At 70.3% G+C, this 229,599-nt stretch carries 210 protein-coding genes and 2 tRNA genes (1 of these 212 only partly in view); 99 read left to right on the plus strand and 113 right to left on the minus strand.

Annotated elements, in window-relative coordinates:
- Positions 1-576: 576 nt before the first annotated feature.
- A complete protein-coding gene (locus DN771_RS02915) occupies positions 577-1,155 on the plus strand; it encodes a CGNR zinc finger domain-containing protein (RefSeq protein WP_162941466.1) in 579 nt (192 codons plus the stop codon).
- 463 nt (positions 1,156-1,618) lie between these two features.
- Here DN771_RS02915 and DN771_RS02920 read toward each other — a convergent pair whose 3' ends face one another.
- Together DN771_RS02920 and DN771_RS02925 are read right to left on the minus strand one after the other, a co-directional pair.
- Positions 1,619-2,851 carry an MFS transporter gene (locus tag DN771_RS02920; RefSeq protein ID WP_116995845.1) on the minus strand — a complete coding sequence of 411 codons (1,233 nt, stop codon included), beginning with the start codon at positions 2,849-2,851 and terminating at the stop codon, positions 1,619-1,621.
- On the minus strand, positions 2,826-4,145 hold the full coding sequence (locus DN771_RS02925; protein ID WP_116995846.1) for an FAD-dependent oxidoreductase: 1,320 nt from the start codon (positions 4,143-4,145) through the stop codon (positions 2,826-2,828). Before DN771_RS02925 ends, DN771_RS02920 begins: the two co-directional genes overlap by 26 nt.
- 127 nt (positions 4,146-4,272) lie before the next feature.
- On the opposite strand from DN771_RS02925, the gene DN771_RS02930 reads away from it, so the two are divergent.
- Complete coding sequence (locus DN771_RS02930) at positions 4,273-4,881, plus strand: sigma-70 family RNA polymerase sigma factor (RefSeq protein WP_116996132.1); 609 nt, start codon at positions 4,273-4,275, stop codon at positions 4,879-4,881.
- A gap of 26 nt (positions 4,882-4,907) precedes the next feature.
- Here DN771_RS02930 and arsA read toward each other — a convergent pair whose 3' ends face one another.
- Complete coding sequence (gene arsA / locus DN771_RS02935) at positions 4,908-6,668, minus strand: arsenical pump-driving ATPase (protein ID WP_276113442.1); 1,761 nt, start codon at positions 6,666-6,668, stop codon at positions 4,908-4,910.
- Between the two features lie 443 nt (positions 6,669-7,111).
- On the opposite strand from arsA, the gene DN771_RS02940 reads away from it, so the two are divergent.
- Positions 7,112-7,780: a DUF305 domain-containing protein gene (locus DN771_RS02940; protein ID WP_227462259.1), complete on the plus strand. Its 669-nt coding sequence runs from the start codon at positions 7,112-7,114 to the stop codon at positions 7,778-7,780.
- 105 nt (positions 7,781-7,885) lie between these two features.
- Here the strand turns inward: DN771_RS02940 and DN771_RS02945 are convergent, their stop codons facing one another.
- From DN771_RS02945 to DN771_RS02960, 4 genes are read right to left on the minus strand one after another with little or no spacing between them, the layout of a single operon-like run.
- Positions 7,886-8,359 carry an SRPBCC family protein gene (locus tag DN771_RS02945; protein WP_116995847.1) on the minus strand — a complete coding sequence of 158 codons (474 nt, stop codon included), beginning with the start codon at positions 8,357-8,359 and terminating at the stop codon, positions 7,886-7,888.
- On the minus strand, positions 8,356-8,682 hold the full coding sequence (locus DN771_RS02950; protein WP_116995848.1) for an ArsR/SmtB family transcription factor: 327 nt from the start codon (positions 8,680-8,682) through the stop codon (positions 8,356-8,358). The genes DN771_RS02945 and DN771_RS02950 overlap by 4 nt, the downstream gene beginning before the upstream one ends.
- 34 nt (positions 8,683-8,716) lie before the next feature.
- The gene (locus tag DN771_RS02955; RefSeq protein ID WP_116995849.1) at positions 8,717-10,066 is read right to left on the minus strand and encodes an MFS transporter; all 1,350 of its coding nucleotides are present in this window, start codon (positions 10,064-10,066) and stop codon (positions 8,717-8,719) included.
- Complete coding sequence (locus tag DN771_RS02960; RefSeq protein ID WP_116995850.1) at positions 10,063-11,409, minus strand: MBL fold metallo-hydrolase; 1,347 nt, start codon at positions 11,407-11,409, stop codon at positions 10,063-10,065. Before DN771_RS02960 ends, DN771_RS02955 begins: the two co-directional genes overlap by 4 nt.
- A 94-nt stretch (positions 11,410-11,503) precedes the next feature.
- Between DN771_RS02960 and DN771_RS02965 the strand changes: the two genes are divergently transcribed.
- On the plus strand, positions 11,504-12,187 hold the full coding sequence (locus DN771_RS02965) for an ArsR/SmtB family transcription factor (protein ID WP_116995851.1): 684 nt from the start codon (positions 11,504-11,506) through the stop codon (positions 12,185-12,187).
- Between the two features lie 354 nt (positions 12,188-12,541).
- Here the strand turns inward: DN771_RS02965 and DN771_RS02970 are convergent.
- The 8 genes from DN771_RS02970 to DN771_RS03005 all read right to left on the minus strand — a co-directional run bounded on the left by DN771_RS02970 (position 12,542) and on the right by DN771_RS03005 (position 18,192).
- Positions 12,542-12,618, minus strand: a tRNA-Met gene (locus tag DN771_RS02970).
- Between the two features lie 54 nt (positions 12,619-12,672).
- Positions 12,673-13,023, minus strand: a complete 351-nt coding sequence (locus DN771_RS02975) for a hypothetical protein (protein ID WP_162941467.1) — start codon at positions 13,021-13,023, stop codon at positions 12,673-12,675.
- 48 nt (positions 13,024-13,071) lie between these two features.
- Entirely contained in the window at positions 13,072-13,731 is a 660-nt protein-coding gene (locus DN771_RS02980) for a phosphoribosyltransferase (protein WP_116995853.1), read from the minus strand.
- Positions 13,732-13,864: 133 nt separating this feature from the next.
- Positions 13,865-14,212: a hypothetical protein gene (locus tag DN771_RS02985; protein WP_116995854.1), complete on the minus strand. Its 348-nt coding sequence runs from the start codon at positions 14,210-14,212 to the stop codon at positions 13,865-13,867.
- Positions 14,213-14,416: 204 nt separating this feature from the next.
- Positions 14,417-15,139, minus strand: a complete 723-nt coding sequence (locus DN771_RS02990; protein ID WP_116995855.1) for an ABC transporter ATP-binding protein — start codon at positions 15,137-15,139, stop codon at positions 14,417-14,419.
- Positions 15,140-15,212: 73 nt separating this feature from the next.
- Positions 15,213-16,325 (minus strand): FtsX-like permease family protein, encoded by a 1,113-nt coding sequence (locus tag DN771_RS02995; RefSeq protein WP_116995856.1) that lies wholly within the window; start codon positions 16,323-16,325, stop codon positions 15,213-15,215.
- Entirely contained in the window at positions 16,322-17,452 is a 1,131-nt protein-coding gene (locus DN771_RS03000; RefSeq protein WP_116995857.1) for an ABC transporter permease, read from the minus strand. Before DN771_RS03000 ends, DN771_RS02995 begins: the two co-directional genes overlap by 4 nt.
- 53 nt (positions 17,453-17,505) lie before the next feature.
- On the minus strand, positions 17,506-18,192 hold the full coding sequence (locus tag DN771_RS03005; protein WP_116995858.1) for a pentapeptide repeat-containing protein: 687 nt from the start codon (positions 18,190-18,192) through the stop codon (positions 17,506-17,508).
- Positions 18,193-18,273: 81 nt separating this feature from the next.
- Here DN771_RS03005 and DN771_RS03010 point away from each other — a divergent pair, with 81 nt between their 5' ends.
- Positions 18,274-19,488, plus strand: coding sequence for a serine hydrolase domain-containing protein (locus DN771_RS03010; protein WP_116995859.1), 1,215 nt, complete (start codon positions 18,274-18,276; stop codon positions 19,486-19,488).
- Here DN771_RS03010 and DN771_RS03015 read toward each other — a convergent pair.
- Positions 19,468-20,076, minus strand: coding sequence for a TetR/AcrR family transcriptional regulator (locus DN771_RS03015; protein ID WP_162941468.1), 609 nt, complete (start codon positions 20,074-20,076; stop codon positions 19,468-19,470). The two genes, DN771_RS03010 and DN771_RS03015, sit on opposite strands and share 21 nt — an antisense overlap.
- 88 nt (positions 20,077-20,164) lie before the next feature.
- Here DN771_RS03015 and DN771_RS03020 point away from each other — a divergent pair, with 88 nt between their 5' ends.
- Positions 20,165-21,079: a homocysteine S-methyltransferase family protein gene (locus tag DN771_RS03020; RefSeq protein WP_116995861.1), complete on the plus strand. Its 915-nt coding sequence runs from the start codon at positions 20,165-20,167 to the stop codon at positions 21,077-21,079.
- Between the two features lie 10 nt (positions 21,080-21,089).
- Here DN771_RS03020 and DN771_RS03025 read toward each other — a convergent pair whose 3' ends face one another.
- On the minus strand, positions 21,090-21,482 hold the full coding sequence (locus DN771_RS03025) for a nitroreductase/quinone reductase family protein (protein ID WP_116995862.1): 393 nt from the start codon (positions 21,480-21,482) through the stop codon (positions 21,090-21,092).
- Positions 21,483-21,593: 111 nt separating this feature from the next.
- Between DN771_RS03025 and DN771_RS03030 the strand changes: the two genes are divergently transcribed.
- Complete coding sequence (locus DN771_RS03030; RefSeq protein ID WP_205528388.1) at positions 21,594-22,004, plus strand: VOC family protein; 411 nt, start codon at positions 21,594-21,596, stop codon at positions 22,002-22,004.
- Between the two features lie 52 nt (positions 22,005-22,056).
- Here the strand turns inward: DN771_RS03030 and DN771_RS03035 are convergent, their stop codons facing one another.
- Complete coding sequence (locus DN771_RS03035) at positions 22,057-22,557, minus strand: O-acetyl-ADP-ribose deacetylase (RefSeq protein WP_227462260.1); 501 nt, start codon at positions 22,555-22,557, stop codon at positions 22,057-22,059.
- Between the two features lie 56 nt (positions 22,558-22,613).
- Here DN771_RS03035 and ligD point away from each other — a divergent pair, with 56 nt between their 5' ends.
- Positions 22,614-23,537, plus strand: a complete 924-nt coding sequence (gene ligD / locus DN771_RS03040) for a non-homologous end-joining DNA ligase (protein WP_162941469.1) — start codon at positions 22,614-22,616, stop codon at positions 23,535-23,537.
- 133 nt (positions 23,538-23,670) lie between these two features.
- Here the strand turns inward: ligD and ku are convergent, their stop codons facing one another.
- Positions 23,671-24,597: a non-homologous end joining protein Ku gene (gene ku / locus DN771_RS03045; protein WP_162941470.1), complete on the minus strand. Its 927-nt coding sequence runs from the start codon at positions 24,595-24,597 to the stop codon at positions 23,671-23,673.
- 204 nt (positions 24,598-24,801) lie between these two features.
- On the minus strand, positions 24,802-26,367 hold the full coding sequence (locus DN771_RS03050) for a non-homologous end-joining DNA ligase LigD (RefSeq protein WP_116995865.1): 1,566 nt from the start codon (positions 26,365-26,367) through the stop codon (positions 24,802-24,804).
- Positions 26,368-26,478: 111 nt separating this feature from the next.
- Here DN771_RS03050 and DN771_RS03055 point away from each other — a divergent pair, with 111 nt between their 5' ends.
- From DN771_RS03055 to DN771_RS03080, 6 genes are all read left to right on the plus strand, one after another.
- A complete protein-coding gene (locus DN771_RS03055) occupies positions 26,479-27,780 on the plus strand; it encodes an MFS transporter (protein WP_116995866.1) in 1,302 nt (433 codons plus the stop codon).
- A 4-nt stretch (positions 27,781-27,784) separates the two neighbouring features.
- Positions 27,785-28,873, plus strand: coding sequence for a poly-gamma-glutamate hydrolase family protein (locus tag DN771_RS03060; protein WP_193615345.1), 1,089 nt, complete (start codon positions 27,785-27,787; stop codon positions 28,871-28,873).
- 533 nt (positions 28,874-29,406) lie between these two features.
- The gene (locus tag DN771_RS03065; protein ID WP_116995867.1) at positions 29,407-30,564 is read left to right on the plus strand and encodes a sensor histidine kinase; all 1,158 of its coding nucleotides are present in this window, start codon (positions 29,407-29,409) and stop codon (positions 30,562-30,564) included.
- A 91-nt stretch (positions 30,565-30,655) separates the two neighbouring features.
- Positions 30,656-31,333, plus strand: coding sequence for a response regulator transcription factor (locus DN771_RS03070; RefSeq protein ID WP_116995868.1), 678 nt, complete (start codon positions 30,656-30,658; stop codon positions 31,331-31,333).
- Between the two features lie 142 nt (positions 31,334-31,475).
- Complete coding sequence (locus DN771_RS03075) at positions 31,476-32,678, plus strand: ABC transporter ATP-binding protein (protein WP_205528389.1); 1,203 nt, start codon at positions 31,476-31,478, stop codon at positions 32,676-32,678.
- Entirely contained in the window at positions 32,675-33,481 is an 807-nt protein-coding gene (locus DN771_RS03080) for an ABC transporter permease (RefSeq protein WP_116995869.1), read from the plus strand. The genes DN771_RS03075 and DN771_RS03080 overlap by 4 nt, the downstream gene beginning before the upstream one ends.
- Before the next feature lie 143 nt (positions 33,482-33,624).
- Here the strand turns inward: DN771_RS03080 and DN771_RS03085 are convergent, their stop codons facing one another.
- The 3 genes from DN771_RS03085 to DN771_RS03095 all read right to left on the minus strand — a co-directional run bounded on the left by DN771_RS03085 (position 33,625) and on the right by DN771_RS03095 (position 36,807).
- Positions 33,625-34,653, minus strand: a complete 1,029-nt coding sequence (locus DN771_RS03085) for an aldo/keto reductase (RefSeq protein WP_116995870.1) — start codon at positions 34,651-34,653, stop codon at positions 33,625-33,627.
- Positions 34,654-34,732: 79 nt separating this feature from the next.
- Entirely contained in the window at positions 34,733-36,172 is a 1,440-nt protein-coding gene (pdxR, locus tag DN771_RS03090; RefSeq protein ID WP_116995871.1) for a MocR-like pyridoxine biosynthesis transcription factor PdxR, read from the minus strand.
- Between the two features lie 50 nt (positions 36,173-36,222).
- Positions 36,223-36,807, minus strand: a complete 585-nt coding sequence (locus DN771_RS03095; RefSeq protein WP_116995872.1) for a dihydrofolate reductase family protein — start codon at positions 36,805-36,807, stop codon at positions 36,223-36,225.
- 120 nt (positions 36,808-36,927) lie between these two features.
- Between DN771_RS03095 and DN771_RS03100 the strand changes: the two genes are divergently transcribed.
- The gene (locus DN771_RS03100) at positions 36,928-37,557 is read left to right on the plus strand and encodes a TetR/AcrR family transcriptional regulator (RefSeq protein WP_116995873.1); all 630 of its coding nucleotides are present in this window, start codon (positions 36,928-36,930) and stop codon (positions 37,555-37,557) included.
- A gap of 25 nt (positions 37,558-37,582) precedes the next feature.
- Here DN771_RS03100 and DN771_RS03105 read toward each other — a convergent pair whose 3' ends face one another.
- The 4 genes from DN771_RS03105 to DN771_RS03120 form a co-directional block, all read right to left on the minus strand.
- Positions 37,583-38,395, minus strand: a complete 813-nt coding sequence (locus DN771_RS03105) for an ABC transporter permease (RefSeq protein ID WP_116995874.1) — start codon at positions 38,393-38,395, stop codon at positions 37,583-37,585.
- On the minus strand, positions 38,395-39,201 hold the full coding sequence (locus DN771_RS03110; protein WP_116996139.1) for an ABC transporter permease subunit: 807 nt from the start codon (positions 39,199-39,201) through the stop codon (positions 38,395-38,397). Before DN771_RS03110 ends, DN771_RS03105 begins: the two co-directional genes overlap by 1 nt.
- Before the next feature lie 180 nt (positions 39,202-39,381).
- Positions 39,382-40,662 (minus strand): extracellular solute-binding protein, encoded by a 1,281-nt coding sequence (locus DN771_RS03115; protein WP_116995875.1) that lies wholly within the window; start codon positions 40,660-40,662, stop codon positions 39,382-39,384.
- Between the two features lie 130 nt (positions 40,663-40,792).
- A complete protein-coding gene (locus tag DN771_RS03120; RefSeq protein WP_116995876.1) occupies positions 40,793-41,950 on the minus strand; it encodes an ABC transporter ATP-binding protein in 1,158 nt (385 codons plus the stop codon).
- A gap of 158 nt (positions 41,951-42,108) precedes the next feature.
- On the opposite strand from DN771_RS03120, the gene DN771_RS03125 reads away from it, so the two are divergent.
- The 3 genes from DN771_RS03125 (at position 42,109) to DN771_RS03135 (ending at position 44,044) form a co-directional block, all read left to right on the plus strand.
- Positions 42,109-42,924: a FadR/GntR family transcriptional regulator gene (locus tag DN771_RS03125; protein ID WP_205528390.1), complete on the plus strand. Its 816-nt coding sequence runs from the start codon at positions 42,109-42,111 to the stop codon at positions 42,922-42,924.
- A complete protein-coding gene (locus DN771_RS03130; protein WP_116995877.1) occupies positions 42,921-43,700 on the plus strand; it encodes a PDC sensor domain-containing protein in 780 nt (259 codons plus the stop codon). The genes DN771_RS03125 and DN771_RS03130 overlap by 4 nt, the downstream gene beginning before the upstream one ends.
- 107 nt (positions 43,701-43,807) lie before the next feature.
- On the plus strand, positions 43,808-44,044 hold the full coding sequence (locus DN771_RS03135; RefSeq protein WP_116996141.1) for a hypothetical protein: 237 nt from the start codon (positions 43,808-43,810) through the stop codon (positions 44,042-44,044).
- Positions 44,045-44,220: 176 nt separating this feature from the next.
- Here the strand turns inward: DN771_RS03135 and DN771_RS03140 are convergent, their stop codons facing one another.
- From DN771_RS03140 to DN771_RS03160, 5 genes are all read right to left on the minus strand, one after another.
- Positions 44,221-45,492 carry a low temperature requirement protein A gene (locus DN771_RS03140; protein ID WP_205528391.1) on the minus strand — a complete coding sequence of 424 codons (1,272 nt, stop codon included), beginning with the start codon at positions 45,490-45,492 and terminating at the stop codon, positions 44,221-44,223.
- A 230-nt stretch (positions 45,493-45,722) separates the two neighbouring features.
- Entirely contained in the window at positions 45,723-46,472 is a 750-nt protein-coding gene (locus DN771_RS03145; protein WP_116995878.1) for an ABC transporter permease, read from the minus strand.
- Positions 46,469-47,494: an ABC transporter ATP-binding protein gene (locus tag DN771_RS03150; protein WP_116995879.1), complete on the minus strand. Its 1,026-nt coding sequence runs from the start codon at positions 47,492-47,494 to the stop codon at positions 46,469-46,471. The genes DN771_RS03145 and DN771_RS03150 overlap by 4 nt, the downstream gene beginning before the upstream one ends.
- 76 nt (positions 47,495-47,570) lie before the next feature.
- On the minus strand, positions 47,571-48,221 hold the full coding sequence (locus tag DN771_RS03155) for a response regulator transcription factor (RefSeq protein WP_116995880.1): 651 nt from the start codon (positions 48,219-48,221) through the stop codon (positions 47,571-47,573).
- Positions 48,218-49,330: a sensor histidine kinase gene (locus DN771_RS03160; RefSeq protein WP_116995881.1), complete on the minus strand. Its 1,113-nt coding sequence runs from the start codon at positions 49,328-49,330 to the stop codon at positions 48,218-48,220. The genes DN771_RS03155 and DN771_RS03160 overlap by 4 nt, the downstream gene beginning before the upstream one ends.
- Before the next feature lie 106 nt (positions 49,331-49,436).
- Here DN771_RS03160 and DN771_RS03165 point away from each other — a divergent pair, with 106 nt between their 5' ends.
- Both DN771_RS03165 and DN771_RS03170 read left to right on the plus strand, forming a co-directional pair.
- Positions 49,437-51,041 carry an AMP-binding protein gene (locus DN771_RS03165; RefSeq protein WP_116995882.1) on the plus strand — a complete coding sequence of 535 codons (1,605 nt, stop codon included), beginning with the start codon at positions 49,437-49,439 and terminating at the stop codon, positions 51,039-51,041.
- 271 nt (positions 51,042-51,312) lie between these two features.
- Positions 51,313-52,821, plus strand: a complete 1,509-nt coding sequence (locus DN771_RS03170) for a methionine--tRNA ligase (RefSeq protein WP_116995883.1) — start codon at positions 51,313-51,315, stop codon at positions 52,819-52,821.
- Positions 52,822-52,868: 47 nt separating this feature from the next.
- Here DN771_RS03170 and DN771_RS03175 read toward each other — a convergent pair whose 3' ends face one another.
- Positions 52,869-54,431, minus strand: coding sequence for an acetolactate synthase large subunit (locus DN771_RS03175; RefSeq protein WP_116995884.1), 1,563 nt, complete (start codon positions 54,429-54,431; stop codon positions 52,869-52,871).
- Positions 54,432-54,637: 206 nt separating this feature from the next.
- Between DN771_RS03175 and DN771_RS03180 the strand changes: the two genes are divergently transcribed.
- Entirely contained in the window at positions 54,638-55,066 is a 429-nt protein-coding gene (locus DN771_RS03180) for a rhodanese-like domain-containing protein (protein ID WP_116995885.1), read from the plus strand.
- 24 nt (positions 55,067-55,090) lie between these two features.
- Here the strand turns inward: DN771_RS03180 and DN771_RS03185 are convergent, their stop codons facing one another.
- Together DN771_RS03185 and DN771_RS03190 are read right to left on the minus strand one after the other, a co-directional pair.
- Positions 55,091-55,507 carry a DUF5655 domain-containing protein gene (locus DN771_RS03185; RefSeq protein ID WP_162941471.1) on the minus strand — a complete coding sequence of 139 codons (417 nt, stop codon included), beginning with the start codon at positions 55,505-55,507 and terminating at the stop codon, positions 55,091-55,093.
- The gene (locus tag DN771_RS03190; protein ID WP_116995887.1) at positions 55,507-55,917 is read right to left on the minus strand and encodes a VOC family protein; all 411 of its coding nucleotides are present in this window, start codon (positions 55,915-55,917) and stop codon (positions 55,507-55,509) included. The genes DN771_RS03185 and DN771_RS03190 overlap by 1 nt, the downstream gene beginning before the upstream one ends.
- Positions 55,918-55,941: 24 nt before the next feature.
- Between DN771_RS03190 and DN771_RS03195 the strand changes: the two genes are divergently transcribed.
- Positions 55,942-56,322, plus strand: coding sequence for a VOC family protein (locus DN771_RS03195; RefSeq protein ID WP_116995888.1), 381 nt, complete (start codon positions 55,942-55,944; stop codon positions 56,320-56,322).
- A 113-nt stretch (positions 56,323-56,435) separates the two neighbouring features.
- Here the strand turns inward: DN771_RS03195 and DN771_RS03200 are convergent, their stop codons facing one another.
- Complete coding sequence (locus DN771_RS03200) at positions 56,436-57,077, minus strand: cytochrome b (RefSeq protein ID WP_162941472.1); 642 nt, start codon at positions 57,075-57,077, stop codon at positions 56,436-56,438.
- A gap of 94 nt (positions 57,078-57,171) precedes the next feature.
- On the opposite strand from DN771_RS03200, the gene DN771_RS03205 reads away from it, so the two are divergent.
- Positions 57,172-59,121 (plus strand): ABC transporter ATP-binding protein, encoded by a 1,950-nt coding sequence (locus tag DN771_RS03205; RefSeq protein WP_116996144.1) that lies wholly within the window; start codon positions 57,172-57,174, stop codon positions 59,119-59,121.
- Positions 59,122-59,246: 125 nt separating this feature from the next.
- On the opposite strand, the gene DN771_RS03210 is transcribed toward DN771_RS03205, so the two are convergent.
- The 3 genes from DN771_RS03210 to DN771_RS03220 all read right to left on the minus strand — a co-directional run bounded on the left by DN771_RS03210 (position 59,247) and on the right by DN771_RS03220 (position 62,030).
- The gene (locus DN771_RS03210) at positions 59,247-60,041 is read right to left on the minus strand and encodes an enoyl-CoA hydratase/isomerase family protein (protein WP_116995889.1); all 795 of its coding nucleotides are present in this window, start codon (positions 60,039-60,041) and stop codon (positions 59,247-59,249) included.
- Positions 60,042-60,112: 71 nt separating this feature from the next.
- Positions 60,113-60,751: a response regulator gene (locus tag DN771_RS03215; protein WP_227462263.1), complete on the minus strand. Its 639-nt coding sequence runs from the start codon at positions 60,749-60,751 to the stop codon at positions 60,113-60,115.
- 112 nt (positions 60,752-60,863) lie between these two features.
- Positions 60,864-62,030: a sensor histidine kinase gene (locus DN771_RS03220; RefSeq protein WP_116995890.1), complete on the minus strand. Its 1,167-nt coding sequence runs from the start codon at positions 62,028-62,030 to the stop codon at positions 60,864-60,866.
- 120 nt (positions 62,031-62,150) lie between these two features.
- Between DN771_RS03220 and DN771_RS03225 the strand changes: the two genes are divergently transcribed.
- Positions 62,151-62,918: a hypothetical protein gene (locus DN771_RS03225; protein ID WP_116995891.1), complete on the plus strand. Its 768-nt coding sequence runs from the start codon at positions 62,151-62,153 to the stop codon at positions 62,916-62,918.
- A 91-nt stretch (positions 62,919-63,009) separates the two neighbouring features.
- Here DN771_RS03225 and DN771_RS03230 read toward each other — a convergent pair whose 3' ends face one another.
- On the minus strand, positions 63,010-63,459 hold the full coding sequence (locus DN771_RS03230; RefSeq protein WP_116995892.1) for an NUDIX hydrolase: 450 nt from the start codon (positions 63,457-63,459) through the stop codon (positions 63,010-63,012).
- Positions 63,460-63,466: 7 nt separating this feature from the next.
- Positions 63,467-63,913 carry a redox-sensitive transcriptional activator SoxR gene (soxR, locus tag DN771_RS03235; RefSeq protein WP_116995893.1) on the minus strand — a complete coding sequence of 149 codons (447 nt, stop codon included), beginning with the start codon at positions 63,911-63,913 and terminating at the stop codon, positions 63,467-63,469.
- Between the two features lie 71 nt (positions 63,914-63,984).
- On the opposite strand from soxR, the gene DN771_RS03240 reads away from it, so the two are divergent.
- Positions 63,985-64,563, plus strand: a complete 579-nt coding sequence (locus DN771_RS03240) for an NADPH-dependent FMN reductase (RefSeq protein ID WP_227462264.1) — start codon at positions 63,985-63,987, stop codon at positions 64,561-64,563.
- Positions 64,564-64,631: 68 nt separating this feature from the next.
- Positions 64,632-67,946: a bifunctional proline dehydrogenase/L-glutamate gamma-semialdehyde dehydrogenase gene (locus tag DN771_RS03245; protein WP_162941473.1), complete on the plus strand. Its 3,315-nt coding sequence runs from the start codon at positions 64,632-64,634 to the stop codon at positions 67,944-67,946.
- A gap of 191 nt (positions 67,947-68,137) precedes the next feature.
- Here DN771_RS03245 and DN771_RS03250 read toward each other — a convergent pair whose 3' ends face one another.
- From DN771_RS03250 to DN771_RS03265, 4 genes are all read right to left on the minus strand, one after another.
- Positions 68,138-68,626, minus strand: a complete 489-nt coding sequence (locus DN771_RS03250; RefSeq protein WP_116995895.1) for a GNAT family N-acetyltransferase — start codon at positions 68,624-68,626, stop codon at positions 68,138-68,140.
- 179 nt (positions 68,627-68,805) lie between these two features.
- Positions 68,806-69,006, minus strand: a complete 201-nt coding sequence (locus DN771_RS03255; protein ID WP_162941474.1) for an ester cyclase — start codon at positions 69,004-69,006, stop codon at positions 68,806-68,808.
- Positions 69,007-69,067: 61 nt separating this feature from the next.
- Complete coding sequence (locus tag DN771_RS03260; protein WP_193615346.1) at positions 69,068-69,826, minus strand: SDR family NAD(P)-dependent oxidoreductase; 759 nt, start codon at positions 69,824-69,826, stop codon at positions 69,068-69,070.
- Positions 69,827-69,918: 92 nt separating this feature from the next.
- A complete protein-coding gene (locus DN771_RS03265; RefSeq protein ID WP_116995897.1) occupies positions 69,919-71,547 on the minus strand; it encodes a DHA2 family efflux MFS transporter permease subunit in 1,629 nt (542 codons plus the stop codon).
- A gap of 153 nt (positions 71,548-71,700) precedes the next feature.
- Here DN771_RS03265 and DN771_RS03270 point away from each other — a divergent pair, with 153 nt between their 5' ends.
- Positions 71,701-72,636 (plus strand): AraC family transcriptional regulator, encoded by a 936-nt coding sequence (locus DN771_RS03270; RefSeq protein WP_116995898.1) that lies wholly within the window; start codon positions 71,701-71,703, stop codon positions 72,634-72,636.
- 18 nt (positions 72,637-72,654) lie between these two features.
- Here the strand turns inward: DN771_RS03270 and DN771_RS03275 are convergent, their stop codons facing one another.
- From DN771_RS03275 to DN771_RS03305, 7 genes are all read right to left on the minus strand, one after another.
- Entirely contained in the window at positions 72,655-73,230 is a 576-nt protein-coding gene (locus tag DN771_RS03275; RefSeq protein ID WP_205528393.1) for a maleylpyruvate isomerase mycothiol-dependent enzyme family protein, read from the minus strand.
- Between the two features lie 320 nt (positions 73,231-73,550).
- On the minus strand, positions 73,551-75,287 hold the full coding sequence (locus tag DN771_RS03280) for a hypothetical protein (protein ID WP_116995899.1): 1,737 nt from the start codon (positions 75,285-75,287) through the stop codon (positions 73,551-73,553).
- A gap of 1 nt (position 75,288) precedes the next feature.
- Positions 75,289-79,455, minus strand: coding sequence for a hypothetical protein (locus tag DN771_RS03285; RefSeq protein ID WP_116995900.1), 4,167 nt, complete (start codon positions 79,453-79,455; stop codon positions 75,289-75,291).
- Positions 79,452-82,373, minus strand: a complete 2,922-nt coding sequence (locus tag DN771_RS03290; protein ID WP_116995901.1) for a hypothetical protein — start codon at positions 82,371-82,373, stop codon at positions 79,452-79,454. Before DN771_RS03290 ends, DN771_RS03285 begins: the two co-directional genes overlap by 4 nt.
- Positions 82,370-85,825: a DUF6603 domain-containing protein gene (locus DN771_RS03295; RefSeq protein WP_116995902.1), complete on the minus strand. Its 3,456-nt coding sequence runs from the start codon at positions 85,823-85,825 to the stop codon at positions 82,370-82,372. Before DN771_RS03295 ends, DN771_RS03290 begins: the two co-directional genes overlap by 4 nt.
- A gap of 24 nt (positions 85,826-85,849) precedes the next feature.
- Positions 85,850-88,780 carry a metallophosphoesterase family protein gene (locus DN771_RS03300; RefSeq protein ID WP_116995903.1) on the minus strand — a complete coding sequence of 977 codons (2,931 nt, stop codon included), beginning with the start codon at positions 88,778-88,780 and terminating at the stop codon, positions 85,850-85,852.
- A 686-nt stretch (positions 88,781-89,466) separates the two neighbouring features.
- The gene (locus DN771_RS03305) at positions 89,467-90,051 is read right to left on the minus strand and encodes a hypothetical protein (RefSeq protein WP_205528394.1); all 585 of its coding nucleotides are present in this window, start codon (positions 90,049-90,051) and stop codon (positions 89,467-89,469) included.
- 119 nt (positions 90,052-90,170) lie between these two features.
- Here DN771_RS03305 and DN771_RS03310 point away from each other — a divergent pair, with 119 nt between their 5' ends.
- A complete protein-coding gene (locus DN771_RS03310; RefSeq protein ID WP_162941475.1) occupies positions 90,171-91,031 on the plus strand; it encodes a DUF429 domain-containing protein in 861 nt (286 codons plus the stop codon).
- 23 nt (positions 91,032-91,054) lie between these two features.
- Here the strand turns inward: DN771_RS03310 and DN771_RS03315 are convergent, their stop codons facing one another.
- Together DN771_RS03315 and DN771_RS03320 are read right to left on the minus strand one after the other, a co-directional pair.
- Positions 91,055-91,723, minus strand: a complete 669-nt coding sequence (locus DN771_RS03315; RefSeq protein WP_116995906.1) for a response regulator — start codon at positions 91,721-91,723, stop codon at positions 91,055-91,057.
- A complete protein-coding gene (locus DN771_RS03320; protein ID WP_116995907.1) occupies positions 91,720-92,853 on the minus strand; it encodes a sensor histidine kinase in 1,134 nt (377 codons plus the stop codon). The genes DN771_RS03315 and DN771_RS03320 overlap by 4 nt, the downstream gene beginning before the upstream one ends.
- A 224-nt stretch (positions 92,854-93,077) precedes the next feature.
- On the opposite strand from DN771_RS03320, the gene DN771_RS03325 reads away from it, so the two are divergent.
- Positions 93,078-93,929, plus strand: coding sequence for a TauD/TfdA dioxygenase family protein (locus tag DN771_RS03325; RefSeq protein ID WP_116995908.1), 852 nt, complete (start codon positions 93,078-93,080; stop codon positions 93,927-93,929).
- A gap of 82 nt (positions 93,930-94,011) precedes the next feature.
- Here the strand turns inward: DN771_RS03325 and DN771_RS03330 are convergent, their stop codons facing one another.
- From DN771_RS03330 to DN771_RS03345, 4 genes are all read right to left on the minus strand, one after another.
- Complete coding sequence (locus tag DN771_RS03330; protein ID WP_162941477.1) at positions 94,012-95,184, minus strand: serine hydrolase domain-containing protein; 1,173 nt, start codon at positions 95,182-95,184, stop codon at positions 94,012-94,014.
- Between the two features lie 117 nt (positions 95,185-95,301).
- A complete protein-coding gene (locus tag DN771_RS03335; RefSeq protein WP_116996149.1) occupies positions 95,302-95,787 on the minus strand; it encodes a GNAT family N-acetyltransferase in 486 nt (161 codons plus the stop codon).
- Between the two features lie 127 nt (positions 95,788-95,914).
- Complete coding sequence (locus tag DN771_RS03340; RefSeq protein ID WP_116995910.1) at positions 95,915-96,796, minus strand: ABC transporter permease; 882 nt, start codon at positions 96,794-96,796, stop codon at positions 95,915-95,917.
- 57 nt (positions 96,797-96,853) lie between these two features.
- A complete protein-coding gene (locus DN771_RS03345) occupies positions 96,854-97,834 on the minus strand; it encodes an ATP-binding cassette domain-containing protein (protein WP_116995911.1) in 981 nt (326 codons plus the stop codon).
- A 200-nt stretch (positions 97,835-98,034) separates the two neighbouring features.
- Here DN771_RS03345 and DN771_RS03350 point away from each other — a divergent pair, with 200 nt between their 5' ends.
- Positions 98,035-99,009 (plus strand): helix-turn-helix transcriptional regulator, encoded by a 975-nt coding sequence (locus DN771_RS03350; RefSeq protein WP_116995912.1) that lies wholly within the window; start codon positions 98,035-98,037, stop codon positions 99,007-99,009.
- A gap of 56 nt (positions 99,010-99,065) precedes the next feature.
- On the opposite strand, the gene DN771_RS03355 is transcribed toward DN771_RS03350, so the two are convergent.
- From DN771_RS03355 to DN771_RS03365, 3 genes are all read right to left on the minus strand, one after another.
- The gene (locus DN771_RS03355) at positions 99,066-99,536 is read right to left on the minus strand and encodes a TIGR03667 family PPOX class F420-dependent oxidoreductase (protein ID WP_116995913.1); all 471 of its coding nucleotides are present in this window, start codon (positions 99,534-99,536) and stop codon (positions 99,066-99,068) included.
- A 54-nt stretch (positions 99,537-99,590) separates the two neighbouring features.
- On the minus strand, positions 99,591-100,607 hold the full coding sequence (locus tag DN771_RS03360; RefSeq protein ID WP_116995914.1) for an ROK family protein: 1,017 nt from the start codon (positions 100,605-100,607) through the stop codon (positions 99,591-99,593).
- Positions 100,608-100,738: 131 nt separating this feature from the next.
- The gene (locus DN771_RS03365) at positions 100,739-101,323 is read right to left on the minus strand and encodes a GNAT family N-acetyltransferase (protein WP_205528395.1); all 585 of its coding nucleotides are present in this window, start codon (positions 101,321-101,323) and stop codon (positions 100,739-100,741) included.
- 170 nt (positions 101,324-101,493) lie between these two features.
- Between DN771_RS03365 and DN771_RS03370 the strand changes: the two genes are divergently transcribed.
- The 4 genes from DN771_RS03370 to DN771_RS03385 all read left to right on the plus strand — a co-directional run bounded on the left by DN771_RS03370 (position 101,494) and on the right by DN771_RS03385 (position 109,008).
- Positions 101,494-103,317 carry an ATP-binding cassette domain-containing protein gene (locus tag DN771_RS03370; RefSeq protein WP_162941478.1) on the plus strand — a complete coding sequence of 608 codons (1,824 nt, stop codon included), beginning with the start codon at positions 101,494-101,496 and terminating at the stop codon, positions 103,315-103,317.
- Positions 103,318-103,692: 375 nt separating this feature from the next.
- Positions 103,693-106,182 carry a ribonucleoside-diphosphate reductase subunit alpha gene (locus DN771_RS03375; RefSeq protein ID WP_116995916.1) on the plus strand — a complete coding sequence of 830 codons (2,490 nt, stop codon included), beginning with the start codon at positions 103,693-103,695 and terminating at the stop codon, positions 106,180-106,182.
- Positions 106,183-106,236: 54 nt separating this feature from the next.
- Positions 106,237-107,328 (plus strand): ribonucleotide-diphosphate reductase subunit beta, encoded by a 1,092-nt coding sequence (locus tag DN771_RS03380; protein WP_116995917.1) that lies wholly within the window; start codon positions 106,237-106,239, stop codon positions 107,326-107,328.
- Positions 107,329-107,592: 264 nt separating this feature from the next.
- Positions 107,593-109,008: a DUF2786 domain-containing protein gene (locus DN771_RS03385; RefSeq protein ID WP_116995918.1), complete on the plus strand. Its 1,416-nt coding sequence runs from the start codon at positions 107,593-107,595 to the stop codon at positions 109,006-109,008.
- Between the two features lie 40 nt (positions 109,009-109,048).
- Here DN771_RS03385 and DN771_RS03390 read toward each other — a convergent pair whose 3' ends face one another.
- Entirely contained in the window at positions 109,049-109,438 is a 390-nt protein-coding gene (locus DN771_RS03390; RefSeq protein ID WP_116995919.1) for a VOC family protein, read from the minus strand.
- Between the two features lie 64 nt (positions 109,439-109,502).
- Positions 109,503-110,135, minus strand: coding sequence for a TIGR03086 family metal-binding protein (locus DN771_RS03395; protein ID WP_116995920.1), 633 nt, complete (start codon positions 110,133-110,135; stop codon positions 109,503-109,505).
- A 95-nt stretch (positions 110,136-110,230) separates the two neighbouring features.
- On the opposite strand from DN771_RS03395, the gene DN771_RS03400 reads away from it, so the two are divergent.
- Together DN771_RS03400 and DN771_RS03405 are read left to right on the plus strand one after the other, a co-directional pair.
- On the plus strand, positions 110,231-110,653 hold the full coding sequence (locus DN771_RS03400; RefSeq protein WP_420810918.1) for a MarR family winged helix-turn-helix transcriptional regulator: 423 nt from the start codon (positions 110,231-110,233) through the stop codon (positions 110,651-110,653).
- Positions 110,654-110,738: 85 nt separating this feature from the next.
- Complete coding sequence (locus DN771_RS03405) at positions 110,739-111,233, plus strand: hypothetical protein (RefSeq protein ID WP_116995922.1); 495 nt, start codon at positions 110,739-110,741, stop codon at positions 111,231-111,233.
- A 43-nt stretch (positions 111,234-111,276) separates the two neighbouring features.
- On the opposite strand, the gene DN771_RS03410 is transcribed toward DN771_RS03405, so the two are convergent.
- Complete coding sequence (locus tag DN771_RS03410; RefSeq protein WP_205528397.1) at positions 111,277-111,906, minus strand: rhomboid family intramembrane serine protease; 630 nt, start codon at positions 111,904-111,906, stop codon at positions 111,277-111,279.
- 69 nt (positions 111,907-111,975) lie between these two features.
- On the opposite strand from DN771_RS03410, the gene DN771_RS03415 reads away from it, so the two are divergent.
- The 8 genes from DN771_RS03415 (at position 111,976) to DN771_RS03450 (ending at position 121,799) form a co-directional block, all read left to right on the plus strand.
- On the plus strand, positions 111,976-112,464 hold the full coding sequence (locus DN771_RS03415) for an SRPBCC family protein (protein WP_162941479.1): 489 nt from the start codon (positions 111,976-111,978) through the stop codon (positions 112,462-112,464).
- Positions 112,461-113,375 (plus strand): alpha/beta fold hydrolase, encoded by a 915-nt coding sequence (locus tag DN771_RS03420; protein ID WP_116995924.1) that lies wholly within the window; start codon positions 112,461-112,463, stop codon positions 113,373-113,375. The genes DN771_RS03415 and DN771_RS03420 overlap by 4 nt, the downstream gene beginning before the upstream one ends.
- 102 nt (positions 113,376-113,477) lie before the next feature.
- On the plus strand, positions 113,478-114,698 hold the full coding sequence (locus DN771_RS03425; RefSeq protein WP_162941480.1) for a winged helix DNA-binding domain-containing protein: 1,221 nt from the start codon (positions 113,478-113,480) through the stop codon (positions 114,696-114,698).
- Positions 114,699-114,776: 78 nt separating this feature from the next.
- A complete protein-coding gene (locus DN771_RS29175) occupies positions 114,777-116,192 on the plus strand; it encodes a hypothetical protein (RefSeq protein ID WP_162941481.1) in 1,416 nt (471 codons plus the stop codon).
- Between the two features lie 26 nt (positions 116,193-116,218).
- The gene (locus DN771_RS03435) at positions 116,219-118,684 is read left to right on the plus strand and encodes a glycoside hydrolase family 3 protein (protein ID WP_116995926.1); all 2,466 of its coding nucleotides are present in this window, start codon (positions 116,219-116,221) and stop codon (positions 118,682-118,684) included.
- Positions 118,681-119,673: a ketopantoate reductase family protein gene (locus DN771_RS03440; RefSeq protein ID WP_162941482.1), complete on the plus strand. Its 993-nt coding sequence runs from the start codon at positions 118,681-118,683 to the stop codon at positions 119,671-119,673. The genes DN771_RS03435 and DN771_RS03440 overlap by 4 nt, the downstream gene beginning before the upstream one ends.
- A 130-nt stretch (positions 119,674-119,803) precedes the next feature.
- Complete coding sequence (locus tag DN771_RS03445) at positions 119,804-121,327, plus strand: hypothetical protein (RefSeq protein ID WP_116995928.1); 1,524 nt, start codon at positions 119,804-119,806, stop codon at positions 121,325-121,327.
- A 1-nt stretch (position 121,328) separates the two neighbouring features.
- Positions 121,329-121,799: a hypothetical protein gene (locus tag DN771_RS03450; protein WP_116995929.1), complete on the plus strand. Its 471-nt coding sequence runs from the start codon at positions 121,329-121,331 to the stop codon at positions 121,797-121,799.
- A 47-nt stretch (positions 121,800-121,846) separates the two neighbouring features.
- On the opposite strand, the gene ung is transcribed toward DN771_RS03450, so the two are convergent.
- The gene (gene ung / locus DN771_RS03455; RefSeq protein WP_116995930.1) at positions 121,847-122,506 is read right to left on the minus strand and encodes a uracil-DNA glycosylase; all 660 of its coding nucleotides are present in this window, start codon (positions 122,504-122,506) and stop codon (positions 121,847-121,849) included.
- A gap of 62 nt (positions 122,507-122,568) precedes the next feature.
- On the opposite strand from ung, the gene DN771_RS03460 reads away from it, so the two are divergent.
- The 5 genes from DN771_RS03460 to DN771_RS03480 all read left to right on the plus strand — a co-directional run bounded on the left by DN771_RS03460 (position 122,569) and on the right by DN771_RS03480 (position 127,410).
- Positions 122,569-123,690 (plus strand): 1-aminocyclopropane-1-carboxylate deaminase/D-cysteine desulfhydrase, encoded by a 1,122-nt coding sequence (locus DN771_RS03460; RefSeq protein ID WP_116995931.1) that lies wholly within the window; start codon positions 122,569-122,571, stop codon positions 123,688-123,690.
- Positions 123,691-123,793: 103 nt separating this feature from the next.
- A complete protein-coding gene (locus tag DN771_RS03465; protein WP_116995932.1) occupies positions 123,794-124,762 on the plus strand; it encodes an isopenicillin N synthase family dioxygenase in 969 nt (322 codons plus the stop codon).
- A gap of 30 nt (positions 124,763-124,792) precedes the next feature.
- Positions 124,793-125,824, plus strand: a complete 1,032-nt coding sequence (locus DN771_RS03470) for an ROK family protein (protein ID WP_116995933.1) — start codon at positions 124,793-124,795, stop codon at positions 125,822-125,824.
- Positions 125,821-126,720, plus strand: coding sequence for a KPN_02809 family neutral zinc metallopeptidase (ypfJ, locus tag DN771_RS03475; RefSeq protein WP_116995934.1), 900 nt, complete (start codon positions 125,821-125,823; stop codon positions 126,718-126,720). The genes DN771_RS03470 and ypfJ overlap by 4 nt, the downstream gene beginning before the upstream one ends.
- A gap of 42 nt (positions 126,721-126,762) precedes the next feature.
- The gene (locus DN771_RS03480) at positions 126,763-127,410 is read left to right on the plus strand and encodes a TlpA family protein disulfide reductase (RefSeq protein ID WP_162941483.1); all 648 of its coding nucleotides are present in this window, start codon (positions 126,763-126,765) and stop codon (positions 127,408-127,410) included.
- Between the two features lie 24 nt (positions 127,411-127,434).
- On the opposite strand, the gene DN771_RS03485 is transcribed toward DN771_RS03480, so the two are convergent.
- Genes DN771_RS03485 through DN771_RS03505 form a run of 5 tightly spaced genes read right to left on the minus strand, consistent with a single transcriptional unit; the run spans position 127,435 to position 132,406 of the window.
- Positions 127,435-128,580: a DUF418 domain-containing protein gene (locus DN771_RS03485; RefSeq protein WP_116995936.1), complete on the minus strand. Its 1,146-nt coding sequence runs from the start codon at positions 128,578-128,580 to the stop codon at positions 127,435-127,437.
- Positions 128,577-129,575 (minus strand): alanine racemase, encoded by a 999-nt coding sequence (locus DN771_RS03490; protein ID WP_116995937.1) that lies wholly within the window; start codon positions 129,573-129,575, stop codon positions 128,577-128,579. The genes DN771_RS03485 and DN771_RS03490 overlap by 4 nt, the downstream gene beginning before the upstream one ends.
- A gap of 16 nt (positions 129,576-129,591) precedes the next feature.
- Entirely contained in the window at positions 129,592-131,070 is a 1,479-nt protein-coding gene (gene mftF, locus DN771_RS03495; RefSeq protein WP_116995938.1) for a mycofactocin biosynthesis glycosyltransferase MftF, read from the minus strand.
- Positions 131,067-131,759 (minus strand): mycofactocin biosynthesis peptidyl-dipeptidase MftE, encoded by a 693-nt coding sequence (gene mftE, locus DN771_RS03500; protein ID WP_116995939.1) that lies wholly within the window; start codon positions 131,757-131,759, stop codon positions 131,067-131,069. The genes mftF and mftE overlap by 4 nt, the downstream gene beginning before the upstream one ends.
- Positions 131,756-132,406 carry a DedA family protein gene (locus DN771_RS03505; RefSeq protein ID WP_162941484.1) on the minus strand — a complete coding sequence of 217 codons (651 nt, stop codon included), beginning with the start codon at positions 132,404-132,406 and terminating at the stop codon, positions 131,756-131,758. The genes mftE and DN771_RS03505 overlap by 4 nt, the downstream gene beginning before the upstream one ends.
- Positions 132,407-132,621: 215 nt before the next feature.
- On the opposite strand from DN771_RS03505, the gene DN771_RS03510 reads away from it, so the two are divergent.
- On the plus strand, positions 132,622-132,819 hold the full coding sequence (locus DN771_RS03510; protein WP_116995941.1) for a ferredoxin: 198 nt from the start codon (positions 132,622-132,624) through the stop codon (positions 132,817-132,819).
- A gap of 10 nt (positions 132,820-132,829) precedes the next feature.
- Positions 132,830-134,047, plus strand: a complete 1,218-nt coding sequence (locus tag DN771_RS03515; protein ID WP_116996152.1) for a cytochrome P450 — start codon at positions 132,830-132,832, stop codon at positions 134,045-134,047.
- Positions 134,048-134,096: 49 nt separating this feature from the next.
- Here DN771_RS03515 and DN771_RS29180 read toward each other — a convergent pair whose 3' ends face one another.
- The 4 genes from DN771_RS29180 to DN771_RS03530 are packed head-to-tail and all read right to left on the minus strand — an operon-like array spanning position 134,097 to position 138,974.
- Positions 134,097-134,864 carry a class II aldolase/adducin family protein gene (locus DN771_RS29180; RefSeq protein WP_162941485.1) on the minus strand — a complete coding sequence of 256 codons (768 nt, stop codon included), beginning with the start codon at positions 134,862-134,864 and terminating at the stop codon, positions 134,097-134,099.
- Positions 134,865-134,908: 44 nt separating this feature from the next.
- Positions 134,909-135,862, minus strand: coding sequence for a hypothetical protein (locus DN771_RS29185; protein WP_162941486.1), 954 nt, complete (start codon positions 135,860-135,862; stop codon positions 134,909-134,911).
- On the minus strand, positions 135,859-137,103 hold the full coding sequence (locus tag DN771_RS03525) for a hypothetical protein (protein WP_116995943.1): 1,245 nt from the start codon (positions 137,101-137,103) through the stop codon (positions 135,859-135,861). Before DN771_RS03525 ends, DN771_RS29185 begins: the two co-directional genes overlap by 4 nt.
- Positions 137,100-138,974: a clostripain-related cysteine peptidase gene (locus DN771_RS03530; protein ID WP_162941487.1), complete on the minus strand. Its 1,875-nt coding sequence runs from the start codon at positions 138,972-138,974 to the stop codon at positions 137,100-137,102. Before DN771_RS03530 ends, DN771_RS03525 begins: the two co-directional genes overlap by 4 nt.
- 151 nt (positions 138,975-139,125) lie before the next feature.
- On the opposite strand from DN771_RS03530, the gene DN771_RS03535 reads away from it, so the two are divergent.
- From DN771_RS03535 to DN771_RS03545, 3 genes are all read left to right on the plus strand, one after another.
- The gene (locus DN771_RS03535; protein ID WP_116995945.1) at positions 139,126-141,996 is read left to right on the plus strand and encodes a UvrD-helicase domain-containing protein; all 2,871 of its coding nucleotides are present in this window, start codon (positions 139,126-139,128) and stop codon (positions 141,994-141,996) included.
- Positions 141,997-142,184: 188 nt separating this feature from the next.
- Complete coding sequence (locus DN771_RS03540; protein ID WP_116995946.1) at positions 142,185-142,622, plus strand: flavodoxin family protein; 438 nt, start codon at positions 142,185-142,187, stop codon at positions 142,620-142,622.
- Between the two features lie 213 nt (positions 142,623-142,835).
- Positions 142,836-143,651: an alpha/beta hydrolase gene (locus DN771_RS03545; protein WP_116996153.1), complete on the plus strand. Its 816-nt coding sequence runs from the start codon at positions 142,836-142,838 to the stop codon at positions 143,649-143,651.
- A 17-nt stretch (positions 143,652-143,668) separates the two neighbouring features.
- Here the strand turns inward: DN771_RS03545 and DN771_RS03550 are convergent, their stop codons facing one another.
- Positions 143,669-144,175 carry a hypothetical protein gene (locus DN771_RS03550; RefSeq protein ID WP_162941488.1) on the minus strand — a complete coding sequence of 169 codons (507 nt, stop codon included), beginning with the start codon at positions 144,173-144,175 and terminating at the stop codon, positions 143,669-143,671.
- Positions 144,176-144,406: 231 nt separating this feature from the next.
- Between DN771_RS03550 and sucC the strand changes: the two genes are divergently transcribed.
- Both sucC and sucD read left to right on the plus strand, forming a co-directional pair.
- Entirely contained in the window at positions 144,407-145,558 is a 1,152-nt protein-coding gene (gene sucC, locus DN771_RS03555) for an ADP-forming succinate--CoA ligase subunit beta (RefSeq protein WP_116995948.1), read from the plus strand.
- Between the two features lies 1 nt (position 145,559).
- On the plus strand, positions 145,560-146,456 hold the full coding sequence (gene sucD / locus DN771_RS03560; protein WP_116995949.1) for a succinate--CoA ligase subunit alpha: 897 nt from the start codon (positions 145,560-145,562) through the stop codon (positions 146,454-146,456).
- A gap of 94 nt (positions 146,457-146,550) precedes the next feature.
- Here the strand turns inward: sucD and DN771_RS03565 are convergent, their stop codons facing one another.
- On the minus strand, positions 146,551-147,141 hold the full coding sequence (locus DN771_RS03565; protein ID WP_162941489.1) for a hypothetical protein: 591 nt from the start codon (positions 147,139-147,141) through the stop codon (positions 146,551-146,553).
- A 78-nt stretch (positions 147,142-147,219) separates the two neighbouring features.
- On the opposite strand from DN771_RS03565, the gene purH reads away from it, so the two are divergent.
- From purH to DN771_RS03585, 4 genes are all read left to right on the plus strand, one after another.
- Complete coding sequence (gene purH, locus DN771_RS03570) at positions 147,220-148,758, plus strand: bifunctional phosphoribosylaminoimidazolecarboxamide formyltransferase/IMP cyclohydrolase (RefSeq protein ID WP_205528398.1); 1,539 nt, start codon at positions 147,220-147,222, stop codon at positions 148,756-148,758.
- Positions 148,759-149,137: 379 nt separating this feature from the next.
- On the plus strand, positions 149,138-150,007 hold the full coding sequence (locus DN771_RS03575) for a methylenetetrahydrofolate reductase (protein WP_116995951.1): 870 nt from the start codon (positions 149,138-149,140) through the stop codon (positions 150,005-150,007).
- 12 nt (positions 150,008-150,019) lie between these two features.
- Positions 150,020-152,587 (plus strand): acyltransferase family protein, encoded by a 2,568-nt coding sequence (locus DN771_RS03580; protein WP_116995952.1) that lies wholly within the window; start codon positions 150,020-150,022, stop codon positions 152,585-152,587.
- Positions 152,588-152,669: 82 nt separating this feature from the next.
- Complete coding sequence (locus DN771_RS03585) at positions 152,670-154,739, plus strand: acyltransferase family protein (protein WP_116995953.1); 2,070 nt, start codon at positions 152,670-152,672, stop codon at positions 154,737-154,739.
- 72 nt (positions 154,740-154,811) lie between these two features.
- Here the strand turns inward: DN771_RS03585 and DN771_RS03590 are convergent, their stop codons facing one another.
- The 7 genes from DN771_RS03590 to DN771_RS03620 all read right to left on the minus strand — a co-directional run bounded on the left by DN771_RS03590 (position 154,812) and on the right by DN771_RS03620 (position 164,149).
- Positions 154,812-157,214 (minus strand): ATP-binding cassette domain-containing protein, encoded by a 2,403-nt coding sequence (locus tag DN771_RS03590; RefSeq protein WP_116995954.1) that lies wholly within the window; start codon positions 157,212-157,214, stop codon positions 154,812-154,814.
- A 310-nt stretch (positions 157,215-157,524) separates the two neighbouring features.
- Positions 157,525-157,935 carry a VOC family protein gene (locus tag DN771_RS03595; RefSeq protein ID WP_205528399.1) on the minus strand — a complete coding sequence of 137 codons (411 nt, stop codon included), beginning with the start codon at positions 157,933-157,935 and terminating at the stop codon, positions 157,525-157,527.
- 5 nt (positions 157,936-157,940) lie between these two features.
- Entirely contained in the window at positions 157,941-158,396 is a 456-nt protein-coding gene (locus DN771_RS03600) for a helix-turn-helix transcriptional regulator (RefSeq protein WP_116995956.1), read from the minus strand.
- Between the two features lie 182 nt (positions 158,397-158,578).
- On the minus strand, positions 158,579-159,976 hold the full coding sequence (gene lpdA, locus DN771_RS03605; protein WP_116996155.1) for a dihydrolipoyl dehydrogenase: 1,398 nt from the start codon (positions 159,974-159,976) through the stop codon (positions 158,579-158,581).
- 124 nt (positions 159,977-160,100) lie between these two features.
- Positions 160,101-161,606 (minus strand): dihydrolipoamide acetyltransferase family protein, encoded by a 1,506-nt coding sequence (locus tag DN771_RS03610; protein ID WP_205528400.1) that lies wholly within the window; start codon positions 161,604-161,606, stop codon positions 160,101-160,103.
- A 97-nt stretch (positions 161,607-161,703) separates the two neighbouring features.
- Positions 161,704-162,717, minus strand: a complete 1,014-nt coding sequence (locus DN771_RS03615; protein WP_116995957.1) for an alpha-ketoacid dehydrogenase subunit beta — start codon at positions 162,715-162,717, stop codon at positions 161,704-161,706.
- A 118-nt stretch (positions 162,718-162,835) separates the two neighbouring features.
- The gene (locus DN771_RS03620; protein ID WP_116995958.1) at positions 162,836-164,149 is read right to left on the minus strand and encodes a thiamine pyrophosphate-dependent dehydrogenase E1 component subunit alpha; all 1,314 of its coding nucleotides are present in this window, start codon (positions 164,147-164,149) and stop codon (positions 162,836-162,838) included.
- Positions 164,150-164,208: 59 nt separating this feature from the next.
- Between DN771_RS03620 and DN771_RS03625 the strand changes: the two genes are divergently transcribed.
- From DN771_RS03625 to DN771_RS03635, 3 genes are all read left to right on the plus strand, one after another.
- Complete coding sequence (locus DN771_RS03625; protein WP_116995959.1) at positions 164,209-164,694, plus strand: Lrp/AsnC family transcriptional regulator; 486 nt, start codon at positions 164,209-164,211, stop codon at positions 164,692-164,694.
- 96 nt (positions 164,695-164,790) lie between these two features.
- Positions 164,791-165,231 carry a nuclear transport factor 2-like protein gene (locus DN771_RS03630; protein ID WP_116995960.1) on the plus strand — a complete coding sequence of 147 codons (441 nt, stop codon included), beginning with the start codon at positions 164,791-164,793 and terminating at the stop codon, positions 165,229-165,231.
- A gap of 170 nt (positions 165,232-165,401) precedes the next feature.
- Positions 165,402-166,388: a malate dehydrogenase gene (locus DN771_RS03635; RefSeq protein ID WP_116995961.1), complete on the plus strand. Its 987-nt coding sequence runs from the start codon at positions 165,402-165,404 to the stop codon at positions 166,386-166,388.
- 97 nt (positions 166,389-166,485) lie between these two features.
- Here the strand turns inward: DN771_RS03635 and DN771_RS03640 are convergent, their stop codons facing one another.
- Entirely contained in the window at positions 166,486-167,340 is an 855-nt protein-coding gene (locus DN771_RS03640) for an acyl-CoA thioesterase (protein ID WP_116995962.1), read from the minus strand.
- Between the two features lie 68 nt (positions 167,341-167,408).
- On the opposite strand from DN771_RS03640, the gene DN771_RS03645 reads away from it, so the two are divergent.
- Positions 167,409-168,791 carry a serine/threonine-protein kinase gene (locus DN771_RS03645; RefSeq protein WP_162941490.1) on the plus strand — a complete coding sequence of 461 codons (1,383 nt, stop codon included), beginning with the start codon at positions 167,409-167,411 and terminating at the stop codon, positions 168,789-168,791.
- 3 nt (positions 168,792-168,794) lie between these two features.
- On the opposite strand, the gene DN771_RS03650 is transcribed toward DN771_RS03645, so the two are convergent.
- Complete coding sequence (locus DN771_RS03650) at positions 168,795-169,505, minus strand: phosphorylase family protein (RefSeq protein WP_116995964.1); 711 nt, start codon at positions 169,503-169,505, stop codon at positions 168,795-168,797.
- Positions 169,506-169,639: 134 nt separating this feature from the next.
- On the opposite strand from DN771_RS03650, the gene DN771_RS03655 reads away from it, so the two are divergent.
- Together DN771_RS03655 and DN771_RS03660 are read left to right on the plus strand one after the other, a co-directional pair.
- The gene (locus DN771_RS03655) at positions 169,640-170,344 is read left to right on the plus strand and encodes a hypothetical protein (protein ID WP_162941491.1); all 705 of its coding nucleotides are present in this window, start codon (positions 169,640-169,642) and stop codon (positions 170,342-170,344) included.
- A 52-nt stretch (positions 170,345-170,396) separates the two neighbouring features.
- A complete protein-coding gene (locus DN771_RS03660) occupies positions 170,397-171,122 on the plus strand; it encodes a DUF4389 domain-containing protein (protein ID WP_116995966.1) in 726 nt (241 codons plus the stop codon).
- Between the two features lie 25 nt (positions 171,123-171,147).
- Here the strand turns inward: DN771_RS03660 and DN771_RS03665 are convergent, their stop codons facing one another.
- The 3 genes from DN771_RS03665 to DN771_RS03675 form a co-directional block, all read right to left on the minus strand.
- The gene (locus tag DN771_RS03665) at positions 171,148-171,642 is read right to left on the minus strand and encodes a flavin reductase family protein (RefSeq protein WP_116995967.1); all 495 of its coding nucleotides are present in this window, start codon (positions 171,640-171,642) and stop codon (positions 171,148-171,150) included.
- A gap of 3 nt (positions 171,643-171,645) precedes the next feature.
- Complete coding sequence (locus DN771_RS03670) at positions 171,646-172,152, minus strand: mycothiol transferase (RefSeq protein ID WP_116995968.1); 507 nt, start codon at positions 172,150-172,152, stop codon at positions 171,646-171,648.
- Between the two features lie 222 nt (positions 172,153-172,374).
- Positions 172,375-172,575: a hypothetical protein gene (locus DN771_RS03675; protein ID WP_162941492.1), complete on the minus strand. Its 201-nt coding sequence runs from the start codon at positions 172,573-172,575 to the stop codon at positions 172,375-172,377.
- Between the two features lie 715 nt (positions 172,576-173,290).
- Here DN771_RS03675 and DN771_RS03680 point away from each other — a divergent pair.
- Together DN771_RS03680 and DN771_RS03685 are read left to right on the plus strand one after the other, a co-directional pair.
- Positions 173,291-174,343, plus strand: a complete 1,053-nt coding sequence (locus DN771_RS03680; protein WP_205528401.1) for a DNA adenine methylase — start codon at positions 173,291-173,293, stop codon at positions 174,341-174,343.
- The gene (locus DN771_RS03685) at positions 174,340-175,179 is read left to right on the plus strand and encodes an ENY2 family protein (RefSeq protein WP_116995970.1); all 840 of its coding nucleotides are present in this window, start codon (positions 174,340-174,342) and stop codon (positions 175,177-175,179) included. Before DN771_RS03680 ends, DN771_RS03685 begins: the two co-directional genes overlap by 4 nt.
- A gap of 131 nt (positions 175,180-175,310) precedes the next feature.
- On the opposite strand, the gene DN771_RS03690 is transcribed toward DN771_RS03685, so the two are convergent.
- The 5 genes from DN771_RS03690 to DN771_RS03710 form a co-directional block, all read right to left on the minus strand.
- Positions 175,311-176,162, minus strand: a complete 852-nt coding sequence (locus DN771_RS03690; protein ID WP_116995971.1) for a DUF4231 domain-containing protein — start codon at positions 176,160-176,162, stop codon at positions 175,311-175,313.
- On the minus strand, positions 176,153-176,788 hold the full coding sequence (locus tag DN771_RS03695; protein ID WP_205528402.1) for a TIR domain-containing protein: 636 nt from the start codon (positions 176,786-176,788) through the stop codon (positions 176,153-176,155). Before DN771_RS03695 ends, DN771_RS03690 begins: the two co-directional genes overlap by 10 nt.
- Before the next feature lie 203 nt (positions 176,789-176,991).
- A complete protein-coding gene (locus DN771_RS03700) occupies positions 176,992-178,461 on the minus strand; it encodes a recombinase family protein (RefSeq protein WP_116995972.1) in 1,470 nt (489 codons plus the stop codon).
- Positions 178,462-178,537: 76 nt separating this feature from the next.
- Positions 178,538-179,398, minus strand: coding sequence for a DNA-formamidopyrimidine glycosylase family protein (locus DN771_RS03705; protein ID WP_116995973.1), 861 nt, complete (start codon positions 179,396-179,398; stop codon positions 178,538-178,540).
- Positions 179,399-179,406: 8 nt separating this feature from the next.
- A complete protein-coding gene (locus tag DN771_RS03710; RefSeq protein ID WP_116995974.1) occupies positions 179,407-179,820 on the minus strand; it encodes an SCP2 sterol-binding domain-containing protein in 414 nt (137 codons plus the stop codon).
- An 83-nt stretch (positions 179,821-179,903) separates the two neighbouring features.
- On the opposite strand from DN771_RS03710, the gene DN771_RS03715 reads away from it, so the two are divergent.
- From DN771_RS03715 to DN771_RS03740, 6 genes are all read left to right on the plus strand, one after another.
- A complete protein-coding gene (locus DN771_RS03715) occupies positions 179,904-180,575 on the plus strand; it encodes a hypothetical protein (protein ID WP_116995975.1) in 672 nt (223 codons plus the stop codon).
- Positions 180,576-180,611: 36 nt separating this feature from the next.
- Positions 180,612-180,962, plus strand: coding sequence for a DUF952 domain-containing protein (locus DN771_RS03720; RefSeq protein ID WP_116995976.1), 351 nt, complete (start codon positions 180,612-180,614; stop codon positions 180,960-180,962).
- Positions 180,963-181,034: 72 nt separating this feature from the next.
- Complete coding sequence (locus tag DN771_RS03725; RefSeq protein ID WP_116995977.1) at positions 181,035-181,859, plus strand: DUF3097 family protein; 825 nt, start codon at positions 181,035-181,037, stop codon at positions 181,857-181,859.
- Positions 181,860-181,917: 58 nt separating this feature from the next.
- Positions 181,918-182,685, plus strand: a complete 768-nt coding sequence (locus tag DN771_RS03730) for a succinate dehydrogenase cytochrome b subunit (RefSeq protein WP_116995978.1) — start codon at positions 181,918-181,920, stop codon at positions 182,683-182,685.
- A 31-nt stretch (positions 182,686-182,716) separates the two neighbouring features.
- Entirely contained in the window at positions 182,717-184,639 is a 1,923-nt protein-coding gene (locus tag DN771_RS03735) for a fumarate reductase/succinate dehydrogenase flavoprotein subunit (protein ID WP_116995979.1), read from the plus strand.
- Positions 184,640-184,729: 90 nt separating this feature from the next.
- Entirely contained in the window at positions 184,730-185,506 is a 777-nt protein-coding gene (locus tag DN771_RS03740; protein WP_116996159.1) for a succinate dehydrogenase/fumarate reductase iron-sulfur subunit, read from the plus strand.
- An 87-nt stretch (positions 185,507-185,593) separates the two neighbouring features.
- Here the strand turns inward: DN771_RS03740 and DN771_RS03745 are convergent, their stop codons facing one another.
- The gene (locus DN771_RS03745) at positions 185,594-187,246 is read right to left on the minus strand and encodes an MFS transporter (protein ID WP_205528403.1); all 1,653 of its coding nucleotides are present in this window, start codon (positions 187,244-187,246) and stop codon (positions 185,594-185,596) included.
- Positions 187,247-187,356: 110 nt separating this feature from the next.
- Between DN771_RS03745 and DN771_RS03750 the strand changes: the two genes are divergently transcribed.
- Complete coding sequence (locus DN771_RS03750) at positions 187,357-188,040, plus strand: TetR/AcrR family transcriptional regulator (protein WP_116995980.1); 684 nt, start codon at positions 187,357-187,359, stop codon at positions 188,038-188,040.
- A gap of 15 nt (positions 188,041-188,055) precedes the next feature.
- Here the strand turns inward: DN771_RS03750 and DN771_RS03755 are convergent, their stop codons facing one another.
- On the minus strand, positions 188,056-189,483 hold the full coding sequence (locus DN771_RS03755; protein ID WP_116995981.1) for an alkaline phosphatase PhoX: 1,428 nt from the start codon (positions 189,481-189,483) through the stop codon (positions 188,056-188,058).
- Between the two features lie 107 nt (positions 189,484-189,590).
- Between DN771_RS03755 and DN771_RS03760 the strand changes: the two genes are divergently transcribed.
- Complete coding sequence (locus DN771_RS03760; protein WP_116996161.1) at positions 189,591-190,331, plus strand: dienelactone hydrolase family protein; 741 nt, start codon at positions 189,591-189,593, stop codon at positions 190,329-190,331.
- A gap of 39 nt (positions 190,332-190,370) precedes the next feature.
- On the opposite strand, the gene DN771_RS03765 is transcribed toward DN771_RS03760, so the two are convergent.
- Complete coding sequence (locus DN771_RS03765) at positions 190,371-191,648, minus strand: hypothetical protein (protein ID WP_116995982.1); 1,278 nt, start codon at positions 191,646-191,648, stop codon at positions 190,371-190,373.
- A 122-nt stretch (positions 191,649-191,770) separates the two neighbouring features.
- On the opposite strand from DN771_RS03765, the gene DN771_RS03770 reads away from it, so the two are divergent.
- A tRNA-Arg gene (locus DN771_RS03770) sits at positions 191,771-191,844 on the plus strand.
- A gap of 88 nt (positions 191,845-191,932) precedes the next feature.
- On the opposite strand, the gene DN771_RS03775 is transcribed toward DN771_RS03770, so the two are convergent.
- Positions 191,933-193,057, minus strand: a complete 1,125-nt coding sequence (locus DN771_RS03775; protein WP_162941493.1) for a hypothetical protein — start codon at positions 193,055-193,057, stop codon at positions 191,933-191,935.
- Between the two features lie 167 nt (positions 193,058-193,224).
- The gene (locus tag DN771_RS03780; RefSeq protein WP_116995984.1) at positions 193,225-193,692 is read right to left on the minus strand and encodes a PPOX class F420-dependent oxidoreductase; all 468 of its coding nucleotides are present in this window, start codon (positions 193,690-193,692) and stop codon (positions 193,225-193,227) included.
- Between the two features lie 36 nt (positions 193,693-193,728).
- On the opposite strand from DN771_RS03780, the gene DN771_RS03785 reads away from it, so the two are divergent.
- Positions 193,729-194,040, plus strand: a complete 312-nt coding sequence (locus DN771_RS03785; protein WP_116995985.1) for a DUF1905 domain-containing protein — start codon at positions 193,729-193,731, stop codon at positions 194,038-194,040.
- 97 nt (positions 194,041-194,137) lie between these two features.
- On the opposite strand, the gene DN771_RS03790 is transcribed toward DN771_RS03785, so the two are convergent.
- Complete coding sequence (locus DN771_RS03790; RefSeq protein ID WP_116995986.1) at positions 194,138-194,932, minus strand: class I SAM-dependent methyltransferase; 795 nt, start codon at positions 194,930-194,932, stop codon at positions 194,138-194,140.
- 117 nt (positions 194,933-195,049) lie between these two features.
- On the opposite strand from DN771_RS03790, the gene DN771_RS03795 reads away from it, so the two are divergent.
- On the plus strand, positions 195,050-195,445 hold the full coding sequence (locus DN771_RS03795; protein WP_205528404.1) for a VOC family protein: 396 nt from the start codon (positions 195,050-195,052) through the stop codon (positions 195,443-195,445).
- Between the two features lie 42 nt (positions 195,446-195,487).
- Here the strand turns inward: DN771_RS03795 and DN771_RS03800 are convergent, their stop codons facing one another.
- The 12 genes from DN771_RS03800 to DN771_RS03850 form a co-directional block, all read right to left on the minus strand.
- Complete coding sequence (locus DN771_RS03800; protein ID WP_116995987.1) at positions 195,488-196,084, minus strand: pyridoxamine 5'-phosphate oxidase family protein; 597 nt, start codon at positions 196,082-196,084, stop codon at positions 195,488-195,490.
- Between the two features lies 1 nt (position 196,085).
- Positions 196,086-196,214 carry a hypothetical protein gene (locus DN771_RS30645; RefSeq protein WP_276113459.1) on the minus strand — a complete coding sequence of 43 codons (129 nt, stop codon included), beginning with the start codon at positions 196,212-196,214 and terminating at the stop codon, positions 196,086-196,088.
- A 103-nt stretch (positions 196,215-196,317) separates the two neighbouring features.
- On the minus strand, positions 196,318-196,887 hold the full coding sequence (locus tag DN771_RS03805; RefSeq protein ID WP_162941494.1) for a TetR/AcrR family transcriptional regulator: 570 nt from the start codon (positions 196,885-196,887) through the stop codon (positions 196,318-196,320).
- A 97-nt stretch (positions 196,888-196,984) separates the two neighbouring features.
- The gene (locus DN771_RS03810) at positions 196,985-197,860 is read right to left on the minus strand and encodes a carbohydrate ABC transporter permease (protein ID WP_116995989.1); all 876 of its coding nucleotides are present in this window, start codon (positions 197,858-197,860) and stop codon (positions 196,985-196,987) included.
- Positions 197,857-198,858, minus strand: a complete 1,002-nt coding sequence (locus tag DN771_RS03815; RefSeq protein WP_116995990.1) for a carbohydrate ABC transporter permease — start codon at positions 198,856-198,858, stop codon at positions 197,857-197,859. The genes DN771_RS03810 and DN771_RS03815 overlap by 4 nt, the downstream gene beginning before the upstream one ends.
- Positions 198,859-198,863: 5 nt before the next feature.
- Positions 198,864-200,261: an ABC transporter substrate-binding protein gene (locus DN771_RS03820; protein ID WP_116995991.1), complete on the minus strand. Its 1,398-nt coding sequence runs from the start codon at positions 200,259-200,261 to the stop codon at positions 198,864-198,866.
- Positions 200,258-201,913 carry a glycoside hydrolase family 13 protein gene (locus DN771_RS03825; RefSeq protein ID WP_162941495.1) on the minus strand — a complete coding sequence of 552 codons (1,656 nt, stop codon included), beginning with the start codon at positions 201,911-201,913 and terminating at the stop codon, positions 200,258-200,260. Before DN771_RS03825 ends, DN771_RS03820 begins: the two co-directional genes overlap by 4 nt.
- Positions 201,914-202,059: 146 nt before the next feature.
- Positions 202,060-203,061, minus strand: a complete 1,002-nt coding sequence (locus DN771_RS03830; protein ID WP_116995993.1) for a LacI family DNA-binding transcriptional regulator — start codon at positions 203,059-203,061, stop codon at positions 202,060-202,062.
- Positions 203,062-203,139: 78 nt separating this feature from the next.
- Entirely contained in the window at positions 203,140-204,132 is a 993-nt protein-coding gene (locus tag DN771_RS03835) for a Gfo/Idh/MocA family protein (RefSeq protein WP_116995994.1), read from the minus strand.
- Positions 204,129-204,899, minus strand: a complete 771-nt coding sequence (locus DN771_RS03840; protein WP_116995995.1) for an ATP-binding cassette domain-containing protein — start codon at positions 204,897-204,899, stop codon at positions 204,129-204,131. The genes DN771_RS03835 and DN771_RS03840 overlap by 4 nt, the downstream gene beginning before the upstream one ends.
- Entirely contained in the window at positions 204,896-205,936 is a 1,041-nt protein-coding gene (locus tag DN771_RS03845) for an ABC transporter permease (RefSeq protein WP_116995996.1), read from the minus strand. Before DN771_RS03845 ends, DN771_RS03840 begins: the two co-directional genes overlap by 4 nt.
- Complete coding sequence (locus DN771_RS03850; protein WP_205528406.1) at positions 205,936-207,006, minus strand: sugar ABC transporter substrate-binding protein; 1,071 nt, start codon at positions 207,004-207,006, stop codon at positions 205,936-205,938. The genes DN771_RS03845 and DN771_RS03850 overlap by 1 nt, the downstream gene beginning before the upstream one ends.
- Before the next feature lie 317 nt (positions 207,007-207,323).
- Between DN771_RS03850 and DN771_RS03855 the strand changes: the two genes are divergently transcribed.
- From DN771_RS03855 to DN771_RS03900, 10 genes are all read left to right on the plus strand, one after another.
- Positions 207,324-208,361 (plus strand): LacI family DNA-binding transcriptional regulator, encoded by a 1,038-nt coding sequence (locus DN771_RS03855; protein WP_116995998.1) that lies wholly within the window; start codon positions 207,324-207,326, stop codon positions 208,359-208,361.
- Between the two features lie 92 nt (positions 208,362-208,453).
- Positions 208,454-209,599: an SLC13 family permease gene (locus DN771_RS03860; protein ID WP_227462270.1), complete on the plus strand. Its 1,146-nt coding sequence runs from the start codon at positions 208,454-208,456 to the stop codon at positions 209,597-209,599.
- Between the two features lie 52 nt (positions 209,600-209,651).
- On the plus strand, positions 209,652-210,563 hold the full coding sequence (locus DN771_RS03865) for a polysaccharide deacetylase family protein (protein ID WP_116996000.1): 912 nt from the start codon (positions 209,652-209,654) through the stop codon (positions 210,561-210,563).
- On the plus strand, positions 210,560-210,997 hold the full coding sequence (locus DN771_RS03870) for a cupin domain-containing protein (protein ID WP_205528407.1): 438 nt from the start codon (positions 210,560-210,562) through the stop codon (positions 210,995-210,997). Before DN771_RS03865 ends, DN771_RS03870 begins: the two co-directional genes overlap by 4 nt.
- Positions 210,994-212,325: an aromatic ring-hydroxylating oxygenase subunit alpha gene (locus tag DN771_RS03875; RefSeq protein ID WP_116996001.1), complete on the plus strand. Its 1,332-nt coding sequence runs from the start codon at positions 210,994-210,996 to the stop codon at positions 212,323-212,325. The genes DN771_RS03870 and DN771_RS03875 overlap by 4 nt, the downstream gene beginning before the upstream one ends.
- Positions 212,322-212,825, plus strand: a complete 504-nt coding sequence (locus DN771_RS03880) for an aromatic-ring-hydroxylating dioxygenase subunit beta (protein ID WP_205528408.1) — start codon at positions 212,322-212,324, stop codon at positions 212,823-212,825. Before DN771_RS03875 ends, DN771_RS03880 begins: the two co-directional genes overlap by 4 nt.
- 132 nt (positions 212,826-212,957) lie before the next feature.
- Positions 212,958-213,851 carry a VOC family protein gene (locus DN771_RS03885; protein WP_116996002.1) on the plus strand — a complete coding sequence of 298 codons (894 nt, stop codon included), beginning with the start codon at positions 212,958-212,960 and terminating at the stop codon, positions 213,849-213,851.
- A gap of 368 nt (positions 213,852-214,219) precedes the next feature.
- Entirely contained in the window at positions 214,220-215,242 is a 1,023-nt protein-coding gene (locus tag DN771_RS03890; RefSeq protein WP_116996003.1) for an aldo/keto reductase, read from the plus strand.
- The gene (locus DN771_RS03895; protein WP_116996004.1) at positions 215,239-216,444 is read left to right on the plus strand and encodes a zinc-binding metallopeptidase family protein; all 1,206 of its coding nucleotides are present in this window, start codon (positions 215,239-215,241) and stop codon (positions 216,442-216,444) included. Before DN771_RS03890 ends, DN771_RS03895 begins: the two co-directional genes overlap by 4 nt.
- A 105-nt stretch (positions 216,445-216,549) precedes the next feature.
- Positions 216,550-217,365, plus strand: a complete 816-nt coding sequence (locus DN771_RS03900) for a fumarylacetoacetate hydrolase family protein (RefSeq protein ID WP_162941496.1) — start codon at positions 216,550-216,552, stop codon at positions 217,363-217,365.
- Positions 217,366-217,496: 131 nt separating this feature from the next.
- On the opposite strand, the gene DN771_RS03905 is transcribed toward DN771_RS03900, so the two are convergent.
- Both DN771_RS03905 and DN771_RS03910 read right to left on the minus strand, forming a co-directional pair.
- Complete coding sequence (locus tag DN771_RS03905) at positions 217,497-217,805, minus strand: Dabb family protein (protein ID WP_116996006.1); 309 nt, start codon at positions 217,803-217,805, stop codon at positions 217,497-217,499.
- Between the two features lie 160 nt (positions 217,806-217,965).
- Positions 217,966-218,766, minus strand: coding sequence for an HpcH/HpaI aldolase family protein (locus DN771_RS03910; RefSeq protein WP_116996007.1), 801 nt, complete (start codon positions 218,764-218,766; stop codon positions 217,966-217,968).
- A gap of 97 nt (positions 218,767-218,863) precedes the next feature.
- Between DN771_RS03910 and DN771_RS03915 the strand changes: the two genes are divergently transcribed.
- The 10 genes from DN771_RS03915 to DN771_RS03960 all read left to right on the plus strand — a co-directional run.
- The gene (locus DN771_RS03915; RefSeq protein WP_162941497.1) at positions 218,864-219,667 is read left to right on the plus strand and encodes an IclR family transcriptional regulator; all 804 of its coding nucleotides are present in this window, start codon (positions 218,864-218,866) and stop codon (positions 219,665-219,667) included.
- Between the two features lie 314 nt (positions 219,668-219,981).
- A complete protein-coding gene (locus DN771_RS03920) occupies positions 219,982-221,013 on the plus strand; it encodes a zinc-binding dehydrogenase (RefSeq protein ID WP_116996009.1) in 1,032 nt (343 codons plus the stop codon).
- 97 nt (positions 221,014-221,110) lie between these two features.
- Complete coding sequence (locus DN771_RS03925; RefSeq protein ID WP_162941498.1) at positions 221,111-221,611, plus strand: VOC family protein; 501 nt, start codon at positions 221,111-221,113, stop codon at positions 221,609-221,611.
- The gene (locus DN771_RS03930) at positions 221,608-222,054 is read left to right on the plus strand and encodes a nuclear transport factor 2 family protein (RefSeq protein WP_116996011.1); all 447 of its coding nucleotides are present in this window, start codon (positions 221,608-221,610) and stop codon (positions 222,052-222,054) included. Before DN771_RS03925 ends, DN771_RS03930 begins: the two co-directional genes overlap by 4 nt.
- Entirely contained in the window at positions 222,051-223,463 is a 1,413-nt protein-coding gene (locus DN771_RS03935; RefSeq protein WP_227462265.1) for an amidohydrolase family protein, read from the plus strand. The genes DN771_RS03930 and DN771_RS03935 overlap by 4 nt, the downstream gene beginning before the upstream one ends.
- A 286-nt stretch (positions 223,464-223,749) precedes the next feature.
- Positions 223,750-225,351, plus strand: coding sequence for an ABC transporter ATP-binding protein (locus tag DN771_RS03940; protein ID WP_116996166.1), 1,602 nt, complete (start codon positions 223,750-223,752; stop codon positions 225,349-225,351).
- A complete protein-coding gene (locus tag DN771_RS03945; RefSeq protein WP_116996012.1) occupies positions 225,348-226,493 on the plus strand; it encodes an ABC transporter permease in 1,146 nt (381 codons plus the stop codon). Before DN771_RS03940 ends, DN771_RS03945 begins: the two co-directional genes overlap by 4 nt.
- Entirely contained in the window at positions 226,493-227,398 is a 906-nt protein-coding gene (locus DN771_RS03950) for an ABC transporter permease (RefSeq protein ID WP_116996013.1), read from the plus strand. Before DN771_RS03945 ends, DN771_RS03950 begins: the two co-directional genes overlap by 1 nt.
- Before the next feature lie 115 nt (positions 227,399-227,513).
- Positions 227,514-228,665: a BMP family ABC transporter substrate-binding protein gene (locus tag DN771_RS03955; protein WP_116996014.1), complete on the plus strand. Its 1,152-nt coding sequence runs from the start codon at positions 227,514-227,516 to the stop codon at positions 228,663-228,665.
- A gap of 106 nt (positions 228,666-228,771) precedes the next feature.
- On the plus strand, positions 228,772-229,599 hold the 5' portion of the coding sequence (locus DN771_RS03960; RefSeq protein WP_116996015.1) for an NAD(P)-dependent alcohol dehydrogenase. The gene runs 261 nt beyond the window's last position; the window shows 828 of its 1,089 coding nt (coding positions 1-828); the start codon lies at positions 228,772-228,774; its stop codon lies off the right edge, out of view.

The following is a 229,599-nucleotide window of genomic DNA, read 5'->3' on the forward strand; positions in this document are numbered from 1 at the left end:
GGTTGATCGCGTCCGCCACTGCGACCGGGTCGAGCCGGCCCGTCCGGGCCAGCGCGTGGAGGACTGCGACGGTGATGTGGGCCGCGTCGATCTCGAAGTGGCGGCGCAGCGCGCAGCGCGCGGCGCGCTTGTCGGGCAGCGCGCCGATCGTCTCCGGCGTGGCTGCGCCTGACGCTCACACCTCTCTGAAGGTTCGCTCGCAACGGTCGGAGGCCCTCTCCGACTTCTCGGCAGGGGCCCGACTCGCCCCAAACCCCCACCTCACGGGAGACACCTGGAGCGGGCTCGCTCGCCCCGCGGTCGATGCGCCGCTTCGTCAATCGCTCGGCGCGCCGCGAGGCCGAAGCCGGAGAAGGGCTGTCCGCAACCTCGGCCGGCGTCGAGAACGCGGATTGCTCGCCGGCGACGACGGAAGGGCGCTGAAGGCAACGGAGTCCGCGAACGGGACTCGGTCCGTTCGGCTCGCCGTCAGCGCCGCCGCGAGTAGTCCTTGCTGATCCATCTGATCCCTCCTGGTGTTTCTAACAAAACGATGATAGCCGGAAACACTTGGTGTTTCAAGCTATGCTCGGTTCGGTGGAATCCGAACGCTGGGGTCGCCTTGTCGGCGGACATCTCGCGCTCGACTTCGTCAACACCGACATCGTCTCCGAGCACGATCGTTCCGAGGACGTGCTGCGCAGCGCCGACGAGTTCGTGGCCTGGTGCGTGTACGCCGCCGTCCCCGGCGCAGTCTCCACCGTGCCGACTGGGGGCGCTGATGACGTACTCGCCGACGCACTGTCGCTCCGCGAGGCGTTGCGGGCGTCGATGCGGGCAATCGCTGCCGGCGAGACACCGAAGGAGCGTGACCTCGCCACGGTGCAGGCGATGTACGCGAGGGCACTCGGCAGTGCCACGATGTCGATCAGCGGCGGTGTCCTCTCTTGGCGATGGGCGCCCGGGAGTCCGGCCATCCTCGTCTGGGAGATTGCGGTGCAGTCTGTCGATCTGCTGCGAGGAGGATCCATCGACCGGATCAAGGCCTGCCCCGCATGCGGGTTCGTGTTCATCGACGCCACGAAGAATCGCAGCCGACGATGGTGTTCGATGGACGACTGCGGCAAGCAGGAGAAGATCCGCCGGTATGTCACCAAGCGAGCGCAGGCCCGATGACAGGATCGGATCGCTGCTCGATCACAGCTTCGACCGCTGGACGTCGTGCGCGCCAGCTCTGCTCGAACGCTGAACGTGGGCGGCTCAGTACAGCGCGACTGTCCCGCTGTGACGGTGGCTACCCGTTGCCTGGTCTGCTTCCCGAGTGCCGCCGAGCTCGTCATGGGCCGCACCCCGACCGACCCGCCGTGGGACCATGACCTGCACACCGATTGCTGAGCGGAGCACACGATGAGCACGACACCCGAACGCATCTACCTCGAGGTGCGCGACCACTACGCCGACGCGGCACGCACCGCACGGTCCCTGGCCGCGATCGATATGGTCAGGGCCAGCGCGCCTTCCAGATGCTCTGGGTGAGGTGCGCGTTCGGTCGATGCCTACGCCGGCTTGATGGCCTTGACGATGGCGCTGTGAACGCCGTCGCCGACCTCGTTGGTGGTCAGCGCGACGAGCGGCACGATCACCGTTTGCCGACCGGCCGAGAATGTTCCGTCGTGCCGACGGATCGTCCGAGGGCGACGTAACGCTCGCCGGCGACAGCGAAGGCGGTCAGGCAACCGACCCACGCGGCGGGCCAGCCGAGCCCCGTGGCCGCCACGCCGAGGGCGAGCGGTGCCGCCGCACGTGCGACGGTGGAGGCGCGTTGGAGGCGAGCGTTGGTGGCGGCGAACGGGGCGGCACCGACGAGTTCCACCACGATCAGAGGCCGCAGCACCGTCGTTGCCCCGGACGCCGCCCCCACGACGAACATGGTCGCCACCAACATCCCCGTGCCGGTGACGGCGAGCGGTAGTGCGAGGCCGACGAGCTGGGCCACCGTGCACATGGTGGCGAGAGTGGTCAACGACCGTCGTCCGATCGGACCAAGGAGCAGGAGACGGCCGGCGACCTTGCCGAGGCCCATCACACCCAGCGCGGCCGACGCGACGCCGATCTCGACGCCCCGGTCGACGAGCATCGAGATCAGGTAGGCGGTGGTGGCGATCATGGCGGCCTGCTCGAACAGCACTGCGCTGCGCATCAGTCTGAGTGGCTTGTCGACGGGTGGCGCCGGGACGTGTGCGACCTGAGTCTCGGTTCGGTGGGCGTGGGCCGACGGGAGCACGACTGCGTGCAGCACAGCGGTCACAACGCCGCCGCCGACGCCGAGCACGGCAAGCGCGTGACGCCAGCCGAGCGCGGCGACGAGCCAGCCGGCGAGGGGAGCGAACACAGTGCTGGCGAGTCCGCCGGCAACGGTGACGACGGCGAGTGTGCGGTGACGTCGAGCGGGGTCGAGGGCGACGAGCACGGCCATCGCCGGCTCGTAGAGCGTGGCGGCCATCGCTCCACCGATCACGATCCACGCCAGGTACAGCACCACTGGGTTCGGTGCTGTGGCGAACGTGAGCACCCCGAGCATGCCGACGATCGAACCGGTGGTGAGGACCAGCCGCGGGTCGAAACGGGCGAGCGCGCGTGCGATCGGTGGCGCCCCCACACCGGCGATCAGCAGGCCGAGCGCGAACGCACCGGAGACGACACCGTCGGACCATCCGGTGTCGTCAGTGATCGCGGGTGCGGCGACGGCGAATCCGTAGAAGAGCACACCCCACGACACGAGCTGCGAGATCGCCAGCGTGAGGGTCGCCCGGCGCAGCGCCGACGATCCCCACCCGATGGTGCTGTCAGTTGCAGCAGGCGCCGGCCGCATCCGGGACCGTGATCAAGGAGCGCTCGACGGTGGTCGCACCCGGTGGCGTGCGATCGAGTGAGCAGACACCGGTCTCGGGCAGGATCAGCTGCACGTCATCGGCGGCGGCGCGGTCGCCGGCGAGTTCGGCGACGACGGATCGGACTTGCTCGTAGCCGGTGGCGAGCAGGAACGTCGGTGCCCGCCCGTAGCTCTTGGCGCCGACGATGAACAGGCCGGGTTCTGGATGGGCAAGCTCGGCTGCGCCATGTGGCGGGACCGACCCGCAGGAGTGCACGTTGGGGTCGATCATCGGTGCCAGAGCGCGGGCGCTCTGCAGCACCGGGTCGACGTCGACACGCAACTCCGACAACATCTCCAGGTCCGGGCGGAACCCGGTGGCGTTGACGATCCTGTCGAACGGCCCGGCCTCGCGGCCGTCGACGGCGACGAGGGTCGCCCCATCGGGGCCGTGTGTGATGCGATCGGTCCGGAACCCGGTGACGAGTTGCACGACGCCATTGTCGACGACGTGTTGGGCGTCCGCGCCCAACCTGCCGCGTTCGGGCAGCTGATCGTTCGCCTTGCCGCCGAACATCTGCCCCGGGTCGGACCGGCGAACGATCCACGTGACCTCGGTCCCGAGAGCGCGGTCGGCCAGCGCGGCGAGGTCACGTACCGCGTTCTGGGCGGAATGACCGGAGCCGACGACCGCGACGCGACGCTTCGCGTAGCGACGCCGATCACGGCCGAGCACATCGGGGATGCCGGCCTCGATCAGGTCTCCGGCGTGACGCTCTCCGATCGCCGGCCGGCCATCCGCGCCGACAGGATTCGGCGTCAACCACGTGCCGGTGGCGTCGATCACGGCTCGGGCGAGGGTCCGTTCGGGCCCGAACGGGCCCTCGGTCGTGACCGAGAACGGTGTCTCGCTGCGCTCTGAGTTGGTGACCTTGTCGGTGCCGACACGAGTGATGCCGGTGACCAGACGGTTGGTCCGCAGGGCACCACCGATTGCTGGCAGCAGTGCCAGGGGCACGAGGTAGTGCTCGATCAACTCGCCGCCGCTGGGGTGCTCATCGTCGTCCGGCGCAGACCAGCCGTCGGCCTCGAGCAGGCGCCGGGCGGCGGGGTCGATGTTGTAGCTCCATGGCGAGAACAGCTGCACGTGCGCCCACTCGCGAATGCTGGTGGCGACGTCGTCGCCGACTTCGAACACCACGAACGGGATGCCGCGTTCGTGGAGGTGGGCGGCGGCGGCGAGGCCGACCGGTCCGGCTCCGATCACCGCAACGGGAAGGCTGGTGGGATTCATGAATGCGTCTCCTTGAAGGGGTTCGATTGGTGTCAGTTGAGACGCACCGTGCGCGGGTGGGATGCTTTTCGGGAAACGTTGCGTCCGTCGCTGGTCGGCGAGCGTCTGCAGGACCATGGAGATGACGATGACGCGGGACCGGACCAGTGACCGAGCAACCGATCTGACCACGCTCTGGGCCGAGGTCGGTGCGTCGATCGAACGCTTCGTGCGCCGCCGGATCAACGATCCGCACCAGGCCGACGACGTCGTCGCGGACGTGATGTTGCGGATCCACCAGCACCTCGGGGCCCTCGACGACCGGGAGCGGGTCACGGCATGGGTGTTCCGGATCACCCGCAACGCGATCACCGATCACTACCGTCGCACCGGTCGTCGCCGCGAAGTGCTCACCGCGGACATCGAACCCGACGCCGACCCGAGCGCCGATGCGTGGCTCGACGACCAAGACGCGACCCTCTCCCAACTCGCCGCCTGCATCCGACCACTCGTGCACGCGCTCCCCGCCGACTACAGGCGTGCCCTCGAACTGACCGACTTCGAAGGTCACACGCAACTCGACGCGGCCCAGATCGAAGGCATCTCGCTGTCGGGGATGAAGTCGCGCGTGCAGCGTGGCCGTCGCCAGTTCGCCACGCTCGTCAAGCAATGCTGCGACGTCACCACTGACAGCCGCGGCGAACTGGTCGACTTCAACATGCGTGCCGACGGCTGCGGCTGCCCGCCCGCCACCTGAGATCGCTCCTCGGTCCGGTCCCGTGATCAGCGACCACGCTGCCAGGGCAGCAGCCACACCCGGGCGGCCGACTGCTTGATTCGCCCGAGCATCGTCCGCTCCAGAAGCGCTCGTGCTTGGAGCACCGGGTCGGACGTGCCCGAGCCGACGAGCGTGGCGTTGACGACCCAGCCGAACGGCTCGATCCCCGCGCGCCGCAGATCGTCCTGCAGCTCGGTCGCCTCGGCGACCGGCGTCGTCTCGGCGAGCGTGACGATGAGCACTCTGCTGTACGCAGGGTCCTGGAGGCGCATCAGCGGGGTGACAGTGTTCGCGAGCTGCGTCCCGGCACCCTCCATCACCTGACGGTGGAACGCACCGGTGACGTCGAGCAGCAGCAGGGTGTGACCGGTGGGTGCGGTGTCGATCACCACGAACTCACGGCGAGCCCGGTTGAGCAGCTGACGGAAGGCCTGGAACACCGCGACTTCCTGCGAGCACGGTGACCGCAGGTCCTCCGCGAGCAGATCGAGGCGCGGCTGGTCGAGACCCCTCCGCACCGCCGCTTGCAGGCGGCCGTCGATATAGGTGCGGGTGGCCGCGTCGGGGTCGATCGCGCTCGTGGTCAACCCGGGCACCTCGGCGAGCGCGGCGTGCCCGGCCGGGTCGGTGGTCGACAGGTGAACCGGATGCCCGCGTCGCGCCAGGCCGACCGCGACGAGGTTGGCCACGGTGGTCTTGCCGACCCCACCTTTCCCGGTCACGAGCACCACGCCGTGCCCAGCTCGTTCGAGCTCGTCGACCAGTTCGTCGATCGAGGAGACGGGTTCGAGCGCACGCTCTGGACTCGGGGGCGAGGCTGGAATCGGCGACGATGTGCCGGCCCGAACCACCCGTCGAAGGGCGTCGGCACCGACCAGGTCGAACGCCAGGAGCGGAGCCAGCGTCGCCTCCATCTGGTCGAGCGGCGCTGGAAGCGCAGCGAGCGCCCGACGTTGCGCGGAGGCGTAGGCCTCGGCGACCGGATCGCCGGCCATCGGCTCGACGAGGACACCGTTGATCACGAGCGTCTGGTTGCCGATGCCGAGTTCTTCCAGCTCACGCGCCGCTGTCGCGGCGACGGCCAACGCTCCCTGATCGGGTCGCGACACCAGCACGACGGTCGTCCGGGTGCCGTCACGCAACGCCTCGACCGCAGCCGCATAGGTCGGCCGGTCGTCCTGCAGGCCGGCCAACGGGCCGAGGCAGCTCGTCGCATCGGGGTTCGCCCCGAGGTAGTCCGACCATGCCGCAGGCAGGCTCAGTAGGCGCAGCGTGTGGCCGGTCGGCGCCGTGTCGAACAGCACGTGGTCATAGGCGCCGATCGAGTCGGGTCGCGCGAGCAGGCGGGCGAACGTGTCGAACGCGGCCACCTCGACCGTGCACGCACCCGCCAGCTTCTCCTCCAGTGACGCCACCTCAGCTTCCGGCAGAACGCCCCGGTACGGGTCGATCACCCGCGCCCGGTAGCTGTCGGCGGCTTCGTGCGGGTCGAGGTCCATCACGTCGAGGCCGGCAACACCGGGCACCGGTGCCGGCACCTGGCCGGTCGCCATCTGGAAGACATCGGCGAGGTTCGAGGCGGGATCGGTCGACACGAGCAGCACCCGACGACCGGCATCAGCCAGAGCGACCGCCGTGGCCGATGCGACCGTGGTCTTCCCGACGCCCCCCTTGCCCGTGAACAAGACCAGGTGGGTCGGCACGGCGGTCCAGTCGACACGGCCGATCGTCTCCACATCTCGCTCATCGACCGGCACTACGTCCACGTTCCAAGCATGCTCGCCGAGCAGCCCGGGGCACAGAGTCGATCGTCACCTCCCTTGCGTCGTGGGTGGATGGCGCAATGCCGAGTCGGCTGGTTCGACCGGACTACGACGGGGGAGGCCGCGGTGACACTCATCGGTGGCTGCTGCCAACAAGCACCGAAGCACTCTGACCCGACTCACCGCTCGCAGCCTGCCCGTCACGCGCCCCGGCGGCTTCGGCGCTCCGCAGGAGGCCGCACCGTCGGGCGGGGTACGCGGCGTCGATTGTCGGTGTCGTCTGCTGTGGCCGCGGGATGCAAGGCGCCAAGGCGGTGGAGTTCGGCAATGGTCGACGCAAGGCGGTGACGCTCTCGGCGTCCCCGGGTGCTCGTGATCGGCCACCCGACACGTGTATCCGTACGGAGATACGGATACCAATACGGGGCACGTCAGGAGGACTTCGCATGGACGAACAGCCGACCGCCCGCCAGCCACGGTTGACCGCCAGGGACGAGAGCGCATCGGACGCGTCGACGACGGACGCAGTCGAGTCAACGACCAACTCGCCAGACGAGGCGTCGGACAACGGTCACGAGGCGAGTGCCGGGCATCGGCAGTACTGGCGTTTCGGGGCGATGATCGCCACGTCGAGTGTGGTCATGTTTGTGCTCACCTACACCAACGTCTACTCGTGGGACCACGTTCGGTGGAGCGAAGAGCGGCTCTACATGGCCTTGTTGATGGCCGGGGCGATGGCGATCGTGATGCTCGGGTTCATGTGGGGCATGTACAGCGACACTCGAGTCAACGTGGCGATCGTCGCGGGTGGCCTGGCGTTGATGGGCTCGGCACTGTGGCTGTCGCGCTCGCAGTTCTTCGTCGACGACCGCGAGTACATGAAAGGCATGATCCCGCACCACTCGATCGCCATCTTGACGAGCAAACACGCCGACCTCGACGACGTCCGGGTCTGTGAGCTGGCCGACTCGATCATCCGCGCCCAGATGAAAGAGATCGACGAGATGGACTGGTTGATCGACGACATCGCCGCCAACGGCGAAGCGGCCACCGATGCCGAGGCAGCGAGCCGCCCGGTCCCAGATTTCTCGCGCGGGGTGCAACGCGAGTGCTGACCGGCGTGCTGCGGCCAGACCCGTGGCCCGAACGCGCGGCTCGAGCATCTCTGGCGATTGCCTGGCAGGTGATCGCCGAGCTGCCGCGCCCTGCTCGCGATGCGGCTACGGCAGGAGCGCCGCGTACCGCTGGAGGTACAGCGGCCATCCACCGTCGCTGTCGACGCCGCTGCGGACGCCCTCCCAACCGGGGCCGTGCCGGTCGAGGTGCCGGTGTTCGAGCCGCAACCGTGTGCGGTCGGGCCCGTCCGCGCTGAACTGCACGTCGACCTCGCTGGTGTTGTCGAGGTTCTGCTCGACCTGCCAGGTTGGGCCGATGTCCCAGGTGAACACCACCCGGTTGGGCGGGTCGTAGGCGAGGATCCGCGCCCACCGGCACTCCGAGCCGTCCTCGGCGCGGTCGACGATGTGGCCCCCGACGTGTGGTTCGAACGTCGTCTCCGTGATCGGTGCTGCGAGCAGGTTGTGTTCGCGCGGCTTGAAGTCGCCGAAGCGGGCGGTGAACACTCGGAACGCTTCGTCGATCGACGCGTTGACGACGATCTCCTTGGTCACCGTGGTGCTGTCGGTCGATGTCATGGTCGGTCCTCTCGGTGCTGCTCGACGGCGGCTTCGTAGCCCGCCAGTGTTCGGTTCCAGAACGTGTCCAGTTGGTCGCGCAGGGCGCTGATCGCGACCGGATCGAGCCGGTAGACGTGCCGCCGCCCGACGACCTCCTCGCGCACCAGCCCGGTGTCCTTGAGTACCTTCAGATGCTGGGACACGGCGGGCCGGCTCACCGGCATGCGGGCGGCGAGGTCGACGACGGCAAGCGGTTGGGCTGCGAGGTGCTCGATGATCGCCCGACGGGTCGGGTCACCGAGCACGCTCCACACCTCATCGTTCGACGCGTAAGTGGACACTAACTCGTAAGTTACGCCTTACGGATCTCGGCTGTCAATGGCGGAGGGCGGGTGATGTCTCTCGTACACGGGTCGTGTCAGCTCTCGAGGTCGACGTCGTCGGGGACCCGGGCACGACGTGGTGGGGGTGGGTTTCGTACATGCGCACGATGACCACCACGCCGGACACGGCGGTGAGCGCGGTGACTGCCCAGATCGCGACGGGGATGTCGAAGGCGTCGGCGAGCACGCCGGCGAGGAGCGCGCCGACGGCGAAGCCGCCGTCGCGCCACAGCCGGTAGATGCCGACCGAGCGGGCGCGCCAGCTCGGATGGGCGACGTCGCCGATCGCCGCGAGCAGTGTCGGGTACACCATCGCCGTGCCGACGCCGATCAGCACTGAGGCGAGCGCCCAGATCCAGAAGCCTTCGGTGGCGGCGAACACGCCGAGCGCGGCGGCCTGGATGAGCATGCCCCCGGCGATCAGCGGCTTGCGTCCGACACGGTCGGACAAGCCGCCGGTGACGAGCTGACCGAGCCCCCACACGAGCGGATAGAGCGCGGCGAGGACGCCGATGCGCGCCACCGACAGGCCGGCGTCGGCGAAGTACAGCGGGAGCAGTCCCCACGCGAGGCCGTCGTTGAGGTTGTTGACGAGCCCGGCCTGCGATGCCGACGAGAGCGCCTTCTCCTTGAACGACGTGAGCCGGAAGACCTGGCCGGTGGTGAGCCCGCCGTGGAGATGATCGGCGGTGGCGGTGTGGGTGGCGGCTTCGTGGAGGGCGTGGCCATGGGTTTCGCGCACGAACAGTGTGGAGATCCCGAGGCCGAGCGCGGCGTAGGCGAGGCCGAGGAAGAACGGTTCGGGGCGCAGCCCGTGCTGGTCGGCGATGTAGCCGGTGGCGAGCGCGGTCAGGGCGACGGCGATGTAGCCGGCGGCCTCGTTGAAGCCCATCGCCAGACCGCGCTTGGCGGGACCGACGAGATCGATCTTCATGATGATCGTGGTCGACCAGGTGAGGCCCTGGTTCACACCGAGCAGGACGTTGGCGAAGATCACCCAGCCCCACGTCGGCGCCCAGATCAGCAGGAGTGGCACGGGGAGCCCGATCAGCCAGCCGGCGATGAGGACCGGTTTGCGGCCGTACCGGTCCGACAGGGTGCCGGCAAAGAAGTTGGTGGCCGCCTTGACGATGCCGAACGCGGCGATGAACGTGAGGGTCGCGGTGAACGCGGTGAGGCCGAACTCCTCCTTGGCGAGCAGTGGCAGGACCGTGCGTTCCTGGCCGATCATCCCGCCGACCAGCGCGTTGACCCCGACGAGCAGCAGGAACTGTGCGAGGTTCTCTCGCAATCCGAGGCGAATCGGCGTCGTCGGCAGCGCGGATCGGGTGGTGCCGGTCATGACCCGACCGCCAAGGGTCGGCCGGTCGCCGCCGCCCAGGTGTCGGGACCGCCGTCGAGCACCGACATGTCGCGGTGGCCTCGCGCAGCGAGCAAGCTCGCCCCGGTCATGGCCCGCTCACCGTGCCCGCACATCACCGTGACCGGCTCAGCGTTCGTGTCGGCGGCGGCCAGCCGGCCGAGTTCGATATTGCGGGCGCCTGGGACGTGACCGGCCGAGTACTCGTTTGCCTGGCGCACGTCGATGATCGAACCGGCCATGTCGGCGACGTCGACGAACGGCATCGTCGCCAGCTTCCTACCTGACTGCGTCCACGCGTCGATGCCGCCGACCAGCTCGCCGGTGAGGTGTTCGTGACCGATGTCGAGGCATTGGCGGACGAGGTCGGCGCGGTCCTGATCGTCATCGACGACGAACACCAGCGACCGGTCGGGGTCGACGAGCCAGCCGAGCCAGCTGGCGAACACCGGTCGCAGCGTGTTGGACACCGATCCAGGAACGTGACCGGCGGCGAACGCGGCGGCAGGCCTCGCGTCGACGACGACCCCGCCCGAGGCGAGGTGCCGCTCGACGGCGTCGGGCGTCAGCGATGCGAGTGTCGGGACGGTGTCGTAGCCCACCGGGCCGAGCCGGTTGACCTCGGGCAGGCGCGCGAAGTACGGGGGGAAGCTGCCGAAGCCGGCAACGAGCTGCTCGACGAACGTGTCCTCGTCGTGGATCGAGAACAACCGGTTCGTGGCACGTTCGTGCCCGAGTGTGGAGGTGCGCTGCGATGCCCCGGGGGCCGAGCAGAACGACCCGGCACCGTGGGTCGGGTAGACCGCCAGCTCGTCGGGGAGTTGGTCGATGCGGCGCAGGCCGCGGAACATCTCATGCGCGAGCGGGACGGCGAGGTCCGGGCCGCACAGGTCGGTCCGGCCGACGGTGCCGACCATCAGCGAGCCGCCGGAGAACAGCGCCACCGGCCGGCCGTGATCGGTCAACACGTAGGCGTGGTGGTCGGGCGTGTGACCTGGTGTCGCCAACGCTGTCAGGGTGACCTCTTCGGCCAGCTCGACGACGTCGCCGGCGAGGACCGGGCGGTGTGGTGTCTCGAGGTTCGACGCCGCGGGCGCGACGAACACCGCGTCGCGGCGTGTGACGAGCCCGGGACTGCCGGTCACGTAGTCGGCATGCGAATGGGTGTCGATCGTCCACGCGATCGACACCCCGAGCGCGTCAGCGAGACGCTCGTGCGCCATCGGAAAGCGCGGTGGGTCGACGATCGCCGCAGTCCCGTCACTGAGAGCGACCAGATACGACGAATGCCCGAGGCCTTCGTCGACGAACTCATGAACCCGCATCCCGAACCACTCCTGATCAAAGAACTTCTTGAATACTCGCGATCGGGAGGGTAACTTGTCAAGTAGATGTTTGAGCAGATTGGATGGAGGCACCGTGGGTGATCGCGTGGCGAAGGATGCGTTGTTCGACGGGTTCGCCGACATCGCCAAGGCATTGGCGAACGGGCGTCGCGCCGAACTGATCGACGTGCTCGCCCAAGGGGAACGACACGTCGAGGAGCTCGCCGACGAGATCGACCAGAGCGTCGCCAACACCTCGTTCCACCTGCGCACCCTCGCCGCCGCCGGTCTGGTCGTCACCCGCCGCGACAAGAACCGCATCTACTACCGCCTCGCCTCGGACCGCGTCGTCGAGCTGTGGGCGGCCGTGCGTGACGTCGCTGCCGCACATCACGCCGAGCTCGACGCGCTCGCCACCGCCTACCTGGGCCAGCGCGACGAGTTCGACCGGCTGAGCCGGACCGAGCTTGCCGCCCGGCTCGCCGACGGCGACGTGATCGTGGTCGATGTCCGACCGCCCGCGGAGTACGCCGCCGGACACATCGCCGGCGCCCGATCGATTCCCGCCGACCGCCTCGCCCGCGAGCTGCGCAGCCTCCCCGCCGACGTCGAGGTCGTCGCCTACTGCCGCGGCCCGTACTGTCTGCTCGCCGACGACGCCGTGCGCCTCTTGCGGCGCAAGGGGCGTGCCGCCCTGCGCCTCGAGGACGGGTTCCCCGAGTGGCGCCAGGCGAACCTGCCCGTCCAGTCGGTTCCCCCGCAGGAGGCCATGTCATGACCTCATCGCCGAGCCCCGTCGATCGAGCGCCGACGAGGTCGCCGATCGCACCCGTGGGCCGGTCTCGCTGAGCGGTCTGCGCAGCAGCTCGGCCAGCAGTTGCCGCCACCCGGGGCTGCGCACCACGCGACGTTGGGAGGGTTGCGGCCGACGAGCCGGTCGTCGTGCTCGCCGGCCGCACCGGCAGTAGGCGTCGACCAGCCGTCGACGACACCGAACCGTTCACAGCTATCGACGACCAAGGCGTCGATTCCTGTCTCCGCGAACAGAAGGCCTGTACCACCGCTCGGCGTGGCGCGTGCGTCCCGCACGGAGAAAGCCCTGGCGGACCTTGCGATCTGCCAGGGCTTTCATTGGTGGCGGGGGCAGGATTTGAACCTGCGACCTTCGGGTTATGAGCCCGACGAGCTACCGGACTGCTCCACCCCGCGTCGAAGTGGAGACAACAACATAGGCCGGAGTTCTCCGAGTGACAACCCGGCTCGTCATGGAGGGCGTGGCCGCCGCGAGATCGAGACGAGCACGGCCGCGTCGGTGCCGGTGGACCGGATCAGACGGATGGGCAGCCCCTGGCACCAGAGGATCGATCCGGGCGCGAAGGGATGCACGCTGCCGAGCCGGCTCTCCAGTTCGATGGTCCCCTCCATCACGACGAGGAGCGAGTCCTGCCAGTCCTCGGCGCGGTACTCGAGCGTGCCGCCCGGTTCGATCCTGACGGATCGGCGATCGGTCCACGGCGGGAGCCGCTGGGGATCGAGATCGAGCGGGGAGTCGTCGGCGTCGGGTCCGGACCAGCCGGTGCCTTCGGCGTGTCCGTCGCTGCCGTTCTGGTCCACGCCACCGCGTCCTGCCACGTGAGGTACAACGCCGTGACGACTGGAAACTCATCGGTCGCGGTGTCGTGACTGCTCGTCCAGGGCGGCGATCACCTCGTCGTCGGTGGTCTGCTCGAACCGGTCGTAGAACTCGCCGACGGCCCGGAGGTTCCTGGCGACGATCACGGCCACGACCTCGTCGGCGAGATCGCCGATGGCCCGGATCGAGTCGGGCGGCCCCACCGGGATGGCCAGCGTGACGGCGGCGGCTTCGGCGGAGCGCACCGACTGGAGCGCCGCCCTGGCCGTCACACCGGTGGCGAGTCCGTCGTCGACGACGAGGACGTGCCGTCCCGCCAACCGCTGGCGCTCGCGGCCCGCGCAGTAGCGCTCGACCCGCTCGTCGACGCGTCGGCGCTCCGCGGCGATCAGCTCGTCGAGTTCGTGGGGCGTCACGCCCGTCACCCGGACGGATGCCTCGTCGAGGACGAGCCCACCTCCCTCAGCGACTGCCCCGATGCCGAACTCCTCGTGTCCAGGCGCGCCGATCTTGCGGGCCACGAGCAGGTCGAGCGGTGCTCCGAGACGGCGGGCCACCGGAGCGGCCACGATCACCCCGCCGCGAGGAAGGCCGACGACCACCACGTCGTCGTCGACGTGTCGTGATGCGAGCAGCGATGCCAGCTGCTCGCCGGCGTCGAGCCGGTGGGCGAACCGTCGCCGCACCATCCCACCAGTCTGGCCGACCGGCAGACGTGCGAGTGCCGGGCGATCCAGAGATCGCCCGGCACTCGTCGGGTCCGAGTTGTCGGCGTCGGTGGACCGACAGGGCGCTCGTCGTGCAGCCCGCGGGCTGCTCGGCTCAGGAGTTCTCGACGTCGGGGGTCGAGATGTCGGGGATCGTGATGTCGCCGAGGTCGGGCATCGACACGTCGGGGATCGTGATGTCGCCGACGACACACTCCGAGATGGCGTCGGTCAGCCGCGCCACGTCCTCGTCGTCGGCGTCGTCAGCGTCCTGGTTGAGGAACTCGTTGGCGTCGTCGCCGAGGCTGTCGTACACGCAGGTGGCCTGTTCCTCGGTGAGCCCGGCGCTCTCCTGGAACTCGGCGATGATCTCTTCCCTCGACATGTCGTCGTCGCCGCAGGCGGCGAGGAAGCCGCCGAGGGCGAGCACGGCGGCGGCGGGGGCGAGCAGTCGTCGGTTCACGGAAGTTCTCCTTGTGGGGGGTGGGCCACCATGAGATGGGTGGCGGTGCCGCGCGTTGTGGGCACGGAGGATTGAGACGACCGGCCGCGCCGATCGGTTCACTCGACGCTGAATGGTGGGGGTACGGCGAGCGGACGGGCGCATCATGGCGCGTGCCCCGAAGTCGTTGCGGCGAATATCGGCCGGTCGCCGCGGTGCGGGTGGTCAGCCGCTTGTTGCCGCGTCGTGCGCGGTGTGGTCGGCGTCGAGCCGCCCGTCGCTGATGTGGAGCGTGCGGTCCGCATACGAGGTGATGCGATCGTCGTGGGTGACGATGATCGCCGCCGTGCCGCGGGCCTTCATCTCGTCGCGGATCAACTCGACGACCTGCTCGCCGAGCTTCGAGTCGAGCGCCGACGTCGGCTCGTCGAACAGCACGAGTGCCGGGTCGTTCATCAACGCTCGACCGATCGCCACGCGCTGCTTCTGGCCGCCCGACAGCTGGGACGGCAACGACGTCGCCTTGTCGGCGATGCCGAGCTCCTCGAGGAGCTGATCGGCCCGCGCGCCAGCGTTGGCGCGCCGGCTGCTTCGACCACCGAGCTCGTCCACCACGAGCAGGTTCTCCCGAGCGGTGAGGAAGGGCACGAGGTTGACGGTCTGGAACACGAAGCCCACCGACTCGCGCCGGAACCGGGTGAGCTCCGAGCCGGAGAGGTCGGTGATGTCGGTCCCGCCGACCTCGACCGAGCCCTCGGTCGGCGTGAGCAGCGCACCGGCGATCGAGCACAGCGTGGTCTTGCCCGAGCCCGACGGCCCGACCAGGGCGACGATCTCGTCGGCGGCGACGGTGAGGTCCACATGATCGAGGGCGACCACCTCACCGTCGCCGGCGGGGTACACCTTGCGGACTCCGGCCATGCACAGGGCCGGACTGGGCTCGGTCATCTCGTGCTCCTGGAAAGCTCGGCGGCAAGCGGGGGAGAGGTCGGCGATACGGTGAGGCGGAACGGGACGCGCGTCATGACGCACCACCGATCGCCGACGCCGGGTCGACGCGCAGGACGCGTCGCAGCGAGAACGCCGCACCGACGAGTGACGCACCGAGCAACACCGCCACGCTCGTGATCACGCGGCTGAGGGTGACGGTGAACGGCAATGACCCCGACGGGAGCGCGGCGTCGAGCGCCAGCGCGGCGCCGACGCCGATCGCGCAGGCGACCGCGGCGACGACGGCGGCCTGGAGAGCGACCCCGGCGAAGATCGTGGTCGACCTTGCGCCGAGCGCCTTGAGCACGCCGTACAGGCCAGTGCGTTCGACCGTCAGCAGGGCGAAGAACAGCGCCACCACCACGGTGGCGATGACGACGGTGACGCCGATGATCTGGTTGAACGTGCTGCGCTGCTGGGAGACACCGGGGATCTTGTCGATCGCCTCGGCGATGGTGTACGACTGGGTGGCGCCGTCAGTGGCCTCGTCGATCGCCGCGGCGACGCCGGCTGCGTCGGTCGCGGCCCGGACGACCAGCGCCTGGACGACCTCATCGGAGACCCTGGCGTTGGGTCGGTTCTCGCCGAGGACCGCCCGCCACGTGTCGAGTGATCCCCACAGGGAGCCCTGGCCGGAGAATCGACTGTCGCTCACGAACCCGATGACGCGGACTTCCGTCCGGGCCGGGCCGAGCTGGATCATCGTGCCTTCCTCGACACCCTCGGATCGCAATGAGTCGTCGGCGTAGACGTCGCCGTCGGCGAGCGGCGCGTCGGGGATGCCGTTCGGGGGCAGCTCGAAACCGAAGAGCACGATCGCGAGGAGGTCGCGCGGGCCGCGCCCCTCGAGGCGGCCACCGAGCTGCACGGAGCCGAGCCCGCCGACCGCATCGACGCCACCGACCGTCTCGACCTGGTCGCGGACCTCGGGCCCGATGCGACTGCGGATCGTCGACGCGTCGGATCCGACGGCGTAGACGATGACGTCGGCCTGCTGCTGGCGCAGGGCACCGGTGGAGCCGGCGACGAGCCCGTCGAGCAGCCCACCGAGGAAGAGCAGCAGCACCGAGAGCAACGTGAGGATCACGGCGGCGACGGCAAATCGGCTCGGCCGGCGCCGGAGTTCCCGGAGTGCGAGCTTCATCGTCCACCCTCTCCGGTCGTCGCCTCGATCGGATCGATCTTCAGCACCCGCCGGGCCGCGACCAGTGCACTGAGCACACCGAGTCCGAGCAGGACTGCGGCCCAGATGAGCACGGTGGTGACGTCGAACCGCAGGGTGATCGATCCGATCCGGAGCTGAGAGAGCGGCAGGTACAGCAGCGTGCCCACCGCGATGCCGATGCCCGTCACGACCAGCACCTGGAACAGCAGCGAACGCACGAGCGTCCACGGGCCGATGCCGACGGCGCGCAGGAGCGTCAGGGCCCTCGACTTCTGGAACGTCACGATGAGGAAGAACAGGCCCGTCACCAGGGGCACGACCAGGCCGTAGAGGCCGAAGATCACCTGGAACGACTGGCGCACCTGTGCCACGCCGGGGGCCCGGTCGGCGGCGTCGGTACGGCTGAGCGCCTCGGCGTCCTCGGACGTCGCGTCCACCCGCTCGGTGAGTTGGCCGACCGACACCCCTTCAGCGGGACGCAGGCCGAGCGCGTTGGGGAGGACCGACTCGGCGTCGGGATTGGCGGCCAACGCGGCCGCCTCGAAGTCCTCCCACGACGTGAAGAGGGTGGGGGTCACCTGGAGCTGGGCGTCGTCGACGACACCTACGACCTCCAACTCGGGTCCGTCGCCGCCGGCGACCCCGACGGGCACGATGCGCACGCGGTCGCCGACCGAGTAGTCGGCCGCGGAGCCCACCGCCTCACCCGGCGCCTCCACCGTGCGGCCGCCGTCCACCTCGACGATGCCGCCCAGTTCGGCGTCCTCGGCCCCGATGACCGCGGCGTCGGACGTCTCATCATCGTCGTTGACCCGAACCGTGAACGTGCCCTGGCCGATGCGGCCGGCGCTGCCGATGCCGTCGACGGCGAGGATCTGCTCCTCCAGTTCCGGGGGGATCACGCTGCCTTGCAGCGTCCGCTGACCGTCGGTGTTGTAGACGATGACCGGCGCCGATTGGGTCCTGATCGCCCCGACGAACGACGTCACCAGCCCGCTCTGCAACGCCTGCTGGAACAGGATGAGGAAGAGGAGGAGGCCGATCGTGGCGATGAGCAAGCCGAAGCGGACCTTGGCGCGCATCATCTCTCGAAGGGCCAGCGACACGGCGCCTTTCTACCCGACACGATGCATCGGCAACCCCATGACCGACGTCACGATCAACGGTCGGTGATCCTGATGTCGAGACCGCCGAACACAGCCAGCGCCATCGGCACGAGCTGCGCCTCGTCGATCTCGACGGACCGGAACGACTCCCCGCCGGTGACGTCGGTGAGGTCGCTGCCGTGCAGCCGAGCTCCGGACATCCGAGCGTGGCCGAAGACCGCGCCCGTCAGATCGCAGTCGAGCATCTCGACCCCGGACAGGTCGGCGCCGTAGAAGTCGGCGCCCGGGAGCTGGCACGCGTCGAACGCCACCGGTGTGGCCGCGGTCATGCGCAGATTGACCGTGTCGAGCCGACATCGCTCGAAGCGCACGTGCCGGAGACGCGTCTCGGCGAACACGGCCCCGGACAGGCGGCAGTCGGCGAACTCGACACGAGTGAGGGCGCAGTCCTCGAGCACGACGCCGGACAGCTCGCACCGCTCGAAGAGGCAGTCCCTCACGGTGAGACGCCGGAGGTTGGACCCGGTGAAGCGGACGCCGCGAAACATCGACTCGGCCAGTTCGACGTCGTCGGCCAGGGAACCGCTGACGTCGGCGGGCTCGTCCTCGTACGCGTCGTGTTCGTCGTGCTCGTCGCTGCCACCGACGGGGATGCCCTCCCACACCCGGCCGTCGTCGAGGACGAGATCCTCACGCGACATGAGCTGATGGGGGAGGCGGGGGCGGTGGAGCGAGGACATCGTGGTCGACCGTAACGAAGGGGTGTGACGGCCACGGGCCATCCGGCAAGGCGCCGTTCGCAGGTGTGGAACGATGGCCCGATGTCGAAGGCAGCGATCATCGTCGGAGCTCTCACGGCCGGCGCGCTGATGGGCGGGGGCCTGCTTGCGCCGGTGACGAGCCCGCCGGCGAGCGAACCGGCCGCAGCACCAGCGGGGACGTTCGCCATCCCGGCCGAGCGGCTCGCCGAGCTCGAGGCGGCCGGCTTCGGCGACATGCTGCCGGCCGACTACCCCGGCCAGCCCGATGGCGTGCCGTGGCCGACGCAGGAGTGGCCGGTCGGGCTCATGCCGGAGGGGGTCGACGTGGCCGCATTGCAGGACGCTCTGAGTGTGGCGTTCGCTGCCGATTCGGGCGTCGACGCCGTCCTCGCCGTGCACGGCGGTCGACTCGTGCTCGAGCGCTATCGCGACGGCTGGGATCCCGACGCCCCGCACGCGTCCTGGTCGATGGCCAAGTCGATCACGCAGTTCGCGATCGGGGTGCTGGTCGACGACGGTCTGCTCGATCCGTTCGCTCCCGCACCGGTACCGGAATGGGCCGACGACGAGCGCTCGGCGATCACCATCGACGACCTTTTGCGGATGCGCTCGGGCCTGGAGTGGACCGAGGAGTATCTCGACACCAGCGACGTCACCGAGATGCTCGGCGGGGCCGGTCGGGACGACCGTGCCGGTTACGCCCTGGCCAAGCCACTGGAGTTCGAGCCGGGCGCCGTCTGGGAGTACTCGACCGGCACGTCGATGATTCTCGGACGCATCATCGCCGACACGGTCGGCTACGGCGAGGTGGGAACGGCCTGGATCGACGAGGCCCTGTTCGCGCCGCTGGGCATCACCACGGTCGACCACGACCTCGACGCCACCGGCGTGATCTCCGCCGGCTCGCACATCGACATGTCCGCCCGTGACTTCGCCCGCTTCGGCCTGCTCGCCCTGCGTGGTGGCGAGTGGGACGGCGAACAGATCGTGCCGACCGCGTGGGTGGACTACGCCCGCCTGCCGTCGCCGGACATGCTGGACTACGGCGCCCACTGGTGGGTGCAGGGAGCGCACGAGGACGTGCCGTTCCCGACGATGTTCGGCGCCCAGGGCTTCAACGGTCAGCTCATCTTCGTGATCCCCGAACTCGACGCGGTGTTCGTGATCCTGTCCAACGATCCGAGCGATCGGCCCGATCGCGTCGCGTGGGGCGTGATCAACGCCTTCGCCGGCGTCGCGGCGCCGGCGCCGGCGTCAGGCAGCCAGGACGGCTGAGAGCAGCTGGCGATACACCACCAGCTGGCTGCGCATCGCGCTCGGATCCTCGAGGGCGCGAGCCAGAACGAAACCACCTTCGAACGTGGCGAAGAGGTGGTCGGAGAGGTCGTCGACGTCGATGTCGGGCACGGGTGCGCGAGCATCGAACGCCGCGCGAAGGATCTTGGCGAACTCGACACGCCATGCCGTCGCGGCGTCACGGATCGATGACGTCGTGCCGTCGACGATGAGCTGACGCTCGGCGAGCATCGCCGCGTAGAGGCAGCTCGACTGCTCTTGCATCAGCTCGTCGGCACCGTCGACGAACACCTGCACGAACGCCAACGCACGTTCGGCCGGGTCGTCGATGCCGGCCGTGGCTTCTAGCGCCCCTTCGAGGTGGGCGACATCGCCGGCGGCGTAGCGCTCGACGAGCGCACGCGCCAGAGCGGCCTTGCCGTCGAAGTGGTGGAAGAACGCACCCTTCGACGTGCCGGCGGCGGCGATCACCTGGTCGAGCGTGGTGGCGTTGAAGCCGTTGTCGATGACGAGACGCTCGGCCGCATCGAGGATGCGTTGGCGGTTGGCGCTTCCGTCCCGGGGCACGGAAATCAGTTGTACCAGACTCAACGGTCTGTTAGAACCAGACCGAATGGTCTGGTACGGAAGCCAGGCCTCCCGACTGGAGACAACGATGGACCTGAGTGCTCCCCACTACGTCGCCGACGGCGGCCTCGAGACCGACCTCATCTACAACATCGGCTGGGATCTCCCCGAGTTCGCCAGCTTCCCGCTGCTCGACTCGCAGCAGGGTCGCGACGATCTGCGTCGCTACTACGCCCGCTATGTCGACGTCGCCCGCGCCGCCGGCGCCGGGTTCCTGGTAGAGACGCCGACGTGGCGCTCGAATCCCGACCACGCCACGGCCATCGGCTACGGCCCGTACGATTTGGCTCGGATCAACAGCGAGGCCGTCGTCTTCGCTCGGGAGATCGCCGATGCCGAGGGTGACCGGCTCGCCGATGTGCTGGTGGGCGGCGTGCTCGGCCCGCGTGCCGACGGCTACTTGAGCGAGGCGCCGACCGATCCGGACGAGGCCGAGGCGTACCACCGACCACAGCTCGAGGCGTTCGCCACGGCCGGTGCCGACTACGCCGTCGCCTACACGCTCACCGATCCGGGCGAGGCGATCGGCCTCGTCCGCGCCGCTCGCGACTGCGGTCTGCCGGTCGCCGTGTCGTTCACGGTCGAGACGGACGGCCGCCTACCGAGCGGCGACGCGCTCGGAGATGCCATCCAGCGCGTCGACGCGACGGCTGCACCCGACCACTATCTCGTCAACTGTGCCCACCCCACCCACATCGCCGAGGCTCTCGCCGGAGGGGGTTCGTGGTCCGACAGGATCGTCGGACTCCGACCCAACGCGTCGAAGCTGAGCCACGCCGAACTCGACGCATGCAACGAGCTGGATCAAGGCGACGTCGGCGAGTTGGCGGCGACCCACTCGCTGATCGCCGCCGACCTACCGAACCTCCGCATCGTCGGCGGCTGCTGCGGCACCGATCATCGTCACGTCGCCTCACTCTGGGGCGTCGGTCCGGCCGACTGACACGTCGGCGTCAGGCGTTCTCGTCGTCGAGCGGCGTCAGCTCGACCAGTGTCACCTCGACCAGCGGCGCCTCGGCGAGCAGGTGCTCGAGCGTGGCCTGCTCGCGGTACCACTGTGCGCTGGGATGGGTGAGCACGTCCCGGCGGGTTGCCCGGTCCGTCACCGGCCGGGCCGTGGCGGCGAGGTCGGTGTGGGCGACGCGCTTCAGGTGCACGGTCAGCGACGGGTCGGCCATGAGATTCGCCAGCCAGTCGCGTGGTCCCGGCGTCCCTGTGATGAAGTAGCGGCCGCCGACATCGAGCATCCAGATCTCGATGCGGCGCGGGCGCCGGGACCGGACGCCGGTCGTGGTGATGTCGATCGTCAGGTCATCAGCCAGCTCCGCTGACACGATCGCATTCACAGCGGCAAGGTAGCGCGGGTCGGCGGATGAGCCCGGACGCAGGACGCTCGCCCGATCCGGCAGGGGCCGGGGCTGTTGACAGCCGGCGGACCGGCGAACGAGTCTGTCGAGGTGGAGCGGCCGAAGATGCGGGTCTCGGGACCGACGCTCGACGCTCGCGACCCGCTCGCCCTTGCCGATTTCTACTGTCGCCTACTCGGCTGGACGGTGGCCCGGAGCGAGGGGCCGCGCCCGGGCAACCCACCCACCGACGGATGGGCGATGCTGCGCGAGCCCGGTGGTCGGATGAAGCTGGAGATCCAGTGGGAGCCGCTGTACCAGCCGCCCACGTGGCCGGCTGCCGACGGTGCTCAGCAGATGATGATGCACCTCGACGTCGGTGTCGCCGACCTCGCCGATGGGGTCGCCTGGGCCGAACAGCACGGCGCGATCAAAGCGACGTTCCAACCGCAGGACGACGTCCGTGTGATGCTGGATCCCGAGGGACATCCGTTCTGCCTCTTCCTCGACGACCAGCTCTGACCGCGGTGGCGGTGGACCCGACGGGAGCTGCCAGACACATCCCGTCAGGCCCTCACGCGAGGAGGCGGGCGTACACCGCGGTGGTCGGCTCGTTGAAGCAGACGAAGCGAACGTGTTCCACGTCGGTCGACGCGCCGCGCACGGTGACGACGGCGATCTCGGCGGCGGCCTCGATCGGGTAGCCGTACACGCCGGTGGAGATCGCCGGGAAGGCGACCGAGCGGGCCCCGACGCGATCGGCCTCCTCGAGGCTACGCACGTAGCACGAGGCCAACAGCTCGGGCTCACCGTGGTCGCCGCCACGCCACACGGGCCCGACCGTGTGGATGACCCATGAGGCGGGCAGGGCGAAGCCCGGTGTCGTCTTGGCGTCGCCGGTGTCGCAGCCGCCGAGCAGGCGGCACGCGGCGAGCAGCTCGGGTCCGGCGGCTCGATGGATCGCACCGTCCACGCCGCCACCACCGAGCAGCGACGAGTTGGCGGCGTTGACGATCGCGTCGAGGGTCTGGGTGGTGATGTCGCCGCTGACGGCGTCGAGTCGCTGAACCGGCACCTCGTCAGTTTCGCGCCGTCGCCGATCGGGCTGCCGCCGCGACATGATCAATGGCGATGGAACGACTGGTGTGGCCGGTGGCGCCGATGAAGGCCACGAACGGACGGATGCCGTCGGACCCGTCGGGCTGGGTCGCCGAGCCGAAGTGGGACGGCCACCGGGCGATCGCACGGGTGGTCGGCGACCGCATCGACATCGTCAGCTCCACGGGCAAGCCGCGCACGCAGCAGTGGCCGTGGCTCGTGACGGCAGTGCGGAACGCCGTCGACGGCGACGCCATCCTCGACGGCGAGGTGATCGCCTACGGCGACGACGGACGCCATTCGTTCCAAGCCGTCGGCCGGGCCGACCGGGCCCATTCGTTCGTGGTCTTCGATCTGCTGTCACTGGGCGACACCGTGCTGGTCGACGTGCCGTGGCACGAGCGGCGGGAGCTGCTCGAATCGTCGGTCACGGGGCGCGGCAGCGTGTCGATCACGCCGGTCACCGACGATCTCGACGCGATGGTCGCGGTGACGAAGGCGCAGCGCTACGAGGGCGTGATCGTCAAGCGCACCGACTCGGTGTACCTGCCCGGGCGGCGGACGTCGTCGTGGGTGAAGGTCAAGTACCGGTACGAGCAGGAGATGGTGGTCGGCGGCTACAAGGTGGGCGAGGGCAATCGCTCGGGCACGTTCGGCTCGCTCCTGGTCGGCGTGTACGAGCCCGACGGCGGCCTGCGGTTCGTCGGCGCCGTCGGCACGGGATTCGACGACTCGACGCTCGACGCAGTGCTCGCCCGGCTGCGGCCGCTCGCCACCGACGTCTGCCCGTTCACGACGGTGCCCAAGCTGCCCGGCCGGCCAATGCTGCGCTGGGTCCGCCCCGAGCTCGTCGCTCAGGTGAGCTTCGCCGAGTGGACCGACGGCGGCGGCATCCGTGCTCCGTCCTTCCTCGGGCTCCGCGACGACAAGGACCCGCGCGACGTCGTACGCGAATAGTGGCGGTGGTCGGTCCGCCCCGGCGAGTCCGTCAGCGGCTGCGCCTGACGACCGGTGTGTGGCGGCTGCCCTGGCCAACGCCAGGGCGGGGTTCCAGCGGCGCGCCGTGTGTGAGGGGTTGTCGCGGCGACCGTCAGGCGGACTTGCGGCGGGCCCGCGGCTTGGCCGTCGCCGACTCCTCGTCCTCGTCCAGCTCCGGCTGGGTCGCCTTCTTGGCGGTGCGTTTCGCCGGCTTCTTCGCCGACTCCTCGCCCGACGACCCCGACGGGTGGCGTTCCTTGGCCTTGCGGGCCTCGGCGAGGCTCGCCTCCAAGGCCGCAGCAAGGTCGATCACCGTCGCCTTCGGCTCGGGCGCATCCTCGAACGTCGGCGTGATGCCGGCCGCCTTCTGCTCGATGATCTGTTCGACGGCGAGGCGGTACTCGTCGGTGTACAGCTCGGGCTGGAAGTCGTCGCTGAGCGCGTCGACGAGGCCCTTGGCCATCTTCAGTTCCTTGTCCGACACGTCGACGCCGTCGAGCTCGTCGAACTCGTCGATCGAGTCGGGCTCCACCAGTTCGTCGGGGAACACGAGCGTGGAGAGGGTGAGGTGCTTGCCGTCGGAACGGATCGCCGCCAGGTACTCCTTCTGTCGCATCACGAAGCGGCCGATGCCCACCCGGCCGGAGTCGGCCATGGCGTCGGCGAGCAGGGCGTAGGGCTTGGCGTTCTTGTCGGGCAGGACGAGGTAGGACGAGTCGAACATCAGCGGGTTGACGTCGGCCTCGGGGACGAACGTCTCGAGGTCGATCTCCTTCGACTTGGCGGGGGCCAGCGGCGCCAGATCGTCGTCGGTGACCAGCACGTACGTGGCGGCGCCGAGGTCGTAGCCCTTGACGATGTGCTCGGACGGGACCTCCTCGCCGGTGGCCTCGTTGACCTTGCGGTAGCGGATCCGTGACTGGTCGCGCTCGTCGAGCTGGTTGAACGAGATCGACTTCTTGCGGACCGCAGGGACGAGCCGGATCGGAATGGCGACCATGCCGAACGAGATCGACCCGGTCCAGACCGGACGAGGCATGACGACCAGCGTAGTCACGGTTGCCTCCGCAGCCCTGCGCACCGCGACCGGAGGGTATTCACCCACCTCCAAGCGGCGATGGGACGCAACCGGAGGGTACATACCCCACCGAAGCGTCCGGTATCTACCCTCCGGTCGAGAGGGTGGGCAAATACCCTCCCGTTCCTGCCCGGGGCCGGGGCCGGGGCCCGGGCCGGAACGGCGTCAGAGGTCGGGGAGGTCCTGACGGACGCCGACGAGGGCGTCGAAGGGGTCGCCGATCGAGCGCAGGCGGTCGAGGACCGTGTGGATCGTCCAGCGGTCGGGGCGCAGGTCGGGGTCGTCGAGCTCGTCCCATTCCAAGGGCACCGACACCGGCGCGCCGGGGGCGGGGCGGATGCTGTACGGCGCGACGAGCGTCTTGTTCACGGCGTTCTGCGTGTAGTCGAGCCGGGCCTTGCCCCGGCGGTCGCCCTTGCGCCACTTCCAGCTCACCAGATCGGGCACCACACCACCGACCGTCTTCGATACCGCCTCCACCCAGTCGGCCGTCTCGCGGAACGAGTACCCCGGCCGTACCGGCACCCACACCTGGATGCCGCGCTTGCCGGTGACCTTGGGCCGGGCGACCAAGCCGAGCTGGTCCATCGCCACCCGGTAGAGGCGGGCGAGGGTGAGCGTCTCCTCCCACGTCGTGTCGTCGCCGGGGTCGATGTCGATCAGCGCGTACGACGGCTCGTCGTGCGAGGCCGCGGTCGACGTCCACGGGTGGATCTCGAAGCCGGCGAAGTTGGCCGCCCACACCAGCGACGCCGCCCCGTCGATCATCAGGTACTCGACCACCTCGCCCGGATCGGCGTCGGGTCGCGGCCAGCGGCGCACCCACGGCGGCGCGTGGGTGGGGACGGCCTTGTGGTAGAAGCCGCCCTTCTTCGAGTCGATGCCGTCGGGATAGCGGTTGAGGTTGATCGGCCGCCCGCTGAGGCTCATCGACATCCACGGGGCCACGGTGGCGTAGTAGGCGATGATGTCGCGCTTGGTGATCGGCGGCCCGCCGTCGCGCCCCGGCATCATCACCTTGTCGAGATTGGTGATCGTCGCCTTCACCCCGCGGATCCGCCAGTCGCCGCCCTTGGCCGGCAGCTCGGCGAGGTCGGCGAGCTCCTCGTCACTGGCCGCGGTCCAGCGCCCGGGCCGGGACTCCACGACGTCGTCGTTGGTGCGCCCACTCAGCACCGAGACGGGGTGGTCCTCGGCGTCCCAGCCACTCACGGCGTCGTCGTCCTTCTTGTGGATCAGCAGCCACGGGTCGCCGGACGAGTCCTTGCGGCCCTTGGTGCGCAGGATCACGAAGCGGCCGCGCAGCTTGCGTCCGACGAGGACCAGCTTGAGTTCGCCCCCGGCGATCGCCTCGGCCGGATCGCCCTGGTCGGGATACTCGGGGTCGAGGTCCCACCAGCCGTCGTCCCACACGATCACGTCGCCCTGTCCGTAGCCGCTCGGGATGATCCCCTCGAACCAGCCGTAGGCGTAGGGATGGTCCTCGGTCTTCATCGCCATGCGCTTGGCGGCCGGATCGAGACTCGGGCCCTTGGGCACTGCCCAGCTGACGAGCACCCCGTCCACCTCGATGCGGAAGTCGTAGTGGAGGCGCCGGGCGCGATGGCGCTGTACGAGGAACCGGCGCCGACCGTCCACGCTGCCGGCGACACGACCCGGAGGCTCGGGCGTGGCGTCGAAGTCACGCATCGCGTCGTACTTGGCGAGAGGATTGCGCGACCCGGCGGCCATGGCCCGACCCTAGATTGCGATCGGCAGCTCGATCGTGGAGGATGCCACGCGAGCTCGGACCGCCCGGAACCCCAGTGAGTTCGACGAACGAACCCAGCTACGCTTTGCGGGATGGGGTTGCGCCGCATCCATCGAGCGTGGTGGGTGGCGGTCATCGCCTTCGTGGCGCTCCTCGGGGCCGGGTCGTTTCGGGCCGCGCCCAGTGTGCTGATCGATCCCCTGCGCGACGAGTTCGGGTGGTCGCGCGGCACGATCTCGGCGGCCGTCTCGGTGAACCTCATCCTCTACGGCCTCACCTCGCCGTTCGCAGCCGCGCTGATGGAGCGTTTCGGCATGCGGGTCATCGTCGCCAACGCCCTCACGCTCGTCGCCATCGGCAGTGGGCTCACGATCTTCGTGCGACAGCCGTGGCAGCTGATCGCCTGCTGGGGCGTCATCGTCGGCCTCGGCACCGGATCGATGGCCCTCGCCTTCGTGGCCACGGTGACCAACCGGTGGTTCGTGAGGCGACGGGGCCTCGTCACGGGGGTACTGACCGCTGGCGGTGCGGCGGGTCAGCTCGTCTTCCTGCCGATCCTCGCCTACCTCGCCGACAACGTGGGCTGGAAGGCGGTGTCGCTCACGGTCACCATCGCCGCCTTGTCCGTCGTGCCCTTCGTGCTGTGGCTCCTGCGCAACCACCCGTCCGACGTCGGCACCACCGCCTACGGCGCCGATGACGACGACGTCGCCGCGATGGCCGTGGCGGCCACCGCGGCGGCGAACTCGTGTGCCGGGCGGCGGGCCGTTCGAGTGCTCGGGCAGGCGATGCACACGCGGATGTTCTGGCTGCTCGCCGGCACGTTCGCCATCTGCGGGGCGTCCACCAACGGCCTCATCGGCACGCACTTCATCCCGGCCGCCCACGACCACGGGATGGCCACGACGACGGCCGCAGGCCTGCTCGCCGTCATCGGTGTGTTCGACATCGCCGGCACCATCGCGTCGGGCTGGCTGACCGACCGCATCGACTCGCGACTACTGCTCATCGTGTACTACGCCGGCCGGGGCGTGTCGCTGATGTTCCTGCCGCTGCTGTTCGCCGAGGACGTGCGTCCGCCGATGCTGTTCTTCATCGTCTTCTACGGTCTCGATTGGGTGGCGACGGTGCCGCCGACGGTGGCCCTCTGCCGGCAGCACTTCGGCGAGGACGGCTCGATCGTGTTCGGCTGGGTGCTGGCGTCCCATCAGATCGGTGCCGGCATCATCGCCGCTCTCGCCGGCCTGTCGCGCGATCAGCTCGGCTCGTACGACGTGGCGTGGTACGCCGCGGGCACGCTCTGCGTCGTCGCCGCCGGTATGGCGTTGGTGATGCGCGGTGGACGGAGCGCCGAACCCGACGTCGTGCCCGTCCTGGCCACGGCGGCAGACTGAGGCGATGCCGCCGTACTTCGCCTTCGGCACCGACATGGTGGATGCCGACGGCGAACCGGCCACTCTCGTCGACCACATGTGGATGTGGACGGACGCCGGCCGGGCCGTGGCCGTGCCGCTCGCCGGCCGGACGATCCACGGCATCCTCGTCGGCGGTCGGTCCGGCGGGTCCGGTGCGCCCGCCGGCTTCGACGCAGCCCCGGGCTCCGGCGCCGCGACCGAGCCCGTCCGGCGCGAGGACTCGGGCGTGGTGGTCCCGGTCGACCGGGACCCGCTGTCGGTCGTCGGCGTGGCGACGGCCGACGGGTCCTCGGTGCCGGCACTGGCGCTGGTCGAGCACGACCCCGATCCCGGGCCTCCATCGCCGGCGGTCCTCGACATCGTGATCGCTGCGGCCCGTGGCGCCGGGCTGCCCGCCGAGTGGCTCGACTACCTGACGGCGTGGCGGCGCGCCGGCCGGCGGGTGCCCGACGCCGGCTCGACCGCCGGCGCTCCGGCGAGCCTCGCCGAGCTGCTCGAAGTGCCCGGCGTGGTGGAGGAGTCGGCGTTGCGGTCCCCGTTCGGCTTCATGGCCATCCACGGCGGTTCGCTCGAAGCGATGACCGACGGCGTGGCGCGCCGGGCGGCCGAGGCGGCCGGCGCGTCGTACTACGGCGTGCTCTACCCCGACACGATCGACGTCCATCTGTCCTCCACGGCGTACGTCCCGTCCGACTCACCGACGCTCGCCAGCTTCCTCGGGCACGTCGAGGTCGTCGTGTCCGTGCACGGGTTCGGGAGGGTCGGTCACTGGCGCTCGATCCTGCTCGGCGGCCGCAACCGCGACCTTGCCGACCACGTCGGGCAGCACCTCTCCGTGGCGCTGGAGGAGTACGACGTGGTCACCGACATTCACGCCATCCCGGCCGCGTTGCGCGGCCTGCACGAGCGCAATCCGGTCAACGTGCCGGCGGGCCACGGCGTGCAGATCGAGCTGCCTCCGCGGGTGCGGGGGCTCTCCCCGCTGAGCCCGCCGAAAGGCCCCGACGGCCTGTCGCCGCCGACCCGGGCGCTCGTCGACGCCCTGGCGGCTGCAGCGACCACCTGGCCCTGACGCGGCGACCTGACGGTTGGTGCCTGGAGGGTTAGCGGAGAAGGCATGTGGTTGTTGGTGAGGCGGTGGGTGATGTGGATCATGACGGTGACCTCCCCGTCGGGTACATGGGTGTTCCCGTCACGAGAGCACGGGCCCTACGCACGACCGGTGGATGGCACTCTCCGCGCGTGCTCCCGGGCACTCTGTCGCCGCGGGGACACCTCAGGGACGAACGGGAGGGTAAACACCCCACCGAAGCGTCCGGTATTTGCCCTCCGGTCGGGCGGGCCGGGTGGCCGGTCACCGCCACGTGCGAACGGGAGGGTAAATACCCCACCGAAGCGTCCGGTATGTACCCTCCGGTTGGGACGGCGACCAGTGGACGGCCCTGCGCCTCGCACGCCCTTTCCGCTCGCCGCCCTGGCACCAACCGCCAGGTCGGCTCCGCCGTGTCGGTGGGGACCCGATCGGGTGGGCTCAACATCGGGCGTAGCCGCGAATCCACGCCATGCTGATGACCGCGGGCCGGCGAGGTTCCTACCATCGAGGTCATGGACGACGACCGCGCGCGCTGGTTGGGCATCCGCTGGGCTGACGTCGGCCTGGCGGCGGTCGTCGTCGCCGTCATCCTCGCCGGGACGCTGCACATCGAGCAGGAGGACGCGGAGCGAGCGATCGACGCCCTCGCCGTCGCGTGCGGGGTGATCGCCGGCGCGTCGCTCGTCGTCTGGCGGCGGTTCACCTTGCCGATGGTCGCCGCCGTGGGAACGGCGATGTTCGTGTACCTCGTCCGCGGGTACCCCGGCGGCCCGGCGCTGCTCCCGGGCCCGATCGCCGCGGCGTTCCTCGGCTACCGCGTGGCCAGACCGCTCGTGTGGTGGGTGGGCGGCGCGTTCGCGTCGGCGGTGGTGATCGGCCAGGCGATCGGCGACGGTCATCTCGGCGCGGCGGGCATCATCGGCACGGGTTGGGTGGTCGCCGCCGTCTTCGCCGGACAGGTTGCCGCGGCTCGGGCGGAGCGGCTGGCTGCCGAACGGGAGCGGCGAGCGCTTACCGAGCAGCAAGCGATCACCGACGAACGCCTGCGCATCGCCCGCGACCTGCACGACAGCGTCGCCCACGCCATGGCCACGATCAACGTGCAGTCCGGTGTCGCCGCCCATCTGCTCGACCGCCGTCCGGAGCAGGCGCGTTCGGCGCTCGAGGCGATCCGCCAGGCGAGCAGTGACGTGCTCGACGAGCTCGGAGCGATCCTCGGCGCGTTGCGACGCGACGAGGGTGACGCGCCACGTGCACCGATGGCCGGTCTCGATCGGCTCGACGAGCTGGTCGAGCGATCCCGAGCGGACGGCCTGACGGTCACCTGCTCCGTCGAGGGCGACCCGTCGCTGGTGCCGCCGTCGCTGGGGACGGCGGCGTACCGAGTCGTGCAGGAGTCGTTGAGCAACACACGACGTCACGCCGGCCCCGCCGCCGAGGTGGCGGTGAGCGTCCGCATCGCCGGGCCGGGCGCCCTGTCGGTGACGGTGGTCGACGACGGGGGCACTCGGGTGAACGGCTCGCGACCGGCCGTCGCCCCGGGGCTCGGCCTCGGCCTCGCCGGCATGCGCGAGCGGGTCGAGTCGACCGGCGGCACGCTCGATGCCGGCGTCCGCTCGCCGCCCCGCCGTGGCTTCAGCGTGCGGGCCGTGTGGGGAGACCGGACGTGACCGCACCATCGCGGTGCGATCTGACGGGATGTGCCGGGCGCGTCCCGTCAGATCGGTGGGCGGGCGACGAACACGAGCCAGGGGAGCGACGATGATCCGTGTGGTGTTGGCCGACGACCAGGTCTTGGTGCGTACGGGGTTCCGGGCGTTGCTCGACGCCGAGGACGACATCGAGGTCGTCGGTGAGGCGGGTGACGGCGAGTCGGCGGTCGCACGCTGTGCCGAGCTGCACCCCGACGTCGTGCTGATGGACATCCGCATGCCCGGCGTCGACGGCCTGACCGCCGCCAAGCAGATCGCCGAGCGCGACGACCTCGCCGACGTCAAGGTGCTGGTGCTGACGACGTTCGAGCTCGACGAGTACGTGTACGAGGCGTTGCGGGCCGGCGCCAGCGGGTTCCTCGTCAAGCACACCGAGCCGGCCGAGCTGATCCGGGCCGTGCGCGTGGTCGCCGACGGCGAGGCGCTCCTGTCGCCGAGCGTGACACGCCGGTTGATCGCCGCCTTCGCCGATGCGCCCGTCGCGGCCGTGGCGTCGGGCGAGGCGTCCCGCCTCGCCGACCTGTTGACCGCCCGCGAACGCGAGGTCGTCGCCCTCGTCGCCGAGGGCCTGTCGAACGACGAGATCGCCGAGCGCTGGGTGGTGAGCAACGCCACCGTGCGCACGCACGTGAGCCGGGCGATGACCAAGCTCAACGCGCGCGACCGGGCCCAGCTGGTGGTCTTCGCCTACCGCAACGGCCTGGCCAGCATCCCGCATCGCGACTGACTCCGGTGCTGCTGTGGTTGCATTCGTGCAACCACAGACGGCTGAGAATCGGATTCTCGGTGGACCGGCTCAACACCTGACGTAGGGGCGATCTCCACGTGGGGGCGACGACGAGAGCGCCGCCGAGGCGCACCGTGGAACCATGACCACGACGATCACTCCCGACGCGATGAGCGATGAGGTCGCTCCACGGCCTCATCGCTCATCGCCCGCTCCGACCCCTTCCCCGTCTGGCACCGACGCCGTCGTCGTCGACGGGCTCACCAAGCGCTACGGATCCCGCACCGCCGTCGACGACGTGTCGTTCAGCATTCCGTCCGGCACCGTCGCCGGGCTGATCGGCCCGAACGGCGCCGGCAAGACGACGATCATGGCGATGCTGCTCGGGCTCGTCCGCCCGACCAGCGGCGACGCCACGGTGCTCGGCGCCCCGATCGCTCACCGGGCCGACTACCTCAGCCGGGTCGGTGCCCTCATCGAGGGCCCCGCCTTCCACCCCGGCGTGTCCGGTGTGGACAACCTCCGCTCGCTGGCCGTGCTCGGCGGCTTCGGAGACCGACGCGCCGAGATCGACGGCCTGATCGACGTCGTCGGCCTGACCGGCCGCGGCGGCGACCGCTACGGGTCGTACTCGCTCGGCATGAAGCAGCGCCTCGGCATCGCCGCCTCGCTGCTCGGGGACCCCGACCTCGTGATCCTCGACGAACCGACGAACGGCCTCGACCCGATGGGCATGCAGGACATCCGCAACCTGATCCGCGAGATCTCCGGCGCCCGGGACCGGTCGGGGACGGGCTCCCGGCGGACCGTCCTCGTGTCGTCGCACCTGCTGAGCGAGCTCGAGCAGGTGTGCGACTGGTTGATCGTGCTCGATCGGGGCGGGCTCGTCCACCTCGGCACGCCGGCCTCGCTGGGCGGCACCGCCGACACGCTCGTCGTGCGCCCCGACGACGCCATGCGTCTCGCCGATCTCGCCGTCATCGTCGGCTCGGCCAACCTGCCCACCGACACCGTGGACGACACGGTGGTCGTCACGCTCGACACCGACGTCGGCAAGGACGAGGTCCGCCGGCTCGCCGGCGAGATCAACCGCCGGTCGCACGCGGCCGGCATCGTCCTCACCGAGCTCCACCACCGCCAGGCCGACCTCGAGGCCCGCTACCTCAACCTCGTCAACAACGGCATCGGGCGGATCGCGCCGTCCGAGGCCGCCGGCGTGCCCGTACAGCGAGCGCCACGAGCGTCCCGAGGTTCGAGCGGTACAGGTGGGCGGAGCGCTAGCGGAGCCCACCGTTCACGCAGCCTGCGTGGCCGGGGAACGCAACAGAACGGAGCAGCGTCATGAGCGCCATCGTCAACATCGTCAACTCGTACCGGTCCGAATGGATCCTCCTCAACCGCCGCCGGATGTGGATGGTCATGGGGGCGACGACCGTCGCCTTCACCGTCCTCGCCACCATCGTCACGCTCGCCACCGCCGAGGACGTCGTCGGCGGCGACAACGTCGGATTCGCCCTGTCGTCGCTCGTCGGCTCGGGCGGCGCCACGGCCGCCGTCGTGTTCTCGATCGCGTTCAGCTCGATCCTCGTGCTCGCCGCCTTCGCCAGCAGCACGGGCAACGAGTTCGGCCGAGGCACCTTGCGGTCGGCACTGACCCGCCAGCCCAACCGCTCGGCCTTGATCGCCGGCAAGCTCGGCGCCCGCGTCACGGTGGCGTCGATCCTGATGCTCACCGGCCTCGCGATCGGCGCCCTCACGTCGGCGATCTACGCGCCGACGCAGGACATCTCGACCGACGGCTGGTTCGACGGTGCCGCCTTCACCGCCGCCGTCGAGGACTACGGCCGGCTCGTCGCCTTCGTCGTCATGTACGCCCTGATCGGCACGACGATCGCCGTCCTCGTCAAGTCCACGCCGGTGGCCCTGGGCATCGGCCTGCTGTGGTTCGGCCCGATCGAGAACGTGATCGGCGAGAACCGCGAGTTCGCCGAACGCTGGTTCCCCGGCCTCGTGCTGCGCTCTTTGACCCAGCCCGACGCCCCCGACGCCCTGTCCACCGGCACGGCGCTCGCCACCCTCGGCGTCTACGCCGCGGTCTGCGTGGCCGTCATCGGCGTGGTCCTCAAGCGCCGAGACGTGACGGCCTGACGATCCCCCCAACGGCCGAGGCCCGGGATGCGACGAACGTCGCTCCCGGGCCTCGGTCGCGTCGACACAGCCAGGGCCACGTCCGCGGTCGAGGTCCTGAGGGTTCGCTGCGCCGGCGCCCGATGCCGGTCGCCTGTCCTCGGTCAGCGACCGTTGCGATCGAGGAGGCGGTCGATCTCGGCGACCTGGTCGGACGACAGCGGTCCCTTGGTCAGGGCGCCACAGTTCTCCTCGACCTGGGCGACGCTCTTGAATCCCGGGATCGGCACGGTGTTCGGGCTGCGCGCCCACAGCCACGCCAACGCTCCCTGTGCGAGCGTGTGGCCGCTGGCCGTGAGCACGTCGCGCACGCGGGCCAGCTGATCGAGCCATTCGGCCGTCGGCCGGCCGTCGCGGAACCCCGGGTGCCAGGCGGCGATGCTGCGGACGTCGTCGGACGAGAACGTCGTCGACGGGGCGAACTTCCCCGTGAGCAGTCCCATGCCGAGGGGCGCGCGGACGAGGCTGGCCAGCCCGAGGCGTTCACACGTGGCCAACAGCTCGGCGCCGATGTCGTCGAGCACGCTGAGCTGCTGCTCGACGACACCGCAATGGGGTGCGCCGGCGAACGTCTCGAACGCATCGACCCGGTCGGTGCTCCATCCGTAGGTGCCGATCGACCCCTCGTCGACGAGCTGCTCGAGCACCTCCCGGGCCTCCAGCGCTCGCCCGACCTCGAGCCCACCCACGTGGAGGAGGTAGATGTCGACGTGGTCGGTGTCGATCCGGCGCAGGCTGGCGTGAAGGTCGTCGCGCACCCGGGCGGCGACGTCGCTCGTGTTCTCGTCGGCGTCGTAGTGCACGACGCTCCGCCCGGCCTCGTCGACGGCGTACCCGAACTTCGTGGCGATCACGACCTCGTCACGATGGCCGGCGATCGCCCGGCCGAGGATCCGTTCGCTGTGTCCCGCCCCGTAGTTGGCCGCGGTGTCGAAGAGGGTGACGCCGAGCTCGAGGGCCCGGTGGATCGCCCGGATCGACTCGTCGTCGTCGACCTCACTCCAGCCCGCCGGATTGCCGCCGAACGACCAAGGCCCTCCGATGGCCCAGCAGCCGAGCCCGAGGGCGCCGACGGTGATGTCGGACGGGCCGAGCCGGCGGGGCGGGACGACGTTCGTGGCAGGTGCGCTCATGCGGCCGACGGTACGGCGGCCCCGTTCGGCTGGGTAGGGCCAGGCGGGGCCGGAAATGACCAGGCCACTCGTCGGACGGTCAGCGCAGGTCGGCGATCGCCCGGGCGAGCCGCGCGACCCCGGTGTCGATCTGCTGCTCGTCGCGGGCGGCGAAGTTGAGCCGGACGTTGCGCTCACCGAGCGAGGGGTCGGCGTAGAACCGCGTGCCGGGCGTGACGTCGACGCCGCGCCGCATCGCGGCGGCTCGCAAGGCGGTCGCGCCGACGCCATCGGGCAGGGTCGCCCACAGGAAGAGACCACCGGCCGGAGCGGTGAGGGCGATGTCCGGCGTGTGACGGCCGAGGGCGGCGACCATCGCGTCGCGTCGTTGCCGGTAGGAGCGGATGCTGCGCCGCAGGTGCGTCTGGTAGCGGCCGACGGTGAGGTAGCGGTCGAGCACCCGTTGCATCAGGTTCGACGTCGACAGGTCGGTGGCCCGCTTGAGGGCGCTGACCCGATCGACGATCGGGCCGTCGCCCACGAGGTACCCGACGCGGATGCCGGGCATCAGCATCTTGGAGAACGAGCCGATGTAGAGCACGTCGCCCCGCTCGTCGAGCGCCTTGAGCGGCGCCTGGGCTCGCCCCTCGTAGCGCAGGTCGCCGACGAAGTCGTCCTCGACGATCGGGATGTCGTGGGCCCGAGCCAGGTCGACCAGCCGCTGCCGGCGCGCGGTCGACAAGGACGCTCCGGTCGGGTTCTGGAACGTGGGGATCGTGTAGATGAGCTTCGGCCCGTGCTCGATGACCGTCGCCTCGAGCCCGTCGACGTCCATGCCGTCGGTATCGACGTCGACGCCCACGACCCCCACGCCGAGGGCGTCGAACAGCGCCAGCGCGTGGTCGTAGGTGGGCTGCTCGGCGACGACGGTGTCGCCCGGCTGGAGCAGCGCCGAGCAGGCGAGGAACAGGGCTTGCTGGGAACCGGATGTGATCACCACGCGATCGGGAGTGGTGTGGACGCCCTGGCTGGCGAGGAGGTGCGTGACGGTCTGGCGCAGGGGCCGATGGCCGTTGGCGCCGTCGCCGTACGTGAAGGCGTCGGCGCCGTCCGCGCGGATGACGTCGCCGATGGTCAGGGCGATCTCCCGGGTCGGGAAGAGCCGCGGGTCGCCGACCCCGGTGAACGAGATCACGTCGGGGGGAGGCTCGACGTCAGCGGCGTCTGTGGACGCGGCACCGGCGGTCATGGCTTGCTGCCACACCGGCCAGTGGGCGGGCTCGGCCAACGGTCGTGGCGGGCCGATGGACGCGACGAACGTTCCGCGGCCCGGCGACGCGACGACGAGTCCGTCGGTCGCCAGCGACAGGTAGGCGTTGTCGACCGTGATCCGGCTCACGCGCAGGGCGGTGGCCAGCGCACGGCTCGACGGGATCCTGGTGCCGGCCGGGAGCGCCCCGGACTCGATCTCGGCCCGGATGAACCGCTCGATCTGCCGCCACAGCGGGACGACGCCCGACCGATCGAGCGGGATGCGCACCGCATCGAGGGTACCGGCACCGGACGCGTCACCCCGGCCGCTGCGGCGCGCTACTGCGCTCGCTCGTAGGAGAGCATCAGGACACCGGTCGACGTCGGTGTCGCATCGACGAGTCGCAGCCGTTGCGTCTGCGCCGGTGAGCGGAACAGCCGCGTGCCCCGCCCGAGGACGAGGGGGTGGAGGAACAGTCGGTAGCCGTCGACCAGGTCCATGGCCATCAGCTGCTGGACGAGGTCCCCGCTGCCGAGCACGGCGACGGTGCCGCCGACGTCGTCCTTGAGGCGCTGGACCGCAGGGCCCAGCTCGCCGGCGAGCACGCGGGCACCGGACCAGCTGAGGTCGGTGAGCGTGCGCGTCACCACATGCTTCGGTGTCGTGTTGAGGTGCGCAGCCAGTGCGTTGTCGTCGGGCTGGTGGGGCCAGAACTCCGCCATCTTCTCGTACGTCCAGCGCCCGAACAGGTAGGCGTCCGTGGAGCGCACCCCCTCGTTCGCCGCATCGGCCTGGGCGTGGTCGAGGTATGGCGCTCCCCACCCACCGAGGTCGAAGCCACCGCGGCGATCCTCGTCCGGCGAGCCGAAGCCCTGCATCACCCCGTCGAGGGTGACGAACTCGATGACCGTCAGTGTCCCCATGTCTGCCGTCCTCCTCAGAACTAGACCGTCCAGTACTGTACCGGCGTCGGAACCGAACGGTCCAGTACTGTGTCGGCCATCGCTGGAGGATCTGACACGGCAACCGCGGCCACCGGACCAATGCCCGAAGGCCGATCCGGGCGGAAGCGCAAGGCGATCCTCGACGCGGCGATCGAGCTGTTCCTGGCCCAGGGATACGCCGGCACGAGCATGGACGCCGTGGCTGCCGCAGCCGCTGTGTCGAAACAGACGGTGTACAAGCACTTCGCCGACAAGGACTCCTTGTTCGTCGAGCTCGTCGACACCACGGTCCGTGCGGCCAGCGATCCGGTCGAGCAGCTCGTGATGTCGTCGTTGCGCAGCGGGGACCTGCGCGCCGACCTCACGGTCTTGGCGCGGCAACTGCTGACGACCGTGCTCCAGCCGCGCGTGCTCCAGGTGCGCAGGTTGGTGATCGGCGAGGCCAATCGTTTCCCGCACCTGGCGAGAGCGTTCCACGAGCTGGGGCCGGAACGAACGATGCGGGCGCTCGCCGAACGTCTTGACGACCTCGCGGCGAGTGGCCGGCTGACGGTCGCCGACTCGGTGGAGGCGGCGGCTCAGCTCAACTGGCTCGTCCTCGCTGGGCCGATCAACGCGGCGATGATGTTGGGCGAGGCGCCGAGTCCCGCCGAGCTCGATGCGCACGTCGACGCCGCCGTCGCGACGTTCCTCGCAGCACACGCTCCCCGACGAGCGCGTCGGCGCTGACCGACCGGGGAGTCGGGCCAGCCGGCTACTCGCTGAGCTTCTGGGCCAGCCAGGCGACGGGGATCGACACGAGCATCACGAACGTGGCCATCACGTTCACCTGGGGCACGTTGTTGGGGCGGGCGATCGCACCGAGGATCCACTGCGGCAGCGTCATCACGCCCGACCCGGCCGTGAACGTGGTGACGACGATCTCGTCGAAGCTGAGGGCGAACGCCAGCAGGCCACCGGCGACGAGTGCCGACCGCATCAGCGGGAACGTCACGTAGCGGAACGTCTGCATGCCGTCGGCCCCGAGATCGGCTGACGCCTCGAGCAGGTTCGGGGCCGATCGGCGGAGCCGGGCGATGACGTTGTTGTAGGCGATCACGACACAGAACGTTGCGTGGGCGACGACGAGCGATCGGTAACCGAGCCCGAGGCTGAAGTCGATCGGGCCGATGTCGATCCGGCGCTTGAACGCATTCTGCAGCGCCATACCGGTGACGATGCCGGGCAGGGCGATCGGCAGGACGAAAACGAACGAGAAAACGCTCTTGCCGAAGAACCGGTACCGCTGCATGGCGATCGCCGCCAGCGTGCCGATGACGAGCGCGATCGCCGTGGCGGTGAGGGCGATCTTCACCGACGTCCACAGCGCCGAACGCGGGCTGTTGTCGCCCTTCAGCGCGAACGTCTCGTTCCACCAGTCGAACGTGAACCCCTTCGGGGGCCACGACAACGAATTGGCGGTGTTGAACGACAAGATGGCGACCACGACCAACGGCACGTAGAGGAACACGAGCGTGACGATCATCCACGTCCGCAACGTCAGCCGGGTGAGGAACGAGAACCTCATCACAAACTCTCGAAGGCGCCGGCGCGCTTCATGGCCAGCAGGTAGACGACGATGATGATGAGCGGCCAGAGCGTGAACGCCGCGGCGAGCGGCTGGTTCGACGTCAGCGTGTTGCTGATCAGGTTGCCGATCATCGTGAAGTTCCCGTCGGTCACGAGCCGCGGGGTGATGTAGTCGCCGAGCGACAGCGAGAACGTGAAGATGCTGCCGGCGGCGATCGACGGGACGAGCATCGGCATGATCACGTCGACGAACGTGCGGCCCGGCTTGGCGCCGAGATCGCCGGCGGCGTCGAGCAGCGAGGGAGGCAGGCGCTCGAGGCCCGAGTAGATCGGCAGCACCATGTAGGGCAGCCAGAGGTAGGTCAAAGCGAGGATGACCGCGGTCATGCTGTAGCCGGGCGTGAATCCGAACACGGAGTTGAAGAAGCCACCGTCGCTGCCCTGCCCGGCCGGCCGGAGGAGGGCACGCCAGGCGTAGCCCTTGACGAGGTAGCCGGCCCAGAGCGGCATCAGCACGGCGACGATCAGGCCGCGGCGGGCCCACGGCTTGGCGATCTTGGCGATGTAGAACGCCACGGGCAGACCGATGACCAAGCAGAGCCCCGTGACGGTGAGGGCGACCAGCGCGCTGCGGATCACCACCCACACGAACTTCCAGTTGGTGAACGCCGTGCGGACGTAGTCCGTCGTCGTCTCGTTGGTCGGCTGGAACGTGAAGTCGTCGACCTTCTTGGTCGCGGCGAACACGAGCAAGGCCAGCGAGACAATGTAGATGAGCACCAACAGCACGACGGCGGGGCTCATGAGGGTGACCACTGCCAGGGCGCGCGATCGGCGGTAGGCGCGGTTCAGGGAACGGCGCACGGGGTTGGCCCGCCGGGGAGGCCGCGTCGCGACCTCCCCGGCGGTGGTGACCACAGCCGTCACCGGCTCATGACCTCACGCTGACGTGGGGGATAGACGACGGTGGACGGCCACGTTCGGTCAGGACCGCAGCTCGGCCCACGCCTCGATCCACGCCGGGTAGGCGAGGCACTCCACGTCGGTCCGGCCGTCACGGCACTCGGTGGTCGGCGTCGTCCAGTACCAGACGTCCTCCCAGTACTCCGTCTCGGTGGCGTGGAAGATGTCGCAGTGATCGGGCACCGCCGTGAGGGCGCACGACTCGGCGTTGCTCGGCGCCTCGCCGAACCACTCGGCGACCTGGGCGTTGGCCCATGGCGAGGTGATCCAGTCCATCCACAGCATCATGCAGTTGGGGTTGGCGGCCTGGGCCGACACCATCCACGTGTCGGACCAGCCGGTCGCCCCCTCGACGGGCTTGACGGCGTCGATGGTCGCGCCTTCGCCCTGGGCGACGTTGACGATGACCTGCCACGTGGTCCCGGCGAGCACGGTGCCGCCGATCAGCGACTCCACCTGCACGGCGTAATCGCCCCAGTACTGGCCGACGATCTCGCTCTGCTGTTCGAGCAGGGCGATCGCCGCGTCGAACTGTGTCTGGTCGAGGGCGTAGGGGTTGGTGATCCCGAGGTCGGGCTGCGTCGCCATCAGGTACAGGGCGGCGTCGGCGATGTAGATCGGGCTGTCGTACACCGAGATCGTCCCGTCGGCATCGGTGCCGCCGTCGAACATGATGCCCCACGAGTCCGGGGCGGCATCGGCGAAGGTCTCCGTGTTGAACACCAGCAGGTTGGCGCCGCGACCGTGCGGGATCCCGTAGGGCTCGCCGTCGACCGAGTTCCATTGCTGCAGCTTGAGGTCCTCGAAGATCTGCTCGTAGCTGCTGAACAGGCTGACGTCGATCGGGCCGACCTCGCCACCGGCGATGAGGCGCTCGGTCGCGTCACCCGACGCCGACACCCCGTCGTACTCGCCGCTCTGCATCAGGCGGACCATCTCGTCGCTGGTGGGCCCCAACGTGTTGTTCACGGCACATCCGGTGATGTCCTCGAACGGCGTGACCCAGTCGGCGGACGGATCGTTGGACCCGTCCTCGACGTAGCCGGCCCAGGAGATGATGTTCACCTGTCCCTCGGCGCCGGCGAGGAGCTCCTCGTTGGGTGTCCAGTAGTACCCCTCGGCCGCCGGGTCGGCGGCCGATCCGGCCGGGGCCTCCGTGCCGGCTGGTTCTGTGCCGGCTGCTTCTGTGCCGGCAGGTTCGGTCGCCGGTGGGGCCGTGGCGAGGGCGTTGGCGCCCCCGGCGGCGACGACGAGGCCGCCGGCGAGGACCGCCGTCAGCCGTCGGCTTCTACGAATGCTCATGGGTGTCACCTTCTCGCTTGTTGGTGGTTGCTGTTGGTGGTTGGTGTTGGAGGTTGGTGTTGGAGGTTGGTGTTGGAGGTTGGTGTTGGAGGTTGGTGTTGGAGGTTGGTGTGGATGGAGCTCTTGACGGTCACGGCACGTTGACGCCGAGTGCCGGGGGCACGTCTACGTCGTCGTCGTCGCCGTCGGGTTCGGGGCGGTCGCCCTCCACCGTCTCGACGGCGGTGCCGGTGTCGGTGACCACGTACGCCGCGTTGGCGGCCCACGCCGCGGTGGCGGTGGCGCCGAGTGACAGGTCGAGGGCGGCGTCGGCGGACACGGCGGCGACGAGGTGGTGGCCATCGGCGAGCTCGAGGCGGACGCGGCACTCGGAGCCGAGGTACTGCATGTCGCTGATCGTTCCGGCGACAGAGGTCTCACCGGGAGCGGGAGGTTCGCCGCCGAGGCGGATGCGTTCGGGCCGCAGGGCGTGGGTGGCGTTGACGCCGAGGAGTGTGCGTGACTGTTCGGCCGTGAGCAGGTTCGACGTCCCGACGAACGTGGCGACGAACGTCGTGGTCGGGTGGTCGTAGATGCGGCGCGGCTCGTCGGCCTGTTCTATGCGGCCGTGGTTGAACACGGCGATGCGGTTGCTCATCGACAGCGCCTCGCCCTGGTCGTGCGTGACGAAGATGAACGTGATGCCCACGTCGCGCTGGATCGCCTTGAGCTCGGTCTGCATCTCCTCACGCAGCTTGAGGTCGAGGGCGCCGAGCGGCTCGTCGAGCAGCAGCACCTTCGGGCGGTTGACGAGGGCACGGGCGAGGGCGACGCGCTGACGCTGGCCGCCGCTCAGCTCGTGGGGCTTGCGCCCGGCGAACTGCGACAGTCGCACCGCCTCGAGCATCTCGCCTGCCCGCCGGCGGCGTTCGGCTCGACCGACGCGCTTGACCCTGAGGCCGTACTCCACGTTGCGCATCACGTTCATGTGGGGGAACAGGGCGTAGTCCTGGAACACCGTGTTGAGGTCACGCTCGTACGGGGCGTCGCGGGTGACGTCGACGCCTTCGAGCAGCACGGCACCGGCGGTGGGCAGCTCGAAGCCGGCGATCATCCGCAGCACGGTCGTCTTGCCGCTGCCCGACGGGCCCAGCAGGGAGAAGAACTCGCCGTTGGCGATCGTCAGGTCGATCCGGTCGACCGCGACGAAGTCACCGAAGTGCTTCGACAGACCGACGAGTTGGATCGCCGGGGTGTCCCCCGCAGTCGCAGCGTGGTTCACGGTCAGAGGACGCCTCCCAGAGCGCATGTGTGGGCGGAACGACCGTCGTCCGCGCCGTTGATGTTCCGTCGGCCGTCCCCCCTCGACGGACGGCGAGACAAATCATATGATTCCAGATGTTTACCGTCAATCCGAGGACGTGAACGCCGCGTGAACGGGCCGACCCTGTGCCGGATGCTCCCGCCGTGACGCCGTCGCGGCGGCAGACGCTGCGCGGTAACGTCGCGCCCGAGATGTCGGCGCCATCCACCAGTACCTCGAGCACCACCCCACCGGCTCGGGGCGCCAACCTGCTGGTCCCGGTCGCCGCCGACTACCTCGCCCAGACCGTCAGCCGGCAGCTCGCCGACGCGATCAACCTCGGTCTGTTCGCCGTCGGTGAGCAGTTGCCCGCCGAGAGCACGCTCGCCGGTCAGCTCGGCGTGTCGACGGTGACGCTGCGCGATGCCCTCGCCACGCTGCGCCGCAAGGGACTCGTCGAGACCCGGCGAGGCCGCAACGGAGGCTCGTTCGTCGTCGGTCCCGCCGCGCCGCCCACCGACCGGCTACGCGATCGGCTGCGCGAGCTGAGCGTCGTCGAGCTGCGCGACCTGGGCGACGAGTGGACAGCGGTGTCGGGCGCCGCCGCGCGGTTCGCTGCGGCCCGGGCCTCCGACGACGAGGTCGCCCACCTCCGGGCGCTCGCCGACGACCTCGCCGCCGCCGGCGACGTCGTCCAGCGCGTCCGGGCCAACAGCCGCTTCGGCATCGAGCTCGCCCTGGCGTCGCAGTCCGCACGCCTCACCCGCGCCGAGGTGCGGCTGCAGGCCGAATCGGGCGAGCTGCTCTGGACGTCCACCGAGAGCCCGCTCGACCCCGCCGAGGTCGCCGCCGACCTCCATCGCATCGCCGATGCCGTGGCCGACGAGGATGCGCTCGCCGCCCGCGATCTGGCCGAGCAGCGCACCCGTCAGAACGTCCGCTGGCTCATCGGTGCTCACCTCGAACTGAGCGATTCGTGACCGCGTGGGTTTCCCAGTCGGTGGCTGCTGCCGACGTCGCGGCGTGCGTCGCCGACCTCGACGTGGCCATCGGCAAGGTGTTCGGTGGCCTGCGCTCGATGGCGATGGCCATGGAGAACGCGTGGGCCGACGGGTCGGGACCGATGACGCCCGACGACGTGACCGCGTTCCAAGGTGACATCTTCGCCCAGCTCGACGCCCACCGGGTGGTCGACAGCGCCGGCTACGTGATGTGCGAGCACGCCCTGTCGGGAGTCCGTCGCCACCTCGAGTGGTGGAACCGGGGCGCGGCCGCCCCGTCGGCGACCGGTCCGGGCACGTACGAGCCGCTCATCCTCAACGTCGAGCCGGGCACCGCCGACTGCTACGACTATTACGCCAAGGAGTGGTTCCATGTCGCCACCGGTGAGCAGCGGCGCTGCATCGCCGGTCCGCTGATCGACCTCGCGTGTGCCGACGTGTGCGTGATGACGTTCAGCGATCCCGTCGTCGTCGCCGGGCCCGGCGGCGCGCCGCTCGTGCTCGGTGTCGCCGCTGCTGACGTCGCCCTCTCGCGCTTCGAGTCGATGCTCCTGCCCCCGCTGCGTCGCATCGCCGCACCGGCGGTGCTCGTCAACAGCCAGCGCCGGGTCATCACGTCGAACGATGCCACGTGGATCAGCGGCGAGAAGCTGCCCGCCGTACCGGCGCCGGGTGATGCCGACTGGCAGGCCGTGGTCCCGGTGACCGGTGACGGCCTCGATGTCGGGGGCTGGACCCTCGCCATCCGCCGCTGACTCGATCGGTAACAGATGGTGCCAGGCACCATCTGTTACCTCCCCGCGCCGCGCATCGGTCAGGAATCGAGAAGCAGCTGCCGCGGCTCATCCGTATGGTCGATCGCATGAAGACGATGACATGCAAGCAGCTCGGCGGCCCGTGCGAGCTGGCCCATCACGGCGAGTCGGCCGACGACGTGATCCAGGCCCAGGATCGGCACCTGAAGGAGATCGTCGCCGCAGGCGACCGGGCCCACGAGCAGGCACTCGCCGACATGAAGGGCCGCTGGAAGCGACCGTGGTCGGGGATGAAGTGGTACAAGGCCGCCAAGCGCGACTTCGCGGCCCTGCCCAACGATTGACCCTCTCGGGGATCGGCCGGTCAAGCCGTTCGGGCCCGGCGGGCTGCTGGGCGCCCCTCGGCGACATCGAAGTCGACGAGTTGTACGGCCGGACGAGGCCGGCTCCGAGACGCCCGGCCGTTCACCGATCGCGCCACACCAGACGTGACGGGCCGGTCGGCCCAGTCGTTAGCCCATCAGGTCGAGACTGCCTCTCCGTCCGCCGAGGCGACCCCGGCGCGAGCGAGCATCTCGGACCGGTGCCGGTGACCGACGAGCTCGTACCCGACGACGGTGACGGCGGGGGCCAACGTCAGCACGACAAGGCACGTCGCCAGCGGCGCACCCGCAGCGGCCATCACGATGGAGGCGGCGATGATCACCGCCGTCACCGCGACGAGCACCAGGTGGAAACGGTCGAGCTCCCGAGTGATCGCGGTGTAGAGCGAGTAGAGGCAGAGCACGTAGATGCCGAGTGGCACCGCTGTGGTGAGGACCAGGGCTACCGGTCCGATATGTGCCGCATGCTCCATGTGCAGCGCTGCGACGTGGAGGCCGGCGCCTGTCGCGGCGATGCCGGCGAACAGCGGAAGGTGCCCGTATCCCCAGCCGAAGGATCGTTCACGAAAGCGATGCAACAGATCACCGCTCGGGATGATGAAGTACATCCACCACATGCCGAACGCGAGGCCGACGCCGGACAGCCCGACGAGCGCCGTCTGAGCGGTCCATCCATCGACGCGCACCACTGCGTCGAGGGCGGCCACCGTGCCGAGGATCACCTCGCCGAGGGCGATGATCGTCAAGAGTCCGTACCGCTCTGCGATGTGGTGAGGATGCCAGGGCGTCGTGACGCCGTATCGCCGCTCGGCGACGACCGGACCGGTCAGCTCGATCAGCACCAGTACCGCGGCGACCGAGAACATCACGGCGACGGAGACGTCCGCGACCAGCAGGGCGATCCAACCCAACTGGGCGACGAACAAGGTCGTCGCATAGATGACGGCACAGCGGCGGCGCTCGGTGTCGTGGTGGGCGACGCGGGTCCAGAGCGCGATCAGCCCGACGCGCATGATGACATATCCCAGGATCATCACCCCGTTGTCGACGTGCTCTCCGCGCTGGAGCGACTCGAACATCGGAGGCAATCCGAGCGCGAGGACGAGCACGCCGATCATCTGGAGCATGGTGAGAAGGCGATAGATCCAGTCGTCGGTGTCGTACGCCGACGCGAACCACGTGCTCTGGATCCACGCCCAGATCACCGCGAACATGGCGAACCCGAACCCGATGATGCCCGTTCGCCAGTGGCCCTCGGCGAAGAAGTGAGCGGTCTCGTTCCCCGCGGCACCGAACGCCACGACGAACGTCAAGTCGTAGAGCAGCTCGAGTGGCGTCGCCGCCCGGTGCGGCTCGTGGGGATTGCGCCCCACCATCGGCACGCGCGGGTGGGCGATCGTCATGCGCATGACGGGCGATCATGTCACGACAGGGAGGGTGCCGCATGCGGCGCCCGTAGGCGGCGCGAGCACCCGAGCTGGCGCCCGGCTGTTGCTCGTCGTGCGCGCCGGTTCCCCGATGCCCTCCGCTGTCGAGTGATTGCACGTCTGGCTCGACTCGTGTCCAGTGCGTACCACGGCGAATGGCCGTGGCCACGTCGCAGGTGATGCCAGCTGCGCTCACGAGCAAGCCGGGTCGCTCACGCCGAGCGGTTGAGGCGGCGCAGACCGACGATCGTGCCGGCGGTCCCGACCACGGCCCACACGGCCAGGCCGACGAGGTGCAGGACGATCGAGCCGTCGTCCAGCCACGGATCACGGATCGCCCCGACCACGTGGGTGAGCGGCAGCACGTCGGACAGCCGGCGCATGACCGCCGGCATCACGTCGGGCGGCGGGCCGCCGCCCGACAGCAGGAACATCGGGAAGAACAGCAAGAGCCCGAACGCCTGGGCGCCACGGGCCGAGCCGATCGTCAGGCCGCACGCCGTGCCGAGCAGCAGCATGGTCGCTGTGCCGGTGACGAAGCCGACGAGCAGCTCGAGCGGACGCTCGACGCCGGGGATGCCGTAGGTGGGCAGCGCCACGGCGAGCACGAGTGCCGAGCCGATCGCGATCAGCCCGGCGGCGACCAGCGACTGGGTCCCGATCACGGACGAACCGGGCACACCGAAGGCCTGGAAGCGGCGCAGCACGCCACGCTCGCGGTATGCGGCGAGGGCCATCGGCAGGCCGATCAGCGCCATCGCGGCGATCGGGATGGCGAAGTACCCGGCGACGTAGAACTGGTCCGGCGCCAGGTGGTTGAACGCCTCGTCGGGATCGGACCCGAACGAGCCGGCGACGATCAGCATCGTCAGTGGCGGGAACACGAAGGCGAAGATCATCGTCGCCCACTCCCTGGTGAGCAGGCGGGCTTCGGTGCGGGCGAGGGTGAACGTGGCGCTCATGCGGCGGCTCCTGATGTCGTGGCTGCTGATGTCGTGGCTGCTGATGTCGTGGCTGCTGATGTCGTGGCTGCTGGTGTCATGGTGAGGGAGGGGAGGGACAGATCCGTGGTGAGGGCGACGAAGGCGTCCTCGAGCGTCGGGCGCACGACCCGGAGGTCGTCGGGCTCGACGCCGTGCTGGTGCATGGCGGCGATGACGGCGACCACCGACGACGGTGTGCACCGCAGCTCGGCCTCGTCGCCCCACAGGTTGACGTCGACGATGCCGGGCACCCGCTCGATGCCCGCCAGCAGGCCTGGGTCGTGCACGGTGAATGCGATGCGGGTCGGCCCGCCGACTTCGCCGATCAACTGGTCGGTGCGTCCGACGAATCGCATCGCGCCGCCGTCGAGGACGCCGATGCGGTCGCACAGCCGCTCGGCCTCGTCCATGAAGTGGGTGACCAGCACCACGGTCGTGCCGGCGGCGCGCACCTCCTCGATGAGGTCCCACGTCTGGCGACGGGCGGCGGCGTCGAGGCCTTGCGTTAGCTCGTCGAGGAACACGAGCCGTGGTTGGTTGATCAGGGCGAGGGCGAGGAACAGCCGCTGGCGTTGACCGCCCGACAGGGCGCCGAAGGCGGTCCGCTCGATCGGCGCGAGGTTCCAGCGCTCGCGAACCTGGCGCCAGTCGACCACGTCGCCGGCCAGGCGGGCGAACAATCGGAGCGCCTCGCCGACGCGCAGGCGATCAGGCAGCGCCGACGACTGCAACTGTGATCCGACGAGGGGCCGCAGGGCGGCCCGGTCTCGGGCAGGATCGTGGCCGAACAGCGACACGCTGCCGCCATCCCGATCGCGCAGGCCCTGCACGATCTCGACCGTCGTCGTCTTGCCGGCGCCGTTGCTGCCGAGCAGCCCGAAGATCTCGCCCTCGATCACACTGAAGGACAGATCGCGGACGATCTCGGTGGTGCCGTAACGCTTGCGGAGCCCGTCGACCTGGAGGACCTCCGGGCTGCGGTTGGGGAAGTCATGTGGCATGCCCCGACTGTGCGCCCGGCCGGCCCTGGCGGTCATCGGGCCGCGGTCCGGTCGTCGGGTCCGCCCACGGTCGCAGTCAGCCGGGTGAGATCACCCCGTGGTCGTAGGCGTAGACGATCGCCGCCGCGCGGTCGCGGGCACCGAGCTTGGTGAAGATGTTGCCGACGTGGGTCTTCACCGTCGCCTCGCCGACGTACAAGGCGGCGCCGATCTCGGCGTTGGTGGCGCCCCGGGCCATCAGCACGAGCACCTCGTGCTCGCGTTCGGTCAAGGCGTCGATCCGCTGTGCCCGCTGCCGGGTCGGGGCGACGAGCCGCCGGTAGGTGTCGAGCACCCGCGGCGCGACGGCGGGGTCGAACCAGGCGCCGCCGCCGGCGATCGCGCCGACGGCGGCGATCAACGACGCCGCCGACGTGTCCTTGAGCACGAAGCCCGCGGCCCCGGCCTCGATCGCCGACCACAGCAGGTCGTCCTCGTCGAACGTGGTGAGGATCAGCACGGCCGGGGCGCCGTCGGCGGCGCGGATCTGCCGCGTGGCCTCGATGCCGTCCATCCGGGGCATGCGCACGTCCATCACGACGACATCGATGCCGCCCAGGTTGGCGTCGACGACGTCGGCCCCGTCGTCGTACTCGGCGACGACGTCGAACCCGTCGGCGGGGGAGAGGATGCGGACGAGGCCCGAGCGCACGATCGCCTGGTCGTCGACCAGCGCCACGCGGATCACGACGCCGCCTCCACGCCGGTGATCGGCGCCGACGCCCGGACGATCCAGCCGTCACGGGTCGGGCCGGCGAGAAGCTCGCCGCCGACGGCGGCCATCCGCTCGCTCATCCCGACGATGCCGTAGTGACCACGCGATGCGGTGCCGGCGGCGTCGCCCGGCGACGTCGCATCGGCGGGGCTCTCGATCGTGAGCACGACGCGATCATCGCCGATCTCGAGCCGGGCGACGGTCGGCGGTCCGCTGGAGTGCTGGCGGACGTTGGCCAGCGCCTCGCTGGCGACGCGGTGCATCGACGTGGCCACCAGCGGGTCGAGCCGGTCGAGGTCGCCGGTGATCTCCACGCCGAGCAGCCTGAGCTGGGCGGCGTCGGGTACCGGGGCGGCGGGGCCGGCGGTCGTGACGTCCGGCGCTCGCAGCAGTCCGAGCGTCCGGCGCAGCTCGAGCATGCTGCGCCGGCCGACCGCCTCGGCTTCGGCGAGGGCGTCGTCGGCCGACTCGACGTCGCGCCGCAGCACGTGGCGGGCGCCGGTGATGTGCAACAGCATGGCGGCGAGGCCGTGGCCGACCGAGTCGTGCACGTCGCGGGCGATGCGCCGGCGCTCCTCGGCCACCCGCTGATCGGCCAGTTCGGCACGGGCCTCGGCGAGTTGCAGCGAGAGCATCTCCTGGCGCCGCGAGACCTGGGTGAGGGCGATGGGCAGGATCATCCCGGCCGTCCACGTGGCGGTCGACAACTCGTTGTCGACCACGAACGAGGCGACCGACGGCGCCGACACCAGGACCACCCCGGCGAGGACGAGGCGCCACCGCGACAGCTCCAGCATCCCGGTCACGGTCGCGGCCACCGACAGCATGAACAGGCTCGGCTCGAGCTTGCCGCCCGACAACGCGATCAGCACCAGCGTGGTCGATCCGACGACGGGGGCCAGGGTGCCGATCGTCGGTCGGATGGCCCAGATCAGCCAGCACAGCGCGCCGAGCGAGGCCACCGCGGTCTCGCCGGGCGATCCCGAGTCGACGATCGCCGCGCCGACCACGCTCGCCGCAGCGGCGACCGGCGCGAGCAGGCGCATGCCGGCCAGCGCCGCGCCACGCTCAGGTCCGCTCATCACCGGGCGACGGTACCGCGATGACGCCGCGGGAGGCTTCGGGCTGCGGTCGGGTCGCTGCCCTCCGCCCACGGGGGGAGGGCCGCGGGCGTCTAGCGTTGCGGCCATGTATCCGGGGGAATACGCACGCACACACGCGGACCGACCAGCGCTCGTGATGGCCGGTTCGGGACGCTCGCTCACGTTCGCCGAGTTCGACGCCAACGCCAACCGCGTGGCCCATCTCTATCGCGACGCCGGCCTCCAACGAGGCCAGCACGTGGCGATGCTGATGGAGAACAACCTGCGCTACTTCGAGACGATGTCGGCCGCCGAACGTTCGGGCCTCTACTACACGGCGATCAACTCCTACCTCACACCCGAGGAGGTCGCCTACATCGTCGACAACTGCGACGCCGAGGTGTTCATCACGACCGCGGCCAAGCTCGACGTGGCCAGGGCGGCGGTCGAGCAGCTGCAGGCAGAGGGTTCGACGAAGCTCGAGCGGCTGCTGTGCGTCGACCTCGAGGAGGCCTCGCCGGTGGGCGGCGCCGGCCAGACCGGCCTCGCCTTCGAACCGTACGACGCCGCGCTCGCCGCCTATCCGTCCACACCGATCGCCGACGAGCAACTCGGAGCGGCGATGCTGTACTCGTCGGGCACGACCGGCCGGCCGAAGGGGATCCTGCGGGACCTGCCCGACGCCCATCCCGGCGATGCCCTGCCTGTGATGGACTTCGTCGCCCGCTTCCTGTTCGGCATGCGCGAAGGGATGGTGTATCTGTCGCCGGCGCCGATCTACCACTCGGCGCCCCAGGCGTCGGTGGCGTCGGCGCTGCGCTTGGGCGCGACGTCCGTGATCATGGAGCGCTTCGACCCCGAGCAGTACCTGCGGCTCGTCGAGGAGCACCGCGTCACCCACAGCCAGGTGGTGCCGACGATGTTCAGCCGCATGCTCAAACTGCTCGACGAGGTGCGGGCCAAGTACGACCACTCGTCGCTCGAGGTGATCATCCACGCCGCCGCGCCCTGCCCGGTGCAGGTGAAGCAGGCGATGATCGACTGGTGGGGCCCGATCATCCAGGAGTACTACGGCGCCACCGAGGCCAACGGCTTCACGTTCTGCACGTCGCCCGAGTGGCTCGAGCACCCCGGCACCGTCGGCAAGCCCATCCTCGGCACGCTGCTCATCCTCGACGACGACGGCAACGAGGTCCCCCAGGGCGAGATCGGCACGGTCTGGTTCGACGGCGCCACCAACTTCACCTACTACCACGACGAGGCCAAGACGGCCGAGAGCCGTGACGAGACCGGCACCCGCTCGACCGTGGGGGACGTCGGCTACGTGGACGAGGACGGCTACCTGTTCCTCACCGACCGCAAGACGTACATGATCATCTCCGGCGGCGTGAACATCTACCCGCAGGAGTCCGAGAACCTGCTCGTGACGCATCCCAAGGTGTTCGACGCGGCGGTGATCGGCGTGCCCAACGAGGACCTCGGCGAGGAGGTCAAGGCCGTCGTGCAGCTGATGCCCGGCATCGAGCCGAGCGACGAGGTGGCGGCCGAGCTCACCGCCTTCTGCGCCGAGCATCTCGCCCGGTTCAAGGTGCCGCGGTCGATCGACTTCGAGGCCGAGCTACCCCGCCTGCCCACCGGCAAGCTGTACAAGCGCCTTCTACGCGACCGGTACTGGGCCGACGCCACCGGTCGCTCCCGAATCGTGCAGTGAGCTTCTGGGCGCGAATCGTGCCATTTCGGCTTCCGGGCGCGGATCGTGACGCTCACCGTCACGATCCGCGCCCGGAACCTCGGCCGGCCGGCGGGTGCGGCGCAGGTAGACTGAGAGTCGTGTTCGAGTTGACGACGTCCGTCATGATGCGGCCCCTGCCGGGGCCGGTTCTGCTCGCGCACTGACGAACCGCCGACCCTGGAGGATGCTCCGGGGTCGCAGGTGATGCCGGGGGTGCTCCGGGGTCCAACGACCCACAGGAGTCACCGCCATGTCCACCACCTTCCTCTCCGTCGCCATCCCCTACGTCAACGCCGACCCGCACCTCGGCTACGCCTACGAGCTGGTGCAGGCCGACATCGCCGCGCGCGCCCGCCGCCGCCTCGGCGACAGCGTGCGCTTCGTCGGCGGTACCGACGACTACTCCCTGAAGAACGTCCTCGCCGCCGAGGCCGCCGGCGTGCCGACCGCGGCCTTCGTCGACACCCACGCCGAGCGGTTCGCCGCCCTCGCCGGACCACTCGGACTGAGCTTCGACGACTTCGTCCGCACCAGTGCCGATCCCCGTCATCGCCCGGCGGTCGAGCGGTTGTGGCGGGCGTGCGCGGCCAACGGCGACCTCTACCGGAAGACGTACGCGGGGGACTACTGCGTGGGCTGCGAGCAGTTCTGGCGCCTCGAGGAGTTGCTCGTCGATGGCGACGGCGTCGCCTGCTGTCCGGAGCACCTGACACCGGTCGAACGGGTCGAGGAGGACAACTGGTTCTTCCGGCTCTCAGCGTTTCAGGGCTATCTCGAGGAGCTGCTCGAGTCGGGCCGGCTCGACATCCACCCCCACGTGTTCCGTGACGAGGTGCTCTCGTTCGTCCGTGGCGGCCTCGACGACATCAGCGTGTCGCGTTCCGTCCGCCGGGCCCGCGGCTGGGGCGTGCCGGTGCCCGACGATCCCGAGCAGGTCGTCTATGTGTGGTTCGACGCGCTCACGTACTACCTCTCGAGCCTCGGCTTCGGCGATCCCGAGAGCGTCGACTTCAGCCGCTGGTGGCGCAAGGCCGACCACCGCGTGCATGTCATCGGCAAGGGGATCTTGCGCTTTCACGCGGTGTACTGGCCGGCGTTCCTGGCCTCCGCCGGTCAGCCGGCGCCGACGCGGATCGAGGTGCACCCGTACCTCACCGTCGACGGGGCGAAGCTGTCGAAGTCGGCGGGCGGGGCGTCGCGATCGGCGGCCGGTCCGGTCGAGGTGGCCGACACGTACGGCACCGACGCCTTGCGGTGGTGGTTCGCCAGCGCCGTCTCACCGACGGTCGACACCGACTTCTCGATCGAGCGGCTCGTGGCGGCGGCCAACACCGATCTCGCCAACGGCGCCGGCAATGTCGTCAACCGCATCGCCACGCTGGCGGCGACGTGCCCCCAGGCTGTCGAGGCCGCGGCGACGGCGTGGCCGATCGCCGCGGCCGTCGGGCTCGAGGCCGATGTGCTCTCGGCGCTCGCCGACTTCGACCATCGTGGCGGCTGCCGTTTGATCGTGGACGCCGTCGCCGCGCTCAATCGCGATCTCGAGGCAACTACCCCCTGGCGCCTGGCCAAGGAGCCCGGCGCGGAGGCCGCCGCCGAGCTGGAACGCGCGCTCGCCCGGCAGATCGCGTCGGCCCGCCTGATCGCCGCCGCCCTGGGTCCGAATGTCCCCGCCCTGTCCGCCCGCCTCACCGACCGGTTGGCTGCGCCCGCCGATCCTGATGTCGCAAGGGAGCCGGCCTTCGCCCGACTCGCGTGAGCCCCTGGCGGGATGCGCCAGGCACATCCCGTCAGGTCCCGTCAGGTTCAGGCGAGGGGTACGTCGATGAGCGTCGGGCCGGGGGTGGCGTAGGAGCGCTCGAGGAGATCGGCGAGGTGGGCGGCGTCGACCGCTCGTTCGGCAGGGACGCCGAACCCGGTGGCGAGGGCGACGGCGTCGATCGCCGGGTTGTCGAGCGACAGCAGCGGCCCTGACCGGTCGCCGGCCCCGGTCGCCCCGACGCGGCGCATCTCGTAGTTGAGGATCGCGTACGCCCGGTTGCTGAGCATCACGACGGTCACATCGAGTCCCTCGCGGGCCATCGTCCACAGTGCCTGGATCGTGTACATCGCGCTGCCGTCGGCCTGCAGGGCGACGACGCGGCGATCGGGACAGGCGACGGCGGCGCCGACCGCCATCGGGAGGCCGTCGCCGATGGCGCCACCGGTGAGTCGCAGCCAGTCGTGAGGCGCGGCGTGCGCCGTGGCGTCGGCGAACACGGCGCTCGCCGACACCGACTCGTCGCAGATGATGGCGTTCTCGGGCAGCGTGGCGGCGACGGCGGCGGCCGTGGTCGCCACGCTCGAGGCGCCGGTCGGACGGGCCGGTCGCAGCTCCAACCGCGCCAGCGGCGCGGGTGCGTCGCCGGCCACCAGGTCGGCGAGCGCCGAGAGGGCGGCCACGCCGTCGTCCCCCGGACGGCTCAGGGCGACGATGTCGGCATCGGGCGGGGCCAGCTTGCTCGGACGGCCCGGATAGGCGAAGAAGGACACCGGCTCGACGGCCCCCGCCAGCACCAGCGTGTCGATGCCGTCGAGCTGGGCGGTCGCCTGCTCGGCGAAGTAGCCGAGCCGTTCGGGATCGACGCGACCGGCACCGCGAGCGATGCGCGCTGGAAACGTCTCGACGATCAGCTTGGCCCCCGTCGCCGCGGCGACGCGGCCGGCCGCCTCGGTGCCTGCCGCGGTCAGCGTGTCGCCGCCGATCAGCAGGGCCACGCCACCGGTCCGGTTCGAGCGCTCGCCCCGCAACGCAGCCGCCACGGCGTCGATGGTGGCGTCGGGCACCGGGAACGCCGGTGCGCCGGGCCGCGCTGCAGCCACGCGGCCGCCCTCGGTCCAGGCGGCGTCGGCGCGCAGGATCACGGTGGCGATCTCGGCGGGACGACCCGTCGCCGCGGTCACGGCCTCGGCCACTGCAGGACCGACGTCGTCGGCGCGGCGCGGCGTCCGTACCCATGTCGACACGGTCGAAGCGAAGGCGTCGATGTTCGACTCCAGTGGCGCGTCGAGGTGCTTGTGCGACGTGGCGTGGTCGCCGACGAGGTTGACGATGCCGGTGCGCGCCTTGCTCGCGTTGTGCAGGTTGGCGAGGCCGTTGGCCATGCCCGGACCGAGATGCAGGAGGGTGGCCGCCGGCCGGCCCGCCATGCGCCCGTAGCCGTCGGCGGCTCCCGTGACCACGCCTTCGAACAGGCCGAGCACGCCGCGCATCTCGGGCACGGCGTCGAGGGCGGCGACGGCGTGCATCTCCGACGTCCCCGGGTTGGCGAAGCACACGTCCACACCACTCGCCACCAACGTCCGCATCGCTGCCTCAGCACCGTTCATCCCAGCGGTTCTAGTCGACACGCTCGCTCCCGCTCGCTGCGGACGCCGGGTGCGCCCCGGCTCTGAGGTTCTAGGGCGGGATCGTGACGATTTTCGTCACGATCTCGCCCCAGATCGGCGGATGGCACGATCGGGCCCCAGATTCTGACCGGCGCGGGGTGGTGCCCCGGTCGGGCGGTCGGTGGGGCTCGGGGTAGTTTGCGGCGATGAGCGAGTCACCAGCCCGCACGAGCATCCTCGATCTGGTCGCCGCAGCGAAGGCGCGCATCGAGGAGCTCCCGGTCGACCAGCTGCAGGCCGAGATCGAGCAGGGTGGGGTCACCGTCGTCGACATCCGCGACGTGCGGGAGCGATGGGAGCGGGGCACGATCCCCGGGGCCGTGTCGGCACCACGGGGCATGCTCGAGTTCTGGTTCGACCCCGACAGCCCGTACTTCCGCAGCGACTATCGGTTCGGTGATCGGTACGTGCTCTACTGCGCCGGCGGCCAGCGTTCGGCGCTGGCGACGGCGACGTTGCAGGACCTCGGCTACACCAACGTGGCCCACCTCGACGTCGGCTACAACGGCTGGAAGGACGCCGGCGGCGCCACCGAAGCGGTTCCGGTTCCCGCCAAGTACGCCACTCCGGGCTGACCGGTCCGGGACGATTCGCCGCGCCTACTCCGGTGCGTCGAGGTAGGCCTCGGTGAGCCAGCCGCGGATCTCGTCGTCGAGGTCGTCGGCGTCACGCAGGTTGACCACCTGGTAGTAGCGGCCGCCGTGGGGGATCGCCCGGCGGGTGATCCGCTCGTGCTGCACCCGATGGCGCAACGAGAAGGACAACGCGACCCACTTCTGCATCGGGCGCAGCTGGGCGAACGTCTGGGCCCGCTTGAGGAAGATGCCCACCGAGACGGGTTCCACGTGCACCGGCCCGACGGTGTCGAGGTGGGCCATCACGGCGTCGAAGATGGGCCGTTCCCGCTCCGGGCCGGTGGCGAAGTAGTCGTCGATGGTCATCGCCGGCGCGCACTCGTGGCCCTGTCCGCGACGGGCGAACCGCCGCCGCCCGCACTCCGGGCAGTCCCATGCCATCAGGTGTCGCCGGGCGCGCAGACCTCGAGTTCCATGCCGTCAGGGTCGCGGAAGAACAGGGACCACTCGCCACCGAGTTGCTGGATGTCGCCGACCTCGCCGCCCGCAGCGACGATGCGCTCGCCCACGTCCTCCAGCGTGGCGCGGTTCGCCACGGCGAGCCCGTAGTGGTCGATCGGACCGCGCGCTCCGATCGACCGGCGATCGCCGACGATCGACTCGGCCGGCACCTCGGCGACGTTGAGCATCGCCCCGCCGCCGAGATCGATGATCGCCATTCGGGGATGGCCATCGCCACGGGGTATCTCGCGCACCACCGGCGCGTCGAACGCCTCGTGGTAGAAGCGGATGATCCGGTCGAGATCGGCAGTCCCGGTCGCGACGTGATTGAACCCGATCGTGGTCGCCATGCGCGAAGCGTAGGTTGACAGTCCATGCACCGCAGCCGAATAGGAGTCGTCCTCATCGACGCACCTGAGGAGTCGCACGCCGACACGTTGGGGTTCTGGGCCGGAGCGGCAGGGCGTGAGCCCGAGACGTCCGGCGACTCGCCGTACTCCTCGCTCGGAGCGCACGGCGGGTTGCGCGTCGAGATCCAGCGCATCGGTTCAGGCACGCCGGCCCGGGTCCATCTCGACATCGAGACCGACGACGTGGCCGCCGAGGTCGCCCGGCTCGAAGAGCTCGGGGCCATCGTCTACGAGCAGCGCGAGACGTACACGGTCATGACCGACCCCGCCGGCCTGCTGTTCTGCGTGGTCCCCGTGTGGACCGACCAGCTCTTCGAGGACAACGCCACCAGCTGGCCCGACTGACGTCGCCACGGTCGTCTCATCCGAGTACCGAAGGGCCCGATTCGGGGCCTTCGGTACTCGGGTCAGCTTCAGTACTCGGGTGAGGAGAGCGGGGCCGGGCGAAGGGCGGAGGATCAGCGCGTCATGCGGCGGAGCAGGCCGTCGCGGAGGATCAACTGGTGGCGCAGGACGTTGCCCACGTGCACGGCCACGACGACGAAGAAGGCGACGTGCGTGGCGATGTGGATGCCGACGGCGTCGTCGTCCACCAGCACGAGCCAGAGGCCCGACGCCGGGGCGGCGAACATCAGGAGGTAGAGCAGCTGCTCGACGCGATGGCTCAGCGTGCGTTCGAACTCCGACAGCCCGGGTGCCCAGGGCGGCAGCGGTGTGGTCAGTCGCCAGACCAGGCGGATCGTGGCGAGGACGAGGATGGTGCACCCGACGATCACGTGGGCGGTCACCAGCGGGTCGTCGAACACGTCGAGGTCGCCGCCGCGCCCGCGGCCCCGGCCACGACCGCTCTCGCCGCCGCGCCCGCGGCCGCGGCCTCGTCCCCGACCGCTGTCGTCGGCGTCCATCGTGTACCCGAGCACGAACTGCGTGACGAAACCGGCGACGACCATCCAGTGCAGGCCCTTGGTCACCAGGCCATAGCCCGCCGGTCCGTTGCGGAGACGGGACCCCCCGGCCGGCCCGGCAGGCTCCACGGGCTGGTCGGGCGGGTGCGGAGCCGGGGGCGGCCAGGGCGCTCGTGCGTCGCCGCGATCCGTCATCGCCGGGACGCTACGCCAGCTCGTGCCGACGGACCGATCCACGGTCGGACGTTGACTTAAAGTGAGCTTTAACTGGCATCCTGCAGGCATGCAGATGAACTTCGGCCACTGGATGGCCCTCGAGAGCGCGATGCAGGGTGACCAGCCGCGGCGCTCGATCAGCCGGGCGACGCTCAAGCGCATCATCGCCTTCGCCCGCCCGCATCGGCGGGGGCTCGCCTGGTTCCTCCTGCTCAGCGTGATCGGCGCCGTGCTCACCGTGGTGACGCCGCTGCTCGCCGGCCGGGTGGTCGACGAGATCACCTCTGGTGGCGGAGGCGCCGGCGTGGTGGTCGGACTCGCCGTGGCGATCGCCGTCGTGGCCGTCGCCGAGGCCGGCTTCGGTCTGCTCGAGCGCTGGCAGTCGGCCAAGATCGGCGAAGGTCTCATCCTCGACTTGCGCCGCGCCGTGTTCGCCCACGTGCAGCGGATGCCCGTCGCCTTCTTCATGCGCACCCGCACCGGCGCGCTCGTCAGCCGGCTCAACAACGACGTGATCGGCGCCCAGCGGGCGTTCACGTGGACGCTTTCCGGCGTCGTGTCGAACGTGATCGCTCTCGTCCTCACGCTGGCCGTGATGCTGCGGCTGTCGTGGTCGATCACGCTGCTGGCCCTCGTGCTGCTCCCGCTGTTCGTGGTGCCGGCGCGCCGGATGGGTTCGCGCCTCGCCCAGTTGGAGCGGGAGTCGGCCAACCACGATGCGGCGATGACGACGCAGATGACCGAGCGCTTCTCCGCTCCCGGCGCCACGCTCGTGAAGCTGTTCGGCCGGCCGGCGCGTGAGGAGGAGGAGTTCGGTCGTAGGGCCGAACGGGTGGCGGTGATCGGCGTGCGGGCGGCGATGGGCAACTACGTGTTCATGACAGCCCTCGCCCTGGTGTCGGCGCTCGCCCTGGCCCTCGTGTACGGGCTCGGCGGCTACCTCGCCGTGCGCGAGTCGCTCGATCCGGGCACGGTCGTCACGCTCGCCCTGCTGCTCGGTCAGCTCTACGCCCCGCTCACCGCCCTGGCCAGTGCACGGGTCGACGCGATGACGGCACTCGTCAGCTTCGAGCGGGTCTTCGAAGTGCTCGATCTCGAGCCACTGATCGCCGAGGCGCCGACGGCGCGCACGGTTCCCGAGGGGCCGATCGCCGTCGAGCTCGACCACGTCCGCTTCGCCTACCCGAGCGCCGACAAGGTGTCGCTGGCGTCGCTCGAGGAGGTCGCCGTCCTCGACACCCGCGGCGGCGAGGAGGTGCTGCACGACATCTCGTTGCGGGTCGAGCCCGGGCAGATGGTCGCTCTCGTGGGCACGTCGGGATCGGGTAAGTCGACGATTGCCTCGCTCATCCCCCGCCTCTACGACGTCGATCACGGCACGGTGAAGGTGGGCGGCATCGACGTGCGCGAGCTCTCGTTCGAGTCGCTCCGCGGCGCGGTCGGTGTGGTCACCCAGGACGGTCACCTGTTCCACGACACCGTGCGCGAGAACCTGCGCTTCGCCAAGTCCGAGGCCGCCGACGACGAGCTGTGGGACGCCCTCCGGCGGGCGCGGCTCGAGCCACTCGTGCGGTCGTTGCCGAGCGGGCTCGACACGGTGGTCGGCGAGCGGGGCTACCGCTTCTCGGGTGGTGAGCGCCAGCGCATGACGATCGCCCGGCTGCTGCTCGCCCATCCTCGCATCGTGATCCTCGATGAGGCGACGTCGGCCCTGGACTCGACGTCGGAGGCGGACGTGCAGGCCGCACTGACAACCGCCCTCGAGGGGCGCACGGCACTGGTGATCGCGCACCGGCTCTCCACGATCGTCGCCGCCGACCAGATCCTCGTGCTCGAGAACGGGCGGATCGTCGAGCGCGGCACGCACCGCGAGCTGCTCGCCGCCGGCGGTCGATACGCCGAGCTCTACCGCACGCAGTTCTCCGACGGCGGCGTCACCGACGGCCCCCGGGCCTCCAATGCCTGCGATGCACTCGACAGCCGGTCCTGCGACGACCGCCTCGTGGCCTCTGCCGCCGACTGACCCACCCGAGTCTCGGGCGACCTCACGACCTCCTCCGCCGGCGCCCGTTGACCCATCCGAGTGTTGAACCGTTCCCGAGTGTGGGGCGTCCGCCTGCCGGGCGCTCGGCACTCGGATGGGTTGGCTCAGCGGCCGTGGAACTCGGGCTCGCGCTTCTCTACGAAGGCGGCGATCGCTTCCGGCGTGTCGGTCGTGCCGAAGTTGACGGTCTGCGACAGGCCCTCGTCGTCGATCGCCTGCTCGAGCGTGACGTTGAACGCGTTGTTGAGCATCCGCTTCGACATCGCCAACGCGATCGGTGGACCGCCGGCGAGGCGGGTGGCCCAGTCATCGACGCAGGCGTCGAGCTCGTCGTCGGGCAGCACCCGGTTGACGAGCCCGAGCTCGGCCGCCCGGCGGGCGTCGATGATGTCGGCGAGCAGGGCCAGTTCCTTCGCCCGGTGCAGGCCGATCAGCCGCGGCAGCAGCCACGACCCACCGAAGTCGAGCGACAGCCCTCGCTTGGCGAAGATCTCCGAGAAGCGGGCGTCCTCGGAGGCTGCGATCAGGTCACAGGACAGGGCCAGGTTCATGCCGGCGCCGACCGCGACCCCACGCACCTTGGCGATCGTCGGCTGGGGCAGGCGGTGCAACGCCAAGCACACGTCGCCGATGTGCCGCATGACCGACAGCTGGTGGGGCCGCTCGTCGCGCTCTTCCGCCGACAGGTCGGCTCCCGAGCAGAAGTTGCCGCCGGCGCCGGTGAGCACCACAGCCCGGACCGACGCGTCGTTCGGAATGCTGCGGAACTCGTCGAGCAGCTCGCTCCACATCGCGTCGTTCGCGGCGTTCTTCTTCTGCGGGCGGCGCAGCGTGATCGTGACGATCGCGTCGTTGCGCTCGACGGTGATGGACTGGAGCTCGCGGCGTTCTGAGACCATTCGCCGGACGCTACGTCGCGTCCTGCCGGCGGCCCGTACCGAACGCGCCGGCGGCAGGCAGCCGGCGACCGTCAGTTCATGCGGCCGGTCTCCCACGCCCAGCCGGCGATCTCGACGCGGTTGCGGGCACCGAGCTTGTGCTGGATGTTGGCGATGTGGCTCTTCACGGTGCTGAGCGAGATGTACAGCTCGTCGCCGATCTCGGCGTTGGTGTGGCCACGCGCCAGCGACCGCACGATGTCCTCCTCCCGCTCGGTGAGCGGCGTGGCGGGATCGGCCGGCCGGGGCGAGTCGCCGGCGAAGTGGCGCAGGAAGCGCACGGTGATCGACGGCGAGACGAGGGCGTCACCGGACGCTGCCGCGCGCACGGCCTCCACGAGGAGGGCGGGACCGGCGTCCTTGAGCAGGAAGCCACTGGCACCATTGCGGATGGCCGCTCGCACGTACTCGTCGAGGTCGAACGTCGTCACCACGACGACGGGAATCGGGTCGGTGACGTTGGGCCCGGCGAGCAGCCGCGTGGCCTCGAGACCGTCCAGCACCGGCATGCGGATGTCGAGCAGGCACACGTCGGGCCGGAGTTTCAGCGCCAGGTCGACCGCCTCCTGGCCGTTGCCGGCCTCGCCGATGACCTCGATGTCGTGGGCCTCGAGGATCATGCGGATGCCCGACCGCACCATCTCCTGGTCGTCGGCAATGACGACGTTCACGACCGCACCGCCCGCCGACACCCGAGCGGCCGCCCATCCGAGTGTTGAACGTCCGACTGGGGGGCGCCCGGCACTCCGGTGCGCTCCAACACTCGGGTGGGTCCGGCGGGGCTCATGAGCCGACCGGGAGCTCGGCGGCCACGCGCCAGCCGCCGGTGGGGAGGGGTCCGGCGTGGAAGCGGCCACCCAAGGACGCCGCCCGTTCGGCCATGCCGGTGAGTCCGAATCCGCCGCTCGCGCGACCGGCGGGGGCGCCGTCGTTGCGCACCTGGAGCAGCACCAGCCCGTTGCGGCAACGCACGTCGACGTCGATCGTGGTGGCGCCGCTGGCGTGCCGCCGGGCGTTGGTGACGGCCTCGCGGGCGATGCGGTGCACCGACGCCAGCACCTCGGCGGGCAGCCGCGTGGCGCCGCTGTCGATCTCCACCCGCACCGGCACCTCACCCCGACCCGGCGGCGCAGCGATCGCTCGCAGGTCCTCGATCGTGGCGATCGGCCGCAGCTCGATCTCGGTGGAGTCGTCGCGCAACGACCCGACCATGCGGCGCATCGCGCCGAGCGCCTCGCCGCCGGCCCGTTCGATGTTCTCCAGCGCCTTGCCGGCGACCGCCGGCTTGCCCTCGGCGACGAGCCGCGCCGCTTGAGCCTGGACGACGATGCCGGTGACGTGGTGGGCGACCATGTCGTGCAGCTCGCGGGCGATGGCGATGCGTTCTTCCTGGCGGACCACCTTGGCGTTCTCGTACTGGCGCAGGTCGAGCCAGCGCAGGTAGAGCCCAGCGAGGACGACGGTGCCCCACGCCGCGCTCGACAGGACCATCAGCAGGCCGGTGTAGGGGCCGTCCTGGCGCCAGACGACGATGGCGATGAAGGAGCCGCCGAGGGCGGCGGCGGCGGCGAGCCCACCGAACGGCCGTGAGGTGCGCACGCACCAAGCCGCCAGGAAGCTGATGCCGGCGAACTCGGCGATGCCGGGCCACGCGCCCCGCCCCATCACCGGCGAGTAGTCCAGCGGCTGCAGCTCGTAGACGCCCCGGGAGACGGCGACGCTCCCGATCGCCGCCACGAGGCACGCCGCGAGGCGGAACCGGGCGGTGGTGGTGACGGCGACGGCCGTGGCGCCGAGCACGACGAGGTCGGCGGCGAGTGCCGGTCGGAGCCGGCCGAACACCCGGTTGCCGAGACCGATGTCGACCACGATCAGCGCCAGCATCGCCGCGATGAGGGCCACGACGGCGCGCCGATCGACCACCCAGTGGGAGTCGGCCGGTGCGTTCATCGAGTCTGAATCTACGGCCGCCGCCTTGGGCCGCCGACGCGACCGGCCGAAAGTACGAGGGCGAATCGACCCGCCGGCCGATGTGCCCTGACGACGGGAGCGGAGATCATCGGGGCGACCATGAACTCGTGGACGATCACCAGCGCACGGCGCCCCGACGACTCGGTGGGACGGGCCGACCAGGCGCCGCCGGTCGCGCTCGCCTGGTTCGCGGCGATCGTCGCCGGCCTGGCGTCGGGCGCCGTCCTCGGGTGGTGGTGCCGGGCCAGCGCCGAGAGCCGCTCGGTCTCCGGAGTCCTCGCCGATCTCGGCGCGCCGTGGATCGCCACGGCGTTCGCAGCGGGTGCCCTCGCCCGCCTGATGTCGGCCGGCCGGCGCCCCAGTGACGGAGTCAGCAACGCTGTCGGCTCCGCCGTCGCTGGGGCGCTGGCCGGCGCGATCTGCCTCGTCGTCGCCACCGGTGTCTACTACGGACCGGCGCGCACCGGCCGACTCGACGTGTCCGGCGCCGGCTCGTCGACCGTGGTGTGGAGCGTCGTCGGTGCCGGCATCGGCGTGTTGTTCGGCGCCGTCGGCGCACTGTGGTGGTCGGCGCCGACCCGGCGTCAGGCCGCAGCCTGCCTCGTCGCCGTCGGCACCGCGATCACCGCCGAGGCCTACTACCTGCTCGACAGCGGTGTCGCCTCCGATCTGCTGGTGCGCAACGTCCTCGTCGGTGTGGCCGTCGCGGGTGCCGCCGTCCCGATGCTCCTCGGATTGCGGTGGCACGCGGTCGCCGGCATCGGTCTCGTCGCGCTCTTCGCCCTGCCGGCCTCGCTCGCCGCCGAGGTGGTGTCGATCGGCGCCCTCGACTCGATCGACCACCTGCGCTGGTACCTGTCCCGCTGACCGCGCTCCGAGATAAAGCGCTCCGAGATAGTGCCAGGCACTATCTCGGAGCGCTGGAGGCGAACCAATGGGATGGGCCTTGGCCGTCCCGTCAGCCCTTCAGGGTGAGGATCGCCGGGACGCGCCCTGCGGCGACGGCGTCGAGCACCACTCGCTCGGCCGGCACCAGACGTTCGGGGAGGTCGGTCAGGGGGAACCAACCGAAGCCGCCGTTCTTGTCCGGTTCGCGGATCTCCGGCTCGCCCGACCAGAACCGAGCCAACCAGAAGAAGTCCACGCGCTGCTCGATCTCACCGCCGTCGGCAAGCCAGCGGTGCATCGTCGTGACCGGCTCGAGGTCGTCGACGGCGACCACGACGCCGCACTCTTCCTCGAGCTCGCGCGTCGCGGCTTCGCGGGCCGACTCCCCGTGGTCGACGTGCCCGGCAGGCAAGGCCCACCACCCGTCCATGTAGTCGGTGCCGCGCCGGACGTGGAGCAGGACGGTGTCGTCGCGCAGCACGAGCACGTACGAGGCAGGGATCAGGCTCAGTCGGTCCATGGGCGGCTCAGTCGTGGAGCAGGAGGTGCGGGCCGGGTCCCTCGGCGCCGAGCGAGTCGTCACGGTTGAACATCGGGCAGGCCTCCATCGACAGGCAGCCGCAGCCGATGCAGCCGGTGATCCGGTCCTTCATCCGCTCGATGAGGGCGATCTGGGCGTCGAGGCGGGGCTTCCAGGAGCTGGCGACGACCTCCCAGTCGCGGCGGTCGGGCGTGCGATTGTCGGGCAGTGACGACATCACCGCGCCGATCTCGCTCAGCGACAGACCGACCTGCTGAGCGATGCGGATGAACGACACCCGTCGCAACACGTCACGGTGATAGCGGCGCTGGTTGCCTGCGTTGCGCTCGGAATGGATCAGGCCCTGGTCCTCGTAGAACCGCAGGGCCGAGGTGGCCACGCCGGTGCGTTCGCTGACCTGGCCGATCGTCAGGGCGTACTTGGGGTTGAGCATCGGAATCTCCGGGATGTGCTGTTCGGCACAGCGCTTGACTTCAAGTTCGCTTGAGATCGTACCGTGAAGGTGTGACTGATCTGAATGCTCCCTATCGACTCGCCGTGATCGTCGGAAGCACCCGCGAAGGACGCTTCGGCCACAACATCGCGGCCTGGTTCGCCGGGCAGGCCTCCCAGCGAGACGACGTCGACGTGGACGTGGTCGACCTCGACGACCACGACATCCACAGCCGGTTCGGCCCGGCCGGTCGGGCTGCCCTCGCCGGCTTCAACGAGCGACTCGATGCCGCCGACGCCTTCGTGGTCGTCACGCCCGAGTACAACCACAGCTACCCGGCGGCGTTGAAGCAGGCAATCGACTTCGCCAAGACCGAGTGGCAGGCCAAGCCGGTCGGCTTCGTGTCGTACGGCGGCGTGTCGGGTGGGTTGCGTGCTGTCGAGCACCTGCGCGGGGTGTTCGCCGAGTTGCACGCGATGACGTTGCGCGACACCGTCAGCCTGCACAACTACCCGCAGCTGTTCGATGCCGACGGCACCCTCGTCGATCCGGAGCCGGTGAACGTCGCGGCCAAGAAGCTGCTCGACTCGCTCGCCTGGTGGGCCCTCGCCCTCCGCAAGGCCCGGTACGAGCACCCCTACACCGCCTGACGACGGCGGGTACGGTGCCGGCGACCGCGCGGTCGCCGGTCGACGGCGCCCGTGCGACACTGTCGGCAGTGAGCCCCCTTCCCGAGCCCGACCGACGCGACGCTGACAGCAACGACGACGGCCGCGTCGAGCGCAGCATCGCCCTGGCCGATCGGCTGCTGCGCGCCGCGCAGCAGGGAGCGACGTCGGCCGAACGCCGTCAGCAGGAACGACTCGGTGCCCTCGTCACCGATCCCGACGGTCGAGATCTCGTCCAACGCCTCACCGACGAGGTGCTCCGTCTCGACCGGCCCCGCGCCGCGGCAGGACGGTTCGGCTCCCTCGTGGCGTCCGGCGTGCCTCGGTCGGTCGGCGCCGCCGATCGTCTGCTGATGCGGGCCGGCGCCGTCGCCGGCCGCCTGGCGCCCTTCGCCGTCGTGCCGCTGATGAAGCGCCGCATCGTCGCCGAGACCCGCGGGCTGGTGATCCCCGCCGAGAACGGACCGCTGACGAAGCACCTCAGCCGGCGCTCCGCCGACGGCACCCGCCAGAACCTCAACCTGCTCGGCGAGGCCATCCTGTCCGACGCCGAAGCGGCCACGCGGATCGACCGTGTCGTGGCCCTGCTGCGCCGGCCCGACGTCGACTACGTGTCGGTGAAGATCTCGTCGCTGTGCGCGTTGCTCGACGTGTACGCCTTCGACCACACGCTCGACCGCATCGCCGTCGCCCTGCGCAAGGTGTACGACGCCGCCCTCGAGTCGACGCCACCGGCGTTCGTCAATCTCGACATGGAGGAGTACGCCGACCTCGACCTGACGCTGGCGGCGTTCATGCGGGTCCTCGACGAGCCGCGCTACCACCGCCTGCCTGCCGGCATCGTGCTGCAGGCGTACCTGCCCGACTCACACGATGCGATGGAACGGCTCGGTGCGTGGGCCATCGCCCGGGTCGAGTCGGGCGGTGCGCCGATCAAGGTGCGCATCGTCAAGGGCGCCAACCTGGCGATGGAGCACGTCGACGCCGAACAGCACGGCTGGGTGGCGGCCACGTACCCGACCAAGGCCGACACCGACGCCAGCTACAAGCGCCTCCTCGACTCGTGCCTGCGGCCCGACTGGGCGCGGGCGGTGCGCGTGGGAGTGGCCAGCCACAACCTGTTCGATCTCGCTTGGGCGCTGACGTTGCGTGCGGAGTTGCCGCCCGAACGGCAGGCGATGATCGAGTTCGAGATGCTCGAAGGCATCGTGCCGGCCCAGGCCCGGGCAGTGCACGAGGTGGCCGGCAACCTGCTGCTGTACTGCCCGATCGTGCGCGAGGACGAGGTGGAGGCGAGCCTCGCCTACCTCGCCCGGCGCCTCGACGAGAACACCTCGCCGGAGAACTTCCTGCGGGCGATGTTCGACATGACGCCGGGCTCGGCCGAGTTCACCGAGCAGGCCCGCCGGTTCCGCAGCGCGGTCGACGCCCGCGCCGCCGTCTCGACCACGCCCCGCCGCCCCGGCGTCGCCGTCGATGCGTCGGACGTCGCCCGTGACGGCGGGTTCGTCAACCAGCCCGACACCGACTGGACGGCTGCTGCCAACCGCGCCGCGATGACCGCCGCGCTCGCTGCCGTCGCCACCGGTGCGGCCGGTGCCCACGACGTTCCTATCCTCGACACGGTCGAGGCGATCGAAGCCGTCATCGCCACGGCAGCCGGGGCCGTGAGCGCGTGGTCGCAACGCGGCGCCGCCGCTCGCGCCGAGGTGTTGCGGCGGGTCGCCGATCGCATGGAAACGTCGCGCTTCGAGACGCTCGCCGTGATGGCCGACGAGGCCGCCAAGATCGTGCGCGAGGGCGACCCGGAGGTGTCCGAGGCCGTCGACTTCGCCCGGTACTACGCCACCGCCCAGTGCGCCGACGGTGCCGAGCCGTACGGTGTGGTGGTCGTCGCGTCGCCGTGGAACTTCCCCTACGCCATCCCCGCCGGTGGTGTCCTCGCGGCGCTGATGGCCGGCAACGCTGTCGTCCTCAAGCCGGCGCCCGAGACGCGGCGCACCGCCTGGCTGCTCGTCAACCAGATGTGGGACGCCGGTGTCCCGCGCGACGTGTTGCAGTACGTCGCCTGCCCCGACGACGAGGTGGGTCGCCGGCTGATCACGCACGACGACGTGGCCACCGTCGTGCTCACCGGCGCCCACGCCACCGCCCAGCTGTTCCTCGGGTGGAAACCGTCGCTGCGGCTCCTCGCCGAGACCAGTGGAAAGAACGCCATCGTCGTCACCGAGTCGGCCGACATGGACGCGGCGATCCGCGACGTGGTGCGCTCGGCCTTCGGCCACGCCGGCCAGAAGTGCTCGGCGGCGAGCCTGCTCATCCTCACCGGCCCCGTCTACGACGACGAGTCGTTCCTCCGCCGCCTCGCCGACGCCGTGCGTAGCGTCCGGGTCGGCGAGGCCGACGACCCGGCCACGATGATGGGCCCGCTCATCTCGTCGCCGGGCGGCCCGCTGCTGCGCGCGCTGACGGTCCTCGACGCGGGGGAGCGATGGCTCGTCGAGCCGAGGGAGCGTCCCGGCTCACGCCGCGGTGACACCGGCGACGCCGCCACCAGCCGCCGCTGGACCCCCGGTGTGCGCATCGGCGTCGCCGAGGGCTCGTGGTTCCATCAGACCGAGTGCTTCGGTCCCGTGCTCGGCGTCATCCGGGCCCGCGACCTCGGCCACGCGATACGCATCCAGAACGGCACGCCGTACGGCCTCACCGGCGGCATCCATTCGCTCGACGATCGCGAGGTGCGCCGATGGCTCGACGCCGTCGAGGTCGGCAACGCCTACGTCAACCGCCACACCACCGGGGCGATCGTGCAGCGCCAGCCCTTCGGCGGCTGGAAGCGATCGTCGGTGGGCGGCGGCGCGAAGGCCGGCGGTCCCAGCTACGTCGGCGCGTTCGTCAAGGTGCCCGCCGTGCCGATCGACGTCGGCGCGGCCACCGCCTCGTACGAGTCGGCGTGGATCGAACGGTTCGCCACCGAGCACGACCCGACAGGGCTGCGCAGCGAGTCCAACCGCCTGCGGCATGTGCCCGTCGCGCATGTCGCCGTGCGCACCGGTCCCGGCACGCCCGAAGGTGCCCTCGACGCCGCACGCGCCGCGGCCGGTGTTGCCGGTGTGGCCGTCACCGTGTTCCACGCCGACGACGTGTCCGACACCGATCTCGCCACTCGCCTCGGGGATCTCGGCGTCGACCGACTGCGCGTGCTCACCGACATCGGCGACGGACTCGCCGCGGCGGCCCACAACCTCGACATCGCCGTCGACCGCGCCGCCGTCTCGCCCGACGGCGTCACCGAGCTCCCGCACTGGCTGAAGGAGCAGGCCATCAGCGAGACCACCCACCGCTACGGCCTGATCCGCGAGTAGCCCGATTCACGCCGCTTCGGTCGACGTCCCGGCTGTCCGGAGGGCAAATGCCTGACGCTTCCGTGGGGTAGGTACCCTCCGGACCCCCGTCGGGGGCATCCGGGCCGCTGGTGACGAATCGCACCGGAACACCCCACGATGTCGGGCTCGCTGAGACCCATCGGACACGACGCAGCGGCGTCGTTGAGACGTCAGTCGAGTGGGAGCTCCCAGCGCCAGACGTCGCCGTCCACGCCTCCGTCGGGATCGGCGGTGGTGGCGGTGTGGATGAATCCGCAGCGGACGAGCACCGCCGTGGAGGCGTTCGGGGTGGCGAGCGTGTGGGCGATCACTCGAGACGCACCCCGCGCCCGGGCCCGGTCGATCATCGTGCGGGCCGCGTCGGTGGCCAGGCCGCGGCCTTGGCGGGCGGGGGCGATGGCGTAGCCGATCTCCACCTCGCCAGCGTGGGGTGGGCCCTTGAACCCCCCGAAGCCGACGAGCGCGCCGTCGTCGTCGAAGAAGAGTTGCGATCCCCACGGGTCGGCGTCGCGCTGCCGGGCGGCGTGGAGTGCGTGGGGAAGTGCTTCGGGGAACCCGGCCCATCCCTCGACGACCTCGATGCCGAACCGTTCCGTGAATGTCGAATCCCCCTCGACCAGGGCCTCGATCCAGTCGAGCCGCAGCGGTTCGACACGCATCACGAGCAGGTAGTGCGGGGTGGTCGGTGGAGCATCATCCGCCCAGCATGACCAACACGGGAGTCGTTCGCCAGCGAGAACCAGCGGCGCGCCGCGTCCCCTCGGGCACGCGGCGAAGCCCGAGCCGTGGTGACGGCTCGGGCTTCTCGTCGACGGTCGGTCGTGGGCGGCGATCGCTCCTACGGCGCGGTGGGGCTCGCCCCGATCTGCTGCATGATCGTCATCCCGTCGGGGGAGACCCGGAACTCGACGATCTTGCCGTCGACGACCCGGATCATGCCGATGCCGGCCGCGGACACCGTGTTGCCGGTCGGGGCGACACCCATCAGCGGGCCGTCGTGGGTGCCTTCGTACCGGCAACGGGGGGGCGACCTTGTCACCTTCCGCCACCAACTCGTCGAGGGGGTGTTGGGGAGAGGTGTCGTTGAGGTCGGGGCCGGCTCAGAGGTGGAAGCCGCCGGAGGCTTCGAGGTTCTCGCCGGTCACCCAGGCGAAGTCGTCGGAGAGCAGGGCGGCGATCACCCTGCCGACGTCGTCGGGTTCGCCGACACGGCCGAAGGCGGTCTCAGCGGCGATCGCCGGGATGACCTCGGGGTGGCGGGCGAAGGCATCGTCGGCGATGCGGGTGCGCGTCGGACCGGGGGAGACGCCGTTGACGCGGATCTGACGACCGGCGAGCTCCTTCGCCAGCAGACGCGTCATCGTGATCAGACCGCCTTTGGCGCTGGCGTAGGCGCTGTACCCGCTCGTCATGCCCGTCGGGATGGCCGAGTTGCTCGTCGTGTTGACGATCGCCCCGCCGTTCACGATGAGCGGCAGGAGCGTCTGGATCAGGAAGAACGGTCCGCGCATGATGACGTGGACGAAACGCTCGAACTGAGCCGGGGTGACGTCGGGGAACATCGTCGGGCCGGACACCCCGGCGTTGTTGACGAGGTAGTCGAAGTCACGGCGGTCCCAGCGGTCGGCGAGCTCTTCGGTGACCCGGTCGGCGAAGGACCCGAAGCTGTCAGCGTCGCCGACATCGAGGTGCAGGGCCGCAGCGCTGCCGCCGTTGCGCTCGATCGCCGCCACGGTGTCGGCCGCGCCCTCCTTGTTCTGGTGGTAGGTGAGGATGACGCCGTTGCCGCGCTCGGCGATCCGGATGGCGGCGGCTTGCCCGATGCCCGAGCTTCCTCCGGTCAGTACTGCGATGCCCATGATGGTGGTTCTCCTTGTGATGAGTGCGTGAGTGGGGTGGTTGGTGGTGAGTGGGTGCGGTGGATCCGGTGCGGCGGGTCGACCGGTCGGGCTCACACGCCGACGGGTTGGCGGTCGTCGAGGACCAGGTCGAGGGTCGGGTGGGCGGACGGCGTGTCGGCGATGCCCTCGGTCGTCCGCCGCTCGGTGCGGCGAGCCGGTCCCCGGAGGACGACCCAGGCGAGTCCGATGCCGGCGATCGCCACGCCGGCCCACATGGCGTTCGACCAGGCGCTCACGAACGCCGCACGGGCTGCCGACGCCACGGATTCCCCGGCCGGGCCCATCTCCCGTGCCGCGGCGAGGGCGGGGCCGATGCCGTCCTCGACGGTGTGGGCGGTGTCGGCGGGGAGCCCATCGACGGCGGGTGACACGGCATCGCTGTAGGCGGCGTTGAGGATCGAGCCGAGCAGGGCGACGCCGACGGCGCCGCCGATCTCGCGCACCGTGTCGTTGAGTGCGGAGGCGACACCCTGGCGATCGGCGGGCAGCGATTCGGTGATCGCCGTGCTCGACGGTGTCATCGCCAGACCCATGCCGAGGCCGACGACCGCCAGACCCGGAGCGACCGACCAGTAGCCGCCGTCGACCGACGGCATCGTGGCCAGCATCACGAGGCCGGTGCCGAAGGCCACCAGACCCGACGTCAAGATGAGCCGGGTGCCGAAGCGAGCGGCCAGCCGGGGAGCCACATTGGACAGCGGCATCATCACGGCGGCGATCGGCAGCAGCCCGGCGGCCGAGCGCAGCGCCGAGTAGCCGAGGACCGCCTGCAGGTACTGGATGCCGACGAGGAAGACGCCGAACAGGACGGCGAACATCATCAGCATCGTCAGCGAGCCGGCGGCGACGCTGCGGTTCGTGAGGATGCGCACGTCGAGTAGGGGGTTCTCGGTGCGCATCTCGTGGGCCACGAAGCAGAGCAGGGCGATGGCGCCCGCAGCCAACGACACGAGGCTGATCGGGTCGGACCAGCCGCGCTCGGGTCCCTCGTGGATCGCCAGCACGAGCCCGCCGACGGCCACCGCTGAGAGCAGGGCGCCGGCGACATCGAACCGGCCGGCCTGCTGCTCACGGCTGTTGGGCACCGATGTCACGGACAGCGCCAGGGCGACGACGGCGAGGGCGGCCGGCAGCACGAACACCCACGGCCAGGAGTAGCGGTCGATCACGAAGGCCGACGCCCAGAGGCCGATGATGCCACCAGCTCCGGCGAAGCCGGCCCACAGTCCGACCGCCCGCCCCCGATCCTCGGCGGGGAACGTCGACGTGATGACCGACAAGGTGACCGGCATGATCATGGCCGCGGCGACGCCGCTGGCGACGCGAGCGACGAGCAGCACGGCGGCTGACGTGGCCAGCGCGGCACCGATGCTCGAGACCACGAACAGGACGAGACCGGCGTTCAACACGTGTCGTCGTCCCCACCGATCGCCGATGGCCCCGATCGGCAGCAGCAACGCGGCGAGCGCCAGCGTGTAGCCGTTGATGACCCACAGCAACATGCTGTGAGAGGCGCCGAGGTCGACTGCCAGTTCCTGCTGGGCGACGTTGAGCGCCGACACCGACGCGATGACGGCGACGAGGGCCGTGAGCATCGCCACGAGGATGCGTCGGCGGCGACGCGGGTCGGTGATGAGGGCCTCCGATTCCTCCTCAAAGATCTGGGGAATGGCGTTCATGATGTTCTCCTTGGACTCGGTGATGTGCTGTGGTCCACCGAACCACCCGCGGCCCCGAGGAAAAAGACCAGTGCTGGCAACTTCTTGCCTGATCCTGCTCGATTCAACAGAATCGTGTGGCAACGAAGGTGCTCGTCCCAGTAGGGTCGTCGCATGACGACTCGCACAGATGCCGCGGCCGGCGCCGACCGGTCCCGATCGTTGGAGGAGCTGCGCGAGCTCATCGAGCGGCACGTGCGCCCGGACATGTCCACGGCGATCGATGGCGTGCTCCTGTCGAAGGCGGTGGCGGCCGAGGATCCGGGAGGCAGCCAGTCGGGAACCGTGTTCGCCCTGATCGCCCAGGGCGGCAAACGGCTGTCATCCGGAGATCGCGTCTGCGACTACCGCGCCGGTCAGTACCTCGTCGCGTCAGTGGACGTTCCGGTCAGCGGCCACTACTTCGACGCCGAGGCCGGCCGTCCGGCTCTCGGTTTCGGGCTCGAGCTCCGCCCGTCGACCATCGCCGCGCTCCTGCTCGAAGCGCCGCCGGGAACCATCGACGTCAATCCGGCGGCGGTCCCGCCGGCGCTCGCCGTCGGGACGGCCGATGGCGATCTGCTCGACGCCGTGGTGCGAATGGTGCGCCTACTCGACCGGCCCGCCGACCGACCGATCCTCGCCCCGATGGTCGAGCGGGAGATCCTCTGGCGGTTGCTCACCGGGCCCCTCGGCGCGCAGGTCGCCCAGATCGGTGTGGCCGACAGTTGCACCACTCGCGTAAGCCGGGCCGTGCGCTGGATCACCGAGCACTACTCCGAGCCGTTCCGCGTCGAGGACCTCGCCAGCTCGAGCGGGCTCAGCGTGTCGGCGTTCCACCGCAAGTTCCGTGGCGTCACGGCCCTGAGCCCGATCCAGTTCCAGAAGAACGTCCGTCTCCAGCAGGCTCGGCTGCTCCTCCTCGCGGGGGCCGACGACGTGACGACCGTGGCCCATCGGGTCGGCTACGACAGCTCGACGCAGTTCAACCGCGAGTACAAGCGGCAGTTCGGTGCGCCGCCCGGCCGGGATGCCGAGCGACTGCGCGCCACACCGTCACAGGTCGCGTAGCAACGGAGCGGCGCGTGGTCACCTCGGGGCGGGGCGCCAGACCCACGACGTCACCGGAGCGCGTCCTGCCAACTCGGCTCGCCCGGTCGACCAGAGCAGGGCCGTCCAGGCATCGCTGTCCGGTGGGTTCGTCAGCAGGCGGTCGACGACCCGATCGCAGAGCTCCTCGGGGGGCCGCCAGGTCACGCCCAACCCCTGCGTGATGTCGTGGGTGTGCACCAGGGTTTCGGCGACGCCCATCGCGGCGAAACCCGATGCGTCCGACATCCCCCAGTGCCACGCCACCGGACCGCCTTCGGCGGCGGCGACCGACTTGCTCAGCATCCGGCCGAAGGCCGAGACGACGGACAGCAGCTCCAGCGGGGTCGCGCTCGCGTCCACCACGAGGTCGAACGGGAGGTACCTGGTGGTCACCCGTCCGGCCACCTGCGCCGCGTACGCAGAAAGGTCGTGGGCGACGTGAGCTGCGGTGTCCCAACAGGACCAGTCGAGCGTGCCGGCCGGCACCTGCCAGTCGAGATCGACATGGGGCGTGAGGACGGCGAGCATCTCGTCGACCGCGGCCTCGACGTGCGCACCGCCGATCCCATCCATCGCTCGTCATTCTCGCAGACGAGATCTCCACGCCGGCCCGCGGGATAGTGCCAGGGCCGAGCGCGGATTGGTCGCCATCTTCGTTCGGGTGGCCGCGCGAGCGCCGGCGTCGTCGCGCGGCGGGCGAACGAGTGAGCAGTGAGGTGCTGGTCCTTCCAAGGGGACGGTATCGCGACGTCGAGCGACGGCGCCCGGAACTTCTCCCGCTGGATCCCGAGGTTTGTGCTGATCGTTGCGGTCCTCGCAATCGTCGACACCCGCCTCGACGTCCACGATGTCCACCGCCCCGAGATAGTGCCAGGCACTATCTCGGGGCGCGCTCAGCCCGCCGAACCGCCGTCGGTGAGGGTGTCGAAGCGCAGTGCGGCTGAGGGCAGTTGGCCGGCGGGGCGGGTGCGGTTGGCAGCCCAGACGTGGAGGGTGCCGTCGATCCATCGGGCGGCCTGATAGTGACGCTGCACCACGAGGCCGTCGTCGGGCACTTCCTCTTCGGGGATGAGCAGCGACGCTCCCGCCAACAGCGACGTGACGCTCCCAACGACGTGCTGTCCTCCCGTGACGTCGAGCACGGACCCCCGCGCGAGCACGGTCTGTTCGCCGGGGCCGCGACGGATCGGCAGCAGCGGGACCCAATGGGGTGGCGGCTCGTGGGCGAGGCGGTAATCGGGTGCGACGTCGGGGTCGCCGGGCGGGTCGGGGGGCCGGGCGTCGCTCAGCGTGAGGCCGACCTGCATCGGCGACTCGACGACCTGCTCGATGGCCCATCCGACGTTGGCCTGTTCGTCACGCGTCAGCGTGATCTGCTCGACGACCGGGCCGATGAGGGGTTGGGCGACGCGTGGCGTGAGGAAGAGCAGGTTGCTGATCGGTACGCCTTCGGCCTCGTCGTCGTCGACGGGCATGGCGTGACGGAACAACCCCCACCGGCCGGAGGTGCCGGCGCCGGCCGGCACGACCAGCGTGCGCACGCCGAACGTGTCGGTGACGACGAGTGACCGGGACTCGACGAGTCGGCCGACGGGCAGCTCGACGCCGATGACGAACCAGTCGTTGCCGTAGCCGCTGAGCGTCTCGACGAGCAGCACCTGCGCGAGGTCGGTGCTGGCCGGCTGGATCGCGGCGATGTTGAGCCGGCCGTCCTCGAACTCCCAGAAGCGGGCGGCGGGGAGGCCCGGGGAGGTGACGGGGGCGGGCACGAGGGTCCGCGTGAAGAGGTCGCCTGCCTCGGACGCCTTGGTGCCGAGGTTCACCTCGCCGTTGACGTCGAACTCGTACCAGTCGATCGTGTCGCGGTCGTACCGAGGTGCCGTGAGCGTGGTCTCTCCGAACGGGTCGGCCGAGCGGCGCCCGGCCAGCGACGCCGTGTACTCGAACCGCGTCGGTTGCCAGCACTGGCCGTCTGGCTCGGCGACGTCGAAGAGTGTCGCCAACCAGTCGAGCCACGGCGCCGCCGCCTGGCGGATCTCGGCGACGTCCCCCGGCGCGATCTGTGTGTCGAGGCGGGGTACGTCGCGACCGGAGAGCTCGGCGCGCAGCAGGCGGCCGTCGACGCTGCGGTCGGCGTGGAGGCGGGCGAACGCCGCAGTCGCCGGATCGAGGGCGGCGAGCTGATCGTCGCCGGGCATCGCCAACGCGTAGCGGGCGATGAAGTCGGCGCGGTAGTCACGGGATGTCGCCTGCTGAGCGAGCATGGCGAGGAAGTGGCGGCCGGTGTCGACGGCGAGGCGGATGCCGTCGGCCGACTCGGCGGACGACGGTAACGGGCTGGTCACGCGTTCGATGATCGACTCGAGCGGAGCCGCTGCCGCGTCGAACGGGGCCGCCTCGAGCATCGTGTCGGGCGGGATCGGGCCGGCGGTGAAGCGCGTCGGTGCCGCGACGACCCCGCGCCAGCGGGCCAGGATCGGGCTGCCACCGTCGTGGCCGGCGAACTCGCCGACCTGCCACTGGCGGGTGAGCAGCCACATCGGATCGCGAAGCGGGGCCGCGGCACCGACCGTGATGTCGCCGCGACGCGGCTGCGGCTCGAGGCGGGCGAAGGTGGTGATCGACGACATCTCAGCTCCCCGCTCCCGCCGCCTGCAAGGCGTTGGGGTTCGTCGACGGCACGTCGCCGTCGGTGTTGAACGCGAGCACCGTTGTGGGCAGGAACTGGCGGACGTGATCGAGATCGTCCGGGGCCAGCGCGCGGACGTGAGCCAGATCGAGCGTCTCGAGCAGCACTTGGTTGAGACCGTCCGCGGTCCACGGCTCGCCGATCACGGGGGGCACCGCCAGCAGCAGTGCCTGCGGCGCCGTGGCCGTCGGCGGCTCGTAGTGGAACGCCACGCCCGTCGTCTCGGCGGGCGCCGGCACGAGCTCGGTCAGCTCGTCGACGAGCAGGCCGGCGAGCGGGCGGCCGGGTTCGATCGTCTCCGCACCGATGAGCACGAGTGAGGTGGCGCCGTCGACGTAGGAATCGGCGGGCCGGCCGTTCCACGCCGCGCCCGGGCGGTGCGGCGTCTGGGCCAACCGCAACCGCAGGTCCGCACCGGCGAGCGCCTCGGCCTCCCGCCGGGCGATGCCGAGGCGCATCAACGGCTCGCGCACGCGCTCCATGCGCATGAGCCACGTGTCGGCCACGAGTGGGTCCTCGCCGGTCAGCGCCGGGTCATCCCGCGACGCGGCGAGCTCCGCGGCGTTCGCCGCGACGAACTGCGGGAGCGCGACGAAGCCGTCGCCGAGCAACGTGCGCAGTCGCTGCTGGGCGGCGGCGAGGTCGTCGCCTCCGAGCTGACCTGCTGCGTCGAGCCGGACCTGCAGTGCGGTCCGCGCCCGATCCGCTGCGCCGCGGATCGACGCGTCGTCCACCGAACCTGTCACGGCGGCAGTGTCGAGCCCGAAGCCCCACGATTCCACCAGGGCGTCGTGGACATCAGTGGTGTCGGTGCCGGATAGCGACGCGTCGAGGGCGGCGATGGCCGATTGCACGCGCTCGGCGGCTCGGACCGACCGCTGATCCAGCTCGGCGGCGTCCGCGCCCGGCGCCGGATCGGCGTGGGGAGGTAGCAGCATCGTGCCGTCGAGTGGGCGGGCGGAGGCGACGAGGCCCGACAGCGACCGTCCGAGCTCCAGGAGGTCGAGCACCTCACGGTCGGGACGCAACGACACTCGGGCTCCAGGGGCCGGGTCCGAACGGGCGGCACGGACGGCGCGAGCGGACAGTTCGGCCACGCCGGCATCGCCGGCGCCGGCGATGCGCACGAAATCGGTGGCCGTCAGGCCGAGGTCGATGAAGGGCACCTCGTGGTTCGTGCCGTCGTCGGCGGACAGGGCGACCAGTAGGGCGGTCACCGGACCGAGACACCCGGCCAGCCATGCGTCGAGTGCTGGCTCGCTCGCCGCCCACGGTGAGGAGTCGGCGACCGCCCACCCGCCCGTCGGCGCGGCGTCGGCGGAGAAGGTGATCGCCACGCGATGGGTCACGGTGACGCCCGTGCGCGGCGTGCGGATGAAGTCGAGGTCGGGCGGTGGGGCGAGCCCGCGATCGATGTCGCCGAGCGTGTTGACCGCAGCCGTGAGGTTGCCCCGCACGAAGTGGTGGACCTGCTCGGCCTGCAGGAGATCGGCCGCCGCGTCGACAGCCACGCCGAGGCGGCGCAGCACGCCCGCTGCCCGGCGGCGCAGCGGCTCGTCCTGCGAGCCGGCGACGAGATGATCGATCGCGTGGCCCTCGCTGTCGAACCAGAGTTTGTGGAGCGACAGCCCGTCGAGCCGGCGGGCCGCGAGCGGCAGCGACTCCTGTCCCGGCAGGGGCGAGACCTCGCGCGCGTTGTCGATCGAGGCATCGAGACCATGTTCGTGGAGATCGCGCTCGACGAGGTATCCGAGCACGGCACCCAGGCTGCGCCCGGCCCGAACCCCATCGAAGAGGCGCTGGGCGAGCCGCACCCGTTGCGACGTGATGGTGATGGCGAACGGGTCGTCGTCGCCCCCGCCGTGACTGAGGTGGGCATTGCGCAGGAGGGCGGCGACCTCGGCCTGATGGATCGACGGAGCGTGGAGGAAGCCCGGGTCGTCGGGCGGCCGATGCAGTGGCAGCTCCTCACCATCGACCGGTTCGGAAACCGTGTCCGCCGACGTCGGGGCGAGCTGTTCGACCCAGCCGTAGCCGCCGACGAGCACGCCGGTCGGCTGGGTGGTGCGCAACTCGGCGAGACGCCGCGTTGCCAACGACGTGGCCCAGGCGTCCACCCGATGTGACGCCGCGTCGAGGGCGTCGGCAACGAGCGGCGTGACCGCGTCGGCACTCGCGTCGGCGACGGCCAGGGCGGCTGAGCGGAACGCCTCGATGGCGGCGGCCGCCGGGTCGGTCTCCGACGCCAGCCGCTCTCGTACCGTGACGCCGTCGACCGGTCGCGCCAGCCGTGCCGACCAGGTGAGCGGCGAGCCGGTGAACCCGAACAGCTCGGCATCGCGGACCGGGGCCACCGTCGCGTCACCGATGAGCTCGGTCGCGGCGGTCGCATGTTCTCGCAACCAGCCCTGTCGCACGAGCGCGGCGAGCAGGGAGGTGGGGCGGGTGTCGGCCGCGTCGGCGACGGCATCGAGCGGGGCGTCGAGCAGGGCCCGCAGGGAGGCCGCGTGATCGTCGCCGACGAGCGGCAGGTCGACCGGCCACGCCGTGGGCTCGTACAGGACCAACGCCGCGGCGACCGTGGTGGGCAGCCCGGCGGCGATGGCGAGCGACTGCGTGCGAGCGGCGAGCGCCCGCCAGGCATCCGCGGGCACCGCTCGGTCCAGGAAGTCGAGGGCGTTGGCGGCGAACGTCGAACCGAGGGCCCGGCGCAGCGTCACCCGGTCGGACCGGGCATCGAGGCCGAGCACGTCGACGAGATCGGCGGCAGGATCGCCGCGCCCGACCCTGGAGGCCTTGGACAGCATCGGGCGCCAGCCGCTCCCGATCAGCCCGGCGACCAGACCACCGAGCCGCGTCTCCCGAGGATCCCCGCGGAAGCGTGTGAGCGCCGTGGTGGGCAACAACCCGTACGGCTGACGACCGATGCGGAGCGTCGGCAGCGGGCCGCCCGGACGCAGGAAGGCAGCAGCGTGTTCACGCGCCCAGGCGCAGTCGTCGGCGTCGAGCCCGGCGACGCCGAGCCCCACGAACTGGGTGAGCCAGTAGCCCCAGGTCGCCGGCCACAGCGTCCGGGCGACGGCCGCGGCGAGTTCGCCATCGTCGGCGCCGTCCGCCGGCACGTGGGCGTCGGCCAACCCCATGGCTTGGGCCAGCAGCGAGCTGGGCTCCGCCGGCGACGTCGCCCCGAGGTCGCCCAGGGAGCCGATCTCGGCGCTCGACCAGCCGGCCGGCGTCGCCTCGGTGTTGTTGGTGAGCGTGCCGGGCGCGACGATGCCCAGCCCGGCGGTGAACCGCTGGGCATCGAGCAGGGCGGCCAGCCCGTCGGCCCCAGCGGCGGGATCGTCGTTTCGCACCCCGGTGACGAGCAGCAGGTCGACCGGCCCGTCCACAGGAAGGCGCAGCGCCATCCCGACCGCCTCGGCCGTGGCGAAGTCGACGAGCCAGTGCATCCCCGTGTCGATCGCCGCCACGTCCTGGTCGTCGGTGGCGGTGTCGGCCTCCGGGTGCACGAGCGGGGCGTCGATGTCGGGTCCGACGTTGAGGTCGGTGGTGATCGGACGGCCAGTGACCACGGCAACGACCTGGCCGCCGGCGTAGGCGGTCGCCGTCCAGGCCGAGGGCAGCAGGCGGGCCACGGGCGGGGCCGAGCGCTCGGTCAGCTCGATCGGGCCGAACGTCGGGAGCACCCGCGGATCCTCCGTGTCGGCGACAGCGTCGGCGGGCCGAGCGTTGGCGTTGTCCGGCCGCGTCGCCCTGGCGATCCAGCCCGCCCGGGCCGGCTCGAACCGTTCGGCGAGCGACTGCCACGCTCGGCGGCGTCGATCGTCGTCGCGGCCGCAGCGCCACTCGGCGAGCCAGAACTGACGGCCGGCGTCGGCTTCCGCCGCCGTCAGCCGCGGGTCGTGGGCGTCGACGTGCACCTGGTCGGGCCAGACCCGCACGAGCAGCTCCCGCCCCCCGGTCGCAGTGCCCACGTAGCGGGTCTCGACGCGGACCGGCAGCAACACGATGGGGTGGCTCGCCGCCACTGTTGCGGCGAGCACGGGGTCGACCGGCCCGGCCGAACCGGCGGCGATCAGCGGGCCGAGGTCGACGACGGCGCTCACGGGTTCACCGCCGGCTCCTGAGGGCGCATGAGGACGGGCACCGGGATGGAGATCTGCGCCGGCAGTTGGCGCAGCCGGACGGCGAGGGCGGCCGAGGTGGCGTCGGCCGCCGGCGCGTGGGCGACGCCGGTCGGCCCCTTGCCGACGTCGAAGCCGAACCGGGGAGCGCTCGGCTGTTCGGCGATGACGATCGACCACAGCTCGGCTTCGTCGGCGGGGATGGCGAACCCGAAGTACCGGACGTCGGGATCGAGCGCCCCGGTGAACACGGGAAGCCGCGTGTCGGTGCCGCGTACCGCGGTGACGATGGCGTCGGGGAAGCGGCGCAGCAACTCGCTCCGCAGCAGCAGGACGAAGCGCTCGCCGACCGTTGCCGGCGCGCCCAGCGGGCGGTCGCCCCACTCGGCGAGCGGCTCGAGGTCGACCGGTGCCGTCGGATCGATCGCACTGTCCCAGAACCTCCGGAAGAACGTGGCGTCGAGCGGGGTCGGGTACTCGCGCCAGAGCAGCTCACGACCGAACTCGTGATTCAGACCGATCATGAACGCCTGCACGAACGTGGAGTTGGTGCGCAGCGCCAGCGCCGTGTTGGCCGGCACCTCGTCCAGTCCGGGCAGCAGCCACTCTTGGCCGAGGGCGGCGAGCGCGGCAGCCATCGGCGTGGAGAACTGCGGGCTCAGCGTGGCGGCGGCAGGATCCTGCGGCTCCGGCTGGGGCCCCGCCGGGCCCGGCCCAGTGGGCGGCGACGTGTCCACAACGCCACTGAATGCGGCGCTGAACGTGAGCGACGGTGCGGCGACCGCGATCACCTGGTCGAACAGGACGCCGATGTCGAGCGCGGCGCGTGGCGGCCCCGCGACCCGGGACGCGGAGAGGTACCGGGCGAGATGGGTGGGGGCCAACACTCGGAACGCGGCGGCGTCGCTGCTGTCGGGGAGCTCCGGCGGGTCGGGGTCCGGCGGGTCGGGCTCGGGCAGGTCGGGCGGGAAGTCGGGATCCTCGTCATCCCGGGGGCGGCGCAACGACGATCCGAGCTGACGGATGCGGCCGGCGATGCGACCGGCGATGCGGCCGGCAAGGCCACCGGCGGGACCGGGGCGATCGACGCGAAGCGGGCCGGTGGTTCGGCCGCGCACGACATCGCGCAGGTCGTCGATGGGACGCAGCCCTCCGCCTCCGCCTCCGCCTCCGGCGCCGAGTGACAGCGGAGCGACGCGGAACCGTGGTCTGCTCGGCGCGTCCGTGAACGCCGACGGCTGCATCAGCCCCCACGCAAGGTCGGTCGCCGTCGACGTCGCGCCGAGCACCTCCAACGTCGCCAGCTCGCCGACATCGATGCGGGGCCCTGTGTGGTCGGCGATGGCGCCGACGCGAGCAAGCACCTCGAGCCCGGCTCGGCCCGGTCCCTCCGGTGCCGGCGACCCGGTGACGGCGCGGCGGACGGTGGCCCCGCGCGACCTCGTGACGCGCCGGACGCTGACGTCGAAAGTCGCCGTCGGCGAACCGTCGGTCGTCCCGGCGGTGGGACTCGGACCGTCGCCGAACAGCACTCGAGCCAGCATGGGCGGAGCACCGTCGGCCGCGAGGCGCAGGCGGGGGAGGAGTGGAGCGACCACGAACGCGCCGACCTCACCGCCGAGGGGTGCGAGGTGGCGGGCCAGCATCCGCTCGGCCACGGCGATCCCGGCATCGGTCAGTCGTCCGAGGGCCGCGACGGCATGGTGATCGGCCGCCTGGTCCCACGCCGACGCCACGAGGGTCTCCTGATCGCGCTGCACCACCTGCACACCGAGGGCGGCAGCGACGCGGGCCGCCGGGTCGAGATTGAGCTGCTCGTACCAGCGGGCTGCCGCCGGATCCAGCGTCGGTGGGTCTCGGTACGACGCGCCATAGCGCGGTGGGGCGAGCACCGGGGCGTCGATCGGGAACAGGTCCGGAGTGTTCAGCACCGTGGTCAGCGCGGACGCGAAGCGACCGGGGAGCGAGGGGTCGGACCAGCTGACCGGGTCGGCATCGAGGGCTCGGAGCGCGCCGCCGAGCCGGATCTGGGCGTCGTCCGTCCCGATGAGTCCCACGCCGGCGGTCGACAGGTCGATCGGCCGGGACCCGAACGTGTCGGGCACGGTCCGGCCGCGGATGGCGAGCGCCAGCGACTGGAAGTCACCGGCCTCCCCGGTCGCGAAGCGCCAGTGGTGGTACACCGGCAGCTCGACCGGCTCCATGTCGGGCGCAAGGGTCCACGCCGGTCCTTGGGCACCGGCGGAATCGTCGCCGAGCCCGACTCGCCGGCCGACCTCGAACGTGGGGACGACACACGCGAGGTAGTCGGTCCGGGGGGTGAGCAGACGGCCACAGACGAGCCGCGACAGGTTGCGGGCCGGGTCGCCGTCGAGCGCGGCGAGGATGGACGGACCGCCCATGTCGGCCGGGGCGACCTGGGCGTGGGCCCACGCCCAGGAGTCGCGGAGGTCGGGAAGCTCGATCTCGGGGCGGGCGGGCGAACCGATCCGCAGCACGGGCAGCGGGCCCCGACCGGGCGGGTCGATCCGGACGCCCGGGCCCTCCGCGACCACGACGAGGCACACCCACGGGCGGAGCCGTCCGGCGAGCGCCGACGCCGGCGTGAACAGCCATGGAAGCGACGGTTCGTCGAACTCGACCACGGCGAGGTAGTTGGATTCGAACGTGCGAGTCCCCGGGGCGGGTTCGGTGCGGATGATCTGCTGGGGGGCGATCGCCGTCACCTCACCCGGGCCCATCATCCGGACGGTCATCGGCGCCGGCTGGCTGCCGTTCACCGCGACCGCTGCGGTGGTGGCCACCTCGTTCGCCGGGTGGGCTTCGAGCACGTCTGGCGGCCGGTCGGCCGCGCCGCCCCGGTCGACCCACGGCAGGAACACCAGCGGGGTGTCGCTCACGGCCGCCGCCAGCGATCGTTGAGTCGAGGCGCGCCGACCAGCACCGGCTCGTCGTACCGCTCGCTCTGACCCGTACGGGTCGCCGCCCGTGCCGCGGCGCCGATACGCAATCCGGCGTCGAAGACATGCGGCGGCAGCGGCTTGGGAGGTGGCGGCGGCTCGTTCTCCGGCTGCTCGATCGGCACGCCGTCCGGGCCGACGACGATCTCGGTGTAGCCCAGCGGTGAAGCGGCCGCCGCCCCGACGTCGGTGCGGTAGACGTCGCTGCCGAACATCACGCCCGCCTCCCGTCGGACGAACGCCGGAGCGGCGAGCCGCTCGGCGTCGGTGAGGTCGAAGAAGTGGCCGTCGGGGAAGTCGTCGAACACGGGATCCTTGGGAACGGCCGCGCCACCCACCGTGGCCGACGTGAACTCGAAGCGCCGGTCCCGAGCCGGAACGAACGCGCCGACCCGGTCGATGTCCCGATCGAGCCGCAGCGGCACGACCCCCTGGCGCACCTCGAGTCGCCCGAGCGGATGGAGGAGCAGCGCGTCGCTCGCCGGAGTCGCCCGCAATCCGACGAGCTGCCCGGCGGCGGGCGGAAGTTCTGTGCGCCAACTGGTCGGATTGGCCAGTCGGGTGAGGATCTCGGCGACGACGTCGATCGTCTCGGTGACGACGTCGCCCGAGCCGCCCACGAGGACCCGGTCGAACCCGACCGTGTAGTCCCACCACAGGATCCCGAACGTCGCCCGTCCGGCCACGCGGAGGGGGAGCGGGCCTTCGAGCGTGCCCCGCACGTCGACCTTGAACAGGTTGTGGCTGCCGCGCTTCAGCTGGACGCCGGCCTGGAAGTCGGCGATGAAGTGCGGTGGCCAGAGCTGGATGAGCACGTCGAAACCGACGTATCCCTCGATGCTGAACCCGTACGCCGCCGCGTACAGCGCGGCACGAGCGCCGAACTGCACGGTGTTCGACGTCAGCGCGAAGTACGCCTCGACGGTGAGCTTCGGGTTGTTGCCGGTGGTCAGGGCGATCGTCACCCGCGGCACGACCGGGAAGCCGGTCGGCGGGCGGAACCGTGGGTTGAAGCCACCGACGGCGAGGGCGAACCCTTCGCCCCTCGCCCGGCGGAACGCGGCGGCGCCGGTGAGCACGAAGCGGCCGCACAGCTTCGACTCGTAGAGCACGGCGTCGACCGCCATTGCACCCGTGTCGAGGTCGAAGACCCCCACGACGTCGAGGTTGAGCCGGAGGACGGCGTCCTTGTCCTGCGGAAGGGCCGACGAGATGCGCCCGAGGACGAGCAGCCGGGACTTGTCGGCGACCGAGTCCCGCTCCAGCAGCAGGGCCAGGTCGGCGCGGATGATCGGGTGGCCGGCGCCGAAGAACAGCTTGACGAGGAGGCCGTAGCTGTGGGTGCCCTGCTGGACCGGGAAGAACGTCCGCAGCGCGCCGACCAGCTCGGGGACGTGTTTGGCCGGATCGGCCGGGAACAGGATGTGGCGCATCTGGCCGGTCGGCAGGGCGGCGCGCACGGCGTCGACGTTCAGGCGGCGGTTGGCGACGTAGATGAGACCGAAGCCGTCGAACGTGACGAATCCCGCCTGGAGGTCGAGGTGCTCCACGGTGCCGATGAGGATCAGCGACGAGTCGTCTGCTCCCGCGGTGCCCGGTGACGCCAGGCCGATGCACGTGATCGTGACCAGCTTGCCGATCCGCAGGACGAGGACGCCGACGTAGTCGCCGGTCGCCGCGTCGTGCTGGATCGACCCGCCCCCGCTGACCGGTCCGGTCTCGACGTTGACGGCGATGCCGCGTGGATACGCGGCACCAACACCGGCTTGGACGATCCCGAGGTTGCGATCCGCGCGTGGCGTGATGGTGTCGGTGCTGGCCTGGAGGCCGAGTTGATCGACGCTGACGTACACCGGGCCGATCTGTGTGCTGAACGACACCAGCAGCCCGATGGCGACGGCCCGGCCGGTCTCTGGTGCGGTGGCCTTCCGCCCGGCGAGCCGCACGACGATCTCGTGCACGTTGATGCCGAGCAGCGAGCCGCCGCCGAGCGGCACGGTGGCCTCGAACGTCGGTGGTCCGGCCCGGCCGGCCGAGTCGAACGGCGGCTCGGCGCCGGCCGCGTCGGCGGCCGACGGCGTGTGGAAGTCCCAGATGAACCCCAGTTGGCTGTCGAAGCCGACGGCCAGCGAGATCGGCCGGCGCATCGGTCGGCCCCCGAGCAGCTTGCGCATGAACCCGTCGGCGCTCGCCCCGTCGATGACGACCGCTGCCTGGTCGAGGCGGAACAGGCCACGCGCTCCGCGGCCCGACAGCGTGAGCGCCGCGGCGATCGGTCCCAGCTCGAGGCGCGTGCCGACGCGGCGGGGCAGGGCGTACGACACGCCGGTCTCGTTCGGCAGGATCGTCCACGCCACCGACACCTGCGACGTCTCCGCCGTCGCGCTGGCCCGCGAGTCCGTCCCCGAGATCAGCCATGACGCGCCGGCGTCGCAGCGGATGTCGACCCGGAAGTGCCAGTCCGGATCGCCGGGGTCGTGACCCTTGTTGATCAGCTGGTCGAGCGTGAGCTCACCTCCGACGCTGAGGAACAGCTGGTGCGGCCGGGCCGGAGTGCCGAGGCGGCGGGGGAGGTAGAGCCAACTGAGCCGCAGTTGCTGCTCGTCATCTCGACCTCGTCGCCGCAGCGCCAGCGACACCATGCGCCCCGACACCACGTCGGCCGCAGTCGGGCGCACCGGCGAGTCGACGTCGAGGGCGGCGGCGTCCCAGCCGACGATCACGTCGTGCAAGACGTTCTCGTCGAACTCGTCTTTCACCTGGTCGACGACGGCGATGGCCGCGATCGCTCCCCGGATCAGCCCGTCGATCACGAGGAACGACACGTCGCGGTCGGTCTCCAGCGTGCTGCCGGCGGCCCCGGGAACCGTGTCGTCGAGATCGTCGAGCGTGCGGCCGGGATTCCAGACGAAGGCGAAGATCGACGCGAACGCGTTGAGGAACCGGGCGTGGCCGCGCTCGCCCGGGCCGTGGGTCTCGGTGAGCTCGACGGCCGAGGCGATCGCCTGCATCACGAGGAACAGCTTCGGCGACGACCGGCGGATGTGGTTGCTCGCCAGGATGTCGAGCAAGCCGTAGGCGAAGGCGTCGCCACGGCTCGGCCAGTCGGCGTCCCAGGCCTCGATCTGGTCGATGATCGCGCCGAGGATGATCGCCACGTTGGCGACCGCTTCGGCATCGGCCTGGGCGTCGGGGTCGACGTTGTCGCTGTACCGCCGCACCACCTCGAGGGCACCGGTGGGCAGCGTGAGGTCTCCGGCACCCCCCGGCTTACCGCCGAGGTCGGCGAGCACGGCCTCGCGCACGTCCCGGTGCACGAAGAGGTCGCCGATGTCGCCGGCGACGTCCGCTGCCCAACCCGCCAGGCGCTGGAGGAACGATCGCTCACTCATGACACCACGTTCCTGACGACCGGTTCACGCCGGTGCCGCCGGGATCGGCCGCCGCTCGATGACGGCGACGCGCAGCTCGGTGGGCGGCGGTTCAACGACCGGTCCGAGCGGCGCTTCCTGCACGAGGTAGCGATTGAGCACCGGTAGCTGTGTCTCGGGATCGATCGCCGACGTGTACAGCTCGTGGACGGCGGTGATCGCGTCGTCGGCCTCGTCCTCCGCCCGCTTGCCCTCGATGAACCGGCACACGCCGAAGTTCGATCGGAACAGCATCTGGCGGGCGTTGCGCATGCGGGCGAGCGCGGACTGGTGGCGGGCGGCGATCGTCTGCAGGGCGTCCAACACCTGCTCCGGGTCGGCGAGCTGGGCCTCGACCGCGGCGTCGTCGATGGCGGTCACCCGGATCGGGGTCGGTCGCTCGCTGTCGGGGCGGGTGTCGAGAAGGGGCCGGGCGCGCCAGCGCCAGTCCGGTGGGTTGGCCGGGTTGAGCCGGGTGGTCAGCTCGGGGAGCGGTTCCGCACCACGAGGGTTGTCGTCGATCCATCCGTGGGCCGGCAGCAGGACCGGGCTGCGCAGCAGCTTGGCCCGCGTCGCCGCCACGAGGTCGTCGTCGCTGCGGCCGGGCGGCAACAGCACGAGGTCCTCGGCCGGGCGGTCCCATCCGAACCGCTCGATGCCGATGCCCATCCGCAACAGTTGCTGCAGGAGCATCGCGCTCTGATCGAGCGCCCGGAGGTACACCGGCATCACGTTCTTCATGCCGCTGGACGTGAACTGGGCGATGCGCGCCGGTGTGCTCGCGTTTCCGCGCCAGTAGCTCATCAGGTTGCCGGTGGAGTTGTGGACGTCGCCCGACAACACGACGACGCGCTGGTACTCGGCGAGGCGCTGGAGCAGATGTTCGTACGCCAAGGGCTCGAGCGACCACGTCTCGAGGGCATCGGGGTTGGTGCCGGGCATCCGGCGCGACCCGCCGACCTTGTCGCTCGTCAGATCGCCCGCCTTCACCATGTCGAAGATGCGGTAGATCGCCGGCGACACGAGCTCGTCGAGCACGCCGGGGCCGATCACCTGAAGCGGGGCGACCACGACGAGCACCTTGCGCCCGGCAGGCAACGGGGGTGGTGGCAGCTGATCGACGAGCGCTTCGGGCGACACGTTGCCCGGTGGTCCGATCTCGGCCGCGTACGAGCGGCGGGTGCGGTTGTCGAGGGCGACGACGCGGTGGCGCGGGCCGTCGACCGAGAAGTGCCACGTGAGCGGCGGCTTCACCGGGCGGTAGCGGCCATCGAGGTCGGGTGTGTTCTCGAGATCGTGGCCGAACATCTTCGCCACGGCGACGAACGCGTCGGGGTCCGGGCCCTTGGTCGCGCCGGGTGGGAACAGGCCGGTCGCCCGTTCCAAGAGGTCGCCCGGCAGCTGGCCGCCGAGGTCGGGACGGGTCGAGTCGGTCGCCTGGTCGTAGCGCCGCGGGTCGTTGCCCCAATCCTGGAACAGGGCGTAGGCGAGCATGCCGTTGGTGAGGATCGTCTGACCGAGGGGCGATCCCAGGACGCGACGCCGCCACATCGGGTTGAGGAACAGGTCGTCGGTCAGGTCGTGGTCGTCGAGGATCATGTAGGTGGGCACGTTGGCCAGCACCCGCTGGACCTTGCCGAGGCCGAGCAGGAAGTCCCGGTGCACCCGGTGGCTGTGCGCTCGCGCTTTCTCCGCCTTGCGTTCGTTGGCCTCGGCGTCCTCACCGGCGTCCTTGGCCCGCGCGGCGAGCGTGTCCTTGTCGGCGTAGAGATGCTCGGGGATGCGATCGGGGAAGTCGGCGAACGGCCACGAGATCGGCCCGAGCTCCTCGGGGACGTCCAGCCAACGCAGCTGCGATCGTTGCGTGTCGCCGACGCGGAGCACCTCGGCGCCGGGCACGAGCTCGCCCCAGACGGCCGGGCTCCACACCATCAGATGGAGGGCGGCGAACTCGCCGAACGAGATCAGGTGGTTGGCGCCGTCGATGCTCGTGAACTGAGCGTTGCGCTGGGTCAGATCGAGGCGTTGACCCACCGGGAAGTGGTCGGCGCCGGCGGGAAGGTCACCCTGGGCTGCGGTCTCGGCGGCCGGTTCCGGCTCGTATGCCGCGGTCGGGTCGGAGTCGGTGGGCAGTTGCCCGGCCTTGCGGCGCAGGACGGTCTTCACCTTGACCCGCTCGATCGGCGTCCCGGCGGGGCCACCGTCCCGGCCGATCAGCTCGACGCCGAGCTCGGCGACGCGCAGCATCATCACGGTGTCGACGTCGTCGGCGTAGATCTGGTCGCCCCCGAGGAACAGCTGGTGGATGCGCGTCCGGGGGTCCCCGACGGCGATCGCCGCGGACGGCTCGCCGGAGTCGGGATCGGGCTCGGGCAACGGGGGATCGTCGAGCGGGAACGCGAGCACGTCGTCGATCCAGGCGAGTGCGTCGCCGTCGTCGTAGCCGGGTCGACGGCACGAGCCGTAGGCGATCCGCAGGTGCTCGAGCTCCGACGGAGGCAGGGCGAAGCTCGGCAGCATGCGGTCGTCGTAACCGAGTGGCGGCACTTCGACGCCGTTGACGGTGCGGGTGGCGAGCATGCCGCGCTCACCCAGGCCGAGCACCTCCCCACCGGCGTTGATGATGACGTCGTAGGAGTAGAGGCGATCGGGCAGGAAGACCTTCGCCGACGCCGGCGGGATCCTTGCCGTCACCAATCCGAGGTAGAGGTGCTCGCCCACCCGGATGGCATCGGCCCCGGGACGCGGTGGCGGCGCCGATGGATCGGGCGGGTCGGCGCTGCTGACGAACACCGGGTTCGTCGAGTCGTGGGCGACCCTGCCCTCCCAGACCCGCAGCTCCAGCTCGGCCGGCTCACTGAACGCCATCCAGACCGCGACCGTTCCGGGATCGACACGGCGCAGGATCGGCCCGGCGAGAATGAGCGGAAGCTCCATTCGATCTCCCTCGAACAGCGGCGCGGCGAACGTAGCCCCGCGTCCTCGGCGCCGCTGACAATTACCCGCCAACGCGTGCTCGGCGCGGCGAGACAGTGCCTGGAGCCTGCGCGGAGATGTGTATGGCGCTGCCGTTACCGGAGGTGCCTGGCACCGTAGGTGAGGGCGATGCGAAGCGAGCCGTCATCGGAGGTGCCTGGCGCCATAGGCGACGGCGATGCGAAGCGAGCCGTCCGCTGGTCGCCGTCCCAACCGGAGGGTAAATACCGGACGCTTCGGTGGGGTATGTACCCTCCCGTCCGCACGTGGCGGTGACCGGCCACCCGGCCCGCCCGACCGGAGGGTAAATACCGGACGCTTCGGTGGGGTATTTACCCTCCCGTCCGCGCGTGGCGGTGTCCCCGCGGCGAGAAAGGGCCCGGGAGTACGCGCGGATCGTGACCATCCACCGATCGTGTGTATGGCCCGTGTTCTCGTGACGGCAGACACCCATGTACACGACGGGGGAGTTCACCGTCATGATCCACATCACCCACCGCCTCACCGACAACGAGGTGCCCTCTCCGCGAACCCCCTAGGCACCATCAGTAACGCGTCCAGGGTTCCCGACGGACCTATCCGTCCGCCTCCCTGGCACTCTCACCGCCGCTCACGATCCGGGCGACGGTCCGGCGGGTGGTGCCGGATCAGCCGGGCGGTCGGATCGTCGTGGTGACCGCGACGATCGACGGTCGGCGCGGCGCCGACCCGAACCCGAAGCGCACCGGCGGGTCCACGTCCCTCAAGCCACCGAGGTCGGCGCCGTTCCAGGCCGCTCGCACGGACACCACCCGGTGGCGATCGGTCGCGCCGTACGTCTCTCGGCCGCCGGCTGTCTGGCCGCGGGTGCGGACACCGCGCATCGTCAGCCTGGCGACCGGGTCGATGACGGTCGCCCAGGCCACGCTCGACGCGATGACTTGCGGGACGCACCGCAGCAGCCATCCGAGTGCATCGCGTCCGCCGAGGCTCACCTCGGCGCGGAGCGGGCCCCCGACGACATCCAGCGAGCCGGTGGAGCGGCTCGTGCGCACGTCATCCACCACGACGTCGTCGAACTCGTAGACGCCGGCGACGTAGTCGGCCACAGCCACGGTCGGGGCGATGAGTACCCGGCCGCCATCCGGGTGCTCGACCATCACGTCGGCGAAGCTGCCGAACGGCGAGGTGGCCCACCGCCCGATGACGACACGGACTCCCGCCGCGGTACCGAAGCCACAGATCTCACCCACGAAGCGCTCCGTCACGCCGTCAGTCAACAGCGAGTCGGCACCGACTCGTTCGTGGCGCCAACACGCCGAGGCGCCGCGGTCCCGTTACCGTCGCCGGAGAAGCCGGGAGGGAGGACATCGTGCTGTCGATCGGGATCGGCGTCGCCGAGGAACGCAAGGGGCTCGATGTCGTGGCGCTGGGCACCGATCGCCGGGTCGAGCGCGTCCTGAGCCGGGCGACCGTGGCCGATGTGGTGGCGATGACGCACGAGCTGAGCCCCGGCGTCGTCTGCATCGACTCGCCGCCGGCGTGGGCTGCGGACGGCAAGAGCCGCGCGGGCGAGCGTGAGCTCAGGCGCCTCGGCATCACCGCCTTCTCGACGCCGACCGATCCCGGCGACCACGCCTTCTACCGCTGGATGCGGGTCGGGTTCTCGATCTTCGACGCCATCGCCGGGGACTACCCACGGTTCCGGGGCGATGCCGTCTCCGGCACGGCCGCCGAGGTGTTTCCGGAAGCGACGGCCGTGCTTCTCGCCGGCCGCCTGCGGTCCGTCGACGAGTCGAAGATCCGGTTCCGGCGCGACGTGCTCGATCGCCACGGTGTCGACACGTCCGGGCTGCGCCGTGTCGACGCGGTCGATGCCGCCCTCGCTGCGCTCACCGGAGTCCTCGCCCTCGCGGGCGAGTCGTCGTTCGTCGGCGATTCGGCAGAGGGCGTGATCCTCCTCCCGGTCGCCGAGCTCCCCGTCACCAAGCTGCTTCGCAAGCCGGCCAGCTCCGCCGGCCGGTCGTCGACACGGCCGAGAAGCGTCCTACTTCGGGCCCAGCGTCCGACGACATGGTGCGAGTGCGGCTGCGGGGCCGAGGTCCGTCGGCGGTTCCTGCCGGGCCACGACGCGAAGCTCAGGTCGCAGCTCCGTCGTCGCCATCTGGGTGGCGACGAGGTGGCCACCGAGAGGCTGATCGACCTCGGCTGGCACGACGCCGTCGAGACGTGAGTTCGGTGGCCGATGAGCGTCGGTCAGCGGCGCACGTTGTCGACCACCCAGATGGCGACCTCGACGCGATTGCGCAGGTTGAGCTTGGCCTGGATGCTCGCCAGGTGCGTCTTCACCGTCGCCAGCGAGATGTAGAGGTCGGCGGCGATCTCGGCGTTGCTGAGGCCACGGGCGACGGCGCGGGCGACGTCGAGCTCGCGTTCGGACAGCGGGTGGGGTTGAACGACCGGCTCTGCGGTGCCGGCCATCCGTTCGAGGTAGCGGACGGTGATCGCCGGCGAGATCAGCGCGTCGCCCTGGGCCGCGGCACGAATGGCTTCGAGGAGGATCTGCGGCCCCGAGTCCTTGAGCACGAAGCCGACGGCGCCGTTGCGGAGGGCCTCCTGGACGTACTCGTCGGAGTCGTAGGTGGTGGCGATCACGACGCGTAGCGGTCGGGGCACACCGGGACCGGCGAGCTGGCGGGTGGCGGCCAGACCGTCGAGGTGCGGCATGCGGATGTCGAGGAGGCAGACGTCGGGCCGGAGCCGCTCGGCCAGCTCGACGGCCGTCTTGCCGTTGTCCGCCTCGGCGATCACCTCCAGGTCCGGCTGGCTGTCGATGATCATGCGGAACCCGGCGCGCACCATCGCTTGATCGTCACCCAGCAGGACCGTCGTGACGTGCTCACCCCGTGACGGGGTGGTGCTCATCGCTCGCCCGCCGACAGGGGAATGACGGCCCGCACCACCCAGCCGCCGGCGTCGTCGCCGCCGGCCACGAAGGTGCCGCCCAATGCCTCGACCCGCTCTCGCATGCCGACGAGACCGTATCCGCGGCTGCGGCCTGCACCCCGGATCGCGTTCTCCGCCCGGAACTCGACGGCGTGGTCGAGCCGGCGCAGCGACAGCAGCACAGGCCGCGCCGGGTCGCCGTACTTGCGGATGTTCGTCGTGGTCTCGTGGACGAGCCGCTGCACCGTGAGCGCCAGCTCGGTCGGCAGCCAGCGGCTGCGCACGTCGGCGTCGGCGTCGAGGCGGGCCGTCGGATGGGTGCGGCGCAGCTCTTCGACCATCTGCTCGATGTCGGCCAGCTCGGGTCCGCTCGAGGTCGTCGGATCGGACCGCAGCAGACCGACGAGCCTGCGGATCGATGTCATCGTCTCGAGGCCGGCCCGCTCGATGTCGGCGAGGGTCTCGTCGTGGGCGGGATCGCCGCCGCCGGCCGCTGCGGCCGTGAACCGGCGCGCCTGGGCGAGGACCACGATGCCGGTGACGTGATGGCCGACGACGTCGTGCAGTTCCCGCGCCAGCTCGAGGCGCTCGTGCTGTCGTGCCCGCTCGATGCTGGTGCGCCGCTCACTGTCGCGGACCCGGACGTAGATGACGGCGGCGACGGCCGCGCCGAGCAGGACGAGCATCGCCGCGCCGATGATGCGCTCGATGTCCTGGGTGTCGGCCCGCGTCGCCACCGCCAATCCCGCCAGCGCCACGGCGCCGGCGACGACGCCGGGCAGTGGGCGCCAGCGGTAGAGCAAGGCGCCGAACATCACCGGTAGGACGGCGAACTCGGTGAAGAGCGGAAACCGGAGGTCGTCCGTCACGATGTGCCGCGAGGCCACGATCGACATCGCCGCGGCGACCGCCGCGAGCGGAACCAACGCCCGTGGCCAGCGGGCCCAGGCGAGACCGGCCACAGCCACCCCGACGACCGGCAGCATCGACCGGCGCGTGCCCCACCGGTTCATCAACCACACGTCGACGGCCAGCGCGGCGACGATCACACCGGCGAACGCCAGGCGCAGCACGGCCACGAGTGGCCGGGTGACGCGGTCGAGTTCCACGGCGACCGACGGTACTCATACCCCGGTCGTTCGTCCCTCAGCCGATCGGATGAGTGGAGCCGGCGAACGATCATCTCGGCGGGCGATGTGGCGCGAGCGGGCGATCCGCATCATCGACGTCATGATCCCCCAACTGATCGCCACCTTCGCCGCCATCCTCGGCGCCGCCGGCCTGCTGGTGCTCGGCGGAGCCGCCACAGCGATGCTCGACGAGGAGGCCTGAGGTGCGCACCCCCACCGCGGTGACGAGCCGGCGCATCGCCCCCGAGATCGGTGTCGAGCTCATCGGTCTCGACCTCACCGGCGAGCTCGACGAGACGACCGTCGCAACACTCCGGCGAGCGGTCGCTGACCACCACGTCGCCGTCGTCCGCGGCCAGTTCCTCAGCGTGGAACAACACGCCGCCCTCGCCGGGATGTTCGGACGGCTCGGCGCCCACCCGACCCGGCTGCTGCTCGCCCAGGGCCGAATGCCCGCGCCGGCGTCCCTCGTCTCCACCATCGAGGACACGGCCGACCGCCCGCCGGCCGGCTTCCCCTGGCACACCGACCTGAGCTGGACGCCCGACCCGCCGATGACCGGCGTGCTCAACGCCGTGGTGATCCCGCCGACGGGCGGCGACACGCTGTGGGCGAGCACGGCGGCGATCTACGACCGGCTTTCACCTCACGATCAGCTGCGCTGCTACGCGTCGAGCGCACTGCACGCCCCGAACGAGTCGCTGCTTGCGTCGGTGCGGCGTCACCACGGCACCGAACTGGTCAGCCGGCTGCGCCAGGCGTACCCACCGATCGAGCATCCGCTCGTGAACGTCCATCCCGTGACCGGCCGCCACAGCCTGTATCTGTCGCCGCTCTACTGCGAACGGATCGTCGGGCCGGCCGGGAGCGATGGGCGGCTGCTCGCCCGCCTGCACGAGATGATCGACGACCCCGCAGTGCAGATGCGCTGGAGATGGGAGCCCGGCGACGTGGTGATCTGGGACGAGACGAGCACGGTCCACAAGGCCCTCACCGACCACTACCCCCAGCACCGCGTCATGCGCCGCACCGCCGCCCTCCGCCCCGGCCGCTGACGCCGCCGCGGCGCCGACCTCCTACTTCTTGTACTGGTTTCTGCTCGTTGGTGAGCGAAAACCAGTACAAGAACGTCGACGATCAGCCGTCGACGGCGGCGACCGCGGCGGCGACGAGGGCCTGGGCGCGGGTGTCGGAGGCGAGGTTCGGGGCCATGCGGTTCATCGCGTAGGCCATGGCGAGGTCCCGCTCGGGCTGGGCGAACGCCACCGACCCGCCGGCGCCGGGATGGCCGTAGCTGCCCGGACCGGCGAACGGGGAGAACAGGCCCGACGTCATGAACCCCATGCCGAACGTGGAGGGCATCACGAGGCACAGGTCGCCCTCGTTGGCCGGCGTCACCTGGGTGCGGGCGATGTCACGCGTCGCCTCGTCGAGCAGGCGGACGCCCCCGATCGGGCCCAGCGTCGCCGCGTACACCGTGGCCAGTGCTCGGGCGTTGGTGATGGCGTTGGCCGCCGGGATCTCGGCGGCGTGGACGTCGCGCCGGTTGAACGTGCCGTCGCCGCCGAACGTGCCGCTCAGCGACAGCGCTCGGCCGCCCCGCGTCTCGGGACCGAGGATCTGCTCCATCAAGCGCTGGACGGCCGGATCGAGGGCCGCGCTCCCGCCGCCGAGCCCGCCGAGGAGCGGGGCGACGCGGCCCTCCTGCTCCTCGGGCAGCCCGACCCACAGATCGACGCCGAGGGGTCCGGCGATCTCGTCGGCCACGAACGTGCCGAGCGATCGGCCGTCGGCCCGCCGTACCAGCTCACCGGCCAGCCAGCCGTAGGTGAGGGCGTGGTAGCCGTGGCCGGTCCCGATGGGCCAGTCCGGCGTCCCGGCGGCGAGTCGCGACGTGACCGTGTCCCAGTCGAGCGCCTCGCCGAGCGTGAGGCCGTCGACGGTGATCAGGCCGCACTGGTGGCTGAGCAGCTGGGCGATCGTTGCATCGCCCTTGCCCTCGGCGGCGAACTCGGGCCACACGGAGGCGACGGGATCGTCGTAGGAGAACAGCCCGCGCTGCACGCACATCGCCACGGCGATCGCCGTGATCCCCTTGGTGGTCGAGAAGACGAGCTGCAGGGTGTCGGGCGTGTAGTCGGCGGCGTCATCGCCCCGGCCGGCCAACCCGCCGGCCACGTCGACGACGCACTCACCGCGGTGGTACACGGCGACCGACGCGCCGACGTCGTCGCCGCGCTCGATGCTGGCGCGCAGGGCATCGGCGACGCCCTCCCACCCGGCGGCCACATGGCCCGTGACGTCTCCCATTCGTTGCTCCTGTCGCGTCGAGGTTGACCGTGCCGGCCGCGGCGTGCCTCCCATCGCGGCTTGCCGCCGCACGTTAGGGCACCGCCATCGCGGCACCGCCGTCGGACGCCCGCCGGTTCAGAGCTCGCGGTACATCACGTGCAGGCCGACACGGCCGAGTGTCGGATGATCGAACGCTCCGGGCACCGTCCCGACGATCGAGAAGCCGAGATCGCGGTAGAGCCGGATCGCCGCCTCGTTGGTCTCGACCACGGCGTTGAACTGCATCCCGGCGAAGCCGCGTCGACGCGCCCAGTCGAGGGCGTACGAGCAGAGCGTCCGGCCGACGCCCCGGCCCCTGGCGTGGGCCGCGACCATGAAGCTGGCGGTCGCCACATGGGCCCCGCGGCCTCCCCGGTTGGCCTGCATGTGCGCGGTACCGAGGATCGAACCCCCGTCGTCGGCGACGACCGTGCTCCCCGGTGCGGACACCACCCACGTCGACCGGGCCTCGTCCGACGTCATCGCCGGGTCGTACGGGAACGTCTCCTCGGCCCGGATCACATCACGGACGATCGGCCACACGGCAGGCCAGTCGGCGTCGACGAACTCCCGGACGTGCACGGCCGCCACCGTACCGACGGCGGGGGGAGCGGACGCGCCGGTGGGGCGTCCCGCTCGGGACGCCCCACCGGCTTGGGGGGTTTGGGGGGATCGAGGACCCGACCGGCCGGCGCCGGCCGGCCACGGCTCAGCGCCGGGCGAAGCGGCGGGTCGCCAGCGGAGCGAACACGGCCACGATCGCCGCGCACCAGATCAACGAGCGCACGCCGTACCACGCCGCCGAGTGGGGCAGAATCGCCATGCTGCCAGTGGAGGCGTCGTCGCCGAGCGACAGAGCCCGCACGGTGTTGATCATCATCGTCACCGGCTGGTGCTCGGCCACGCTCTGCAGCCAGCCGGGCATCGACTCGACCGGCACGTAGGCGCTCGACACGAAGACCAGCGGGAAGGCCATGAAGCTCATGCCGTTGGCGGCCTGGGCGTTGCCGGCGATGAGGCCGAGGTAGATGAACGGCCACGTGAACGCCGCGCCGTACACCACGCACAGGACGACGGCGAGCGCGGCGTCGCCGGCCGACCCGTGGAAGCGGAAGCCGGTCAGGAAGCCGACGGCCACCGTGACCACGAGGCTCCACGCCACGAGCACGGTGTCGGCCATCGACCGGCCGAGCAGGATCGCCGAACGGGGGACCGGCAGCGACCGCAGCCGGTCGTAGAGACCCTTCTCCATGTCCTCGGCCACGCCGACCGCAGCGCCGGTGCCCGAGAAGAAGGCGCCGCCGGCGGCGAGGCCGGGGATGAGGAAGTCGGCGTAGCTGACGGGGCCGGTGCCGATCGCCCCGCCGAAGACGTAGCGGAAGATCAACAGGAACATCGTCGAGATCGCCCCGCCGACGAAGATCAGCTGCGGCGTGCGGGCGAACTGCTTGAGCGTTCTGACGGCGAACGCTCCAGCGGTGGCGGCAGCACTGGCGCCACCGCTGGAGGCCGGGACGAGCGCGTCACGTGGGGAGCTGCTCGGCGTTTCGGGTTCGTACGTGAAGGCGGTGGGGTCGAGCGTGGCAGTCATCGGAGTGGTCCTTCTTTGTGTCGTTCGTTCGGTTCGGTCGTGCTGGATCGTCCGCGCTCAGGCGGCTTCGAGATCGGCGGTGGTGCCCGTGAGATGCAGGAACACCTCGTCGAGGGTCGGGCGGCGGAGGCCGACGTCGTCGATGTCGATGCGCTGTTCGGCGAGGATGCGGATGGCGTCGGACAGGCGATCGGTGCCGTATTCGACCCCGACGGCCACCCGACGGTTGGGCTCGTCGACGGTCGGCTCCTCGACTCCGAGCGGCGCCAGGACGTCGCGGGCAGCAGACAGGTCGGCGACGTCGCGCACCCGGATCTCCACCCGATCGCGGCCCGCCCGGCCCTTGAGCTCGCCCGGGGTGCCGGTAGCGATCGAACGGCCGTGATCGACGATGACGACGTGATCGGCGAGCTGGTCGGCTTCCTCGAGGTACTGCGTGGTCAGCAGCACGTCGGTGCCGGCGGCGACGAGCATGCGGATGGCGTCCCACAGCTCGATGCGGCTCCGCGGGTCGAGGCCCGTGGTCGGCTCGTCGAGCAGGAGCAGACGAGGAGCGCCGACGAGGCTGGCGCCGAGGTCGAGCCGCCGCCGCATGCCTCCCGAGTAGCCGCGGACGAGTCGGCTTCCGGCGTCGGTGAGGCCGAGCTGTTCGAGCACGGCGTCGGCGGCCCGGCGGGCGCCCTGGCGGTCGTGGCCGAACATCCGAGCGACCATCACGAGGTTCTCCCGCCCGCTCAGCGTGGGCTCGACGGCGGCGTGCTGGCCGGCGAGGCCGATCACTTTGCGCACCGCCTGCGGGTCGGCTGTGGCGTCGACGCCGGCGACCGAGAGGTGGCCGTCGTCGACACCGTGCAGCGTGGCGACCGCCCGGATGAACGTCGTCTTGCCGGCGCCGTTGGGGCCGAGGACGGCGGTCACCTTGCCGGCGGGGGCGGCGAGATCGAGACCGTCGAGGGCGACGACCTCCTTGTTCCCGGAGCCGAAGCGCTTCTGGAGGCCGACCGCCTCGATGATGTTGGTGCTCGTGTGCTGCGTCATGGAAGCCATGGTGCGCGACCAAAGTGGTCACCCCCTGTCCAGTTATATGCGTTCCCCGGCCACTCAGGTCGCGCGCCCGGCAGCCTCCGCTGGTGCTCCTGTCGCCGTGGCCGCTCGGACCGCCGTGCGGACTGCGGGACGCGCGCTCAGTTCGCTGAACTGGACGGACGTTGGCCACTTTTGCGGTCAAACTGGACACCGTGAGAGCCGATCGGTTGGTGGCGACGTTGCTGGTGCTCCAGCGCCGCGGAAAGGTGACGGCTGCCGAGTTGGCCGAGGAGCTGGAGATCTCGGTGAAGACCGCCCGGCGCGACCTCGAGGCCCTGGCCGTGTCGGGCATCCCGGTCTACGCCCAGCCGGGGCGCAACGGCGGCTGGCAGCTGCTCGGCGGCGCCCGTACCGATCTCAGCGGGCTCACCGAGAACGAAGCCCGGACACTCTTCCTCGTCGCCGGGCCGGCGTCCACGGCCACGCCGGAGGCCAAAGCGGCGCTGCGCAAGCTCGTGCAGGCGCTCCCCGAGACGTTCCGCGCCGACGCCGAGGCCGCCGCCGCATCCACCGTGCTCGACGCCGCCAGTTGGGGCACCGAGCTCGCCAAGCAGCCGGCCTTCCTCCAGGAGCTACGCCACGCGGTCGTCTCGGGCCGCCAGGTGCGCCTCGGGTACTCCGACCGCCAGCGGTCGGAGACGACGCGCATCGTCCACCCGCTCGGCGTGGTGGAGAAGGGCTCGACGTGGTACCTCGTGGCCAACACCGACAAGGGGATGCGCACGTTCCGCGTGAACCGCGTGCGTTCCGTCGAGTTGACCGACGACAAGGTGGTGCGTCCCGAGGGCTTCGACCTGCACGAGACGTGGAAGGGCATCGTCGCCGCGGTCGAGGAGAAGCGGGCGAGCGCGCAGGCGATCGTCCACGTTCCCACCAGGGCGATCTACGGCCTGCGCATGTCGTTCGGTCCGAGCACCGAGGTCCTCGGACCGGCACCCGACAGCTTCGACGGCCAGGAACAGGTCACGGTCCGGGTCGGCGCACCGTCGGCCTGGGTGATCGCCCAGAACCTCGCGGCATGGGCGGGCTACGTCGACGTGATCGATCCGCCCGAGGTGCGCGAGCACCTGGCATCGATCGGCCGCGCGCTCGTCGCCCGCTACGGCCGCGAGCCCGCTGTTCGATGAGCGCGCGGTGAGATAGTGGCACGCACGATCTCACCGCTCTCACCGCGGGCGAGGAGTCAGGCGGTGGCGCCCGGCGACGGCTCGGAGATGTGGGCGCGGGTCGGGGTGATGACGATCGCCTCGCTGAACGCCGCGGCGAACGCCGCCGCCGAGCCGAAGATGGCGCCGATCCGTTCGGTGTACTTGGCGACGTAGGCCGGTGCGTGATCGGCCGCCGGCTCGTCGGGCGCGACGACCGCCGTGCCGGTGAAGCGGATGATGTCGCGGCCGATGTCGGTGACGTCGAGGGCCAGGCCCACGTGGGGGTTGGCGGCGATGTTGCGCAGCTTCACCTTGCCCGGCTGGCTGTAGAGCACGAACGTGCCGTCGTCGCGATGGAGGAACCACACCGGGACCGTGTCGGGACGGCCGCTCGGACTCACCGTCGACAGCCAGGCCATCAGGTTGGTGCGTAGCCGCGTCTCGACGTGCTCCCGCCGCTCCGGGTCGAGGTCGGCGAGGAGATCGGCGGGGGGATCGGCAGCCACCGCGTCAACGTACCGGCGCTGGCAGCTCGGCGCGTCGGCCGCCGTCCCCTGCGACTACGGACGGATGGCGTGAAGCGCGGCCAGCGCCGAGCCGCGGGCGCCGGCCATGTCGAGGTCGGCGACGATGGCGAACTCGGTGACCGACAGCTGCTCGGCACGCAGTGTCGTGGCGTGACGCACCTGGTCGAGGAACCAGTCGCGGAAGTGCGGCCGGGCTTCGGTGACGCCACCACCCACGAAGTAGGCGTCGGGATCGGTGAAGTTGGCGGCGATCGTGAACATCCTGCCGATCGCCGCCGCCTGCTGGCCGAAGATGGCGAGGGCCATCTCGTCGCCGTCCTCGCCGTAGCTGCGCACGACCTTGGCGGCCTCGTCGATCGGCAAGGCGGCCAGCGGGTGGTCGGGGTAACGAGTGAGCCAGTACGGGAGGAGGTTGCGCCGGATTCCGGCGAGAGAGGCCACGCTCTCGAGGTCGGCGTCGAACCCGCAGTTGCACGACGGCACCGGCTGGTCCGGCTCGAGGATCCCGGTGAGCGGCACGTGCACGTGGCCGAGCTCGCCGGCCATGCCGGCGGCCCCCTTGACGACCCGTCCCGACTCGATGACGCCGCCGCCGAGCCCGGTGCCGACGATCGCCGAGATCGACGAGCGGGCGCCGGCATCGAAGCCGAAATGGCGCTCGTGGGCGTAGAGCGCCGCCGCGTTGCCATCGTTGTTGTAGATGACCGGTAGGCCGAGGCGCTCTTCGACCGCCTCGCGGATGTCGAAGCCCCACCACGCCGGATCGGCGAAATTGGTGGCGCCGCGAGCCGAGATGACGCCGGTCGCCGACGCCGGTCCCGGCGTGTCGAGGCCGACGGCGCGCACCTGGCTGCGCTCGGCACCGGCCACGTCGAGGACGGTGATCATGATTGCGTCGATCGCGTCGACGGCCGCCGGCGGGCCGTCGGTGACCCGGCTCGGCCCCTCGACCATGCGGTCGACGAGGATGTGTCCCGAGTCGTCGACCACCGTGGCGTTGGTCTTGGTGCCGCCGACGTCGATGCCCACGACCACGGGTCCGCTGCTCATGAGCCGTGACAATACCGGTCAAGGAACTCCCGCGAGTCGGGCGCGTCACACGGTCGCACCCCGACCCACCCGAGTGTGGATCGCCCGACAGGGGGACACCCAACACTCGGATGGGTCAGGCGCTGCGTGCGTCAGTCGGGGTGCGTGGCGCGCCACTCGGAGGCGAGGAGGGCGTAGCCGTAGCCGTTGAGCCAGCGCCCGGACCGGTGCAATGACTCCTCGACGGTGGCGGTCTCCCGCCGCATCCCCAGTCGCTCCATGAGGCGCCACGACGGCTCGTTGTCGGCGAAGCAGTTGGCGGTCACCCGGCGCAATCCGAGGCCGACGAAGCACACGCGCAGGATCGCCTCGAGCGCTTCGGTGGCGTAGCCGCGACCCGACGCCTCCGGACGCAACACCCAGCCGAGCTCGGCGTGCGTGCCTTCGGCCTGCTCGCGCACCTCCTGCTGTGCCCACGGCGCCTCGATGCGCACCATCAAGTCGCCGATGACGCCGCCGTCGTGCTCGAGGATCAGCGTCGACGCCAGCCGGCCCGGCTCGGTGAACGCCGTGGCGTGTGATCCGGCGTCGGTCGGCAGCGACGTCAACCAGCGAGACACCTCCTCGAGGCGGCGGTACTCGTACACCGCATCGGCATCGTCGGCGACCGCCGGGCGGATCGTCAGCCGTTCGGTGTGCAGCGGCCACGGGGCGTCGGCGAGGGAGACGGAGGGCACCTCGGCGACGCTACCGAGCAGCGCCGGCCAGCCGACCGGCCCGACGCATCCGAGTATGGAAGGACCGGAATCGGGGCCCCCGGAACTCGGGTGACGTTCAGTACTCGGATGGGGGAGCGGGAGGCTGGTGGCGGGTGGCCGATGGGGCGAGGATGCCAGACTGCACGGCCGTGGTGGACGGAACACACGAGCGAGACCTCACCGAGCCGAACCGGGACACGGGTGGAGCCGACGACGGCGGGCACCTCGTGGCCGAGGGGCTCACGGTCGAGCTGCCCGGCGGCCGCCTGCTGCTCGACGGCGTCGACCTCGTCCTCGAACCGGGACGACTCACCGCCATCGTCGGCCCATCGGGCTCGGGCAAGAGCACGCTGCTCGGCGCCCTGTGCGGCATCCGGCCCGCCAGCCGCGGCGTCGTGCTGTACGACCATCACGACCTCTACCGCGAGTTCGGCGAGCTCCGGCACCGCATCGGACACGTCCCGCAGGACGAGGTGCTGCACACCCAGCTGCCGCTCCGGCGCGTGCTCGACTACACCGCGGCGCTGCGCTTCGGCTCCGACGTCGACGGCGAGGAACGTCGTGCCCGCATCGACGAGGTGCTCGCCGAGCTCGGCCTCCGCGAGCGCGGCGACGTGGTCATCGAGCGCCTGTCGGGCGGTCAGCAGCAGCGGGCGTCGGTCGGCCTCGAGCTGCTGACGCGACCGTCGATGCTCTTCCTCGACGAGCCGACATCGGGCCTCGATCCCGGCTACGAGCGCTCCGTCACCCGCCTCTTCCGGCAGCTCGCCGACGGCGGACGCACCGTGGTCGTCGTCACCCATGCCGTGGCCAGCCTCGACCTGTGCGACACCGTCGTGTTCCTGTCTCCCGGCGGTCGCCTCGCCTACGTGGGTGCGCCGGACACCGCCCTCGAGTGGTTCGGCGCCGCCGACTACCCCGACGTCTTCCTCGAGCTGGAGGCCAACGGCGACGAGTGGGCCGACCGCTTCACCGAGTCCGACATCCGCCGCGAGCGCGTCGGTGACGCCGTGGCCAGCCACCGTGAGGAGCTGGCGGCGATGTCGACCGGCGGCAGCGCGGCGATCGGGCGCCCCACTGGGGCGCGCCGGCAACTGCTCACCCTGACCCGACGCACCGCCGACGTGCTGGTCTCCACCAAGAGCCAGTTCCGCTTGCTCGCCCTCCAGGCGCCGGTGATCGCCGTGCTGCTGCTGATTGCCGTCGGCTTCGGCAACCTCGGGCCGGCGGGCATCGGCCGCCAGCCGCGCCTCGTGATCGCCGTGCTGATGCTCGGCGCGGTCACGATGGGTCTCGTCAACTCGTGCCGCGAGATCGTCCGCGAGCTGCCCGTCTACCGGCGGGAACGAACCGTGGGCTTGTCGCTACCTGCCTACCTCGGCTCGAAGTTCGTCGTGCTCGGCGGACTGGGACTGATCCAGTCGGCGGTGCTCGTGGGGGTGGTGGTGTCGGCCCAGGACGGCCCGCGGGAGTCGGTGGTGCTCGGCCCGCCGATCCTCGAGCTCGGCCTGCTCGTGTTCCTCACCACGCTCGCCGCCGTCGCGCTCGGGCTCGCCGTGTCGGCGTGGGTGGCCACCGACGCTGCGGCCCTCGTCCTCATCCCGGTCATCCTGATCGCGCAGCTCGTGCTCAGCGACAGCATCATCTCGGTCGAGGACAAACCGCTGCTCGCCCAGGTGGCGTGGGTGTCGCCGTCCTACTGGGGCTTTCAGGGTCAGGCCGCGTCGGCGCATCTCGGCGAGCTCGAGCTCGTCTGCCGCGTCCGGGCCGGCGTCGAGGCGTCCGGGAACGCGGCCCAGCGCCAGATCGTCGACTCGCTGCTCGGGCAGGCGCCGTGCCGCGATCGCTGGGCGCCGACCAAGGGTCACGTGCTGAGCGCCGCCGGCGCCTTGCTCGGACTGACCGTGCTCTACGGCGCGATCGCCGCCGCCGGTCTCCGACGGCGCGATCCGCGCCGCGTCGGCGCCCACTGAACGTCACTCGGTCGCCGGAGCGGCGTCCGCGGGCGTCGCGGCCGGCGCGTCGCCGCTGCTCTCGGCGTTGTTCTCGGGCACTCTTGACGCCGGTGTAACTACGGTGATGTAATTCTCAACCCGACACAAGATCCTGCGTCGACAACCGCCGAAGCGCCCACTTGATCCCCAGATATAGGGGGTGACGGTGGAGGCGGCAGGAAGCGAAGGATCCGCTCGGGGACATCACACCGGGAGGCTCCGCCGCCCTCCGGCACCAGGGATTCGTGTGCACCGCCGAGAGGCCGGGGCGCTCAGGCCCACACAAGCGCCCAAAGAAGCAGAACCCACCGAGGCAGATGGGCATCTGCGAACCGACGCGGGAGAAGCGCCAGCATGACCATCCTCGAACGCACCGCAAGCGACAGCACACTCGCACCGGAAGCCGGCGACGCCGGCGCCGATCCCACCCCCTGGGGACTGGCCAGCCCGATGCGCGTGCGCAAGCGCGACGGTGCGCTCGAGCCGATCGATCTCAACAAGATCGTGCGGGCCGTCGGCATGGCGGCGAAGGGTCTCGACGGGGTCGATCCGATGCGCGTCGCCACCCGCACCATCAGCGGTCTCCACGACGGCGCCACCACGATGGAGCTCGACGAGCTGTCCATCCGCACGGCGGCGGCCCTCGTCAGCGAGGAGCCGAGCTACAGCCGGCTCGCCGGCCGCCTCCTCGCCACGTTCGTGCAGAAGGAGGTGTTCAACCAGAACATCCACTCCTTCAGCCAGTCGATCGACGCCGGCCACGCCGCCGGGCTGATCAACGACGAGACCGCCGAGCTGGTCGGCAACCACAGCTACAAGCTCAACGAGGCGATCGAGCACGAGCGTGACCGCCTGTTCGAGTACTTCGGACTGCGCACGGTGTACGACCGCTACCTGCTGCGTGACCCCGAGGGCCGCCTCGTCATCGAGACGCCGCAGTACTTCTTCATGCGCGTCGCCTGTGGCCTGTCCACCACGGCCGACGAGGCGATCGAGTTCTACCGCATCATCTCGTCGCTCGATTACATGCCGGCCACGCCGACGCTGTTCAACAGCGGCACGTCGCACCCGCAGATGTCGAGCTGCTACCTGCTCGACTCGCCGGGCGACACGCTCGAGGCGATCTACGACCGCTACAAGGACGTCGCCCGCCTGTCGAAGTTCGCCGGCGGCATCGGCCTCGCCTTCCACCGCGTGCGCAGCCGCGGCTCGCTCATCCGCGGCACCAACGGCCTGTCCAACGGCATCGTGCCGTGGCTGAAGACGCTCGACTCGTCAGTCTCGGCGGTGAACCAGGGCGGCAAGCGCAAGGGTGCCGCCTGCGTGTACCTCGAGACGTGGCACGCCGACATCGAGGAGTTCCTCGAGCTCAAGGACAACACCGGCGACGAGGCGCGGCGCACGCACAACCTCAACCTCGCCAACTGGGTGCCCGACCTGTTCATGAAGCGCGTCGAGAACGACTGGACGTGGTCGCTGTTCGATCCCAAGAAGGTGCCGCACCTCACCGACCTCTTCGGCGAGGAGTTCGAGCGGGCCTACATCGAGGCCGAGAGCCAGAAGCTGTACGAGCGTCAGATCCCCGCCCGCCAGCTGTACTCGCGCATGATGCGCACGCTGGCCCAGACCGGCAACGGCTGGATGACGTTCAAGGACCCGTCGAACGCCCGCTGCAACCAGACGACGGATCCCGTTCCTGGCGTCGTTCTCGCCGACGGGGAGACGCCGCGGGTCGTGCACCTGTCGAACCTGTGCACCGAGATCCTCGAGGTCACGAGCAATGCCGAGACCGCCGTGTGCAACCTCGGCTCGCTCAACCTCGGCCACTTCGTGCGCGATGGCGAGTTCGAGTTCGAGCGCCTCGCCGAGGTGGTGCGCACCGCGGTGCGCTACCTCGACCGGGTCATCGACATCAACTACTACCCGACCGACGAGGCCGCCGCGTCGAACGCCCGCTGGCGTCCCGTCGGCCTCGGCGTGATGGGCCTGCAGGACGTGTTCTTCAAGCTCAAGCTGCCGTTCGACAGCCCCGAGGCGCGCGGGCTGTCGAAGCGCATCCAGGAAGAGGTCTACTTCAACGCCCTGTGGTCCTCGAGCGAGCTCGCCGAGGCCAACGGCCCACACACCGCCTACGCCGACACCCGCGCCGCCGCCGGCAAGCTGCAGTTCGACCTGTGGGGCGTCACGCCGAGCGAGCCGGCTCGGTGGGAGCCGCTGCGGGCTCGCATCGCCGAGCACGGGCTGCGCAACTCGCTGCTCATCGCCATTGCCCCGACGGCCACCATCGCCTCGATCTGCGGCGCTTACGAGTGCATCGAGCCGCAGGTGTCCAACCTCTTCAAGCGCGAAACGCTGTCGGGCGAGTTCCTCCAGATCAACACGTACCTCGTGCGTGACCTGCAGTCACGCGGTCTGTGGACCGACGAGATCCGCGACGCCATCAAGCGCGCCGAGGGCTCGGTGCAGGGCGTCGATGCCATCCCCGACGACGTCAAGGCGCTGTACCGCACGGCGTGGGAGCTGCCGATGCGTTCCCTCATCGACATGGCCGCCGAGCGTGGGGCGTTCATCGACCAGAGCCAGTCGCTCAACCTGTTCATGGAGAGCCCCACCATCGGCAAGCTCTCGTCGATGTACTTGCATGCCTGGAAGCAGGGGCTGAAGACCACGTACTACCTGCGGTCCCGTCCGGCGACCCGCATCGCCCAGACCACCACCGGTGGCGGGGGAGGGACCCCGGCGCCCGCCGAGCCCACGCCGATGTCGCCGAAGAAGGAATACACCGACGAAGAGGCGCTCGCCTGCTCCATCGAGAACCCCGACGCGTGCGAAGCTTGTACGTGATAAGTCCGCACACCTGTTCGTTTGCAAGTTCTGAGATGAAGTGAAAGAAGCGCCATGAGTACCGCCGAAGTGCTGACCGATTTCTCGATCCCCGAGCCGCTGCCGGCCACCGAGACGCTCCCCGCCGCAGATCCGGGCGCCCGCAAGGCCATCCTCGATCCCGGCCTCGACCTGACGTTGCGGCCGATGCGCTATCCCGAGTTCTACGAGCGCTACCGGGCGGCCATCCGCAACACCTGGACGGTCGAGGAGATCGACTTCTCCGACGACGTCGTCGACCTCAACCGCAAGCTGCTGCCGGCCGAGAAGCATCTGATCCGCCGCCTCGTGGCGTTCTTCGCCACCGGTGACTCCATCGTTGCCAACAACCTCGTGCTCAACCTGTACAAGCACATCAACGCGCCCGAGGCCCGGCTGTTCCTGTCCCGGCAGCTGTACGAGGAGGCCCTGCACGTGCAGTTCTACCTCACGCTGCTCGACACCTATCTCCCCGATCCCGACGAGCGCGCCGAGGCGTTCCGCGCCGTCGAGACGATCCCGTCCATCAAGGCCAAGGCCGAGTTCTGCTTCAAGTGGATGGACACGATCGGCCAGCTCGGTGAGTTGCAGACCCGCGAGGACCGCCGCACGTTCCTGCTCAACCTGATCTGCTTCGCCGCCTGCATCGAGGGTCTGTTCTTCTTCGGCGCCTTCGCCTACGTGTACTTCCTGCGCTCGAAGGGGCTCCTCAACGGTTTGGCGGCCGGCACCAACTGGGTGTTCCGCGACGAGAGCGGGCACATGGACTTCGCCTTCTCGGTCGTCGACACCGTCCGTCGCGAGGAGCCCGATCTCTTCGACGACGAGCTCGCCAAGCAGATCACCGAGATGATGGAGGACGCCGTCGAGGCCGAGATGCAGTTCGTGCAGGACATGCTCTCCGACGGCGTGCCCGGCCTCTCGGCGGCCGACAGCCGCGAATACCTCCAGTTCGTCGCCGACCAGCGCCTCGTACGCCTGGGCCTGTCGAAGCGCTGGGGCTCGAAGAACCCGTTCGGCTTCATGGAGCTGCAGGACGTGCAGGAGCTCTCCAACTTCTTCGAGCGCACCGTCTCGGCATACCAGGTGGGCGTCACTGGCGACGTCGCCTTCGACGACGACTTCTGATGTCTGCGTTCCCCGGCCACGCAGGCCGCGTGAACGGCTCGGTCGGAACGAGCTCCTCGCTCGCCTTGACCGCGCGAACTTCGGGACGCTCGCTGCACCCGTGCACATCTGCGTTCCCGGCCACGCGTCGATCGACGACACACGACTTCTCCCCCCGACCGTGCGGACGGCGCTGAGCTGTCATGGTTCGTCGCGCTGGGCGCGACGAACCATGACAGTTCGAGACCCCGCGTGACTGTGACACCCCATCTCTAGGGTCGGGCCATGGGATCGAGGAACCGTCAACGACGCCAAGAGAAGGCCCGTCGCCGGGCTGCCCGTACCAACGCGCAACGACCGCGACCGCCCGACAGCTCGCCACGTCCCGATGAGGCTCGACGCCTGCGGCGCACGATCTGGTCGGCGGCCGGGCTGATACGCGGCGAGACGTCGAACCAGTACGTGCTGTCGGTGCTCGCCCTGAACGATGTCGATCCCGGCTCCGTGGTCGACATCGCCGAGACCGACATCGCGGCATTCGTCGCTGCCGCCTGGGAGCGGGGCTGGCTGCCGAGTGAGCTCGTTCGTCACGCTCGTCGCAGCAACGCGGCGTACGGCCGCGTCGTCGCGGCTGCCATCGCAGTCGATCTCGCAGGTCGCTCGGCGGCCGAGTTGCATCCGCGCTGGTACGCCGACGCCGCCACGGCCGCGCCGGAGGGCCACACCGACGTCGAGATCGGTTGGCTGTCGCGGGCGCTCGCGGCCGAGAAGATCGGGCCAGCGAGGGCGATCCATGTCGTCACGGACCTCATCGGCCTGCTCGGCAAGCTCGGCCGGCTGCCGATCACGGTGCCGCCGCCAGGCAGCGATCCGCGTGACTGGCAGCGGCATGACGCGTCGCCGGGTGGGGACGCGGTCGAGGACCCCATGCTCCTCAGAGTCCGGGCCCTCCTGGCTCAGGCCGAGTCGACCACGTTCGAGGCCGAGGCCGAGACGTTCACGGCCAAGGCACAGGAGTTGATGGCCAAGCACTCCATCGACAGCGCGCTCTTGTGGTCACGGGGCGGCCGCAGCGAGCGACCGTCGTCGATTCGGCTCGCTGTCGACGACCCATACGCCAAGGAGAAGGCTCTCCTTCTGGGTGTCGTCGCCACGAGCTCGCGATGCAAGGTGGTGCAGCACGGCGACCTCGGGCTGTACAGCGTGTTCGGATTCGCCGACGACCTCGCTGCGGTCGAGCTGCTGTACACCTCGTTGCTCGTGCAGTCGCAGGCGGCGATGCGGGCCGAGGCGGCGACGGCTCCCACCGGCAGCCACGTGCGCGGCGCCTCGTTCAAGCGGGCCTTCCTGTTCGGGTACGCCGGCCGCATCGGCGAGCGACTCGAATCGGTCAATCGCTCAGCGGAGGACGTCGCGTCGCACCGATCGCCGACGGGTGGCATCCCATTGCCTCCGGGCGCCGGGACGGCGGCGGGCGCCGGTCTGCTCCCGGTCCTCGTCGCCCGGAGCGAGGCGATCGACGGGGAGATCGCCGAGCAGATCGGCGCGACGACCTCTGCCCGGCTGGGTGGACGCTCATATGACCGCCTCGGGTGGGACCGCGGCGGTCAGGCCGCCGACCGTGCCGAGCTCAATCGTGCCGTGCGGCGCCGAGAGGCCGGTGCGCCGACATCGATCCCAGCGCCGGCGCCACGGCGCTGAGCTCGACTCGGGCCGGGACGCCAGCGCCGCGCCGTCAGCGTCACGGGAGGCAGAGGCAGAACGGGTGGCCCTCGGGGTCGAGGAAGACCCGGAACGTCGTGCCCGGCTGATGCTCGGCCTTGCGGGCGCCGAGGGCGAGGACACGCTGCTCACCCACGTCGAGGTCGACGACGTCGAAGTCGAGATGGAACTGCTGGGGCGGGTTCGTGCTCGGCCACTGCGGAGCGACGTACTCCTCGACATGCTGGAACGACAGGACGAGGCCGTTGGGCGTCACGACCGTGGCCCAGGAGGGATCGGACTCGCGCACCGTCCATCCGGTGATCGAGCTGTAGAACGCGGCCAACGCCGGCGGGTTGGCGCAGTCGATGACGATGCCCGTGAGCGCGTCGACGGCGGGCGTGGTGGTATCGGCCTCGGTGGTGGTCATGGGCCGCACGTTAAACCTCTTTGCGGACAGTTCCTGTCCGGAAAGACGCGGCTCTCCGATCTGCTCAAGCGCACCGGACTGGCCGGGGGACCCAGGCGGGGGAGCGGCCGAGGTGGGCGAGGATCCGGTCGAGCCGGCTGCTGCCGCGGGGCGAGTCGAGCGCCGTCCGGAACGGCGACCGGGGGGTGCGGCGAGATGCGTCGTCGGGCACGGCGAAGGCGATCGGCTCGGCGGCGGCGATGACGTCGGCCGGCAACTGGAAGTCGACGTCGATCGATCGAGCGACATCCCAGCCGTGCACGACGTAGTCGATGAAGTGGAACCCCATGGCCAGCGCGCCGGGAACGACGACGTCCGGCCCGAACTCGGGCAGGGCGAACTTCGCTTCCATCGTCCCGTCGGCGGCGAACGCGTCGACGACGTCGCGGGCGGCCGCGGCATACGTCGCGGCAGGGCTCACCGCCACCGCCTCGCTGACGGTGTCGACGTCCCAGACGGCGAGGTCGGCGCCGGCGCCGCGAGCCGCGGCTGCGAACCCGCGGTGCTGCACGGTCATGTGGGCGAGGAGATCGCCGAGATCCCAGCCGGCACAGGGCGTCGCGTGGTGGAGATCGTCACGGGTGATCTGGTCGACGATCTTGATCGAGGTGAGGACGGCGATCCGGTGGAACGGTCGGACGTCCGTAGTCGTACGCATACGCAGATAGTAAGCAGCTGCCTATGATCTGTCAACGCTACGATTCCGACGTGGCGACGAAACGAGCCTCCGACACTCGGCCCGACCTCGCCGCCATGCTCGCCCCGCTGGTGCGCGAGCTGATCGACGCCGAGTTGCCGATCCTCGCGGCGAACGGCATCAGCATGTGGGCCTACAGCGTGCTGCTCGCGCTCGATCGTTCGCCGATGCGCTCCCAGGCGGCGCTGGCCGAGGCGATCGGGGCCGACAAGACCCGGATCATCCCCACGCTCGACGAGCTGCAGGCGCTCGGCTACATCGAGCGACGTCCCGACCCCGACGACCGGCGCGTGCGGCTCCTCGCCGTCACCGACGCCGGTCGCGCTGTCAAGGACGCCACCCAGGCCGAGATCCAACGGGGTGAGGAGCGGTGGCTCGGCCGGCTCTCGGCGGCGGACCGCAGCGCCTTCCTCCGCGTCCTGCGGCAGTTCACCGACGAACGCCGGGCCGCCCGCAACCTCGCTCGGGAGAGCTCGTAGAGGCCGCCGAACCCCGCAATCGAGGGATGGCCCCCGCGACCGGAGCTTCGTACCGTCGCCTCAGAGACGCATCACAGGAGGCGACATGACAGCGACGACATCCCTCACCAGCACCCGCCGAGCCAAGCGACGCATTCGCATCCTGCCGGCGCTCGCCCTGGCCGCGTCGGCCACGGCAGTGCCGGCACTGATCGGCGGGTCGGGGGTTTCCGCCGGCGAGTATCCCGCATCGCATGCCCAGATCGGCGGGAGCAGCCACGGCTTCGCCACGTTCGAGACCAAGGGCGACGTGTTCTCCCTGTGCGACATCCGACCGGACGGCTACTCCGTCGGCCTGCGTTGGCAGCTCAGGGTCCATCAGAACTGGATCTCGCAGCCCAACCACTACAACAGCTGGGGCACCGACACGTGCCGGTCGTTCGGTGAGAGCAGTCTCCCGGAGGCGGCGAGCATTCGGTACCGAGCGTGCCTGTACGACCACGCCAAGCCGGGCGGTCACCGACCGGTCGTCGTCGAGGGTTCGTGCGGCCCGTGGATTCCCGCCAGGCCGGGCGTCGAACCTTCACGACCAGCTCGGTGATCCGCTGGCCGCATTGGGCCGGCGGTGCGCGCCGCGTGGGGCGCTACGGCGTCGTCGTCGGGGACTCGTCGTCGAAGTCGTGGTCGCCGTGGAGCATCCAGGCGGCGACGACGCCGCCGACGGCCCCGAACAGATGGCCCTGCCACGACATGCGGGACGTCGGCACGAGACCCCACAGCAGCGAGCCGCCGTAGAACATCAAGACGATGATGCCGCCGCCGATCCACATCGCCTTCCTGGCGAACACGCCGCGAGACACGAGGTAGGTGATGTAGCCGAACACCAGACCGCTGGCGCCGAGGTGGATGCTGTTGGAGGCACCGAAGAGCCACACCCCGAGTCCACTGACCACGCCGACGGCGATGGTGACCTCGACGAACTGTCGGGTGCCACCGAGGGCGATCGCCGCCCCGAGGATGCCGAACGGGATCGTGTTGCCGATGAGGTGCCGGAAGTCGACATGGAGGAACGGAGCGAACACGATGCCGAACAGGCCGCGGACGGACCGGGGCCGGATGCCCCACCGGTTGAACGAGGTGCCGGGGAGCAGGTCGATCAGTTCGGTGCCCCACATCACGGCGAGCATCACGCCGACGGCCACGATGCCCGGTGCGAACTCGACGAGTCGGGGACGTTCGGGAGTCTCGCCGGCGGCCGTCGTGGGGAGGGTCACCGATCCATGATCGCATGTCGCACGACGGACGATCCGTTCGCCCGGACGGGCGGCTGTTTGAATGAGTCGATGGCCCCCAACCACCAGCCGGCGCCCGACGGTGTGACCACCACCCTCACCGACACCACCGCCAGCGCCACGGCGGTCGTCGCCGCGCCGCCCGAGGCGGTGTTCGACTTCGTCCGTTCGCCCGCCAATCACGCCGAGATCAGTGGTGACGAGTCGGTGCGCGGCCGCGTCAGCGGCCCCGACCTGCTCGAGGCCGAGAGCTCGTTCCGGATGAAGATGCGTCGCGGTCCGATCGCCTACCGGATGACCAACAAGGTGGTCGAGTTCGACCGCAATCGCGTCATCGCGTGGTCGCACCTCGGTGGCCACCGCTGGCGGTGGGAGCTCGAGCCCGACGGGTCCGGCGGCACCAGGGTGACCGAGACCTACGACCAATCGACGGCGCGCATCCCGCTCGTCGTCAAGCTCATGGGTTACCCGAAGGGCCACGTCGCCAACGTCGCCAGGTCGGTCGCCAACGTCGTCGATCACTTCGGAGGTGGAGCGTGACCGACCGCGTCGCGTACGACGAGTTCGCCTACTTCGCCGACAACGCGGCGGAGTACGGGATCGCCTACGACGGCCCGCCGCTCGTGCGGCGCGACCGCGCGGAGCTCCCCGACGGACGCACGATCAGCGCCCTCGTGTGGGGTGACGCCCCGGCCGAGATGGTGTTCCTGCACGGCGGTGCCCAGAACGCCCACACGTGGGATACGGTCGCCCTCGCCCTCGGTCGTCCCCTCGTCGCCATCGACCTGCCGGGCCACGGACATTCCGACGCCGTGTCGCTGACCCCGGGGCGGCATCGAGCCGAGTCGCTCGCCGACGACGCCGCCGTGGCCATCGAGGCCCTGGCGCCCGACGCCGATCTCCTCGTCGGCATGTCGCTCGGTGGTATGACGTCGATCGCCCTCACCGCCGCCCACCCGCACCTGGTCCGGCGGCTGGCACTGATCGACATCACGCCTGGCGTGAACAGTGAGAAGGCCAAGGCGATCACCGACTTCGTGCGTGGACCGCCGACGTTCCCGAGCTTCGACGAGCTCCTCGCCCGCACGATCGAGCACAACCCGACACGTACCGAGGCGTCGTTGCGCCGGGGCATCCTCCACAACGCCGAACAGCTCGATGACGGCTCGTGGCGCTGGCGCTACCGCCGCCACGGTGATGGCGATCTCGCCGAGACCAGCGAGGTCGACGCGTCGTCGGTGCTGTGGGAGGCCCTGTCGGCGATCACCGCGCCGGTGATGCTCGTGCGCGGGATGCGCCCGCAGTCGGTCGTCGACGACGCCGACGAGGCCGAGCTGCTTCGCCGCCTCCCGTCGGCGCGTGTCGAGCACGTCGCCGAGGCCGGCCACAGTGTGCAGGGCGACACACCGGTCGAGCTCGCCGCACTGCTCGCCGACTTCGCCACCGGTTGACGCCCCGCCGGCCCGGGACGCGGCACTGTCCGCGGCAGATCGGGTGGCGAGCGCCGGCGCGTGATGCTCGAATCACCGGTCGTTGACGGTACGTTCCGGCCGATGACGATGCCGGTGCGCCACTTCGACATCGCCGAGCGACGGCGCCGCCTCGTGGCCCGTCACCACCTCACCGGCACGGCTCGCTCGATCACCGACGTGGCCGAGGGGCTCGTCGGCCTGCACTCCAGCGACCCGGCCACGGTGGTGCTGTCGCTGTACAGCCGCGTCGGAGGGTTCACGGTCGCCCGCTTCGAGCACGAGATGTACGAGCAGCGCTCGCTGATCCGCATGCTCGGGATGCGCCGCACGATGTTCGTCGTTCCGCTCGATCTCGGCGGGCTGGTCGACGCCGCGGCGACCCGCTCGCTGGTCGTCCGCGAGCGGCAGCGCGTCGCCCGGGCCGCCGAGGCACAGGGCATCGCCACCGACGGCGAACGGTGGATCGACGACGCCTACGACGCCGTCCTCGCCGTCCTGCGCGGCGCCGAGCCGATGGCAGCCCGCGACGTCACCCCGCTCGTGCCCCATCTCCAGATGCGGCTCCGGTGGGGGACTGGTGCGTACGCCGCCGAGATCGGCGCGGCGAGCCGGGTGCTGTTCCTGCTGGCCATCGAGAACCACACCACCCGCGCCCGCCCGCTCGGATCGTGGCTGTCCAGCCAGTACCGCTGGGCGCCCTTCGACGAGTGGTTCGGCATCGCCTCCGGCCAGCACCCGTGGCCTCCGATCGAACCGTCCGAGGCCCGCCGCCTCCTCGTGGCCCGCTGGCTGCGCACCTACGGGCCGGGGACGCTGGCCGACATCGCGTGGTGGGGCAAGTGGACGCGCGGAGAAGTCCGCGCGGCCCTCGCCGGAATCGCGGCGGTACCGGTCACCGTGGAGCCGGCTCCCGGCGCCGAGCCGGTCGCGGGGTTCGCCCTCGCCGACGACCTCGACGACACCGCGAACCCGGCGGACGATCCTGCCGTGGCGCTCGTGCCGGGCCTCGACCCGGCGCTGATGGGGTGGAAGGAACGCGACTGGATCCTCGGCGCCCACGGTGCGGCGCTGTTCGACCGGAACGGGAACTCGGGGCCGATGGTGCTCGTCGACGGGGCCGCGGTCGGGCCGTGGACCCAACGAGCCGGAGGACTCGTGGTGTGGAAGGCGCTCGAGTCGCTCGACGGTCCTGTCGCGGCGCTCGTCGACGAGGCCGCCCATCGTCTCAGCGAGTGGATGGACGGCGTCCGGGTCACCCCGCGGTTCGCCAATCCCCTCGAACGCGCACTGGCCGGAGACTGACCGCGCCGATCGCGCCGATCGGCCCGGTCGCCGAGAATTCATCTCCGTTCCGGGGCCGCCGACGCGCCCCGGGCCGGTATGAGCGTCGCCCGCCTCGCCGCCGGACTCTGTCTCGCCTCGGTCGCCGCGGTGGGCTTGCCTGGTGATGCCGGCGCGGCGGCGATCGTCGGCGAGTACACCCCGGGCGTGACCGCGGCCGCGCTGGGCGGGCGGCTGACCGTCAACGGCTACGGCGTGGCCGGGATCGGCGTCCACCGCTTCGCCCTCGACGACGGTTCCGCCGCACTCGGCCTGTGCATCCAGGCCAACGTGTCCCACTCCACGTCCGCCGACTACCAGCTGAGCGCCAATGCCGTGAACAACGGCGCCCTCGACTACCTGACGTGGCGGTACCTCGACGGCGCAGGGCCGTCCGATGTCGCCGCCGCGGGGATGGCGGTCGCCGTCTGGGGCTTGATCGGTTCGCAGCGCCCCGACGGCGGCGTGATCGTGACGCCCGGGACGATCGTCGTCGAGGTCGCCGGCGCCGGCCGCCGAACCGACATCGAGTCCGCCGCCGCCAGGTTCGTCGACGAGGCGCTGCGTCGTCGGGGTCCGTGGACGATGTCGGACCTCGTCGTCGTGGATGGCGCGGCCTCCGTCCGGCTCGACGGCCCGGCCGGCGCGATCAGTGGACGACCCGTGACGTTCGAGCTGTCGGCGGCGGCGGGCGGCGCAGCGTGGCAGGCGACGGCCGACACCGACGACGGGGGTGTCGCCACGGTCGACGTGTCGGCCGCCGGGTCGATCGATGGTCGCACGCTGACCGCCTCGGCGGTCGGGCCCGGGCGCTCGATCGAGCTGAGCGCACCGGGTGCCCAGCGCTTCGCCCTCGCCGGCACGCCGGCCGCGCTGTCGGCAACCCACGTGTTCCCGGCGGCACCGCCGGCCACGACCACCAGCACGACGACGACCACCACGACCACGACACGTCCCAGCACATCGACCGCGACAGCTCCGACCACGACTGCTCCGGCCACGACAGCTCCGGCCACATCGACCACCCCGACCACGGCGTCGACAGTCGTCCGGACGACCATGACGACTTCGACCATGACGGCGACCTCGACCAGCACGGCGCCGTCGCCGACGACCGTTCCGGACACGAGCCCACCGACACTGCCGGCCACGTCGACATCGACGAGCGCGCCGATCGCCGAGCCAACGACCCCGTCGACGAGCGCGCCGACCAGCGCGCCGACCACGGTGGTCACCACGACGTCGGAACCGGTCGAGCCCAGCGCTCCGCCGTCGTCCGACGGGCCGCCGGGGTCGGTCGGCTCCGTTCCGCCCGACGAGCCGTCGCCTCAGCCGCCCCCCGGCATCGCCGTCACCGGTGGGGCGGCCCGCCCGGTGATCCGAGCAGGAGCGGTGCTGTTCGCCATCGGCTCAGTCGTCAGCCTGGTCTCGGCCGGCCGGCGTCGTCGGCAACCCCACGAGGAACGTTCCGGCTGAGCGATCGGTTGCTACCGTCGGCGTCGATGGCCTCCCCCCACCCCGCTGCCGGTCCTACCGAGGACCGAGCCGACGCTCGCGTCGCCGCCGTACTCGATGCCCTCACGCTCGAACAGAAGGTGGCGTTGCTCGCCGGCGACGACACCTGGCGCACGGCGTCGTCCGAGTCCCCGCCCGTGCCGGCCATCCGCATGTCCGATGGGCCAGCGGGCATCCGCGGCACGTCGTGGACCGGGCCGTCGTCGGCGTCGTTCCCCTGCGGCGCCGCGCTCGGAGCGACCTTCGACGTGGAGCTCGTCCGCGAGATCGGCCTCGCCCTCGCTCGCGAAGCCCGCACGAAGAGCGCCCACGTCGTCCTCGGGCCCACCGTCAACCTGCAGCGCACGCCGGTCGGCGGTCGCAACTTCGAGTGCTACAGCGAAGACCCGGTCCTCACCTCGGAGATCGCCGTCGCCTACGTGGCGGGCCTCCAGGCCGAGGTGCCGGGGCGGGCGCGGGTCGCCGCGTGCGTCAAGCACCTCGTCGCCAACGACACCGAGCAGGAGCGGATGACGATCTCGTCGGAGGTCGACGAGGCCACGCTGCGCGAGGTCTACCTGCCGCCGTTCGAGGCCGTCGTCGGGCGGGCGGAGGCGCGGGCGGTGATGAGCGCCTACAACCGCTTGAACGGCACGTTCTGCAGCGAGCATCCCTGGCTGCTCACCACCGTGCTCCGCGACGAGTGGGGATTCGACGGCGTCGTCGTCAGCGACTGGTTCGGCTGCCACAGCGCGGCCGAGTCCCTGCTGGCCGGTCTCGACATCGAGATGCCCGGACCGCCGATCGAGCGGGGCGAGAAGCTCCTGGCGGCGGTCGCCGCCGGGGAATGCACCGAGGCCGACCTCGACCGCGCCGTGGCCCGGATCCTCGCCCTCGCCGAATGGGTCGACGCCGGCGGCACCGGCACGACAGAGGTGCACGACACCGATGAGGAGACCCACGACGTGATCCGCCGCGCCGCGGCCGCGGCGATGGTGCTGCTCAAGAACGAGCGCCGCACGCTGCCCCTGCCGGCGGCGTCGGGCGCGGCGAGCCCGAAGGTGGCCCTCATCGGACCCAACGCCGAGTTCGGTCGCGTCCAGGGCGGGGGCAGTGCCCGCGTTCGCGCCGAGAAGCGTCGCGGCCCACTCGAGGCCCTCCGGGCACGCGGCTACGACACGGACTTCGAGACCGGCGGATGGATCGCCAAGTACCTACCGGTGCTCCACGGCGACTTCACCGTCGAGTACTTCGACGACGCCGGCCGCTCGGTCACCACCACGGCCAACCGCCTCACCTGGTACTGGGACCAGCCGCCGGACGGGCCCGACGGCGAGGACGTCTTCGACGGGCCGACGTTCGGCGCCACCATCACCGGGACGCTGCGCCCCGACGTCGGCGGCCCTTGGGAGGTCGGCGTCTACTCGGTCGGGCCGTCGGCCGTCCGGCTCGACGGCGAGGTGGTCGTCGCCGTCGACGACGGGGTGACCGGAGGTGCCTTCTTCGGCATGGGAAGCGCCGAGATCCGCGCCACCGTCGAACTCGATGCCGGCCGCGAGTACCAGTTGCAGGTCGACTACCCGGTCGCCGTGGGCCAGCGGGTGCGCGGCCTCGTCGTCGGTGCCCGAGCCGTGCCCGAGGGCGATCCCATCGAGCGGGCCGTTGCCACGGCGCGGGCTGCCGACGTCGCCGTCGTCATCGTCGGCACCGACGACTTCTGGGAGACCGAGGGCGAGGACCGCACGACGATCTCGCTCCCCGGCCGCCAGGACGAGCTGGTCGCCGCCGTCGCCGCGGCGAACCCGAACACCGTCGTCGTGATCAACGCCGGTTCACCGGTCGCCATGCCGTGGCTGGACGACGTGCCCACCGTGCTCCACGTGTGGTTCCCCGGCCAGGAGCTCGGCGACGCCCTCGCCGACGTGCTGACCGCCGAGACCGATCCCGGCGGTCGCCTCCCGATCACGTTCCCCCGATCGCTCGACGAGACCCCGGCCGCGCGCTGGTACCCGGCCCGTGGCGGCAAAGCCGTCTACGGCGAAGGTCCGCTCGTCGGGCACCGCTGGTACGACCGCAACGGCGTCGAGCCGCTGTTCCCCTTCGGCCACGGTCTGAGCTACACGACGTTCACCATCGCTCCTGCCGGGGTCACCGGGTCGCCCGTCGACGGGGCCACCGTCAGCGTCGACGTCACCAACGACGGGACGTGGTCGGGGACCGAGGTCGTGCAGGTGTACGTCGAGTCACCGTCCGCCGCCGACCCGGCGCGACCACCGCGCACGCTCGCCGGGTTCGCCAAGGTCGACCTCGGCCCGGGGGAGTCGGAACGGGTCACGATCGAACTGCCGACGAGGGTGTTCAGCCGCTGGGTGGACGGCACCGGCTGGCTGGTCGAGCCGGGGGAATACCGTGTGGTCGTGGGGCGCTCGTCGCGGGACCACAGCCTCGCCCACACGTTCGAGGTCGCGGCGTGACCCGCTTCGTGATCTTCGGAGCCGGCGGAGTCGGTGGCACGATCGGGGTCTGCCTCGCCGAGGCCGGCCACGACGTCGTCCTCGTCGCCCGCGGCGCCAACCGCGACGCCATCGCCGCCCGCGGTCTCCGCCTCGAGACCCCCGAGCGCGCGGTCACCGTGCCCCTCCCCGTCACCGATGACGTGTCGACCATCGGGCTGGGTGCGGAGCCGGGTGACGTCGTGTTGCTGGCGACGAAGAGCCAGGACACGGCCGGCGCGTGCCAGTCGATCGCCGCGGCCGCGGCCAACCCGGTCCCGGTCGTCTGCCTGCAGAACGGCGTGGCGAACGAGGCGGCGGTGCTGCGCTGGTTCCCCGACGTGTACGGCGTTCCGGTGATGCTTCCGGCGCTGCACCTCGAGCCCGGGATCGTGCAGGCGAGCTCGGCGCCGATCACCGGCATCCTCGACGTCGGTCGCTACCCCGCCGGCGTCGACGACACCGCCAAGGAGGTCTCCGCGGCGTTCGCCGGCGCGACCTTCGATTCCGAGGCGCGCCCGGACGTGATGGCGTGGAAGTGGCGCAAGTTGTTCAGCAACTGCCTCAACGCCGTCGAGGCGCTCACCGGTGCGCTCACCGCCGGATCCGACGAGACCGTCGAGGTGATCCGCCTCGTCAGCGCCGAGTGCGAGCGCGTCACCGCCGCGGCGGGGATCGATGTGGTGTCCCGGCAGGACGACGTCGCCCGCCGCGGTGACCTGATGACCATCGCCCCGGTCAACGGCGCCGACCGGCCCGGCGGGTCGACCTGGCAGAGCCTGGCCCGCGGCACCGGTGTCGAGACCGACTACCTCAACGGCGAGATCGTGATGCACGGACGTCTGCACGGCGTGCCCACGCCGGTGAACGAGTGGCTGCAACACGCCGTCCGCACGGCCGCCGCCACGGGTGCCGGCCCCGGCTCGATGACCATCAGCGACGTCCTCGCCGCCCTCCGAACCGTCCTCTGACTCGGCGCGCGGGATGAAGTGCCGACCAGGCGCACCGAGTGAGCGCGTGGCGTCGGCACTTCATCGCATCCGGTCCGCAGGCGTGGGCCACGGACTCGGTGCTGAACGTGGCTCTGACATACTCGGCGGGGTGAACAAGGCCATCGGTGGGGCGGTCGCCGTCGCACTCGCAGTCGCTCCGTTGCCCACCACCGCTGCAGCGGTAGCGGCCGACGCCCCGTCGGCCGGCGGCATGGGTTCGCCCGACGCCGCCGTGCAGGAGTTCCTCGACGCTGCCCGTGCGTCCGACCCGCTCGGTCTGCTCGCCGTGCTCGAGCCGGCCGAGCGTTCTCTCGTCAAGACGATCTACGACCGCAGTGGGGCAGCGGCAGAATCGGCCGGCGGAGTGGACATCGACGCCCTCCTGCTCGCCCTGCACATCGACATCCAGGCGACGCCACTGACGGTCGAGCAGCTCGCCGACGACGTCGCCTGGGTCACCACCGAATCCGTCGGCGTCGACGTCGACATCGACATGGCGGCGGCCGACGCCGCCCTCGCCGTCGATCTCTCGCAGGCCGACTTCTCCGGCGCCGGCCTCGAGCTGGAGCCGGTGTTCGACGATCTCGGCATCGCTGTGGTGCGCGAGGGCGATGCCTGGTTCGTCTCGGCGCTCTACACCGCGGCGGAGATCGGCCGGCGCAGCGCCGGCGACGCACCCACCTACGTCTCGGCCGCGCCGGGCGTTGCCCCGGCGGCGACACCGGATGCGGCCGTGGCGGCATTGCTCGCCGCGGTGTCGGCCAAGGACGTCGCCGCGGTGTCGGCCGCCCTCACCGGCTACGAGTCCGGACTGGTCGGCGACTTCGGCGGCAACATCGGAGCCGCCCTGCTCGAGGCGGCGCAGCCCTACGATCTCACCCTGACGCCGGAACGCATGCAGGTCGTCGAGCAGACCGACGACCGTGCCGTGGTCGAGGTGGTCGACTGGACGGCGCTGGTGACCGGGGGCGACAGCTTCGACAGTCAGCTCGACACCACCCTGAACGTCAGTGGCGAATGCGGTGACTACCGGGTGCTGCACGAGGACGGGGAGTACGAGGAGAGCGGCGGCTGCCTGTTCGACACGCCGACGATCCTCGACCCGCTCAGCGTGCTCCCCGAGCTCGGCTGGGCGGGCATCCGCTTCGTCACCGTCAACGAGGACGGCGGATGGCGCGTCTCCCTGCTCGAATCGGTGCTCGGCACGATCGCCCCGACGATCACCGATGCCGTGACGGCGGCAGGTCTCGCCGAGGTGGCTGGTTACTTCGTCTTCGAGGACAGCTCGGACGGCTTCTACGAGACGCTCGCCACCCTGGCCGGTGCCGGAGCGTCGACGGCGCCTCCGGGCCAGTCCGTCATCACCCCGTCCGGCAACGGGCGCATCGCCGTCTTCGCCGTCGAGGGTCCGGCCACCGTGTCCGTCGAGGTCGACGGGGTCGAGGACGAGTGGTCCTGCGCGATGTACGTCGGCGGCGGCGAGGACTCAGGCTTCGGTTCGCCGTTCAGTCAGTGCGGCGAGAGCGCCCGCGTCGAGGCCGGCCGTGCGGTGGTGGTCGTCACCGAAGGCGGCGGGCTGTTCTCGGCCAACGAACCCATCGGGACCGTCATTGCGACGGTGACCCCCGGCTGACTTGCCGGGCACCGGCCCCCTGGCCGCTCGCTGGCTCGGCACGGGTGTGCTCGAGCGGGTCGTCGTCGCGGTCTGGCGGATACTGCCGTGGATGTCGGTCTGGCTCGTGACCCAACCGGTCGTGCGTGTCGGCCGCCGGCCCTACCGCATCGGCCGCCTCGCCGAGCGGCTGGAGGCGATCCGCGACATGGAGATCACCCCCAACTGGCTCCCCGACGGACTGCGCTGGCTTCGTGCGCTCGTCATCGTCACGGCGATCACCGCGGCGTTCTGGCCGCTGCGGCTCCGGCGCTGGCACGCCGTGGTCGCGGCGGCCGCCCTGGCCGCTGCGCTGGCGACGCACCGGTCCGCGGACACGGCGTCGATCACGTCGCCGACGTGGCAGCTGGCGGCGATCGCCGTGGCGACCGGTGCGGTCGTCCTTGCGGCCCTCGCACCGATCCGGCTCGGCGGACCGCGTCGAGGTGCGTGACCTCACGGTTGGTGCCAGGGCACCAACCGTCAGGTCGTGCGGGAGGTTCAGAGGCGCCAGTCGATCGGGGGGAGGCCAGCGGCCTCGAGCGCAGCGTTGGTGCGAGAGAACGGCTTCGAGCCGAAGAAGCCGTTGTGCGCCGACAATGGTGACGGGTGGGCCGACTCGATGATCGTGTGGCGCCCGGTGTCGACGAGTGCCTTCTTCTTGCGCGCGTGTCCGCCCCACAGGATGAACACGACGGGGTGTGGTTTGGCGTTCACGGCGCGGATGACCTCGTCGGTGAACGTCTCCCAGCCCTTGCCCTGATGCGACGCGGCAGCGCCGCCGCGCACGGTGAGCGTGGTGTTGAGGAGCAGGACGCCCTGCCGGGCCCACGATTCCAGGTTGCCCGACCGGGGCGGTTCGATGCCGAGGTCGTCCCGCAGTTCCTTGTAGATGTTGACCAGCGAGGGCGGCGGCGGCACACCGTCGCTCACCGAGAAGCACAGACCGTGGGCCTGGCGGGGACCGTGATACGGATCCTGACCGAGGATGACGACCCTGGTGTCGGCGTAGGGCGTGAGGTGCAGGGCGGCGAAGACCTGGTCGTGTGGCGGGTACACCGGATGCCGCTCCCGCTCGGCGCGCACGAACTCCTGAAGCGGGCCCCAGTACGGCTTGGCGAGCTCGGCGCGCAGCACGGGGTTCCAGTCGGTGACAGGCACGCCACCCAGATTGGCACGGTGACGGCGTCGAACCCGGGGTCGCCACGTACGATCGCCGGACGATGGCGTCAGACGAGGAACGAGTCGAAGTAGGAGTGGATTCAGACGAGGAACGAGTCGGAGTCGAAGCGGACGAATCGAGGAGAGCGATCGAGCGAGCCCTCGCCCTGCTCGAGCCCCTGCCCCGGTCCGTGCTCGGCACGCTGCCAACGCCACTCGAACGCGGCCCGGGGCTCCCCGGCGGTGCACGGTTGTGGGTGAAGCGCGACGATCTCACCGGGCTCGGCGCCGGCGGCAACAAGGTGCGCAAGCTGGAGTTCCTCTGTGGCGAGGCCCTCCGCGCCGGGGCGCGTTCGCTGATCACGGTCGGGGCCGACCAGTCCAATCACTGTCGAATCACCGCCGCCGCGGGCGCCGTCCTCGGCCTCGACGTGCACCTCGTCGTGTCCGGCGACCGTCCGCCCCACGCCGAGGGCAACCAGCTGCTCGCCGGCCTGTTCGGCGCCCAGATGCACTACGTGGGGTGCCCGCCGACGCACTGGGGCGAGCTCGAGATCGCCCGGGAGCAGCTCACCGACGAGCTGCAGGCCGAAGGGGCCAGGCCGCACTCGATTCCGATCGGGGGAAGCACGCCGACCGGGGCGCTGGGCTACGTCGCCGGCTACGTCGAGCTCGTCTCCCAACTGCTCGATGCCGGCATTCGCCCGGCCGCCGTAGTGCACACCTCGTCGAGCGGCGGCACGCACGCCGGGCTCGTCGCCGGTCGGGCGCTGCTGCGGGCGCTCGGAGCAACGAACACACCACCCGTGCTGGCGATCGGCGTCGCCAAGGGCGTCGTGGTCGGCCACCCCGACATCGCCGAGCTCGCCGGCGAGGCGCTCGAACTGCTCGGCGCCGACGGCGTCGCCGCGTCGGCCGGCATCACCGCGGACGACGTCGAGCTCGACGGTCGTTGGCTGGGCGACGACTACGCCGCGCCCTCGGCCGCCGGCGACGAGGCGATCCGCTGGGCAGCGGTGCACGGCGGCTGGCTGCTCGATCGCACCTACAGCGGCAAGGGCTTCGCCGGGCTGCTCGGCAATGCCGTGGCCGGAAGGTGGGGTCCCGGCGACGAGGTGGTGTTCATCCACACGGGTGGTCTGCCCGCGCTGTTCACCACCGGCGGCGCACCGCACCCCGGGTGATCCCCCAGCGGCCGTCGCGGTGGCGACCGTCGCCGAGATGGCCGCCCCAGAGAGGGCAATCGGCACACATGATCGGCTCTGCCGATGGGAATATCCTGGAGGAATGAGCGAGATTCTCGAGGTCGATCTCCTGGCGTTCGAGCGCGGTGACACGTCGCAGCGCCGGGCGGTGGTCGACGGTGTGCGGCGAAGCCTCGAGACGGGGTTCGTGCTGACTCGCCACGACCTGTCGGGCGACCTCCTCGACACGGCGTACGGGATGCTCCAGGAGTTCTTCACCGCGCCGCTCGAGGACAAGCAGCGTTCGAATGTGCCCGGCGCGCACGGCCAGACGGGCTACACCGGCGTGCTGGTCGAGACCGCGGCGTCGAGCGATCAGCCCGACTGGAAGGAGATGCTCAACTGGTCGACCCCGATCGAGCCGGGTCACCCGCTGAAGCGCAAGTTCCCGGCGGCGTATCCCGATCAGGTGCTCCCCGACGACGTCGTGCCCGGCATCTCCAAGCTGCTCTACGAGTTCCACGACACGATCGCCGACCTCCAGCGCCGCTTCCTGCGGATCATCGCCGAGGGCATCGGCTGCCACGAGACGTTCTTCGACGAGATGGTCGACTCCGGGCCCACCCTCACGCGGGCCATCCGGTATCCGGCGATGCAGGAGGCCCCGGCCGGCGGGACCCACGTGTGGGCGGCCGAGCACGGCGACATCAACCTGATCACCGCCCTGCCTCGCGCCACGGCGCCGGGGCTCCAGGTCAAGGTGGACGGCGAATGGGTCGACGCCGTCGCCCCTGACGGGCAGGTCATCATCAACACCGGCATCATGCTGGAACGCCTGACCAATGGTCGCATCCCGATCGGCTGGCATCGCGTCGTCGCCGCCCCTGGCTACGAGGGCGAGCGCTACAGCGTGGTGCAGTTCTGCCATCCGCGGCCGTGGACGATCCTGTCGCCGGTGCCCAGCTGCTGTACGCCCGAGACACCGCAGCGTTTCCACGCGCTCAGTGCCGCCGACGCGCTCGACGAGGTGCTCTACCAGATCAACCTGGTCGAGGACGCCCGGCGGCTATGACATCGCTCCCGTCCCCGATCTCGGGCGCCGATGTCTGACGGCGCGTTCTCCGACGCCGACGAGAACCGGCTCGACGTCATCGCCGAGCCCGACGACGGCGGTGATCCGACCGAGGCGCTCGAGCCGCCGAAGCCGTTCGCCCCGGCCGTCCTCGCCGTCGACATCAGCGGCTCGCGGTTCGCCGCTGGACTCGTGTCGACGAAGGGCGAGCTCGTCGACCGCTCGGTGGCGGAGGTCAACCCCGACGGAACGGCCGAGGCCCACTTCACCAACCTCGCAACCATCGTCGAGCAGCAGCTCGAGCTCGCCGACAAGCACGAGCTGCGGGTCGCCGCGGTCGGCATCGGCAGCTCGGGACCGATCACGCTCAATTGTGAGACGGTTTCGCCCGTCAACCTCCCGGCGTGGCGCGAGTTCCCGCTGCGTGAGCGCCTGCGGGAGCTGACGTCGAAGCGGGTGTACGGAGATCTCGACGGCAAGGCGCTGGCTCTCGGCGAGGGCTGGAAGGGCGCCGCCAAGGGCTACGACAACTACTGCGTCATCAGCGTCTCCACGGGTGTCGGCGGCGGCATCGTGCTCGACGGCGAACTCCTCGACGGCGCCTCGTCGAACGCTGGCCACGTGGGCCACATCACCGTCGAGCCGAACGGCCGCCGGTGCGGCTGCGGCGCCCGAGGGTGCCTCGAGGCGGAGGCCTCGGGACTGGCCATCGAGGCGATCACCGGACGCTCGCCCACCGAACCCACCTACGAGATCATGCAGCGCACCGGGCGCCTCGTCGGCCGGGCGGCGGCGTCGCTGTGCAACCTCCTCGACCTCGAGCTGGTGGTCGTCGGGGGCAGCGTGGCGCTGGGGTTCGCGGCGACGTTCTTCAACGCCGCGCAGGAAGAGCTCAGCACCGATGCGCGCTTGCCCTACAGTCGGCACGCACGCATCACGCCGACCCGTCTCGGCGACCGCGGTTCGCTCATCGGGGCGGGCGCGGTCGGCATCCGCGGCTGGCAGCGCGATCGGGCCAAGGCCAGGCAGGCCGCGGCTGCTGAACGGAGGGCAGCATCATGACGAGGATTCGCAGTACCGACAGCAGCCGGGTGCAGGACCGGCGCGGTCAGGGCGGCGGCGGTGGACTCGCCTTCCCCGGACTGGGCGGGGGCGGAGGCGGCCTCGGACTGCCGATGAAGAGCGGCGGCGGGTTGATCGGCCTGCTGATCGTGGCCGCCATCATCTTCCTCCCGAAGCTGTTCGGCGGGAGCACCAGCAACCTGACCGGGGGAGGCGGGGGCGAGGTGGCGACGGGGGACGACGACACGTGTGAGAGCGACCTCGAGCAGACGCTGTGCGGGGCCAACGAGGATGTCCAGGACTTCTGGGAGCGGGAGTATCCCAGTGCGTTCGGCAGCGAGTTCGACGACACCGACATGGTGTTCTTCTCCGGAAGCGTCGCCACGGGGTGCGGGACGGCATCGTCGCAGACCGGGCCGTTCTACTGCCCGGCCGACCGGTACGTGTACTTCGATCTCGACTTCCTCGTCCAGTTGCAGGACCAGTTCGGCGCGACGGGAGACCTCGCCGCGCAGTACATCGTGGCCCACGAGTTCGGCCACCACGTGCAGAACCTCACCGGGCAGAATCAGCCTCCGTCCGACTTTCAGGGCACCGAGAACCAGTGGTCGGTGCTCGTCGAGCTGCAGGCCGACTGCTACGCCGGCGTGTGGGCGCAGGACGCCGCCCAGCGCGAGGACCGCAACGGCCTGCCGCTGTTCGAAGAGGGCGAGATCAACGAGGCGATCAACGCCGCCGGTGCGGTCGGCGACGACCGCATCCAGATGCAGACGCAAGGCCGGACGAACCCGGAGACGTACACGCACGGCACGTCCGAGCAGCGCCAGACTGCGTTCAAGACGGGTTACACGACCGGCGATCCGGCCGAATGTGATCCCCGCTCCTGGCTGACGTGATCCCGACGCGGCGGAGACGTCGCGCCCAATAGCCTCGCTGGCGTGACGCGCCCACAACGCTCCCTCGTCGCGGCCTGCGCCGCTGTGATCCTCGCCGCGACCGCGATGTTCGCGTCCTCGGCGAGTGCCACCGTTCCGCCGGACGACATCTTGTTCGGCACCGTCACCGTGACGGGATCGCCACTGCCGCTGTACAGCGAGAACATGCAGTCGGGCGCCGAGCCCGATACGGCGGTTGGTCTCGCCGTGCCCGTGGTGGCCGGTGCCGACTACGACGGCCGGCCGGTCACGATCGATCCGGCGACCCAGGGGCCCACGCTCGTCGTGCTGATCAGCCACTGGTGCCCGCACTGCAACGTCATGGTCGACGTCCTCGCCAAATGGCGCCGGGCCTCCGAGGCGCCCAAGCAGCTGCGCGTCGTCGGCATCAGCGTGGGCGCCGACCCGACGAGGGAGAACTTCCCGCCGGCCGAGTGGCTGGTATCGGACGCCGACTGGCGGTGGCCGGTGATCGCCGACGACGGCCAGGGCAGCGGGCTGTTGGCCTACGGCGGCATCTCGTTCCCGATGTTCGTGCTCGTGTCCTCGGCCGGGACGCTGGTGTGGCGGGGGTCGGGCGAGATGTCGATCGAGACGCTGATGGCGCAGATCGATGCCGCCCTCGCCGCCGAACCGACGACTCCGAGATAGTGCCTGGCACTATCTCGGAGAATCTCAGTTGCCCAGTTTGCGGTACACCCACTCGACGGGGCCGATGCCGAACCGGCGGTGCCACACCGATCCGGCGGCGATGGCGATGACCCAGTAGACGAGGGCGAAGGTGAGCGCCAGGTCGAGGCCGGCCGGCTCGACCCAGCCCATCCAGCGCACGACGAAGTTGAAGACGAGGGCGTGCAGGACGTACAGCGTGAGGCTCATCTGCCCGGCGTGGGCGAGGAGCTTGACGATCGCCGATTTCGAGCAGGCCGTGGCGATGGCGTAGATCACGCCGAACGCGGCGAGTGACGTGCCGAGGGCGCTGGCCGTATACAGCAGACCGCGGTCGAACGGGTCGTCGGTCCAGATCGCCTGCGACAACGGCCCGGCCGTCTCCTGGGTGAGCGTGTCCGACAGCACGCGGGCGAAGCCGAACAGCGTGATGCCGCCGATGATGCAGATCGGTTGCCACCACTGCGTGCGCAACACCCGACCGAGGATCAGCCCGGCGCAGAAGAACGCCAGCCACGGGAACAGTGGGTGCGTGCCGTTGACGAAGACGTTGAACAGCAGGCCGCGCGGCGACCCGTGGCCGGGGTTGTACAGCCACGTCGGCGAACCCTCCGCCCGTTCGAGACCCCACCAGTGGATGCCCCAGCCGATGAACGCGGCAGCCACACCGATGCCGGCGAGGGCGAGGGATGGCAGCGTGAACATGAACGCGGCGAGGAAGAACATCGCGCCGTAGTACGGCAGGATCGACCCCGCCCAGATCTCGTAGAAGATCAGCCCGAACCCGTACAGCAGCAGCCCGCGGCGCATCAGCGTCCAGCGCTTGGCGGCGACGGCGGCGGGATTGCCGATCGACCTGCGGGTGAGCAGCGTGACTCCCACGCCTGCCGTGAGCACGAACGTGGCGGCGAACCTGGTGCCGAGCGGGCCGGTCCAGGGATCGAACACGCGGCCCCAGAAGTTGCGGGACCTCTCACCGCCGAGGTTGATGAGGTAGCCGTGGAAGTTCATCAGCACGACGCCGATGAGGGCGACGGCCCGGACGACGTCGGGCCCGATGAGGCGCTCGCCGCCGGCGGCCAGCGGCTGGGCGGGCAGCGCCGGGATCTCGGGCTCCATCGGCGCTGCGGGCGGTGCGGTCACCGCGCTCATGTCCAGACCACTTCGTCGGCGGCGATCGAGATCAGCGGGCGTTGCACGTCGACAGCTTGGCCGATCGGGGGCACGTCGTCACCCGTCGGGACGAACAGCGTGGAGCTGTGCATGTGGGGTGGCTCCAGGAGAGTGAGGCGGCGTCGGGCGAAATGGAACGGGCTGCGACCGTCGGCGAGGGGAGCGACCCCGTGGGCGGTCCCGGCACCGACGACGACGATGGTGCCGTCGGTCGGGGCCGCGGTCGCGTGATAACCGGCGAGGTCGCCGCCGGCGATGGGGCGGGTGAGGAGGACGTCGGTGGTGAGGTGCAGCGCCGACTTGTCGCCGTGCCAGAGGCGTGTCCCCACCCGCATCGGGAAGAGCCAGGAGGAGTGCTGCCGGACCAGCGCGGCGTGAGCGTCGGGACCGAGGTGGCTGACCCAGAGCTGCCGGGCCGCACCGAGGTGGGACTCGACGACCGGCAACCACGCCTCGATCTCGGCGATCCCGTCGGCGTCGGAGCCGGCCAGCGGGAGGTGGATCGACGCGCCGATCACGCCGAGGCCGGCGCGCGAGGCCCGCTCCACCACGGCCTCCAGCTCCTCGGGTGTGGCCCCGAACCGTCGCATCGACGAGGCCAGTTTCACGAGGACCGGGCCCTGCCAGCCGTCGAGGGCGGCGACGTCGGCGAGCGACGCGACGGTGGCGATGGCGGGGATGCCATGGAGCAACGAGATCTGCCCGGGAGCGACCGGGGTGAGCACGAGCAGCGCGGCATCGCCGACCCGATCGGCGACGTCGGCGAGCTCGTGGACCGTACCGACCGCCAGCGTGGGAGGCAGGTCGTGATCGGGCAGTGACGCGACGAGCCGCCCGGCGATGCCGGCCAGCGTGGCGCGGCCGAACCCGTAGCCGTTGCCCTTGATCACCGGAACGAGCGGCGCGTACGCGCCGGCGACTGAATCGACGTGGGCCTTCCAGGTGGCGGAGTCGACCCGGAGGCTGAGTGTCACGGCGCCGGGTGCGGCGTCACGCCGACTCGCCCTCGAGCGTCAGCTCGAACGCGTCGGTGTCGGTCGGCGGCGTGGCGTCGGTCGCCGCCGTCGGCCCGGTCGACTCGGCGACCTCCTCGGACCGTCGCCGCAACCGTCGGGCGATGTTCGTCAGCCGCCCAGGACGGCGCTCGGGCCATGCGGACAGGGCGGGTAGCAGTGGCGACAGCTGCCGCCGGGTGATGACGCCCTTCCACACCCCGACCCCGTAGGAGAAGTCGTCGAGCAGGCGGGCCGGACCGCCGTGGATCATCGCCGGCACGATGGCGGCGGCGGCCAAGCGTCGAGCCCGGCGTGAACCGAGGGCGCCGAGACCCACGACGGGCAGCCAGGTACGCCGCACGGCCGCGGCGAGCGAGCCTCCGGCGGCCAGATGGCCGGTGCCGGCGAGCCGGAGCGATTCGGTGGCGGGCACGCCGCGCAGCTTGGGGATGAGCGCCAGCGCCGTCCCGCCGGCCACGCCGGCGGCCGACACCATGTGCCCACTGGCGGCCAGGCCCCACACCCCGAGGCTCCAGGGGCTCATGCGCACCGGGGCGACGGCACTGCCGTGACGCGTGCCGAGCGCGGCTGCCGACTCGCCGTAGGCGATGCGCTGCTCGGACAGCTCCTTCCAGGTGCGCCGCGGCCGGTGCTCGACGACGACGGCGGGTTCGTAGCGCCCGATCCATCCGGCGTCGGTCATCCGCCAGACGGCGTCGACGTCCTCACCGACGCGCAGGTCGGCGTCGAACCCGTCGATCTCGCGCAGCGCGGCCATGCGCACCACCAGCACGGCGGCAGGGACGTAGGCGACCCGTGACCCGCGCTCGATCCGGGCCGGATCGGGACCGAGATCGAGGGGGGAATGCCGCTCCTCGTAGCGGGCGACCGCCACGTCGGCGCCTTCGAGCGCCGGTCCGCTCGCCACACGTGGCGCGACGAAGCCCACGGCGTCGTCGTCGAAGTGGGCGACGAGGCGTTCGAGCCACCCGCTGTGGAGCTCGACGTCGCTGTCGACGAAGGCCACCAGCGGGGTCTGCACGCCGCGGTAGCCGGCGTTGCGGGCGGCGGCGGGGCCACCGTTGTGGCGGAGGCGGACGACGTGGGCCCCGCGGACCCCGGTGATCGGCGACTCCGACCCGTCGTCGACGAACACCACGCCGGCCGTGTCGGCACAGTGACGCAGCAGCTCGTAGAGCCGCGCCGGCTCGTCCTCGTGGGTGGGGATCACCACCGTGACGTCGGAGATCCCGAAGCGGTGGGGGGTGTCGGGATCGACCGTCGGATGAATGGCCCCGGCGGCGAGGAGCCGCTCGGTGAGCGTGGAGGGTTCGACCGGGTCGCCGGCGGCGATGCGGTCGAAGATCGCCCGTCCGGCGGCCGTGAGCCGGAACAGGCGCAGGGGCGACCCGCCGATGACGGTGGTGCCGTCGCCGACCGTGCGGGTCGTCGGGTCGAGGGAGAAGCGGTTCATCGTGGAGGCAGCGGCCAGTCGACCCGGATCGCCTCTTCAACGGTGGCGACGAGATCGACGGTGATCTTGTCGAGCAGGGATGTGCCCGCGCTCAGTGTGGCATCCCGGGGGTCCCCGAGTACACCGTTCGCGCTGACCGCAGCCACCCCACCCGCCCTGAGCTGGGGCGCGAGCGCGGCGAGCGATTCGGTGTTGCCCATTTCCAGTCGGTCAGTGACCACGAGCTCGGGTCGCAGGGCGAGCATCAGCGACGTCTCGACCGTCCCGGCGTGGGCGTCTCCGCCGGCGATCTGCGGCCACCAGGACACGACCCGCCGACCCTCGGCCTCGATGGTGGCGACCGCCCGCTGCACGGCGGCCGCATTGCCGCCGTGGCCGTTGACCAACACGAGCCCGGCGGCCCAGTCGGCGGAGCGGGCCAGCTCGATCAGCACCATGGTCGTCACCTCGGTGCCGAGCGACAGGGTCCCGGGGAATCCGGCGTGCTCGCCACTGGCCGACACGGTGATCGTCGGGCCGACGAGGATCTCCGGGATCCGTTCGGCGAGACGCTCGGCGAGCGCTTCGGCGATCATCGTGTCGGTGCCGAGCGGGAGATGCGGTCCGTGTTGTTCGCACGAGCCGACGGGAATCGCCAGGACGGGTGGCCGGGATGCGACGTCGGCGCTCGAACGCTCGACGAGCTTCATTCTGCCGAGGCGTCGGCGACCGCCGGTGGAGCAGCCTCCTTGCCCCTGTTGCGGACATGGCGGACGACCTCGATGACGACGGTGACGGCGATCGCCGAGCCGAACGCAACCAGGAAGGCGGCCGTGTGGTTGTCCTTGAACGTCTCCTTGCCGATCGCGCCGAGCAGCGACGCGTAGGTCGCCCAGATGATCGCCGCCGCGGCGATCCAGCCGGCGAACCACCGCCGCGGCTGTCGCGTGACACCGGACGTGATCGTCAGTGCGGTACGCCCGCCGGGGATGAAGCGGGCGGTGATGAGCAGGGGACCGCCGCGGGCACGGATCTGCGCCCGCGCCCATTCGAGACGCTCGCCGAACTTCGGGCGGCGGCCGGCGTACCGCTGCACCCGGTCGCTGAACCTCTTCCCGATCTCGTAGGCCATGTTGTCGCCGAGGAAGGCACCGAGTGCGCCGGCGAGAATGACGAGCGGGAGCCGGCCACCGAGGCCGGCGGCGATGCCGCCGAGGATCACGGTCGTCTCGCTCGGCACGACCGGGACCACCGAGTCGAGCAGGGCGACAGCGAAGATGACGAAGAGGAACCACCAGTTGCTCGCGACGTCGTCGAGCCACTCGGTGAAGTCGGAGATCACGCTGGCCAACACCATGATCGTCCGGACGCTATCGGCGGCGGGCCCTCGTCCCCGGTGATACGGCCGGCGGCGACGGGCGTACAGTCGGGCCATGAGATCGCACCAGCGAGCGGAGCGAGCATCCCGCGGCACTCGCGGTCGAGATGTGCGGAGCGCTGGCGGAGCATGCCGCCCTCGCGGCCTGCGCGGCCGGGGAACGCCATGAACGGCCTGCGTGGCCGGGGAACGCAATGAAGGTCGCCGTCGACACCGAGAAGTGCCAGGGTCACAACCGTTGCTATGCGCTGGCTCCAGAGCTGTTCGACGTCGACGACTACGGGCAGGCGGTCGTCATCGGCACGGGTGAGGTGCCCCCTGGCCTCGAGGACAAGGCCCGTCTCGCCGCCGCCAACTGCCCGGAGTTCGCCGTCGTGATCGAGGAGCAGTGACGTGACATCGATGTACGGACCGGTCGAGGACTGGGCGACCGACTTCGATCACGCCGACCCCGACTACAACCGGCAGGCGCACGACGTCTGGCGGCGACTCGTCGACGGCGGTTGTCCCATCGCCCACACCGACCGCTACGGCGGCATGTGGGCCCCGCTGACTCACGAACTGGTCTCGGAGATCGCCTACGACACCGACCACTTCACGAGCAGGGCCGTCGTGGTCTCGACCGCCGAGGAGATCGAGGCCGAGGCGCCCATCGGCGGGGCACCACCGATCACCAGCGATCCGCCGTTCCACCATCACGCCCGCCGCCTGCTGCTGCCTCCGTTCGCGCCGAAGCAGATCGAGCCCTGGGAGCCCGAGGTCCGCCGGCTGTGCCGCGAGCGGCTCGACGACGCCCTGGCCGACGGCGCCACCACCATCGACGCCGCCACGCAGTACGCGCAGCACATCCCCACCGCGGTGATCGGCCGCATGCTCGGGCTTCCCGAGGGCGACGACGACCTGTTCCGCCGGTTCGTGCACAATCTGCTGGAGAACGTCAACCAGCCGCCGGAGGTGCGCCAGGGGTACTTCGACGAGCTCGACGCCTATCTCGACGTGCAGGTGGCCGCGCACGTCGAGCATCCGGACGGCGGGCTGATCAACTACCTCCTCGACGTCGAGCTGTTCGGCGAGCCGCTCAGCGCCGACCACGTACGCGGCTCGATCGTGCTGCTGCTCCTCGCCGGCATCGACACCACGTGGAGCGCCATCGGTTCCAGCCTGTGGCACCTCGCCACCCACCCCGACGACCGCAAGCGGCTGGTGGCCGAGCCCGAGCTGATGCCCATGGCCATCGAGGAGCTCCTCCGGGCCTATGCCCCGGTGACGATGGCCCGCATGGTCGCCAAGGATCACGACTTCCACGGCTGCCCGATGAAGGTCGACGACTGGGTCCTGCTGCCGTTCCCGGCGGCCAACCGCGACCCGACGGTGTTCGATCGCGCCGACGAGGTGGTGATCGACCGCGCCGAGAACCGTCACGCCGCGTTCGGGCTCGGTATCCACCGCTGTCTGGGCTCCAATCTCGCCCGCCTGGAACTGCGCGTGGCCGTCGAGGAGTTCCTCGCCCGCATTCCGGACTTCGAGCTCGACGACCCGGCCGGCGACGGTGTCATCTGGAGCGCCGGCCAGATCCGTGGGCCGCGACGGCTCCCGCTGCGGGTCCTCGCGCCAGCCTGAGGAGCAAATCGATGAGGGTTGCCGGCGTCGCTCTCGCCCCGGGGCGTTCTCAACCGATGTCGGGAGAGCGGGCGAGCAACGAGCGGTAGATCGGCTCGAAGCTCGAGGTGCAGTGGTCCTCCGAGCCGGCGAGGGCCGACGCCACCTCATGGCGGACGCGCCGTGGAGTGCCGGCCTGCTCGGCGAGGATCTGGACCCGCACGGAGCGATCGAAGATCATGAAGCGGTAGGCGGCCGAGCCCACCGTCCGGCCGACGGTGAGCAGGCCGTGGTTGGCGAGGACGACGGCGATGTTGGTTCCCCCGACCGCGGCGGCCACCTTGCCGGCCTCGTCGCCCCCGGAGAACGGCCCGTCGTAGTCCTCGAACACCGAGTGACAGCCGTAGAAGATGCACGCCTCCTGGTTGATCGGATCGAGCAGGCGACCGACCGCCGCCCATGCCTTGGTCGCGACGGGGTGGGCGTGCATCGCACTGTTGACATCGGGGCACGCGCCGTAGACGGCGGCGTGGAGACGCCACGCCGACGGGCTGGGTGCCCCGTCACCCCCACCCACCGCGTTGCCAACCCGGTCGGAGAGTACGAGGTCGGCCGCGGTGATCAGCTCGAACGGCACGCCGTCGGGATTGATCCAGAACAGCTCCGGATCGAGCGGGTCACGGACGCTCAGATGCCCGGCTGCGCCCTCGTCGAAGTCGAGCTCGTGGAACATGCGCAAGGCCGCCGCCAAGCGACGGCGCGCGTCGTCGCGTTCGGCGGAGGCGCCGAAGGCGGTCGAGGCGGAGAGGTCCGGTTGGTCGTGCAGCGTGCTGGTCATGCGTCCTCCTGCGAGCGACAGTACCGAGTGCGCGCCTGTCTGGTTCAGGCGACGTCGACGTGGGCCAGCACGGCCTGGATCAGCTCGGCGTCGGCCGCCAGCTCGCCGGCCGACGCGCGGCCGTCGCGGCTCGTCGTCACCACGACCGCCGCGTCGGGCCCGGCGATCGCCGCGACCGCCGCGCCCGACAGCGTCCGGGTTCCCTGCTGGCTCGCTGCCACCGCCACGTACTCGGCACCGGCGACGCTCGTGTACTCGGGGCGAGACGCGCCGAGCGGCGCCGCCTCCGACACCGTGACGCGCTCGGCCCCCGACATCTGGTCGTCGAGGAACCGGGCGAGGACGATCCCGGCGTCGGTCGGTGAGGCATCGGCGGCGACATCGATCGCGAACAGCTCGACGATCACCGTTCCGTCGGTGAACGCCGCGTAGTCGGCGCGCTGCTCGACGACGTCCCATCCGGCGAGCGAGTCGATCGAGGCGGGGGAGAGCTCGCCGATCGACGACGCATCCGCCGTCGTCACGGCCGGGGGCGGCGGGACCAGGTCGGGCAGCTCGACGGGTGTGCTTCCGAGTGGGGGAAGCTCCGCCTCGTCGGTCGGGGAGTCGATCGAGTCGACCGGTACGACGACACCCTCGTCACCCCCTGGCTCGTCGCCCACCGGTTCGTCGCCGGTCGATCCATTCAGTGGCAACGGCGGTCGCGGTGCCGCCTCGACGACGACGGTGCCCATCGTGGGGGCGTCGGGCGAGCCGGTGGCGACGGCGGGTCCGTCGATGTCGAGTGGCGCCTCCAGGCGGTCGGACGACGGCGAGTCGTCGTTGCCGGCGACCGCCGCGACGACGAGCCCGGCGATGCCGGCGAGCATCACCGCAGCCACGACGATGGCGACGACCAGGCGCGGGCGCACCCGGCCGGGGGCACCGACGTCGCTCGTCCCGTTGACGCCGGGTGCCGGTTGCTGTGGGGGCATCGGGGGAGTGGGCGGCTGGTTCATGACGGCGCTCCCACGTTCGCTCGTACGTTGTCGTGCTGACGGCGCTTCGACGTGGCGCGCACCGACGTGCCGCACGCGCTGCAGAACAGGGCGAGCGGGGCGAGGAACATGTCGCACTCACCGCAGTGCGCTTCACCGCGTACCTCGTGGCGGTTGGGACGGCCCCGTGCTGCCTCGAGCGCCGCCTCGAGCACCCCGAGATGCAGCTTCGTGCGGAGGGTGACGATCAGCCCGCCGGCGACGACGACACCCCAGGCCAGTCCGAGGGCGGCGCCCGGCGCGCCGCCGATCTCACCCGTCACCGCCACACCCAGGCCATAGGCCAGCATCGCCGAGGCGGCCACGCCGAGGCTCGTGGCGAACCGCCGTCCGAAGCCGTCGTAGCCGGGGCCGATGCCGGAGAATCCGGCCGCCGCGATGGCGAGGGCGGTGCTGTAGACGAGCGGCTTGACGATGGCCGCGTTGGCCACGATCGACAACCACAGGGCGGCGTCGCCGCGCCCGGGGCCGCCGTCGCCGACGAGGCCGTCGATCACGCCACGATGCATCATCAGCGTCTCGCCCGCGGCGTACGCGGCGCCGGCGACGGCGCCGAACGTCAGCCCGTCGATCATGTCGTCGAACCGCGGCCGGGACGCAAGGACCAGCGGCACCGCCAGCGCCAGGACGACGGCAACGAGCGGAGCGACGACGCCGAGGACGGCGACGGTGCGGGTGTCGAACGAGTCGCTGGACAGGCGCTCGAGGCCGACCTTGTCGGCGGCGTCGAGGAGTGTGGCGTCGATCAGCCGGATGGCGACGGCGCCGAGGGCGCCGGCGACGGCGATGCAGCCGAGGACCACGGGCACGGGCTGGTCGTCCCACTCGTTGACGTCGTAGAGGTACAGCGTGAACACGGCGGGCACGGCGAGGGCCGCGGCGACGAGGGCGAAGGGCACCCAGCCGGCGAGCACGGCGACCAGGGGGACGACGAGGCCGGCTGCGAATGCCCACTCGTACGCGCGCACCCCGGCGGCGTTGGACAGCGGGAGCAGGGCGGTCACCGGATTGATCGAGCGCACCCGTTCCTTGGGCCGGACCACGTAGGCGCCGGCTCGCTCGTCGCGTAGACGCCGGCGGCGGTCCTCGATCGGGCGCGCGTCGAGGTGGTCGTGGCCGCAGCGATGGCAGTAGCGAGCCGCGGCGGGCTGCGCCGACTTGCACCGGGCGCAGGTTCGGGCGTTCATCGTGGCGTCGCTCACTGGCCCACCGTCAAGTAGCCGTCGAGCGAGTCGACCACGGTGCCCGCGGCGTCGGTGAGCCGGAGCTGCACGTACACCGGTTGGCCGTCGGGGATCGGGACGTCGGTGACGGTCCACGGCCTCGACAGGTCGAGCGCCGGTGTCGTGGCCTCACGAACCGGTGCGGCGCCGGGGCGCTGGATCATCACGATCGGGTAGGCCGTGTCGCCGGGTTGCGGTGCGTAGCCGACCACGGTTCCGACCGGGTCGAGGATCGTGAACGGACCCGAGGCGGCATCGACGGTGCGGTCCCAGTTGAGGTTGGCGATGGTGCCGTCGGCGCGCTGCAGCGTGAACTCGGAGTAGCCGTGGGAGCCGGTCGCCGTGGTGACGTAGCGCGTGAAGGGAACGGCCGCGTTGACGCCGTCGGAGATGGTGGTGAGCGTGGGCAGCAGCGTCACCGTGGCCCGGCCACCCTGCACCGTGCCGGAGTCGAGCTCGAAGAACGTCAGGTTGCCGGCGCTGTCGGGACGGGCGGCCAGGAGCTCGACCGTCCCGGTGAAGTTCGCCGTCACCGGCGCGTCGAGCAGGTACCAGCCCTCGGGCGCCCCGGTGGGCCGGGACACCGAGATCGACTCGGCCGTGAAGCCGATGTCGCTGTTGAGCACCACCTGAGCCTGGGCGTCGTAGAACGCCGACAGGAACGGCCGCCAGGCCTGCGACGTCGGCTGCTGCTCGTACGACGCGTGGTAGTCGCGCGGCTCGATCGGGAAGTACACGGTCATGCCCGTGGCCTCGGCGTAGGTGGGGCTGCCGACCTGGGCGAGCACGGCGGCGTCGAGCGTGGCGAGCAGCGCGTCGCGGGCTGCGAGGGCCTGAGGCCCGATCCCGTCGAGCCCGTGGAGGAACTCGCCGAGGTCCAAGAAGCCGGGCCAGAAGCCGCCGCTCGTGCCGTACTGCCAGCCCGCACCCGCGGCCGCGAGATACGCCGCCGGGTTGGCCCCGACGTCGGCGGCCGCGGCCGTGCTGAACGAGGTGAGGGCGCCGCCCAGCGCCGCGGCCTGACCGAGGTCGATCAAGCTGAGCGTGGTCATGTCGGCCTGGCTCGGGGCCTCCTCCCGGATGTCGGCGAGGAAGCCGTCGGCGAGGGCGCCGAACGTGGAGACGATGTCGGCGTCGGGGGCGCTGGCGAACACCGAGAACGACTCGTAGTCGAGGCCGAGGCCGGGGACCAGCTCCTCGGAGGAGATGAGGTGACGGGCGCCGCCGGCCACCTCGGACACGATCTCGTACGTCGCCATCAGGCAGGCATCGAGTGTCAACAGGTCGAACTTGTCGCGTCCCGCCGCCGCCAAGCCGGTCTCCATGGCGTGGCCGAGCTCGGCGGCGTCGATGTAGGTGGTGTTGCGGGTCGGCCCGTCGTTGGTGACGTCCTCGTCGAAGGCGATGCCACGCCATCCGAGCCCGTGGTCCCAGATGACGAGCCCGATCCGCTGGGCCGGGTGGCGGCCGAGCGAGTCGGCGATGAACCAGGCGAGCGTGTCGGGACTGCCGCTGTCGACCTCACCGAGCTGCTGGACGACCGTCGCCGTCCCGCCGGCGATCTCGACCACGATGGCGTCGCCGGTGTTCTGCACGGCCTGCGACGTCGACCACGTCGCTTCGGAGCTGTCGATGTAGACCGTGAACGTGGCCCCCGAGCGGCTGGCCGTCACCATCTCGTCGATGTCCGTGCCCAGGGGCAGGTCCGACGAGGAGTCGTTCACGGTGTACACGAGCGTGTGCCAGCCCGGCGCCAGCTGGGCCTCGGCGCGCGGCGACCACGGCAGTGACGCCGCCACACCCGAGACCGCCGTGGCGAGCACCGCAGCGGCGGCCCAACCCCTACTCATCGGCATCGTTCGATCCACTCCTCGTTGCCGACCGAGGTGCGGTCGGGCCTGTCGTACCTGTCTGTCGTCCTTGACTGCGTCGATGGCTTCGGCCGACATCGGCCCGCGCACATCAAACCATGTGACGGGGCTTCCTTAGGATGAGTTCGCCATGACTGATCAGAGAGCCGAGCCGGCCGCATCCGACCCGCCGGGCCGCCCGGAGCACGACGACGCGACCGCTCACCACGGCCCCTCGCCACTCGACGGGCTCAATCCCGACCAGCTCGACGCAGTCGTGCACACCGGCGGGCCGCTGCTGGTGGTGGCGGGCGCCGGCTCGGGAAAGACGCGGGTGCTCACCCACCGCATCGCCCACCTCATCCACGAGGGGGCCCGCCCGTCGTCGATCCTCGCCATCACGTTCACCAACAAGGCGGCCGACGAGATGCGCCGCCGGGTCGCCGACCTCGTCGGGCCCGTCTCGCGCACGATGTGGGTGTCGACGTTCCACTCGGCCTGTGTGCGCATCCTGCGCGCCCACGCCGACCGCCTCGGCTTTCCCCGCCAGTTCTCCATCTACGACCAGGCCGACGCCACCCGGCTCACTGGCTACGTCATCCGCGATCTGGGCCTCGACTCCAAACGGTTCACCCCGCGTGGCGTCATGGGGGCCATCAGCCGCTGGAAGAACGAGCTGATCGATCCGGCGGCCGCCGCCAACAAGGCGGCGTCGGCCGACATCTTCGGCCGCAAGCAGGCCGAGGTCTACGCCGAGTACCAGGCCCGGCTGCGAGCCGCCGGTGCGATGGACTTCGACGATCTGCTCGGCAACACCGTCGCCCTGTTCCGGCTCCATCCTGACGTCTTGGCCCAGTATCAACAGCGCTTCCAGTACATCCTCGTCGACGAGTACCAGGACACCAACCAGGCGCAGAACGAGATCATCCTCATGCTCGCCGCCGGCCACGGCAACGTCACCGTGGTGGGCGACACCGACCAGTGCCTGCCGGCGGGCACGATGATCCGCACCCCGCACGGCGACGTGCCCATCGAGAAGCTCTCCATCGGTGACCAGGTCGTCGGTGGTGACGGCCACGGTGCCGCGGTCGGAACGATCGCCCACGTGCATCGCGGCGAGAGCGCCGGTCCACTCGTGACGGTGACGGTGCTCGGTCCCGCTGGCGTGGCGACGCTTCGTGCGACGGCGGAGCACCGCATCCCCATCCTGACCGGTAACAGATGGTGCCAGGCACCATCTGTTACGGCCGATCGGCCGGCGGCGGCGTTGATCGCGCCGTGGGTCGAGCTCGGCGCGGCCGAGCTGGAACCGGGCACGCCGCTGCTCGTCGCCCGTGGTGAAGAGCTCGTCGAGGGCACGGTGGTCGACGTGACGCACGAGCCGTTCAGAGGGCCGGTGTTCGACCTTCAGGTCGAGCCGCATCACACGTACGTCGCGAACGGGGTGCTGGTGCACAACTCCGTGTACGCCTTCCGGGGCGCCGACTTCCGGAACATCCTGCAGTTCGAGGATGCGTTCGAGGACGAGGTGACCACCGTCGTGCTCGACCAGAACTACCGCAGCACGCAGAACATCCTCGACGCCGCCAACGCTGTCATCGCCAACAACGTCGAGCGGCGGCCGAAGAACCTGTGGACCGACACGGGCAAGGGCGATCGCATCGTGCGGTTCTTCGCCGAGGACGAAGGCGACGAGGCCCGCTACGTCGCCGCGACCGCCCACGATCTGCGCAACACCGACGCGATGAACTGGCGGGACATGGCGGTGCTCTACCGGACGAACGCCCAGAGCCGTTCGGTTGAAGAGGCGTTCATGCGCCTCGGCGTGCCGTACAAGGTGGTCGGCGGCACGCGCTACTACGACCGGCGCGAGATCCGCGACGCCATGGCGTATCTCCGGGCGGTGGTCAACCCGTCCGACGAGGTGAGCGTGAAGCGCATCCTCAACGTCCCCAAGCGCGGCATCGGCGACGCCAGCGTGGCCAAACTCGACGCCTACGCCGCCGAGACTGGGCGGGGCTTCTTCGACGCCATGCGCCACAGCGAGCTGGCCGGCGTCACCGGACCGGCCGTGCGCGGTCTGGCGTCGTTCGTCGAGCTGATGGACTCGCTGGCCGCGCGGGCCGGCGAGCTGGGCGGGGTCCTCGAGCTCGAGGGCGTCACCGACAACGGGCCGGCCGAGATCCTCCAGGCCGCCCTCGAGGGCTCCGGCTACCTCGGCGAACTGCAGGCCGAGAACACGGTCGAATCGGCCGGCCGCATCGAGAACCTCGAGGAGCTGATCGGCTCGGCGGCCCAGTTCACCCGCATCGACGAGTTCCTCGAGCAGGTGTCGCTCGTCGCCGACACCGACGAGATCCCCGAGGAGGCCGAGGACCAGGTGGTCCTCATGACGTTGCACGCGGCCAAGGGTCTCGAGTTCCCGGTCGTGTTCATCGTCGGGATGGAGGACGGCGTGTTCCCGAGCAGCCGGGCCCTCGACAACCCCGACGAGATGGAGGAGGAGCGACGCCTGGCCTACGTCGGCATCACTCGCGCCCGTCAGCGCCTCTTCCTGGTGCATGCGTGGAGCCGGATGCTGTTCGGCAACACGCAGTACAACCCGCCGTCGCGCTTCCTCGAGGAGATCCCCGCCGAGCTGGTGCAGACGCAGGGCAACGCGTCGGGCCGGTCGTCGTACGGGCGCCAGAGCCTGCGGCCACGCGATCGGGGCGGCTCGTTGCCGCCGTACCGCCGCGGCGGTGGCGGATCGCGCTACACCGATCAGTCCCGGTCCGACGCCCACCGCGACCGGGTGGTGGAAGCGGCGATGAGCGCCGGGCGCAGCGCCAGCGCCGTCGAGCCGTCCGACCCCACTGCCGTGCAGCTGCGAATCGGTGACGACGTCGAGCATCCGGCGTTCGGCGAGGGCGTGGTGCTCGAGGTCCGCGGTCGTGGCAGCGACATCGAGGCGACGGTGAACTTCAAGGGCGTCGGCATCAAGCACCTCTCGCTGTCGTTCGCTCCGCTCCGCAAGAAGTAGCCCGTCCGTCTGCTCAGGCCCGTCCGCCGGTCGGCTCAGGAGCGGGCCGGAAGAACGGGAGGGTATTTGCCCACCGTGGCGACCGGAGGGTACCTACCTGACGCTTCGGTGGGGTAGGTACCCTCCGGTCGTCGGTGGGCGGTGGGTAAATACCCTCCGGACGCAGTGACGACCTAGATTTCTGGGCTATGACGAAGGCAGCCCTGGTGATCGAGAGCCTGACCGGCAACACGTGGAGAGCGGCCGAGCTGGTGGCCGACGGTCTGAGCCAGTACGGGTGGTCGATCACCGGTCTGTCCAAGGTCAAGCAGCCCGACCTCGCGTCCATCCAGGACGCCGACCTCGTCGTCGTCGGCACGTGGGTGCACGGCCTGTTCGTCGTCGGCCAGACGCCGTGGGCGGTGTCCAACATCTCCAGCCTGCCGACGATGCGCAACAAGCGCTCGGCCGTGTTCTGCACGTTCGGTCTCAACCCCGGCCGCAGCCTCGACAAGCTCACCGGCGCCGTCGAGGCCACCGGCGCCAACGTGCTCGGTGGCCTCGCCCTCAACCGCTTCAAGCTCGAAGAGCACAGCGAGATCCTGACCACCCGTCTCGTCGACGCCTTCGACGCGGCGACCGTTTAGTTGCCCCGGCGGGAACGAGAGGCACCGACCGAACGGCCCGGAGGGATCCCGGCGGTACGAGACGACGCGACGCGGCCGAGAATCGGTGGCGGCGCGCCTCCACACCTGCGACGATGCGGGGACCGACGGCACCGGCGCCGACGGGGAACATGTCGTGCGCCGTGGGTTCGGGTCCCGACGCACGTCTGACCTCACCCGACAGAGGGAGCTGTGATGTCCGACGTCGCCCCGATCGTGCTGATCCACGGACTGTGGATGACCCCGCTGAGCTGGGAGGGCTGGGCCGAGCGGTTCCGGGCCGCCGGCCATGAGGTCGTCGTCCCCGGCTGGCCGGGAGTCGGTCCCGGCCCCGAGGGCGTCGACGCCGTCCGCGCCGATCCGTCGGTGCTCGCCGGTCTCGGCGTCAAGGAGGTGGCCGACCACTACGAGACGATCATCCGCGGTCTCGACCGCGCGCCGATCATCATGGGCCATTCCTTCGGCGGGCTGCTGACCCAGGTGCTGCTGTCGCGAGGGCTCGGCGTCGCCGGCGTCGCCATCCACTCGGCGCAGACGAGAGGCGTGATGCGGCTGCCGCTGTCCACCCTGCGGGCGGCCTTCCCCGTGCTGAAGAACCCGTTGAACCGGGGCCGCACGGTGGGACTCACGCCGAAGCAGTTCCACTACGCCTTCACCAACTCACTGTCGGCCGAGGAGTCGCAGGGGGTGTGGGACCGGTTGCACATCCCCGCCCCCGGTCGCCCCCTCTTCCAGGCGGGCCTGGCCAACTTCACGTTCGGCCGCAAGTGGCCGACGAGCGTCGACTACCGCAAGGCCGACCGGGCGCCGCTGCTGTTCATCGCCGGTGGCGCCGACCACATCGTCCCGGCCAGCGTGAACAAGGAGAACGCCGGCAAGTACCGCAAGGCCGCAACGCCGGCGGAGTTCAGGGAGTTCGACGGCCGCACGCACAACGTCGTCGGACAGGCCGGCTGGGAGGAGGTCGCCGACTACGCGCTGAGCTGGGCGACCTCGGCCGTCGGCAGCTGATCGGCCGGAGGCGCCCGTCAGCGGGTGGTGTACTGCTGGCACACCTCGAGGCGGAGGCCGACGGAGATCGTCTCGCGGGATTCGACGATCGGGCATGCGGTCGTCGGCACCTCGAGCTCGTCGACGCCGATCTCGCGCCCGTCGCAGTCGGTGAAGCGGTCGGTCCCCTTGAGCTGCTCGACGAGGCACGACGAGTCGCGGTCCGCCGGGAACGCCCAGTAGACGCGCCACCCCTCGGTCACGTCGGTTCCCGTGTGATCGAGCACAAGCGTGCGGTCGCCGACGGTCGTGTGGAGATCGGGGAAGAGCAGCGGCCCGTCCTCGTCGATCTCCTCGGCGACGTTGACGACCGAGCCGATCGACACGGTGCTCGGCGCCAGGCGCTCGGTGGACTCTGCGCCGCCTCGTGAGATCCACGCGGCGACTCCCCACGTCGCGCCGAAGATGGCGGCGATGAGGAGGATGCCCCCGGCGACGGGAACGACGGCGCGTCCCAGCGGCGTGGTGGGCCGGACGAGATTCACGACGCCAGGGTAGGACCCGCGTCGATCGACCGTGCGAGGCAGGCGGCGCTGGAAGGTGACCGGTTTCACGTGGCGTGAGCGGTCGGATCCACCGAGAACGAGCGGGTCAGTTCGCCCGCAGAACCACGCCCCACTAACCTCGCCCCGGCACAGCGCCCAGGGCTCTCTGCCCCGACGCGTGCCGGCAATCACAGCACGGCAACCGCAGCGAGAAAGGTTGGGTCCGGACAAGTGGATCTCTTCGAGTACCAGGGCAAGCAGTACTTCGCCCGTTTCGGCATTCCGGTGAGTCCGGGCGGTGTCGCCGACACCGTGGACGAGGCGGTCGCCCAGGCCGACGCCGCCGGCTACCCGGTGGTCGTCAAGGCCCAGGTACAGGTCGGTGGCCGCGGGAAGGCCGGCGGCATCAAGCTCGCCAACGACGCCGACGAGGTGCGCCTCCACGCCGGGAACATCCTCGGCATGGACATCAAGGGCCACACCGTCGAGCGCCTCTGGATCGAGAACGCCTCCGACATCGAGGAGGAGTACTACGCCAGCTTCACGCTCGACCGGGCCGCCAAGCAGCACCTGCTGATGCTGTCGGCCGAGGGCGGCGTGGAGATCGAGGAGGTGGCCGTCACCAACCCCGACGCCATCGTCAAGCTCCACGTCAACCCCGTCGACGGGCTCAGCGTCGAGACGGCGCGCCAGGCCGCGATCGACGCCAAGATCCCCGAGCGGGCGCTCGACGGCGTCGCCTCCATCCTCGTCAAGCTCTACGACTGCTTCACCGCCGGCGACTGCGACCTGGCCGAGATCAACCCGCTGATCCTCAAGCCCACCGGCGAGGTGCACGCGCTCGACGCCAAGGTGAGCCTCGACAGCAACGCCGCCTTCCGTCACCCGGAATGGGAGGAGTACTCGGCGATCGAGGTGCTCGACGACCGTGAGCGCATGGCCAAGGACAGGGACCTGCAGTACATCGGCCTCGACGGCACGGTGGGCATCATCGCCAACGGCGCCGGCCTGGCGATGAGCACGCTCGACGTGGTCAACCAGGTCGGTGGTTCGGCCGCCAACTTCCTCGACATCGGCGGCGGCGCCAACGCCGACGTGATGGCCGCGGCGCTCGACGTGATCAACCACGACGAGAAGGTCAAGTCGATCTTCATCAACATCTTCGGCGGCATCACCCGCGGCGAAGAAGTCGCCAAGGGCATCGTCGAGGCGCTCAGCCGGGTCGCCCTGCGGGCCCCGATCGTGATCCGCCTCGACGGCACCAACGCCGAGGAGGGCCGCGAGATCCTCGCCGCCGCCGGCATCCCGCCCGAACAACTCATCTCGAAGCCGACGATGCTCGATGCCGCCCGCGAAGCGGTGGCGATCGCAGGAGGAAACTGACATGGCGATCTTCGTAGACGCCTCCACCAAGGTCATCGTCCAGGGCCTCACCGGCGGCCAGGGCAAGTTCCACGGCCTGCGCAACCGTGACTACGGCACCCAGGTCGTCGGCGGCGTGACGCCGGGCAAGGGCGGCCAGGACGTCGACGGCATCCCCGTGTTCGACACCGTCGCCGACGCCGTCGCCGCCACAGGGGCCAACGCCTCGTTCATCGCCGTGCCGCCCAAGGCGGCCCCGGCGGCCATCCTCGAGGCGGCTGCCGCCGGCATCGGCTTCGTCGTCTGCATCACCGAGGGCATCCCGGCCCAGGACGAGGCCAAGGTCTACAACACGCTGGTGCGGGACTTCCCGGACACGCATCTGCTCGGCCCGAACTGCCCCGGCATCATCAGCCCGGGGAAGTGCAACATCGGCATCACGGCCGGTGAGATCGCCGAGCTGCCCAGCGAGAACGGCCCCAACGTCGGCATCGTCAGCCGCTCCGGCACGCTGACGTACCAGGCGCTGTACGAGCTCAAGCAGAAGGGGATCGGCGTGTCGACGTGTGTCGGCATCGGCGGTGACCCGGTGCCGGGCACGAACTTCATCGACTGCCTGAGCCGCTTCCAGGAGGACCCCGAGACCAACGCGATCATCATGATCGGCGAGATCGGCGGGTCGGCCGAGGAAGAGGCGGCCGAGTACATCACGGCCAACGTGACCAAGCCGATGAGCGCCTACATCGCCGGCGTCACCGCGCCGGCCGGCAAGAAGATGGGCCATGCCGGCGCCATCGTGTCGGGCGGCAAGGGCACCGCGGCGGGGAAGATGGACGCCCTGCGCGCCGCCGGCGTGAAGGTCGGACTCAACCCGACCGAGGCCGGCGAGCTGATGGCCGAGATCGTCAAGGGTCTCTGATCGCACGACGCACAACAAGCACCCACCCCTGACTTCCTGTACTGGTTCTGGCCCGCCTACGGGACGAAATCAGTACAGGAACGTGGGGTGGTGACTAGAAGCCGGTGTCGTCGTCGACGTCGAAGGGGCGGTCCTGCTCGGCGGCGGGGAGGCGGCGAGCGCCGGCATCGCCGGTCGACCGGCCGTCGGGAGGCGTGGACGTCTTGGGCCCGGTGCTCTGACGGGCGGCCCGGATGCGGCCCACCAGCGGGAGGTCGTTGACGGTGCCGCCGGACGCGATGAAGCTCAGGAACGAGCCCGCGGCGGCGGCCAGCCCACCGAAGAAGCTCAGCCACAGCGTGAACTTGCGGCCGACATTGGCGCCGCCGGCCCCGCTGATGAAGTCACCCGCCTCGGCGCCGATGATGACGCGCACCAGCAGCAGGATGACGGCGATACCGGTCGCGAACAGGAAGATCGTCGGCCACGGCCACTTGCGGACGGTGAGGATGCCGGTACGGATCTGGAACGTGAGCAGCGCCGTCCCCACGATGAGCAGCCACGGGAACACCCCGGTGAGCGTGAACTTGAAGGCACTGGAGCTGATGCTCCCGGTGTCGAACCAGTCGAAGAACCCGAAGAGGAACACGACGGCGCCGCCGCCGACGATCAGCCAGTCGGGGAGTTTGAAGCACTTGGTGTCCACGTGCGTCACGGTACTTCGCGTTCACTTTCTGTTCAGGGATAACGACCCGTGCGTGGCCCGTGGCTACCCTCGCCTGACGTGCCCACTGCGCTGCTGTCCGTGTACGACAAGACCGGGATCACCGACCTCGCAGCGGGGCTTCATGCCGCCGGCTGGCGGATCCTCTCGAGCGGAGGCACGGCCGCAGCCGTCGCGGCGACGGGCGTACCCGTCACCGATGTCGCCGAACTGACCGGGCTGCCGGCCATCCTCGGCCACCGTGTCGTCACGCTGCACCCGAACGTGCACGGCGGCATCCTCGCCGACCGCGACGACGCGACCCACGTCGCCGAGATGCAGCAGTACGGCATCGAGGCGATCGATCTCGTCGTCGTCAACCTCTACCCGTTCGCCTCTGATCCGGGCATCGAGCTGATCGACATCGGCGGCCCGGCGATGGTGCGGGCGGCGGCGAAGAACCATGCCCACGTCGGCGTCGTCGTCGACCCCGCCGACTACGCGACAGTGCTCGACGAGGTTGCCGCGTCGGGCGAGATCAGCCTGGCGACGCGGCGAACGCTCGCCCGCAAGGCGTTCACGCGGACCTCGGCCTACGACGCCGAGATCGCCGCGTGGCTCGCCGATGAGAACGAAGCCGTCGAGGCCGACGCGGTCCCCGCACGTGATCTGCCCGAGCGCATCGACCTGTCCCTGTCGAAGGTGCAGACCCTCCGCTACGGCGAGAACCCTCATCAGACCGGTGCCCGCTACCGGTTCGACGGCGCGACGGGCTGGTGGGACTCGGCCGTGCAGCTCGGCGGCAAGGAGCTGAGCTACCTCAACCTTTTCGACGCCGAAGCGGCCTGGCGCCTCGTCCACCGCTTCGACCGTCCGGCCTGCGTGATCGTCAAGCACGCCAACCCCTGCGGGGTCGCCGTCGCCGGTGACATCACCACGGCGTACGTCCGGGCCAACGAGTGCGACCCCGTGAGCGCCTTTGGCGGCATCGTCGCGGTCAACGGCGAGGTGACCGTCGAGATGGCCGAGGCGTTGGCTCCGGTGTTCACTGAAGTCGTCGTCGCCCCGGCCTACGCCGACGGCGCCATCGACGTGCTCACGGCACGCAAGAACCTCCGCGTCCTCTCGGCCTCGTCGCCGGCGCCGCTCCCGTTCGACATGCGGCCCATCGACGGAGGACTGCTCGTGCAGCAGCCCGACCCGATCACGGTCGATCCCACGTCGTGGACGGTCCCCACCACGGCACAGCCGACCGAGCAGCAGTCAGCCGACCTCGCCTTTGCGTGGGTGGTCTGCGCGGCGGTCAGCTCCAATGCGATCGTTTACTGCCACTCCGACGGCGACGGCGTCCAGCAGGCCTTCGGGATCGGCGCCGGTCAGCAGAACCGCGTCGACTCGGCCCGCATCGCCGCCCGCCGCGCCGACGGGCGCGCCGCCGGTGGCGTGTGCGCGAGCGACGCCTACTTCCCGTTCCGTGACGGCCTCGACGTGGTCGCCGAGGCGGGGATCACAGCCGTGATCCAGCCCGGCGGAAGCATCCGCGACGACGACGTCATCGCGGCGGCCGACGAGCACGGCATCGCGATGATCATGACGGGCGAACGACACTTCCGTCATTGATACGGTACGGACGATCAGGCGATCGATTGGACGTGTGTTCAACGTCACCAATCTGACGGCATCGGTCCGGGTGGGTCCGGGAACAACGCTCCTGAGAAGTACCGTTTGAGACATACCCGTGGCGGCAGGGCATGAAAGGCTCCGACATCATGCTCCGACCGTCGCGCGTCCAGGCGTCCGGCTCCACGCTCCGCTCCAAGCTGCTGCTCGAACCGTCACACAGCCGCGCCGGGCTCCGCTGGCCCCGGCACGTGCGCTCGCATGCGGCGCTGATCTCCGGGCTGGCCTCGCTCGGCGAGGCCAACCCGGGCCGACACCCGCCACCAGGACGTCGCCCTGACCGGGGGCGCGAGTGGACGGTCGGTAGCATCTTTTCGCTATGACTCGGGTCGCGGACTTGTTGGGCGCGGGGCGGACGTTCTCGTTCGAGTTCTTCCCGCCGAAGGACGACGCCACACAGCTGTCGCTGGGCCGTACCATCGCCGAGCTCGAGCCGTTGCAGCCGAGCTTCGTGTCGGTCACCTACGGCGCCGGCGGCACCACGCGCGAGCGCACCCGCAACGTCGTCAACTGGGTGGCCAAGGAGACGGCGATCACACCGATGGCCCACCTCACGTGTCAGGGCCACGTCCGCACCGAGATCGCCGACATCCTCGACGGCTACCAGGCGGCAGGGGTCGAGAACATCATGGCCCTCGGGGGCGACCCTCCCGCCGACCTGGCCGACCGTGGTCCGAGCGACTACCGCTACGCGTCCGACCTCGTCGCCGAAGTGGCCGCCACCGGCGCCTTCTCGATCGGCGTCGCCGCCCACCCCGAGGTGCACCCGGCGTCACCGGACCGGGCCGCCGATCGCCGGCACCTCGCCGCCAAGCTGGCCGCCGCCGATTTCGCCGTCACACAGTTCTTCTTCGAGGTCCGTCACTACGTCGACCTCGTCAACGAGCTGGCGGATCTCGATGTCACCAAACCGGTGTTGCCGGGCATCATGCCCATCACCAACGCCAAGCAGATCGCCCGCATGGCCCGACTGAGCGGCGCCGAGCTGCCGGCGTGGGTCGTCGAGGCGGTCGAGCGCTACGACGACCCGGCCGACGTTCGCCGGGTGGGCGTCGAGCTGGCGTCGAAGCTGTGCTCCGACCTCCTCGAGGCCGGGGCGCCTGGCCTGCACTTCTACACGATGAACCGTTCGACGGCCACGCGTGAGATCTACGCCAACCTCGGCCTGGCATCGCTGAGGGTTTCGTAGCGGAGCCTGCCCATGCCCGATCCCGAGCTCACTGACCGGTCGGTGCCCCGCCGGCAGCGGTCGGGGATCTCGCAAGTCCCGTACCTTCCCGGCCTCGACGGGATGCGTGCGCTGGCGGTGGTCGCCGTCATGCTATACCACACCCACAACGGGTGGCTGCCCGGCGGGTTCATCGGGGTCGAGGTCTTCTTCGTCATCTCGGGATACCTCATCACGCTGCTGCTGATCGGCGAGCACGAGTCCACCGGACGGATCAGCCTGCGGCAGTTCTGGGGTCGCCGGGCGAGACGTCTGCTGCCGGCGCTGTTCTTCCTCCTCCTCGCCCTCACCTCGTACACGGCGATCTTCCGGCGCGAGGAGCTGGGCCGGCTGCGCGGCGACGTCCTCGCCGGTCTCACGTACGTGTCGAACTGGTACCAGATCTGGACCAGCCAGGGCTACACCGCGGCAATGGAGTGGGCGCCGTTGCGGCACCTGTGGAGCCTCGCGGTGGAGGAGCAGTTCTACCTCGTGTGGCCGCTCGTCATGGCCGTGCTCCTGCGAGTAGGTCGTCGGCGGATCCCCAACCTCAGCCGGTGGCTGTTCCTCGCCGCGATCGTCATCGCGGTGATCACGGCGCTGCTGTTCCAGCCGGGCCGCGAGATCTCACCGGATGCCACGCCGAATGCCTACTGGCATGTCGCCGGGCGCGACATCTCGAGGATCGACACGCTGTACCTGTCCACGATCACCCGGTCGACGGGCCTGCTCATCGGGGCCGCCTTCGCCATGATCTGGCGCCCCCTAGCCATCATGCGGGGCCCGCTGCGCCGGGCCGGTCACGCACTCGACATCGTGGCGGTCGTGGGTCTCGGCGCGCTGGGCGTCCTCGCGTGGCAGTTGCACCTCGTGACGTCGCGGGGCGGCGACGCGATGCTGTTCCGCGGCGGCCTCATCGCCGTGGCCCTGGCGACGGTGCTGGTGATGGCGGCCGTCACGCACGGCGGGTCATTCGTCGGCCGGCTGCTGGGAATCCGTCCGTTGCGCTGGATCGGGACCCGCTCGTACGGGCTCTACCTGTTCCACTGGCCGATCTACCAGATCATCCGCGACGTGGCGGGCAACCGCCTCACCGTGTTCGAGTTCGTCATCGCCATGGCGATCACGGTGGTGATCACGGAGTTCTCGTACCAGGTGATCGAGACCCCGATCCGGCGCCGCTACATCGGACGATGGTGGCGGCGGCTCAAGCGCAACCGCGACCCGGTGCCGCGGCGCATCATCGCCGTCACGTCGGCCCTGTGCATCACGATGTTCGGCTTCGCCGGTGTGAGCATCGCCACCGCCGAGCTCGAACCGACCGAGTTCGAGCAGTCGCAAGAGGCGGGCGAGGACGCCGTGACGCCGCTGATGCCCGTGGAACGGCCGCCGGCACCGCCGGACTCGTCGTTGCCGTCCCCGCCGGCCGCGTCGAGCGAACCCTCCGGCGGGGTGCCGCTGACGGCCGACGTGACGGAGTCGACCGAGGTGACGGGATCGACCGAGGTGGCGGAGTCGACGGAGGTGACGGAGTCGACCGAGGTGACGGGATCGACGGAGGTGACGGGATCGACCGAGGTGGCGGAGTCGACCGAGGTGGCGGAGACGACCGAGGTGACGGAGTCGACCGAGGTGACGGAGTCGACCGAGGTGGCGGAGTCGACGGACGTGACGGAGTCGACGGACGTGACGGAGCCGACGGAGGCCACCGACACCCCCGATGTGTCCGAGTCGACCGAGCCGACCCTGTCGCCGAGCAGCGCCGACTCGACGGAGATCACCGAGTCGACCGACGTCGCCGAGTCGACCGACGTGACGGCCACGACGCGCCCCCGGCGAACCACCACTTCGGCGCCCACCGATTTGACCGACACGACCGAGGTGCCCGACGTCGCGGTGCGGCCGTCCTCCTCGGCGCCGCGCCGGACGACGACGACCTCGACCACGCCGACGACGACCACCACGACTCCGCCGACGACCACCACCACATCCACCACCACGTCGACCACCACGACCACCACGACCACCACATCGACCACGACCACCAGCACGAGCACGACGTCGACCACCACGATCCCGGCGATCCCGCCGACCGTGGTGCCGCCGGTGGTCCAGGCCATCGGCGACTCGGTGATGCTCGGGGCGGCCCCCAACCTCGCCGAGCGGGGCGTGATCGTCGACGCCGCCCAGAGCCGGCAGATGATCGACATGCTGCCCAGCGTCCAGGCCCTCGCCGCCCAGCGGGGGTTCGGCGACGTCGTCGTCGTCCATCTCGGCACCAACGGCTCGTTCAGCGAGGGCACGATGCGGGCCTTCTTCGACGCCCTGTCGAGTGTCCCGCGGGTGATCGTGCTCAACGTCCACGCCGATCGCGGCTGGACGCAGCGCAACAACGAGCTGCTCGCCACGTTGCCCGACATCTACGGCAACGTCACGCTCATCGACTGGAACAACGAGGTCGCCAACTGCGAGGGCAACTGCCTGTATGACGACGGCATCCACCTCCCGCCCGACGGGCGGCGCTTCTACGCTGACCTGGTGTTCCGGCATGTCGGAATCTGATGGAGCGGTCCCCGGTCCCGATTGACTGGGGGCTTGGCATGCCCGGCCAATCGGTGCCCGATCTGCCAGAGTTGAGTGTTCCATGATCGAGGATCGACCGCGTACTGCCCGGGACCTGACGTCCCGCCCGCTCGAGTGGAATCCGCCGCGGGCCGCCATCTCGCGCGTTCCCTATCTGCCGGGCCTCGACGGCATGCGCGCCATCGCCGTCGTCGCCGTCATCCTGTACCACACCAACAACGGGTGGGTGCCGGGCGGGTTCATCGGCGTCGAGGTGTTCTTCGTCATCTCCGGGTACCTCATCACGCTGCTGCTCATCGGCGAGCACGAGAAGACCGGGCACATCGACCTCAAGCAGTTCTGGTTGCGCCGCGCCCGGCGGCTGCTGCCTGCCCTGTTCCTGCTGCTCGGCTCCTTGATGATCTACGTCGCGCTCTTCAAGCGCGACCAGCTCGGCAACATCCGCGGCGACGTCATCGCCGGGCTCACGTACGTCTCGAACTGGTACCAGATCTGGGTTGGCCAGGGGTACACGTCGAGCCTCGACTTCGTGCCGCTCCGCCACCTCTGGAGCCTCGCCGTCGAGGAGCAGTTCTACCTCGTGTGGCCGCTGGTGATGGTCGGGCTGATCCGGCTCGGCCGGCGCCGCCTGCCGACGGTCGCCCTATGGCTCATCGGCGCCGCCTTCGCCATCACTCTGGTCACGGCCCTCCTGTTCGCCGGTGGCCGGCCCGGCGAGGCGACGAACCTCACGTGGGAGATCAGCGGGCGTGAGATCGTCAAGAACGACGCCCTCTACCTGTCCACCATCACCCGGGCGAGCGGACTGCTCATCGGTGCGGCCTTCGCCATGCTGTGGCGCCCCGTCGCCGTGATGCGCGGACCGCTGCGCAACCGGGGGCGCGAGCTCGACGTGCTGGCCATCGTCGGCATGGCCGGCCTCGTCGCCCTGGCCTGGAAGCTCCACGTCGCCTACGAGGACGGCCGCGGCGATCCCTGGTTGTTCCGCGGCGGGTTCCTGCTCGTCGCCCTCTGCACCTTGCTCGTGATGGCCGCCGTCACGCACCGCGGCGCGGCGGCGGGGCCGATCCTCGGCAACCCCGTGTTCAACTGGATCGGCACCCGGTCGTACGGCCTCTACCTGTTCCACTGGCCGATCTACCAGATCCTCCGTGAGCAGGCCGGCAAGGAGCTGCCGTTCAACGACTTCGTCATCGCCATGATCCTCACCGTGATGATCACCGAGGCGTCGTACCGTGTCGTCGAGACGCCGGTGCGCAAGCAGCAGCTCGGCGCCTGGTGGCGATCGATCACCGAACGCTCCGACCCCCGGCCCCGTCAGGCCGTGGTCCTCGGCGGCACCGCCTTGGTCGCCCTGCTCGGCTTCAGCGCCGTCAGCATGGCCGGGGGCGACGTGAAGCTGAACGACGTCGAGGCGTCGCTGGCCGAGGCCGAAGACGACGTCACCAATCCCGGAGATCTCCTCGCCACCACCGGTACGACGGCCGCGGTGACGACGGCGCCGGTGACGCCGACGGTGGCACCGGAGCCGACCACCACGGTCGCCGGGGCCCCCGCCCCCACCACCACGGTCGCCGCGCCGACCACGACGGCGGCTCCGCCCGTCCCGGCGGGAGGAATGCTCGCCCTCGGTGACTCGGTGATGCGCGGTGCTGCCGCCGCGTTGAAGGACATCGGGTTCGACAACGTGGTCGCCGAGGAAGGTCGACAGTTCGCCGCCGAGGTCGAGCTCGTCCAGGGCCTCGCCGCGTCCGGCGCGCTGCCGCAGGTGGTGCTCGTCCACCTCGGCACCAATGGCACGATCGGCAGCCGCGACGCCGAGGCGTTCTTCACCGCGTTGAAGGACGTGCCGCTCGTGGTCGTCCTGACGCTCTGGATGCCGAATCCGAAGCCGTGGATTGCTCCCAACAACGAAGTGATCCAAGGCCTGCAGGCGACGTACCCGAACGTTCGGGTGGGCAACTGGGCAACGTTCGCCCCTGAATGCGACGCGTGGGCCGATCAGCAGGGCTACCAGAACGACTGCTATGGCTCCGACGGCTTCCACATGGGCGAAAACGGCGCCGAGTACTACGCCAACACGATCAACTACTGGGTCAACCAGTTCAAGGCCGAGCTCGGCCTCACCTGACGAGCGTTACGGATGGTGCCTGGCACCATCCGCAACGCGTGGGATCTGACGGGAGGTACCAGGCACCAACCGTTAGGTCGCGACGTAGGCGGCGAGGTGCTCGCCGGTGAGGGTGGAGCGGCCGGCGACGAGGTCGGCGGGCGTGCCCTCGAAGACCACCCGGCCGCCGTCGTGGCCGGCACCGGGGCCGAGGTCGATGATCCAATCGGCGTGGGCCATCACCGCCTGGTGGTGCTCGATCACGATCACCGACTTGCCGGCGTCGACCAGCCGATCGAGGAGGCCGAGCAGTTGCTCGACGTCGGCCAGGTGCAGGCCGGTCGTGGGCTCGTCGAGGATGTACACCCCGCCCTTGTCGCCCATACGGGTCGCCAGCTTCAAACGCTGGCGCTCGCCACCCGACAGCGTGGTCAGCGGCTGGCCCACGCGCAGGTAGCCGAGGCCCACGTCGGCGAGCCGCTGGAGGATCGTGTGGGCGGCGGGGATCCGGGCGTCGCCCTCGCCGAAGAACGGCTCGGCCTCGGCGACCGACATCTCGAGGACTTGGGCGATGTTGCGGCCGCCCAGCGTGTAGTCCAGCACGGCGGCCTGGAACCGCTTGCCGTCGCAGTCCTCGCACGTGGTGGCCACGCCGGCCATCATCGCCAGGTCGGTGTAGATCACGCCGGCGCCGTTGCACGTCGGGCAGGCGCCCTCCGAGTTGGCGGAGAACAGCGCCGGCTTCACGCCGTTGGCCTTGGTGAAGGCCTTGCGGATCGGCTCGAGCAGGCCGGTGTAGGTGGCCGGGTTGCTGCGGCGCGAGCCGCGGATCGCCCCCTGGTCGATGGCCACGACGCCCTCGCGTCCGGCGACGGACCCGTGGATCAGTGAGCTCTTGCCCGAGCCCGCCACGCCGGTGACGACGACGAGCACACCGAGCGGGATGTCGACGTCGACATCCTGGAGGTTGTGGGCGTCGGCGCCGCGCACCTCGATGACGCCCGTCGCGGCGCGTACCGTCGGCTTGAGCGTCGCCCGGTCGTCGAGGTGGCGGCCGGTGAGGGTGCCGCTGGCCCGGAGACCGTCGAGGTCGCCCTCGTACACCACCTCGCCACCGCCGGTGCCGGCGAGCGGGCCAAGGTCCACGACGTGGTCGGCGATGGCGATCGCTTCAGGCTTGTGCTCCACCACCAGCACGGTGTTGCCCTTGTCGCGCAGCTGGAGCAGCAGGTCGTTCATCCGCTGGATGTCGTGCGGATGGAGGCCGATCGTCGGCTCGTCGAACACGTAGGTGACGTCCGTGAGCGACGAGCCGAGGTGACGGATCAGCTTGGTGCGCTGCGCCTCACCGCCCGACAGCGTGCCCGACGGTCGGTCGAGGCTGAGGTAGCCGAGGCCGATGTCGACGAAGGAGTCGAGCGTGTGCCGCAGCGTGGAGAGCAACGGTGCCACCGTCGGCTCGTCGAGTTTGCTCACCCATGCTGCGAGATCGCTGATCTGCATCGCGCAGGCGTCGGCGATGCCGATGCCGGCGATCTTCGACGAACGCGCCGCCTCGTTGAGACGGGTGCCGTCGCACTCGGGGCAGGTGGAGAACGTGACGACCCGCTCGACGAACGCCCGGACGTGCGGCTGCAGCGTGTCGATGTCCTTGGACAGGTACGACTTCTGGATCTGCGGGATCAGCCCGGCGTACGTGAGGTTGATGCCGTCGACCTTGATCTTCGTCGGCTCCCGGTACAGCAGGTCGTGCAACTCCTTCTCGGTGAACTCGCTGATCGGCTTGTCGGGGTCGAAGTAGCCGCAGCCGCGGAAGATCCGGCCGTACCAGCCGTCCATGCTGTAGCCGGGGATCGACAGGGCGCCGTCGTTGAGCGACTTGGAGTCGTCGTACAGCTCGGTGAGGTCGAAGTCGTTGACCGACCCCATGCCCTCGCAACGCGGGCACATGCCCCCGGCGCGGGTGAACTCGACCCGCTCCGATTTCTTCGATCCTCGCTCGACGGTGATCGATCCGGCGGCTTTGACGGAGGCGACGTTGAACGAGAAGGCGTTGGGCGGCCCGATGTGCGGCTCGCCGAGGCGGCTGAACAGGATGCGCAGCAAGGCGTTGGCATCGGTGGCGGTGCCGACGGTGGAGCGCACGTTGGCGCCCATGCGCTCCTGGTCGACGATGATCGCCGTGGTCAGCCCTTCCAGCACGTCGACGTCGGGTCGGGCCAGAGTCGGCATGAAACCCTGGACGAACGCGCTGTAGGTCTCGTTGATCATCCGTTGGGACTCGGCGGCGATCGTGCCGAACACCAGCGAGCTCTTGCCCGATCCCGACACGCCGGTGAACACCGTCAGCCGGCGCTTGGGGATCTCCACGCTGACGTCTCGGAGGTTGTTGACCCTCGCCCCGTGGACCCGGATCAGATCGTGGCGGTCGGCGGGGTGCTGGCTGTCGGTGGCCTGTTGACGGTTGGTGGCTCGAGCGTCGGTGCGGGCGTTCATCGGGTCTCCATGCGGGCGGTCGATCGGTTCTGCTGGAGCGAAGAGGCCGTGCCACGTCGTTCTGGCTCCAGCAGAACGGGGCGGATTGTTCTGCTGGCGCGAGAAGGCTGTGCCCCGTCGTTCTGGCTCCAGAAGAACCGGGCCGGGTGGTGGGTGCGAGCCTCGGGCGAGGGACGAGGCTGGACCGTCTGCTGGAGCGCAAAGGCCGTGCCACGTCGTTCTCGCGCCAGCAGAACGGGGCCGGTGGTTCTGTCGGAGCGACAAGGCTGTGGCATGTCGTTGCGGCTGCGGCAGAACGGCGGGTCGTGGATCAACCGACCTCGAAGATGCGGATCATGTTGCCGGCAGGATCGCGGATGGCGGCGTCACGCACACCCCACGGCTGCTCGGTCGGCTCCTGCACGATGTCGACGTCGCCCGCCTGGAGGCGGTCGAACGTCTCGGTGAGGTTGGGCGTGGCGAGGTTGATCCCGGCGAACGTGCCCTTGGCCATCATCTCGCTGATCACCCGGCGCTCGTCATCGGTGACGCCGGGGTCGGCGGCGGGCGGCGACAGGACGATGGACGTTTCGGGCTGGTTGGGGGGACCTACCGTCAGCCAGTGCATGCCGTTGTACTCGACGTCGTTGCGCACCTCGAAGCCGAGCACGTCGCGGTAGAAGGTGAGGGAGGCTTCATGGTCGTCGTGGGGGAGGAAGGCCTGATGGATCGTGATGTTCATGTCGGTCACCGTACGGGTGCGGTCGGAACGGTTGCTTCTCGATTCCTGACCGGTCTGGTGACCTGACGGACCACGCACGGGGGCATCCCCTCGGTGGGCCGCGTCGTCGCCGCCTGTCGCCGGTAGTCGCTCGGTGGGACGCCGACCAGCTCGGTGAAACGGGTGCTGAAGGTGCCGAGCGACGAACAGCCGACGGCGAAGCACACGTCGGTCACGCTCATGTCGCCGCGCCGCAAGAGCGCCATCGCCCGCTCGATGCGGCGGGTCATCAGATAGCTGTACGGCGACTCGCCGTAGGCCGCTCGGAACTGCCGGCTCAGATGGCCCGCCGACATGTGCACGCCGCGGGCCAGGGCCTCGACGTCGAGCGGCTCGGCGTACTCGCGATCCATGCGATCCCGGACCTTCCGCAGGCGAGCGAGGTCGCTCAAGCGTTTCGTGTCGTCGGCCCGCTCCGTCACCCGCCCGATCGTACGGGACGCTCCGAGCGACCGCGGCCGCGCCTCGGCCCGTTCTGCTGGCGCGCAAAGGCCGTGGTTGGGGGTTGTCGCGCCAGCAGAAGGCCGGGCCGTGTTCTGGTGGCGCGCAAAGGCCGTGGATGGGTGTCTTCGCGCCAACAGAACGAACGAGGCGGCGGGGCGGGTCAGGAGTGGAGGCGGTGGCCGAGTGCCGTGAAGACGGCTTCCTGCAGGGCCTCGCCCAGCGTGGGATGTGCCGGCACGACCGTGGCGAGATCCTCGAGCACGCAGCCCATCTCCAACGCGGTGGCGAAGGTGGTGGCGAACTCGGACACTTCGGCCCCCACGGCCTGGAGACCGACGACGGCGTGCGTGTCGCGCCGGGCAACCACCCGCACGAAGCCGTCCCGCCGCCCCAGGGTGAGCGCTCGTCCGTTGCCCATGAAGTTCGCCGTGGCGACGATCGCATCGATGCCGGCGTCGGTGGCCTGGTCGGGGAGCAGGCCGGCGGTGACGATCTCGGGGTCGGTGTAGCACACCGCAGGGATCACCCGGCCGGCCAACTCCTCTCCGATTCCGGCGATGCGATCGGCGACCACCTCGCCCTGGGCCATCGCCCGGTGGGCCAGCATCGGCTCGCCGGTGACGTCGCCGATGGCCCACACGCCGTTCATCGACGTGCGGCCCTCCTCGTCGACCGCGATGTACCGGCCGTCCATCGCCAGGTCCAGCGTCTCGAGGCCGAACCCGGTGGTGACCGGGGAACGGCCCACGGTGACGAGCACCTTGTCGTACTCGGCCGGGTCGAGCGTGTCGGCCGAGACGCCGAGGCGCACGTCGACGCCGAGATCACGCAGGCGGGCGGCCACCGGCTTGGTGAGCTGCTCGTCGTAGAGCGGCAGGATGCGTCCCTCGAGCTCGACGACGGTGACGCCGGTGCCGAGCTTGGCGAACGCCGTGCCCAGCTCGAGGCCGATGTAGCCGGCGCCGACGATGGCCAGGCGGGACGGCAGCGTGTCGAGGAACAGCGCTTCGGTCGAGCTGATGACCCGCTCGCCGTCGAACGGCAGGAACGGCAGCTCGGTCGGGCGGGACCCCGTGGCGATCAGGAGGTGCTTGGTCCGCACGGTCTCGACGGACTCGGCGCCGTCGTCACCGGCAGCGGTGATCGTGACGGTCTTGCCATCGACGATGTCGGCCCGTCCGGTGATGCTGCGCACGCCGGCTCGCTTCACGAGCGAGGCCACGCCGCCGGTGAGTCGTTGGACGACGCCGCGCACGGTGGCGGTGGTGTCGGCCATGTCGGCGGTGGCCGTCGACGAGGTGAGCCCGTAGCGACCACCCTTCACCGCCGCGCTGACGATGGCGAAGTCGTTGGCCTCGTGGATCAGCGCCTTCGACGGGATGCAGCCGACGTTGAGGCACGTGCCGCCGAGCGCGCCGGGCTTGCTGCCCCCCGGGCCGGCGTCGACGAGGACGGTGTCGAGGCCGTGCTGGGCGAGGCGGATGGCGGCGACATAGCCGCCCGGCCCACCGCCGATCACCAGCGCCTCACACGTCGAGTACGGCTCCGCAGTGCTCACCGTCGTGCCCTCCACGATCTGGGGCTGGATCGTGCCATTCTCGCTTCTGGGCGCGGATCGTGACGCTGAGCGTCACGGATCGCGCCCAGATCGGGGCCCAGCCCACGGTCACTGTCGGTTGGGGTCATCGGGGTCCGATCAGCAGCGGAGCGGGAGACTCGAGGCGTCGCCGGATGACCTGCACGAACTGTGCGGCATCCCAGCCGTCGACGATGCGATGGTCGAAGCTCGACGACAGGTTCATCATCTGGCGAGGCACGAACGGCCCAGCCTCGGCGCCTGCGCCTGTCGACCCGTCCCACATGGGGCGGGTCTGCAGCTTGTTGACCCCGACGATGGCGACCTCCGGGTGGTTGATGATCGGCGTCGTGGCAAGCCCGCCGAGCGCGCCGAGCGACGTGATCGTGATCGTCGAGCCGCTCAGCTCGGCGGACGTCGCCGAGCCGTCGCGGGCCGCCGTGGCGAGGCGCTCGATCTCGGCGGCGATCTGGAACAGGTCGAGCGTCTCGGCGTGGCGCAGGACCGGCACGAGCAGCCCGTTGTCGGTCTGCGTGGCGATGCCGACGTGCACGCCGTGGTGCACCCGCAGTGTGCCCGTGCCATCGGCCATGCCGTCTGCCGTGCCGTTGCCGGCGCTGTCGTCGAAGTGGGCGTTGAACGTCGGGTGCTCGCGAACCGCCTCGACGATCGCCCCCACGAGGAACGGCAGCACCGTCAGTCGGGGACGGCCGGCCGTGGCGGCCTCGGCGTTGAGCGACTCCCGCAACTGCTGGAGGAGCGTGAGGTCGACCTCGTCGACGTAGCTGATGTGGGGGATGCGGTTGGCCTGGGCCATGCGCTGGGCGATGCGCTTGCGCAGACCGATCAGCTTGATGTCGTCGACGGTGTCGTCGGCGACCACGGTGGCGCTCCCGGATGTGACGGCCCGACCGATCGTGGTGTCGGCGGCGTAGCGGTCGAGATCGTCGTGGGTGACCCGCCCACCAGGGCCGGTGCCAGGTACGAAGCGCAGGTCGATGCCGGCGGTCCGGGCGCGCAGGCGCACGGCCGGGGCGGCCTGCGGGCGCGCGGTGACATCGTGGAGCGGGCGCCCTGCGGAGAGCGCTGCATCCCCAGGCACGCCCGACGAGCGGGTGGTCGGCGCCTGGGTCGAGCGGGGCGGTGCGCTCGCCGATCGTGACGGCGCAGCGGGCGTCGGCGCCGCGCTCGGCGCCGACGTCGACGCTCCCGAATCGGGCGTCGCTGTGCCCTCGGCATCGGAGTCGTTGGCCGCCTCCGTGGCGGCGGGCTCCGTGGTGGTGGGTGCCGTCGTCGATGGCTCCGGGGCGGCGGTGTCGCCGTTCGCCGATCCGGCGCCGGCGTCTGTCGCGATGCGAACCAGCTCGCTGCCCACCGCGAGCACGTCGCCGGGTTCGCCGGCCCGCCACGTGACCGTGCCGGCCACGGGGGCGGGGATCTCCACGGTCGCCTTGTCGGTCATCACGTCGGCGAGCGTCTGATCGGCGGTGACGACGTCGCCCACCGACACGTGCCATTCCACGAGCTCGGCCTCGGCCACGCCTTCGCCGACATCGGGCACCTTCACCACCCGCTCGCTCACGACACCCCCCACGGCGCACCGTTCGTCCATCCGAGTACGGAAGGTCCCGTTTCCGGCCCTTCCATACTCGGGCGACGTCCAGTACTCGGATGAGAGACCTGGGGTGCCGCGAACGGGGAGGGGGTCGTCATGCCGACATCACCGACTTCAGCGCCGCACCGACCCGCTCGGGGCCGGGGAAGTACGCCCACTCCTGGGCGTGGGGATAGGGCGTGTCCCAACCGGCGACGCGCACGACGGGGGCTTCGAGGGAGTAGAACGCGTGCTCCTGCACGAGCGCGGCGAGCTCGGCGCCGAAGCCCGACGTGAGCGTGGCCTCGTGGAGGACGACGCATCGCCCCGTCTTCTGCACCGAGGCGACGATCGTGTCGAGGTCGAGCGGGATCAGCGACCGCAGATCGATCACCTCGGCGTCGATGCCCGTCTCGTCGGCGGCGGCCTCGGCGACGAAGACGGTGGTGCCGTACGTGACCACGGTGACGTCGGTACCCGGGCGATGGATGCGGGCCTCGCCGAGCGGCACGGTGTAGTGACCGTCGGGGACGTCGCCCAGCGGATGCTTGGACCAGGGCACGATCGGCCGATCGTGGTGGCCGTCGAACGGGCCGTTGTAGAGGCGCTTGGGCTCGAAGATGATCACCGGGTCGTCGTCTTCGATCGCCGCGATCAGCAGACCCTTGGCGTCGTAGGGGTTGGACGGCACCACCGTCTTCAGCCCGGCGACGTGGGTGAACAGGGCTTCGGGGCTCTGCGAGTGGGTCTGGCCGCCGAAGATGCCGCCACCGCTCGGCATGCGGATGACCAGCGGCGCCGTGAAGTCGCCGGCGGACCGGTGGCGCAGGCGGGCGGCCTCGGAGACGATCTGGTCGTAGCCGGGATACACGTAGTCGGCGAACTGGATCTCGACGCACGGCCGCAGGCCGTACGCCGCCATGCCGATCGCCGCCCCGACGATGCCCGACTCGTTGATGGGGGCGTCGAAGCAGCGGTGCTTGCCGAAGCGCTCCTGCAGGCCGGCGGTGCAACGGAACACGCCGCCGAAGTACCCGACGTCCTCGCCGAACACCACCACCCGGTCGTCCCGTTCCATCGCCACGGCGTGGCCGTCACGGATCGCCTCGATCATCGTGCGCGACGTCATCGACCCGCCTCCCCGGGGCAGACGCCTGCCCATCCGAGTACGGAAGGGCCCAATCCGGGGCGCTCGGTACTCGGGTGACGTTCAGTACTCGGATGAGAGAGCGGGGTGGCGCACATGGTCAGTACCCGAGCTGCTGGCGTTGGCGGCGGATGTGGGGCGGGGCGACGGCGTAGAGGTCGTCGAAGATGTCGGCCGGCGACGCGGCGTCGTCGGAGCGCAGCGTGCCGTAGGACTCGGCGGTGGCCTCGGCCTCACGCACGGCCGTCTCGGCGGCCTCGACGGCGGCGGCGTGACGTTCCGCGTCCCACGCCCCGATGCGCACGAGGTGCCGGCACAGGCGGTCGATCGGGTCGCCGAGGGGCCAGGCCGCCGCCTCCCCGGCGGGTCGATACGCCGACGGATCGTCCGACGTCGAGTGGGCGCCGGCGCGGTACGTGACCCACTCGATCAGCGTCGGGCCGTGGCCGGCCCGGGCGCGGTCGACGGCCCACTTCGACACGGCGTGCACGGCGAGGTAGTCGTTGCCGTCGACACGCAGCGACGGAATGCCGAACCCGAGTCCCTTGGCGGCGAACGTGGCGACCTCGCCGCGGGCCATGCCCTGGAAGGTCGAGATCGCCCACTGGTTGTTGACGATGTTCAGCACGACCGGCGCCTGATAGGTGGATGCGAACACGAGGCCGGCGTGGAAGTCGGACTCGGCGGTGGCCCCGTCGCCGATCCACGCAGAGGCCACCTTGTCGTCACCCCGGATCGCCGACGCCATCGCCCAGCCGACGGCCTGGATGTACTGCGTGGCGAGGTTGCCCGAGAGCGTGAAGAAGCCGTGCTCCTTCGAGGAGTACATCACGGGCAGCTGGTGACCCTTCATCGGGTCGTGACGGTTCGAGTAGATCTGGTTGATCATCGTCACCAGCGGATAGTCGTCGGCGATCAGCAGACCCTGTTGGCGGTACGTCGGGAAGTTCATGTCCCCGGGGGAGAGGGCCTTGCGATGCGCGCAGGCGATCGCCTCCTCGCCGAGCGACTGCATGTAGAACGACGTCTTGCCCTGGCGTTGCGAGCGCAGCATGCGGGCGTCGAACGCTCGCACCAGGAGCATGTCCTCGAGCCCCTCGATCAGCTGCTCCGGCGTCAGCGAGCCGGCCCACGGGCCGACGGCGTTGCCCTCGTCGTCGAGGACGCGGATGAGGCTGAACGACATCTTGCGGATCGGCCAGCCCTCGACATCGATCGGCGGCCGCTCGGCGCCACCCGGTTCGGCCGGGTAGCCCTCGATGGCGAGATCGTCGAACTTCAACGCCTCGCCGTGGCGCGTGCCGGGTTCGGGGACGTTGAGCCGGGGGGTGCGGGCGCCGGTGTTCGACGCCGGGTTCCCCGGCGCTGGGCTGTCCGGCGCTGGGCTGTCCGGTGTCCCCACAGGGCCGCTCATCGTTCGGAGCTTGGCAAAGATGCGGCAGGACGTCAACTCATCCGGATAGATTTCGGAGAATGGTTGGACGTCCGAATATTTCACCGGCCGATCGCCAGATTCTATTGCAACTCCAGTCGAATGCGCGGCAGACCAACAAGGCCTTGGCGGAGGCCGCGGGACTCGCCCAGTCCACCACACTCGACCGGGTCCGCGAGCTCGAACGGCGCGGCGTGGTCACCGGCTACCACGCCGACGTGTCGCTCGCCGCGTTGGGGCGGGACCTCCAAGCCATGGTGACGCTGCGGCTGCACCCGAAGACCGCCGACGGCATCGACCGTCTCGTCGCCAGCCTCGAGGCGTTGCCGGAGGTCCTCGGCGTCTACCTCCTGTCGGGCGCCGACGACGTCCTCGTCCACCTCGGCGTGGCCGACGCCGACCATCTCCGTTCGGTCGTGCTGGCCAAGATCGCCGGCCTCGAAGGCGTCGCCGACGAGCGCACGTCGATCGTCTTCGAGCACCGCCGCCGCACGGTCGTCGACGTCCTCCCCGACGACGGCGCCTGAGCCGTCGGACGCGAGCCGGGCGATGTCCACGCCGGACACCGGACGCACTCCGTCGCGACGAGATCTCGCGGCCCGCAGGCACGCTAGAACTGGCTGATGCAGACCGACCCGATCATCGACGTCATCGCCCGCTGGCACGGGTTCATCAGCGGGGAGACGCCGGGGGCGCTCGAGGATCTGCTCGCCGACGACGTGGTGTTCTACTCGCCGATCGTCTACACACCCCAGCAGGGCAAGGCGGTGACGACGATGTATCTCACGGCCGCCGGTGCGACGCTCGGAGGCAACGACGCCGCCGACGGGAATGGACACGGCGCGGGGAAGTTCCACTACACCAAGCAGGTCCTGGCCGGCGACACCGCCGTGCTCGAGTTCGAGTCGTCGATCGAGGGCAAGTACCTCAACGGTGTCGACATCATCCGCTGCAACCCGGATGGTCAGATCGTCGAGTTCCGCGTGATGATCCGGCCCCTCCAGGCCATCAACGCCGTCCATGCCCAGATGAAGGCCGCGCTGGAGGCGATGCAGGCCGGCTGACGACCGGGAGTTCTGCCGGCGCGAAGACGCCGTCGCACGGTCTTTCGGCTCACCCAGAACCAGCGCCGCTGCTCTGGTGGCGCGAAAAGGCCCTCACACGGCGTTTCTGCTCCGGCAGAATGGATGCACCGGCTTCGTGACGGCGGAGCGTGGCCCGTAACCTTCGGCTCATGACAACCCCCGTACGTGTCGCCGTCACCGGAGCCGCCGGTCAGATCGGTTACAGCCTGTTGTTCCGAATCGCGTCGGGCTCGATGCTCGGCCCCGACACGCCCGTCGCCCTGCAGCTGCTCGAGATCACGCCGGCCCTCGGCGCGCTCAACGGCGTGAAGATGGAGCTCGACGACTGCGCGTTCCCGCTGCTCACCGAGATCATCACCACCGACGACGCCGACGTGGCGTTCGGTGATGCCGACGTCGCCCTGCTGGTGGGCGCGATGCCGCGCAAGGCCGGCATGGAGCGGTCCGACCTGCTGTCGGCCAACGGCGGCATCTTCAAGCCGCAGGGCGAAGCGCTGTCGCGCAGTGCCAAGCGCGACGTGAAGGTGCTCGTCGTCGGCAACCCGGCCAACACCAACGCCCTCATCGCCCAGCGCAACGCCGCCGACCTCGATCCCGGCCGCTTCACGGCGATGACCCGCCTCGACCACAACCGGGCCGTGACGCAGATCGCCACCAAGCTCGGCACGAGCGTCAACGACGTCAAGAAGATGACGATCTGGGGCAACCACTCCACGACGCAGTACCCCGACCTGTTCCACGCCGAGGTCGGCGGCAAGAACGCCTACGAGGCGGTCGGCGACCACGAGTGGGTCGACGGAACCTTCATCCCCACCGTCGCCAAGCGCGGCGCGGCGATCATCGAGGCCCGCGGCGCGTCGTCGGCCGCCTCGGCGGCCAACGCCGCGGTCGACCACATCCGGTCGTGGTCGCTCGGCACGCCCGAGGGCGACTGGGTGTCGATGGGCATCGTGTCCGACGGCAGCTACGGCGTGCCCGAGGGGATCATCTCCAGCTTCCCGGTCACCTGCAAGGACGGCGAGTACTCGATCGTCCAGGGCCTCGAGATCGACGACTACAGCCGGGGCAAGATCGACGCCTCGGCCGCCGAGCTCGTCGAGGAGCGCGACGCCGTCGCCGAACTCGGCCTGATCTGACCTGATCTGAGTCAGTCGCGGTCCGGAGGGGTCGCTCGTGCCCACGGGTGCGAGCGACCCCTCCGGTCGCGTTCCGGCGGCAACGAGGGAACCGGCGTCAGCCGCCCGCGAGGCGGAGCTGGTGCGAGGTGGCGAGGGTCGTTCCGTCGGGGGCCCACATGCGGCCCGACTCGACGGTGTAGCCGTCGGCCGAGGCCGTCGCCTCCATCTCGGCGTAGACGTGGGCGCCGGCCGGGGCCAGGGCCCCCAGGTCGGACGCCAGCACGTGGACGGTGAAGTCGACCGTCGCCGCCGGCACCGGATGGTCGAGGCGGGAGAAGACGGCCGGCGGGAAGAAGTCCATCGCGCAGACGATCCACTCGGCCGTGATCGCCTCTCCATCGAGGGGGCGGAGCCAGCCCGCCAGGCGCGAGCGGTCCTGCGACCCGAACGGGACCGTGTCGGGGTCGAGGATGAGCTCGCTGTTGTCGAAGTGGCTCACCCGGTCGGGGCGCATCGCCTCGGGGGGCGGGGCGATGCGCCCGAGTCCGGCGGGCGGGGTGGCGGGCACCATGGCGGGCCGGGGGCGATCGTCGTAGTCGGTGCCAGGGCGCCCGCCGGCCAGCACGGCCGACACCACGAGGCGGACACGGCCTTCCTGGGTGAGCCGGGCCCGGGCGAACGTGGCGGTCCGGCCGGAGCGCTCGATGGTGACATCGACCTCGGCGGGCCCGGGCGCCGGCACGCTGACGAACTGGGTGGAGACGCTGCGGGTCGGGCGCGCCGGGTCGGTCACCGACGCGGCGATCGCTCGAGCGACGATGGCCGAGCAGTAGCCACCGTGGATGCCCACGAGCGACGCCCATGCCGGGCTCAGATCGGCCGCGAAGCGGCCGGGACCGTCCGGCGTGACCTGGATGGCGGAGGCGAACGAAACGGTGGAACCTTCGAGTGGGGATGCGGTGACCGTCACCCCCTGAGTTCTACCAGAGAACTTAGGCCGGTGCCAACCCCTGGGACGGCCTGGCTATGGTCGTCCCGGTGGCGTCGCTGTTCGCAGAGCGCTATCAGCTCACCGAGCTGGTGGGCACCGGAGGCATGGGTGCCGTGTGGTCGGCGTGGGACACCCGCCTCCACCGGCAGGTCGCGATCAAGCTCGTGCCTGTCGAGGGTCTCGCGGCCCCCGAGCGGGAGCGGGTGGTGCGCGAGGCGCGCGCCACGGCGCGCCTTCGCCATCCCAACGTCGTGACCCTCCATGACGCGGGCGAGGGCGACGGCTCGATCTACCTCGTGATGGAGATCGTCGACGGGATCACGCTGGCCGACCGCATCGCCTCCAGTCCCGTGCCCGAGCCGGAGGCGGTTCGAGTCGCTGCCGCGGTCCTCGAGGCGCTCGCCGAGGCCCACGCCGCCGGCATCGTGCATCGCGATGTGAAGCCGTCCAACGTGCTGCTCGGCGCAAACGGGGACGTCAAGCTCGCCGACTTCGGGATCGCCCGCCGCCTCGACGAGGTCACCGGAGGTCTCACCGCGACCGGCCAGCACCTCGGCACCCCCAAGTATCTCGCGCCGGAGACGCTCGCCGGAGAGCCCGGTGGCGTGGCAAGCGACGTCTATGCGGTCGGCATCGTGCTGTTCGAGATGCTCACCGGCCGCCCGCCGTTCGACAAGGGATCGGCGATGGCCACGGCGATGGCGCACGTCAACGAGCCGGCCCCCGACGTCCGCGCCGCCGCCCCGTCGACGTCACCTGCGCTGGCCGCCGTGGTCGCCCGCGCCCTCGACAAGGACCCGGCACGCCGATTCGTCTCGGCGCGCGAGATGCAGGCGGCGCTCGCCCGATCGGGTCCCAGCGCCGCATCGTCCGTCCCGCTCGCCGCCACCGAGGTGATGCCGACGGGACGGCCGCGCGCCGGTGGCGGGCGATGGTGGCTCGTTGCGGTGGCGGCCGCGCTCATCGCAGGAGTCGTCGCCACGCTGGTCGTCATCGGCGGAGACGATGACCCGGAGACCGGCGGCGCGACGACCACGAGCCCGGTGAGCACGAGCGCGGCTCCGACGACCTCGCCACCGACGACTGCGCCCACCACGCCGCCGACGACCAACACGTCGCCTGCGCCGCCCGCCGCGGCCGCTCCTGGCCCTGGTCCGGGCGACGAGGCGGCGGAGACGCCCCAGACGGTGGATCAGCTCGTCGCATGGCTGGATGCCGACCCCGGCGGGTCGGGATCACGCACGCCCGAGATCATCGAGCGTCTCGAGGATCTCGGCCGCGGGCGCAAAGCCAGCGACCGGGCCGCGGAGCTGCTCGAGGACGCCGAGGAGTGGGCCGCGAGCGGCGAGCTGGCCGCTGGTGCGCTCGACGTCATCCGTCCCGTGCTGGAACCGATCGCCGACGGTCCCGGCAACGGCGGCCGCCAGTAGCGGTCAGTCCTCGACCGCGATCCGACAGGCCGTCTTCATCATCTCGTCGACCCCGCGCTTGAGCTCGTCCTCGCTGATGCGGATGCTCTCGCCCGTCGACACCAGGTCGCTGACGGTCATCATCGCCAGGGCCTCCACCCGGTGCACGGCCGCGATCGTGTAGAGCATGGCCGCCTCCATCTCGATGGCGAGGTGCCCCAGGCGCTTCCACGTGGCGATGTTGGTCTCATCGGGATCGTAGAAGAGGGCGCTGGTGATCACGGCGCCGGCATGCGTGCGGGCCCCCGACTCGCTGCTGGCCCGCATGGCCGCCGTCGCCAGCGAGAACGTCGCCGTCGGCGCATGGTTCATCCCGGCGTACTGCAGCGCGGTGGTGTCGACCGCCGACGCCGAGACGGCGACCACGGTGTCGGCCATCTGCAGGCCGTCGGCGATGGCGCCACACGTGCCGACGCGGATCATCCGGGTGACGCCCAACTGCACGAGCTCCTCGTACACGATGCCGGCGCTCGGGCACCCCATGCCCGTGGACTGCACGCTGATCGGCCGGCCTTCGAACGTGCCGGTGTAGCCGAGCATCCCGCGTTCTTCGTTGACCAACCGGGCGCCGGCATCGAAGAACGTCTCGGCGATGTAGGTGGCCCGGCGCGGGTCGCCAGGACAGAGGACGGCGGGGGCGTAGTCGCCGGCGTCGGCGCGCAGGTGGATCGGCACGGCGAGGAGGGTAACCCTCCGCCGGCTGGGGGCCGCACGAGCCAGGCATAAGGCATCGAATGAGGAGGTGCCCGATGCGCCGGCGCGACACCATCGTCACCATCGTCACCATGGGACGAAACGGATCACTACGGATGGCGATCGGAGCGGACGACCTCGGGTTCGGCGCGGCGACCACTGCGTCACCGACCCGCCGTCGCGGCCGCGGTCTCGTCAGGCTGGGCATCGCCGTACTCGTCGTCGGCGTGGCCGCCTTCATCGGTGGCTTCGTCCTGATGGGCGTCAACGCCTTCGAATCCGTCCAGGACGGCATCGACCCGCAACGGGATCTCGATCTCAGCGTCGGCGTGCCCGGCAACGGCACCGTCGAGCTCGACGCCGATCGCTACCAGGTGGTCGCCCTCGGCGACACGCTGGTCGCCGTGAGCGGGATGTCCTCCGACGCCGGTGGCTACACGGTCAGTCGTATTCCGTTCACCGAGCCAGTGGTCACGATCACCGGTCCCGACGGCGCCGTGGTCGTCCTCGAGCAGCCGGGGCATGACCGGTTGTCGAGCACGCCCGGGCTCGACGCCGTGGGCATCTACGAGTTCACCGCACCGACCGACGGCATGTACGCCGTGACCGTCGCCGGCGAGGCACCGGCCGTGTCGTCGATCGGCATCGACGAGGCCGATTCGCTCTGGGAGTCGGCGAAGCCGTGGATCACGTCGTCGGCCGTGATCACCGGCGGTGGGGTGCTGATGACGATCGGCGTGCTCGTGCTGGTGGGCGGAGTCGTCAGGTCGACGCTCGGATCGAGCCTCGGCGACCTGCGCCGGCTCGGCCGCATGCGCTAGCCGGATCGCGGATATCGCGGAACGTCGCGGCCAGGATCGCTACCGTTCGTTCATGACCAACGGGGGATCAGGGCAGGCCGTCACGTTCGATGTGCAGTATCGGGAAGGGCTGAATCGTCTCACGACGTTCTTCCGCTACTTCACCGTGCTGCCCCACTCCATCGTGCTGGGGCTGTGGGGCTACGCCGTGCAGTTCGCCACGATCGGGCAGTGGTTCGTCACCGTGTTCACCGGCAAGCGATCTCGGGGCATCTGGGAGTTCCAGCGCTCGTGGCTCGCCTACGCCAGCCGCGTCAACTCCTACGCCTACCTCACCCACGACGTGTGGCCCCGCTTCGGTGGCGGGTGGGGCGACGAGCCGGTCGCCTTCGACCACGGCTACGTCGAGCCGGCCAACCGGCTGACGTCGGCGCTGCGCATCATCTGGGTGATCCCGGCGCTGCTCATTCTCTTGGTGCTCGGCATCGGCCTCGCCGTGGTCGTGCTGATCAGCTGGTTCGCCATCCTCTTCACCGGCCGCATGCCCCGGGGGATGTTCGACTTCGCCGTTCGGGTGCACCGCTTCTCGCTCAACCTGACGGCCTACGAGTTCCTGATGACCGACACCTATCCCCGCTACGAGGGTTCGTCGCCGGTCAGCACGTTGCCGCCGGGCGACCACGGCTCGGGCCGTGGGACCTACGGCCAGGTGTCGCAGTGGGCGTCGTCGCCGCCCCCGCCCGGACCGGCGGCCGCCCCCGGCCAGCCCCTGCCCCCGCCGTCCGGCCCGCCCGCCTGACCGCGTCGACCGCGTCGCCGCTCCGTCACTCCGGTGGGACGGGGTGGCCGGGCTCGATGTCCATGGCGCCGATGCGCAATGCGGTGTCGCCGGTGCTGCCAGTCGTGATGTCGACCGGGGCGAGGACGAACAGATCGTGGTCGCCGCCGACGTCGTGCCGGGCGGCCACCTCGAAGACGCCGCGTCGCGGGCAGTCGTCGAGGAGCGGCACGTCGAAGGCACCGGGTGTCCAGCGGCACCGTTCGAACTTGTCGACCTCGTCTCCGGTCGTGCCGCCGAACAGCTCGGCGAGCTCGCGTTCGTCGTCGCTCAACACGTGCACCCCGAGGTGCGTCGCCCGCGCCGCCACGCCGTGGGTGTGGTTGGCGTGGGACACCCAGACTGCGAGCAGCGGGGGGTCGATGCTGCACTGTGCCTGGAAGCCGACGAGGCAACCGGACCGTTCCCCTTCGACGGCCGCCGTGACGATCAATGCCGCCGGGTCGAGGGGCCCCACGAAGCGGTCGAAGTCACCGGCCATCGCTCAGAGGTCGAGCAGGCCGCGCAGGTAGGCGGCCTGCCCGGCGTGCTGCAGGCTGTCGTCGGCGATGCTGACGAGCCGGACGCCGAGGGTGACCGGCGGGTCCCACCGCCGATCGACGATGCGGTCGAGGTCAGTCGTGGTCAGGTCGCTCAGCATCGCCCGGGTCCGTTCGTCGACGGCGGCGAGGTAGTCGAGCAGGGCATCGCCCGACTCCGCTCGCACCTCGCGTACGTCGGCAGGCGTGTGCCCATAGCCGATGTTCGCCGGGTCGGGGTCGAGCCCGAACCGGCTGGCCCAATGGCCGCCGGCCCAGATCTGGTCGGCGTCGAGGATCTCGGCGATGTGATGGTCCTGGACGCGCGCCAGGTGCCAGACGAGCCAGCCGATCGGATTCGTGCCGTCCCGCGGCGTTTCGGTGAGCCGATCGACGGGAACGCCGTCCACGGCGTCCTTCGCCAGCGGCGGGATCCGTCCGTACAGTTCGAGCAGCAGCCCGGCGACATCCATCGCCCCAGTCCATCACAACGCCCCACGCGGCCGTGCGGTGCCGGTCGGCGCTGCGCCGGCGCAACGTGGTCGACGGCTACTTGAGGAACTTCGAGGTCGTGTTGTCGGCGAGTTCGATCCGCAGGTATTCGCCGTTGCGCTGATTGGCTCCGCTCGAAACGTACCACCGGACACACTCCCGTTCGTCGGACGCGTCCCAGCACGCGGCGGGTGAGCCGAGCGTCAGCGTCGGTGTCGGCCGGCGGCAGCTGGTGCCATCGATCCCTGACCCGGCTCGAGGATCGTCAGCACCCGCTGGGCGATGTCGGTGCGAGCAGCGACCGCCCGGAACGTGGCCACGAGCCTCGGATCGAGCACGATCCCGGAACGGACCCCGACGATCGTCGGGCCTTCGGTGGGCCTCGATGATGAGTCGGCACGCATGCCCTTGAACGCACCCCGCTGCGCCGCAATCTGCGACAGGTCGTGCCGTCGCCGATCATCGTCGGCAACCGGCGCGATGGTCGAGTTTGCAAGAGGACCGGCCGCCATGGGTGTCGCCGACTCGCTCGATGGTGCGGTAGGCGCACCGACCGAATCGTTCATCGGGAGCAAGATCGGGCAGCACTCACAGATAATCACCGGGACGGTCTGCACGTGAGCCGGGGCCTTCGGCGGGGCGGTGCCAAGTGCTGCGATGCAGCGATTGGCGAACACGCGAGCGGAAGCCGGTCGTTGACAGGTCGGCCGGGTCCAGGCCAGCCCAGGCGGCTTTGGGGCTTCAGTCGTTCTCGTTGCAGCCGGCGTTCGCGAGGCGAGATGCGTTGGCGAGCCCTGGTGCCCGATGGCCCGGGTGCGGTAGCCCAGCGTGGGGTGCTCGGAGGGCCTCCACCACTGGTACGCCGGGAGTTCAGGCGGGAGCAAGTCCGGGACGTGGTTGTGCTAGCGGCGCTCGGCCGTACTCTGCGGCCCGGCGAGGACACGCTCCCCTCCGCGGGAACGGTGTCACAGGGGACGGTCATACTGAAGAGCAGCTTGGCTTGCCCAGCCCATCGGCCTACGGCCCGCACCCCCGAATCTCAGGAGGATGAACATGGCCAAGCCGAATTCTCACCGTCGATCACCGAGCGGTGGCGCCAATGCGCCTAGGTTGTTCGAGATGGCAACGACCGCACCGCAGTCCTCCGCTGCCAGGGCCGCCGAGGCATCGGCTGCGTTCCCGCGGCTGAGGTACATGGGGTCGAAGTACAGGCTTGTTCCCTATTTGGCGGATGTGTTTGCGGAGCTCGAAGGCGGCTCGGCCCTGGATGCCTTCTCAGGAAGCGGGGTCGTCTCCTACACCCTGAAGGCTATGGGCTACTCGGTGACGGCGAATGACTTCCTCGCCTTCCCGACAGTCATCGCAGATGCCACGGTTGCCAACGATGACGTCACGCTATCGGACGACGACGTTGCCCGGTTGACGGGTCCGGCCATCGACGATCGGGACTTCATCCAGACCAAGTTCGACGGGCTCTACTTCACGCACGAAGACCGTGTGTTCCTCGACTCGGCGTGGTCGCATATCGATCGACTTGACGGCGCCAAGCGAAGTATCGCCATCGCTTCTCTCGTCCTCGCCGCAGCGCGGAAGCAACCGCGAGGGGTGTTCACGTTCACCGACCTTCGCTACGACGACGGGCGGCGGGATCTCAGGCTTCCGCTTCGCGAGCACTTCGTCGAAGCGGCTGCGGCGTACAACTCAGTTGTCTTCGGCACCGGAGCACCGTGCAGAGCCATCCAATCGGACGTGTTCGAAATCGATCCCGTTGGCTTCGACCTCGTTTACCTTGATCCGCCGTACGCGCCACCGAAGGACGACAACTGCTACATCAAGCGTTACCACTTCCTCGAAGGGCTGAGCGTGTATTGGCGCGGCCTTGAGATCATGGAGGACACCCGAACGAAGAAGCTCACCAAGAGGTTCACTCCGTTCAGCTACAAGCGGACGATCGTCGACGCGTTGCGGGACACGTTCAAGAGGTTCAGCGAGTCGACGATCGTGCTGTCCTACTCCTCGAATGCAGTGCCTGACGCGGAAACGATTGAGCGCCTCCTCGGCGAGGTGAAGAGCGAAGTCGAGGTTCGTCGAATCGATCACCGCTACCACTTCGGAACGCATCAGGCCGCGTCACGGCGAGAAGCCGTCGAGTACCTCTTCATCGGTCGATGACAGTCGGATCTTTCGACCACTACGTCGAGTCGCTCAGTCAACTCAGCAATCCATTCGACCCGACCGTCCCGACGGCCGAGAGCGAAGAGATCCGTACCGTCGCCACGCAACTGGCCGCCATTGGCACCATCGATCGAGCGAGCCTGGCCGAGTTCATCCGGGGTGAGGCCGATGCAGTCCCAGTGCTCGGGCTGGCGGTGGGGCTCACCCGCGAGAAGCTGAAGAACATCCTCCGCCACCACTTGGGCTCGTCTGGCTGGATAACGCTCGCGCGGGAGAGGTCAGCAGAGGTTGTTGCGATGCTCGACGACAACTACGACGTTGTCCGGCTGGTTGACGAACAGCGGTCCCGGACGTACGACTTCGGGGACGTCCTTGTCGCGCGCGCTGGTACACGACGGACAGCAACAGATGCAGGTGCCACGGGCCGGCGCGTCGAGGACGAGATCGAGCAGGTAGCTACCGACCTGAAGCTCCCATCTGCGACCCGCACCCGATTCGAGGGCCGCAATGGTCAGACTGCTCCTTGCGATCTGGCTATCCCGGCAGGGGGCAAGGATGCGCTCATCGTCGTTGCCGCCAAGGGTTTCGATTCCACCGGCTCGAAGCTCACCGACGCTGTGCGGGAGGTCGAGGAGATGGCCGAGAAGCGACTGCCGACCCAGTTCGTGATGGCGGCAATCGACGGGATCGGCTGGAAGAGCCGGCTCAACGACTTGCGGAGGATCTACGACCTGCGGGCATCGAACCAGATCGATGGCATGTACACCCTTGAAGGCCTCGGCGAGTTTCGGACCGATCTGGAGGCGGCCGCCAAGCGGCTGGGGCTGATCTGATATGTCGCGGAGTCGATCAGGCTCCAACGGAGCTCGTTCCGACGACCGACCTGGTTCGGTGGCCGGAAGGGCGAGGGGAGTACGCGCAAGCGCTCGGACGAGGCTGGGGCTGGGAGTGCCCGGGATGGAGCTCAGACCGCCCGGGATGCTCGCCAAGACACGTGCTCTCGGCTGATCGCTTCCTCGGCCTCGTTCACGAACGATGCCCAGGCGGCCTCTTCCCAAGCCGGGTTGCCGGTGATCTTGACGTCGATGGCCCCAAGCTCCGCGCTGGCAACTGCGTACGAGCGCGCCAGCGTCTGGTACTGCTTCACTGCCATCCAAGCCGCCACGGATGCGCCGATGGCGGAGAAGAGCCCAACGGCGTCGAGATCCCAGTCGTAGATCGCAGCGCCGACGCCGAAGCCGAGCGCCAATCCTGAGGAAAGAACGCCGACAAGCGACCAGATGGTGGCTCTCTTGGAGTTGAACTCTGACTTGCCTGCGTACCAGGAGCGTTGCGAGCGGATCCGCTCGGACTGATAGGCATCGATGCGCTCAGCGAGCGGTCGAGATCGGAGGGTTCGCATTTCGTCGGTGACGTGGGCGCCGTTGACAGGCACGGGCATGAGTTGGGCCACCTCACGGGCCACCTCGACCATGCGGGTCGCGAGCTCGATCTCCGACTGCTGGTTGTGAATGCCGAACGGTTCTCCGCCGACCACGAATCGCCATGCGGCCGTCTTTGCAGACTCAGCACCTGCTCGACCGTTCCACCACTTCTCGTCAGCGCGTGAGGTGAGCCGGTAGACCTGCGCCATTAGCGCCGTGCCGAACAGGAGCACGACCAACGCGGGTGGTCCGGCGAGCGAACCCACACCGGCGGCCAGAAGGAGCGCCGCGAGTTGCACCTTCTCAGTCCTCAGGTACCGCCGCTGCCACCGGACGGAGTGCTCGTCGGCGCGACAGTAGAACTCGGGATAGCGGTTCTCGATCAGGGGCATGCCGAGTTGATCTTCCTCAGCGCGCGCTTGTTGTTGATGAGATTCGATCGCGAGTCGCGCGCCTTGAAGGCGTCCTCGATCCAGCCACGCAGATCGTCTGCAGACTGCGGGTAGTAGTGGTAGCGCGCGTAGCGGGATCCGTCCTTGGCCCAGTTGTCGGCGAATCGATCGGGCAACGTGTTGGTCGATCGATCGGCCGGTGTGAGGGCAAGCAGGCCGTTCCGCTTGTTCACAGGGTCGTTCCGCAGACTCGAGGAGAGCTCCCAATCCACGAACTTCCGAGCCCAGGTGCACTTACCGACGTACAGGATGGTCACGGTCGAGTCGGACAGGTACTTCGATCCGATCTGCTGCTTGATGTACTCCTCGTCCTCGCTGCTGACCGGGTCCTTGAAGTGGTCGCTGTCCGAGACGCCGACGACCCGTGGGATGAACACATCGTTGAACTTCTCGACGAAGTCGGTCACGCCCACGATGTCTGCGCCGTGGTACGAGATGAAGCACTTGTGGCGAACCGGCGCAGTTCGCCCCTGCCGGGAGGCGGCCTGCTTCGCCAGCTCGTAGCTGACCTCAGCTCTGGTCACCGCCTCGAACAGGCGCTTGCGTTGTTGGTCGGATGTGGACACGTCTTCTCCTCTGATCTCGGTTGTCACACCAGTATGAACGCGGGGTGTGACATCGAAGTCGTGAGGTGGAAGCGGCGCCGCCCTCCCGGCCGTTTCGGACCGATCACATCAAGAGTGTCAGTGTTGCAGTGACGGCGCGGTTCGCCCCCGCCCCGCTGCACCGTCGAGGTGGCGAGGGGCTCTGCGGCTCGGGGTTCGTTGCCTCATGAGACGCCGTGCTCGACCGGCACCGGTTCGACCCGGCTGGGGTCGAAGTAGCGGCCTCGCTTGCCCTTCCGGATCACCACGTGCTCGACGAACAGGCCAATGAGGGCACGTTGCTGGTCGAGGTCCAGGCGATCCCAGCTGCCGGCTGTCACGCCCTCGAAGGCCGTGCCGTCGAGACTGGGGTCGACGGTCAGTTGGTCGAGTCGTCGCCTTGCGAGCAGCAGGCGAGCATGGATGGGATCCTGCGCAGCGAGGAACTGCGCACGGTTGATCCGCTGCGCGCCGTAGTCCGCCGCAAGGTCGGCGAGAAACTGTTCGTCGGTCTCGATCGAAGCCACCAGCTGGTGGGCGTCGCCGCCGGCTCGACGAGCTCGGGCGGTCGCGATGTCGGTGTGTTCGAGCGCGGCGAGCACGTAGTCGACGACGATCTGCTCGACGTAGTCGGCCTTGACGGTGTTGGAGCCGCAACCGTGCCGGTTCGCCTTGTCGCACGCGAGCGTGCGACGCGGTGGGCGCTGGCCCGGCTTGAGTTCCTTGTCCATGCGTTCGCTGACCGCGGCCATCACCGATCCGCACTCGGCACACCGGCACATCCCGGCGAGCAGGTTGACCTTCGGGCGGCGACCGATGGGCGCATGGGCGAGCCGGGAACGCACCTGCTCCCACGTCGCCCGGTCGAGGATCGGCTCCCAGGTCGCCTCGCCGACCACCGTGCCCTTCGACTCCCGTAGGCCGGTGATCCGACCTGACCGCAGGATCATGCCCAGCGAACCGGGCCGCCACTTCTTGCCGTGTGCCGATGGGATGCCGCGCTCGTTGAAGTCGACGACGATCGACGCGAGCGAATGGCCAGCCAGCACTCGGGCGGCGGCCTCCCGAACGACTGAAGCCTCCTCCGACACGACCTCGATGCGGCCCTGTGCCACCCGCCGGTAGCCGTAGGAGCGGCCGCCGCCGCGGGCGTTGCCGCGCTCCGCGTTCTGGTGGTGCTTGGCGCTGACGCGTTCGCCGATGCGGGCGGACTCGTGCTCGGCCGCCGCCCCGAGAACCTGGGCGGTGAACCGGCCGCTCGCCGTGTTCAGGTCGACGTGACCGGCAGCGACCGTCCGGATCTCGACGCCGGCGGAGGCGACCACCTTGGTCAGTTCGACGAGGTCGGCAAGCCGCCGGTACAGGCGGTCGGGGTGGTAGGCGACGATGATGTCGATCTCGCGCCGGCGGACGAGGTCGAGTAGTCGCTCGTACTCGGGGCGGCACGCACCGGAGTAGGCGCTCAAGTCGTTGTCGACGAGCACCTCGTCGACGCTCCAGCCCTCCAGGTCGGCCAGGTGGCGGCAGGCGTCGATCTGTCGGCCGACACCGGCCGCCTCGCCGACCTTGTCCAACGAGATCCGGGCGTAGATCGCCGCGCGCCAGAACAGCGTGGGTGTGCCCGTGCGGACGTTCGACTGTCGCTTCGCCGTCATTGGCTGCGCTGGCTCCTCGGCTGCTCGGGACTCCCTTCTGGAGTCCCACCTGTGGGAGCTGCTCAGCGCGTCGTGATTACCTTAGAAATTTGGAGGTGGTGTTGTCGGCGAGGATCTTGCCGGCGGTCTGGCAGGTCGGGCAGTAGTTCACCGTGTAGCTGGAGTACTCGACGGCGCGGACGGTGTCGCCGCAGACGGGGCAGGCTTCGCCGGTGCGCCCGTGCACGCGCGACGGTCGGTCCTTCGACGAGCTCATGTCGGGTCGCTCGCGCTCTTCGGCGAGGCCCTCCTCGACGGCGTCGCGGATCGCCGCGACGAGCGGGGCGGCTCCGTCGGCGCCGAGCTTGCGGCTCATCGCGAACGGCGACAGCTTGGCCCGGTGACACACCTCGTTGGCGAGGCGCCGCCCGATGCCGGCGACTGCGCGCTGGTCCCGTAGCCATCCGTGGATGCGTGTGGACGGCAGTTCGGCGAGGCGTTCGGCGAGCTCGTCGGCGCCGATCGTCGCCGCCTCCGGACCGAGCTTGTCGAGCGGCGGCACGGTCAAGGCATCGTCGGTGGGCACGCACCAAACCCCGGCGCGGCGTTCGGTGCCCTGCTCGGTGAGCAGGAGTGCCGGCGGCTTGGGGTCGTCGGGTCGGGGAGCGAACGTGAAGCGCGCCTGTCCGCCGCGCGGCTTGGCCGAGTGTTTCGTGTCGACGAGGAGCCGGCCGCCCTGCATCAGGTGGACCACGAACGTGACCGGTTCGAACGTGACGAGCAGGTACTTGCCGCGCCGCCCGACCTCGACGAGCGGGTGCCCGTACGCCGCGTCGGGCGGAGGCGTCGCCGTCTTGAGAGCCGTGAACTGCAACGGCGTGAACCGTTGCAGCACGTCGCCGGCGAAGGCGGCGGTGAGGCGCTCGGCGTGGGCCTGCACCTCGGGCATCTCAGGCATCGGTCACCTCAACCATCGTCGCTGGTGACCTCGCCATAGTCGGTGTGCTCGCGAACCTCGGTGAACACCTCGTCGAGGGCGCCGAAGACCGGTTGGGCGTCGAGCAGTCGCTGCTGGTCGCCGGTGAGCAGGATGCGCCCGTTGATGAAGGCGTCCTGGGCGTTGATGGCGCCGGTGGCCACGCCGACGGCGGTCTCCCACGTCTGCTCCATCCGCACGTGCTCGGGCTCGGCGGGGCCGGCGCCGAAGCCGACGCTGCCGTCGCCGACCTGGAGGTGGTAGGTGACGTCGCCCTCCGGGCCCTCGGTGACGACCTGCGTGATGCCGACCTCGTGGTGCTGGGCGAGGGTCTGGAGCTCGTCGCTTGCCGCGATGCGGTCGGCGACGGCGTCGATCCAGTCGAGGCTCAGGTAGCGCGTCACCCTCGTAGTCTGCCCGACGTCCGACCCAACGGTTGGTGCCAGGCACCAACCGTGAGGTGCGTCGTTGTGGCAGAGTGCCGCGGATGAGCGTCGACGGGGACCAACGGCGGGCCGAGGGTCGCCATGACGACGCTGTCGTGGAGGAGTGGCTGTTCACGTGCTGGCTGCCACCGGACACGCACGAACCGATCGGCGTGGTGTCGGGCTACCGGATCCTGCGCGACGGCGCGGCCGTAACGTCCTGGTACTGGGCGGCCGTCGCTCGTCCCGGTGCACCGCTCCTCCACGTGGCCGACTGGCACGTGCCGCCCCGGCCGGACCCGCTCCTCGTCAAGGGCGACGGGCTGTGGGCCGAGCACGTGTGCGACGCCCCGATGGAACAGTGGACGGTGTCCAACGAGACCTACGCCACGGCGCTCGACGACCCCGACGACGCCCTCGGTCGCGCCTACGGCACGCCGACGGCCGTCGCTTTCGACCTCGAGTGGTACGCCACGGCAGCCCCGTCGCCGGTACCCGACGGCTACGAGCAGGCCGGCGTGGTGCACGGCGTCATCGAACTGGCGGGCGGGGCCGGGCTCCATCTCGACGAGGCACCGGCGCATCGTTGGCATCGATGGGCCGACGAACTGGGCCCGGTCGTGCTGCCGCCGGCCTTCGCCCACACCGGCGTGCGCGCGCCGTTCGCCTTCCCCGATGGGACCGTCGCCGACTGGGCGTTGACCCCCGAGGGCTGGCGATCCCTTCCGAGATAGTGCCAGGCACTATCTCGGAGCGAGCACACTGGCGGGGTGACTGCGCCGCTGTTCCACATCGCCCTGCCCGACGAGTGGGAGTCGGCCACGGCCGCCGGTACGTACGAGCGCAGCACGCGGGGGCGGAGCCTCGCCGACGAGGGGTTCATCCACTGCTCGCACCGCCATCAGGTGGAGGCCACCGCCAACCGCTTCTACGCCGAATTGCCGGCGCTCGTGCTGTTGACGATCGACCGGTCCCGGATCGACTCACCGATCGTCGAGGAGGCCGCGGTGGACGGCGGCGAGCTGTTCCCGCACATCTACGGTCCGATCCCCGTCGACGCCGTCGTCGACGCCACGCTCTGGCCTCGAGGCTCCGACGGCTTCGTTCTCGGCGCCGAGTGACGCAGATCTGACCCCGGCCCCGGATCCACCGGGCTCCGCGTTCGCGGCGGGCGGTCCTGCCACACTCGGCCCGTGCGTGTATCGAAGGGCCCAACGGGCTACCCCAGAGACATCCTCGACGACTTCGCCGACTCGAAGAAGCGGCCGACGTATCCGACCGTCGAGGTGGCGATGGGAATGGTGATCGAGGACCGCGCCAGCGGCTTCGTCGGCGACGTCGTGAAGTGGACCTCCGAGGCCGTCACGCTGCGCGACCGCCGCAACCAGCTGCGTCACTTCGGTTGGAAGGACGGCGGCTTCCTCCTCGAGGGCAGGCCGGTCACGCTGCGCCGCCCGGCCGTGCGACGCGACGCCAGCCTCGCCGACCGGATCACGGCTTCCGGATCGATCGCCGGGGAGCGACGAGCCGCCCGCGTGGCCGCGGGCGGTCGCATCTGGGTCGAGGGCAAGCACGACGCCGAACTGCTGGAACTGGTGTGGGGCGACGAGTTGCGAGAAGGCGGCATCGTCGTCGAGCCGCTGCACGGCATCGACCACCTCGCCGACGCCGTGGCCGAGTTCGCGCCCGACGCCAAGCGCCGCCTCGGCGTCCTCGTCGACCATCTGGTGGCAGGATCGAAGGAGCAGCGCGTCGTGTCGGCGATCCGCTCGCCGCACGTGCTGGTCACCGGCCACCCCTTCGTCGACGTGTGGGCAGGCATCCGGCCCAAGGTGATGGGCCTCGAGGCGTGGCCCGACGTGCCGCGCGGGGTCGAGTGGAAGGCCGGCATGTGCGCCGCCCTCGGCACCGACCTCGAGCGCTTCTGGCCGCGCCTGCGCAACAAGGTGACCTCGTACGCCGACCTCCGTCCCGAGCTCGTCGGCGCTGTCGAGCAGCTGATCGATTTCGTGGTGTGACGGCACTCACCTGCCCCGATTTCGGGCGGGCAGTACCCTCGGCATTACCGTTCTGGCCATGACGCAAGTGGTCACCCGGGGGCCGGTCAGCGCGACCGCGACACAGCAACGCAAGCGCAAGCCCTTCCTCATCGACTTCTACTCGACGGCCGTCGGGAAGAAGTACGTCATGGCCATCACCGGGCTGATCGGCGTCGGGTTCGTGGTCGTGCACATGATCGGGAACCTGAAGATGTACATCGGCTTGGTGAACCACCATGGCGAGCGGGTGTACGACATCGACATCTACGGCGAGTTCCTGCGCGAGATCCTCGTGCCGATCCTGCCTCGCACGGTGTTCCTCTGGCTGATGCGCTTCGTGCTCATCGGCGCCGTCGCCCTGCACCTGCACGCGGCGTACTCGCTGACGGTGATCAACCGCAAGGCCCGGCCCGTCGGCTACAAGTCGTCGCGGGACTACGTGGTGGCGAACTTCGCCAGCCGCACGATGCGCTGGAGCGGCATCATCGTCTTGCTGTTCATCCTCTGGCACCTCGCCGACTTCACGTGGGGCTGGGTCAACCCCGACTTCGTGCGTGGCGCCGTGTACCGCAACGTCGATGCGAGCCTGTCGCGCATCCCGGTGTCGCTCCTCTACATCGTCGCCAACATCGCCCTCGGGATCCACCTGTTCCACGGGTTCTGGAGCATGTTCCAGACGATGGGCTGGAACTCGCCGCGGTTCAACCAGTGGCGCAGGGCAGCAGCGATCGGCATCGCCACGCTGATCGTGGTCGGCAACGTGTCGTTCCCGATCGCCGTGCAGGCCGGAATCATCGAGATCTGACGATGAGCGAATCACTTGTAGGGAGCCCGTCATGACCGTCACACTCGATGCCAAGATCCCTGCCGGATCCGTCCCCGACAAGTGGGACAACTTCAAGGCCGACTCGAAGCTCGTCAACCCGAACAACAAGCGCAAGTTCAAGGTGCTCGTCGTCGGCACCGGTCTGGCCGGCGCGTCGGCCGCGGCCACGCTCGCCGAGCTCGGCTACGACGTCGAGGCGTTCACGTTCCACGACTCACCCCGCCGGGCCCACTCGATCGCCGCCCAGGGCGGCATCAACGCGGCCAAGAACTACCGCGGCGACGGCGACAGCATCCACCGCCTCTTCTACGACACGTTGAAGGGTGGCGACTTCCGCTCCCGCGAGGCCAACACGTACCGCCTTGCCCAGGTGTCGGTGAACATCATCGACCAGATGGTCGCCCAGGGCGTGCCGTTCGCCCGCGAGTACGGCGGTCTGCTCGACACCCGCAGCTTCGGCGGCGCCCAGCTGATGCGGACGTTCTACGCCCGTGGCCAGACCGGCCAGCAGCTGCTGCTCGGCGCCTACCAGCAGCTCGCCCGCCAGATCGGCCTCGGCGGCGTGAAGCTGTGGAATCGTGTCGAGCTCGTCGACATCGTCACCGTCGAGGGTGAGACGGCCGGCATCATCACCCGCGACCTGCTCACCGGCGAGTTCCGCCGCCACGCCGGCCACGCCGTCGTGCTGGCCACCGGCGGCTACGGCAACGTGTTCTTCCTGTCCACCAACGCGATGGCGTGCAACGTCACCGCGGCGTGGCGGGCCCACCGCAAGGGCGCCTACTTCGCCAACGCCTGCTACACGCAGATCCACCCGACCTGCATCCCGCAGGCCGACGACTTCCAGTCGAAGCTCACACTGATGTCCGAGTCGCTGCGCAACGACGGACGCGTCTGGGTGCCGACCAACCCCGACGAGACCCGCTCGCCCGACAGCATCCCCGAGGGGGAGCGCGACTACTACCTCGAGCGGCTGTACCCGAGCTTCGGCAACCTCGCTCCGCGTGACATCTCCAGCCGCGCCGCCAAGCGCGCCGTCGACTCCGGCCGCGGCGTCGGCCCGCTGAAGAACGGCGTCTACCTCGACTTCTCCGACTCGATCAAGCGACTCGGCTACGACGTGGTGTTCGAGCGCTACTCGAACTTGTTCGAGATGTACGAGCGGATCACCGGCGAGAACCCCACCAAGGTGCCGATGCGCATTTACCCGGCGTCGCACTACACGATGGGCGGGCTGTGGGTCGACTACGAGCTGATGACCACGGTGCCCGGCCTGTACTGCGCCGGTGAGGCCAACTTCTCCGACCACGGCGCCAACCGCCTCGGAGCGTCGGCGCTGATGCAGGGCCTCGCCGACGGCTACTTCGTGCTGCCCTACACCATCAGCAACTACCTCGCTCCGAAGCTCAACAAGCCCGTCCCCGGCACCGACCACCCGGCCTTCGCCGAGGCCGAACGGGAGGCCAAGGAGCGCTTCGGGCGGTTCATGTCGATCGGTGGCACCCGTTCGCCCGACTACTTCCATCGCGAGCTCGGCAAGATCGTCTGGGACTACTGCGGCATGGAGCGCACGGCCGAAGGACTCGAGAAGGCCCTGTCGGAGATCCCCGCCCTGTACGAGGAGTTCCAGAAGGACCTGCGGGTCACCGGTCCCGACACGAGCGTCAACCAGACGCTCGAGAAGGCCGGCCGCGTGGACGATTTCTTCGAGCTGGCGATGATGATGTGCCGCGACGCGCTCGAGCGGCGCGAGAGCTGTGGTGGTCACTTCCGTGCCGAGTACCAGGACGAGGAGGGCGAGGCGCAGCGCGACGACGACAACTTCGCCCACGTCGGGGCCTGGGAGTGGACGGGCGATCCGATGCGCCCGACGCGGCACCAGGAAGAACTCGTCTACGAGTACGCCCACTTCGCCAAGAGGAGTTACAAGTGAGCAGCCTGTACGGAGATCAGCGAGCGCAGCGAGCGTCCCGAGGTTCGAGCGACCGCTCACGCGGCCTGCATGGCCGGGGAACGCAGTGAGATGACGCACACCATCAAGAACCTCACCCTGAAGATCTGGCGGCAGAACGGTCCGGCCGACGCCGGTCGCTTCGAGACCCATCAGATCGCCGAGATCAGCGACGAGGCGTCCTTCCTCGAGGTGCTCGACATCCTCAACGAGCGCCTCATCGAGCAGGGCAACGAGGCCATCACGTTCGACCACGATTGCCGTGAGGGCATCTGCGGCACGTGCTCGCTGATGATCAACGGCCAGGCCCACGGGCCGCAGAAGGGCACGGCGACGTGCCAGCTGCACATGCGCAAGTTCACCGACGGCGACGAGATCGTCGTCGAGCCGTGGCGAGCCCGGGCGTTCCCCGTGATCAAGGACCTGATGACCGACCGCGCTGCGCTCGACCGCATCGTCGAGGCCGGCGGCTACATCACCGCGCCCACCGGCGGTGCCCCCGACGCCAACATCACGCCGATCCCCAAAGTGGTCGCCGACGCTGCGATGGACGCCGCGGCATGCATCGGGTGCGGCGCCTGCGTGGCCGCCTGCCCGAACGGCGCGGCCAACCTGTTCACCGGCGCCAAGCTGTCGCATCTCAACCTGCTCCCGCAGGGCCAGGCCGAGCGTCTGTCGCGCTCGGAGGCGATGGTCGAGACGATGGACGAGTACTTCGGGTCCTGCACCAACCACGGTGAGTGCGAGGCGGCCTGCCCGAAGGAGATCAGCATCGACGTCATCGCCCAGATGAACGGCGACTACCTCAAGGCCAAGTTCAAGAACCGCAAGCTGCTCTCGAAGCGCTGACGGTCGCCGCGCCCCACCTCGCGACGCGACCCAACGGTTGGTGCCTGGCACCAACCGTCGGGTCCACGCGGTGATCGTCGTTCGCGTTCAGGCGCTGACGAGTGTTGCTTCCGTTTCGTCGGCGGTGTCGGTCTCGGCACCGTCGGTGAGCTCGGCGACCGGGTCCGGCGTGCTCTCCACCGCCCGGGCGGGGAGGAAGCGCCAGGCGACGAGGGCGCCGAGCAGCACCACGCCGACCGAGACCCACGACCCGACCCGCCACCCGTCGATGAACGAGGTGTTGATCGCGTCGTTGATGAAGTTCGCCGCGTCGGGGCCGACCTGCACACCGGCTTGCTCGGCGACCACCTTGGCGGCACCGACGGACTCCTGGGCGATGCCGACCGCTTCGGGCGGCACCGGAGTGCCGGCGAGGGCGTCACCGAGGCGGGCCGAGTAGATCGACGAGAACACCGAGCCGACGATCGCCACGCCGAGCGTGCCGCCGAGCTCTCGCGCCGTGTCGTTCACGGCCGAGCCGACGCCCGCCTTCGCCGGGGGCAGCGAGCCCATGATCGACTCCGTCGCCGGCGCCTGCACGAGTCCGAGGCCGCCGCCCATGAAGAACATGGCCACGACGACGATCGAGTACGGCGTGTCGGCCGCCGCGCTGAGCGAGGCGATGAGGAAGCCCGCCGCCATCGAGACGAGGCCGGTGACGACGATTGCCTTGGTGCCGAAGCGACTCGCCAGCTTCTGTGACAGCGGTGCCATCGACCCCGTGAAGACGGCGAACGGCACGGTGCGCACGCCGGATTCGAGGGTGCCGTAGCCGCGGACGAACTGGAAGTACTGCGTCACGACGAACACGAATCCGAAGAGGGCGAAGAAGGCGAAGGTCACGGCGAGGCTGCCGGCCGTGAAGCGCATGTTGGAGAACACCCGCACGTCGAGCATCGGGTGATCGATGCGGCGCTCCCAGGTGACGAACGTGCCGAGGAGGACGGCGGCGAGGGCGAAGGCGGCGATGCTCGTGCCCGATGCCCAACCGTGCTCCGGGCCTTCGATCACGGCCCACACCAGCACGCCGATGCCGGCGATCGACAAGACCGTGCCGAGCGGGTCGAAGCGGTGGATGGTGGCGTCCCGTGACGTGGGGACGATGCGGCCGACGGCGACGATGGCGAGGATCACCACCGGCACGTTGATCATCAGCACCGAGCCCCACCAGAAGTGCTCGAGGAGGAAGCCGCCGGTGACCGGTCCGAGGGCGACGGCGACCCCTGCCGTGGCGGCCCAGACGGAGATCGCCACGGCCCGCTCCTTCGGGGCGGTGAAGACGTTGACGAGGATCGCCAACGTGGCGGGGAACAGCAGGGCGGCACCCACGCCCATGGCGGCGCGCCAGCCGATGAGCTCGGTGGGCGAGTCGCTGAGCGCGGCGAGCGCCGAGAATCCGCCGAAGAGGGCGAGGCCGATCTGCATCACCCCCTTGCGGCCGAACCGGTCGCCGATGCTGCCGGCGGCGATGAGCAACCCGGCGAACACCAGCACGTACGAGTCGACGATCCACTGCAGGTCGCGGTTGGAGGCGCCGAGCTCGGTGACGAGCGACGGGAGGGTGACGTTGACGATCGTGCCGTCGAGGACGACGACGAACACGGCGAGACAGAGGACGCCGAGGATCGCCCACCGATTGCGGTGGGCTGAGCTGTTCGTGGACAGCGTCGGCGGTGCGGCCGAGGCGGGTGGTGCGGACACGATGTGCTCCTTGTCGGGGTGGGGGTGGGGTGGGAGCGGCGTGATCGAGGCACGGTGACGGTGATCACGTTGCTATCACAGTGTTATCACACCGCGATAGCATTGTCTGCATGACGGTTGACACACCGACGGCGCAGTACGGTGAACAGGCCATGGATGCGCCGCCGACCGCTGCCCGAGACCAGGGCCCTCCACCGCGCCCGTCGGCGGGCGCCGGTGCGGACGAGACCCGCGCTGCGCTCCTCCAGGCCGCCCACGACCTGCTCGCCGCCGAAGGTCCCTCGGCGCTGTCGGTCCGGCGGATCGCCGCCGCCGCCGGGGTCAGCACGATGAACGTGTACTCGCGCTTCGGCGGCAAGGTCGGTGTGCTCGACGAGCTGTGGATCGACGGCTTCCGGCGCCTCGGCGAAGCGATGCAGGACTTCCCGCTCACCGACGATCCGTTGGAGAACCTGCGGCGGTGCGGGCAGGCCTACCGCGCCTTCGCTCGCGCCAATCCCACGTACTACTCACTGATGTTCGACCAGGCCGTCCGCGACTTCGAACCCTCCGAGCACGCCAAGGCGGTCGCCTTCGACTCGCTGAGCCGGGTCGTCGAGCGGGTGCAAGCGGCGATGGACGAGGGGGCGATCCCGGCAGGAGACGCCTACCAGGTCGCCGTCGGGCTCTGGGCGTGCGAGCACGGGCTCGTCAGCCTCGAGATGCGCATGGAGCACGACGGCGAGTTCGACTGGGACCACATCGCCCCGGCCACCGTCGCCGCCCTCGTCCGCGGGCTCGCCGCCGGGCGCTGACGGCGGGCCGCCGCGTCAGGGCGTCGTCGCCTCCGTGTCCGGAGCGGTGCCGCCGGTGTCGTCCCCGGCGAACGGCCCGGTGACGGCGAACGTCGCGCCCGGGTCGTACATGTTGAAGAACAGCGTCGACCCGTCGTCGCTGAAGTTGGCGCCGGTCAGCTCGCTGGCGTCACGGGCGTTGCGGGCGAAGATGCTCGTGCTGCCGTCGGGGGCGACCGTGAACAGGTGCTGGGCGCCGGCGCCGTCGCAGCACACCAACAGCCCACCCCACGGTGACACCGTGACGTTGTCGGGCCCGTCGATGGCATCGCTCTCAGGAGCATCGTTCAGCCCGAAGCGGACGACGAGCTCGAGGGTGCTCGCCGCCGGGTCGAGGCGCCAGATCTGCCCGTCGTGTTCCTGGGCCGAGCCGTCGCCGAGACGGGCGAACGAGCTGACCACGTGCACGGCACCGTCTCCGAACCACATGCCTTCCAGCTTGCGCGCCCGGGTCACCTCGTCCAGCTGCGTGCGCGTGTAGGTCTCCACGGCCAGAGGGTCGGGGACCGGCACCCAGCCCACCGACAGGACCGTGCCGACGTCGGAGTACACCGACAGGTCGCCCACGAGGGTTCCCCCGTCCTTGGCGACGAGCGCCTCGAGCGACGCTCCGGCCCGCAGCGATGCCCAGCCACCGAGCGGACGCGAGGGCAGGGCCCGGTAGAGCAGCCCGTTGGGCTCGCTCGCGTCCTCGCTGAGGTAGACGATGCCCGTGGTCGGGTCGATGACCGCAGCTTCGTGGGCGAACCGGCCGAGGCCGTACAGGGGCGTGGGGTTGAGGTTGGCGAACGGATTCACGGGATCGACCTCGAAGACGAAGCCGTGATCCTTCGTGAGGCCGTTCTCGCCGGTCCGCCACTCGGTCTCCTCGCACGTGAGCCAGGTGGCCCACGGTGTCTTGCCGCCGGCGCAGTTGGCGACGGTGCCGCCGAGGCTGAAGTACTCGGCGACGACGCCGTGGGCGTCGTCGAGCTCGGTCGTCGTCGTCCCGCCCACGGCCGCCGGGTCGTAGGTGAGCTCGAGCGCGGCGATCACGTGATGCTCGTGGTCGGGCGGTAGCCATTGCTCGCTGTTGCGCACGAGGAAGCGCCGGCCGTCGATGTCGAACAGCCCGGATCCGTCGAACGCGTCGGGCAGTACCCCGGCGCCGCCGGTCAGGGGGCCACCCGACTCCGAGACGATCTGGTACGTGAAGCCCGCCGGCAGGTCGAGCACGCCAGCCGGATCGGGCACGAGGTCGCCGTAGCCGTTGGCCCAGGAACGGACGGCGTTCCGCCGGGCAGATGCCGGGCGACCCGACGCCGCACCGGCGGTGGTGGAGAACAACGTCGACGTGCCGCCGGTGAAGACGAGGCCGGCGGTGGCGGCGCCGCCCTGGAGGATCTGCCGGCGGGTCAGTCGCATGGGCGCACCGTAGTCGCCTCTCTCGCGGCGTCTGACGGAGGCCCCGCGCGACCGCGGGTGGGACGTCAGATTGCGCAGATGGGACCGTGCCGGTCAAGAATCGGGCGATGCCGACCGAGATCCTCCACATCGAGACCACCGATGGCGTGTGCCCCGCCACGCTCGTCACCCCCGACGGGGAGGGTCCATGGCCGGGGGTGATCTGCTACATGGATGCCGGCGGCGTCCGACCGGCGATGGTCGACGTCGCCGCCAACATCGCCGCGTTCGGCTACGCCGTGCTGGTGCCCGAGATGTTCTACCGGCATGGCGAGTACGCCCCGTTCGACATGCAGAACGTCTTCAGCGATGCCGGCGAGCGCGACCGGCTGATGTCGATGGTGTTCAGCCTGTCCAAGGAGATGGCGCTGAGCGACACGGCGGCGTTCCTCGATGCCCTGTCGGCCCATCCGGCGGTCGCCGGGGACCGCGTCGGCACGACCGGCTACTGCATGGGTGGGGGCATCTCGCTGGCGGCCGCCGGGCGCTTCCCCGACCGCATCGTGGCCGCCGCCTCGTTTCACGGCGGGCAGCTGGCCACGGACGACCCCGACAGCCCGCACCTCGCAGCCGCGACCACCAGGGCGCGCGTCTACGTGGCTGCCGCCAGCGACGACCGGTCGTTCCCGGCCGAGCAGGAGGAGCGGCTGGCCGCCGCGCTCAGCGACGCAGGGGTCGACCACACGATCGAGACCTATCCCGCAGCCCACGGGTTCGTCCTCGCCGACACGCCCGTCTACGACGAGGCGTGCGCTCGTCGCCACGACGCCGCCCTCGAGGCCCTCTTCGGCGCCACCCTCACCGCGTGAGTGCCTGACCGGATGTGCCGGGCACATCCCGTCGGATGATCAGCCGTCGAAGGAGTCGAACGAGTCGGCGCTGTCGAACGACTCGCCGCCGTCGAACCCGGACACGTCAGCCGTGACGTCGGCCGCGAATCCCTCGTCGGCCGCGAACCCGCCGGCGTCGACGCCGAACGTCGGGTCGGGCGCGCTGTCGAAGGACTCGTCGATCGAGGTGTCGAACATCGTGACGCTGCTGCTGTCGAACTCGCCGGCGGCGCCCGAATCGGCGACATCTGTCTCCATCGACACGGGGTCGGCCATCGCCCCGCCGTCGCCGAGATCGGCACCGGGCTCGGAGGGTGACATGAGGCCGTTGTCGTCGCCGAGCGTCGCCGGATCCATCAGGTCGGAGTCGTTGCCCACATCGCCGCCGAGCGAGTCAGGACGCATGAGGTCGGTGTCGTTGTCCTGGCCCGGCCCGTCGGGAGCGGACTCACTCGAGGTGTCGTTCGGGTCCATCAGGTCGGTGTCGTCACCGGAGTCGGGCACGCCGACACCGTCGACGTCGCTCGGGTTCATCAGGTCGGTGTCGTTGCCGGAATCCTCGGAGGCAGAGGCGTCGTCCGACTCGGCGCCGTCGGGCAGCGGGGGCGGCGGGTCGTCGTACCCCGGCGTCGCGTCGGGGAACGACGGGACGACGGTGCGGATGATGCTGCGATCGATCGAGATCGCCGCGGCCTGGGCGATCAGCGCCGCGGCGCCCGCCGAGGAGCCGTCGCCGACGCCGATCGACTCCTGCTGGTACTGCGTGCGCGCTTGCTGGAGGAGGTCGGCCTGCCGGTCGAGCTTGTCCAGCTCCGCCTCGGCGGCTCGCGCCTGCAGCGTGGCGTCCCGGCGCTCGACGTCGAGTTCGGTGACTCGCTGGGCGTGGGTCGCCGCCTGGCTGCGGTGCTCGGCGGCGTCGAGCGTCGCCTGACGCGCTCGAGCCTCGTGCTCGGTGATCTCGGTGCGCCGGCCGATGACGATCTCGCGGTCCTCGGCGGCGTCGGCATGGTCGCCCCGCTTCTCGGCGGCCACGGCGGCAGCCTCGAGTTCGGCGATCTCCTTCGCCGCCTCCTGCGAGAGACGCCGCGCCTGCTCGATCTGCTGATCGGCGGCCTTGGCCGCCTGTTCCGCGGCCTGCTGCTCGCGAGCGGCCTGATCACGGGCGATGCCGATCTCCGACCGGCGGGCGCCGACACCGGCAGCCATCTGTTCCCGCGCGCTCGCCGCCTCGGCGCGCAGGGCCTCGATCTTCGGCTTGAGGTTCCACTGCAGTTGGTAGGGGTCGTTCGGGGCCATGGATGCGACGGTACGGATCGCCGTGGCGGCCGTCGCCCGGAAAACTCCCGGTTCGACGCCCCCGGAGTGCTCGAACGGGGGGCATCCGAGTCCGATCCGCTTGTCGTAGGCTGGCGACGCCCGCTCCAGTAGCTCAGTCGGATAGAGCGACTGCCTCCTAAGCAGTAGGCCGCAGGTTCGATTCCTGCCTGGGGCGCTCGTGTGATGTCGCCGGACATCCCGCACCAGCCGAGCCCCCGATGGAGACTCGGCTGATTCGGCCCCGGCCGCGAACTCCGTCCAGGTCAGCGGGTCGCGTCGTGGCGGCGTCCGCCGCGTGCGAGCAACGCCACAGCGACGCCGACGCCCGTCACGAGCAGCGCCCACACCATCGTCGACGGCGCCGACGTCGAGCCGGTGGGCGGGATCTGCGGCGTGGTCGTCGTGGTGGTCGGGGCCGGCTCACCCTGCGGACGGGACACCTCGCTCGCCGCGAGGGCCATGTCGAACAGCGTGCCGGTGGCGTTCAATTCGAGCACCGGAGTCACCTGTGCCGCAGCCCGGACACCGCTCGCCGGCGAGCGCAGAGCGGCCGGCCCGCTTCCGAGCGAGACGTGGAGGTCGAGTGTGGCGACGGCCTGCAGGCCGACGGCGGTGGCCGAGTCGCTGCCGACGGTGGTCGCGGACTCGGCCGTCACCGTGATCGAACCGAACCACGACAGGACGGTCAGATCGTCGAACGGGAGGTCGGCGATTCCGCGGGTCACCTCTTCGAGCTGCGCGTCGGTCAGGAAGAACTCGCTCGTGATGGGCTGGTTGGGCACGAGGCCGAACGGGATGCCGCCGATGGAGAAGGTCGCGACGTCTGCGGTTGCCGTCGGGGGGTCGACGGACCCGTTGTCGAGATCGTCGACGCGAGCGTCGGCCCGGGACGTGATCTCCTCAGCAGACAGGATCGGGATCGTGCCAAGTCGAGCCGAGGCGACGGCGATGCCGGAGAGGGCTTCGAGCCCGTCGTGGTACGACTGCCAGTACGTGGAGTAGGCGGCGTCGGTCGCGCGAGCGGAGTGCACGGTCAGCTCGCTCAGCGACACCACCGGGCTCACCGCAGGGATCTCTGCCGCGGCCAGCTGGTCGTCGACGACTCCGTATGGTGCGTCCGGCGTGTCGGCTGCATCGGTGACGAAGCTCTCGCCGTCGATCAACGTGTCGCCGTTCAGCTGGGCCACCAGGCCCTCGAAGAGTGGACTGTTTGACGAGGCGTCGATGGTGATCTCACCGATCGAGACATCGGCGGCCTGCGCCTGGGCCGAGCCGCCGGCCGATGCCATCACCGGCGTTTCGGCGGCCGCAGCGAGAGCGACACCGCCGACAGCGAGGCCTCCGGCAAGGGCCCAGCTGCGCACGCGTCGATGAGACTGTGAACGCATTGCGCGCTCCTTTCGTCGTGCGGTCCGCTCCGAGCCGCGCCCGCGCCTCGTGTCGAGGATCGCTGTCTAGGCGAATGGTCCCGCCGTCGAGCGACCTGGGGTAGAGGCGAAGGACCACACCGATGCGACGCGCCGACCGGACCCGGGCCGGCGCTGGCAGGCCGGTGCTAGCCGTCGGCGAGACGGGCGGGGAAGCCGCCCGTCGCGATCGGGCCCCACGACTCGATCTCGAGGCGCAGCAGGCACTTGCCCTGCGCGACCATCGCCGCCCGGTACTCGTCCCAATCGGGATGTTCGCCGGAGATCGACCGGAAGTACTCGACGAGCGGCTCCAGTGCGTCGGGTAGGTCGATCACCTCGAGGCGACCCCACACCTGGATCCACGGACCGTTCCAGTCGTCCGACAGGACGAGGGCCGAGCCGGCGGGGTTGCGCCGAGCGTTGGCGGTCTTGGCCCGCTCGGGGTAGGTCGACACGACGAGCCGGCCGTCATCGTCGACACCGGCGGCGACAGGTGACGACTGCGGGCGGCCGTCGGCTCGCGTCGTGGTGAGCACGACGCGGTGGCGGGGCCGGATGAATGCGAGCAAGTCGTGGCGGTCGACGACGTTGGCGGTGGCGATCGTGCGTGGCATGTGCCCGACGCTAGGACCTCGCGCAATACTCACCGCATGGACGACGTCGCGACCGCGGACCCCTTCGAGTTCGACGCCGAGGTCTGGTTGGCCGACGGTGGGTCGTGGCACTTCGTCAGCGTTCCCGAGGACATCGCCGACGACATCGAGGCTCTCTACGGCCACCGCGCCGCTGGCTTCGGGTCGCTGCGAGTGGACGTCACTGTCGGCTCGTCGAGCTGGAAGACCTCGGTGTTCCCGGACTCGAAGCGGGCCACGTACGTGCTGCCGGTGAAGAAGGCCGTACGGACGGCAGAGCGCCTCGACGCCGGCTCGAGGGCGCGCGTGCGCCTCACCGTCATCGCCTGAAGCCGCCCGCCGAGGTGTGCACGAAGTGCCGACCCAGCGCGCCGAATGCGACCCGTTCGGTGAGCACTTCCCGAGTACCGCCGCGGCGGGCGCTGGGTCAGCGGGGCCGACCGACGTAGCGGAACGTCGACTGGGCGAGCTCGCCGGCGGCGACGGCCGCCAGTTCCTCGTCCGGCCCGATGCCGTCGACGAGCTGGCTGAAGTAGTAGGGGATCGGCGCCGACTCGACGCATTCGAAGTGGGCGTCGAGCGCGCGACGGATCCGGTCTCCGGGGTGGAGGCCGTGGCCGGTCGCCCACTCGGTGCGGTAGTCCGTCCACGACGTGCCCGACTCGAGCCAGTTCTCGCGTTGTTGCGCCAGCCAGCCGGCGGGCACGCCCGAGTCGTGCACCGGCAGGCGGGCGAAGCACCATTCGGCGGCGGCGTCGTCGAACGCCGGCCAGTCCATCTCGAGCACGACGAGAACGCCTCCGGGCGAGAGCGCCTTGGCGGCCCGCTCGACCGCAGCCTCCAGGTCGTCGACGTGGTGCAGCGACAGCGAGGCCGTGATCGCGTCGACCGAGCCGGGCAGTTCGGCCTCGCCGAACGGCGCGACGCGATAGTGGTCGGTCGCCGGGGCGCCGGGATCGATGCCGACGGCGTCGTAGCCGTCGCCGAGCAGCGCCGGGACGATGCCCCCGAACGTCCCGCAACCGATGTCGACGACGACGGCGGGGGCCGGCGGCAGGTGCGGCTTCGTCAGCCGGTAGGCGACGGGCAGCCAGCGTGCCGCGTGCCAGGCGACGGCCACTCGCTCCTGCGGATCGTCGTTGCCGCCGTGAGCGTGATGGCCGTCACGGTCGTCGTGGTCGTCGTGGTCGTGGGCATCGTGCGTGTCAGGGTCGTGCGCCATGCTTGGATCATGCCCGTCGTCCCGACGAACGGCACGATGCGTTGCCAAAACAGCAGATCGGAACGCCAGGGCGCGGACCGCCGCGGCCGGATCTCCTGGCGACGTAACGTCGCGGCGATGGCGCTGTGGAACCAGACGATGATCGCCGTGTCCGACGTCGCCGCGTCGAGCCGCTGGTACCAGGTCGTGCTCGGCGCCGAGAGCGGGCACGGTGGGGACGAGTACGAACAGCTCGTGGTCGACGGGGAGATCGTGATGCAGCTGCACCATCTCGGCGATCCCCACCACCACGCGAGGATCGGCGATCCGGCCGTCCCGCTCGGCAACGGGGTTGCCTTGTGGTTCGAGGTGGACGACTTCGATGCTGCCGTCGCCCGCTGCCGCGAGGCGGGGGTCACCGTCGAGACCGAACCGCACGAGAACCCCAACGCCCGTCAGATGGAGATCTGGCTGCGCGACCTCGACGGCTATCGCGTCGTCCTCGCCGGCCCGTCGGCGTACCGCCCCCGCTGAGCACGCGGCACCTCCGGTGACGGTGGTCGCACGCGACGATCGTCACCTCGCGGACGCCGCCGATGCGAGCTGCGCCTCGAGTTCGGCGATCCGCTCCCGCAGCGGTGCGGTGGCCGCCCGCACCTCCTCGGCGGTGAACCGTGGCGTGATGAGCTTCGGGCAGTTCCAGTCGAACGCCACCACCTCGACGGTGACCAAGCCTTCGAGGCGACCGTCGATGCCGAGCGCTTCGAGGGAGGCCGGGGTCGGGTCGGGATCGAATCGGGCGCGACCGAGCAGCTTGAGGCGGGTGCGGTTGGGGTAGTCGACGGCGATCACGGCGATCCGGTCGTCGCGGTCCAGGTTGCCGGCGGTGATGTACTGCCGGTTCCCGGTGCGGTCGGCCCACGCCATGTGGGTGCGATCGGGGACCTTGATGAACCCGGCCGGACCGCCGCGATGTTGGACATACGGCCACCCGTCGTCCGTCACGGACGCGACGTAGATGCTGTCGCGACGAGCGAGGAAGTCGATCTCCGTGTCGCCGAAACCTCGTGGTGGCGCCGACGCCCTCATCCGGGCGTAGCCGTCGAACGAACCGCGGCGGCGCTGGTGCTGAGCCGCCGCGTCGCCGACCGTGATGTCGAGGTACTGCTGCATGTCAGAACGACAAGATCCGGTAGCCGTCGTCGACGAGCGCTCGCACGCTGGCGACGTGCCCGGCCCGATCGAAGTCGCCCGCGGGATCGCTCACGATGAGCACGGGGGTCTTGCTCTCGGTGGTGGACATGAGTTGGATTCTCCTTGGACGGAACGTCCGGTACAAATGGTGGACGTCGGTGGTTGCTGGTTGATGGATCGTGGTGGCTGGTGGCTGGTGGCTGGCGCGCGGATCAGGCGGCGGCCTCGCCGAGGAGCCGCTGGGGGAGCAGCCTGACGGCGCGGGTGAAGGCATCGCGGTCACCGGTGACTCGGGAGACGACGAGAGCACCCTCGATCGCGGCAACCGCGTCCTGTGCTCGGGCCAGCGCCGTCGGGGCGTCGGCGCCGGACTCGCGGGCGAGCGCGGCGAAGATGTCGATCCAGGCGGCGGCAGCGGCGGCGAGGTTGGTTGCCGCGTCGACGCCGGGCTCGCCGACCGACAGCATGTCGAGCAGGCAGTAGCGAGCTCCGCCGTCGTAGAACCGATCGAGGTTGGCCGCGATGGCCGCCACGCGCTCGTGGAGTGGATCGTCCCGGCCGGCGGGGGCGAGGACGGACGAGGCGAACTCGTCGAGCACGGCGGCGCTGGCTTCGGCGGCCATCTGCTGCTTGCCGCCCGGGAACCGGTGGTACAAGCTCGACTTCTGCAGCCCGGTGGCCTCGGCGATCGCGTTCAGACTGGCGCCTTCGTAGCCGACCTGCCGGAACAGTCCCGTCAGCCGCTCGACGAGCTGCTGGTCGGTGACGAGGCGAGGGGCCATGCGAGGACTGTACCGATCGTTCGGTTCAAACGCAACAGCTCCACGCATCGCCGCTCACGCCGTTCCGAGATAGTGCCTGGCACTATCTCGGAACGGGTCAGCCCTTGACGGCGCCGCTCATGCCGTCCCCGCTCAGGAAGAAGCGGCGGAAGATCATGAAGAAGGCGATCGGCAGCACGGTCGAGATCGCCAGCGCGGCGAGGAACACGTCGAGCTGCAGGGTGTCGCGCACGAGCGGCAGCCGGACCGACAGCGGCTGGATCGACGGCTCGGGCAGGACGATCAGCGGCCAGAGGTAGTCCTTCCACGACACGAGCACGGCGAACACGGACACCACGCCGACCACGGGCTTGGACATCGGCAACACCACCGACAACAACAGCCGCAACGGCCCCGCCCCGTCGACGCGGGCTGCTTCGATGATCTCGGTCGGCAGGTTCTCGAAGAAGCGTTTGACGAGGATCACGTTGAACGCGTTGGCGCCCGCAGGCAGCCAGATCGCCCAGTACGAGTTGAGGAGCGAGGTGCCGGTCAGCGGCATGTCGAGCACGGTGAGGAACATCGGCACCAGCAGCACGACCGGAGGAACGAACAACGTCACGAGGATCGCCCCGGTGACGATGCGGGCATACCACGGTCGCAGGATGCCCAGCACGTAGCCGCCGGTCACGGCGACGAAGAGCTGCGACAGCCACGACCCGACGGCGATCTTCACCGTATTGACGAAGTACCGGCTGATCTCGGCGTCGTCCCATGCTTGGCGCAGGTTGTCGAGGTCGACACCGCTCGGCCACAGGCTCATCGGCTTCGTCAGCGTGTCGCGCGTCTCCGAGACCGCCGACTTGGCGAGCCACAACAGCGGCCCGAGCCCGACGACCACCAGGACCGCGAGGAGCCCGGCGTGGACGGCCAGCAGTGTCCAGCGCACGCCGCGCCGTTGCCGATCGAGCGGCGAGATGATCGCCCGGGTCACTTCGTCGACCAGCTCTTGGTGAGGCGGAAGTACACCGCGGTGAACACGGCGAGGACCGCGGCGAGCATCAGGCTCAGGGCGGCGGCGGCGCCGTAGTCCCCGCCGCCCCCGGCGCCGAACGCATAGCGGAACAGGAGCAGCACCACGGTCATCGTGGCGTTTGCCGGTCCGCCCTGCGTGAGGAGGTAGGGCTCGGTGAACAGCTGGAACGTCCCGATCAGCTGCAGGATCAGTGTCACGAAGAGCACGGTCCGCAGCTGCGGCAGCGTCACGTGCCAGACCTTGCGCCACAGCGATGCACCGTCGACCTCGGCCGCCTCGTACAGCTCGGTGTTCACCGCCGTGAGCGCGGCGAGGTAGATGATGACCGTCGCACCCGCTGACGACCAGGTGGCGAGGAGGACGATCGACGGCATCGCCCAGGTCGTCGACTGGAACCACGGGTACGGCCCGAGACCGATCCAACCGAGGATCGTGTTGAACGTCCCGCGCGGTGAGGCGTCGTAGAAGACGCGCCACAGCAGGATCGACGCGACGGGCGGGATGACGACCGGCAGGTAGGCGAGGCCGGCGTACAGCCCGCGGCCCCGGCGCAACTCGCCCACCAACACGGCGAGGATGATCGGCAGCGGGTAGCCGAACACCAGGGCCAGGAAGGCGAACCAGGCGGTGTTCTTCACCGCCGTCCACAGCAAGGGGTCGTCGAGCACGCGCCGGAAGTTGTCGAGGCCGGTCCACTGCGCGGCTTCGACGAGATTGGTCTCCTGCACGCTGAGGATCCCGGCCCGGACGAGCGGCCACCAGGCGAAGCAGCCGAAGACGAACAGCATCGGCAGCGCCAGCAGGAACGTGGTGAGCGGATGGCTCGCCGTCGCCCGGCGGCGCTGCCGGAAGCGGGTCGGCGACGGTGACCGGTCGGCCCCCGGACGAGCCGCGCCCCGGCCCGCCACCGCCGTGGTGGTCGAGGCCGTGGTGCAGTCGTCCGGGAGCAGTCGCATCGTGGTCAGCCGGCAGCCGCCTCGACCAGTGCCGTCACCTCGGCATCGGCGTCGGCGAGCAGGGCGGCGATGTCGGCACCCTCGTCGGTGAGCACCGTCTGCACGACGGTGTCGAGGATGGCGTACATCTCCTGTGTCGACGCCGGCGGCTCGGGGATCAGCGGCTGGTCGCCGATGTTGTCGCGGAACCCGGCCATCTGCGCTTGCGGCACGTTGACGAAGTCGGCGACCCAGGCGTCGGATTCGGCGAGCTGCTCGGCGCTGAAGATCGGCAGCGCCGGTGTCCCGATCGGGGCGTCGTTGGCGGCCAGCGCCTCGGCGTCGGCGACGGCGGCCTCCTCCGTGGTGAGCTTGGCCATGTAGTAGAAGTCGATCCACTGCACGGCCGCGGCCCGCTCAGCGTCGGTCGCGTCGGCGACGACGGCGGCGATCGTGCCGCCACCGAGCACGCCCGCGTCAGGTCCTTCGAGGGGCAGCACGGTGAGGCCGTACGTGTCGGGATCGATCTGATTCTCCGTGACGAGGCTGTTGTACACGTCGGATCCGCCCATGTACATGCCGATCTGGCCACCGGCGAACGCCTGGTTGATCGTGCCCCAGTCGAAGAGGAAGTTCGACCCCATCGAGTTGTCCTCCCATCGGAGGGCGTGGAGGTAGTCGAGGGCTGCGATCGTGCCGGGGTTGTCGATGGTGACGTCGACGGAGCCGTCCTCGGCGAGCTCCTGGAGGCGCCCGCCGAAGGCGTAGCTGAGCGTCGTGAGCATCCAGCCGCCCGTGTTGTTCTGGGTCATCTGGGCGAACCCGGCCATGCCGGTCGCCTCGGAGATCGCCTTGGCCGCGGCGCGGACCTCCTCCCAGGTCGTCGGCGGAGCGTCGGGTTCGAGACCGGCCTCCTCGAAGAGGGCCCGGTTGTACTGCAGGCCGATGCCGTAGGCGGCGATCGGGATGCCGTACGTGTTGCCCTCGGCGTCCTGGGCGACGCGCAGGACGTTGGGGTTGAAGCTGTCGGCGTACGGCAGGGCGGCCACCTCAGCGCTGATGTCGGACACCTGGCCGCGCTCGACGACACCCGTCGTGTCGGTGAACGCCATCTGGAAGACGGTCGGCATCGTTCCACCGGCGAGCTGGGCGGCGAACGTGGCGACGTCCCACTCGTACTCGGACGGTTCGATGTCGATGTTCGGGTGCAGCGCCTCGAACTGCTCGACGCGGGCGAGGAACGCCTCGCGGGCGCCAGCTTCGGTGCTCGGCGGCAGGTTGCTCACCGAGATCGTCACCTCCTCGGCGGTGGTCGCCGAGGCGGTGCCGTCGGCGAGCTGACCACCGGCGATGGCCGCGGCCCCCGGGAGGATGGCGAGCAGGGCGCCGTGGCGCCGCCGCCGGTTCGTGCGTGATGTGTTCATGAGGTTCCCCTTGTCTCGGTCGGGTCGTAGCTGGTGGGCGGGTCGGTGAGTTGGATCCAGGCGGCGGTGTCGGTCGGGAGGCCGCCGTCGACCAGCGGGCCGCTGGCGAGCACGACGGCACCCGCCGGCAAAGGTGCGGCCGTGTCGGCGAAGTTGACGACGCATGCCACAGCGCCGCGCCGGAAGGCGATCACGTCGTCGTCGCCGTCGAGCCAGACGAGGTCAGCGGTCTCGTGGCGGAGGTTCCGGCGCAGGGCGATGACATCCCGGTAGAGGGTGAGCATCGAGCTCCGGTCGCCGGTCTGGGCCTCGGCGGTGCGGTCGGCCCAGTCCGGTGGCTGGGGGAGCCACGGCGCCGACCCGGCCGGCCCGAATCCGTACGGCGGAGACGTGCCCGACCAGGGCAGGGGCACCCGGCAGCCGTCCCGACCCGGGTCGACGCCGCCGGATTGGAAGTGCATCGGGTCGTGCCGGTGTTCGGGCCCGAGGTCCTCCACCTCGGGCAGCCCGAGCTCGTCGCCCTGATACACGTAGAGCGTGCCGGGCAGCGCCGCCGCCAGCAGGATCGCCGCCCGGGCCCGTCGCGTTCCGAGCTCGAGATCGGTGGGGGTGCCGTGTCGCTTGGCGGCGAAGGAGAACGACGAGTCGGAACGGCCGTAGCGGGTGACCACTCGCGTGACGTCGTGGTTGGCGAGTACCCAGCTCGCCGGCGCGCCGACGGCGGAATGATGGGCGAGCGTCGAGCGGATCGACCGCCGGAGGGCCGCCGCGGTCCACGGCGCGGCGAGGAAGTCGAAGTTGAACGCGCCGTGGAGCTCGTCGCTGCGCAGGTAGTGGCCGAACCGCTCGACGTCTTCGAGCCACACCTCGCCCACGAGTACGCGCGGCGGGTCGTACCCGTCGGCGATCCGCCGCCACGAGCGATACAGGTCGTGGATCTCGTCGCGGTCGGCGTAGGGATGGGGCCGGTCGCCGAGGGTCTCCACGTCGGGCAGGCCGGGATCCTTGATGGCCAGGGCCGCGGAGTCGATGCGGAACCCGGCGGCGCCCCGGTCGAACCAGAACCGCAGCACCTCCTCGTGCTCCTGGCGGACGGCGGGGTGCTCCCAGTTGAGGTCGGGTTGGGCCGGTGCGAAGAGGTGGAGGTACCAGTCGCCGGGGGTGCCGTCGGGCTGCTGGGTGCGCGTCCACGCCGACTCGCCGAAGTGCGACTGCCAGTCGTTGGGCGGCAACTCACCGCCGGGCCCCCGGCCGGGCCGGAACCAGAAGCGGTCGCGCATCGGCGAGCCGGGCCCGCCCTCGAGCGCCTCCACGAACCACGGATGCCGATCCGACACGTGGTTGGGGACGATGTCGATGATCGTGCGGATGCCGCCCTCGAGGGCCTCGGCGATCAGCGCCTCGGCTTCGGCGAGCGTGCCGAAGGACGGTTCGATGGCGCGGTAGTCGGCGACGTCGTAGCCCCCGTCGGCCAGCGGCGACGCGTACCACGGGTTGAACCACATGGCGTCGACGCCGAGATCGCGGAGGTGGCCGAGCCGGGCCCGCACGCCCGCCAGGTCGCCGACACCGTCGCCGTTGCCGTCGGCGAAGCTGCGGACGTACACCTGGTACACGACGGCGTGACGCCACCATTCCGCGGTCGATTGCACGATCGGTTGCCCCCTCGACACCCCCGGGCCGCGCCGGATGCGCCGCCGTTGTCCGTCACCTCACCACAGCGGACCGCATGATGCAAGAAGTCGCGGAACTTACGCAGAATCACAACAGATGCGCGCTCGCTGCAAGCGCGCGTGCGTCAGGCCGGCCCCGTGGACGCCCGGACCACCAGCTCCGGTGCGAACAGGAGCTCGGTCGGCCCGTCCCTCCGACCGTCCAGTTGGCTGACGAGCCGTTCGACGGCCGCCCGGCCCATCGACTCGATCGGCTGGCGCACGGTGGTCATCGGCGGGTCGGTGTGCTTCATGAACGCCGAGTCGTCGAAGCCGACGATCGACACGTCGCCGGGGACCGTGCGCCCGCTGCGGCGCACCGCCCGCACGGCGCCGAGGGCGAGCGGGTCGCTGGCGCAGACGATCGCCGACACGCCGGTGCCGAGGAGCTCGGTGCTCGCCGCCTGCCCGCCCTCCGCCGAGAACATCGTGCGCCCGATCCGCTCGTCGTCGATGGTGACGCCGTGACGGGCCGCGGCGGCGCGGGCTCCGTCGACCTTGCGGTTGCTCGGCACGTGGTCGGACGGGCCGACGAGCATACCGATGTTCCGGTGCCCGAGGGCCACGAGGTGGTCGACGGCCTGCTCGGCGGCCATCGCGTCGTCGCAGGACACGCGGGGGAACTGCAGCCAGTCTGCGGCGGCGTTGATGAACACGACCGGCAGGTTGCGCTCGGCGAGCTTGGCGTAGTGGCCGTGCGGGGCGTCGGCCTGGGCGTACAGACCGCCGGCGAACACGACGCCGGACACCTGCTGGTCGAAGAGCAGGTCGACGTAGGCGGCCTCGGTGAACCCGCCGACCGTCCGCGTGCACAGCACCGGAGTGAAGCCGTGTTGGGCGAGGGCGCCGCCGATCACATCGGCGAAGGCCGGGAAGATCGGGTTCTGCAGCTCGGGCAGGACCAGCCCGACGAGCCGGGCCCGTTCGCCGCGCAGCTGGGTGGGGCGTTCGTAGCCGAGGACGTCGAGGGCGGTGAGCACGGCGTCGCGGGTGGCGTCGGACACGCCCGGTCGTTGGTTGAGGACGCGGCTCACCGTCGCCTCGCTCACCCCGACATGGCGGGCGACCTCGGCAAGACGGCGCCGCATGCCCGCAAGACTACGACATCCGACTGCAAGTTCTTGCACGGGGGTGCGACGCCAACCGCCCGGCGTGTCCCCGAGGCGTCAGGTGCCCCCGAGGATCTCGTCGATGACGGCGAGGTTGCGCACCGCGTCGTCGGGCGAGATCGGAACGGGCGTGCCGTCGAGCACGGCCGCGGCAAAGGCGTCCGCCTGCAGGGCGTACTGGTCAGCGGTGTCGATCGAGATCACGTCCAGCGCTGGAGCGACCGGCGGGTCGCCTCCGGCGGCGACGAGGATGCGGGTCGGGCGGTCGGGCGGGATGTTGAAGGGGATCTCGACGGTGATCCGCCCCTGGGTCCCGAACAGGTCGACGCGCTGGTCCGGCTCGAGCTGGGTGGAGCACGAGAACGTCGCCTGGCGGCCGCCGAAATCGAGCACGGCGGACGTCAGCACGTCCGTACCGAACCTGGGGTCGCGGCGGACGACGCCGTGGACGGCAGTGGGCTCGCTGTCGAACAGCCAGCGCGACACGTTGATCGGATAGCACCCGATGTCGAGGAGTGCCCCGCCACCGAACGCGGCGACGTTGCGGATGTCGAGGGGATCGATGTTGCGGTACGCGAATCGAGCCTGCACGCCCCAGAGCTCGCCGATGGTGCCCCGGCAGACGAGCGCGTGCACCCGCTGCCAGAGCGGATGGAAGCGATACATGAACCCCTCCATCAGCACGACGCCGGCGGCGCGGCACGCGTCGACCATCGACGCGGCGTCGGCGGCGGTCACGGCCAGTGGCTTCTCGCAGAGAACGTGTTTGCCGGCCTCGGCGGCTCGCAGGGTCCACGTCCGATGGAGGTGGTTGGGCAGAGGGATGTACACCGCGTCGACGTCGGGGTCGGCCAGCAGGGCCTCGTACGACCCGTAGGCGCGAGCGATGCCGAGCGACTCGGCGAGCGCCGTGGCCCGGTCACCGTCGCGCGACGCGATGGCCAGCACCTCGCCGCGGGTCGATCGCTGGGTTGCCGGGATCACCTTTCCCACGGCGATCGCCGCGCCACCGAGCACCCCCCAGCGGAGCCGCGCCCCGGGGCGGCTCATTCGAGACCCTGTCGCGCGCGTCGGTACTCGGCGGCGACGAGATCGGTCAGCTCGTGAACGGACGTCTCGTCCACGAGCCGGTCGTAGGTGATTCGTCCGTGCTGCACGAGGTTGACACGATCGCACACGTCGAGGATCTGCGCGTAGTTGTGGGCGATCATGATCATCGAGACGTCACCGCGCCGTTTCAGCTCGCGGATCAGGTCGAGGATCACCATGCTCTCCTTCGCCCCCATCGCGGCGAGCGGTTCGTCGAGCAGGATCACCCTGGCGTCGGAGAAGAGGGCCCGGGCGATGGCGATCGCCTGACGCTGTCCACCCGACAGGTACGCCACATCGGTCTCCACCGACGGCAGGGCGATCGCCATCTCCTGCAACCGTTGGGCCGCCATCCGGCGCATCCGCCGGCGATCGAGCAGCGGGATCCATCGGAAGGTCAGCTCACGCTTCAGCGCCATGTTCAAGTACACCGGGAGCTCGTCGATGAGGGCGAGATCCTGATAGACGGTCTCGATCCCTCGTTGGCGGGCGTCGTTCACCGAGCGAAGTGTGACCGCCTCGCCGCCGATGAAGAGCCGGCCGGCGTCGGGCGGATGGAAGCCGGTGAGGATCTTGACGAGCGTCGACTTCCCCGCACCGTTGTCGCCGATGAGGCCCAGCACCTCACCCTCGTCGAGGTGGATCGACACGTCGCGAAGAGCGGTCACCGGGCCGTACCGCTTGGCGAGGCCCTCGGCACGGATCACCGACGTCCGACCGGCACTCATGTCTGCCTCATGCGCAGGCGCAGCCGGTTGGCCGCGACGTTGAGGACCATCGATGCGATGATCGCCACGCCGAGGATCATGTTGAACGTGAACGAACTGATGCCCTTGATCGTCAGCCCGTCGCGCAGCGTGCCGAGCACCACCGCGCCGAGCAGCGCCCCGATCACCGTGCCCGAGCCACCGGCGAGGGCCGTCCCCCCGATGACCGCGGCGGCGACGCCCTGGAACATGACGGGCGCGCCGCCCGCCAGCGGCTCGAACGACGTGATGCGGAATCCCTCCAGGAGTCCGGTGAGACCGGCGAGCGCGGCGGCGAGCATGAAGTTGCCGACCTTGATCCGCTTCGTCGCGATACCGGCCTCGCGGGCCCCGATCGGATTGCCGCCCGTGGCGACGGTGTAGATGCCCCACCGCGTGCTCGACAGCAGCAGGTGCAGGGCGACCGCCAGGCCGACCGCCCACCAGAACCCCGAGAAGTCCGCCCCGCCGAGCACGTCGGCGACCGTGCCCTTCGGCGCCGGCTTGGGGAACCCGTCCGAGATCGTCAACGTGAACCCGTTGAGGAAGAACAGCATGCCGAGCGTCGTGATGAACGACGGCACGCCGGTCAGCACGGTGATCAGCCCGTTGGCGAGACCGACCAGCGACGCGCCGGCCACGGCCAGGACGGCGGCGATAGCGAGGGGAACGCCGGCCTCATGCGCGGCGTGGAGGATGAACGGAGCCATCGCGTAGATGTGGCCGAGCGACAGGTCGATCTCGCCGGCGACGAGCAGCATCACCTGGGCCATGGCTAGGATCGCGACCGGCGCCGTGAACTGGGTGATGACGCGAAGGTTGTTCTCGGTGGTGAAGTTCGTCGCGGACACCGCGAAGTAGCCGAAGAGGACGATCGCGACCACGGCGATGCTCGCCTCGCGCCGGCGGGTGACCACGTCGAGGGCCCGCCAACCCACCCCCACGCGCGCGGTCGGCCGCTCGGCGGGCGGACCGAGGGGCGGATCGGCCGGCGGCTCGACCGCGCGCTCCTGCAACATCAGTCGGACGCCCCGATCAGCTGCTGTGCGTCGGAATCGCCCTCGAACCGGCTCGCCGTCTCCAGGAAGAGGCCGGCGCCCGCTTGATCGAGGAACACGAGTCCGGTGTTGGTCTCGGGCGGCAGCACGACCCCTCCCGAGAGCTTCGAGAAGTAGAGGTACTGCACCGGCAGGAACCCTTGGAGGTAGGGCTGCTGATCGATCGTGAAGTCGATCACGCCTTGTGAGAGCAGCTCGACCGTCGTCGGGAGCAGGTCGAAGCCGCCGGCACCCAGCAGGCCCTGGTCTCGGGCCGAGTGTCGCTGCACCACCTGGGCGACCGCCTGGGTACTGCCGGCGTCGACGGCGAACATGCCGACGGCGTCGGTGTTGCCGAGGTACCACGCCTCGACCGCGTTGAGCTCCTCTTCGAGCACGGCGCCGGTCGCGATGTCAACGGCCTCGATCGCCGCCCCCGACTCGGCGATGGCGTCGAGAGCACCGTCGATGCGCGGCTGGATGTTGAGCTGCCCCGGGGTGGCGATGAACAGCGCCACCTTGCCCTCGCCGACGAGCTCGACGATGCGCTCGCCCATCGCGTACCCCGAGCCGTAGAGGTCTTGGCCGACGTAGGCGAGTCGCCCGTTGGCCGCGTCGGCGTTGTACGAGACGACGGGGATGCCGGCGTCGAGGGCTTGCTGGATCGGATCGTTGAACGCCTCGAGATCGACGAGGGCGACGGCGATGCCGTCGGCACCCCCCGCCACGGCCGCCTCGAACGCGTTGACCATCTCGGCGTTGTCGGCGACCTCGGAGCCGGTCCATTGGAACGTGGTCCCCAACAACGCCGAGGCGTCCTCGATGCCGTACTGCGTCGGCACGAAGAACGGATTCGTCGTGACGTGGTTGATGAACACGAAGTTCCACTCCGGTGTCGCCGGGAAATCGCCGGCCCCGCCCGTCCGTCGGGCGGGCCGGCCGCTCGCCCCGGCGACCGATCCCACCCCCTGACTGACGGCCAGTCCAGCCGCCATCGTCATCCCCATCGTGCGCAGTGCGTCGCGCCGTGAGTGGTGTCGTCGTGATTCCATGGTCCCCCCTTGTGGTTGTGGGCTCGCTCGGAGCGAGATCTCTCACGGCCGGAGACGCCGTTCGCCGGACCGCTCGGTCCTCGCGAGTGCGTGGCGAAGCGACTGCCGTCGATCGTGGTGTCCCCGACCCGTCCCGGCGCCTGCGCTGACACCCCCCGGTGTCCGCACGGAACAGGAGCCTTCGTCTGCAATCCTATGCAGTCATTCCAATGCCGTCAACCGAATGCGGGACCGAGGCGGGTTGGTAGGCTGATTGTCGACGAGCGGATGCCGACGACGCGTCCGGGGGAGCGGATGGGAACAGGGAGCGACCAGCGGTGACGACCATCGGCCCCGGCGATCCGGCACGTACGATCACGATGCAGGACATCGCCCAGGCGTCGGGCGTGTCGCAGTCGACGGTCTCCCGGGTGCTCAACAACACCGCGACGTCGGTCCCGATCGCCGCCGCCACCCGCCGCCGCGTGCTCGAGGTCGCCGAGCGCCTCGGGTACCGGCCCAACCCGCTCGCCCGCGGACTGCGCGGGGCCAAGACGATGCTGCTCGGCGTGATCGTCCGTGAGATCTCCGACCCCGTGTTCACGGTGACGGTCGACGCGATCTCGACGGCCGCGCGGCGCCGGGACTACAACGTCGTGCTCGGGACCGCGCACAGCCAGGCCGAGGAGGCGATCGCGCTGCGTGCCGTCCTCGAGACCCGCCACTGCGACGGCATCGTCGTCGTCGGCGACATGCGCGACCAGCCGCGCCTGTTGAGCGACCTCCGCGCCGCCCGCGTCCCCGTAGTCATCCTCTGGCAGGGGCTCGAGCTGGCCGGGGCGGCGACGATCAACATCGACAACCGGGCCGGCATCGCGTCGGCCGTCGACCATCTCGCCGAGTTGGGCCACGTCCGCTTCGGATTCATCGGCGGTGACCCCCTCGGCGACATCCGCGAGCGGGAGGCCGCGCTCGTGGAGCGGCTGGCCGCACACGGCCTGTCGGTCGACCCGTCGCTGATGGCCCCCGCCAGCAACAACCCCCGGTCGGGCGCCGCCGCCTTCCACTCGTTGATGGAACGACCGGAGCCTCCGACGGCGATCGTCACCGCCACCGATCAGGTGGCCGTCGGCGCGCTCTACGCAGCCCACTCCCTCGGCATCGGCGTGCCTGAGCAGGTGTCGATCGTGGGATTCGACGACATACCGATGGCCGAGTACACGGCCCCGCCGCTCACCACCGTGCGTCAACCGTTCGACGACATCGCCGAGGTCGCCGTGCAGTTCGTCCTCGACGATCCGTCACCGGACAACCACCGCGTCTTCGCCACGTCGCTCAGCATCCGCGCCACCACCGGCCCGCCGCCGACGGGCTGACGCGCCCGTGTCCTTCGCGTCCGCGGAGCTCATCGAGATCGCCCATCCGGCGGGCCGTCCACGGCCGTAGCGTCGCCCCTCTGCTTTCGGTCATCCTCCTCCTCGCCGGTGTCGCCGTGATGTTCGTCCGGCCGCGCGGGCTCCCGCTGTGGGCGGGCCCGGTCGGTTGCGCGCTCGTGGGATTCCTGGTCACGGTGATCGACTGGGACGAGGTCACGAGTGCGCTCGGTCCCCTACGGGATCCTCTGCTGTTCGTCGCCTTTGCCGTTCCCCTCGCCGCCGCCCTCGAGGCGATCGGCGTGTTCGGCGCCATCGCCGCCTCGTTCGACGGGGGACGGCACCTCGCCGCCTGGCTCTGGCTGCTCGCCGCCGGCGTGGTCATCGTCTTCAACCTCGATGCCGCAGTCGTCCTGCTCACCCCGCTCTATATCCGCATCGCCCGGCGCCACGGCCTGTCCGCCGAGGCCCTGGCGTTCCAGCCGGCCCTGCTGGCATCACTGGCGTCGTCGGTGCTCCCGGTGTCGAACCTGACGAACCTCGTGGTCGCCGAGCAGTTCGATCTGCGCGTCGGTGACTTCCTCCGCGAGATGACGCTGCCGACGCTCGCGGCCTGCGCGGTCGGGTATGCCGCGTACCGGGCGACGTTCCGCTCCGGCCCGCCGGGGGAGCGCGTCGACGACCCCGTCGATCGAGCCGCTCTCGCCCGCGGTCTGCCCATCATCGCGTTCGTACTGGTCGGCTTCACCGTCGGCGACGCCGTCGGCATCCCGGCCTGGGTCGTCGCGGCGATCGCCGCCGTGTCGGCATCGTTCGTCGCTCGGACGTTACCGTGGCGCAGCATCCCCTTGCCGGCGGTCGCTGTGGCCGCGGGACTCGCCGTGCTCGTCGGGTCGGCCGTTTCGCATCTCGGCCTCGAGCGAATCTTCGAGCGCTCGGGCACGGCCGGGGACCTCGGAGTCGTCGCGTTCGGCGTCGTCGCGTCGAACCTCACCAACAACCTTCCGGCCGTGTTGGCCGGGAGTCAGTCGATGGTCGACGCGACCCAGGCGTGGCCACTGTTGATCGGTGTCAACTTGGGACCGGCACTGGTGCTGACGGCGTCGCTCTCGAGCCTGCTGTGGCGCGACACTGCGAGGGCGATGGGCGTCGAGGTGTCGGTCCGCCGTTTCTCGGCCGTCGGCTTCCGCGTGGGGTTACCGGCGATCGTGGTCGGCGCCGTGCTCGTCTGCGTCGTCTGAACGATCTACGCCGGTCCGTTCCTCTTGACGAGATGCCATACCGTATTGCAAGATGAGCCTGGTCAGTTGGGGGCTGAGCGACGAAACGAAGAGGGAGCGTGTGCAGCAGATGTCCAACGAGTTGAGATGGCCCAACGGCAAGAAGGTCGCCATTGCAGTGACCGTCATGTACGAGACGTGGTCCGAGGGCAAGGCCCCGCCCTACTCCGTGCAGGCCACCAGCCTGAAGGAGGGGACCGTCGACTACGCCGGCCGAGCCTGGTCCACGTACGGCGGCCGCGTCGGGGTGTGGCGCATCCTGCGCACCCTCGACCGCTGGCAGATGCCGGCCACCTTCTTCACCAACGCGGCCTGTGCCGAGCTGTACCCGGACTCGATCCTGCAGATCGCCAAGTCCGGCCACGAACTGGGCGGCCACGCCTATTACCAGGACGAGCAGCTCGCCTACATGACCCCCGACGAGCAGGCGCAGTGCATCAAGGCATCGCTCGACACGCTCGAAGGCGTCGGCGTCCCGCGCCCGACGGGCTGGCTGAGCCCGGTGCTGGCGTTCACGCCGGAGACCGCCGGACTCCTCGCCCAGGCCGGCCTCGCCTGGCACGCCGACGTCACCTACGTCGACCTGCCGCACCGCGTCGAGACGCCCCACGGTGTCATCGCCGCCGTCCCCAACAGCGACTTCACCGACAATCGCGTCCTCAAGGCCAACGTGCTCGACCTGCTCGACGTGCACCGCAGCACGTTCGACTACCTGCTCGAGCACGAGCCGATGAGCCTGCTCGTGCTCACCCTGCACTGCCAGTTCGGCGGTCGCCCGATGGTGATCTCGGCGTTCGAGCAGTTCATGAAGCACGTGTCCCAGTACTCCGACGACGTGTGGCTCGCCCGTCACAGCGAGCTCGCCCAGTGGGCGCTCGACGCCGAGAAGCCTGAGCACACCTACGCCGATCGTTATTTCTCGTGACTGAACCGGTGGCGGCGAACTGGGACGACATCCCTTCCGAGGTCGTCCGTCGAGGTGTGTCGCGCAAGGGCTTCGGCACCTCCGACGTCATCTTGGTGATGAACGAGATCGACCCGGTCATCGACGTCAAGCCGCACAAGCACGACGACTTCGACCAGATCGCCACCATCGTCAGTGGCGAGGCCATCTACCACGTCGGTGACGTCGCCCATCGCGTCCGCCCGGGATCGCTGCTGCTGATCCCCGCCGGCGTCGAGCACTACATCGAGCCACTGGGTACCGAGCCGGTGCAGAACCTCGACGTGTTCGCCCCGGCGCGATCCGACTACACCCACCTGCTCCACTGGATGCCGCGCCCGATCGAGGGCGCGAACGACGCCGACGACGGCAGACTCGACTCGACCGATCGTCAGCAAGGAGAAGATTCTCGATGACCCAGATCGACGTACCCACCACCACACCGGTGGAGGTGCGCCGGCCGTCGCTCGACGGGCCGTTCATCAAGGAGGACACGGAGGCTCGCACGTTCCGCGTGCATCGCTCGGCGCTCCGGTCTCCTGAAGTGTTCGCCCTCGAGCAGGAGCGGATCTGGGGCCGCACGTGGTTGTACCTCGGCCACGAGAGCGAGATCCCCAACCCCAACGACTTCGTGGTCCGCACCCTCGGCGGTCGGCCGCTCATCTTCTGCCGCGACGCCGACGGCGGCGTGCGGGTGTACTACAACTCCTGCCCCCACCGCGGCACCACGCTGTGCCGCGAGACCGAGGGCAACAACCGCTTCTTCCGCTGCTTCTACCACGCCTGGACCTTCAACACGTCCGGTGAACTGGTGTCACTGCCCGGCGCCGACGGCTACCCCGACGGCGACGACTTCCGCGAGCGGCTCACGCTGCGCACCGTCGCCAAGGTGGAGTCGCTGCGGGGCTTCGTGTTCGTCAACTTCGACCCCGATGCCGGACCGCTCGCCGACCACCTCGGCAACGCCGCGGACTACATCGAGCTCGTCGCCGACCACAACGCCACCGGCATGGAGGTCATCCCGGGCACGCAGCGCTACAAGGTGTGGGGCAACTGGAAGCTCGCCGTCGAGAACGCCATGGACGGCTACCACTTCACGCCGACCCACATCACGTTCGTCGACTACCTCAAGCGCACCGGCTACACGACCAGCGACGAAGGGGGAAAGAACCAGCGCCTCGACAACGGGCACAGCGTGCTGCTGCTCACCGGTCACAGCGGCCGCGCCGGCATGCAGTGGGAGCCCCGCTTCGGCGAGGCCGAGCGCATCCGCATCGAGGAGAACCGCGTCGAGCTCGAAGAGCGTCTCGGCGTCGAGCGAGCCGCCCGCGTCGCCGACGTGAGCCGCATCCTCTACGTGTTCCCGAACCTCATCCTCTTCGACATCGAAGCGCTGTCGATCCGCCGGCTCGAGCCCACCGCCGCCGACCGCACCGAGGTCGATGCCTGGGAGCTCGCTCCCCTCGGCGAGCCCGAGGAGGCCCGCGCCTTGCGCAACCGGGTGCTCGTCAGCTTCATCGGCCCCGGCGGTCTCGCCACGCCCGACGACATCGAGGCGTACGAGGCGATCCAGCGCGGCATCGTCGCCACCGCGGGTGACCAGCGGCTCGGCCACGACTGGAACGACATCTCTCGCGGCATGGTCGACGACGACAAGCCCGGGCCCGGCCGCTCGATCGACGAGGGCGGCATTCGTCACTTCTGGCGCAAGTGGAACGACGCGATCTCCGAGCGTGAATCATGAGCGCGGCCACGTCCGACATGATCCTCACCCGTGCCGCCGCCGAGGAGTTCCTGTATCGCGAGGCCGAACTCCTCGAGACGAACGACCTCGACGCCTGGCTCGCCCTGTTCGAGGAGGGCGGTCGCTACCAGATCCCCACCACCGACGCTCCGGACGACGCCGACCCGACCAAGGTGCAGTTCTTCATCGCCGACGACTGGGACCTCCTCAACGCCCGCGTGATTCGCCTGCAGAGCCGCAACGCCCACGCCGAGAACCCGCGGTCGCGCACCCACCGCATGATCAGCAACGTTCGCGTCTCCCCGATGGACGACGGAACGTGGTCGGTCAAGGCGTCGTTCATCATCCACCGGATCCGCGACGGGCGCGCCGACCCGTACCTCGGGCGCTACGACCACACCCTCGTCTCCACCGGCGACGGGCTGCGCTTCCGGGTGCGCAAGTCATGGCTGGCGACCGAGTCGGTTGCGCCCGCCGGCCGCCTCAGCTTCATCCTCTGATGCTGCGTTCCCCGGCCACGCAGGCCGGCGCGCCGGCGCCCTCCGCTGGCGCTCCGGACGCCTCCCCGCCGTGACCTCGGGACGCTCGCTTCGCTCGCTGTCCTCCATCAACCACCAGTAAGGAGCCTCGAAATGACAGACACCGCCTCGCGCCCCCGGGGGCCGTATGGAATGGAGTACGTCCGCCTCGAGGTGCCCGATCTCCAGGCCTCCCGGGAGTTCTACGAGTACCACGTGGGTCTCGAGCCGGTCGACGTCGAGGACGGCCGCGTCACGCTCCGCACGGGTATCTCGCACCACGTCGTCGAGCTGATCTCGGCCCCTGAGCGCGAGGCCGCGTTCGTGTCGGCCATCGGGTTCAGCGTCGAGTCGCCCGAGGTCCTCGCCGACCTCGCCCGGCGGGTGGATGCCGCCGGCCTCGAGCGCTTCGACATCGACAAGAACGTCGCCGCGCTCTGCACCGACGGCTTCGCGGTCAACGACCCCAACGGGCTCACGATCGAACTGATCTACGAGTTCCAGGAGTTCGCCGAGCCGCCGCAGCTCCTCCTCCGGCCACTCGACATCGTCCACCCGTTCATCTCGACCGACAAGTACGAGGAGTCGCTCCAGTTCTACATGGGCGTGCTCGGGTTCCTCGCATCGGACTACATCGGTGACATGTCGGCGTTCCTCCGCTCCGAGGACCGCTACCACCACTCCTTCGCCGTCCGGCGCGACACGAAGTTCTACGTCGCCCACATCTGCTTCCGCATGCAGAGCCTCGACCACGTCTTCCGCGGCCGGGCGCGAGCGCGCTACAAGGGTGTGCGCATCGCCTCCGACATCGTCAACCACTCGGCATCGACGTCGATCGCCTTCTACATGCAGGACGAGAAGCACGGGCCGCGCGTCGAGCTGTGCGACGGTCACCGCGTGCTCACCGAAGAGGAGCACGAGCACACCCACCGCGCCCGCCGCATGTCCGTCGACCCCCGCAACATCGACGTCTGGCGCGCCGCCGCGGACGACTGGAAAGACTTCTGACGCGCCTCGCATCGCTCGCTGCGCTCGCTCGCTACGGCGGGCAGAGGGGTTTCGACCGCTTCCGTTCGCTCGTTCCTCGCTCTCTCCAGCGGTCGAGGTTCTGTTCGAGCGGCTTCGCCGCACCCAGCTGCTGGGGGCGGGGCGAGCAAGCTCGCCTGATCCGCCCCGGCGAGGGGGCTACCGCCCCCTCTCGCACCCCCGACGGAGTCGGATCGTTGATCGGGGGCCTACCGTTGACACATCCCGCGTGCCCCTGCTTGCGGGGCACGCACGCCGGCGGAGGCGCTGATGGGCGCTTACCCGTTGACACATTCCGCGTGCCGCTGCTTGTGGGGGCACGCACCCTCGCTTGGAGTAGATGACTGATCATGGAATATCGAGTGTTGGGGAACACGGGGGTGCGGGTGTCCCGCTTCGGGCTGGGGACGATGGTCCTCGGCGCGTGGGGCAACCAGGACCGGGCGGCGTGCCTGCGCATCATCAACCAGGCGATCGATGCCGGGATCAACCTCGTGGACACCGCCGACGTCTACGCCTTCGGCGAGAACGAGGAGATCGTCGGTGAGGCGATCCGCGGTCGGCGCGACGACCTCGTGCTGGCCACCAAGTTCCACAACCCGCTCGGGACCGACGAACCCAACCGGCGCGGCAACTCGCGCCGCTGGATCATGACCGCCATCGACGACAGCCTCCGGCGCCTCGGCGTCGATCACGTTGACCTCTACCAGATCCACCGGCCCGATCCGCTCACACCGATCGAGGAGACGGTCGGCGCGCTCGACGATCTCGTCCGGGCGGGAAAGATCCGTTACTGGGGCACGTCCACGTTCCCCGCCGCCGACCTCGTCGAAGCCCGCTGGGCCGCCGAACGACGGGGCATGAACGGTCCGCACACCGAGCAGCCGCCGTACTCCATCTTCACGCGCGGCATCGAGGCCGACGTCCTACCGGCCTGCCGGCGCCACGGCCTCGGCGTCATCACGTGGAGCCCGCTGTCGGGCGGCTGGCTCACCGGCAAGTACACCACGGCGTCCGCCGGCGGCGCGCCGCCCGCAGGGTCGCGCGGCGCGACTCAGCCCGACCACTTCGACGGCGGCAACCCGGCGAAGGCCGAAGCGGCCGTTGCCCTCGAGAAGGTGGCGGCCGACGCCGGTCTCTCGCTCACGCACATGGCGCTCGCCTGGGCGACCACGCACCCCGCGATCTCGTCCGTCCTCCTCGGCCCGAAGACCGAGGACCAGCTCGCTGATCTCCTCGGCGCCGCCGACGTGGTGCTCGACGCAGGCACGCTCGACGCGATCGACGCGATCGTCCCTCCCGGTGTGGACATCAACCCGGGCGACGCCGGCTACACGCCGCCCGGTCTCGACGTCGTCGCGCGACGCCGTTGAGCTCGGCACGCACCGACGAGCTCGCCGAGGTCGTCGAGTTCCTCGCAGGCGTCCCCAGCCCGTTCGGACGCGAGGCCGACCTCGCCGACGCCCTCGTCCAGTGGGGCCGCGCCCGCTGGCCGAACCTGCGGTTCGCGACCGACCGCTTCGACGAGACCCGGGCCAACGTGCTCGTCGAGGCCGGCTCCGGCGATCCGTCGTCCGCCGTGGCGATGTATGCCCATCTCGACACCACGCTGACCGGTGATGTCGCCGTCGATGCGGCGATCACCGGTGATGCGTCGCCCGTCCCTCCCTGCCGGCGCGACGGTGACGAGCTCGTCGGCCTCGGTCTGTCGGTCGCCAAGGCGCCGGTCGCCGCGGCGCTGACCGCGCTCGACCAGGCCGCGGCGCGACTGGCGACGGCGCTGGCCGAGGATGCCTACCGGCTGCAGCTGTTGCTGACCTCTGGTGGTACCCACCGCCTGCCGGAGGGCGCGACATCGTTCGGTGCCGGCGCCCGCCGGGCGGTTGCGGCGGGATTCGCCCCGGCCGGGCTGCTCAACGTCAAGGGCGGCGCGCCGGCACCCCTGGCCGCCGAGCCCGGCGCCGCCTATCTCGGCATCACCATTCGGGGCCAATGGGAGCCGGCGCTGTTCCGCAGCGCCTCGCCGGGAGTGGTCGGCGCCCTGGGACCGATGGTGGGCGCGGTGGAGTCATGGCGCGCCGAGTTCGTCGCCGGTGCCGACGGCACCGAGGTGGCCCTCGGGGCGGTGCGGATGGGCGACCTCGACAAGCCGGACCTGATGCCGGCCACGGTGACGGCGCGGGTGTTCGTCGTACTCTCCGCCATCGACGTCCCGGCTCGCCTCGCCACCGATCTGCGCGCACGCATCGCCGACGCGGTCGGGCCGGACCTGGAGGTGACGGTCACCGTCGACGCGTGGGACCGCGCGGGCGCCACGTCAACGGATCACCGGCTCGTCGGCCTGGTGGACGAGGAGTGGCGGCGGCGCTTCGGCGAGCCGCCGAGCGTGACCAACTGGCGCGGCTCGACCGACGGGGTGACGTTCCGGGCTGCCGGCATCCCGACCGTGCGCGTCGGGCCGGTGATCGGCCGCGACCCGGCCGACCTCCGCCTCGACCGCGTGTCACTCGCCGACCTCGCGGCCTTTGCCGATCTCTACGCCGACGTCGCGACCCGCTGGTTCCTCTCGCCCTGAGTCCTCGACGCACTGGCCTGCGTCCACCGGCGGCGATACCGACCGACCAGTGCGTCCCGTCCGTCTATGTTGACAAGACGGTGTCTCGTAATTCAAGATCACCTCGTGCTGCTCGGTGTCACCTCCAACGGGATCGTTCGAATCGACGGCGACGAGGTGTCGCGCCTCGATCTGCCCCATCGTGATCTCACCGAGCTGCTGGCCGAACCCGACGGTCGGGCTGCGGCGCTCGCCGCGACGGTGGTCGACCGGGCAGCGCTCGCCGACGTGTCGTTGCGCTGCCCGCTCGGCGCCTCGTCGAGCATCTGGGGCGTCGGACTGAACTACCACGCCAAGGCCGCCGAAACGGGCCGCGGCGTGCCCGACACCCCGATCCTCTACGTGAAGCCCGGCCCCGCGCTCGCCGGCCCCGGCGCCGTCGTGCCGATTCCGGCCGTGCCGTCGGACGAGCTCGACTACGAGGCCGAAGTCGCCCTCGTCGTCGGCGCCGTCCTCGACTGCGCGTCGCCGGACGAGGCGTGGGCTGCCGTGGCCGGCATCACGGCCGCCAACGACCTCACCGCCCGTGACGTCATGCGCACCACCGGCAACCCCGGACTGGCCAAGGGCTTCACCGGCTTCTCGCCCGTCGGCCCCACGATGCGCACGGCCGACGAACTGACCCCCGACTTCGATCTCGGGGTCCGTGGCTACGTCAACGGCGAGCTCCGCCAGGACGGACGCACGAGCGACTTCATCTTCGGCGCAGCCGACCTGCTCGCTCGGGTCTCGCAGTTCACGACGCTGCGCCCCGGCGACGTCGTGCTCACCGGCACGCCGCCCGGGACCGGTCAGGACCGCGGCGAGTTCCTCGCAGCCGGCGACCGCCTCACCGTCGAGGTGGACGGACTGCTGCCGCTGCACAACACCCTCGGCGGCTGACGGCGCGGGCCGGCCGGGCGTGATCTGGACACCGATCGGTTCAGATCTGCGACGCGTGGTGCCCAGATCGCCGAATGACACGATCGGTGCCCAGATCGGCGAGCGGGAGCGTGCTCGACGGCGCGGTGCGGTCAGGCCGACGGGTCGATGACCTCGAAGCTGGTGATCGCCCGGTCGCTCACGTTGGGCCGCCAACGCTCGGCGACGAAGCGCTCGTGGCGCTCGCTGTCGAGATAGGCCACCAGCTCCTCCTCGGTGTCGAAGTCGACGACGAACGCGTGGGCGTACGTGCGGTCCCGCTTGCTGATGTTGTCGCCACGAGTCCAGTTGCGCATCGCCGGGAAGTGGCTGGGAAGGGCGTCGAGCTCGGCGCAGATCGCGGCCCGCGTCTCGGCGTCGACATGCTCATCGAAGTTCCACGTCAAGACATGACGGATCATGGCGTTGCTACAAGCGCTTCGCTGAAGCTCACGAGGCCACGCGGGCCGCGCGAACGGACGGCCGACAAGCCGGCTCGGCTGAAGCCTCGGCTAGCGCTCCGCCGTCCTTGCCCGGTTGGACCTCGGGACGCTCGCTGCGCTCGCTGAACGGTTCGATCGGTCATGGCGTGGCCTCCGGGGTGGTGGGGTCGAGGGTGGATCGGACGGCGCTGAGGGTCGATCGCATCGCCGAGCCCAGCAGGGCGATGTCCGACGCGGCGACGATGTAGCGGGCGCCGAGCGTGAGGAGCGCCGGGATCTCCTGTGCCGAGTTGGCGAAGGCGCCGAACACCCGGCCGACCCCCGTCGTCGCCTCGGCGATGGCGGCGACCCGCGACACCACCTCGGGATGGTCGAGCTCACCCGGCCGGCCGAGGTCGACCGTGAGGTCCGTGGTGCCGACGAACACGACGTCGAGGGCGGCGGCGATGTCGGCGGGCGTGGACTCGGTGGTGGCCGTCTCGATCTGGCCGACCACCAACGGTGGTGCGGCGGCCGATGCCGCGAGGTGGTCGACGAGGGATCGGGCGCCGAAGCCCGCCGCCGGCTGGGCGAGGCTCACACTGCGCGTGCCCCCCGGCGGGTACGCCGTGGCACTGCGCAGCGCGGCGGCGGTCCCGTGGTCGCGCACCGTCGAGAGCTGGACGCCCGCGGCGCCCTGCTCCAGGGCGCGATTGACGAGATCGCCGTCGAGCGCCGCCAACCGCACCAGCGCCGGCACGCCGAGGGCGGCCGCGTGGCGCACGAGCTCGAGCGCCGTGCGGACGTCGAGGACCGAGTGCTCGAGATCGACGACGACGAAGTCGAATCCGGCGGCGGCGATCACGTCGATCACATCGAGCGACGGCAGCTTGACGAAGGTGCCGACGATCGGACCGGCGGCGAGACGCTCACGGAGAGCGGCGGGGGAGTCGTTCGGCATCGTCTCAGTATTCGCGACTGAGTATCGTCATGCAAGAACTATGACTGCCGAACTCGAGATGCACGACACTAGCCGGCCGGACGGCTACGTTCAGGCGATGACGTCGGACGCCGCAGACGACGAACCGGGTGCCGCAGAGGGCGACGCGGCCGACATCTCGGAGTCCGGTGAGAACGGCGACAGCGCGGCGACGATCAAGTCGGTGGAACGGGCGGCGCGCATCCTCGGCTTCTTCACGCCGAGCCGGCCACGCCTCACGCTCGGCGAGATGACCGCCCGCCTCGGCGTGTCGAAGGCGACCGCCCACCGGTACGCGATGGCCCTGCGCAAGGTCAATCTCCTCCGGTACGACCGGCCGGCCGCCGAGTACACGCTCGGGCCGCAGGTCCTCACGCTCGCCGCCGCGGCCCGCGCCGGCCTGCCGCTCATCACCCTCGCCGGTCCGATCATGGAACGTCTCGTGCGCGAGGTGAACGAGACGGTGGTGCTCAGCGTGTGGGACGGCGAAGCTCCCGTCGTGGTGCGCATCGACGACAGCACCGAGCGCACGCTGCGCATCAGTGTCCGCGCCGGCGCCCGTCTCGACCTCGAGTCGGCCCAGAGCCAAGTGTTCCGCGCGTTCCTCGAGACCGAGGAGCTCGGCGATGCGGCACCGACCGCAGCCGATCACGAGGAGCTGCGCCTCGTTCGCGAGCACGGCATCGCCATGAACACCCCCGGACGCCACGGCGTGCGCACCGTGGCCGCGCCGGTCTTCGGTGACGGTCGGGTGGTCGCCGTCCTCGCCGTGGTCGGGACCACCTCCACCGTGGCCGACGACATCTCCTCGGGGACGGCCAAGGCGGTCATCGCCGCTGCCGAGACCCTGACGGCCCGCCTCGGCGCGCCATTCGACGAATAGTCGTCCTCGCTTCGCATCGCTCGCTGCGCTCGCTCGCTTCGCTGCGGCGAGGAATGTCGAGCGGCTTCGCCGCGCCTAGCTGCAGGCGGCGGCCGGCAAAGCCGGCCCGTCCGCCGCATCGGGGGGCTACCGCCCCCCGAACCCCCCGACGGAGGTTGTACCGCGCCCCGGCGGCCGACCGGTCTGCATGCCGCGCGCCTGTGTTCACGTGTGCTCACGGTTGCGGCCGTGTCTTGACGGGGAGGGGTTTCGAGGGGCAAGATTGCGTCTCGTAATCAAAGACGCGATCTCGCGTCGGCTCGAGGGGATGACGAGTGAAGGCAGTCCGCTACACGGAACACGGCGACGAGTCCGTCCTCCGCTACAGCGACGTCACCGACCCGGAGCCCGGTCCCGCCGACGTGCTGGTGGCGATCGCCGCCGCGTCGGTCAACCGCCTCGACCTGATCCAGCGGGCCGGTCCGGGCCTGCTTCCCGGATATGCGCTGCCGCACATCCCCGGCATGGACATCGCCGGCACGATCGTCGCCGTCGGCGCCGACGTGGACGATGCCCGGGTGGGGGAGCGGGTCGTCCTCAATCCGGCCATCGCGTGCGGCCGCTGCCTGTGGTGTGAGCGCGGAGGCGATGACCTGTGCACGTCGATGATGGTCGTCGGGGCGAGTGGCGACGGCGGTTACGCCGAACGGTGCGTCGTGCCGGCCACCCACGCGCTGGAGATCCCCGACTCCGTCGACTTCGCCGAGGCGGCGACCTGGCCCACCGCCTATTCGACGGCGTGGCACGCGCTCTTCGCCAGCGGTGAGCTGCGGCTCGGTGAGACCGTCGTCATCCACGGTGCCTCGAGCGGCGTGTCCAGCGCGGCGATCCAGCTCGCCGCACGTGCCGGGGCCACGGTGATCGCCACCGCACGCGGCGAGGAGAAGCTCGACTGGGCGGCCAAGCTCGGCGCTCACCTCACCATCAACAGCCAGCGTGCCGACATCGCCACGGCGGTGCGGGAGGCCACCGACGGCCGCGGGGCCGACCTCGTGATCGACCACGTCGGTCCGGCGCTGTTCGACGCCTCCCTCCGCAGTCTCCGACCGCGCGGTCGGCTCGTCTTCTTCGGCACCACCACCGGTGCCCGCGTCGAGATGTCCCTGCCCTCCGTGTACCGCACGGGTCTGCGGCTCATCGGCTCGGAGAACTACAGCGGCGCCGAGTACGCGGCGATGATCGCCCATCTCTCGTCGGCGTCGCTCCCGTCCATCATCGATCGCGAACTGCCGCTCGACGCCGCCGGCGAGGCCCACCGCCTCCTCGCCCGAGGTGAGGTGCTCGGCAAACTCGTCCTGCGCCCATGATCGCTGCGGCGGTCTGCGTGCCGGCTCGTCCGACCATCCGCAGGGTTCAGGCCACCCTGGCCAGCACGAACCGAACCATCCCGAGGAGGATCACGAAGTGACCGACGTACAGACCGACAAGGAGACCGCCGGCGAGCAGTCGACCGGCCCGGGGATCAACACGATCCTCACGCACATCGCACTCCCGGTGCGCAACCTCGACGCCCAGCTGGCGTTCTACGCCAAGTACACCAACATGGTGTCGATCTTCGAGCGCGTCGACCCGGAGACCAACCTGCGCACGGCGTGGATCGCCAACCAGCGCGACATCACCGAGCAGGCGGCCCGGTTCGTGATCGTCCTGATCGAGGGCAGCATCCCGCGCGACATCGTCGGCGACGAGATGAAGGAGGAGTTCACGTTCCTCACCTCGTTCAGCCACCTCGGGATCTCGGTCGACACCCGCGAGGAGGTCGATCGCATCGCCGCGATGGCCAAGGAGGACGGCGTCCTGGTGCTCGGGCCGATGTACCGCAACGCGATCGTCGGCTACATCTGCCTCGTCCGGGACCCCGACGGCAACAACGTCGAGTTCTCCGTCGAGCAAGTGCTCGGATGACGGCGGAGAGTGCCGGGAGCGTCGACCCGGCGAGCGAGCGGGAGGCGGTCGCCGCGGTGGTGACCGGCTACCTTGCTGCCTTCGCCACGGGCGACCCCGACCGCATCGCCTCGTTCGTGAGCGAGGACTTCATCAACGAGCACAGTTCGGCGCTCGGTTCCAGCCTCGTCGGCCGCGACAACTACCGCCAACGCCTGCCGACCTTCCTGGCCCGCTTCATCGGGCTGCGGTACGACATCGAGGACCTCGTCATCGAGGGGGAGCGCGCCGTCGCCGCCTACCGGATGACGTTCACCTACCGGGATGACGACGGGCGGGAGTGGCCGGTGTCATTGCCGGGCGTGTTCCGGTTCACCACCTCGGGCGGCAGGATCACATCCCGAGTGGACTACTGGGACGGCATCAACTTCCAGAATCAGACGACCGACCGGAGCGAGTCGTGAGCGACATCGACGTCGACGGCGTGCCAGAGGTGCTGATCGCCGGCGGCCAGGTGGTCACGATGAACCCCACACGCGACGTGTGGCGTGACGGCGCGGTGGCGGTCGCCGACGACCGCATCGTGGCGGTCGGGTCATCCGCCGAGCTGCAGGCGAGGTGGCCGCAGGTGCCGGTGCACGACGCGTCGGGCTGCGTGGTCACGCCCGGGTACGTCAACGGTCACCAGCACTTCACGGGTGATCCGTTGGTGCGCAGCTGCATCCCCGACGACCTCAAGCCGGGCGAATCGATCTTCAGCTGGTCGGTGCCGCTGCACGGGGCCCACACCGGCGACGACGACGAGCTCTCGGCGACGCTCACCACGCTCGAGTCCCTGCAGAACGGGGTGACCACCACCATCGAGGCCGGCACCGTCGCCCATCCCGACCGAGTCGCCAAGGGCATCCTGGCCGCCGGTGGCCGCGGCGCGATCGGGCCCTGGGGGTGGGACGTCGACGGCGTGCCGTACTCAGGCACCGTCGACGAGATCGTCGACCGGCAACGGTCCAATCTCGACGCCCTGCCGAGCGGCGGCCGCGTCGAGGGGTGGGTCACCCTCGTCGGCCACAACCTGGCGTCCGACGAACTGCTCGTCGCGGCGACCGAGCTGGCCCGCGAGCGGGGCGTCAACATGACGATGCACATCTCCCCGACGTCGTCGGACCCCGTGGCCTACCGGGAGGCTCACGGCCGGGCTCCGGTCGTGCACTTCGACCATCTCGGGATCCTCGGATCGCACCTCCTGCTCGGCCACGCCGTGTGGCTCGACGACGACGAGGTGGAGGCCGTGCTCGCTCACGACGTCGCCATCGCCTACTGCCCGTGGGCCTACCTGCGGCTCGGTCAGGGCGTCTGTCACCACGGACGTCACGCCGAGATCTCCACCCGAGGCGGCCGGATCGCCCTCGGCTGCGACGCAACCAACGCCGGCGATTCGATCGACATCCTGCGCACCGCGGCGCTTGCCGCCGGCATCGCCAAGGACACCAGCTTCGACCGTCACGGGACCGACGGGTCGTGGTTCGGCGCCCATGAGGCGCTCGAATGGGCCACCATCGGCGGCGCCGCCGCAATCGGGATGGCCGACCGGGTGGGATCGCTCGAGCCGGGCAAGCTTGCCGACGTCGTCCTGCACGATGCCACCGACCCCCGCTGGGCGCCGGGCGGCGACATCGCCCTCCAGCTCGTCTGGGGCACCGACGGACGCAGCGTCCGCGACGTCTTCGTGGGGGGCGAGCTGGTCCTGGAGCACGGCCGCTCGACCGTGGTCGACGAGGCGGCACTGGCCGCCGACGCAGCCGATGCCTCGTGGGCGATGCTCGGGCGGGCCGGCATCGAGTTGCCTCGCCGCTGGCCGGTCAGGGACGCGTGACCGGGGTGGTCGGCGGGGCCAGCCGGTCGCGGCTTTCGGCAATGTTTCCGGCACGTTTCTCGTATAGCGAGATCTCGTCTCTCATAGCTTGACACTGATCGCGTGAGCACGTACCGTACGTCCCAGCACGAGCCGTCGGCGGAACGGTCCGTCGCACACCGACCGAGCCGGGACCGGTCCGATTCACGGGCGAATCACCGAAACCCCGGAACGAGGGATCTGGTCTCTCGATTCGCAATGACTCTCCATGGCGCACACCATCTCTCACACCATCTCTCACACGGACATGACACACCTGGTCAGCACTGAGACGGTCACGCCCGCCGTCGAGATGGTGGGTGTCACCAAGCGCTTCGGTGCCGTGGCCGCGTGTGACGACGTCGACTTCGCCGTCCTGCCGGGGGAGATCCACGGCCTGCTCGGCCAGAACGGCGCCGGCAAGAGCACGCTGATGAAGCTGCTGCTCGGACTCATCACCCCCGATGCCGGGCACATCAAGATTGCCGGGCAGCAGGTCGTCATCGAAGATCCGATCCACGCTGCCGAGCACGGCATCGCCATGGTGCACCAGCACTTCAGCCTCGTGCAGGCGCTCACCGTGTGGGAGAACATCGCGCTCGGCGATCGCGGCCGGCTCGATCCCAGGGCCTCGATCGCCCTCGTCGAGGAGGTCGGCGGGCGGTACGGGCTCGAGGTCGATCCCCGTGCTCGGATCGGCGATCTGACGGCCGGCCAGCGCCAGCGCGTCGAGCTGATCAAGTGCCTGCGCCGAGATCCCAACATCCTCATCCTCGACGAGCCGACGTCCGTGCTGACGAAGGCCGAGTCGCAGGAGCTGTTCGCCGTCCTGCGCACGGTCGTGCGGGATGAACAGCGCTCGGTCGTGCTGATCAGTCACAAGCTCGACGAGATCCTCCACGCCACCGACGAGGTGACGATCATGAGGTCGGGCCGCGTCGCCAGCCGCTGCCGGACGAGCGAGACGTCGGCCGAGCGCCTCGCTCGCGACATGATCTCGCGCAACCTCGAACTGCACGCCGACATGGCGGCCGCGGCGGGCTTCGCCACCGAGACCGTCGACGCCGTCGTCCACGCCGACCAGGCCGCGACGCCGCCCTCGGGCGACCGCGACTTCGCCCACCACCGCACGATGGTCCGCTTCGACAACGTGTCGGTCCGCGCGGCGAGCGGTCGCATGATGCTCGACGGGTTCGACCTCGAGGTGCGAGAGGGCGAGATCGTCGGCCTCGCCGGGGTCGAGGGCAACGGGCAGACGACGGTCGCCGAAGTGCTCGGCAGCCTCGTCACACCACTCTCCGGCACCGTCGAGATCGGCGGGGTCGAGATCGCCACCGGCCGGCCTGGGGCGATGGTCGCCGCCGGGGTCGGAGTGATTCCCGAGGACCGGCACCGCACGGGCTGCGTGCTCGACATGTCGGTCGCCGAGAACCTCGCCCTGCTCGATCTGGAAACCGTGAGTGGTCGTCTCTTCCTCGACCACAAGGCGATGCGCCGGCGCGCCGAGGAACTGGTGGCGGAGTACGAGATCGCCCTGCCGTCGGTGGACGCACCCATGCGGATGCTCTCGGGTGGCAACCAGCAGAAGGTCGTGCTCGCCCGCGAGCTGGCCCGCAACCCGCGCGTCCTCGTCGCCGAGCAGCCGACCCACGGACTCGACATCGCAGCCGTGCAGTACATGAACCAGCGGCTCCGGGCCGCGGCCCGGTCCGGGATCGCCGTGCTCGTGATCTCCACCGAGTTCGAGGAGCTCGTCGCTCTCGCCGACCGGATCGCCGTCATCCACCGCGGTCAGATCATGGGCGAGATGACCATCGACGAGCTCGACATGGAGCGCGTCGGCCTGATGATGGGTGGCCGGCGCGTATGAACCTCGCAGTGTTCTCCGACCCGGCCCGCAGGGTGGCGGCCGTGCGCATGTTCGGCATGTACCTCGGCGCCTTCGCCGTCGCTCTCGGCGTGAGTGGAACGCTCGTGATGGTCACGGGCGGTTCGGCGTTCGAGGTCTTCCAGGCGCTGTGGGATGGCAGCATCAGCAGCTGGCCGAGCATCAGCCTCACCATCGACGAGTCGGTCCCCGTGCTCGTGGTGGCGCTCGGCATCATCGTCGCCACTCGCGCCGGCATCGTGAACATCGGTCCCGAGGGACAGCTCCTGATCGGTGGGCTGACCGGTGCCGCGGCGGCGATCAAGCTGCCCGTGCCCGACTGGATGCTCGTTCCGGCCACGCTGATCGGCGCCGCCCTCGGTGGCGCCGTGTGGGCCGGCATCGCCGCCGTGTTGCAGTACAAGAGCAAGGTCGACGTCGTCATCAGCACGCTGCTGCTGAACCTCGTGGCGATCCAGGTGGTCTCGTTCGCCGTCGGCCGCTCCTACCTCCTGCAGGAGAACACCGACGCCAGCTTCGCCGCCCCGCAGTCGGACCAGATCCCGAGCGCCGCCCGCCTGCCCATCCTCGGGACGTACGGCTCGCTCCGGGTGAGTAGCGGCGTCTTCATCGCCATCGCCCTGCTCGTCGTCGTCGGCGTGCTCGTCACCCGCAGCCGCTGGGGGTTCCGCCTCCGCATGCTCGGACTCAATGCCGAAGCAGCCCACCGGGTGGGCATACGCGCGGCCATCGTCGGCGGCGGTGCCCTCATCGTGTCGGGCGCCACGGCCGGTCTGGCCGGCGGCATCGTCCTGTCGGACCGCGTCTTCCGCATCCAGTCCGGGTTCTCCAACAACCTCGGGTACAACGGCCTGCTCGTTGCCCTGATCGCCCGCCGCAACCCGTGGGCCGCCGTTCCGGCCGCCTTGCTGTTCGGCGTCCTACGGGCCGGCGGCGGGTTCGTCTCGACGACCGGCGTGCCCCGCTACGTCGTCGACATCATGCAGGCCCTCATCGTGCTGGCCGCCCTGTTCCCGCCGATGCTCGAGGAGATCCGGGCCCGGCGGGCGGCCAGGAAGCTGGCGCTGCAGCGGGCCAACCGGCCGACGAGGGCCACCGCACCCGTACTGGAGGTCGCCAGCTGATGGACGCCGTCACCACCATCCTCGGCAGTGCCGTCCGCCAGACGGCGCCGCTCGCCTTCGCCACCTGTGGTGAGTACGCGGCAGAACGTTCGGGCACCCTCAACATCTCGATCGAGGCGATGATGCTCGGCGGCGCCTTCTTCGGCGTCCTCGGCAGCTCGGTCACGGGCAGCGTCGCCGGCGGCCTCGTGCTCGGATCGCTGGTCGGCTTCCTCGTCGCCTTCATCCATGCCCAGCTGAGCCACCGGCTGGCGGCCAACACATTCGTCGTCGGTCTCTCACTGAACGCCTTGCTGCTCGGCCTCACGAGCTACCTGCTCGAGACGACCGACCTCGATCCGGAACAGGCCGGCGTCGTGACGATCCCGCTGCTGTCGGAGATCCCGTGGATCGGCGAGCCGCTGTTCAAGAACCGCTGGCCGATCTATCTCCTCCTCGTCGCCATCCCTCTCACCAAGTGGCTGATCGACCGCACCCGCTGGGGCCTGGAGGTGCGCTCGGCCGGCGAGGACCCGCAGGCCGCCGACGTCACCGGCATCGACGTCAACAAGCGCCGCCGCCAGAGCCTCTACTACTGCGGCGTGCTCTCCGGGATGGGTGGCGCCTATCTGTCGGTGGGCGAGGTCGGTCTGTTCAACAACAACATGACCGCCGGGGCTGGGTTCCTGGTGAACGCCGCCGTCATCTTCGGCGCCTGGCGCCTCGGCGGCGCCCTCATGGGCTGCGTCCTCTTCGGAACGGCCTCGTCGATCCAGTTGGCACTGCCGGCGCTCGGTCATCGCGTCACGCCACAACTGCTCATCGTCCTGCCGTACATCCTGGCGCTCGCCGCCATGGTCATCTTCGCCAGCCGCGGCCGCAAGCCGGCCGCGCTCGCCAGACCGTTCGTTCGAGGCTTGGCCTGACCGCCAGACCCCGCACCCCAGAGCGGACCACTTCCTCGCCCGTGGGGGCCGGAACCGTACCCGAACACCAACTCCCGCGGCCGTGTCGGCCGGGGAACGCAAGGAGAAGACACCAATGATTCGATCACGACGAGTAGCAGGCGTCTCGATCGCCGCGCTCATGGGCGTCGCGACCGTGGCCACCCAGTCGATCGTTGCGTCTGCGGCGAGCGACGACACGGCGGCTGGCACGGCGGCCGAGGAGAGCGAGGGCACCGCCGCCGCCGAGGAGACGGGCGAGACCCGCCCGGTTGTCGACGAGCGTCAGCCCGACGTCAACGGTGACGGCACGGTCGTCATCGGTGTCATCAGCCCCGGGGACACCAACGACGGCGGCTATTACGAGGCGTTCATCACCGCCGCCGAGGCCTACACCGAGGCGAACGGCTGGGAGCTGACGGTCGTCGACCGCGTCAACGCGGCCGACGGCGCCAACCAGGCCCGCAACCTCTGCCGCCAGGGCGCCGACATGGTCGCCATCGCCGCCACCGAGAACCGCGACGCGGTGCCGGTGGCCGAGGAGGACGTGTGCGCCAACTCGGTGTTCACCCTCTTCGGCGACTTCACCGAGCAGTACTCCGACAAGGTCGCCCAGGTGACCGGCGAGAGTGATGCCACGGAGTACCTCATCGGCGTCGCCGTCGGCCAGGTGCTCCTCGAGCAGGGCAGCACGACGGCCGGCTGGGTCGGCGGTCCCGAGCTCGACTTCTCGGTGCGTGCGGTGCAGTTCTACACCGAGGGCGTGCTGTCGCAGGTGCCCGACGCCGAGGTGCTCGTCACCTACACCGGCTCGTTCGACGACGGTGGCAAGGCTCGCGAGGCCGTCGTGTCGCAGACCGGCCAGGGTGCGACCGTCGTCTACACGTACCTCGGCGGGGCGACCGACGCCGCGGCCTCGGCCGCACTCGACGCCGGCGCCCTCGCCGTGTCGCCGGGCACAGACCGCTGTGACGACGAGGACGGCCGCTTCGGCGTGTCCGGTCTCTTCGCCCCCGGCCTGTACTTCGAGAACCTCCTGAACGACTTCTCGCAGGGTCGTGTCGCTGTCGGCACCATCATCCAGTACAAGGTCGGTGTCGATCCGGTGCCGGGTGCCAAGGTCTGCGACACCGTGGAGACCGCCGCCGAGATCCAGGCCATCGTCGATGAGGTCGCCGCTGGGATCGCCGACGGCAGCATCGCCGTCGGCGACGAGGAGAGCACCCTGCCGACGACCGGCGAGGGCTGAACCCCACCAATCACGAAGGCCGCCGCGAGGCGCCATGGCAGAGAGGGTCCGGGCCGTGCCCGGGCCCTCTCTCCGCGAGCAGACTGAGAGAGATCGAGGAATTCACATGACGACCATCGCCACCGCCGCCGTGCTCCGTGAGCCCGCCGGCTCGTTCAGCTTCGAGGAGGTCGAGCTGGAGGGCCCGCGCGCCGATGAGGTGCTCGTGCGGATGGTCAGCACCGGCATCTGCCGCACCGACATCGAGTTCGCCAACTTCTGGCCGCTGCCGGCCGTGCTCGGCCACGAGGGTGCCGGCATCGTCGAGGCCGTCGGCGATGGCGTCGCCAAGGTCGCCGTCGGCGATCGGGTCGTGATGAGCTTCCGGTCGTGCGGCGGTTGCCGCTCGTGCCTCCAGGCCGAGCCGGCGTACTGCTGCCACTTCGACGACTACAACTTCGGCGGCCGCCGCCCCGACGGCTCGACGGCGATCACGGCCGCGGGCGAGGACGTCAACGGTCACTTCCTCGGCCAGTCGGCGTTCGCCACCCACGCCGTGGTGCACCACAGCAGCCTCGTTCGCGTCGACGACGACGTCGATCTCAACGTGCTCGGCGCCCTCGGCTGCGGGTTCCAGACCGGCGCCGGCACGGTGTTGCGGGTCCTCGCCGCCCGTCCCGGCGATTCGATCGTGATCTTCGGCGCCGGCGCCGTCGGCCTCGCAGCGGTGATGGCGGCGGCCGCTGCCGGCTGCTCACCGATCGTCGTCGCCGACCCCATTGCCGAACGCTGCGAGCTTGCCGTCTCGCTCGGCGCCACCACCGGCCTCGACGCCCTGTCGCCGACCCTGGCCGACGAGCTCGCCGCCATCGTTCCCGGTGGCTTCGACGCAGCGATCGACACGACCGGTCGCACGTCGGTGGTGTCGCTCGCCGCCGGGGCCCTCAACCGGCGG

Origin of the sequence: Desertimonas flava (assembly GCF_003426815.1) — a bacterium.
Classification (GTDB): domain Bacteria; phylum Actinomycetota; class Acidimicrobiia; order Acidimicrobiales; family Ilumatobacteraceae; genus Desertimonas; species Desertimonas flava.

Coding starts and splice junctions, on each gene's coding strand:
- DN771_RS03485 (WP_116995936.1), bottom strand. CDS start 128,580: ATGAGCGCGGTGACCGCACCGCCCGCAGCGCCGATGGAGCCCGAGATC.
- DN771_RS03300 (WP_116995903.1), bottom strand. CDS start 88,780: ATGGAGCTTCCGCTCATTCTCGCCGGGCCGATCCTGCGCCGTGTCGAT.
- DN771_RS30645 (WP_276113459.1), bottom strand. CDS start 196,214: ATGTCCACCACCGAGAGCAAGACCCCCGTGCTCATCGTGAGCGATCCC.
- DN771_RS03530 (WP_162941487.1), bottom strand. CDS start 138,974: ATGAGTAGGGGTTGGGCCGCCGCTGCGGTGCTCGCCACGGCGGTCTCG.
- DN771_RS03260 (WP_193615346.1), bottom strand. CDS start 69,826: ATGGGCATCGCAGTACTGACCGGAGGAAGCTCGGGCATCGGGCAAGCC.
- DN771_RS03050 (WP_116995865.1), bottom strand. CDS start 26,367: ATGGCCGCCGGGTCGCGCAATCCTCTCGCCAAGTACGACGCGATGCGT.
- DN771_RS03340 (WP_116995910.1), bottom strand. CDS start 96,796: ATGACTGCCACGCTCGACCCCACCGCCTTCACGTACGAACCCGAAACG.
- DN771_RS03780 (WP_116995984.1), bottom strand. CDS start 193,692: ATGCCACGCACGATCGCCACCGCCAACGTCGTCGACCGCCACGACTTG.
- DN771_RS03095 (WP_116995872.1), bottom strand. CDS start 36,807: ATGGGGACACTGACGGTCATCGAGTTCGTCACCCTCGACGGGGTGATG.
- DN771_RS03470 (WP_116995933.1), top strand. CDS start 124,793: ATGTCTGACGGCGCGTTCTCCGACGCCGACGAGAACCGGCTCGACGTC.
- DN771_RS03135 (WP_116996141.1), top strand. CDS start 43,808: ATGAAGACGATGACATGCAAGCAGCTCGGCGGCCCGTGCGAGCTGGCC.
- DN771_RS03265 (WP_116995897.1), bottom strand. CDS start 71,547: ATGAACGCCATTCCCCAGATCTTTGAGGAGGAATCGGAGGCCCTCATC.
- DN771_RS03230 (WP_116995892.1), bottom strand. CDS start 63,459: ATGGACCGACTGAGCCTGATCCCTGCCTCGTACGTGCTCGTGCTGCGC.
- DN771_RS02940 (WP_227462259.1), top strand. CDS start 7,112: ATGGACGAACAGCCGACCGCCCGCCAGCCACGGTTGACCGCCAGGGAC.
- DN771_RS03145 (WP_116995878.1), bottom strand. CDS start 46,472: ATGAGCGCCACGTTCACCCTCGCCCGCACCGAAGCCCGCCTGCTCACC.
- DN771_RS03890 (WP_116996003.1), top strand. CDS start 214,220: ATGGAATATCGAGTGTTGGGGAACACGGGGGTGCGGGTGTCCCGCTTC.
- DN771_RS03220 (WP_116995890.1), bottom strand. CDS start 62,030: ATGAACGCACCGGCCGACTCCCACTGGGTGGTCGATCGGCGCGCCGTC.
- DN771_RS03850 (WP_205528406.1), bottom strand. CDS start 207,006: ATGGAATCACGACGACACCACTCACGGCGCGACGCACTGCGCACGATG.
- DN771_RS03815 (WP_116995990.1), bottom strand. CDS start 198,858: ATGCGACTGCTCCCGGACGACTGCACCACGGCCTCGACCACCACGGCG.
- DN771_RS02920 (WP_116995845.1), bottom strand. CDS start 2,851: ATGCGGCCGGCGCCTGCTGCAACTGACAGCACCATCGGGTGGGGATCG.
- DN771_RS03685 (WP_116995970.1), top strand. CDS start 174,340: ATGACAGTCGGATCTTTCGACCACTACGTCGAGTCGCTCAGTCAACTC.
- DN771_RS03765 (WP_116995982.1), bottom strand. CDS start 191,648: ATGGCCCCGAACGACCCCTACCAACTGCAGTGGAACCTCAAGCCGAAG.
- DN771_RS03515 (WP_116996152.1), top strand. CDS start 132,830: ATGTACGGACCGGTCGAGGACTGGGCGACCGACTTCGATCACGCCGAC.
- DN771_RS03435 (WP_116995926.1), top strand. CDS start 116,219: ATGGCCTCCCCCCACCCCGCTGCCGGTCCTACCGAGGACCGAGCCGAC.
- DN771_RS03345 (WP_116995911.1), bottom strand. CDS start 97,834: ATGACGCAGCACACGAGCACCAACATCATCGAGGCGGTCGGCCTCCAG.
- ku (WP_162941470.1), bottom strand. CDS start 24,597: ATGCCTCGTCCGGTCTGGACCGGGTCGATCTCGTTCGGCATGGTCGCC.
- DN771_RS03110 (WP_116996139.1), bottom strand. CDS start 39,201: ATGAGCCCCGCCGTCGTGCTGTTGGTGCTCATCTACATTGTCTCGCTG.
- DN771_RS03385 (WP_116995918.1), top strand. CDS start 107,593: ATGGGATCGAGGAACCGTCAACGACGCCAAGAGAAGGCCCGTCGCCGG.
- DN771_RS03755 (WP_116995981.1), bottom strand. CDS start 189,483: ATGCGACTGACCCGCCGGCAGATCCTCCAGGGCGGCGCCGCCACCGCC.
- DN771_RS03270 (WP_116995898.1), top strand. CDS start 71,701: ATGACGACTCGCACAGATGCCGCGGCCGGCGCCGACCGGTCCCGATCG.
- DN771_RS03795 (WP_205528404.1), top strand. CDS start 195,050: ATGGCGCTGTGGAACCAGACGATGATCGCCGTGTCCGACGTCGCCGCG.
- DN771_RS03595 (WP_205528399.1), bottom strand. CDS start 157,935: ATGAACATCACGATCCATCAGGCCTTCCTCCCCCACGACGACCATGAA.
- DN771_RS02925 (WP_116995846.1), bottom strand. CDS start 4,145: ATGAATCCCACCAGCCTTCCCGTTGCGGTGATCGGAGCCGGACCGGTC.
- DN771_RS03140 (WP_205528391.1), bottom strand. CDS start 45,492: ATGCGCATGACGATCGCCCACCCGCGCGTGCCGATGGTGGGGCGCAAT.
- DN771_RS03510 (WP_116995941.1), top strand. CDS start 132,622: ATGAAGGTCGCCGTCGACACCGAGAAGTGCCAGGGTCACAACCGTTGC.
- DN771_RS03020 (WP_116995861.1), top strand. CDS start 20,165: ATGGACCTGAGTGCTCCCCACTACGTCGCCGACGGCGGCCTCGAGACC.
- DN771_RS03055 (WP_116995866.1), top strand. CDS start 26,479: ATGGGGTTGCGCCGCATCCATCGAGCGTGGTGGGTGGCGGTCATCGCC.
- DN771_RS03070 (WP_116995868.1), top strand. CDS start 30,656: ATGATCCGTGTGGTGTTGGCCGACGACCAGGTCTTGGTGCGTACGGGG.
- DN771_RS02930 (WP_116996132.1), top strand. CDS start 4,273: ATGACGCGGGACCGGACCAGTGACCGAGCAACCGATCTGACCACGCTC.
- mftF (WP_116995938.1), bottom strand. CDS start 131,070: ATGAACCGCTTCTCCCTCGACCCGACGACCCGCACGGTCGGCGACGGC.
- DN771_RS03790 (WP_116995986.1), bottom strand. CDS start 194,932: ATGGCGCACGACCCTGACACGCACGATGCCCACGACCACGACGACCAC.
- DN771_RS03885 (WP_116996002.1), top strand. CDS start 212,958: ATGACAGACACCGCCTCGCGCCCCCGGGGGCCGTATGGAATGGAGTAC.
- DN771_RS03660 (WP_116995966.1), top strand. CDS start 170,397: ATGACCAACGGGGGATCAGGGCAGGCCGTCACGTTCGATGTGCAGTAT.
- DN771_RS29185 (WP_162941486.1), bottom strand. CDS start 135,862: ATGAACCAGCCGCCCACTCCCCCGATGCCCCCACAGCAACCGGCACCC.
- DN771_RS02990 (WP_116995855.1), bottom strand. CDS start 15,139: ATGACCGAGCCCAGTCCGGCCCTGTGCATGGCCGGAGTCCGCAAGGTG.
- DN771_RS03835 (WP_116995994.1), bottom strand. CDS start 204,132: ATGAGCCGCCCCGGGGCGCGGCTCCGCTGGGGGGTGCTCGGTGGCGCG.
- DN771_RS03210 (WP_116995889.1), bottom strand. CDS start 60,041: ATGGTCTCAGAACGCCGCGAGCTCCAGTCCATCACCGTCGAGCGCAAC.
- DN771_RS03715 (WP_116995975.1), top strand. CDS start 179,904: ATGAGCGTCGACGGGGACCAACGGCGGGCCGAGGGTCGCCATGACGAC.
- DN771_RS03250 (WP_116995895.1), bottom strand. CDS start 68,626: ATGCGTGTCGAACCGCTGCGGCTCGACTGGATCGAGGCCCTGGTCGAG.
- DN771_RS03905 (WP_116996006.1), bottom strand. CDS start 217,805: ATGATCCGTCATGTCTTGACGTGGAACTTCGATGAGCATGTCGACGCC.
- DN771_RS03615 (WP_116995957.1), bottom strand. CDS start 162,717: ATGACGTCGCGCACGATGATCGAGGCGATCCGTGACGGCCACGCCGTG.
- DN771_RS02980 (WP_116995853.1), bottom strand. CDS start 13,731: ATGGTGCGGCGACGGTTCGCCCACCGGCTCGACGCCGGCGAGCAGCTG.
- DN771_RS03360 (WP_116995914.1), bottom strand. CDS start 100,607: ATGAGCAGCGGACCCGTGGTCGTGGGCATCGACGTCGGCGGCACCAAG.
- DN771_RS03545 (WP_116996153.1), top strand. CDS start 142,836: ATGTCCGACGTCGCCCCGATCGTGCTGATCCACGGACTGTGGATGACC.
- DN771_RS03670 (WP_116995968.1), bottom strand. CDS start 172,152: ATGGATGTCGCCGGGCTGCTGCTCGAACTGTACGGACGGATCCCGCCG.
- DN771_RS03180 (WP_116995885.1), top strand. CDS start 54,638: ATGAGCGAGTCACCAGCCCGCACGAGCATCCTCGATCTGGTCGCCGCA.
- DN771_RS03945 (WP_116996012.1), top strand. CDS start 225,348: ATGAACCTCGCAGTGTTCTCCGACCCGGCCCGCAGGGTGGCGGCCGTG.
- DN771_RS03665 (WP_116995967.1), bottom strand. CDS start 171,642: ATGGCCGGTGACTTCGACCGCTTCGTGGGGCCCCTCGACCCGGCGGCA.
- mftE (WP_116995939.1), bottom strand. CDS start 131,759: ATGAAGCTCGTCGAGCGTTCGAGCGCCGACGTCGCATCCCGGCCACCC.
- DN771_RS29175 (WP_162941481.1), top strand. CDS start 114,777: ATGAGCGTCGCCCGCCTCGCCGCCGGACTCTGTCTCGCCTCGGTCGCC.
- DN771_RS02945 (WP_116995847.1), bottom strand. CDS start 8,359: ATGACATCGACCGACAGCACCACGGTGACCAAGGAGATCGTCGTCAAC.
- DN771_RS03915 (WP_162941497.1), top strand. CDS start 218,864: ATGACGTCGGACGCCGCAGACGACGAACCGGGTGCCGCAGAGGGCGAC.
- DN771_RS03630 (WP_116995960.1), top strand. CDS start 164,791: ATGCAGACCGACCCGATCATCGACGTCATCGCCCGCTGGCACGGGTTC.
- DN771_RS02955 (WP_116995849.1), bottom strand. CDS start 10,066: ATGACCGGCACCACCCGATCCGCGCTGCCGACGACGCCGATTCGCCTC.
- DN771_RS03590 (WP_116995954.1), bottom strand. CDS start 157,214: ATGAACGCCCGCACCGACGCTCGAGCCACCAACCGTCAACAGGCCACC.
- DN771_RS03010 (WP_116995859.1), top strand. CDS start 18,274: ATGTCGAAGGCAGCGATCATCGTCGGAGCTCTCACGGCCGGCGCGCTG.
- DN771_RS03400 (WP_420810918.1), top strand. CDS start 110,231: ATGCTCGCCCCGCTGGTGCGCGAGCTGATCGACGCCGAGTTGCCGATC.
- DN771_RS03540 (WP_116995946.1), top strand. CDS start 142,185: ATGACGAAGGCAGCCCTGGTGATCGAGAGCCTGACCGGCAACACGTGG.
- DN771_RS03585 (WP_116995953.1), top strand. CDS start 152,670: ATGATCGAGGATCGACCGCGTACTGCCCGGGACCTGACGTCCCGCCCG.
- DN771_RS03775 (WP_162941493.1), bottom strand. CDS start 193,057: ATGCGTTCACAGTCTCATCGACGCGTGCGCAGCTGGGCCCTTGCCGGA.
- DN771_RS03225 (WP_116995891.1), top strand. CDS start 62,151: ATGAACTCGTGGACGATCACCAGCGCACGGCGCCCCGACGACTCGGTG.
- DN771_RS03425 (WP_162941480.1), top strand. CDS start 113,478: ATGACGATGCCGGTGCGCCACTTCGACATCGCCGAGCGACGGCGCCGC.
- DN771_RS03375 (WP_116995916.1), top strand. CDS start 103,693: ATGACCATCCTCGAACGCACCGCAAGCGACAGCACACTCGCACCGGAA.
- DN771_RS03075 (WP_205528389.1), top strand. CDS start 31,476: ATGACCACGACGATCACTCCCGACGCGATGAGCGATGAGGTCGCTCCA.
- DN771_RS03785 (WP_116995985.1), top strand. CDS start 193,729: ATGGACGACGTCGCGACCGCGGACCCCTTCGAGTTCGACGCCGAGGTC.
- DN771_RS03750 (WP_116995980.1), top strand. CDS start 187,357: ATGACGGTTGACACACCGACGGCGCAGTACGGTGAACAGGCCATGGAT.
- DN771_RS03830 (WP_116995993.1), bottom strand. CDS start 203,061: ATGCGGCGCCGTCTTGCCGAGGTCGCCCGCCATGTCGGGGTGAGCGAG.
- DN771_RS02960 (WP_116995850.1), bottom strand. CDS start 11,409: ATGCGGGTTCATGAGTTCGTCGACGAAGGCCTCGGGCATTCGTCGTAT.
- DN771_RS29180 (WP_162941485.1), bottom strand. CDS start 134,864: ATGACCAGCACGCTGCACGACCAACCGGACCTCTCCGCCTCGACCGCC.
- DN771_RS03620 (WP_116995958.1), bottom strand. CDS start 164,149: ATGAGCGGCCCTGTGGGGACACCGGACAGCCCAGCGCCGGACAGCCCA.
- sucD (WP_116995949.1), top strand. CDS start 145,560: ATGGCGATCTTCGTAGACGCCTCCACCAAGGTCATCGTCCAGGGCCTC.
- DN771_RS03160 (WP_116995881.1), bottom strand. CDS start 49,330: ATGAGCGGACCTGAGCGTGGCGCGGCGCTGGCCGGCATGCGCCTGCTC.
- DN771_RS03505 (WP_162941484.1), bottom strand. CDS start 132,406: ATGGTGTTGGCCAGCGTGATCTCCGACTTCACCGAGTGGCTCGACGAC.
- DN771_RS03280 (WP_116995899.1), bottom strand. CDS start 75,287: ATGTCGTCGATCACCACCTTCGCCCGCCTCGAGCCGCAGCCGCGTCGC.
- DN771_RS03390 (WP_116995919.1), bottom strand. CDS start 109,438: ATGACCACCACCGAGGCCGATACCACCACGCCCGCCGTCGACGCGCTC.
- DN771_RS03085 (WP_116995870.1), bottom strand. CDS start 34,653: ATGAGCGCACCTGCCACGAACGTCGTCCCGCCCCGCCGGCTCGGCCCG.
- DN771_RS03535 (WP_116995945.1), top strand. CDS start 139,126: ATGACTGATCAGAGAGCCGAGCCGGCCGCATCCGACCCGCCGGGCCGC.
- DN771_RS03580 (WP_116995952.1), top strand. CDS start 150,020: ATGCCCGATCCCGAGCTCACTGACCGGTCGGTGCCCCGCCGGCAGCGG.
- DN771_RS03150 (WP_116995879.1), bottom strand. CDS start 47,494: ATGCCACATGACTTCCCCAACCGCAGCCCGGAGGTCCTCCAGGTCGAC.
- DN771_RS03700 (WP_116995972.1), bottom strand. CDS start 178,461: ATGACGGCGAAGCGACAGTCGAACGTCCGCACGGGCACACCCACGCTG.
- DN771_RS03680 (WP_205528401.1), top strand. CDS start 173,291: ATGGCAACGACCGCACCGCAGTCCTCCGCTGCCAGGGCCGCCGAGGCA.
- DN771_RS03705 (WP_116995973.1), bottom strand. CDS start 179,398: ATGCCTGAGATGCCCGAGGTGCAGGCCCACGCCGAGCGCCTCACCGCC.
- DN771_RS03175 (WP_116995884.1), bottom strand. CDS start 54,431: ATGAACGGTGCTGAGGCAGCGATGCGGACGTTGGTGGCGAGTGGTGTG.
- DN771_RS02995 (WP_116995856.1), bottom strand. CDS start 16,325: ATGAAGCTCGCACTCCGGGAACTCCGGCGCCGGCCGAGCCGATTTGCC.
- DN771_RS03865 (WP_116996000.1), top strand. CDS start 209,652: ATGAGCCTGGTCAGTTGGGGGCTGAGCGACGAAACGAAGAGGGAGCGT.
- ligD (WP_162941469.1), top strand. CDS start 22,614: ATGGAACGACTGGTGTGGCCGGTGGCGCCGATGAAGGCCACGAACGGA.
- DN771_RS03730 (WP_116995978.1), top strand. CDS start 181,918: ATGACGCAAGTGGTCACCCGGGGGCCGGTCAGCGCGACCGCGACACAG.
- DN771_RS03105 (WP_116995874.1), bottom strand. CDS start 38,395: ATGAGGTTCTCGTTCCTCACCCGGCTGACGTTGCGGACGTGGATGATC.
- DN771_RS03655 (WP_162941491.1), top strand. CDS start 169,640: ATGGCGATCGGAGCGGACGACCTCGGGTTCGGCGCGGCGACCACTGCG.
- DN771_RS03840 (WP_116995995.1), bottom strand. CDS start 204,899: ATGAGTGCCGGTCGGACGTCGGTGATCCGTGCCGAGGGCCTCGCCAAG.
- DN771_RS03315 (WP_116995906.1), bottom strand. CDS start 91,723: ATGAGCACCACCCCGTCACGGGGTGAGCACGTCACGACGGTCCTGCTG.
- ypfJ (WP_116995934.1), top strand. CDS start 125,821: ATGACGAGGATTCGCAGTACCGACAGCAGCCGGGTGCAGGACCGGCGC.
- DN771_RS03800 (WP_116995987.1), bottom strand. CDS start 196,084: ATGCAGCAGTACCTCGACATCACGGTCGGCGACGCGGCGGCTCAGCAC.
- DN771_RS03460 (WP_116995931.1), top strand. CDS start 122,569: ATGGCGTCAGACGAGGAACGAGTCGAAGTAGGAGTGGATTCAGACGAG.
- DN771_RS03690 (WP_116995971.1), bottom strand. CDS start 176,162: ATGCCCCTGATCGAGAACCGCTATCCCGAGTTCTACTGTCGCGCCGAC.
- DN771_RS03955 (WP_116996014.1), top strand. CDS start 227,514: ATGATTCGATCACGACGAGTAGCAGGCGTCTCGATCGCCGCGCTCATG.
- DN771_RS03405 (WP_116995922.1), top strand. CDS start 110,739: ATGACAGCGACGACATCCCTCACCAGCACCCGCCGAGCCAAGCGACGC.
- DN771_RS03100 (WP_116995873.1), top strand. CDS start 36,928: ATGCCCGAAGGCCGATCCGGGCGGAAGCGCAAGGCGATCCTCGACGCG.
- DN771_RS03820 (WP_116995991.1), bottom strand. CDS start 200,261: ATGAACACATCACGCACGAACCGGCGGCGGCGCCACGGCGCCCTGCTC.
- DN771_RS03910 (WP_116996007.1), bottom strand. CDS start 218,766: ATGCCGAACGACTCCCCCGCCGCTCTCCGTGAGCGTCTCGCCGCCGGT.
- DN771_RS03940 (WP_116996166.1), top strand. CDS start 223,750: ATGACACACCTGGTCAGCACTGAGACGGTCACGCCCGCCGTCGAGATG.
- DN771_RS03675 (WP_162941492.1), bottom strand. CDS start 172,575: ATGCGTGCCGACTCATCATCGAGGCCCACCGAAGGCCCGACGATCGTC.
- DN771_RS03380 (WP_116995917.1), top strand. CDS start 106,237: ATGAGTACCGCCGAAGTGCTGACCGATTTCTCGATCCCCGAGCCGCTG.
- DN771_RS03635 (WP_116995961.1), top strand. CDS start 165,402: ATGACAACCCCCGTACGTGTCGCCGTCACCGGAGCCGCCGGTCAGATC.
- DN771_RS03295 (WP_116995902.1), bottom strand. CDS start 85,825: ATGAGTGAGCGATCGTTCCTCCAGCGCCTGGCGGGTTGGGCAGCGGAC.
- DN771_RS03875 (WP_116996001.1), top strand. CDS start 210,994: ATGACCCAGATCGACGTACCCACCACCACACCGGTGGAGGTGCGCCGG.
- DN771_RS03880 (WP_205528408.1), top strand. CDS start 212,322: ATGAGCGCGGCCACGTCCGACATGATCCTCACCCGTGCCGCCGCCGAG.
- DN771_RS03275 (WP_205528393.1), bottom strand. CDS start 73,230: ATGGATGGGATCGGCGGTGCGCACGTCGAGGCCGCGGTCGACGAGATG.
- DN771_RS03080 (WP_116995869.1), top strand. CDS start 32,675: ATGAGCGCCATCGTCAACATCGTCAACTCGTACCGGTCCGAATGGATC.
- DN771_RS03165 (WP_116995882.1), top strand. CDS start 49,437: ATGTATCCGGGGGAATACGCACGCACACACGCGGACCGACCAGCGCTC.
- DN771_RS03115 (WP_116995875.1), bottom strand. CDS start 40,662: ATGAGCATTCGTAGAAGCCGACGGCTGACGGCGGTCCTCGCCGGCGGC.
- DN771_RS03735 (WP_116995979.1), top strand. CDS start 182,717: ATGACCGTCACACTCGATGCCAAGATCCCTGCCGGATCCGTCCCCGAC.
- DN771_RS03845 (WP_116995996.1), bottom strand. CDS start 205,936: ATGTTGCAGGAGCGCGCGGTCGAGCCGCCGGCCGATCCGCCCCTCGGT.
- DN771_RS03610 (WP_205528400.1), bottom strand. CDS start 161,606: ATGGACGAACGGTGCGCCGTGGGGGGTGTCGTGAGCGAGCGGGTGGTG.
- DN771_RS03060 (WP_193615345.1), top strand. CDS start 27,785: ATGCCGCCGTACTTCGCCTTCGGCACCGACATGGTGGATGCCGACGGC.
- DN771_RS03190 (WP_116995887.1), bottom strand. CDS start 55,917: ATGGCGACCACGATCGGGTTCAATCACGTCGCGACCGGGACTGCCGAT.
- DN771_RS03415 (WP_162941479.1), top strand. CDS start 111,976: ATGGCCCCCAACCACCAGCCGGCGCCCGACGGTGTGACCACCACCCTC.
- DN771_RS03575 (WP_116995951.1), top strand. CDS start 149,138: ATGACTCGGGTCGCGGACTTGTTGGGCGCGGGGCGGACGTTCTCGTTC.
- DN771_RS03205 (WP_116996144.1), top strand. CDS start 57,172: ATGAACTTCGGCCACTGGATGGCCCTCGAGAGCGCGATGCAGGGTGAC.
- DN771_RS03950 (WP_116996013.1), top strand. CDS start 226,493: ATGGACGCCGTCACCACCATCCTCGGCAGTGCCGTCCGCCAGACGGCG.
- DN771_RS03465 (WP_116995932.1), top strand. CDS start 123,794: ATGAGCGAGATTCTCGAGGTCGATCTCCTGGCGTTCGAGCGCGGTGAC.
- DN771_RS03625 (WP_116995959.1), top strand. CDS start 164,209: ATGGTTGGACGTCCGAATATTTCACCGGCCGATCGCCAGATTCTATTG.
- DN771_RS03005 (WP_116995858.1), bottom strand. CDS start 18,192: ATGTCCTCGCTCCACCGCCCCCGCCTCCCCCATCAGCTCATGTCGCGT.
- DN771_RS03065 (WP_116995867.1), top strand. CDS start 29,407: ATGGACGACGACCGCGCGCGCTGGTTGGGCATCCGCTGGGCTGACGTC.
- DN771_RS03930 (WP_116996011.1), top strand. CDS start 221,608: ATGACGGCGGAGAGTGCCGGGAGCGTCGACCCGGCGAGCGAGCGGGAG.
- DN771_RS03185 (WP_162941471.1), bottom strand. CDS start 55,507: ATGGCATGGGACTGCCCGGAGTGCGGGCGGCGGCGGTTCGCCCGTCGC.
- DN771_RS03805 (WP_162941494.1), bottom strand. CDS start 196,887: ATGGCCCCTCGCCTCGTCACCGACCAGCAGCTCGTCGAGCGGCTGACG.
- DN771_RS03395 (WP_116995920.1), bottom strand. CDS start 110,135: ATGCGTACGACTACGGACGTCCGACCGTTCCACCGGATCGCCGTCCTC.
- DN771_RS03170 (WP_116995883.1), top strand. CDS start 51,313: ATGTCCACCACCTTCCTCTCCGTCGCCATCCCCTACGTCAACGCCGAC.
- DN771_RS03760 (WP_116996161.1), top strand. CDS start 189,591: ATGCCGACCGAGATCCTCCACATCGAGACCACCGATGGCGTGTGCCCC.
- soxR (WP_116995893.1), bottom strand. CDS start 63,913: ATGCTCAACCCCAAGTACGCCCTGACGATCGGCCAGGTCAGCGAACGC.
- DN771_RS03740 (WP_116996159.1), top strand. CDS start 184,730: ATGACGCACACCATCAAGAACCTCACCCTGAAGATCTGGCGGCAGAAC.
- DN771_RS03200 (WP_162941472.1), bottom strand. CDS start 57,077: ATGACGGATCGCGGCGACGCACGAGCGCCCTGGCCGCCCCCGGCTCCG.
- DN771_RS03195 (WP_116995888.1), top strand. CDS start 55,942: ATGCACCGCAGCCGAATAGGAGTCGTCCTCATCGACGCACCTGAGGAG.
- DN771_RS03330 (WP_162941477.1), bottom strand. CDS start 95,184: ATGGGAGACGTCACGGGCCATGTGGCCGCCGGGTGGGAGGGCGTCGCC.
- DN771_RS03120 (WP_116995876.1), bottom strand. CDS start 41,950: ATGCGCTCTGGGAGGCGTCCTCTGACCGTGAACCACGCTGCGACTGCG.